Source organism: Pseudomonas sp. (assembly GCF_048269965.1).
GTDB lineage: Bacteria > Pseudomonadota > Gammaproteobacteria > Pseudomonadales > Pseudomonadaceae > Aquipseudomonas.
In genome coordinates this window covers 1-225,399 of the sequence record NZ_JBLWTV010000005.1, presented here as the reverse complement: position 1 = coordinate 225,399, position 225,399 = coordinate 1, and the positions used below count along the sequence as shown (strand labels likewise).

Genomic DNA, 225,399 nt, shown 5'->3' with positions numbered 1-225,399 from the left:
CCCTGGGCACGAACGTTCTGCCCGAGCTTCAAGGATTCGCGGAAAATGACGCGTCCCGACTCATCGAGCTCGGCGTTCTCCTGCATTTCCACGGTGTCGGCACCTTCCGGCAGCGGCGCACCGGTGAAGATGCGCGCACAGGTCCCAGGCTGCAGCGGCGTTGGCGCGGTGCCGGCCTGAATGCGCTGGCTAATCGGCAACGCCTGGCCATTCCAATCGGTCAGGCGCAGGGCGTAACCATCCATGGCACTGTTGGCCCAGGGCGGCAGATCCAGCGCCGCGATCAGCGGCTCGGCCAGCACGCGACCATCGGCCTCGGCCAGCACGACCTGCTCGACCTGCTCGATTGGCGCCGCTGCTGCCAGAGCCAGCAGACGCTCCAGCGCCGCCTCCATCGGCAGCAGACCGGGATGATCGCAACCACTCATCCGCGCGTCTCGCAGGCGCCCACCTGTTTCAGATGCGGCACGAAGTTGCAGGGACGATGCCGTGCATCCAGTTGCTCGCCGAGAATGCCATCCCAGGCGGTGCGACAGGCGTTGGTCGAACCCGGCAGGCAGCACACCAGGGTGCCGTTGGCCAGACCGGCCAGCGCGCGCGACTGGATGGTGGAAGTGCCGATATCGGCCACGGAGATCTGGCGGAACAGCTCGCCAAACCCATCGACCTGCTTGTCCAGCAGGCAGGTGACCGCTTCCGGCGTGCTGTCACGACCAGTGAAACCGGTACCGCCGGTGATCACCACCACCTGCACCTGATCCTCGGCAATCCAGGTCGCCACCTGGGCGCGGATCTTGTAAAGGTCATCCTTGAGCAGTACACGAGCGGCCAGTTGATGCCCGGCGACGGTCAGACGGTCGACCAGCAATTGACCCGAAGTGTCGGTCTCCAGCGTGCGCGTGTCGCTGACGGTCAGCACGGCAATGTTCAGCGACACGAAAACAGCGTCGGCCTTGTGGTTCATGGCAGGCATCCAATTGGGAGAGAATGGGCGCTGTTATATCACACAGCCTGCCTTCGGAGACTGCACACATGCCCGCATCCAACGCCCGCCCCACCTGCTCCGTGCTGCTGCTCTCCGGTGGCAGAGGCCTGCGCATGGGCGGCCGCGACAAGGGCCTGCTGGAGTGGCGCGGACGGCCGCTGATCGCGTGGCTGCATGACCTGACTCGGCCGTTGAGCGACGACCTGATCATCTCCTGCAACCGCAACACGGAGCGCTATGCGCCCTATGCCGACCAACTGGTCGCAGATCAGGATCAGGACTTTCAGGGGCCGCTGGCGGGTATCCGCGCCGGCATGGCCGCGGCACGCCATGAGCAGATGCTGGTGCTGCCCTGCGACGCCCCGCTGGTCGACCCTGCACTGATCGAATCACTGCTCGCCCACGCAGGGAACCGACCGGTAGTGATCCGTCAGGGCAACTACTGGCAGCCACTGTTCTGCCTGCTGCCCACTCGGCTCAAGGGCGATCTGGAACACGCCTGGCAATCCGGTGAACGCAGCCCGCAACGCTGGTTCGGCAAACTGGTGCCCATCGCCGTCGACTGCGCGCTGGACGATGCCCGACTGGCCAACCTGAACACACCGGAAACGCTCGCGCACGGCATCCCTGCTTGCTGAAACGGGACGCCCTGCGCGGAACTCATGGGGCAGTTTCACGTCTGAGCGAGGGTATAGCACCTCTTTAGCACCCAAGGAGACAGACCATGACCAAACGGATCATCCCCGCCCTGCTGATGGCAATCGGCTTCACTGTACTGGCCGGCTGCTCCACGCCGTCGGTGATCACCCTGAACGACGGGCGTGAAATTCAGACGGTGGACAAGCCCCAGTTCGATGAAGATTCCGGCTTCTACGAATTCGAGCAGCTTGACGGCAAGCGCGCCACGATCAACAAGGATCAGGTGCAGACCGTCAAGGAACTCTGAAGCACCGCTGAAGAACACTCGAGCCCGCACCGGCCGCAGAAGAAGATGATCAGCCTGCAGTTTTTTCAGGCTAACCCCTTGTGCGGTAAAAGTTTTTCGGTAGAATACGGCTCATTCGGAGTGTAGCGCAGCTTGGTAGCGCGTCTCGTTCGGGACGAGAAGGTCGCAGGTTCGAATCCTGTCTCTCCGACCAATCAAAAAACCCGCCCTAACCGGCGGGTTTTTTATTGCCTTCGATTTGTCGGTACCGCCGTTCAGCTCAGAAAAGCCACCACCTGCTCGGCATCGAATGGCCAGTTCAGTTCGCTGCCACTGTCGCAACGGCGCAGCACCGGAATGCGCAAGCCGTACTGCTCGACCATCCCCTCATGCTCGGCGATGTCGATCAGTTCGACCAGCAGACCATTCTCCACGAATGGCATGAGCAGCGCCTCGGCCACCTCGCAAAGATGGCAACCCAGGGTTCCGAAAAGTTGGCATTCAGGCGTCATGAGCGCACCTCGGTATCAGCAAGGTACGCAGTTTAGCACCGGCCGGAATCAGCTCGCGTCAGCACCCGTGTCGCCCGCCTGACCGGCGAGCAGCGACTGCAAGCCGTCGAGCAGGCTGCGGTTGAGGCTGTCGGCCTTTTCCAGACGCGGCAGGTCGAAGCGCTCGTCGAGCGAGAAACCGCCCTTGAGCAACTCTTTGAGCATGCCGCCGGCATCCTGCGCCAGGTCCTCGGCACTGCGCAGCGCATCGAGCAGGCCCTGGGCATAGTCCTGCAGCCCGGCATTGACCGCACTGGCGCCCTGTCCGGCCACGGCGCCATAGGCATCGGTGGCCTGGCGCACAGTGGTCTGCGTCAGGCGCAGCGACATCGAAGCCAGTTGCTCGCCGTCCATATCCAACGCCATGGCTCGGTCGAAGGCACCTCCCAGATCGCCAGCGTAGAAGGTATCGGAAAGATCCTGAACCTGACTGAAAAGCTTCTCCAGCGCCTTGATCTCGTCATCGTCCAGCTCGCCTTCGACGTCCACCTGCCAGCCACCGATGCGCAGGCTGCCAGACTGGCTGCTGCCCGCCACGATGGTGGACTTACCGTCGCTGGAAGCGGCGAAACTGCTCTGCGACCAGTTGGCCGAGGCCTGCGCCACGGAAATGCGCAGGCGGTCACCATCACGGGTGGTGACGGAGAGGTCGAAGGTCTCCGCCAACGCGCTGAAGCGCTCGCTGTAACCCGCCACCGCAAGCTTGTCCGAGGCACTCGGGGCAGCGCTGCCGAAGCGCTTGTCGAGATCGCCGAAGCCATCCTGGATGCGCTTGTAGGTGTCATCGATATCGCCAGCCACCTGACCTTTGAGCACGCCCATGCCATCGAGAATCTTGCGCGCCTCGGCGAAGCCTTTCTCCACACCATCACGCGCCTGGGACAGCAGCTTGTCCAATTTGGCCGGATCAGCGCCAGCCGCCGCCTCGCTCTGCAGGCGCTGTTCGATGAACCCCAGAATCCGCCCCGCCACTTTCTCGGGGGTGTACTCATCACGCGTCCCAGCCAGCGAGCCCGACGGCACGCCGAGTTTCTCGGCGAGGCGGTTGGCCAGGGTAGCCTGCGCATCGGCGGCACTGTTGCGCGCAGCCATCGACTGGCTGGTTTGCGCAGCGCGGGAAGCGGCGGAGTTGAGTGAGCTCAGAGGATTCATGACCGGGTACCTGAACAGGTTATCTGCCGAACTTAACGGCCGGCAGAAGCCAAGCTTTAACCCTCGACGACCAACGGTTGCCAACTTTTCTCAGTTGCCGAGCAGCCGATCGGGATTTATCCGATGGCTGGCAAAGCCGAGCAAAAACCTGTCAGCCGCGAGATAGAGCCAAGCCCCAGCGATGCCGCCGCTTGGCTCAAAGCCCCGCCAGACTAAAGTCTTACAGTCGACTCGCAGGCGAAATGCTTTATTTCATCGCGCCGTAACTGGCCGGTCACATCGTGGCCGACCTGCTAATAACAACGAGGAGACAACAATAATGAGTAAGACTCCCCTCGCCCGCGCCGTGGCCCTCGCCACGCTGGGCGCCAGCCTGACCCTGCCGAGCCTGGCACAGGCTGACTTCATCGGCGACAGCAAAGCGACGCTGGAACTCCGTAACTTCTATATGAATCGCGACCTGCGCGACCCCGGCGTCGCCCAGTCCAAACGCGAAGAATGGGCACAGGGCTTCATCCTCAAGGCCGAGTCCGGCTTTACCGAGGGCACCGTCGGTTTTGGCCTGGACGCCTATGCGGGCCTGGGCCTGAAGCTCGACTCGTCCGACGAGCGCGCAGGCACCGCGCTACTGCCCAACAGTTTCGGCAACGAGGGGCCGGACGAGTATTCCGAACTCAGCGGTGCAGTCAAGGCACGCATCTCCAAAACCGTCGGCAAGGTCGGCGGGCTGATGCCCAAGCTGCCTATCGTCTCTTCCGGCGACTCGCGCCTGCTGCCACAGGTGTTCACCGGGGGCATGATCACCTCGCAGGAAATCGACGGCCTGACCCTCAATGGCGGTCAGCTGCGTGAAGTCAACCAACGCGCGTCCACCGACAGGGTCGATATCACCGCCACCAACGTCGGCGGCGAAAGCGACCGCTACAACTTCGCCGGTGGCGACTACAAGTTCAATGGCGGCAACACCACCGTTGGCGCGTGGTACGGCGAACTGGAAGATATCTACGACCAGAAGCTGTACAACCTGATCCACGTGCAGCCGATCGGCGACTGGAAGCTGGGCGCCAACCTGGCCTACTTCGACTCCCAGGACAACGGCCGCAAACTCGGCGGCAAGCTGGATAACGACCTGACCTCGGTCAACCTCTGGGCGGGCATCGGGGCGCACACCTTCCGCGTGGGTTACCAGAAGGTCGGCGGTGACAACGCCTTCCCCTTCCTGACCGAGACCGATCCCTACATCGTCAACTACCTCCAGATTCTCGACTTCACCCGCAAGGATGAGAAATCCTGGCAGGCACGTTATGACGTCAACTTCGCCAGCTATGGCATTCCAGGCCTGACGGCGTTCGTCCGCTACGTGACCGGCGACGGCTTCGACGGCGTGAGTGGCGCAAGCGGCAAGGAATGGGAACGCGACGTGGATATCAGCTACATCATCCAGCAAGGCCCGTTGAAGAACCTCGGCGTGCGCTGGCGTAACGCGATGGTGCGCTCCAATGCGAGCATCGGTGACCTGGACGAAAACCGCCTGATCGTCAGCTACACCATCCCCCTGATGTAAACACTCCGCCAACACGAAAACGCCGCAGCGCCCGTACCGGGTTGCGGCGTTTTTTTGTCTGCCTGAAAAACACCCGGAACCATTTCTCGGCTAGGCTCTGGCGAGTGCGGAGGAAAACTCGATGGACGACTACCAACCCCTGGCCTGCGATCTCTACGACTACCTGGAGATCGCCTGCATGCATCACTATCAGCTGGACATCGAACTGGTCGATGGCACCCACCTGCAAGGCGAGGCGCTGACCACGGAAACCACGGCGAGCAAGGAAGAGTTTCTGCTGGTGCGTACCGCCGACGGCGAGCAGCGCCTGCGCATGGATAGCCTGCTGGCGATCACCCCGCAGAATGCAGGCGCCAGTTTTGGCCGGGTACTGCTGAACGACAACCGCTGCTGACCGCAACGCACCTGCAAGCAGGGTGCGCCATGCGCACCAGCAGCAATCGCACTAATCTGCGCTGCGCACGGCGCACCCTACTCGAGCGTGCAGCGCCGCTGCGTCACCACATCAGATCATCGGGAATCTGATAGGCCGCGTAAGGATCATCGGCATCCGGCTCTTCGACATGGGTGTTGAGCAGGACGATGCGCGAGGCATCGCGCTCCTGAATCCTCAACGCCGCCTCGCGCGGGATGATTTCGTAACCACCGCCATGGCGGACGATGGCCAGCCAGCCGTTGGACAGTTTGTTGCGCACCAGGGTGTTGACCGGCAGGCGCTTGACCTTCTTGTCGTCGACGAAGTTGTAGTAGTCCTCGCCGTCGAGCTTGGGCAGGCGTGAACGCTCGATCAGTTGCTTGACCTGCGCAGTACGGGCTTTCTGCTCGGCCTTTTCCTGCTGCTGACGATTGAGTTCCTGGTCACGTGCAGCCTTTTCGGCTTGCGCCTGCAGCGCGGCCTGCCGTGTGCTGTCATCCAGTTCGGCCTGGCCCTTTTGCACCAGGCGTTTCTGCTTTTGCTGTTGCTTGCCAGCCTGCTTGGCCTGTTTTTCATTGACCAGGCCGGCTTTGAGCAGCTGGTCGCGCAGGGAAAGACCCATGGCTAAAGATCCCGAACATGATTCAGTTGCGGCAGCGACGCAGATTCGTGCTGCCAGTCCAAGGCGCCCAGCATAAGGGCTAAGCAGCGGCGGCTCCAGCCTGTAGGAGCGACCGGGCGGCGAACCGCTTCAGTCGCGAAAGGCAATGGATGAATCGGTTCACCGCCCTCTGCCGCCGCGCAACACTCATGAGACTGCTTTGCGCTCTCCCCGGATTGCATCCGGGCTACCTCGCCTCAGCAACCAGGCGCCTGCTTCTCCAGCTTCTTCGCCTCGCCCCACAGGGCATCCAGTTCCTCCAGCGAGCAACCGTCCATGCTGCGCCCGGCCTCACGCACGCTGTGTTCGATAAAGCGAAAACGCTGCTCGAACTTGCCGTTGGCCGCGCGCAACGCCGCTTCCGGGTCGACCTTCAAGTGGCGCGCCAGGTTGGTGACGACGAACAGCAGGTCGCCGATCTCCTCGGCCACCGCATCGGCGTCGTTCTCGCTCATGGCTTCGAGCACTTCGTCCAGCTCTTCGCGCACCTTGTCCACCACCGGCAGTGCCTCGGGCCAGTCGAAGCCGACCTGGGCTGCACGCTTCTGCAGCTTGGCCGCACGCGAAAGCGCCGGCAGCGCGCTCGGTACGTCATCGAGCAAGGACAGCTGCTCGGGCACAGCGGCCTTCTCGGCGCGCTCCTGCGCCTTGAGTTCTTCCCAGCGTTGCTTGACCGCCGCCTCCTCCAGCTTCGCCGCATCCGGCGCGCCATACAGATCGCCATCGGGAAACACATGCGGGTGGCGGCGAATCAGCTTGCGGGTGATGCCATCGACCACCCGGGCGAAGTCGAAGCGCCCCTCCTCCTGCGCCAGCTGGCTGTAATAGACCACCTGGAACAGCAGGTCACCGAGCTCACCCGGCAGATGCTCGAAGTCGCCACGCTCGATGGCGTCGGCGACCTCGTAGGCCTCCTCCAGGGTGTAGGGCACGATGGTCGCGTAGTTCTGCTTGAGGTCCCAGGGGCAGCCGTGTTGCGGGTCGCGCAGACGGGCCATGAGGTGCAGCAGGTCGTCGAGCTGGTACATGAATACGTCCTGTCATGCCACGCGGTGGCGGCGCGCCTCGATGATATTGGGCAACTGGCCGATGCGCGCCAGCAGGCGGCCAAGGGCATCGAGCCCCGGGATCTCCACGGTGATCGACATGGAGGCAGTGTTGTCCTCCTTGTTCGAGCGGGTGTTGACCGCCAGCACGTTGAGCTTCTCGTTGAGCAGCACCTGAGTGACGTCACGCAGCAGACCGGAACGGTCGTAGGCCTTGATGACGATTTCCACCGGGTAGGTCTGCACCGGCACCGGCCCCCAGCTCACCTGGATCATCCGCTCCGGCTCGCGCGCAGTCTGCTGCAACGCCGTCGGGCAATCCTGACGGTGAATGGTGACGCCACGGCCGAGGGTGATGTAACCGACGATCGGATCGCCCGGCAGCGGCTGGCAACAGCCGGCCATCTGCGTCAGCAGGTTGCCGACCCCCTGGATCTGGATATCGCCACGCTTGCCCGGTTTGAAGCCCTGCGCCTTGCGCGGGATCAGCTCCAGTTGCTCGTTGCCGCGTTCCGGCTCGAGCAGCTGCTGGGCCAGGTTGACCGCATGGGCCAGGCGCACGTCGCCGGCGCCCAATGCCGCGAACAGGTCCTCGGCGGTTTTCAGGTTGGCCTTCTCGGCCAGCTTGTCAAAGTCCGCACCGACCAGGGCCAGGCGCGCCAGCTCGCGTTCGAGCAACTGCTTGCCGGCGGCGACGTTCTGGTCGCGATCCTGCAGCTTGAACCAGTGAACGATCTTGGCCCGTGCACGGCTGGTGGTGACATAACCCAGGTTGGGGTTGAGCCAGTCGCGGCTGGGCGTGCCCTGCTTGCTGGTGATGATCTCCACCTGCTCACCGGTCTGCAGGCTGTAGGTCAGCGGCACGATGCGGCCGTTGATCTTGGCGCCCCGGCAGTTGTGGCCGATCTCGGTGTGCACGCGGTAGGCGAAGTCCAGCGGCGTGGCGCCCTTGGGCAGGTCGATGGCGTGGCCGTCGGGAGTGAAGACGTAGACCCGATCCGGCTCGATATCGACGCGCAGCTGTTCGGCCAGGCCGCCGATATCGCCCAGTTCCTCGTGCCACTCGATGACCTGACGTAGCCAGGAGATCTTCTCTTCGTAGTGGTTGGAGCCGGATTTGACGTCGGTGCCCTTGTAGCGCCAGTGCGCGCACACGCCCAGCTCGGCCTCTTCGTGCATGGCGTGGGTGCGAATCTGCACCTCCAGCACCTTGCCCTCCGGCCCGAGCACCGCGGTGTGCAGCGAGCGGTAGCCGTTTTCCTTGGGGTTGGCGATGTAGTCGTCGAATTCCTTGGGAATGTGCCGCCACAGAGTGTGCACGATGCCCAGGGTGGTGTAGCAGTCGCGCACCTCCGGCACCAGCACGCGCACCGCGCGCACGTCGTAGATCTGGCTGAACTGCAGGCCTTTGCGCTGCATCTTGCGCCAGATCGAATAGATGTGTTTCGCCCGACCGCTGATGTCGGCCTTGATGCCGGTGGCTTCCAGCTCCTGGCGCAGGTGCGCCATGGCGTCGTTGATGTACTGCTCGCGATCGAGGCGACGCTCGTGCAGCAGCTTGGCGATCTGCTTGTACTGCTCCGGCTCCAGGTAGCGGAAGGACAGGTCCTCCAGCTCCCACTTGATGTGGCCGATACCCAGGCGGTGAGCCAGCGGCGCGTAGATGTCGAACACCTCGCGCGCCACGCGCTGACGCTTCTCTTCGTCGGCTTCCTTGACCGCGCGAATGGCGCAGGTGCGCTCGGCCAGCTTGATCAGTGCCACGCGCACGTCATCGACCATGGCCACCAGCATCTTGCGCAGGTTCTCGACCTGCGTCTGCGAGCCGACCACCACCGATTCACGCGGATTGATACTGGCGCTGATCGCCGCCATGCGCAGCACGCCTTCGATCAGCTTGGCCACCACCGAACCGAAGCGCTGGTGCACCGCAGCCAGGGTGATCTTGCCTTCACGCACGCCGCGATAAAGGATCGCCGCGACCAGCGAATCCTGATCGAGTTTGAGATCGGCGAGGATTTCCGCGATGTCGAGACCGGCGCGGAATGTCGATGCGTCCTCACTCCAGTGATGCGGTGTGGTGTTGGCCTGCTGCTCCAGATCGCGGGCGAACTCGCAGGCTTCCTGCAACGCCTGACGATCCAGCGCCGGATCGACGCGCGTGACATGCTCCAACCAGGCCTCGAGATTGATGCTGCCGTCATCGTTGACTGGCTGATGCGCTCTCACCTGAACCATCGTCTTACCTTCCCTACGGCGCGCATAGGTCGCACCGAGCAGTCGCCGGCCTTCTCTGAGCCGGTCGGATTAACTGAAAGAATGCGCATCCTGCACATCCCTGCGGTACCGAACGCACCGCTTTGGCCCAAGACCTAAGTCTCGGGTTTTTCGAACAGAGCCATCGCCTCGACATGCGCCGTCTGCGCGAACATGTCGAGAATCCCGGCGCGGCGCAGCCGGTACCCCTGCTGCGCCAGCTCGGCCGCATCGCGTGCCAGGGTGGTCGGGTTGCAGGAGACGTAGACCAGGCGCCGCGCGCCCAATTTACTCATCCCTCGCACCGCCTCCAACGCGCCATCGCGCGGTGGGTCGAGCAGCACAGCGGTAAAACCACCACGCGCCCAGGCCTCGTCAGCCAGCGGCTTGGACAGGTCGGCACGGAAAAAGTGCGCATTGTCCAGGCCATTGTCGTGCGCGTTGCCAGCGGCCCGCTGCACCATCGCCTCGACGCCCTCCACCGCCACCACTTCAGCGGCCTGACGTGCCAGCGGCAGGGCGAAATTGCCCAGGCCGCAGAACAGATCCAGCACCCGCTCGCCAGGCTGTACTGCCAACCAGTCTAGCGCCTGGGCGACCATCGCCTCGTTGACCAGACCATTGACCTGCACGAAATCGCCCGGCCGATAGGCCAGTTGCAGGTGCCAGCGCTGCAACTCAAAGCCCAGCTCGGCGGACGGATCGTCAGGCTGCGGCTGCCCTTCACCCTGCAACCACAGCTGCGCACGATGCTCGCTGCAGAAGGCGCGCAGGCGGCTCAGATCAGCCTCCGTCAAGGCTGCGGTGTGGCGCAGCAACAAGGCTTCGGCAGTACCGCTGAACAGTTCCACGTGCCCGACTGCCTGCGGCTTTTCCAGGCTGCGCAGCAACGCCGGCAACGCGCGGAAAACAGGCTGCAAGGGCTGTACCAGCACCGCACATTCATCGATGGCGACGATGTCCTGGCTGGCCTCGGCGCGGAAGCCGACCTGCAGTTGACGCGCCTTGGCGTCCCAGCGCACGGCAACGCGCGCGCGGCGGCGATAGCCGAATTCAGGACCGGCCAGCGGCGCTGCCCACTCATCCGGCTGCAGGCCGCCCAGGCGTGACAGCTGCTCGGCCAGCGTGCGCTGTTTCAGGGCCAGCTGATCGGCATGGGGCATGTGCTGCAGGTTGCAACCGCCGCAGCGGTCGGCGTGCATGCAGGGCGCCTCACGGCGCTCGCTGCTGGCGGTGATGATGCGTTCGGCGCGCGCCTCGACGGTCTGGCTGCGGGCACTGAGTACTCGCGCCTCGACCTGCTCGCCGGCCAGGGCGCCGCTGACGAACCAGGTGCGCCCGCCGTCGAAGGCGATGCCGCGACCGTCACCCGCCAGACGCTCGATGGCGAGCTTCTGCTTCTTGCCGATCGGAACCTGCGCCGCGCGACTGCCGCCGCTGGGCTGAAAGCGCAGGTTGGAGCTGCGTCTGGCCATCAGTGCGCCGGTTCTTCGTAAACGCCGGTGGACAGGTAGCGGTCGCCACGGTCGCAGATGATCGCTACCAGTACCGCGTTTTCCACCTGCTGCGACAGGCGCAGCATGCCGGCCACCGAGCCACCGGAGGAAACGCCGCAGAAGATGCCCTCTTCCCGCGCCAGGCGGCGCATGACGTGCTCGGCCTCGGCCTGGCCCATGTCGATGACCTGATCGACGCGTTCGGCCTGATAGATCTTCGGCAGGTACTCCTGCGGCCAGCGACGGATGCCGGGAATGGCCGAGCCTTCCTGGGGCTGCAGACCGACGATCTGGATCGCCGGGTTCTGCTCCTTGAGGTAGCGCGAGGTGCCCATGATGGTGCCGGTGGTGCCCATGGAGCTGATGAAGTGGGTGATGGTGCCGCCGGTCTGGCGCCAGATTTCCGGGCCGGTACCGCTGTAGTGCGCCTCGGGGTTGTCACCGTTGGCGAACTGGTCGAGCACCTTGCCACGCCCTTCGGCCTGCAGGCGCTCGGCCAGATCACGAGCGCCTTCCATGCCCTCTTCCTTGCTGACCAGGATCAGCTCGGCACCATAGGCGGTCATCGCCCACTTGCGCTCGGCGGTGGAGTTGTCCGGCATGATCAGGATCATCTTGTAGCCCTTGATCGCCGCCGCCATGGCCAGGGCAATGCCGGTATTGCCGCTGGTGGCTTCGATCAGGGTGTCGCCGGGCCGGATATCGCCACGCAGCTCAGCGCGGTTGATCATCGACAGTGCCGGACGATCCTTGACCGAACCGGCCGGGTTGTTGCCTTCCAGCTTGACCAGCAGGGTGTTGCTGGTTTCACCGCCCAGGCGCTGCAGGCGCACCAGGGGGGTATTGCCGATGCAGTCGGCAATGGTGGGGAATTGCAGGGTCATGGGTCGCTCGAATCCAGACTGAGGCGAAGGGGCATCATGATACGCCGAACCCGTCGCTTCATCACGCCATGATCGGTTGCAGGGCGTGATCGAGCCTTGACCCGAATGCTATGCGAGGTTGCCTGAGGGTGGCCCGGACGGCATCCGGGCCACGCCACTTCCTTTATTGCGCGGCAGCGAAAGCCTTCAGGGTGCTCATCAGCCCCTGGTAGCCACCAGTGGCGATGTACCAGGTCGCCGGCTCGAGATGGAACACCTTGCCATCGATCCAGGCCTTGCTGGCTGCTATACCGGCATGCTTGCCCAGGGTTTCGTCGGCCTTGCCCTCGCCACCGGTCGCCGCACCACGATCGAGGACCACCAGCCACTGCGGCTGTTCTTGCAACGCTGCCTCCAGGCGCACCTTCTGCCGCTCGCGCAGTTGTCTGGCCTCCGGTGAATCCGGCGCCGGGCGCCCCTGCGCCACGCTCGCCGGGTCCACCGACTCGACCACCGAGCGAGTACCCAGCACCTCGTTGAGCATGCCGAAACGCTCGCCCGGCGCATGCAGCATCAGCGCGTCGTTGACGGTGAACAGCGTCAGCGAGCTCAGGCCGGCCGACTTGGCATGAACCGCCGCCAGCGCCTTGTTCAGTTGCGCTTGCAGTTGCGCAGCCTGCGCCTGCTTGTCGAAGATTTCGCCCAACACCTGCAGATTGCGCTGAACGCCCGCCAGGAACTGGTCGGGAGCGATGCTCAGATCGAGGGTCGGCGCCAGTGCCGACAACTTCTCGAACTGATTACTGGAACGACCGCCAATGATGATCAGGTCAGGCTTGAGGCGTTCCAATGCTGCCTGATCCGGCTCGAACAGGGTGCCGATGTTGACGCTCTCGCGTCCTGCGTATCGGGTTTTCAGGTAAGCCGGCCCGGCCATCTGCGGCACGCCAGCGGCGGCGATGCCAAGGGCGTCGAGCGTGTCGAGCACGCCCAGATCGAAAACCGCGACGCGCTTGGGCGCCTCGGTCAGTGTCAGCGTGCCCTGGCCATGTTCGATGGCCAGTGGGTAGGCAGCCTGGGCGGCCGACACGGCGCACATCAGCGCGCCAAGGTGCAGCAGGTTCGTCAGGGTACGCTTGAACAGCGTCATATCGCTTTCCTCGCTTTTTGAGTGTCCGTCATGTTCGGTGCAATGCCGTGGCAACGCGCCAGGAGCTGGCGGCAAAGGCCACCCGGAGAGGCTCCTGGGCGGCCTGGTTAAGGCGCTGCGGATCAGAAGTTCTGCGTCAGGCCGAACACGTACCGCCTGCCATCGAGGTTGTAGGCATAGTCATCCTCGGTGGTGACTTCCTTGTTGGTGACGTTGTACACGCCGAACTTCAGACTGAGGTCCCTGGTCGGCCTGTACACCAGACCGACGTCGGCGAAGGTATAGGACGGGTAGGTCACGCCGTTGCTGGACGCGCCACTGGTGCCGGTCTGCCAGCGACCGGATGTCTCGCCCCGGTAGTTGAGCTGGGTCCAGAGGTTCAATTTCTCCGTGGCCTGCCAGTCCAACGACACATTGAGCATGTGCTTGGCCATGTCGTTGAGCGGCTCGCCCTTGTACTGGCCGGTCTTCTGTTCCGTGCTGGTGTAGGTGTAGCTGTGGCGGTACATCAGGTTGTCGAGCAACTGGTAATCGAGGGTGAACTCCACGCCCTTCAGCTCTGCCTCGTCGACGTTCTCGTAGGCGGTGTAGCCATACTGGTGCGCCGGGTAGGTGGTGCCGTTGTACACGCAGGGCACGTTCGGCTGGCAGACGCGGCCGGTGCGGTTGATCTTGTCCTTGTAGTCGGTCTGGTAGACCGTCAGGGTCGTGTTGAGGCCCAGGTCGACGTTTTCGTAACCGATGCCGATCTCACGGTTGAGGCTGGTCTCCGGCGTCAAATCGGGGTTGCCGATGATTACGCCGCCCCTTGAGCTGGAGCCGAAATCGGTTGCAGCCTGACGCAGGCTGGGCGCCTTGTAACCGGAGGTCACGCCACCCTTGAGGGTGAAGTTCTCGGTCAGGTGATAGACGGCATAGACCTTGGGACTGACTTCACTGCCGAACGCCTCGTTGTCGTCGTAGCGGGCACTCAGGGTCAGCGACAGGTCGTCGGTCAGGCCCCAGTTGTCTTCCAGGAAGATCGAATTCTGGTAGCGGTCCATTTCCACCACGGCATCGGCAACCGGCACGACCGGCGGACGCAGGCCGCTGCTGGCACCGTCCTTGAGCTCTTCGTACTTGTGGGTCAGGCCACCGGTCAGTGCATGGGCGCCGAGGAAATAGGTGGCCTGGGTGTTGGCCGTCAGCACGTTGTACTCGATGCCATTGCCGGTATTGGCGTTGACCCGGGTCGGGTTCTCCGAGGTGTCGTAGTTGACGTAGGTGTCCAGCAGCAGGTTGTCGTAACGCCCTTCGTGGGTGATGGCGTAGGTCTTGAGGATCGACTCGTTGTAGCTCGGCTCGTCGGCCAGGTCGATGCTCTTGCCCGGATTGGCCCAACGACGCTGCAGCGCCTCGTTGTAGTTGAAGGTGACCAGGTTCTGCTCGTCGATGTTCCAGCCCAGCTTGCCGCCCAGGTTGCTCCTTCTGTACCTGGGATCGGAGGCAGCGCTGTCGTCACCGCCGAGGAAATGGCTCTCGTCCTGGTGCAGGAAGGAACCGTTGACCTGCAGGGCCAGCACATCCTCGATCAGCGGCGCATTCAGGTAGGCACTGGTCTGATAACCGTCCTCGTTCACCTTGTTGGCGCCATCGGCCAGGCTGTACTCGGTAGTGATGCTGCCGGCGAACTCGTTGCGAATTTTCTTGGTGATGACGTTGATCACCCCGCCCATGGCATCGGAGCCATACAGGGACGACGCCGGGCCACGAATGACCTCGATGCGCTCGATCGCCTCGATGGGCGGCAGGAAGTTGATCGGCGTGCCGTTCTGGGTACCGTTGAGGCCGAACGAATCGTTGCCCTGCAGCGGCCGCCCATCGATCAGAAACAGCGTATAGCCCGAGGTCATGCCGCGAATCTGGATCGAGCGCTCCACGCCGCCACCGGCAATCTGCACCCCGGCCACGTTCTTCAGCGCGTCAGTGATATCGCTATAGGAGCGCTTCTTCAGTTCTTCTGCGGAGATGACCGTGATGGCGGCGGGAGCATCCTTGACGCTTTGCTCGAAGCCTGTGGCGGTGACCACCACCGCCCCAAGCTCCAGTTGCTCGGCCTTCTCGTCGGCACCCGCCGAACAGGCCAGCGAGGCCAGCGTGACAGCCAGCAGGGTTTTGTTGAATCGAGGCCGAGACGATGCAGCGAGACGTCGCTGGTTGAGTGACATGTGGATTGCTCCCAGTGATCAAGGTAAATCGAGTTGTCGGCTTGTTTCCAGCGGCCATCCTGCACAGGCACTCGAACCCTGCACTCCCCCGGACTTAGGCTTCGCTGGCTGACCCATCTCGGAACGTCGGCGACACGCTCCGCCTTGGTCAGCGGAAGCAGCCGGCATGCAATGGCCGAGATCGAAAGGGCCGTGGCAAAGCCTCGGATGGACAACACGCCATCGAGAGCGAGCACTAGGAAGAAAAAGAAGCGCTACTACTTGCCGGCCCTGTCGGGTCAGACGCAAATAGTAAGAATTTACATTTGAGAGTAAATCTAATTTACGAACTATACACTTTGCAGCCGCAGCTTCAGCCGCAGACCGGGCCGTGCATTCTCCGCCCACAGATGCCCGCCCTGAGTCGCGATCATGCTGCGCGCAATGGCCAGCCCCAGGCCGAAGCCGTCCCCCCCCGGACGGGCCGCACTAAGGCGGGTGAACGGACGGAAGATGGTCTCAAGCTCGCTCTCGGCGACACCCGGCCCCTGATCCTCGATCCACAACAGCCATTGCCCAGCGTCGCGCTGTCCGCCCAGGCGCACCACTGCGCCTTCAGGCGAGTGGCGAATGGCATTGCGCAGGATGTTCTCCAGCGCCTGCGCCAGGCCGTTGAGATTGCCCAGCACCCGGCAATCGGCCGGCAGCTCGCAGGGCATGCGCTCGATGGGCCAGCCGGTCTCGAAGCCGGCGTTCTCGCGCAGCACATCCCAGAGCCTGACGATGTCCACCTCTTCCAGCGGCAAGCTGGGCCGTTCGGTGTCCAGCCAGACCAGCTCCAAGGCATCGCCGACCAGCTTTTCCATTTCCTCGACTTCACGAGCCAGACGCTGCCGCAGGGCCTCGACGTCCTGCTCGCTCTCCCCCGCCACACGCAAGCGGGCCAAGGGCGTGCGCAGCTCATGGGACAGGTCGCGCAGCAGCTGGCGCTGGAATGCCACGGTGCCCTGCAGGCGCTCGGCCATGTGATCGAAGGTTCGTGCCAGCTCTCCCAGCTCATCCTTGCGCTGCGTCACCTGCGGCCCGAGCCGGGCGGACAGGTCGCCTGCGCTGAGTGCCGCGGCCTGACGCCGGAGGATCGCCAGCGGCGCGATCAGCAGGCGATACAGCAGAACGGCCACCAGCACAGCCAGCACGGCCGGCAGCACGCGCTGCAGCAGCAACTCCCATAGCGCGTTGTACTTGCGCGGGTTCAACCGCTGCGGCAACTCCATGACCAGCCGAGCATTGCCGTCGCTGAACGGAATGTAAAAGGTCGGCGTGCCGCCTGGCCGTCCTACCGGGAACTCCAGCCTGCGCACGAAATCGAGGCGCTGCGCCTGTTCGGCGGTCAAGGCTTGCGAGGACAGCGAATCCTTGTGCTGATCGACCACCACGGCCCAGACCTGCTCACGTTCCTGCAGCCGCTGGACGAAGGCATCGACGCCCGCTGCACCCTCCTCGCGCCACGCTGTTTCCGCCTCCCGGGCATAGCCTTCGAGCGTCTGCCGGGTGGACTCGGGCAGATAGGACGTGGCATCGATCAGCACGCGGCCGACATCCACATGCAGACTGACCAGCAACAGGCAAAACAGTGCAAGCGCTCCGGCCAGCCGCCAGAGCAGCGAATGTCGCCCCGGCAGGTTCATGCCCCGGCCTGCGTCAGGATGTAGCCCTTGCCCCAGACGGTATCGACACGCGTCGCCTCGTAGCCGACGGCCTGCAATTTACGACGGATATGGCTGACGTGCATGTCCAGGCTACGGTCATGCTGGGCATAGGCGCGGCGCAGCGCCTGCTGATAAAGGAAGGGCTTGCTCAACGCCTCGTCCTTGTGTCGCCAGAGCAGCTCCAGCACCCGGTATTCGCTGGGCGTCAGGCCGACCCAGTCACCACGGAAGGCCACATCGCTGCGTCCCTCGTCGAACTGCAAACCGTTGCCCTCGGCACTCGACTGCGGCTCGCGGCGCTCATAGGCGACACGCCGCAGGATCGCATCCACGCGCACGCTCAGTTCGCCGAGACTGAAGGGCTTGGGCAGATAATCGTCGGCGCCCTGACTGAAACCGGCGATGCGATTCTGTTCATCGCCCAGCGCAGACATCAGCAGAACCGGCACACTGCGGCGCTGGCGCAATTGCTGCAGCGCCACCAGGCCATTGGTGCCGGGCAGCAGGATATCCATCAGGATCAGATCGAAATCCTCGTTCTCAGCCAAGCGCAACCCATCGCTGCCGTCATGGCTGAGGGTCACGTCGAAACCACGGGCCATCAGGTGAGCTTGCAGGTGACTGGCAAGCAGCGGGTCGTCCTCGACAGCGAGGATTCGGGTTGCAGAACAAGAGCTGGCATTCATGGAGAGAAACCGACGAGGCAGAATGAGAACAATTCTACCTACTAAACGACAATCGCTCACCTACAGATTCCGGCGCGCCGAATCGCTACACTGCCGGAACGTCATTAAGGAGGAACGTCGTGTTCAAGGATCTAGGCATCAAAGGCCGCGTGCTGCTGCTCACCCTGTTCCCCACCAGCCTGCTGGCGCTGGTGCTGGGTGGTTATTTCACCTGGGTGCAGCTGTCCGGTTTGCAGACGCAGTTGCTGCAGCGCGGCGAGATGCTGATCGAACACCTGGCGCCCCTGGCGGCCCCCGCGCTGGAACAGAACGCCCTGACAAAACTCGAGCGCATCGCGCAGCAGACACTGGAGCACCCGGATGTGCGTGCGGTGGGTTTTCTTACGCCTGAACGCACGTCACTGGCACACGCCGGGCCCAGCATGCTCAACCCATCACCCGGCGCTCAGGCGGGCGTCAGCCTGCTCAGCGGCCAGGACGCCACGCGTTTTCTGCTACCGATCTACGACCAGCACCTGGTGCTCAGCGACGACCTCGCCGAAGACCGCCAGCCGGAACTGCTCGGCTGGGTCGAGCTGGAGCTTTCGCATCAGGGCACCTTGCTCAGCGGCTACCGCAGCCTGTTCGCCAGCCTGCTGCTGATCGCCGGCGGCCTTGCCGTCACCGCCCTGCTCGCCCTGCGCATGGGCCGCAGCATCAACGAGCCACTGCGCGCGATCAAGGCCGGTGTCGCCCAGCTCAAGGACGGCCATCTGGAAACCCGTCTGCCACCGCTGGGCAGCCATGAGATGGACGAGCTGGCCGCCGGCATCAACCGCATGGCCGAAGCCCTGCAGAACGCGCAGGAAGAACTCCAGCACAGTATCGAACAGGCCACCGAGGACGTGCGGCAGAACCTGGAAACCATCGAGATCCAGAATATCGAGCTGGACTTCGCGCGCAAGGAGGCCCTTGAAGCCAGCCGCATCAAGTCCGAGTTCCTGGCCAACATGAGCCACGAGATCCGCACCCCGCTCAACGGCATCCTCGGCTTCACCAACCTGCTGCAGAAGAGCGAGCTCAGCCCGCGCCAGCAGGATTACCTGTCGACCATCGAGAAATCCGCCGACAGCCTGCTTGGCATCATCAACGAGGTGCTCGACTTCTCCAAGATCGAAGCCGGCAAGCTGATGCTCGAATCCATCCCCTTCAACCTGCGCGATCTGCTGCAGGACACCCTGACCATCCTCGCCCCGGCTGCCCACGAGAAAGAGCTGGAGCTGGTCAGCCTGATCTACCGCGACACCCCGCTGGCCCTGCGCGGTGATCCGTTGCGCCTGAAGCAGGTACTGACCAACCTGGTCAGCAATGCGATCAAGTTCACCCGCGAAGGCACCATCGTCATGCGCGCCATGGTCGAGGACGAAAGTGCCGACAGCGCGCAACTGCGCATCAGCGTGATGGACACCGGTATCGGCCTGTCGGATGAGGACCTGCGTGCGCTGTTCCAGGCCTTCAGCCAGGCCGACAACTCGCTCAGCCGCCAGGCCGGCGGCACCGGCCTCGGCCTGGTGATTTCCAAACGCCTGATCGAGCAGATGGGCGGCGAGATCGGCGTCGACAGCACGCCGGGCGAAGGCTCCGAATTCTGGGTCACCCTGACCCTGCCCAAGGCCCGCGACGACGCCGAAGACCTGCCACGTGCCGTCTTCCAGGGCCGCCGCGCGGCCGTGCTGGAAAGCCACGAGCTGGCACGCCAGGCGCTGACCCATCAACTCGAAGACTGCGGCCTGGAGGTGGAAAGCTTCGCCGACCCCGGCCAGCTCTTCGAGGCAGTGAAGCAGCAGCAGAACCACGAACAACCGCTGAGCCTGGCTGTTCTTGGCATCACCGCCAGCCAGCTACCACCCGACACCCTCGGCCAACGCATCCAGGAGCTCGAGCGGCTCGGCTGCAAGGCCCTGGTGCTGTGCCCGACCACCGAACTGGGGCTGTTTCACGAATCGCTGCCCGATGCCTACGCCCAGCTCCAGGCCAAGCCCCCCTGCACACGCAAACTGTACAAGGCGCTGGTGGAGCTGGTCAGCCCGCAACGCCCGGCCAGCGAGTCGCTCACCATCAGCAACACGCGTCGGCCGCACATCCTCTGCGCCGACGACAACCCCGCCAACCTGCTGCTGGTGCAAACCCTGCTCGATGACCTCGGTGCTCAGGTTACCGCCGTGGACAGCGGCTACGCGGCCATAGAAGCGGTACAGCGCGACAGCTTCGACCTGGTATTCATGGACGTGCAGATGCCTGGCATGGATGGCCGCGAAGCCACCGAAGCGATTCGCCAGTGGGAAAGCGAACAGGGTCGTGGCGCCACACCGATCATCGCCCTCACCGCTCACGCCCTGGCCAACGAGAAGCGCGCACTGCTGCAGAGCGGCATGGACGACTACCTGACCAAGCCGATCAACGAACGCCAACTGGCCCAGGTGGTGCTCAAGTGGACGGGGCTGAATCTGCGCAACCAGCCCAGCCCCAGGGTCGCCCCGGCTGCTGCGCCGCAATCGCAGCCCAAGGTGCTCGACGCCGAGGAAGGCCTGCGCCTGGCTGCAGGCAAAGCCGACCTGGCGGCGGACATGCTGAGCATGCTGCTGGTTGGCCTGCCCGGTGACCGCCAGGCCATCCGCCAGGCACGCGATGCCGGCGAGCGCACCACACTGATCGAGCGGGTTCATCGCCTGCACGGTGCCACGCGCTACTGCGGGGTACCGCAACTGCGCATGGCCTGCCAACGCAGCGAGACACTGCTCAAGCAGGACGACCCCGAGGCCCAGCGCGCCCTGGACGAACTGGACGCAGCGATCGAGCGCCTGACCGAAGCGGCGGCACAAAGCGCCTGAGGACCTGCCATGCGTATCTGCCTGTTCAGCAGCAAACCCTATGACCGCGAATCCTTCCTGGCGGTCAACGGCTCGTCCGATTGGCACCTGCAGTATCATGAAGCGCGCCTGACCCGCGACAGCGTGGCCCTGGCCACGGGCAGCGACGTGGTCTGCGCCTTCATCAACGACGACCTGTCGGCGCCGGTACTGGAACAACTGGCCGCTGGCGGCACGCGCCTGATCGCCTTGCGCTCGGCCGGCTACAACCATGTCGATCTGCTGGCGGCGCAGCGCCTCGGTCTGCCGGTGGTCCGCGTGCCGGCCTACTCACCGCATGCCGTGGCCGAACACGCCGTGGCCCTGGTACTGGCCCTGAACAGGCGCATCCACCGCGCGTTCAACCGCACCCGCGAGGGGGATTTTTCCCTGCATGGCCTGACCGGCTTCGACTTGCATGGCAAGACCGTCGGCGTGGTTGGCGGTGGCAAGATCGGCCAGGTATTCGCCCGCATCATGCACGGCTTCGGCTGTCAGGTGCTGATCCACGATCCGTTCCCGCTGACCGGGCTCGGTGAACTCGGCGCACGCCAGGCACCACTCGAAGAGGTGATCGCCAGCAGCGACATCCTCAGCCTGCACTGCCCGCTGACCGACGACAGCTACCACCTGATAGACGCCGCACGCCTGGCTCGGATGAAACCTGGCGCGATGCTGATCAACACCGGCCGCGGCGCGCTGGTCGACGCCCCCGCATTGATCAAGGCCCTGAAAAGCGGCCAACTCGGCTACCTGGGCCTGGATGTCTACGAGGAGGAATCGGAGCTGTTCTTCGAGGATCACTCCGACCTGCCACTGCAGGACGACACCCTGGCTCGCCTGCTGAGCTTTCCCAACGTCATCGTCACCGCGCACCAGGCCTTTCTCACCCACGAAGCGCTCGACGCCATCGCCCGCACCACGCTGGACAACATCGCCGCCTGGCTCGCCGGCCAGCCGGGCAATGAGGTCAGGGCCGGCGCGTGATAGCATGCCGGCTGATCTGGAGGACCCATGGCCGAACACGATTTCCGTTATTCCCTGCTCAACCCGCAACACACCCTCACCGAGTGCCGCGCACTGACACCGGGTCGCTACCAGGTCACCGGCAACGGTGGCTCGATCAAGGCCAACGACGTGCTGCTGGTCACCCTCAAGGGCAGCCGCGACCTGCACATGCGCCTGGAGGTGGAGAAGGTTCGTCACCTGATCAACCCGCCCGGCCAATGGCTGGCCGTGTGCAAGGGCCCGCAGTTCAAGGAACTGGCCATTCACAACTGGCAGGTGAACTGTGACGGTTGCGGCAAGCAGCTGGATTTCGAATTCGCCGTCGATGCCGCGCTCGGCAAGGCCGCACATGCTCCGGCTGCCGAGGCGCGTATCGCCGAACTGGGCTGGCGCAACGACGCCGGCCGTCACCTATGCCGCACCTGCCAGGAGGCCTGACACCATGTACCGCACCCTGCCCCTCGCCCTGCTCGCCGCCACTTTGGTCGGCTGCGCCAGCGACGCCCCGCAGCTGGAAACCGAACGCAGCTACCAGGTGGAATGGATCGGCGAACGCCCACTGATCGACCGCAGCCACCTGACCATCACCTTTGCCGCTGACGGTCGCGCTCACGGGCATGCCGGCTGCAACCACTGGTTCGCCGGCTACACGCTGAAAGATGACGCCGTCCGTTTCGAACCCCCGGGCAGCACCCGCAAGATGTGCGCACCCTCGTTGATGGAGCAGGAGCAGCGCTTCCTCGCGGCCTTGACTGAAGTGCAGCGCTGGGACTTCAACGACATCGGCCAGCTGCAGCTGTGGCCGGCCAGCGGCAAGCCGATTCGCCTCTGGCCGCAATGACGGCGTAGCCCGGATGCAATCCGGGGCGGTTGCCCGAAAGCCATGATCGAGTTGGCTGTTGCACAGGGTTGTAGGAGCGGATTTATCCGCGAAATTCGCGCCTGAAGCAGTGTGCCGCTCGGTCACTCCTATAAAGGTCAGAGCGGAGCATCAACAGATAGCGCGCAAAGAGCTCCCGGATTTCATCCGGGCTACGCAAACAGCTCCAGCTGCTCCTGCCGGCCGCGCAGATCGTGCAGCCTGACGCCCACCCCGAGCAGGCGCACCGGCTTGTCGCCGCGGGCGAAAGCGTTGCTCAGCAACAGCCGATAGCTTTCCAGATCCCGACTGGCCCCCGCCTGCTCCAGGGTGGTCTGGGTGAAATCATGAAACTTCACTTTGACGAAAGGCTTGTCCGGTCGATAGCTGGCGTCCAGACGCTGCAGGCGGCCGTTCATCTCCTCGAGCAGCGCCGGCAGTTTCTCCAGGCAGCTCTGCAGATCCGGCAGATCCTGATCGTAGGTGTTCTCCACGCTCAGTGACTGGCGGCGGCTGTCCACCTGCACGGCACGTTCGTCGATGCCGTGGGCCAGGCGCCACAGGCGCTCGCCGAAACTGCCGAACTCGCGCACCAGCGTCAGCTTGTTCCAGCCGCGCAGATCCAGGCAGGTGCGAATCCCTAAGCGCGTCAGCTTGTCCGCCGTGACCTTGCCGACACCATGCAGCTTGTTCACCGGCAAATCAGCCACGAAAGCGTCGACCTGATCCGGGGTAATCACGAACAACCCGTTGGGTTTGCGCCAATCGCTGGCGATCTTGGCCAAAAACTTGTTCGGCGCGACGCCAGCCGACACGGTGATGTGCAGCTCCTGCGCCACACGACGGCGAATGTCCTGGGCAATGCGCGTGGCGCTGCCGGCGAAATGCGGCGAGTCGCTGACATCCAGATAGGCCTCATCCAGCGACAGCGGCTCGATCAGGTCGGTGAACTGGCGGAAGATGCCGTGAATGTCACGAGAGACCGAGCGGTAGACCTCGAAGCGCGGTTTGACAATCAGAAGATCCGGGCACAGTTTCAGCGCATGCCGCGACGACATCGCCGAACGCACACCATAGGCGCGCGCCTCGTAGTTGCAGGTGGCAATCACCCCACGCCGCTCGGCCGAACCGCCCACGGCCAGCGGACGACCGGCCAGGCTCGGGTCGTCACGCATCTCGATGGCGGCGTAAAAGCAGTCGCAGTCGACGTGGATGATTTTTCTTTGCTTCATAACGTATTGATTTTAAAGGTCATTAACAAAGAAAACTGCCTATCGATACCCGCTCTTTCTCACGCTGCATGCCGCCTGGACTTGCCGGACCTCAGCCGCCAATCAACCGACGAACGGCGCCCCATGTTACCCGCCCACAGACCGGAGAGCATCGACATCCGTCGTAAAACTCCGGCTCGTCGTCTCCGGCTTCATCCCTCACCCAGGCGTCGGCGCTGCCACGGCTGGGCGCAGGGTTGCCCTGCCCCACTTCGCGTTCACGGCATCGAGCACCACCATGATCAGGCGGGCGCCTTGCATCTGGGCGGTGCGCACGGATCGTCGGCGTACTCGCCGCGCTGGCAGGGATCGAGCTGCAGCACCTCGGTCTGGCTGCAGGCGAAGCCGGGACGGCAGACCTGTTTCAGCCCGTCCGCCGCGCCCAGGTCGGCAGCGGTCTTGATACTCAGCTCGCCCAGGCGCGCAGTCAGCCGCCGGCCAACCACTCAAACCTCACTGATCGGCGCACGGCTGCAGGTCACGAATGTGAGAATGATCGCCTCAATGCACTGGCGAGGTACAGGCGCCCAGCGACGGCACCAGTTGAATGTCGACACGCCGATTGCTGCGGCGTCCACTCTCGGTTTGGTTATCCGCAATCGGCTGTTCAGCGCCTTTGCCCTGAGTGACAAAGCAGCTGTCGGGGATGTCGCCCACGCGTTGCATCCACTGTTTTACGGCCTCGGCCCTCTGCCGTGACAACACGCGGTTGCGTTCTGGATCGCCAGAGGCGTCGCTGTGCCCGCTGATGACAATCAACCAACCCGGTTGCGCCTTGATGTCGATCAGGCTGTTGACCAGGACTTTGGTCGACTCGGGTTTGAGTTCGGCGCGGCCCGGCGGAAACAGTACCTGGTTGTCGAGGTGCGTGAGGTTTTTGGCTTGCTGCGCAGGCGCCGTCGCTGAAAACACCGCAGGCGACAGCCACTCTATCTGGGCGCTCGTGCTCCCTTTTACCCACCACCCGAACAGCCCGGCCAGCAGGATCATCAGCACCAGTAGCCAAAGCCATAACGACCTCAGCGCAGGCTGTGCAACGGGTCCGGCTGCTGGCTCCGTGGCATCCAGCTTGAGCACGATAAAGGCCGGCGCTGAACTCGCGCCCACAGGCCTGCGAGTGACGGCCACCGCCTCATCTGCCGGCGCTGCCAGGGGTGGCGCTCCCTCTGTGACATCACTTGTCAATCGCTGTAACGCACCCTGCAACTGTTTGCACAAGGCCTGCAAAGGCACCAGCGGCACCTGAACCTGCATCTGCAGTCGCTCACTCAGCTGACGCAACTCATCATCAAGCCGGCTGAGTTCCGGCAACCGGGCACGGGTCAGTTCCTGTTGTCGAAACAGCGGCTGCAGTTGGGTGAACAGCCAGGCCAGTATCTCCAGGCGAGCCGGCAGTGCGGGGGGCCACAGGCGCTCCCAGCCCTGGGCCAGCAGCCGATTGAGCAAACACAGCGCATCGCCCATACCGGCGAGTCCGTGAAGGTGCGAATGAGCCAGAGCGAAGGCGGCGGCCGATTGCAGCTCCACTCCGTTCTCGCGAAACAGCCCGATGGCCAGCTGCTGCACACGTGCCCAATCCACATCGGGGCATGCAGGATGATTCAGCTTGGCGAGTTCCCCGCCCAGCGTGATGAACTCGGCACCTTGGCTGGGGTCACCGCCAAGGCGCAGGGTTTCCTCTGTCAGCATCGACATGCTGACCCCTTTCATGAGCAGCGGTGCTGTCATCACGGCGCCAGGTACTCGCGTTGCTTCAGGTGGCGCATCAGCACCTTGCCCTCCGGGGCAAGCGTCGCACCGAAGGTCGCGCACATGCCGTCGTGCAGCTCCACTGCAACGCTGTATTCCAGGTGACCGGGAAGGACTTGCGGGAGCAATTCGATATCGACCTTGGCCACACGTGGCTCGTACTTGAGCAGCATCTTGGTCATGGTGCCCATCAGCCCGTGGGCGCTACCGGGCATCCCGTGCAGGATCAGGCTCATGTCCGGCAACCCATAGTCCGGTAGATGACTGAGGGTGCCGGCGAGGCAGTTGAGGATGCGCTGCAGGTTATCCAGCACCGACAGCAGAACCTGGTCCTCCTCCCGTACGCGATGCAGATCGAGCTCGCCGGTGAAGTTCTGCAGCAACAATTCGTAGAGCGACGGATTCTGTTCACTCACCACCAGGAATCCTTTTTCGGCAATGGCACCAGGTTCAGCGCGTTGTCGCCCAGCTCGATCACCCGTGGCTGGTCCGGATCCAGGTCCTCGCGGGCCAGTACGACGCGCCAGGTATCCTTGTGCATCTCCGGTGAACGGAACAGTGCGACCACGGCGACGTACTGCGCATCTGCAGACAGTGGCACGTTCAGTTGTGCCCCCTCATCGGGCTTCACCAGCAGCCGCTGCGAATCCAGCAGGTCTGCACCCAGGACGCTATCGCCCTGGTCGAGCAAGCCCTGGTAGTCCGCCGAGTCGAGGGATTTGCGCGCCTTCAGTTGGTAGACGCGCACCAGCGTCGAGACCGACAGGCCGGACATGTCGGTGCTGTCGGTATTGAGTGCCGCCCGGCCATTCAGGTCCAGGTGCAGGACCTTGACCTGCTTGTAGAAAATGCCCTGCGCAACAGCGCTGCCCCCATCCACAGCGCGCTGCGTCAGCCCGCAGCCGCCGAGCATGCAAGCAAGCGCCACGACGGCCAGTGGCGTCTTAGATCCGATACGCGACATGCTGTGTCTCCCTGGTTTTGGTGTTCTCGGTCAATCCCTGGTAGCGGCCGAGGTTGATGGTGATGCCCGGCTGATCGGCACGGTCTGGATGGTCAGGACCCAGGCCCAGCAGGCCGGTCAGCCCCAGCCATACCGGTGGACCGCCCAGCACCGGTTTGGGCAGGCATTTCAGCGGCAAGGTGAGCACAAGCTTGGCGGTGCAACGCCAGCCCAGGTAAACGCGCAGGAGCACCAACAGGTCGGTGTGCAGCTGTCGCCCTGGCAACCAACCCTGGGCCTCGGTGAGGTCCTCGGTGATCAGCTCCAGCCGCACCTGGCTGTTGGCATCCACGCCCATGGCTCCCAATGGCGTGCCCTGGCAGAGGCTGACCGGGTTTTCCCGCGACAGACGGGCCGGCTGAGCCAGCAGCACCTTGCGTGGCCAGTGCGGCGTTACCCGTACCTGGGTGTTCGCCGCCAACAACGTCACCAGGGCACCGATGCCCTCGGCATTTCGTGTAGGCAGGCGCATCACGCTGAGCAGGGCCAGGAAGCGCGAAACCGGCGTGGCGACATGGTTCGCCGTTCCCGGGATGCCCAGGCCGATCAGGCCCAGCAGGCATTGCGAGGTCTTGTCAGTGCCGCCCGCCTCGAAGGTGGCCGGGTAGGAGTACTTGCGCCAGATCCGGTAGAACTGGGTGAAGATGCGGTGGTTGAAGATGTCGAGGAAGGCCTCCAGTGCCTCATGCCCCTCGCGACGCTGGGCGATGTCGTCCAGGTAGGCCGTCGGCAGTGGCGAGTCGACCCCGTACAGACCGAGCAAGCGCGTGCGCACCGTCGGCGGACGTTGTGGCTGCTCCTCGTCGTACTCGATGGCCTTCAGCTCGCCGGCGGGGAACCCCATGCCAGGGTGCGGACGAAAGCGCACAGCATCGTCACTGGGGCGAGTCGTGGTGCCCAGCGGTGGATTGTCCGGTGCCGCCGCTTCCAGCAACTGGCAGAAGCGGTACAGATTGGCTTCGGAAATACGCCCCGCCACGGCCTCCAGCAGGCCGCTGGCCTTCAGCCTGGAATACGCTGACTGTGGTTCTCGTTCCATCGCAGGCACTTTCCGGTGGGTTGCAGGATCAGCGTGAGCTGGTTGAACAGATGGATATCGGCATACAGGGCGAAGAAGCGATTGAGCATCTCGCCGAACAGGCTGATGTCGCCTTCGCCGCTGAAGCCGTTGGCGTCCAGCGTTACCTCGACGTCCACGCCGCGCAGCAGGAAGCCCTTTTCGAAGCGCTGGATCAGGTGATGGCGCACCTCGACGATGGCCGCCAGGCGCCGGCGATTCAGTTCGCTGTGAGTCCAGTCGTAGAGCGCCAGGGTGCCGCGCAGCACTTCGGCGTTGTCCAGCATGGGCAGGAAGTTCGAGCCCAGGTGGCTCAATACCCGCCAGTGGAATCGGTCCTGGTTGGGCGGGTAGCACGGCAGCGTCGGCGCACAGAGGTTGCGCACCTTCAGACCGGCCAGCGGCGACTTCACCAATGAGTCCAGCAAGGTGCTCTGCAGTGCCTTGCGCGGGAGTTGGCCGTTGGTGCCGGTCAGACGCAGGGACAGACTCTCGGTCTCGCTCAGGCGATCGGCATCGAACCCTTCACCACCGAGTATCAGCCAGGTGTCGTGCATGCCATTGGCACCGCGCTTCATCCGCGTGTGGAAGTAACGCTCCGGCGCCTCATCGCGCAGCATGCCGCCCTTGTGGCGGAAACTGCTGAAGGGCACGTAGTCGCGCTGGGTCGTGTGCCTGGAGGACGAGACGCTGTCCACCGAATAGATCTCGGTGTGGCCATCCTGCAGGCGCATCGGCCGCAACAGATAGTCGGTCTGCAGCGGCAACAGCGTCAGCGGGTCGGATTCCAGGACGAACAGGTTGATCACCGGCACGGCGTGGAGTCGAAGATGTTCGGCCGTCACCACGAATTCATGCGGCCACTGCTCACTCAGCACCACGTCCAACTCGAAGCCTGACAGCTCCGGCACGACGGGCATTTGCTCCAGACCGCAGAGCGTGACGAACATGAATTTCTCGCGGAAGGTGAAGTACTCCAGCAGCAACTGGTAACCGCTGAAGGCACTGTCGCCCTTGGGCCACAGCCGGTCATCATCAGCAAAGCCCTTGGGCGAGAAATGGCCATCGAGCTGCACGCGGTCGGTCTGGCCCGGCATCCGCACGTAGAGTGTCTGGGCATTGAGCGTCAACGCACGGTGCAGCGCGCAGGCCAGCGGACCATCGGCATTGAGGTACAACGGCAGGCGGCTGAGGTCGTTCAACGACCAGTCCGACAAGGGGCTGCAGGCGAAGCGCAGGCGCAATACCGAGCGCCCGTCCGGCTCGCTGGTCACGCGCAGCGACTCGATGCTCATCGGGTTCAGCGCCACGTCCTGGGTGGTGGTATAGCGGCAGCGTGTCCGTTTGGGGCCTACCGGCTGCGACAGGACTTCGAAACCCTTGGGGACGATTTCGCAGCGCTTCATCTCGCGAATGTCCGGCACCAGTTCGACCACCGACAGCGAGGGGATGGTGCGCAGATAGTGCGGCCACAGCAGGCTCACCAGGCCCTCGGTCAGCTCCGGCAGGTCGTCGTCGAGCTTCTCGCGCAGGCGTCCCATGAGGAAGGCGAAGCCTTCGAACAGCCGCTCCACATAAGGATCGCGCGCACCGGCCTTATCCAGGTTGAGCTGCGCCGCCCGATCCGGGAACGCCTCGGCAAACTCCTTGCCCGCCTCACGCAGGTAGCGCATTTCCGCATCGAAATAGCGCAACGTCAGATTGTCCATGCTCACCACTGAACTCCAAAAGGTAAAAGGGGCTTAACCACACAGCACCGCAGCGCGAACCGGATCGACGGCCACCAGGGCAGACAGCAAACCATCCATGCGTTGCGCCAGGCTCGCCTTGTCTACGTCATTGCGCTGCGCTTTCTGACGCAGCAGCTTGAGCAGGCGTGCCTTGACCTCGAAACCCAACTCCGGCTCCCAGGCATTCAGGTGTTGTTGCTCGGCGACGCAGTCGAGTTCGACCAGCAGATGAATCGCCAGGTCGCTCTTGCCGTACTGCTCGGCCACCCGCGCCATCAGCAGGCGCAGCAGCCAGCGCTGCCGGCCGGTGTGCACGTCGGGGCGGGCCGCCAGCCAGGCCAGCGCGGCCTCGACGCCATCGCTGTCGGCCTGGGCCAGTGCTCCGCTTTCCAGCGCCAGAATGTCATCCGTTGCCGAGGTGGCGATGACGGCCGTGGATATCCAGTTGGCCGGCTGATTGCCGCTGACGTGCTGCGTGATCCAATCGCGGGTGGGCTCATCGGCGAACGGCGTGCCGTCGCTCCAGCGCAGTTGTTCGAGCCCCGGCAGGCGCTCGAGCAGCAGCCTCAGGTCACAGGTGATGATGTCCGCCCAGCCCTCGTAGGGAACGCCCAACTTGCTCAGGCCCTGGTAGAGGTACCACTGCAGATCCAGCCAGAAGTGGTTCACCCCTTCGGCATACATCCGCTCCACCTGATCCAGCAACTCGGTCCAGTTCTGCTGCAGGTACAGACGCCTGAGGTGTGCGCGGTACTCCGTGCGCGGCGGCACCAGGCGGGTATTGCCGTTGGCCTCCTGTGGCGGCGATTGATGCACGGTATCCCAGCGCAGGCTGGTCAGCAGGCGGTGGGCGGCCAGCCAGCCCTGGGGTTGGTCACGCAGGTAATTGGCCAGGGCCTTGCCGCTGTCCAGCAGATCGCGGCCGGACTTGATCGCCGGCACTACCGGCGCCGCCGTGCGGGGTGTGGGTTCACCCTGCGCGGCACTGTTCTGCGGGACCAAGGCGTTGACGCCGCCCGACTGGGTGAGACGCGCGCCCAGGGCCGCATACAGCGATCCCCACTCCGGCCGTTCAGCTTCCGGCCACGCGGCAACGATCTGCTCCAGCCAGGCCAGCGCGGCAACGGTGCGCTGCGCCTCGGTCTTGACCACCTCGGGGAACAGCGACAGGCTGTCCAGCACCTTGCCGCTGGCCAGCCACTCCAGCGCCATGCGCCGGCTGTTCGGACGCACCGGCAGCACCTGGCCGGCGAAGCGTTCGAGTAGCGCCGCCAACAGCTCCAGGCCATCGGCGAGCCCCGCCTCACCATCACGCTGCGTACGCGCCCAGAGGTAATAGGTGGCGATCCGCAGGTCCTTGCAGCGCTGCTTCAGCAGTTGCTCGGCCAATCGCATCTGCTGATCGATCATCGGCTGTTTGTCCCGGTCCAGGAGCTGCTGCGCCGACTTGATCAGCGAGTCGCTGAGGGCCTCGCCCCGGGTCTCGGTCTTGCCCTGGTAGGCCAGGGTGTTCATCAGGGCGATCAGCGGTGATTGGCGCACGTCGCTGAGCAGGGTGAGCTGGCTGATGGCGTCGGACAGGTTGTGCCACCACTTCGACGCTACCTTCGCGCTGTTGCACGTCGACCGAGCCTTTGATGTCCGCACCGCCATCGTCTTTGAGCCACAGATAAACTGGAATAGCCATGTGAAGTTCCTTCTACAGATGCACATTCGCCGACGGCTGTTGCCGCGGCTGGGGTTGGCCGCCGGATACCTGAGGCGCAAGCGCGCAGGCTCCCGACTCAGGTACCAGGCGGATGTCGACCCGGCGGTTGGCTGCTCGCCCCTCCGGGGTTTCGTTACTGCTGACGGGTTGATCTGCACCGAAGCCCTGGACGGCGAAACAGCTGTCGGGAATGTCGCCCATCCGTTGCATCCAGTCGCGCACGGCGCCCGCACGGGCACGGGACAACAACAGGTTGCGCGGGGGATCGCCGGTGGCGTCGGTATGCCCGGCAATCACGATCAACCAGCCTGGCTGGGCCTTGATGCCTACCAGGGCATTGATCAGCACCTTCGCCGAACCGGGCTTGAGTTCGGCGCTGCCGCTGGCGAACAACGACAGGCTGTCCAGGCGGACAGGATCAGGAATGTTCGCCAGCACCGGCTTGGGCGCCGGGACGCGGTGAGCGGCGAGCGCGGCCAGAACCAGCGGACGAATGCGTTCGGCGCTGTACAGGCCAAGCCCCAGGGACAGCGGTTCACCTTCACGGTAATGGCGGTCCAGCGTCACCGCATCACGACGCAGCACGGTGACGGCTTGCTCACGCAACTGATGTTCAGGCTGTTCCAGGGTGGTCGGTTCGGGAATCGCCTGGTATCGCCGCAGATCGTCGCTCACCTGGCGCACCAGCAGGCGGTTCTGCCAGGCCGAGCTGCACAGTGCAATCACGGCAGCGAGCACGAACAGCCACAGCCCACGCACCACTGCGCGGCGAGCCGGCGTGAGACTCGTCTGCTGCGGCAACAGGCTGAGGAGCGGATCGGGAAATGGCAGCGACGCCGTCCCGGGTGCTGACGTAGAGGGTTCAAGGGCGGTTCTGTCGTGCAACCACTGTGACCACAGGTTGCCCGGTGCGTTGGCCATGGAGCCGGTGGCCAAGGTCATGGCGCAGGCGACGGCTGGGCAGCGCGCGTCCCGCGAGTCATGGCAGACCAGATGCGGTAATACCGACTGGGTCAGCCAGTGCCCCAGGCTTTCGATCTGCACGCAGGTGCGCAGGCGCGCAGAGCGGCTCGGCAGGTCCGTGGCGCGCTGCTGCCACTGCGCCATCGATAGATGGCCTGTGTCTTCACGCACGGACAGGCCCTGTTGCTCCGCTTCCCAGGTGAACCACTGACCGTCATCGCGTGAGGATGACAGGTAGCTGCCCAGCAGGATCGGCAAGGCCACCCCGCTTCTGCGGATTCGGCAAACCTGATGCCGGAAGGTCCGAATCGTCCCGACGAGCTGGGCGTGGTCTGTCTGCTCGGCGGGGTTGACGATGTAGAGCACCGCCAGTTGGCCAGCCCAATGCGGACGATGGGCCAACAGGTAGTCGATGATCGTGGGCAGGCGATCCAGGCTGGGAACCCGGACGTAGCAACCCTGCTCGGTGACACGCAGCGCCAGTTGATCGTCCGGCACGGCACCGAACAGCGAGTGCAGGCCATCACCACAGACAGCGACCAGCGGATGGCGATAGCCGTCCGCTGGCAGCGCACTATCGGGGGCCATCACCAGCGCGTGGCGCTGCCGCAAGGCAGCTCGGCCAGCGAGCAGCCAACCTGAAACCACCAGGGCAATCACCGCGAGCGCCCACAGGGTTTGCGCGAGCCTGGACAGCGGCAGGATCGACAGGATCAGCACGAGGCCCAGCGCCCCGACCCAGAGCCAAAGAGCACGTGTTCCTTTGAGCGGCGTGGTCATTGCTAGACCTGACCGGACAGCAGCGAAGTGACGGTATCGCCGAGTACTCGGTGCAATACCAGCCAGAGGCCAACCAAGAGCAGCGCAGCAGCCGTCAGATGTAACCAGGGTAGGCTGAGGCAACGGCGCCAACTGCCGCCACGGACGCTGACCAGTAGCGGAGTGGAGCCCGACGCCGCGAAGGGTTCAACCTGCTCGCAGAGGGCCGCCAGCAATTGCTCGCGCTCCGCTGCGCTCTCAGTGCGATAGCGCCCCAGGAAACCCAGCATCAACACGCGGTGATAGCAGGTCAGGACTCGCAGGTCGGGAGCAGGTTCAGCCAGGGCTTCGCGCATGTCCTCGTAGAGTTGCTCACCTGCCTGGTGACGGTTGAAGAAATGCGCCTGCAGCGGCTTGGCCGCCCATACCGCATGCGCCTGCGTCGAGGCATGACGCAGCACGGTCTCATCGAGCAGTGCGCACTGCGCATAGCCAATCTGATTGACTGCGCGCTGACTCACGCCGGCGTCGATCAGACGGGTGCGACACTGCTCGACTTGCGCCATGCAATGCTTCCACAGCTCTTCGCCATCCTTGGGTGCGGCCTTCTGTTGCAACTCCACGACCAACAGGTAGCTGTCCTGCAGCAGGGCATCGATATCCACGATTGGTGATGTTCCAAAGACCTTGGTCATGAGCGCAGCACCGCGAACAGATCCAGCTGGACCTCTCCGAGCGTGCCGGGGACGTACAGGGCGCAGGTACCTGAAGCCAGCATGTCGCGTGCCTTGGGATGGCTCAGGTCGAAGGCGAAGTACAGATTGCCCAGGCGCACCGGAATCGCTGCCGGCACGTGGCCGAGCGGCACCAGCGGCACACCGTCGAGGGCCACGTTGACGAGATGGTCGACATCGTCCGGAGCCCCTACCTTGCACAGGCGCGGGAACTGGCTCTGTACCTGAGCAGCCGGCAGGCTGGAACGCACCGACAGGTAGAAATCGACAGCCTCGGCATCGCGCAGCCGAGCATCGTTCAACGCCACTTGCCAACGGTGTGCGTTGGGATGCTCGAGATCCAGTGCGATGACGCGGGACGGCAGGCTGGCCTCGAGCAGGGTGGAAATCAGCGTGAACAACGGTGGGAAGACCGCCTCCAGCTGCTCATGCCGATAAGCCGGTATGGCGCCGATGTCGTGTTCGAGTGAGAAGGTGAGAAGACTGCCCGCCAGCTTGATGAGCTCCAGGTAGACCACCTCGGGATGCCTTGCCGGGTGAGCCAGCAGATCAGCCAGCACGGGCTGATAGCTGTTCAGGGCATTGAGCAGCCAGAACAGCGAGACATCGGCCACCGCGAAGTCGGCCATACGCTGGTTACTCTCGCGGCGCATCGCCATCAAGCGGCTACGTTTGGCGGCCAACTGGGTCATCAGGTTGTCCAGCTGAACGAGCAGTTGCGGCTGGGCATCGAAGCTGAGCAGCGGCGGGACAAACCGCTGATCGAGCGTCCAGATGCCCTGCACGTCGCGGACCACACGTGCAATCGGACAGGTCAGGTACTCGGCGTTCTCATCGCTGTCCAGACGCAGGGACAACACATGCTCGAGCACGGCGATGGACTGGCTCTCATCACCGAAGAGATCCTGCACCTCGCGCCAGTCTCGACGATAGCGTGTCGGTTTGCAGGCTTTGCCTTCGTCGAGCAGGCAGTTGTCGCCGCTGGCATGTTCGAGCGGCAACGCCAGCAGTAAGGTGACGGTAGAAACGCCCTCCTCGGTCAGCCGGCCAAGCTCTACCGCCGGCGGCAGACGGTCGGACGCATCACTGTCGATCAGCGTGCCGTCCTGCATCCGCACACGCAGACGCGTGGCCTTGAGCTTGCCAAGCCTCAGCGCGTCCAGATCGAACGCCGCAACCTGGACGCCCCATGGGTGAGCGCGTGAGAGACGTGCCAGGCATTCATTTGTCCAGGCCTCCCACCGGGCCTGCTGCTGGAATTGCTGCGGGGACAGCAAGGCCCCCGCCCCCCATAAGGGAAGATCGATCTTCATGGATGACTTCCGTGTGAACACTCAGGCTTTGGCCCTGGGCATCTGCGAGACCAGGGACAGGTTCACGTCCATGCCTTCCACCTGGAAGTGGGGAACGGCATAGAGCTTCACGCGGAAGAAGCCAGGGTTGTCCTCGATATCCTCAACCGTGACCTTGGCATCGCGCAGGGGGTGAGAGGCCTGCAGATCATCACCGGGGTCGGTCATTTCGGTAACCAGACCGCGAATCCAGTTGTTCAGCTCCAGCTCGAGGACACGACGGTCCTTGGTGGTACCAATGTTTTCACGCTGGATCAGCTTCAGGTAATGGGCGATGCGCGACAGCAAGAAGATGTAGGGCAGACGCGCGTTGATGCGGCTGTTGGCCGTCGCGTCCGCTGTTTCATAGAGCGCCGGCTTCTGCGCGCTATTGGCACTGAAGAAGCATGCGTAGTCCCGGTTCTTGTAGTACGATAGCGGAATGAACCCCAGGTTGGCGAACTCGAACTCTCGGGTTTCCGGGATCATCACCTCGGATGGAATCTTCACCTGGTTGCCGGTGCCCAGGTCGTAGAGATGGATCGGCAGGTCGGTCACGGCACCGCCGGCTTGCGGCCCACGAATCTGCACGCACCAGCCGTTGTTGATGAAGCTCTTCACCATGTTGGCAGCGAAGGCGAACGAGGCGTTGGTCCAGAGATACTTGTCGTGATCCGGTCCCTTCACACTCTCGATGTAGTTGAAGCTGCGCACCGGCACGGTGTCAGGGCCATAGGGCAGGCGACCCAGCACACGCGGCATGGTCAGGCCGATGTAACGGGAGTCATCGCTATCGCGGAAGGACTTCCACTTCAGGTATTCGGCGCGGTCAAAGTAGTTGCCGATGTCCTTGATCGCGGCGACCTCTTCCATCGACTCCTTGCCGAAGAAGGCCGGGCCGACCGAGCCGATGAAGGGCATGTGTGCGGCGGCTGCAACCTTGGAGATATTGCGCAGCAACGCGATGTCCTGCGGGCCACGACCAAATTCGTAGTTGGAGATGGCGGCGCCAATCGGCTCGCCACCGGGTGTGTCGTACTCATTGGTATAGGTGTGAACGTAGAGTCCGCTCTGGGCGATTTCCGGCGCGTCCTCGAAGTCCTGCACCAGGTGTTCCTTGCTGATGTCGAGCAGCTCGATGCGCACGTTGCGACGAAAATCGGTCTGGTCGATCAGTGACTTGACTCCACGCCAGGTCGACTCGACGCGCTGGAAGTCTTCATGGTGCATGATGGCGTCCAACTGGCGACTGATCTGCTGGTCGAGAGAGGCGATATGCTCATCGAGCAGCGTTTTATCGAGGCGCTCGACTTTCTGAGAGGACTGCTTCAGCAGATCCAGGAAAACACTGACCGCTGCCGTCACACGCTCGTCAGCGGAGGCCTCGGAAAGCGCGTCACTGTTTTGGTAAACCTCGATATCCGACAGTTTCGATACCGGGCTGAGATTGATCTTCTCGAACAGGCCGGCATAGATGCCCTGGCCTTCGTGAGCTACAGCACTTGCGCTTCCTGTGGGCGCAACAGCTCCTTCCGCAGATGCAGACATACGTCACTCCTTGCTATTGATTAGCGGTCTTGGGGGGGCCAACTGAGCCAGTTCGGCGCGCAGTTCGTCGCTCAGGGCGTCATCCTTGAGGATGCGCTCCAGCTCTCGGCGGAAGGTGGCGTTGTCGAGCAGGTTGGATTTGAGGTCGCGCAGCAGATTGCGCATGGCCAGCATCGCGCGCAGCTCAGGAATCTGACGAGCGACTCGCTCAGGCTCGAAGTCCTTCATGTCACGGAAGGTCAGATCGAGAGAGGCGTCAGAGCCATCGTCAACGAGCGTATTGGGCACGACCAGTTTCACGCTCGGGTGAAATTCGGCCAGTACGCTGTTGAAATTGTTCTTGTTGATGTCGACTTTACTGCGCTCAGACAGCGGGCGCTGCTCTCGGCCATTGCTGTAGTCACCCATGACCATCAACTTGAGCGGTAACTCGACCTTCTTTTGCGCTCCACCGGTATGCAGATCAAGTTTGATATTGACCCGCGCCTTGGGCACTTCATTCTGAAAACTATCGGATGCCATCGTGGCCCTGCCTTACAATTCCCTTGTTGATGCAAGCACGCGCGGCTATCAGCGATAGTCGATGCGCGCAATGACCTGAACCTTTGTCCAGTGAGGCTTTGTAAGCGACGAGCGCCCGGCGATCTATAAGACTTTTCTTAAAATTCCATCCTGTAGCGGTATCGCCAGAACCAACTGCCACGCGTGCGGATTTCTACATAGAGGCGGCGTTCATCATCGCGCTTGCGCGGCTTGTCACCAGGCGTGGCCGGGCGGATCCGGCCCTCGGGCAACGGCATGGCGGGTATCTCTGGCCGGTGGCGCGCGCCCTCTGATCCCCGTTTTTCATCGCCGCACCCGCACACCAGAGGATGCTCACGGACACAAACGCGGTGCAGGCTGGCATTACTGGATGCCATAGACGTATAAAAACAGAGAAATACATGGTGCGAAGTCAACGTGGATTGTCTTGCGCACAACGCCCTCGCAAGCCTCGTCCAGCCTGGCCTGGAGCCCGGAAGTCCAACAGTCGTTTAACGCTAAGCACCTGAGTTGAAAACACTTTTCTTGCAATTAGCGGTTGACAGCCAAGCTTCTGACTGTAGAATGCCGACCCACAGACGCGGGATGGAGCAGTCTGGTAGCTCGTCGGGCTCATAACCCGAAGGTCGTAGGTTCAAATCCTGCTCCCGCAACCAGCTTCACAAAAAGGCCACTCGATGAGTGGCCTTTTTGCTTTGACGAAAAATTAATTTTTTCGATCAAACGAAACAAATCGATTGACAAGATCTTAAGCAAGCGTAGAATTGTCGACGCGGGATGGAGCAGTCTGGTAGCTCGTCGGGCTCATAACCCGAAGGTCGTAGGTTCAAATCCTGCTCCCGCAACCACCTTCAGATAAAGGCCACTCAATCCAATCGAGTGGCCTTTTTCGTTTCCGCCCCTGACCAGCACTGGTCAAGCGTATGATCCGCCGCTAGAATTGCGCACTTTTTGATCAGAGGCGCCACCCAGGCGCCCTTAGAGGTTAGCCCGCATGTCCACCGCCACACCGAAAGTCGGATTCGTCAGCCTTGGTTGCCCGAAAGCGACCGTTGACTCCGAACGCATCCTGACCCAGTTGCGCATGGAAGGTTACGAGATCGTACCGACCTACCAGGATGCCGATGTGGTGGTGGTCAACACCTGTGGCTTCATCGACAGTGCCAAGGCCGAATCGCTGGACGCCATCGGCGAAGCGCTGGCCGAGAACGGCAAGGTGATCGTCACCGGCTGCATGGGCGTGGCCGAAGACAGCATCCGCGATGTGCACCCGAGCGTGCTGGCCGTCACCGGCCCGCAGCAGTACGAGCAGGTGGTCAACGCCGTACACGAAGTCATTCCGCCGAAGACCGAGCACAACCCGCTGATCGACCTGGTGCCGCCGCAAGGCATCAAGCTGACCCCGCGTCACTACGCCTACCTGAAGATTTCCGAAGGCTGCAACCACAGCTGCAGCTTCTGCATCATTCCGTCGATGCGCGGCAAGCTGGTCAGCCGCCCGGTGGGCGACGTGCTCAGCGAGGCAGAGCGCCTGGTCAAGGCCGGCGTGAAAGAGCTGCTGGTGATCAGCCAGGACACCAGCGCCTACGGCGTCGACCTGAAGTACAAGCTGGACTTCTGGAACGGCCAGCCGGTGAAGACGCGCATGCTCGAGCTGTGCGAAGCGCTGTCGTCGATGGGCGTGTGGGTGCGTCTGCACTACGTCTACCCCTACCCCAACGTCGATGACGTGATCCCGCTGATGGCCGCCGGCAAGCTGTTGCCGTACCTGGACATCCCCTTCCAGCACGCCAGCCCGAAAGTACTCAAGTCGATGAAGCGCCCGGCCTTCGAAGACAAGACCCTGGCGCGCATCAAGAAGTGGCGCGAGATCTGCCCGGAGCTGACCATCCGCTCCACCTTCATCGTCGGTTTCCCCGGCGAGACCGAAGAAGACTTCCAGTACCTGCTGGACTGGCTGACCGAAGCGCAGCTCGACCGCGTCGGTTGCTTCCAGTATTCGCCAGTCGAAGGCGCACCAGCCAACGACCTGGGCCTGGAAGTGGTACCTGATGACGTCAAGCAGGAGCGCTGGGAGCGTTTCATGGCCCACCAACAGGCCATCAGCTCCGCACGTCTGCAGGCCAAGATCGGCCTGGAGATGGACGTGCTGATCGACGAAGTGGACGGTGAAGGCGCCGTGGCCCGCTCCTGGGCCGACGCCCCGGAGATCGACGGCAGCGTGTTCATCGACTCCCCCGACGTCAAGCCGGGCGACAAGGTGCGCGTACGTATCGTCGACGCCGACGAGTACGACATGTGGGGCGAGCTGGTCTGACCGACCGCTAGCTGAAATGGGCCCCGCATCATGCGGGGCTTTTTCTTGATGCCCCTTGCGCGCTGAGCATCCATCTTTACCGGCCCTGATCAGCGCTTCCCCGTACAATGACCTCCTTTTACTGCCGAGCCATCTCATGAGCGAACCCACCCGCCTGTCCAAACGCGTCATCGAGCTGTTCGGATGCTCGCGCCGTGAAGCCGATCTGTACATCGCCGGGGGCTGGGTGACGGTGGACGGCCAGGTGGTCGAAGCGCCGCAGTTCAAGGTCGAAGATCAACGCGTCGAACTGCACCCCGATGCCCGCCTCGACCCCGTGGAGCCCGTCACCCTGCTGGTGCATGGCTCGACGGGTTGCAACGCCGCACAGCTGCAGCACCTGCTGGTGCGCGAACGCCACTGGGAAGAAGACCCGCACGCCCAGCGCGTCCTGCATGGCCACTTCCTGCGCCAGGAGCAGAGCCTGCCACTGCAGACCGGCGCCAGCGGCCTGATGGTGCTCAGCCAGGACTGGCGCACGCAACGCAAACTGCGCGAGGACGCCGCCAAGCTGGAACAGGAATACCTGGTCGAGGTAGCCGGCGAAGTGCCCGCCAGCGCACTGGAACGCCTGAAGAAAGGCTGGCTGCACAAGGGCACGCAGTTCCCGCCGTGCAAGGCCAGTTGGCAGAGCGAGCAGCGCCTACGCTTCGCGCTGAAGAATCCGGCTCCTGACCTGCTACGGCAGATCTGCGCGGCGTTGGGCCTGAAAGTGCTGGGCATGAAGCGCATCCGCATCGGCGGCGTCCCCATGGCCAAGTTGCCGGTCGGGCAATGGCGCTATCTGGGCGAGAAAGAACGATTCTGAGACCCTGTTAGGCTGTGTTCGTCACGCTCTGGAGACCACCATCATGCGTACCCTGCTCCTCATCGCACTGCTCGCACTGAGCCTGCCCGGCCTCGCCGCACCTGCGCCGTTCTTCCTCTGGCAGAGCAAGGTCGATGGCCACCTGACCTGCGCTCAGGTCAGCCCTGGTGAAGGCTGGATTCGTTTCACCGGCCCATTCCGCGATGCCGGCTGCCGGGTAGCGCACGACGCCCCCGTGCGTAGCCGCTAAGTAGAACAGCATGCAGCATCTGGTTTCTCCGGTCGGTATCGTTCGCTCCTGTTTCAAGGAAAAGTTCGCCATTCCTCGCCAGCCGCACCTGGCGCCCGCCGCGCGTGGCGTGCTGGAGCTGCTACCCCCCTTCGATCAGGGCGAGGCCGTGCAGGGACTGGAACAGGTCAGCCACGTCTGGTTGCTGTTTCTCTTTCACCAGGCGCTGGAAGACAAGCCGCGCCTGAAAGTGCGCCCGCCGCGCCTGGGCGGCAATCAGTCAGTCGGCGTGTTCAGCACCCGCGCCACCCACCGCCCCAACGGCATCGGCCAATCGGTGGTACGCCTGGAGAAGGTCGAACCGGGCCGCCTGCACCTGTCCGGCATCGACCTGCTCGACGGCACCCCGGTGCTGGATATCAAGCCCTACGTGCCCTACGCCGACGCCGTGGCCGATGCCCGCAACGACATGGCCGACGCACCGCCCCCCCTGATTGCCGTGGACTGGCAGGATGACGCGCTGCGCCTGGCGCGCCAACACGCGCTGCGCCTGGGTGAGCCCTTGGTGGAACTGATCGAGCAGTGCCTGGCGCAGGATCCGCGCCCGGCCTATCAGCAGCCGCAGCCCGAGCGGCGCTACGGCGCGTGCTTCTGGGACCTGGACGTACACTGGCACTATCCCGAGCCAGGCCGTATCCGGGTGCTGGATATGCAGATGGCACAAAGCACGGCCTGACCGAGCCAGGTCTTCGCAGCGACCTCTCTTCAGCGCGCTGGATTGAGCGCCAGCATATCGGCCTCAATGGCTTCCTGACGCTCGATCAGCGGCTCCAGCAGCGGCCGGCTGGCGAGGAAATGTGCGGTTCGCGTATGCGCCTCGAACGCCGCCTCGTCGACGTACACCTCGTACAGCCAGACCCGATCGGGGTCGCTGCGCTCACGCAGCACGTCGAAGGTCAGGCAGCCCGGTTCATCGCGCACCGAGGCGGCGGCGTTGACGCGCATGGCATCCATGAACGCATCGAAACTCCCCGGTTTGAGTTGGGTCTTGAGCAATAGCACGTACACGGCAAACTCCAATATGTTTTATATTTGAAAAATAATTGTATACATATTGGAGTGCAAAGAAATGCTCGAACGCCCATCCCGTCTCAATGGCTTGCGCCACCTGGCCCTGCTGGTACCCAACCTGGAGGCGTGCGAGCGCTTCTACGTGGATGTGCTGGGCATGCAGGTGCTGCATCGCGCCAACGAGGATCTGGTCTACCTGACCTGCGGCAACGACAACCTGTCGCTCGGCCGCGCGCATGCCGAGAGCCACGGCGTGGCGCTGGTGGATCATTACGGTTTCATCGTCGACAGCGTCGAGGAACTGGACGCCTGGTACCAGTACCTCAAGGCACGCGGGGTGACCCTGCTGGACCGGCCCTTCGACCATGGCGATGGGGCACGCAGCTTTCACCTGCTGGACCCGGCCGGCAACAAGGTCCAGCCGCTCTATCATCCTGCGATCTCGGGCCAGCGCTTCAGTCCAGCCCGAACCTGAACATATGGGAGCGAGCTCCGTAGGGCGTACTCGCGAAGCAGTACGCCGTTAGGACTTTTGCCGCACCGAAGATGGCGGACTGTTCGCTGACGCTCCTGAGTCCGCCCTACGCCCGCCCGCGGCCGGCGTCCCGGCTCGCCCGAGTCAGGTGCGGAACTGCCGCACCAGCTCCTGCAGCTCCACGCCCAGGCGCGCCAGCTCGGCGCTGGACGCGGCAGTCTGCTCGCTGGCAGTGGCGCTCTGCTCACCGATGTCTCTTACGCGAGTGACGCTTTCGTTGATCGCGTCGGCTACCGCGCTCTGCTCTTCGGCGGCAGCGGCGATCTGCTGGTTCATCTGCTCGATGGTGCTCACTGCCTGGGTGATGCGCCCCAGTGCGTCACCAGCCTCGCCCGCCAGTTCGACGGTGCGGCGGGTCAGATCACGGCTGCTGTCCATCTGCTGCACGGCGCCCTTGGCCATGCGTTGCAGGCCGGCGATCAGGCTCTCGATCTCTTCGGTGCTGTCCTGGGCACGCTTGGCCAGGGCGCGGACCTCGTCGGCGACCACGGCGAAACCACGGCCCTGCTCACCGGCACGCGCCGCTTCGATGGCCGCGTTGAGCGCCAGCAGGTTGGTCTGCTCGGCGACATTGCGAATCACCTCCAGCACACTGCCGATCCGCGCGCTTTCCTGATTCAGGTCGGCGATGGCCTTGGCCGACTGTTCCACTTCGCTGGCCAGGCTGTCGATCTGGTCCACGGCCTGCTGCACCACGCGATTGCCCTGCTGCGCTTCCAGGTCGGCATCACGCGCGGCCAGCGAGGCCTGCTCGGCGTTCTGCGCCACTTCCTGCACGGTCGCGGCCATCTGGTGCATGGCGGTGGCGGTCTGCTCGGTTTCAAGCTTCTGCGTCTGCACACCGGCGCTGGTCTGCGCGGTAATGGCTGACAACTGCTCGGCGGCCGCAGCGATCTGCCCGACCCCACCGCCAATGCGGCTGACCAGATTGCGCAGGCTGACAGTCATGTCCTGCATGGCAGCAAGCAGCTGCCCAACTTCGTCACGGCGATCCTGCGGGATGTCCTGGCTCAGATCGCCGGCGGCGATGCGCTGGGCAAAACCCACGCTCTGGCGCAGCGGTGTCACGATCAGACGGCTGATCAGCAACGCGGCGCACAGGCCCAGCACCACGGCGGCTGCGCCCATGATGCCCAGCATCACCAGCGCGCGCCGGGAGTCGTCGAGCATACGGGTCTCGGCACTGGCCTGGGCTGACTCGGCCAGATCGACGACCGAACGTGCGCGCTCGATCATGGCCTTCTCGGTGGCCAGGTTCTGCTCGCGAAGCTGTTGGTAATAGAGAAAGGAACGCTGGTAAAGGGTCAGCGCCTGCAAAGCGGTTTCGATGGAGGCTTTCTGATCGTCCTCGAGCCAGACGGTCAGGCTGCGAGCGACGGTCTGCAGATCCTCGCTGACGTACTCCCACTCTTCCAGCGCTTCGGGCGAGCCGTCGATGATGTACAGACTTTCCTGGCCTCGCAGGTCGAGCATGCGCTTGCTCAGACCGGATGCGGTTTCCGCCAGGGTCAGCGGATCGCTGCCGCGCAGTCGGTCGCCCTGCAGGCGCAGCTCACGCACCGCGTCGTACATGTCCAGCTCGATCACTTCGAACTGGTCGCGCGCTTCGGCGGCGGCACTGCGCATGTCCTGGCGGGCTTCACGAGCCTTGTCCTGCTGCTCGACATAGTTGTCGAACTGCTTCAGGTACTCAGCGGTAGCCTGTTGCATGGTCTGCACGCGCGTGCCTTCTGCGGCATCCTTGCCCAAGTGCACCAGCATGTCCTGCACCTTGAGCAGGCTTTCGCGGACGCGCTGTGCGCTCTCCGGGCTCTGCTCGATGGCGAAATTGCGTTCAAGACGACGCGCCTGGAGGATTTCCTGGTTCACCTGCGCCAACGCCCCGACCTGCTCATGCCCATGCAACACCGCCTGAACGGCAAGGTACCCGCTGACCGTCATGGCAGCAGTGAGCAACAGCACCAGGCCGAACCCGATGAGAAGTTTCTTGCCCACGGCAAGGTTGGCGAAAAAGCGTGCGGCAGGCTTGAACATAAGGGGCGACTCCGGTTCTTCTTATAGAGCCACGTCTCGTGAACGCGGCCTGGTCGGAAGGTAAGGCAACTGCTGTGCCAGATCGAACCCCAGATATCGGCAGCAAAGGCGCCCAGCTTGAGTGCTGGCAATTCGCCAACTCATTATTTCGAGCATGATCCGGGAAACCGCCACCACCGGCAATTATCCGCTTATTGACGCCGGATAAGTGGCGAGTTCTCGCCTATCTAGCAAACCCTGTGAGCAAGCCAGCAATAAAAAGGGCGCAGCGTCCAACGCAGCTGCGCCCTTCGAATCGAGGCCCGATCAGCGTCCGGCGAGCGCCGGTACCACCCTGGGCCGCAGGATTTCGCCCGCCACGGTCAGCAGGCCGATGGCGCCAGCGATCCAGTACCACTGCAGCACCGGGTCGAACATCAACCAGCCCAGCGCATGCAGGAACACCACCATGATCAGCACCGGACTGACGTAGCGCACCATGAACAGCCACAGCGCGTAGCCCGCAGGCGGCAGGCCCAGCTCGTCACGCATGATTTCGCCGCGCAGCGCATAGCCGGCGAGCACCACCATGAAGATGCCGCCCAGCGGCATCATCCAGCGTGAGGTGAGGTAGTCCAGCCAGTCGAAGAAGTTCTTGCCCAGCGGCGTCCAGCCCGCCAGCAGGTTGAACGACAGCATCGCCACCAGGCTGATCACCAGCAGCACCGCGCCAGCCCCCACCGCTGCGCGCAGACGACTGATGCCGTGCTTCTCGTTCAGGTAGGCCACGCTGGCTTCGATCATCGAGATCGCCGAGGTCAACGCGGCGATCGACACCATGGCGAAGAACAGCACGCCGAAGGCGGTGCCGAACGGCATCTGCTGGAAGGCCAGCGGCAGGCTCATGAAGATCAGACCCGGTCCGGCGCTCGGGCTCATGCCGTTGGCGAAGATGATCGGGAAGATCGCCAGGCCGGCCAGCAGCGCCACACAGGTATCGCAGAGGGCGACGACGAAGGTGGTGCGTGCGATGGATTGGCCGTCGGGGATGTAGGAGCCATAGGTGAGGATGGCGCCCGAGGCCAGGCTCAGGGTGAAGAAGGCATGGCCCAGGGCCGCGAGCAGCGCCTCACCGGTGATCTTCGAGGCATCGAAATGGAACAGAAAGCCGAAACCGGCGCTGAAACTGCCGCTGGTGAAGGCATAGCCAACCAGCGCCACCAGCATCAGCGCCAGGCCCGGCATCATCCAGCGCACCGCATTCTCGATGCCTTTCTGTACGCCCTTGGCCACGATCCACAGGGTCAGCAATGCCACTAGCACGCTCCAGCCACCGAGTTGCCAGGGGTTGGCGTTATGCGCCTCGAACACGCCGCCCAGCGCCTCGACACTGGTCGCGGCCAGCGAGCCGTCGAGCATCTTCCATGTATAGGCGAAGGCCCAGCCGGCCACCACCACGTAGAAGCACAGGATCATGAAACCGGCGAGCATGGCCATGCCACCGACCGCCTTCCACAGCGGGTTGCCGCCGTTCTCGCGCACCACGCGACCGATGGCGTCGATGGGACTGCCGCGGCCACGGCGGCCGATGGCGATCTCGGTCATCATCACCGGAATGCCGATGGCCAGGATGCACGCCAGGTACATCAGCACGAAGGCGCCGCCGCCGTATTCGCCCGTGATGTAGGGAAATTTCCAGATATTGCCCAGCCCGACGGCCGAGCCGGTTGCAGCGAGGATGAAACCCCAGCGCGAGAGCCAGAGGTTCTTCGGTTTTTCACGGGTCATGCGTCACCTGTTTGTTTTTATCTGTGACGGAATCGGACCCGCTGCGCTTGTGGCGCAGCGGAATGCAAGGCTTGGGTGAAGCCGAAAAGTGTCACTGGGCGTCGGTTTGTGCCTCCGGCAGGGCCAGTTGGAAGGCCTCCAGGGGTTCACAGCGCGCCGCCATGGCGACAATGCGTGGATACGCGGCAAGGTCACAGTTAAAACGCCGCGCATTATACAGCTGCGGGATCAGGCAGGCTTCCAGATATCCAGGCCGCTCGCCAAGCGAAAGGCGCCCGTCGAACGCGGCCAGGCCCTCCTCCACGGCAGCCAGACCCAGCGCGACCCAGTGCCGGTACCAGGCGTTCTTCGCTTCTTCGGCGACGCCCAGTTCGCTGGACAGATACTGCAGCACGCGCAGGTTGTTCAGCGGATGCACGTCGCAGGCGATATGCAGCGCCAGCGCCCGCACCTGGGCGCGCTCGGCCGGGTCGGCCGGCAACAACGCCGGCACCGGGAAGATCTCTTCGAGGTATTCGATGATCGCCAGCGACTGGGCGATGCGCACGCCGCCGTTCTCCTCGTCCACCAGTAGCGGCAACAGGCCCTGCGGGTTCAGCCCGCGATAATCGGCGCCGTGCTGCTGGCCGCCGTCCTTGACCAGGTGCACCGGCACCTGCTCGCAGGCCAGTCCCTTGAGGTTGAGGGCGATGCGCACACGGTAGGCGGCGCTGGAGCGCCAGTAGCCGTAGAGTTTCAACATTGCGGATTCCTTTCGAAACACGACCGGGTAGGAGCGGCTTCAGCCGCGATGCTTCAGCGACTGTTGGTGAATCGCGGCTAAAGCCGCTCCTACAGCCGCTGCTACAAATCAGCGGGCGTCGTACTTTTCCACCACCTGATCGATGGCGCCGAAGAGGCTCTGCCCGGCGGCATCGAACATCTCGATGCGCACCCGGTCGCCGAACTTGAGAAACGGCGTTTTCGCCTCGCCCTGCTCGATGATCTCCAGCATGCGTTTCTCCGCCAGGCAGGAAGAGCCCGCGCTGCGGTCGTAATTGGACACCGTGCCCGAGCCGATGATGGTGCCCGCGCCCAGCGGACGGGTCTTGGCCGCATGCGCCACCAGGGTCGGGAAGTTGAACGTCATGTCGACACCGGCGTTCGGCTGGCCGAACAGCGCGTCGTTGATGTGCGACACCAGCGGCCGATGCACCTTGCCGTCCTTCCAGCTTTCGCCCAGTTCGTCCGGGGTGATGGCCACCGGGGAGAAGCTCGACGACGGCTTGCTCTGGTAGAAACCGAAGCCCTTGGCCAGCTCGCCGGGGATCAGGTTGCGCAGCGACACATCGTTGACCAGCATCAGCAGCCGAATGTGCCCGCCCGCTTCGGCCGGCGTGGCGCCCATCGGCACATCATCGGTGATCACCGCCAGCTCGGCTTCCAGATCGATGCCCCAGGCTTCGTCTGCCAGGCGGATCGGACTGTGCGGCGGGATGAACGCATCGGCGCCGCCCTGGTACATCAGCGGGTCGTGCCAGAACGACTCCGGCATCTGCGCGCCACGCGCCTTGCGCACCAGTTCGACGTGGTTGACATAGGCACTGCCGTCGGCCCAGTGGTAGGCGCGCGGCAACGGGCTGTGGCAGGCGCTCTGCTCGAAGGCGAAAGCGCCCTCCTCCAGGCCGTCGTTGAGACGCTGATAGACCGCCTCCAGCTTGGGCCGGGCCACGGCCCAGTCGTCCAGCGCGGCCTGCAGGGTGAAAGCGATCTGCGGCGCGAGCACGGCGCGCGTCAGATCGCGGGAAACGACGATCAGCACGCCATCGCGGCCTTGGTTCAGTGATGCGAGTTTCATGGTTTCTACCTATTCGTCTGTTCGGGTGCGGGCTGTTCTCCCCTCTCCCACTTGTGGGAGAGGGGACGATTGGGCCCGCCCTTAAGCTTGTGTGCCCGGCGCGCGCCAGGAGTTGACGTATTCGGCCACGTCGACCGCGCTGGCGGCATCGGCTACCTCCAGGGCGCGGCGGGTGTCGATCATCACCGCCACCTCGTCGATGAAGGTCGCCGGATCGACCTGGCTCTTCTTCAGCGCCTTGGGGTGCGGTCCATGGGGGAAGCCGCACGGATGCAGGGTGACCATGCCCTGCTCGATGTTGTCGCGGCTGAAGAAGTTGCCACGGTGGTAGAACAGCACTTCGTCGTAGTCGTCGTTGTTGTGGAAGAACGGCACCTTGAGGGCGCCGGGGTCGGATTCCACCGGGCGCGGGGTAAAGGTGCAGATCACGAAACCGCTGGCGACGAAGGTGGTGTGCACCGACGGCGGCAGGTGGTAGCGATGGCTGATCAGCGGGCGAATGTCGCGCCAGTTCAGGCGCACCACGGTGTTGTCGCCATGCCAGCCGACCACGTCCAGCGGGTTGTAGGGGTAGGTCACGGTGCTGATCTGGTTGCGGCGCTTGATGCGAATCTGCCAGGTGTTCTCGTCCTGCTGCGCCTTGAAGGCGTCGTCGATACGCGGGTGCTCCAGCACGGCCAGGTCGAAGATCGCCTGCGGGCCGAGCAGGCCCTTGTCCGGCAACTGGTAGGCACCGTCGGTGTTCTCGATCAGCAGGAAGTAGCTCGGCGTGCTGGCCTCGATACGCCAGGCGGTGCCACGCGGGATCAGCAGGTAATCGCCGTCGCGGTACTGCAGGTGGCCGAAGTCGCAATAGAAGTGCCCGCTGCCTTCGTGCACGAACAGCAACTCGTCACCATCGGCATTGCGCACCAGATGGCGCATCGCGCCGTGAGTGCGCCAGACGCGCAGCTTGACGTCGGCGTTGTGCAGCGTCAGCGGCGCCGCCAGCGGGCAGTCGCGATCGCTGGGGATGTCGTTGAAGTTGAACGCGTGCGGGCGCAGCGGACCTTGCCAGTCGATCCAGCCGGTGGGCGGATGCTTGTGGTGCAGGTGCGCGGTGGGGCCGAAGAAGCCCTCGCGGCCCATCTCGCGCTCGTAGGTGCCCTGCGGCAGATCGCAGTGCGCCTGACGCGAGCACTCGCCTTCACGCAGGGGAAAGCTGATCCATTTGCGGCTCATGAGCAGGCTCCCGATAGGGTGCGCGGTTCGCACCGAGTGACACGAGGCTGATGGTGCGCACCGCGCACCCTGAAGACCAGGCGCATCATGGCGCCTCGGAGATCACGCCGCGACGCAGCTGGTCTTCCTCGATGGATTCGAACAGCGCCTTGAAATTGCCCTCGCCAAAGCCCTGGTTGCCCTTGCGCTGGATGATCTCGAAGAAGATCGGACCGATCACCGTGTTGGTGAAGATCTGCAGCAGGATGCCGTCGTCGCCAGGCGCACCATCGATGAGGATGTTCAGTTCGCGCAGTACCTCGGTCGGTTCGCCATGGCCGGCGACGCGGCTGTCGACCTTCTCGTAATAGGTGTCCGGGGTGGTCATGAAGTCGACGCCGTTGGCACGCAGCTGGCGCACGGTGGCGTAGATGTCGTCGGTGGACAGGGCGATGTGCTGGATGCCTTCGCCGTGGTATTCGCGGATGAATTCCTCGATCTGCGACTTGTCATCGGCCGACTCGTTGATCGGGATGCGGATCTTGCCGCAGGGTGCGGTCATGGCGCGGGAGAACAGGCCGGTGAGCTTGCCCTCGATATCGAAGTAGCGGATCTCGCGGAAGTTGGCGATGCGCTCATAGAAGCCGGACCAGACGTCCATCTGTCCGCGACGCACGTTGTGGGTCAGGTGGTCGATGCACTGCAGGCCGACGGCGTTGTCGTTGGGGCTGCGGCCTTCGATGTACTCGAAGTCGACGTCGTAGATGCTCTTGTCGCCGTAACGGTCAACCAGATACAGCAGGGAGCCGCCGATGCCTTCGACGCAGGGGATGTTCAGCTCGCCGAAGTTGGCGTGGCTGCCCACCAGCGTGGCGCCCTGCTGCTCGACGTAGGCGGCGGCCTGGGCCGCGTTCTTGACCCGGAACGCCATGGCGCAGGCGCTGGGCCCATGCTTTTCGCCGAAGGCGCGCACATGGCCGGTGGGGCTGCCGTTGAGCACGATGTTGATGTCGTTCTGCTGGAACAGCCAGACCTCTTTCGAGCGGTGCTTGGCGGTCTCGGTAAAGCCCATGGCGGTGAACAACTGGCGCAGTTGCTCGATGCCTTCGGCGTTCGGTGCGGTGAATTCGACGAACTCGAAACCGTCGGTTCCGATGGGGTTGTGCTGCTCGATCTTGGCCACGGCGGTCATTTCGCCTCCTGATTGTCATTGTTATGGCAGCCGCACGAATGCGTTGCGGACAACCTCATGACAACCGAGCGCAGAGCCGCTCTCAAGATGGTTTGCGACACGTCGACGCGGCGGTCGCGTGCGGCAGTGGCAAATTTTCCTTACGCCTCTGCGGCAAGGCAGGCAACGCCCTGACAACCGTAAAAAAATCCTTACACGGCGGTCAGCCGGCTTGCCGCTATTACTCAGCCCCGGCGCGAGAAGGTGTAGGCCCGTTCCACCTTGGCCACGCGCGTGGTGAAGGCCGCGTACCAATCGGCGCGTCCCCGTTCGCGAACGGCGCTGTGCTCGGCATGCTCGCGCCAGGCACGAATGGCCGTCTCGCTCTGCCAGTAGGACAGGGTGATGCCCAGGCCATCACTGCGCGCCGACTCCACACCGAGAAAGCCGGGCTGCTGCGCGGCCAGTTCCAGCATGCGCTGCGCCGCCTCGGCGTAGCCGGCGTCGACCTCCGTACGCTGGGAGGTGAACATCACCACGTAATAAGGTGGCTCAGGCGTGGCGGCGATCACACAGCTGCCTGCAGATGCGCTTCGTGTACCGACTGCACCGCGCAGGCGCCGACCAGACCGGCCACGACCGGCGGCAGGCGACCTTCCAGCGCGGCACGCTCGGGCTGAAACAGGGTGGCGATGAAGAACGGATGATCCTCCAGCTCGATGGCGCGCACCGCACCGGCCTGGTCATGCCCGGAGGCCTTCAGCGCCTGGGCCATCAGCGGTTCGACGAAGGCATCGACCAGACCATAGCGGCACAGGTACTGCTCGCTGATCTCGCGTACACCGTAGAGCTCGGCGATGCGCGAGCCCGAGACCAGGTGCACGTGCTCGCTGACGTCCAGCAAGGCACAGCTCAGGGGCGCGATCAGCGGGGTCTGCGCTTGCGGCGACAGCTCGGCGTGTTCGGCATCGGTCCAGCCCAGGCGGTTGCGCGCGTACTCCAGCAGCGCGTGCTGGAAGCCGCCACAGGTGCCCAGGAACGGCACGCCCTGCTCGCGAGCGAAACGAATGGCGCGCAGCGCACCCTCGGTGGCGGCATAGGGGCTGCCCGGTACGCACCAGATGCCGTCGTAAGCCATCAGGGTGGCGTCATCGACGAGACTGCCGGTGGCCAGCCAGTCATGTTCGACCGCCACCCCCAGTGCCTCACTGGCCAGGCGCAGCGCCTCGGGAATGGCCCGGTGCGCGGCAATCGCCGCATTGTAGTCACCCACCAGAGCGACCTTGACTCGACACTTGCTGTACATACGCCCATCCCCTTCTTGCATGGCGGTCTCCCTGCCACTATAAGATGGCGCTAACGCAATAATAATTGGCGTATTGACAAGCAGAGATTGCAGCCATGCAATATCAGATCGACCATACCGACCTGTCCCTGGTGCTCGCCCTGGTGCGTGGTCGCTCCCTGGCACGTGCGGCGGAACTGATGCAGGTCGACGTGTCTACGGTGTTCCGCGCCGTACGCCGGCTGGAGGCCGCCCTGGGCGTGGCGCTGTTCGAGAAGAGCCGGCGCGGCTACGAACCCAGCGAAACCGCGCGCGCCCTGGCCGAACAGGCCGAGCGCGCCGAACAGGCATTGGATGCCGCACGCGTGGCGCTGGAACTGGGCAAGCAAGTGGTCAGCGGCACGGTGCGCCTGACCTGCACCGATGCGGTACTGAGCAGCCTGTTGCTGCCGGCGCTGGCGCGTTTCATGCCTAGCTATCCGGCGCTGGCGCTGGAGCTGGTGACATCCAACGACTTCGCCAACCTCAGTCGGCGCGACGCCGACCTGGCCCTGCGCCTGACCAATCAGCCGCCGGAGCATTTGGTCGGCCGGCGCCTGGCCACCGTTTCTTACGTCGTCTGCGCCCGCGATGATGATCAGGATCGCAGCGACCTGGCGCGCCAGAGCTGGATCGCCCCGGACGAAGCGATGCCGGATCACGCCACGGTGCTCTGGCGCCTGCGTGAATTGCCGAGCGTCACCCCCAGCTATCGCTGCAGCAGCATGTACGCCGTGGCGCAACTGGCACGCGCCGGGCTGGGTGTCGCCGCCCTGCCCGACTTCGTGCTGCGCGCCCATCCCGAACTCAAGGCTCTCGGCCCGCCACTGACCGGCTGCGACACCGAACTCTGGCTGCTGACACGCCCGGATTGCCGCGCCTTGCGCTCGGTGCAGACGCTGTTCGAGGAGTTGAGCGAAGCGCTGATGAGCCATGACTGAGGTAGAGCGTCGCGGCTGAAGCGCCTCCCACGGAAGCGGAGCAGCATGCCATTGCCACGGCGAAGCCTTGTGGGAGGGGCTTCAGCCGCGACGGCCAAGGAAGCTGTGTAGCCCGGATGCAATCCGGGAAATGGCATGGCGAAACTCTCTCCGGATTGCATCCGGGCTACGGCCTGAGCAAAGCCTTGATGAGCCAGGGCCGAGGTAGAGCGTCGCCGCTGAAGCGCCTCCCACAGAGCGGGGGCAGCCGGTCATTGCAGCAGCGAAACCTTGTGGGAGGGGCTTCAGCCGCGACAGCCCAGGAAGCTGTGTAGCCCGGATGCAATCCGGGGACATTGGTTGCGCAAAAGGGCATCGCGGCTGAAGCGGAATGCCGCCCAGCCGCTCCGTAGAAGCGGTTTCAGATCCGTAGGGCGGGTGCAACCCGCCACTCATTTCTGGCGGGTTGCACCCGCCCTACAACATTACAGATGCCCAACTGCCCCGTAGGAGCGGCATTCCGTTTTAGCCACGAAAAATAGACACGTCAGCCCTGCTGCAAATGCCCGTAGAGCTTGGCGTAAAGACCACCATCAGCGATCAACTGCTGGTGATCGCCATCCTCGGCGACGCTGCCGCCATCGAACACCAGCACGCGGTCGGCCTGCTTCACCGCACTGAGGCGGTGGGCGATGATCAGCGTGGTGCGACCTTCAAGGAACTGCGCCAGCGCTTCGTGCAGGGCGTACTCGGTGGCGGCGTCCAGCGCCGAGGTGGCCTCATCGAGAATCACCACTTTAGGCTCGGCCAACACCATGCGGGCAATCGCCAGGCGCTGGCGCTGCCCGCCAGAGAGCCGCACGCCGCTGCGCCCGACCACGCTGTCCAGCCCCTGCGGCAGCTGCGCAATGGTGTCGTGAAGCTGGGCGATACGCAGCGCCTGCCAGCAGGCTTCATCGCTGCGTTCACGCCCCATGGTCAGGTTCGCACGCACGGTGTCGTTGAACAACGCCGGGTGCTGCAGCACCACGGCGACGTTGTCGCGCACGCAGCCCAGGCCGATCTCCTCCAGCGCGCTGCCGCCGAAGCGGATGCTGCCGGCCTGCGGCGTGTACAGGCCCAGCAGCAGCTGCACCAGCGTGCTCTTGCCGCCGCCGGAGGCGCCGACGATGGCGACCTTTTCACCCGGGCCGATGGACAGATCGAGGCGATCGAGCACTGGCTCGTCGCCGTAGCCGAAGGTCAATCCGCGCACCTCGATGCCGACCGTGTCGCGGCCCGTGAATGGGTCGACGCGCCCGTCGTATTGCGGCTCGTCCTTGCGCGCCAGCAGCTCGTTGATCCGCGTCAGCGCACCACCTGCGGCGTAGAAGGCGTACTGCAGGCTGAGCAACTGCTCGACCGGGCCGATCATGAACCACAGGTAACTGAACACCGCGAGCATCTGGCCGATGGACAGGTCGGAGAACAGCACGGTGAGCATCGCCGCCGCGCGGAACACATCGATACCGAACTGGAACAGCAGGCCGCTGGCACGGTTGGAGGCGTCGCTCTTCCACTGCGAGGCCACGGCATAGTCGCGTACTTCACGGGCGCGCCCACCGAGGCGGCCAAGGAAGTAGCCCTGGCGGTTGCCGGCGCGCACTTCCTGGATCGCTTCCAGAGTCTCGGTCAGCGCCTGGGTGAAGCGCGAGGTGCTGTCGTTCTCCAGCTTCTTCAGGTGCTTGACCTGCTTGCCCAGCAGCACGGTGGCGTAGATCACCAGCGGGTTGAACAGCAGGATCAGCAAAGCCAGTTGCCAATGCATCCAGATCAGGATGGCCGAGGTGCCGACCAGGGTCAGCACGGCCACCAGAAAACGGCTCAGGGTCTCGCCGACGAACTTGTCCAGGGTGTCCAGATCGGTGACCAGGTGGGTGGTCACGGTCCCGCCCCCCAGGCTCTCGTATTCGCCGAGGGAGATGCGCTTGAGCCGTTCGATCAGGCGCATGCGGATGCGGTAGACGATGTCTTTCGACAGCCTGGCGAACAGGCGCGCCTGCAACACGTTGAAGATCAGCGCCGAGCTGCGTAGCAGCAGCGTCAACAGCAGCATCAGGCCGATGTAACCGGCCGCCATTTCCCAGTCCGCTGGCAGGAAGTTGTCCATCACCTTGAGCGCCGCGTCGCCGTCATGCAGCAGCACTTCGTCCACCAGCAGCGGCAACAGCAACGGGATCGGCACACTGCACAGGGTCGCCAGCACGGCCACCAGATTGGCCAGGATCAGCGCTTTCCTGTGATGCAGGGCCAGGCGACGGATTTCTGCCCAGCTCAACCGATCAGGCATGGGCAGCGCGCTCCAGCCAGCGGCCCAGCAGCGGCGCCAGCACCTCGAGCGGTTGATAGCCGTTGGTCAACAAAGCAAGCTGGCCATCGCGCTCGGCCAGCAAGGTGGGGAAGCCGGCGATGCCCAGATCCTGTACCCAGGTGAAGTCGGCAGCAGTCGCCTCCTCCATGGCCTGGCTGTCGAAGGCCTCGGCGAACTCGATGCGCGGGATACCCGCCTGCTCGGCCAGTTGCACCAGCACGCTGGCCTGGGTGACATCGGCACCTTCGGTATAGAAGGCTTGCTGAACCAGCTTGAGCAGCGTCCAGGCACTCGGCGCATGCAGGTTGCGTGCGGTCACCAGCGCGCGGCAGGCAGGCTCGGTGTCATACACCAGCCCCTCGGGCAGACCGCGTTCGAAGTCGAACAGCTGCCCGGTGCTGGCGTTGACCGCCTGCCAGTAGCCCAGATAACGCACGCGGGCGGCAGCATCGACGGCCACCTGGTCACGGCGCAGGCCACCCACCACGATCTGCAGCGGCACAGAGGCTGCCGCCGCCTGCTCGGCGAGGGCTTCGATTACCGGTGCAAAACCCCAGCACCAGGAGCACATCGGGTCCATCACGTAGAGCAGGCGGCTAGCCATGGTCAGGCCTCGTTCAGTTGGCGGGGGTTACGGCCAATGGGGTGCGGCTGGTTGCGCTGGCGCGCCAGCTCGATCTGCTTCTGCCGCTCACGGGCGCTTTCGCGGGTTTTCTCCGGCAGCGAATCCCAGCAATGCGGGCAGCTGACACCGGGGCTGTAGAACGCGGACTGACGGTCTTCCACGGAAATTGGCGTGCGGCAGGCGTGACACTGATCGTAGTCGCCTTCGGACAGGTCATGGCGCACGGTCACGCGGTTGTCGAAGACGAAGCAGTCGCCCTGCCACTTGGTCTCTTCCTGCGGCACTTCCTCGAGGTATTTGAGAATACCGCCCTTGAGGTGATAGACCTCCTCGAAACCTTCGCCGAGCATGTAGCTGGAGGCCTTCTCACAGCGAATGCCACCGGTGCAGAACATCGCCACCTTCTTGTGCCTGCTCGGGTCGAAGTGCTCGCGGATGTACTCGGGAAACTCGCGGAACGACTTGGTCTTGGGGTCGATGGCACCCTCGAAGGTGCCGATGGCCACTTCATAGTCGTTGCGGGTATCGATCAGCAGCACGTCGGGGTCGCTGATCAGGGCGTTCCAGTCCTGCGGCTCGACGTAGGTGCCGACGCGCTGGTTGGGGTCGACGCCCGGTACGCCGAGGGTGACGATCTCTTTCTTCAGCTTGACCTTGGTGCGATAGAACGGCTGCTCATCGCAGTAGGATTCCTTGTGGTCGATATCGGCCAGGCGGACGTCCTGGGCGAACCAGGCGAGCAGTGCATCGATGCCGGTACGCGTGCCGGAGACCGTGCCGTTGATGCCCTCTTCGGCGAGCAGCAGGGTGCCCTTGATGTCGTTATCGATCAGGGTTTGCAGCAAGGGTTCGCGCAGCGCCTGGTAATCCGGCAGGGAGACGAATTTATACAGCGCCGCGACGACGATCTTGTCGGTCATGAACAGTTCTCTCAGTAGTCGCCCACGTAAAGGGCGGACTGGCGGGACATGAAAAACGCCGGCTCAGCAGGCCGGCGCGAAGGGCGATTGTAGCAAAGCCGAGAATCGCCAGGGTAAGTTGGCGACAGGGCGCGACAGCCTGTCGCGTAGCCCGGATGCAATCCGGGAAATGATCGCTGCCGCAGGTTGGGCTACCTCAATGACCGCCGCGACAGGTCGGCGAGGCCGGAGCCATGCCCTGCGCCGCCCACTCCTCCGGGGTGTAGGTGTGCAGCGCCAGCGCATGGATCTGCCCCATCAGCTCGCCGACCGTCGCATACACCTTCTGATGTCGCTTGACCGCATTCAGGCCGGCAAACGCCGGGCTGACGATCACCGCCTTGTAGTGGGTCTCCAGACCGCGACTGTGCATGTGACTCTCGTCCAGCACCTCGAGGTGCTCGGGCTGCAGCGCAGCCAGGGCGGTGACGATCAGGTCTTGCTTGGACATCTTGGGCTCCATCAGGGCTGTTTCGGCAGGCCGAGCTCGTTGCTCATGTCGGCCAGCAGCTTGTTCACCTCGGGCACGGCGGACTCCAGCTTGCTCTGGGTGATCTGCGCAGACTGCGCGGTGAGCGTCGGCATCTTCTGCAGCACCTTCTGCCCCAGCGGCGACTCGTAGAAGGCGATCAGCTTCTTGAGCTCCTGCTCGTCGAAGTTGCTGGTATAAAGCTTGACCATGTCCGGTTTGAGCTTGTCCCAGCCAACGGCCTTGTCCAGCGCGGTATTGGCCTTGGCCTGATAGCTTTCCAGCACCGCTTGCTTGCCATCCGGCGCCTCGGCGAAACGCTGCGCGAACATCTGCTGCACCTGACCGTAGACCGGCACGGTCAGCCTGTCGGCGTTGGCCAGTTTGAGGAAACGCTCGGCATCGGCGGCGTGGCTGGCGGCATCGGCCATGGCCAGGGATGCCGAAGCGCTGAGCAGAACGGCGGTGCAGAGTCTGGAAAAACGGAGCATGAGAAGGCGTCCAGGGTTATGAATGAGTCTGGGTAGACTGCGGTAGCAGCATTTTGTGCCCTGGGCCGAAATCCCTCAAGCCATGACAGTTGTGCACTGGCTCACACGCGCCATGCATATCAGCGCACCCATTGGTCAGTTGCCAAAATGCCAGTACTTGCTCATGCTCAGAAGGGCTCGGCATTCTCTGCGACCTCCGCCATCTTTCAACAAGGCGTGCGCACCTCAAGAGCCGGCAATTGATCGCCAGCCCGCGCACACACACGGACGTGCCCGATGACCAGCCTCACCTCACACGCGCCCCTTCCGCTCCAGCCGCTTTGCGACAGCAAAGGTCGGCTGCTGGACGAAGCCGTGGGTTGGTCCAACCGACCACAGGTGGACTGCACCCTGCATGGTCACGCCGGGCGGCGCAAACGCTGGAATCACTGGTGCATCACCACACCGCAGTGGATGCTCTCGCTGACCCTGGCCGACCTCGATTACCTGGGCTACGGTGCCGCCTACTTTCTCGATCTGGGATCCGGCCAGGCCGTCGCCCACGCCCAGTTCCGCCCATTCGCCCTGGGCTGCCAACTGCCAGACCTGCCGCTGGAGAGCCACGCCTTCAGCCACTCGCGCCTGCAACTGCGCATCGACGAGCACCCCGGACGCCTGCGCCTCACCGCTGCCGCCCCGGATATCGGCGGCCAGCCCCTGCAGGTTGCCCTGGACATTCAGCGCCCTGCCCATCTGCAGTCGGTCAATCTGGTCGCGCCGTTGCAACATGGCGGCTTTCATGCCACCTGTCGACAACTCGGCCTGCCCACCGCCGGCAGCCTGCAGTTGGGCGGCAAGCATTACAGCTGCGTGCCGGGCCAGAGCTTCGCCGCGCTGGACTTCGGCCGTGGCGTCTGGCCGATGAACACTTACTGGCAGCGGGCAGCCTTCGCTGCAGCGGGCGGCATCGCCGGCAACTTCGGTGCTGGCTGGCTCGATCACAGCGGCCTGTCGGAAAATTCCCTGTGGTTCGGCGGTGAAGTGCAGCTGCTCGACAGCCCCCTGCATATCGAACGCAGCTCACAGGCGCCACTGGCGCCCTGGCGCCTGGACAGCGAAGATGATCGCGTGGCGCTGCGCTTCACACCTCGCCAACTGCACAAGGCCTGTCCCAAACTCGGCCCCTTCCACGCCAATACCGTACAGCGTTTCGGTCATTACGACGGCGTGCTGCGCGGCCCGAAGGGCGAGCGCGTGCCGGTGGACGGGGCACTGGGATGGCTGGGTGAAACCCACGCCCGCTGGTAGACGCCCTCTCAAGGTTCCAATCAACCTGATAGATAAGTTGTGGAACCAGTCGTCGGCGGCACGACCTAAACTGCCAGCAACCTTGCACTTGCCCCGGAGAACGCAATGAGCCGCACCGAAACCGACAGCATCGGCCCCATCGAAGTCCCTGACGACGCTTACTGGGGCGCGCAGACCCAGCGCTCGCTGATCAACTTCGCCATCGGCCAGGAGCGCATGCCACTGGCCGTGTTGCACGCCCTGGCGCTGATCAAGAAAGCCGCGGCACGGGTCAACAGTCGCAGCGGCGAGCTGCCGGCGGACATCGCCCGCCTGATCGAACAGGCCGCAGACGAAGTGCTCGAAGGCCAGCACGACGCGCAGTTCCCCCTGGTGGTCTGGCAGACCGGCAGCGGCACGCAGAGCAACATGAACGTCAACGAAGTGATCGCCGGGCGCGCCAACGAACTGGCCGGCGGCAGCCGTGGCGGCAAGACCCCGGTGCATCCCAACGATCACGTCAACCGCGCGCAGAGCTCCAACGACTGCTTCCCCACGGCCATGCACATCGCCGCCGTGCAGGACGTGCGCCATTGCCTGCTGCCGGCGCTGGCCGAGTTGCGTGATGGGCTGCAGGAGCAGGCGCAGCGTCATGCCAACCTGGTCAAGACCGGGCGCACGCACATGATGGACGCCACGCCGATCACGTTCGGCCAGGAGCTGTCGGCCTTCGTCGCCCAGCTCGGCCACGCCGAAGCGGCGATTCGCGCTGCCCTGCCCGCAGCCTGCGAACTGGCTCAGGGTGGTACCGCCGTCGGTACCGGCCTCAATGCTCCGGCCGGCTTCGCCGAAGCCATCGCTGCCGAGCTGGCCGCGCTTACTGGCCTGCCACTGACCAGCGCGCCGAACAAATTCGCTGCGCTGTCCGGCCATGAACCTCTCGTACACCTGTCCGGTGCCCTGAAAACCCTGGCCGTGGCGCTGATGAAGCTGGCCAACGACCTGCGTCTGCTTGGTTCGGGCCCACGTGCCGGCTTCGCCGAGGTGCGCCTGCCGGCCAACGAGCCAGGCAGCTCGATCATGCCGGGCAAGGTCAACCCCACCCAATGCGAAGCACTGTCGATGCTCGCCTGTCAGGTACTGGGCAACGACGCCACCATCAGCTTCGCCGCCAGCCAGGGCCACCTGCAACTGAACGTGTTCAAGCCGGTGATCATCCACAACCTGCTGCAATCGATCCGCCTGCTCGCCGATGGCTGCCGCAACTTCCAGCAGCACTGCGTCGCCGATCTGCAGCCGGATGCCGCGCAAATGGCCGCGCACCTGGAGAACGGCCTGATGCTGGTGACCGCGCTCAATCCTCATATCGGCTACGACAAGGCCGCTGAAATTGCCAAGAAGGCCTACGCCGAAGGCAGCACCCTGCGCCAGGCCGCGCTGCAGCTCGGCTACCTGAACGAAGAGGAATTCGACCAATGGGTACGACCACAGGACATGCTCGGAGCCGGGCGGTATGACTGAGGGCAAGAGCGGCGCCACACCGCTGGAAGGCGATGGCAAACGAATCCTGCTGATTCTCGGCACGCCGAAAAATGACAGCCTCTGCCACGCCCTGGCCGAGTCCTACAGCCAGGGAGCCCGCAGCAAGGGGCACGTGGTGCGCCAACTCCGGCTGGGCGAGATGCAGTTCGACCCGATCCTGCGTGAAGGCTACGAGCAGAGCCAGAATCTGGAGCCGGACCTGCTCGAAGCTCAGCGTCTGATCCACTGGGCCGAGCACCTGGTGTTCGTCTACCCGGTCTGGTGGGGCGGCATTCCTGCGCTGCTCAAGGGCTTCTTCGACCGGGTGTTCCTGCCCGGTTTCGCCTTCAAGTACCGCAACCGCTCGCAACTCTGGGACAAGCTGCTCACCGGGCGCAGCGCCGACCTGCTGGTGACCATGGACACGCCACGCTGGTACTTCCGCTGGGTCTATGGTGCCCCGGCCCATCGGCAGATGGTGCGCACCATCCTGGGTTTCTGCGGCATCAAAACGCGGCGCCTGAGCGAATTCGCCCCGGTGCGCCCCTCCAATGAGGAACAGCGCCAGAGCTGGCTGCGCCAGGCTGAAGCACTGGGAACGAAGGCGTGACGCAGCAGGCACGTCGAGCCTACAAACCAGCAGCACCCTCGCGTGCCCTGCCCGCCCACCACAGCGCCAGCGGGCCCAGCGTCAACAGCAGGCCCATCAGCGCGAACGCCGCCCACCAGCCAAGCAACTGCTGATCGCCCAGGGCATCGAGGGTCATACCGAACAGCAGCGGCCCGAGAAAGGCGCCGCTAAAGCCGGTGCAGGAATACAGCGCCATCGCTGCCCCACGGTGACTGGCCGGGGCGACGCTGACCAGCCCGGCGGTCAGCGCGGCGGAGTCGGCGGTCACAGTCACTGCGTAGAGCAGCACCAGCGCCAGCATCACCCAGAACGGCAATGCCGCACCCAGGCCGACCACCACTGCCAGCAGCGCGGAGGCGAGCATCACGCCGATCAGCCAGCGCTGACGACCGAAACGCAGCGCCAGCTCATTGCCAAGGATGCTCGACGGCATACCGATCAGCGTCGCCAGCATCGCCACCCAGGTGCCCGACAGCCAGGGGTCGACACCCTGCAGGTGCCCGGAGAACACCACGAAAGCCACCAACCAGGCGCGCAGGGCGAAAAGTTCCAGGTTGTGCATCGCGTAAGCCAGGCAGTAGGCCAGCACCGCACGACTCTTCAGGGGTGCCAGATCCAGCAGATTGCGCGGCGCATGTTCCACCACCGGTTTCGGCGCCAGGCCCCGGTACACCAGCGCCCAGGCCAGCAGCGCGCAGCCGCCACTGAGCAGCGCCGGCACCTGCCAGCCACCGAGCTTGGCCAGCTCACCGGACAGGGTGAAGGACAGCGCCGTGCCCAGGCCAAAGCTGGCGGTGTAGAAAGCGATTGCCCGCGACTGCGAGGCGCCGTCGATGCGTTCTGATAACGCCTTGAGCCCCGGCATGTAGGTGCCCGCCAAGCCGATGCCGGCGAGCACACGCCAGAGCAGCGCCGACCAGAAACCATCGGCGAAGACGAAACCGGCGCTGGCTGCGGCCGTCAGCAGCATGGCCCACAGGTAGATCAGTCGGGCATCGTGGCGGTCGGTCAGGCCCGTGAGCACCGGCACGGCCAGCATGTAGCCGAGAAAGAAGCCGCCGCCGATCCAGCCGGCCTCGGTATTGCTCAGCCCCCAGAGCACCTGGAATTGCGGCAGCAATGCGGCGAACAGGGCAAACCCGGCCATGCCCAGGGTTTCGGCCGTACACAGCAGCAGGGTAATGCGGCGAGCGTTCATGCTTTTCTTACGGCAAAAAGTCAGGAGGCTTTGCCATGTAACGGCAAAGCCGCGCGAATCGAAATAGTTGGTTGCACCAAGTTCAAAGCACCAGGCCGTCGCTGGCCAGGCTCACGCCGGCTGGCAACGCGTCGGGATGATCCAGCAACCAGGCGTCGAAGGCATGGCCGATATGGGTCAACACCGCCTGCGTCGGCTGTAACCGCTCGATGACCTCCAGCGCGCGGGTCAGGTCGTTGTGGTTGCGCGGTGCGACAGGTTGCGGCGCGGTGGAGCAATCGAGCACCAGCACATCCAGCGGTGCACGCTGCAATTCAGCGCAACTCGCTTCCGGCACACCGAGGGTATCGGTGAGGTAGGCGATGCGCCTGCCCTGCCCCTGCACTCCGTACCCTTCGAACCCCTGCCCTTCGAACCCCTGCCCTTCGAACCCCCGCCCTTCGAATAGGTACCCGAAGGTCGGCTTGGAATGATTCAGCGGCAAGGCCGTGACGCTCAGCTCACCCAGCTGACGGCGCTCGAAGGCGGCGAATGGCTGGCTGAAGTCGAGAATGCCGGGGTGCTTGTACAGATCGGCCAGGCCCTCCGGGTCGTCCGGGCCATGCACCGGAATCACCAGCCCCTGGCCCCAGCGCAGGTGCAGCAGGCCCTGGGCATGGTCGGCGTGGTAGTGGGTCTGCAGGATGCCGCTGAGGCTTTGGGGCGGGAAGCGCTCGGTCAGGTCGGTCAGGCCGCTGTCGATCAGCCAGCGCTGCGCGCCGCACTCGATCAGCGCGCAACAGGGGCCACGACGACGCGCCGGATACACACGCGCCGCATCGCAGGCCGGGCAACTGCAGTTGTATACGGGCACCTGGCGGGCATCGCCGGTACCGAGCAGGGTCAGGCGCATCGGCGGGCCTCGTCGAGCAGGTGCAGCAGACGGGTGACGGTTTGCTGCAGGGGGCCGGAGTTGTCCAAGACGACGAGACTCTCCGCAGAGACCATTGTGGGAGGGGCCTTCGGCTCGGGCATCCTGCTTCGCTCTACCTCCTGCATCGCTGCAGTCGCCGCTGAAGCGTCTCCCACAACAGCAAAGCTGCGGCTGCGGGCCAGGCGCTGCTCGATCTGCGCAGGCGTCTCCCGGCCACGGGCCAGCAGGCGTTGGCGCAGCACTGCCTCATCGACCTGTAGAAGAACCGCCAGCAAATCCGGATAGCGCTGGCGCGCAGCCTCGAGATGACCGCGCGAACCATTGATCAGCACATCCTGCCCGGCGCTCAGCCAGTCATCGATCTCGCACGGGATTCCATAGGCCAGGCCATTGGCGCGCCAGCTCAGGGCAAAGGCGCCCTCGCCCTCCAGGCGCTCGAACTCTGTCGGGGGGACGCCTAGCGCATCTTCCCCTACCGATTCAGCGCTGCGGGTGATCACCCGTCGGGCGAAACGGCAGCCGTGCGCTTCCAGCGGCGCGCGCGCGGCTTGCAACAGGCTGTCCTTGCCCGAGCCCGAAGGCCCCATCAGATAGATCAACCTGCCCTGCATCAGAACACCCTTCGTGCTTGGCGCCACACCTGCTGGATCACCGGCTGCTCGCCATGGGCCCTGGCCTGCACCAGATCGGCGCGCAGGCCGACGCGAATCTCGCCGCGATCATCCAGCCCGGCCGCCCTGGCCGGCGCGCGGCTCACGGTGGCGATGGCCGCAGGCAAATCATAGTCGTTGTCCTGCCCGACGAGCAGCCAGGCCGCATGCAACAGGCTGGCCGGGTAGTAGTCGCTGGAGAGGATATCCAGCACGCCATGGCGCGCCAGCTCAGCGGCGGCGATATTGCCCGAGTGCGAGCCGCCACGCACCACGTTCGGCGCGCCCATCAATACATTCAGACCCAGTTCATGGCTCGCCCTGGCCGCCTCCAGGGTGGTAGGGAACTCGGCGATGGCCATGCCGAAATCCGCCGATTCCTGTACATGGGCCAGGGTCGCGTCATCATGGCTGGCCACGGAGATGCCACGGCTGTGGCAGTCCTCGACGATGGCGCGGCGCTGACGGTCGCTGTACTGGCGCGAGTTGGCGATCTGTTCCTGGAGGAAGTCCTCCATCTCTGCCGGGCTCAGGTGGTACTTGCCCATGTAGTACTCGCGGTACTTCTCCACCTTGGCGAACTGGCGCTGGCCGGGCGAGTGATCCATCACCGAGACCAGCGCCACCAGCGGGTGCTCCACAAGGTCGCGGTAGATCGTCAGGGCATCCGGGTGGCACAGCTCGCAACGCAGGTGCAGGCGGTGCTCGGCACGGGTCTGCCCGGCCGCCTCGCTGGCAGCGATGGCCTCGATCATCGCCGGCAACTGCTGCATGCGCCGCCCGCGCGGGTTGATGTCGCCGATGGACAGCGCGTCGAATACCGTGGTGATGCCGGCGGCGACGATCTGCGCGTCGTGGGTCAGTACCGCCGAAGCCGATGGCCAGTCCACGCCAGGGCGCGGGCTCATGTGTTTTTCCAGGTTGTCGGTGTGCAACTCCACCAACCCCGGCAGCAGGTAATCGCCGCCGAGATCCTGGGCCTGCGGCAGGCGGCTGGCGCCCTCGTCCACTGCGGCGATCAGCCCGTCACGCAGCAGCAGGCTACCCAGGAATTCCCGCTCAGCGGTGACGATGCGGGCGTTGCTGAGAATCTGTTCAGACGACATAGACGTACTCCGGTTGCGCCGCCTCGGCGCTCATGTCGAGGTAGCGGTCGGCCACCGCCTCGCGGGCGCTGCGGTCGTGGAAAATGCCAATCAGTGCGCTGCCGGCGGCCTTGGCTTCGTTGATCAGCTCCAGCACCACCTGGCGGTTGGCGTCGTCCAACGAGGCGGTGGGCTCGTCCAGCAGCATTACCGGCCACTCGACCATGAAGCCGCGGGCGATATTGACGCGTTGCTGCTCGCCACCGGAGAAAGTGCCCGGCGCCAGTTGCCAGAGCGCCTCGGGAATGTTCAGCCGCGCCAGCAGCGTCTTGGCCCGCGTCTCGGCGTCGCTGCGCGCCCAGCCACGCGACAGCGCCGGTTCCATCACCACGTCCAGGGTCGAGACGCGCGGGATCACCCGCAGGAACTGACTGACATAACCCAGACTCTGGCGCCGCACGTCCAGCACCTGGCGTGGCTCGGCGCCGACCAGTTCCACCGGCGCGCCCTGGTGACGGATGCGGATGCTGCCGCCAGCGGCCAGGTAGTTGCCGTACAGCGTGCGCAGCAGGGTCGACTTGCCAGCGCCGGACTGGCCGTGCAGCACCAGGCACTCGCCGCCCCGCACGCTGAAGTTCAGGTCACGCAGCACCTGCAGGACGACGCCGTTCTGCTGGTGCAGGGTGAAGGTCTTGCTGAGGCCGCTGACCTCGATCAGGTTGTTCATATACACCTCGATTACGGTAGGCACGATCTGCCCCCTCTCCCATTTATGGGAGAGGGCTGGGGAGAGGGTGGTGCAGGCGACTCGATGCAAGCGAAGCCCCTCTCCCCCGGCCCCTCTCCCGCAAGCGGGAGAGGGGAGAAAAGCGCCCACAAGGGTTGGCGGTTGTAGGGTGGATGGCGACTCACTGGTGGATGAGAAGAGCGTCATCCACCCTACGCCGCACCAGTTCGCAGTAGGCTCATGGCTGCAACACCGACGACACCAGCAACTGCGAATACGGATGCTGCGGATCGTCGAGAATCTGGTCGGTCAGCCCCGCCTCCACCACCTTCGAGCGCCTCATCACCATCAGGCGGTCGGCCAGCAGGCGCGCCACCGCCAGGTCGTGGGTGACGATCACCACCGCCAGGTCCAACTCGCGCACCAACCCGCGCAGCAGATCCAGCAGGCGCGCCTGAACGGAGACATCGAGGCCCCCGGTCGGCTCGTCCATGAACACCAGGCGCGGCGCGGAGACCAGGTTGCGGGCGATCTGCAGGCGCTGCTGCATGCCGCCGGAGAAGGTGCGCGGCAGGTCGTCGATACGCGCCGGCTCGATCTCCACCTGGCTCAGCCAGTCGAGCCCGGCGGCGCGCAGCTCGCCATAGTGGCGCACGCCCTGGGCCATCAGCCGCTCGCCGATGTTGGCGCCGGCCGATACCGCCATGCGCAGGCCGTCACGCGGGTTCTGCTCGACGAAGCCCCATTCGGTGCGCAGCAACGTGCGCCGCTCGGCCTCGCTGGCGCTGTACAGGTCGAGCCACTGGCCGTCGCGACCGCGATAACTCACTGCGCCGCGATCTGGCGGGCAGCGCCCGGAGAGCAAGCTGAGCAAGGTCGACTTGCCCGAGCCGGACTCGCCAACGATGCCCAGCACCTCACCGGGATAGAGGTCGAAGCTCACCCCCTGGCAGCCCTTTTCCGGCCCATACAAGCGGGTCAGGTCACGCGCCGAGAACAGCGGTTCGGCCGTTGCCAGGGCAGGTTGCAAACGTTCGGCGGCGCTCATTGCAGGTTCTCCTCGAGGCGTTCGGTGCGCTGGCGGCAGTAGTCGGTGTCGGAGCAGACGTAGCGCTTGCTGCCGGCGTCGTCGACGATCAGCTCGTCGAGAAAGGACTCGTTGCTGCCGCAGAAGGCGCAGCACTCGTCCCACTGCTGCACGGCGAAGGGGTGATCCTCGAAGTCCAGGCTGATCACCTTGGTGAACGGCGGTACCGCGTAGAGGCGCTTCTCGCGACCGGCGCCGAACAGCATCAGCGCCGGGCTCATGTCCAGCTTGGGGTTGTCGAATTTCGGGATCGGCGACGGGTCCATCACGTAGCGCTCATCCACCGTCACCGGGTAGGCATAGGCGGTGGCGATATGGCCGAAGGTGGCGATGTCCTCATACAGCTTCACGTGCATCACGCCGTAGTCCTCCAGCGCATGCATGGTCCTTGTCTCCTGCTCGCTCGGTTCGATGAAGCGCAGTGGCTCGGGAATCGGCACCTGGTAGACCATGATCTGCCCGGCCGAAAGTGGCGTTTCGGGGATGCGATGGCGGGTCTGGATCACGCTGGCCTCCAACGTGCGCTCGGTGGTGGCAACGCCGGCGGTACGGGCGAAGAAACGGCGGATGGACACCGCGTTGGTGGTGTCGTCAGCGCCCTGGTCGATCACCTTGAGCACATCATCCGCACCGAGAATGGCGGCGGTCAGTTGCATGCCACCGGTGCCCCAGCCGTAGGGCAGCGGCATCTCGCGGCCGCCGAAGGGCACCTGGTAGCCGGGGATGGATACGGCCTTGAGCAGGCCTCGACGAATCATGCGCTTGGTCTGTTCGTCGAGGTAGGCGAAGTTGTAGGCCGACGCCTCGCGGGCGCCGCTTGCAGTGGACAGGTTCATCAGCGGTTCTCCTCTGCCGGCGCCTGGCGGCGCAGCTTGCGGATCAGTTCCAGTTCGGCCTGGAAGTCGACGTAGTGCGGCAATTTGAGGTGCGAGACGAAGCCGGCGGCCTCGACGTTGTCGCAGTGCATCAGCACGAATTCCTCCTCCTGCGCCGGCCCCTGCACTTCCTCGCCGTACTCGCCGGCGCGCAGGGCGCGGTCGACCAGGGCCATGCCCATGGCCTTGCGCTCGGCATAACCGAAGGCCAGGCCGTAGCCACGGGTGAACTGCGCCTGCTCGGCGCTTTCGCCGACGAATTGGTTGACCATCTCGCACTCGGTGATTTCGATGTCGCCCAGCGGCACGGCGAAGCCCAGTTCGGCGGGCGTCATCCACACCTCGACATCACCGATACGGATCTCCCCGGCGAACGGGTGGTTGCGGCCGTAGCCGCGCTGGGTGGAATAACCCAGCGCCAGGAGGAAGCCTTCGTCGCCACGGGCCAACGCCTGCAGGCGCTCGGCACGCTTGGCGGGAAAGTCCAGCGGCTCGCGGGTGATGTCCGGCACCGGTGCGCCGTCGTCCACCTCGCGGGCCATCAGGCCCTCATCAGCGAGAAAATCGAGCACGCGAGGACAGGGCTTGGGCTCATCGGCGACAACCGCTTCCGGCGCCGGATACTCGCCCTCGGCCAGCAGGGCAAAGTCCAGCAGGCGGTGGGTGTAGTCGAAGGTCGGGCCGAGCAGCTGGCCACCGGGCAGGTCCTTGAAGGTGGCGGAGATGCGGCGCTGCAGCTGCATCTGCGTGCTGTCCAGCGGCTCGCTGGCGCCGAAACGCGGCAAGGTGGTGCGGTAGGCGCGCAGGAGGAAGATGGCTTCCATCAGGTCGCCGGCCGCCTGCTTGATGGCCAGTGCGGCCAGTTCCTCGTCGTACAGCGAGCCTTCGCTCATCACGCGGGCCACGGCCAGCGGCAGTTGCTGACGCACCTGCTGCACGCCCAGTTCGGCGACGGCGGTGTCGCCACGGCGACGGCTGGCCAGCAGTTGATGGGCATTGTCGATGGCGCGTTCGCCACCCTTGACGGCGACATACATCAGGCAGCCTCCTCGGTTTCGATCAGCACGCGGGTACTGCGCGGCAGGCCGATCACCTCACCGCCTGCGGCGAAGAAGCAATCCAGGCCACGGGGAAAGGCGCTGCGCGCCTGGCGCTGCTGCCAGAACGAGGCCGGCAGCGGCAGGTTGACGCTACGCACGTCCTTGATGCCCGGCCCACGCCAGCGCAGAGCGGCACCGGCGTGCAGGTCAGCGAGCTGAATCAGCAGCGTGCAGGACTGATCCGGGTAGCGCTCGCTGCCGTTGTCGAAGTCCGACAGGTCGGCGAGCTCGCTTTCGTCGAGCAGGGCAAACAGGGCGATCTCGCGCTCGGCGACGATCGGGCAACCACAATGGAAAGCCAGATTGGCGCGGATCAGCGGCGTGTCGAAGCGCGGCGCGAGCCACAGCGGTGTGTCGCTGTCGAGGAAGGCCAGGCACAGGCCATAGGTGGCCGGCGCCAGATCACCCAGGGCGTGGGCGCGGGCCATCGACTGGGCCAGGCCGGGTTCGGCCAGGGCAGCGAGGGCGGCGCGGAAGCTGACCTGAGCGTCCAGCACCGGGTCGTCGAAAGCCGGTTGCAGCCAGTGCGAGCTGTGCGGCGTAGTCATCAATCCTCTCCTCTGACCAGGGTGAAGAACTCCACCTGGGTGGTGGCAGTCTGTGCGGCCCGGGCCAGGCGCTGTTGGCGCTGCTGGCGGACCAGTGGTTCGATCAGATCACTGAGCCAGCGCGCCTGGTCGCTGCCCTGCAGGTGGGCGTCGGCCAGCGCCGCCAGTTCGGCGCGGCGCTTGTCGCGTCCGGCCAGATAGCTGTAGCCGGTGCGCCCATCGGCCAGGCGCACCACGCAGCGAGTCACGGTCATCTCGCCGAGATTGAAGGCGCTGCCGGTGCCCCCCATGCGTCCGCGCACCAGGGTCATACCGACCTCGGGGGAGCGGATCAGTTGGTAGTCGCTGTCCTTGAGCGCCGCCTCATGGGCGTCGAGGGCGTCGCCGGCGCGGGCCAGCACGCCCATCCAGCGCTGGCGCGCGGCGATGTTCGGATCATGGTCGTTCATGCGGGTCTCCATCAGGTCGCTACCTGGTACTGGAAGCGGTCGGCGCGGCTGCTGGACTGCGCCAGCTCCACCGCACGACCGGCAGGGTCGCGGGACAGGGTGAGTACGCTGAGCAGCGGCGCATGGCGTGGCATCAGCAGGTGCGCGGCTTCTTCGCGGCTGGGCAGACGCGCACCGATCAGGCTGAAGGTGCGCGCCAGCGGCAGGTCGCGCTCGGCCAGGTACTGGCGCAGCGAACCACCCTGGTAGTCGGCCAGCAGCGGCGTCAGGCTGGCGCAGAAACGGTGACGGATCAGGCTCATCGGCTGGCCGTCGAGCAGGCGCAGCGTGGCCAGTTCGACCAGCTCGCTGCCATCGGGCAGTTGCAGGTGGCGGCACTCCTCGCTGCTGCCACTGCGGCGCAGGCGCTCGATCAGTTGCGCCTCGACCCGATGGCCGAGCGCCGACAGCGACTGGCTGAAGGCACTGCCCGCCTCCACCGGATACACCAGCGGCTTGGCCAGCACCTGAGTGCCCTTGCCCTGGCGACGCAGCAGACGGCCTTCGAGCACCAGTTCGTCCACCGCGCGGCGCAGGGTGTGACGGTTGACGGAAAACCGCGCGGCCAGTTGCATCTCGCCCGGCAGGTAGTCACCCGGACTCATGCGCTGCAGGTCTTCGCGCAGCACGGCAGCCAGTTCGCGGTACAGCGGTTCGCTTTGTCTAGACAAGTTCATCGTTTGAAAAGGGCGCACGCAGGCGCCCTCCCTCTCCTTCAGATAAAGAGCTTGCGCAGGCGCTGGGACAGGATGTCGATGGCGCTCACCACCAGGATGATCACGATCAGCAGCGCGCAGGTCTGGGCGAACTGGAAGCCACGGATGGCCTCCCAGAGGATCACCCCGATGCCACCAGCGCCGACCATGCCGACCACCGTGGCCGAGCGCACGTTGGACTCGAAACGGTACAGCGAGTAGGAAATCCACAGCGGCAGCACCTGCGGGATGACGCCGAAGATCACTTCCTGTAGCGCGCTGGCACCAGTGGCGCGCACGCCTTCGACCGGGCCAGGGTCGATGGCCTCGACCGCTTCGGCGAACAGCTTGGCCAGCACCCCAGTGGTGCTGATGAACAGTGCCAGCACGCCGGCGAAGGGGCCGAGGCCGACCGCGACGACGAAGAGCATGGCGAAGACCATTTCGTTGATCGAACGGCAGGCATCCATCACTCGGCGTACCGGTTGATAGATCCACCAGGGCACGATGTTCTCGGAGCAGAGAATGCCCAGAGGAATGGCGCAGACGATGGCCAGCACCGTGCCCCAGAGGGCGATCTGCACGGTGACCACCATCTCCTTGAGGTAGTGCTGCCAGTTGCTGAAGTCCGGCGGGAAGAAGTCGGCGGCGAAGGTGGCCATGTTGCCGGCATCGCGCACCAGCGCCAGCGGGTTCATTTCCGCGCCCTGCCAGGACCAGGCAAGTACGGCGAAGAACAGGCCCCAGCCGATCAGTTGCGGCCAGCTGCGCTTGCCGTCGGCGACCGGGGTGGCGGTGGTCAGTGTGGTCATGGGTAATTCTCGATCCTGTTAGAGACGCTTCAGCGGCGAGCATTGCGCGAGCCGCCCCACCAGCGCGGGGCGGCTCCCGGGGTCAGCCGGCGCTGGCGCCGCCTTGCTTCTCACGCTCGGCCATGCGCTGCTCCAGCTTGGCCAGCTCGGCGTCCAGTTCCTTGAGCTGAGCCTGCTTGTCGGCGTCATTGAGCGTGGCGTTGTTAGCCACTTCGGTGCGCTTCTTGAACAGTTCGAGCTGGCGAATCGGCAGCAGTTGATCGTTGTCGGAGGCCTTGAACTGGCCCCACTGCAGGCCTGCGAGCACCTTCTTCTCTTCCGGCTTGGCGCCGTAGCTCATGAAGAAGTCACGCAGTTTGTCGCGGGTTTCCTGCGGCAGATTCTTGCGCCAGACGATGGGGTCGGACGGGATCAGCGGCGAGGTCCAGATCACCTTGAGCTGCGCAGCCTTGTCCGGCGCGGTCACTTCCAGACGCTCCATGCCCTCGCTGTTGAAGGTGCCGACGTCGACCTGCTTGTTGGCCACCGACAACGCATTGACCTCATGGCTGCCGTTGAGCGAGCGCTTGAAGATCTTGCCGGCGTCGGCATTGTTCTGGGCGAACACGTAGTAACCGGGCACCAGGTAGCCGGAAGTGGAGTTCGGGTCGCCGTTGGCGAAGGTCAGGCTCTTGGCGTTCTTGAGCATGTCCTCGGCCGAGTTGATCGCGCTGTCCTTGTGCGCCACCAGCAGGCTGTAGTAACCCTGCGCGCCGTTGGCCGACACGGTCTGGGCGAAGATCTCGCCACCGGCGCGGTCGACCGCTTCCATCGCCGACTTGTTGCCGTACCAGGCCACGTCGACCTTGTCGAAGCGCATGCCCTGGATGATCCCGGCATAGTCAGGGGCGAAGAAGGCGTTGATCTTCACGCCGGTCTGCTTGCTCATGTCGGCCAGGAAGGGTTCCCACATGGCCTTGAGGTTCTGCGAAGACTCGGTGGAAATGATGCCGAAGTTGAGTTCCTCGGCAGCCTGGGCCGAGCCCAGCAGGGAACCGGTGACGAGCGCGGAGGCAGCCAGCACCTGGCCGATGCGTTTGAACATGGAGCACACTCCTGTTGCGGGTTGGCGTTGTTGTTTCGAATGAGGGAGGTGACGTCAGGCCTTGGCCAGCGTCAGCGGACGCTCTACAGCCCGAGGGCGCTGCCCTTGCGGCAGCAGCAGGCTGATATCGAGATCGCCGCCGTAGAGATCGTTGAGGAAATCGGGGTTGAAGCCCGTGGTCGGGCCATCGAAATGGATGCGCCCGCCCTTCAGCGCAACCGCGCGCTGGCAATAGCGCACCGCGTAGTCGACCTGATGCAGAGTCACCACCACCGTCTTGCCGTCGTGACGGTTGATGTCGGCGAGAATCTCCATCACCTTGCGCGCCGACTCCGGGTCGAGCGAGGCGATCGGCTCATCGGCGAGAATCACCTCGGCCTGTTGGCACAGCGCGCGGGCGATGGCCACGCGTTGCTGCTGCCCGCCCGAGAGGGTCGAAGCACGCTGAGCAGCGAACTCGGCCAGGCCGACCCGCTCCAGCGCCTGCATGGCACGCTGATTTTCCTCGGCATTGAACAGGCCGAGACTGCCACGCCAGCGCGGCATGCGCCCCAGACCGCCGAGCAGCACGTTCTGCAGCACACTGAGGCGCCCCACCAGATTGAACTGCTGGAAGATGTAGCCGATATCGGCGCGCTGGCGACGCACGTCGCCGTTCAGACGGCCATCGGCCTGCACCTGACGCCCGAGCACCTCGATACTGCCGGCATCGCCGCGCGCCAAGCCGGCGAGATGGCGCAGCAGGGTCGACTTGCCCGAACCCGACGCGCCGATCAACGCCACCATTTCACCCGGCTGTACCGAAAGAGCCAGATCGAACAACGCCTGTTTACGGCCGAAGCTCTTGTTCAGACGGTCGACTCGAATCGCTGCGCGCATGGGCTGGCCCTCTACTATCATTGTCGATACGAAGGCAGCGAGCTGGCGCCTTCTGGTGTAGACCAAGGTAGGCGCAAGCTGTGTCAGACTTGTGAATCAGTGATGACGATTGAGTGACCGAAACTTTTATAATCGAGCACAGCACCGGCATGACTTCTGCCGAATACCGCGCATTTCAGACAATCGGTGCTGGCATAAAGCCGCCACCTGATTCACAATCCGACACGTATTTGGCGTCAAGGAATTGTTCAGATGACTCTCGGGTCATAATGACGCAGAACGCGATACCGGTTGAACGGCTAGTGCGAAACACGGTCAAACCGGTGACAATCTCGACACTGACTACCAGTATCGCTCCCTGAACTAACCGGTAATGTATGCGCCCTATGAAACAGGCTATTTATTCCAGCCGCACGGCTGACAAATTTGTCGTTCGCTTGCCAGATGGCATGCGTGAGCGTATCGCTGACGTAGCACGCAACCATCACCGCAGCATGAATTCGGAAATCATCGCCCGCCTGGAGCAAAGCATGCTTCAGGAAGGTGCTCTGGATGACGATCTCAGCCTGCGCCTCGACAGCCCCGAACTGAGCCTCCATGAGCGTGAATTGCTGCAGCGTTTTCGTCAGTTGTCGCGCCGCCAGCAGAACGCGCTGGTCGCTCTGATTGCCCACGACGTGGAAATGGCCGCCGAAGAAGCCTGAGGCGAGCCCATAAAAAAAACCGGCCTTGAGCCGGTTTTTTTATGGGCAACGAAAAGGCGCGGAGCGAACGCCGCGCCTAAATCAGCCAACGAAGCTGAGCAACACCCCCGCCGCCACTGCCGAGCCAATCACCCCGGCCACGTTAGGCCCCATGGCATGCATCAGCAGGAAGTTCTGCGGGTTGGCCTCCAGGCCGACCTTGTTCGAAACCCGAGCCGCCATCGGCACTGCCGACACGCCGGCCGAGCCGATCAGCGGATTGACCTTGTGCGTGCTGAACAGGTTCATCAGCTTGGCCATCAGCACACCGGCCGCGGTGCCTGCGCAAAACGCCACCATGCCCAGCATGAGAATGCCCAGGGTCTTGAGCTGCAGGAAGGCCTCGGCCGACAGCTTCGAACCCACGGTCAGACCGAGGAAGATGGTGACGATATTGATCAGCGCATTGCGCGAGGTATCGGCCAGACGCTCGACTACACCGGCCTCGCGCAGCAGATTGCCGAGGGCGAACATGCCGATAAGCGGCGCGGCGTCAGGCAGCAGCATGCCAATCAGAACGCACAGCACGATGGGGAAGATGATCTTCTCGGTCTGCCCCACCGGACGCAGCTGCTGCATGACGATGGCGCGCTCCTCCTTGGTGGTCAGCGCACGCATGATCGGCGGCTGCAGCAACGGCACCAGCGCCATGTAGGCATAGGCCGCGACGGCAATGGGACCGAGCAGGTCGGGCGCCAGCTTTGAGGTAACGAAGATCGAGGTCGGCCCGTCCGCCCCGCCGATGATGGCGATGGACGCCGCCTCCTTGAGGGTGAACTCCATGCCGGGAATGCCCAGCGCAGTGATCGCCAGGGCGCCGAGCAGGGTACCGAAGATGCCGAACTGCGCAGCGGCGCCAAGCAGCAACGTCTTCGGATTGGCCAGCATCGGACCGAAGTCGGTCATGGCGCCGACGCCGAGGAAGATCAGCAGCGGGAAGATGCTGGTCGGCAGGCCCACTTCATAGATCAGGTGCAGAAAACCCGCGCCCTCGGCCATGTTGGCCACTGGAATGTTCGACAGCAGGCCACCGAAGCCGATGGGCACCAGCAAGAGGGGCTCGAAGCCCTTCTTGATGGCCAGGTAGATCAGCAACAGGCAGACCGCGATCATGAATGCCTGACCGGGCTCCAGATGGTACAGACCAGTGCTCTGCCAGAGCTTGAGCAGCTTTTCCATGGTATGCCCCTCAGCCGATGGTCAGCAGGCTTGCGCCCACTGCCACTGCATCGCCGACCTTGACGTTGACGGCACCGATGGTACCGGCCCTGAAGGCGCGGATCTCGGTTTCCATCTTCATGGCTTCGAGGATGATCACCAGTTGCCCCTCCTCCACGACCTGGCCAGGCTGCACCAGCACCTTGAAGATATTGCCAGCCAGCGGCGCGGCTTGCGGCTCGCCGCCGCCCACTGCGACAGGAGCCGCGGGTGCGGTGCTCGCCGCCCCCCCGACGGGCTTGATACCTTCGATATCGCCGCCTTCGTTCACCTGCACGACGAACGACTTGCCATTGACCTCGACGGTGTAGACCTCAGGCTTGCCGGCCTCGCGAGCCGGGGCTTGCCTGCCGGTCGGCACAGGCTCGAAGGCCGCCGGATTGCCGCGATTTTCCAGGAACTTCAAGCCGATCTGCGGGAACAGCGCATAGGTCAGGACGTCGTCGATTGCGTCGACAGCCAGCTTGATGCCTTTCTCCTGAGCAATGCCCTCGAGTTCGGCAGTCAGCTTGTCCATCTCGGCCTCGAGCAGATCAGCCGGACGGCAGGTGATCGCTTCGCCACCGTCGAGTACACGGGCCTGCAGTTCGGCGTTGAACGGCGCGGGCGCGGCGCCGTACTCGCCTTTGAGCACGCCGGCGGTTTCCTTGGTAATGGACTTGTAGCGCTCACCAGTGAGCACGTTGATCACCGCCTGGGTGCCGACGATCTGCGAAGTGGGCGTCACCAGCGGAATGAAACCCAGGTCTTCGCGCACGCGGGGAATCTCGGCCAGCACCTGATCGAACTTGTCCTGGGCGCCCTGCTCCTTGAGCTGGCTTTCCATGTTGGTGAGCATGCCGCCAGGCACCTGAGCGACCAGGATGCGCGAGTCGACGCCCTTGAGGTTGCCTTCGAACTTCGCGTATTTCTTGCGCACCTCGCGGAAGTACGCGGCGATTTCTTCCAGCAGCTCCAGGTTCAGCCCGGTGTCGCGCTCGGTACCCTGGAACATGGCCACCACCGACTCGGTCGGCGAATGACCATAGGTCATCGACAGCGAGGAAATCGCGGTGTCGACGTTGTCGATACCGGCTTCCACCGCCTTGAGAATGGCCACCGACGACAGCCCGGCAGTGGCATGGCACTGCATATGGATCGGGATCGCCAGGCTGGCCTTCAGGCGCGACACCAGCTCGAAGGCGGTATAGGGCGTGAGAATGCCGGCCATGTCCTTGATCGCCACCGAGTCGGCACCCATGTCTTCGATCTGCTTGGCCAGGTCGACCCACATTTCCAGCGTATGCACCGGGCTGGTGGTGTAGGAGATGGTGCCCTGGGCATGCTTGCCCTGCTGCTTGACGGCCTTGAGGGCGGTTTCCAGGTTGCGCGGGTCGTTCATCGCATCGAATACGCGGAACACATCGACGCCATTGACGGCGGCGCGCTCGACGAACTTTTCCACCACGTCATCGGCATAGTGACGGTAGCCGAGCAGGTTCTGCCCGCGCAGCAGCATCTGCTGGCGGGTATTGGGCATGGCTTTCTTCAGTTCGCGGATGCGCTCCCAGGGATCTTCGCCGAGATAACGAATGCAGGCATCGAAGGTCGCGCCGCCCCAGGACTCCACCGACCAGAAGCCGACCTGATCGAGCTTGGGCGCAATCGGCAGCATGTCTTCGAGACGAACACGCGTCGCCAGGATCGACTGATGCGCATCACGCAGCACCACATCGGTGATTCCGAGTGCTTGTTTTACAGCAGTCATACAGGTGCTCCCTCTGAACCTGATCAACCGCGGCGCGCGCGGTGCTGGGCAATAGCGGATTGGATGGCGACCAGTGTTTCTGCATCCGGCTCATGGCTGGCCGACCTGACACCAGGCGCTGGAGAAGAAATAGCCGGGCTCGGCGCGGGCGGAGCGAAGGTCGCGATCAGACGTGACATCAGACTGACCACACCCACCAGCAACACCAGAAAGACAAATACGAAGCCCATGCCGAACAGCATGAGTTCGACACCCTCGAGCAGCAGTTCACTGGAGGTCATCTTGGCTCCTTTGGCCAGCAGCCAGGCGGCTGCGTTCATTATTGATTAGGAGCGCCCAGCGTCAGCGCCTGGGCAAAGCTGGCGAACCTTAGCGTGAAACGAGCGTTTGAAGCAAACGCCAAAGGGGCCGTACGGGCTATTTATGTAGTGGTTTATAAGCATCCACTACCAAAGAAGCATAAAGGCCCTGCGAGCGAAGCCTCAGGAGGCGGAGCGAGCCACGCTATCAACGGCAGGAGCAAGCCTCAGCAGGGTCTTGAAGTGGCGCGTCTCATCGCCAGGGGTGCGCCCGAACAGACGCTTGAACTCCCGATTGAACTGCGACGGGCTTTCATACCCGACGCACTGCGCAGCACTGAGCGCACTCATGTCGCTGCGGATCATCAGCAGCCGCGCCTGATGCAGGCGAATGGCCTTGAGGTACTGCAGCGGCGAACGGCTGGTCATCGCCTTGAAATGCACATGGAAGGTCGGCACGCTCATGCTGGCGACTTCGGCCAGCGAGGGCACATCGAGCGACTCCTGATAATCCCGGTGAATCCGCTGCAGGACGCGCGCGATACGACCGAAATGGCTGTTCTGCGCCAGGGTCGCGCGCAGGCCACTGCCCTGCTCACCCTGCAGCACGCGAAAGACGATCTCACGCAGAATCGATGGGCCGAGCAGGCGCACCTCGTCAGGGTCGGCCAGGGCCTCCAGCAGGCGCAACGTGGCGTCACTCAGGCGCGCATCCATCGGGCTGGAATAAAGCGTTGCCGGTTGAGTTGGCTGGGGCTCTTCCAGATCCATGACCAGCTCGGCCACCAACAGCGGGTCGACACGCAGCGCCACCCCGAGCATGGGCTCTTCGGCACTGGCCTCGGTTTCGATGGAGAACGGCAAGGGCAGCGCCAGCACCAGATAGTGCTGCGCGTCGTAGACATACAGATTGCCGTCGTGCAGCCCGCTCTTGCGCCCCTGGATCACGATCACGATGCTCGGCTCATACAGCGCCGGGGTAACCGGTAGCGAGCGATTGGAGCGCATGAAGGTAACCCCGTCGAGCTGCGCTGCGGTGTACCCCTCCTCGGGGGCCAGGCGCAGCATCAGTTCGACCATGCGCCGCTTGATGCTCTCGGAACTCATGCTCATGCGCCGCTTTCGACTCGTGATCAATACCCGGCCATTGTAGGAAGCATTCAATAGAAACAGGCAATATCGAAAGAGTAACGAGACTTAGCAGCCGGCCCGCCCCTGCCTAGCATGGATGCTCCATAACGCAATGGAGACCGACATGAGCAAAGTCATCCTCATCACCGGCGCCAGCAGCGGCATCGGCGAAGCCACCGCCAGACACCTGGCAAGCCTGGGTCATCGAGTGGCACTCGGCGCCCGACGCATCGAGCGCCTGCAGGCACTGGTGGAAGAACTGCAGGCACGAGGTCAACATGCCTCCTGCCGCGCCGTCGACGTCAGCCAACTGCATGACATGCAGGCCTTCGTCGAGCATGCCGAAACGCATCACGGCCCCATCGACGTGATCATCAACAATGCCGGCGTCATGCCGCTGTCGCCGCTCAACGCCCTGAAGGTGGATGAGTGGAACCGCATGATCGACGTCAACATCAGGGGCGTGCTGCACGGTATTGCCGCCGTGCTGCCAGGCATGGAAGCACGCGGACGCGGTCAGGTCATCAATATCGCCTCCATCGGCGCCCACGCCGTATCGCCGACAGCGGCGGTCTACTGCGCCAGCAAGTATGCCGTCTGGGCGATTTCCGAAGGCCTGCGCCAGGAAAGCGAGCGCATCCGCGTCACCACGATCTGCCCCGGCGTGGTCGAGTCCGAACTGGCCGACAGCATCTCCGATGCCCATGCGCGCGAGGCGATGAAAGCTTTCCGTCGCGTCGCCATCACGCCAGACGCCATCGCCCGCGCCGTGGCCTATGCAGTCGAACAGCCCGACGACGTCGACGTCAGCGAACTGATCGTGCGCCCGACCGCCAGCCCCTATTGATGGAGTCCAGCATGTCAGCGAAGAACACTGCCACGGCACTGTTGATGAGCGGTGCCCTGCTAACCGGCGTGGCAATCGCGCAATCCGAGCACCCGCATCCTTATGTAGGCATGTGGGTAACGGACGACGGCCGTGTCCGCCATGAGTTATTGGCCAACGGCCGGTATGACGAGGCACGCGGCAATCGCGAAAGCGCCTATCAGGGTCACTACCGCGTCACCGGCAACCACATCGACTACGTCGACGACAGCGGTTTTACCGCCGACGGTGAGTTCGTCGACGACGTGCTCTACCACGGCGGCATGGTACTGCGCCGCAAAGCCCTCCCAACCAACGAGTAACGATACCCATCAGCCAAGAGAAAAAGCCCATGAACATGCAAAAGATCATCGCTGCATTGCTACTGAGCGCATCACTCTGCCTCCCGGCCTGGGCAAGTGACAACACGGCGGCCAATCAGGCCCTGATTCAAAAAGCCTTCGATGATTGGCGCGCAGGCCAGGGAGGCATCTTCCAGTTGCTGGCCGATGATGCCACCTGGGTCGTGGCCGGCAGCAGCCCGTACTCCGGGACCTACCCTACACGCGAAGCGTTCTTGGAAGATGCAGTCAAACCCATCACTGACAAACTGGCGACACCCATCGTGCCCACCGTCCGCCAGATCGTGGCGCAAGGACCCTACGTGGTCGTGCACTGGGATGGCCAGGCGACTGCCAAGGACGGCAGCCGCTACGAGAACAGCTACTCATGGCACATGCAGCTGGACAACGGCCGGATCACAAGGGTCACGGCCTTTCTCGATACCTGGCGACTGGTCGAGCTGATGAACTGAAGCGACCTACAGCAAGAAGATCGACGCCAGCCCCAGGAAGATGAAGAAACCGCCGCTGTCGGTCATGGCGGTGATCATCACACTGGCCCCCATGGCCGGGTCACGCCCCAGGCGTGCCAGGGTCATGGGGATCAGCACCCCCATCAGCGCTGCCAGCAGCAGGTTCAGGGTCATTGCCGCCGTCATCACCACGCCCAGCGACCAACTGCCGTAAAGCCCATAGGCGACGGCGCCGATCACCCCACCCCAGAGGATGCCGTTGATCAGGGATACGCCGAGTTCCTTGCGTACCAGGCGCTTGGTATTGCCGGTGCTGACCTGATCCAGCGCCATGGCGCGGACGATCATGGTGATGGTCTGGTTACCCGAGTTACCGCCGATACCGGCGACGATGGGCATCAGCGCCGCCAGCGCCACCAGCTTCTCGATCGAGCCTTCGAACAGGCCGATCACCCGCGACGCCAGAAACGCGGTGACCAGGTTGATCGCCAGCCAGGCCCAACGGTTGCGAACCGACTTCCACACCGAGGCGAAGATGTCTTCTTCCTCGCGCAGACCGGCCATGTTCAGCACTTCGCTTTCGCTTTCCTCACGGATCAGGTCGACCATCTCGTCGATGGTCAGACGACCGATCAGCTTGCCGTTCTTGTCCACCACTGGCGCGGAAATCAGGTCGTAACGCTCGAAGGCCTGGGCGGCGTCGTAGCCGTCCTCATCCGGGTGGAAGCTCACCGGATCGTCGGCCATGACTTCGCCGACCTGCTTGTCCGGGTCGTTGACCAACAGGCGCTTGATCGGCAGCACGCCCTTGAGCACGCCGTCGTAATCGACCACGAACAGCTTGTCGGTATGGCCCGGCAGCTCTTTCAGGCGCCGCAGGTAACGCAGCACCACTTCCAGGCTGACATCTTCGCGGATGGTGACCATCTCGAAGTCCATCAGCGCACCGACCTGATCCTCTTCGTAGGACAGGGCCGAACGCACGCGCTCACGCTGCTGAGCGTCGAGCGACTCCATCAGCTCATGCACGACGTCGCGCGGCAGCTCCGGCGCCAGGTCGGCGAGTTCGTCGGCGTCCATGTCCTTGGCCGCAGCGAGAATCTCGTGATCGTCCATGTCGGCGATCAGGGTTTCTCGTACCGCGTCGGACACTTCCAGCAGGATGTCGCCGTCGCGCTCAGCCTTGACCAATTGCCAGACGGTCAGACGCTCATCCAGCGGCAGGGCTTCGAGGATGTGGGCGATATCCGCAGGGTGCAGATCTTCGAGCTTGCGTTGCAGTTCGACGAGATTCTGACGATGCACCAGGTTCTCGACCCGGTCGTGATGCTGGCCTTCCTGACGATGGGTCAGGTCTTCGACCAGTTTGTGCCGATGCAGCAGTTCGATCACCTGGGCCAGGCGATCCTGCAAGCTCTCTTGCGGCTTTTTGGCTTCTACTTCAGTCATAGCGCGCTCCACCCCCAGTTGGCAGGCACGCCAGAGGGGATCAATCAGGTCTTACACGATTGTGCGAGGGGAGTATTGAATAACTACTGGGTAAGTCCATGGTGGTATTCCACAAGCCCCGGCGGGGCTGACGCGGCGAATGATAACACCGCAAAACAGCTTTGTACGTGACAAAAGCGCGGCAAGAACAATTGCTTGCATCACAAACATCGATCTCGCATGAAAACCTGGCTATGCGACGCCAGCGATGCGCACCGGGACACCCTGGCGAGCGCGAAAAAAGGGTCTAACCTGAAGCAGGCGAACGTCACGGAGGACGGTTCATGCGAGCAAGGCACTTCGCAGCGCTATTGGCCGCTGCGCTTCTCTACCCTATTGAAGACAGCTCGGCCGCCAGCGTGTTCCGCTGCGTAGGGACCGACGGCCATGTCACCTTCACCCGCCACGGCTGCGCAAGCGATCAGGAGCAGCATCTGCAGGATGCGCGCAACCCTACGCCCAGCAGCAGCAAGACCATCCCCCTTGCCGACCCAGACCGACGCGCAACGCCCAACCCAACGAGCGCCGGGGAGCTGGTCATAGTTGGTCAACAAGACGACGGCTGCGGCAACCGGCTGACCAGCAGCGAGAAGCGCCAGGCAATCATCCGCAAGGAAGTCCGCAGCGGCATGAGCCGTGCCGACGTGGAGAACAGCCTGGGCAAACCGGACAGGGTCACCGCCAGCAACGGGCAGCAGCGTTATCACTACACAGAAAAACGCAAAGGCGGCAGCAGCCGACAGGTCAGCTTCGACGAAGCCGGCTGCGTGAAGAAATGACGCGCAAAGAAAAAGGGCCTGCATCACTGCAGGCCCTTTGGGTATGGCGGACTCAGGAGGATTCGAACCTCCGACCGCTCGGTTCGTAGCCGAGTACTCTATCCAGCTGAGCTATGAGTCCGTTGCAGAACGCCTTCAAGGCAGTGCCTTTCGTGCGATCTTATGGTGTTTTTAGACCAGACCACCACTGGGTGAAACAAAATGGCTTGCAGCGATGCAAGCCATTGAAAATGGCGGACTCAGGAGGATTCGAACCTCCGACCGCTCGGTTCGTAGCCGAGTACTCTATCCAGCTGAGCTATGAGTCCGTTGCAGAACGCCTTCAAGGCAGTGCCTTTCGTGCGATCTTATGGTGTTTTTAGACCAGACCACCACTGGGTGAAACAAAATGGCTTGCAGCGATGCAAGCCATTGAAAATGGCGGACTCAGGAGGATTCGAACCTCCGACCGCTCGGTTCGTAGCCGAGTACTCTATCCAGCTGAGCTATGAGTCCACTTTTTGGTGCTTTTATACCAGATCACCTCTGGTTGATTCGCCAGCCCGGCTCGCGCCCGACTCGCTGAATAATGGCGGAGAAGGGGGGATTCGAACCCCCGACACCCTTTTGAGGTGTACTCCCTTAGCAGGGGAGCGCCTTCGGCCACTCGGCCACCTCTCCGCAACACGGGGCGCATGATAAACATGTTTTCCCCGTTTGCAAACAAAAATTTGTAGAAAAATTAGTGGCTTGGTTCGTCACCCTTCTCTTTCTGGATGCGCTGGTAGATTTCTTCACGGTGTACGGCAACCTCTTTCGGCGCATTGACACCAATACGCACCTGGTTACCTTTCACACCCAACACGGTGACAGTCACATCATCACCGACCATCAGGGTCTCTCCGACCCGGCGAGTCAGAATCAGCATTCCTTTCTCCTCAACGGATTACATTTTCAGGACAACAGTCTGCAAAAAGAAAATGGTGCCGGCTTCCTGCTAAATCAAGCCTGAAAGCCTCCACCCAAGTATTGACCAGCCCGCGTAGAAAGAAAGTTCCCGCGTGCCAGTCAAAAAGACGAAAGGCGCGGAACCAGCCGCGCCTTTCAAATCAGTGCAATCACTCGCCCTGTCGGGCCGGGGCATCCAGCTCGAAAGCGGTATGCAGAGCGCGTACCGCCAGCTCCAGATACTTCTCCTCGATCACCACGGACACCTTGATCTCGGAGGTGGAGATCATCTGGATATTGATGGTCTCCTTGGCCAGGGCCTCGAACATGCGACTGGCGACACCGGCGTGAGAGCGCATGCCGACACCGACGATGGAGACCTTGGCGATATTGGTATCACCGACCACTTCACGAGCGCCCAGCTCGTCTGCAGTCTTCTGCAGCACGCCCAGCGCGTTGTTGTAGTCGTTGCGGTGCACGGTGAAGGTGAAATCGGTGGTGTTATCGTGCGAGACGTTCTGCACGATCATGTCCACTTCGATGTTGGCCGCGCTGATCGGGCCGAGAATCTTGAAGGCGATGCCAGGAATATCCGGCACCCCACGGATGGTCAGCTTGGCTTCGTCGCGATTGAAAGCGATGCCGGAAATGATCGGCTGTTCCATGGATTCCTCTTCATCAAGGGTAATGAGGGTGCCCGGCCCCTCCTGGAAGCTGTGCAGGACGCGCAGCGGGACGTTGTACTTGCCGGCGAACTCCACCGAGCGAATCTGCAGCACCTTGGAACCGAGGCTGGCCATTTCCAGCATCTCTTCGAAGGTGATCTTCTCCAGGCGCTGGGCCTTGGGCACCACGCGCGGGTCGGTGGTATAGACACCATCGACGTCGGTGTAAATCTGGCACTCGTCGGCTTTCAGCGCCGCAGCCAGGGCCACACCGGTGGTGTCGGAACCACCACGCCCCAGGGTGGTGATGCTGCCGTGCTCGTCGACACCCTGGAAACCGGCGACGACGACGACACGACCAGCCTTGAGATCAGCGCGAATCTTCTGGTCATCGATCTGCAGAATGCGCGCCTTGTTGTGTGCGCTGTCGGTGAGGATGCGCACCTGGTTGCCGGTGTAGGACACCGCCGGCACGCCACGCTTGATCAGCGCCATCGCCAGCAGGGCGATGGTCACCTGCTCGCCGGTGGACACCATGACATCCAGCTCACGCGCAACCGGGTCGCCATCAGTGATCTGTTTGGCCAGATCGATCAGGCGGTTGGTTTCGCCGCTCATGGCGGAAACCACGACGACGATGTCGTCACCGTTCTCGCGGAACTTCTTCACCTTGTCGGCCACCTGCGCGATACGCTCGATGGTGCCGACGGAGGTGCCCCCAAACTTCTGTACGATCAAAGCCATTTCAAAAAGCCGCCTGATTCCTCGAAGGGCGCCCATTAAACCCGCATCGGGTCATACTGCCAAGGCCCGCCGGGCGCACTGCGGGCCCCGCTCTCGCTCGTTACGAAGCCTGCTCGACCAAGGTAGCGGCCAAAGCCAGGGCTTCATCCAGTTTGCCGGCATCTACGCCGCCGCCCTGCGCCATGTCCGGGCGACCACCGCCCTTGCCACCCACGGCTGCAGCGGCCTGACGCATCAGGTCACCGGCCTTGACCCTGGCGGTCAGATCCTGGGTCACGCCGGCGACCAGCACCACCTTCTCATCGAACACACCGCCGAGCAGGATCACGGCGCTGCCCAGCTTGTTCTTCAGTTGGTCGACCAGTGCCAGCAGCGCCTTGCCGTCCAGGCCATCGAGACGCGCAGCCAGCACCTTGGTGCCCTTGACGTCCACGGCCGAACCGGCCAGGTCGTTGCCGGCGGCACTGGCGGCCTTGGCCTTGAGCTGTTCCAGCTCCTTTTCCAGCTGACGGTTGCGTTCGATCAGCGCCGAGAGCTTGTCCAGCACGTTGTCGCGGCTGCCCTTGACCAGGGACGCGGCTTCCTTGAGCTGCTCCTCGGCACCATTGAGCCAGGCCAGCGCTTGCGCGCCAGTGACCGCCTCGATACGACGCACGCCAGCGGCCACGCCGCCTTCGCTGGTGATCTTGAACAGGCCAATGTCGCCGGTACGGGATACGTGAGTGCCACCGCACAGTTCGACGGAGAAGTCGCCGCCCATGCTCAGCACGCGCACCTGGTCGCCGTACTTCTCGCCGAACAGCGCCATGGCGCCCTTGGCCTTGGCGGTCTCGATATCGGTTTCTTCGGTCTCGACCTCGGAGTTCCTGCGAATCTCGGCGTTGACGATCTCTTCCAGCTGCTTGATCTGCTCGGGCTTGATCGCCTCGAAGTGGCTGAAGTCGAAACGCAGGCGCTGACTGTCGACCAGCGAGCCCTTCTGCTGAACGTGATCGCCCAACACCTGACGCAGCGCGGCATGCAGCAGGTGGGTCGCGGAGTGGTTCAGCGCGGTCGCCTGGCGCACACCGGCTTCGGCTTCGGCCTTGACGCTGGTGCCGACACTCAGACCGCCCTTGGCCACCACACCGTGGTGCAGGAAGGCGCCGCCGGCCTTGGTGGTGTCGCGCACATCGAAACGCACGCCAGCGCTTTCCAGGTAGCCGCAGTCGCCGACCTGACCACCGGACTCGGCGTAGAACGGGGTCTGATCCAGCACCACCACGCCCTCCTCGCCTTCGGCGAGGCTGTCGACGGCGCTGCCGGCCTTGAACAGGGCGATGATCTTGCCGCTGCCGCTGGTGCCGTCGTAGCCGAGGAAACGGGTGTCACTGTCGACCTTGACCAGGGCGTTGTAGTCCATGCCGAAGGCGCTGGCGGAACGGGCGCGCTCGCGCTGTGCCTCCATTTCACGCTCGAAACCTTCCTCGTCCACCGACAGCTCGCGCTCGCGGGCGATATCGGCAGTCAGGTCGACCGGGAAACCGTAGGTGTCGTACAGCTTGAACACGATATCGCCAGGAATGACCGAGCCCTGCAGGCCGGCCAGATCCTGCTCGAGAATCTTCAGGCCCTGCTCCAGAGTCTTGGCGAACTGCTCTTCCTCGGTCTTCAGCACGCGCTCGATATGCGCCTGCTGTTGCTTGAGCTCGGGGAAGGCTTCGCCCATCTCGGCCACCAGCGCGGCGACGATCTGGTAGAAGAAGCTGCCCTTGGCGCCCAGCTTGTTACCGTGACGGCAGGCACGACGCACGATGCGGCGCAGCACGTAGCCGCGACCTTCGTTGGACGGGGTGACGCCGTCGGCGATCAGGAAGCTGCAGGAACGGATGTGGTCCGCCACCACCTTCAGCGAGGCCTGGCCCTCATTGGCACAGCCAATGGCCTTGGCCGAAGCGGCCAGCAGGTTCTGGAACAGGTCGATCTCGTAGTTCGAGTTGACGTGCTGCAGCACGGCGCTGATGCGCTCCAGGCCCATGCCGGTGTCCACGCTCGGTGCCGGCAGCGGGTGCAGGACGCCATCGGCCGTGCGGTTGAACTGCATGAACACGTTGTTCCAGATCTCGATGTAGCGGTCGCCATCTTCTTCCGGGCTGCCGGGTGGGCCGCCCCAGATGTGCTCGCCATGGTCGAAGAAAATCTCGGTGCACGGGCCGCACGGACCGGTATCGCCCATCGCCCAGAAGTTGTCGGAGGCGTACGGCGCGCCCTTGTTGTCACCGATGCGGATCATGCGCTCGGCGGGAACACCGATTTCCTTGTTCCAGATCTCGAAGGCCTCGTCATCGGTGGCATAGACGGTGACCCAGAGCTTTTCCTTGGGCAGGTTCAGCCACTTGTCGGAGGTCAGGAATTCCCAGGCGTAATGAATGGCATCGCGCTTGAAGTAGTCACCGAAGCTGAAGTTGCCCAGCATCTCGAAGAAGGTGTGGTGGCGCGCGGTGTAGCCGACGTTTTCCAGGTCGTTGTGCTTGCCGCCGGCGCGCACGCACTTCTGGCTGGTGGTGGCGCGGGTGTAGGCGCGCTTTTCCAGGCCCAGGAAGCAGTCCTTGAACTGGTTCATGCCCGCGTTGGTGAACAGCAGGGTCGGGTCGTTCGCCGGAATCAGCGAGCTGGAAGCGACACGGGTGTGCCCTTTTTCTTCGAAGAAGCTCAGGAAGGCTTCACGGATTTCTGCGCTTTTCATAGGGATATCCACGGAGTCAGGCGGCCACGGCAAAAGCCGGCAAAGCAGACCACGCGAACAGGGCGAGCAAGGGCCAGGCAAGGTCAAACAGGAGAAAACGCGGTGTACAAGCTGTAAATGAGCATGTCGACCGAGCTGGCGAGCAGCCTGTTTTTGACGCCACATGACCGAGCGCAGCAGATTTCGCGCAGTCTGAAAGGGCCGCATTATATCGGGCCTACAGCCCGCGGCTAGTGCCTTTCTCGATAGTGCTGCCCTATCACCTGCAGAAAATCGAGCAAAGCACCATCGATGCAATGGAAGCAGGAGCCACAGGTTTTTCAGATACGTCTTATACAGCCCCTACCCGCCCATCTTTAGAGTGCCCGCAGCTGTCGTCGGTCGGGAGGCCCCATGCGTGCACTCAAGATACTTCTTCTCGAACACAACCCCTACCAGTTGCTGGCCATGCATCAGCAGTTGAACGCTTGCGGGATCTACCAGGTCATGACCGCCGACCACACCGCGCAGGCCGCTGACCTGATGGAGCGCCGGAGCAGCCTGGACATCCTGATTTGCGACCTGCTGCCCGATGACGAGGCGCGCCTGGCGTGGCTCAGACAATTGAACGAGCAACGTGCCTTCTACGCCCTGATCGTGCACGGCAACAGCCACCGCGCACAGCTCGAGCAGGCAACCCTACGAGCCGGGCAGGCTGGCATACAGGCGTTGGGCTTCGTGCAGAAACCCGCCTCTCCTCTCGCCTTGCGCAGGCTGCTGGAATCCTACAAACCGCCGCCCCTGCCGCTGCCGGCGGTCATCGAACCGCCCCCTTACGGCGAGCTGCAGAGCCCGTCCGCCAGCCTGTGCCTGCGGAACTTCCCGAGATGATCAGACGCGGGAAAACTCGGTAAAGGCCTGCACAACCCGCTCGACCTGCTCGGCCCCGACATCCAGATGGGTGACCAGGCGCAAGCGGGGCGCGGCACTCACCGCGATACCGCGCTCGGCCATGAAGGCCTTGACCGTGCCGGCCCGCTCACCGAGTTGCACGTAGACCATGTTGGTCTGCACCGGCTCGACGCTGTAGCCCAGCTCGGCCAGCCGCTCGCCCAGGCGTGCCGCGTTGGCATGATCCTCGGCCAGGCGCTCGACCTGATGCTGCAGTGCATACAGGCCTGCCGCCGCCAGCACACCTGCCTGGCGCATGCCACCGCCGACCATCTTGCGCAGGCGTCGCGCCCTGGCGATCAGCGCAGCGCTGCCGCACAGCACGGAGCCGACTGGCGCACCGAGCCCCTTGGACAGGCACACCGAGACCGAATCGAAGTGCTGGGTGATCGCGCGCGCCGGCACACCGAGCCTGACCGCCGCGTTGTACAGGCGGGCACCGTCCAGATGCAGCGCCAGGCCGCGACGCAGGGTCAATTCGCGCGCAGCAGCCAGGTAGTCGAGCGGCAACACCTTGCCCTGCATGGTGTTTTCCAGGGCCAACAGACGGGTACGGGCGAAGTGGAAGTCGTCCTGCTTGATCGCCGCTTCGACCTTGGCCAGATCCAGAGAGCCATCGGCTTCGCCGTCGATCGGCTGCGGCTGGATGGAGCCGAGTACGGCCGCACCGCCGCCCTCGTACTTGTAGGTGTGCGCCTGCTGGCCGACGATGTATTCGTCGCCGCGTTCGCAATGGGCCATCAGGCCCAGCAGGTTGCTCATGGTGCCGGTGGGGACGAACAGCGCCGCCGCGAAGCCCAGCTCATCGGCCAGCCAGGCCTCCAGACGGTTTACCGTGGGGTCTTCGCCATATACATCATCACCCAGCTCGGCAGCCATCATGGCTTCGCGCATGGCGGCGGTAGGTTGGGTGACGGTGTCGCTACGCAGGTCGATCAGGGGCATGACAGGCTTTCCCGGCAATTGGCGAAAGGCTCATGCTAAAGAGGTCGCTGGGGCGGTGAAAGATACAGTTACGCGATAAAGCAACTTACCAATACCGTAGCCCGGATGAAATCCGGGGAAAGTGCAGCGGTAATCCCCGGATTGCATCCGGGCTACGCCAGGCCGGCGCCATCGTCCGGGACGATCAGGATGGCGGCGCGCAGGCCGTTCTTGACCTTGGGATTGGGGAAGATGACCCGCGCCCCCTTCTCTTCCACTATCCAGCGGCTGTCGGCGATGTCTTCGGCAAGCAGGTAACCGGGCTCCAGTTCGGTGAAATTTTCGATGTCGTCCGGCAGGTGCAACTGGAAGCTGTCGCTGTGCTTGATGACCTCGCGTGATACCGAAAACAGCTGCAAGCCATCGAGCGTCGGCTCGCCGCTGATCACATCGCGCCCTTCGATCAGCGCGTGCAGCGCATGCTCCAGCAGATCGAGGTTGGCCAACTGGTTCTGCCCGAAGGCACGTGCCTTGCCCAGCTCCAGGGTGAAGGCCTCGGCGCCAAGCTGCGCGTAGGTGTAGGCGCTGAAGGTGATCGACGCCTTGTTCTGCAACAGCACCGCCTCGATACCCGCAGCGCGCAGGCGCTCCAGCTCGCGACGCGAGTGGGCGCGACCTTCCTGCCAGGGATAGAGGGCGAACTGCTCGATCTTCGAGCCGCGAATGGCCGTGTGCAGGTCGTAATGCAGGCGAGTGCGGCCCGTTTGCTTGCCGAAAAAGGTGGCGGCCAGATGCTCCAGGTCGCAGGCCCGAATGGCCTCGAAGCCACTGGATTGCTCGTGACGACCACTGAACAGGCGATTGAGGTCCTGCTCGACATAGCGCTCGCCACGGCGCATCGCCTCGGGGTTGCCAAACAGAAAGAGAATACGCGCTGCCGGATGCAGCTCATTGCGCGCGATGCCGCGCAGCAGACGGTCGAGCAGTTCGATTGGCGCGGTTTCGTTGCCGTGGACGCCGGCCGACAGCAGCAGGTCGAGGCCATTGTCGCGCGCTGCAGGCGGAGTCACCTCTAGCGCACCTTCATCGAGCCAGCGCAGGCGCGTGCCATCGGGCGTCAGTTGAATCTTCGCCGACGGCTCGTGGCCGGCCAGGGTCAGTTCAAGCAGTTTGCCGAGGGCAAGCATGGGGACTCCTTGGTTCGCAGCATTTTCGTAGGGTGGGCCTCAGCCCACCAACAGCGGCCAGCCTTGGTGGGCTGAAGCGGAGCGCCGCCCGGCCCACCCTACAAGATTCAATCAGTGGTTGCAGTCCGGGCCATGAACATGATCGTCCTCATCGGCGATCATCGGCTCCATCTCCAGCTGCAGGCTCACCAGGTTGGTGGCCTGCGGACGCAACAACAGGTTGACGTACTCGGTATCGCCCTCTTCCACGTCGACACCGATCAGCAACTGATCACCAACGGCCTGGACCCACAGCTCCTTGCCCTGCCAGACCACGGCGAAGCGACTGCAGGAGGTCTCCAGCTGGGTGCCGTCGTTATCTTCAAGAATCAGTTGCAGCGCGTCGCTCATAAAATCTCCGGGAATCGAGGTCAGGTTCAGGCTATCTGGAAAGGATAGACCGAGCCCAGTTTAAGGATCTGCGTCAGTTCATCCAATGCCGCGCGACATTCGTTCAGCAATTGCGGGTCGGCCAGATCGGCTTCGCTGAGGCGGTCGCGGTAGTGCTTGTCGACCCAGGCCACCAGGGTGTCGTGCAGCGCATCGCTCATCAGCACGCCCGGATTGACCGCAGCCAACTCCTGCTCATTGAGCGCCACACGCAGGCGCAGGCAAGCCGGACCACCGCCGTTCTGCATGCTCTGCTTGAGGTCGAACACGCGCACCTCACGGATCGGACCGCCACTGCCGGTCAGTTGCTCCAGATAGCGCCAGACGCTGGCGTTGCTCTTGCACTCCTCCGGCACCACCAGCAGCATGCTGCCATCGGCGCGGGTCAGCAGTTGGCTGTTGAACAGGTAGGAACGCACCGCATCCTGCACGCTGACGGCAGAAGCTGGCACGCAGATGGCCTGGAAGTTGCCGCCGCGCCGGGCCAGTTTTTCACCCAGTTCGGCCAGTACCTTGTCGGTGCCCAGGAAGGCATCCTGGTGATAGAGCAGCACCTCGCCGTTGCCCACGGCGATCACGTCGTTGTGAAACACGCCCTGATCGATCACCTCCGGATTCTGCTGGGCGAACACCACACCGGCCTTGCCCAGGCCATGCAAGCGAGCCACCGCATGAGAGGCTTCCAGGGTCTGCCGCGCCGGGTAGCGCTGCGGGGCCGGATAGCGGCTGTCGAAAGCGCTGCGGCCGTAGACGAAGAACTCCACACCGGCGTCGCCGTACCCCTTGCAAAAGCGCGTGTGGTTGGCCGCACCCTCGTCGCCGAACTGGCTGACCGCCGGTAGCGCCGGGTGATGAGCGAAGTGCGCATCGTTGGCGAACATCGCCTGCAACACCCGGCTGGTGGTGGGGTGCTCGATGCTGCGATGGAACTTGCAGTTGAGGTTGGCAGCGGTGAAATGCACGCGTCCATCGGCCGTGTCGGCGCTGGGGCTGACAGTGCAGGCATTGGCGGTCCACATGCTGGAGGCCGAACAGCTCGCAACCAATAAAGGCATGGCGCCCTTGGCAGCCTTGGCGATCACCTGCGCGTCGCTGCCGGTAAAGCCCAGGCTGCGCAACGCAGCGACGTCCGGACGCTCCTGCGGTGCCAGCACGCCCTGCTTGAAGCCCATGTCCATCAGCGCCTTCATCTTCGCCAGGCCTTGCTTGGCAGCCTCCTTGGGGCTCGACACGGCCTGACAGTTGCTCTGCGACGCGACGTTACCGTAGGACAACCCACCGTAGTTGTGAGTCGGCCCGACCAGGCCGTCGACATTCATTTCATAAGCGGTCATTACAGAATCACTCCCGGGGTCAGAGTCGCGGGCAAGGCCAGGCTTTCGCTCTCGAGCCCGGCCACCGGGTACGCGCAGTAATCCGCCGCATAGTAGGCACTGGCGCGGTGGTTGCCCGAAGCGCCGATACCACCGAAAGGCGCAGTGCTGGCGGCGCCAGTGAGCTGTTTGTTCCAGTTGACGATACCGGCGCGGCTGTGCAGCCAGAACTGCTCGAAGCGCGCACGTGAGTCGGACAGCAGGCCCGCCGCCAGTCCGTAAACGGTGGCATTGGCCTCGGCGATGGCAGCCTCGAAACTGTCGTAGCGGATCACCTGCAGCAGCGGACCGAAGAATTCTTCGTCAGGACGATCGTTCACGGCCGTGACATCGAGAATGCCGGGCGTCAGTAGCGCGGCACCTTCCTGCGGCTGGGTCATCGCCAGCAATGCGGTGGCGCCGCCCGCCAGCAGGTCCTGCTGGGCCTGCATCAGCTGCGCGGCGGCCTGCAGGGAAATCACCGAGCCCATGAACGGCGCCGGCTGCTCGTCGAAACGACCGACCTTGATCTGCCCGGCGACCTGCACCAGACGCGCCAGCAGAGCGTCGCCCCACTCCCCTTGCGGCACCAGCAGGCGGCGCGCGCAGGTGCAGCGCTGGCCGGCAGAAATGAACGCGGACTGGACGATGGTGTACACGGCGGCATCGAGGTCCGCGACCTGATCGACGATCAGCGGGTTGTTGCCGCCCATCTCCAGCGCCAGGATCTTGTCCGGGCGCCCGGCGAATTGGGCATGCAGCAGGTTGCCGGTGCGGCTGGAGCCGGTAAAGAACAGCCCGTCGATACCAGGATGGCCAGCCAGGGCGACACCGGTTTCGCGGCCGCCCTGCAGCAGGTTGAGCACGCCATCGGGCAGCCCGGCCTCGATCCAGCATTGCACAGTCAACTCGGCTACCTTCGGCGTCAGCTCGCTGGGTTTGAACAGCACGCAGTTACCCGCCAACAGCGCTGGCACGATATGACCGTTGGGCAGGTGACCGGGAAAGTTGTAGGGACCGAACACCGCCACCACGCCATGCGGTTTGTGGCGCAACACTGCGGTGGCGTCGCCCAGCGGGCCGCTCTTCTCGCCGGTGCGCTCGCGATAGCTCTGAATCGAAATGGCGACCTTGCCCACCATGCTGTTCACTTCGGTGGCGGCTTCCCACAACGGCTTGCCGGTCTCCTCGCCAATTGCCCGGGCCACTTCGTCGGCACGCGACTTCAGGCAGGCGGCGAAGCGCTCCAGCACGGCGATACGGCCATCGAGCGAGTGCGCGGCCCACAGCGAGAACGCGCCACGCGCAGCGGCAACGGCTGCATCGACCTGCGCAGCGGTGGCGCCCTGGCCCTGCCAGAGCACGGCCTGGCTGACCGGGTCGAGCGATTGCAGCGACTCGCCCTGACCGGGCTGCCACTGACCTGCGATGTAATGAGTGTTCATCTTGTTTTACCACTCCCAGCATTTTCCAGCGGCCTGCTTGGGCCGCCGCGCAAAATCAATAACTCAGCCGTGCGCCGCCAGCGCCACGGCGCGTACCTGATCGCCGGCGGAAAGGCGCAGGCGCTTGGCGGTCAGCGGATCGACCACCAGAGTGCCGGCCGCCAGGCGCGCAGGCGCAGCGGTGATGCGGCAGTCCTGGCGCTTGCGGTTGTGCACCAGGAACGGCTTGGCGTCATCACCCGGCGTACCGATGGCCAGCACCAGGCTTTGGCTGTCCTGCACGGCGCGGATCTTCGCGGTTTGCGCCTCGATGGCCGGGCCTGCATCGAAGATGTCGACATAGCCCTGATAGCTGAAACCCTCGGCCTTGAGCATGGCCAGCGCCGGCTCGGTGTCCGGGTGCACACGACCGATCACGGCGCGCGCATCCTCGGAAAGAAAGCAGGTATAGAGCGGAAACTTCGGCATCAACTCGGCAATGAAGGCCTTGTTGCCGACGCCGGTGAGGTAGTCCGCCTGACAGAACTCCATCTTGAAGAAATGCCGGCCGAGGCTCTCCCAGAACGGCGAGCGCCCGCGCTCGTCGGACATGCCGCGCATCTCGGCGATCACCTTGTCGCCGAACAGCTCGCGAAACTCGGCGATGAACAGAAAGCGTGCCTTCGACAGCAGGCGTCCGTTGAGGCCAGTGCGATAATCGGCGTGCAGGAACAGCGAGCACAGTTCGGAGTTGCCGGTCAGGTCGTTGGCCATGAACAGCGTCGGCACCTGGCGATGGATGTTCAGCTCCTGCGAGGCGCTGACGGTCAGGCCGACCCGGTAGTTGTACCAGGGCTCGCGCAGACCGACGGCGCCGGCCACCGCCGAAATGCCCACGACCTTGCCTGCATCGTCTTCGAGCACGAACAGGTAGTCGGCGTCGGCCCGTTCGGCCTCACCGCGAAACGCCTTCTCCGCCCAGCCGACCCGATGCGCCAGGCGCTCCTCGTTGGCCGGCAGCGTGGTCAGGCCGGCGCCGGTGCTGCGAGCCAGGTCGATCAGGGCCGGCAAGTCGGCACTGCGCACGGGACGAACAATCATAAAGCCTCCAGATTCCTCAAGAGCGCCGCCGGCACTCTCCTCTGCCCTTGAAGGGCGCCCACTCCAGCCGGAGAGAGCCTGTTAAATCGCTACCAACCTGACGCTGGCGCCTTCGCCGACACCCAGGGCCTCGGCCGCCTGTGCGCTGAGCACCACAGGCTTGCCCGGCACCCAGTCGAGGTCGGCGACGATGGCGCGGAAATCCTGCAACTGGCCGTTGCTCACCAGGTACTGGCGCCCGCCCACATCGGCCTCACCGATCTTCACCGGCACCAGGCGACTCTGCGCGATGCTGCGGATACCCGAGGTGCGCGCATGCAGGGTCGGGCCACCGTCGAAGATGTCGATGTAATGATCGGTCTCGAAGCCTTCGCGCATGAGGATGTCGAAGGTGATCTGCGCGCGTGGATGCACCTGGCCCATGGCCTCCTGCGCCTCGTCCGAGAGCAGCGGCACGTAGATGGGGTAATGCGGCATCAGCTCGGCGAGGAAGGTGCGGCTCTTGAGCCCGCACAGGCGCTCGGCCTCGGCGTAGGTCATGTCGAAGAAGTTGCGCCCCAGTGCGTCCCAGAACGGCGAATCACCGTTCTCGTCGCTGTGGCCGACGATTTCCACCACCACGGCATCGGCGAAGCGCTCCGGGTGACCCGCCATGAACAACAGGCGCCCGCGCGAATTGAGCTCGGCGAACACGCTGCTGACCAGCGGGCGCTCGACGTAGAAGCTGGTGAGCAGGCTGTTGCCGGTCAGGTCGTGACACAGCGACAGCACGTGGATCTTGTTGTGAATCTTCAGCTCACGCGAGTTGTGCACGAAGGTTTCGTTGCGAAAGCTGTAGAAGGGTTCGGAATAGCCCGCCGAGGCGACGATGCCGGAACAGCCGACCAGGCGGCCGCTCTCGGTGTCCTCGAGGACGAAGAAGTAGCTTTCCTCGCCATTGAAACTGACTTCGGCGGCGAACGACGCATCCGAGGCGGCGATCTTGTCGCCCAGCCGATCTGCATCGTCGGGCAACGAAGTGACACCCACCGGGCTGTCAGCAGCCAGTCGCTGCACTTCGGCCAGGTCCGCCATTTGCGCAGGGCGCATCACCAGCATGGGTCACTCCTTCTAAACAGGGTATTCGTAGCCCGGGTCGGGCAAACAGCCGTGGGAAGCGCTTTCGGCTCGGGCATCCTGCTTCGCTCTACCTCCTGCCTCCATGCAGTCGCAGCGGCGATCGTCGCGGCCAAGGCCCTTCCCACGGTCAGTCGGCAAAAACTCAGGCGGCCGTCAGTTTGCTCAGCGCACGCTCGAAACGCGCCAGGCCTTCGTCGATATCGGCCTCTTCGACCACCAGGCTCGGGGCGAAACGCACCACATCCGGACCAGCCTGCAGAATCATCAGCCCCTCGGCGGTGGCGGCATCGAGCACCTGCTTGGCCTTGCCCATCCACGCCTCATTGAGTACACAGCCGAGCAGCAGGCCCATGCCACGTACCTGCTCGAACAGACCGTACTGCTTGCCCAGCGCCAGCAGGCGCGTCTTGAACTGCTCGCTCTTGGCCTTCACGCCGTCCAGGGTCTGGCGGGTGTTGACGATATCCAGCACCGCTTCACCGACCGCACAGGCCAACGGGTTGCCGCCATAGGTGGTGCCGTGGGTGCCGGGCGAGAAATGCTTGGCCAGATCGGTGGTGGTGAGCATCGCCGCGATGGGGAAGCCACCGCCCAGGCTCTTGGCGCTGGAGAGGATGTCCGGTACCACGCCGTAATTCATGTAGGCGAACAGTTCGCCGGTACGGCCCATGCCGCTCTGCACCTCATCGAACACCAGCAGCGCGTTGTGCGCGTTGCACAGCTCGCGGGCGCCTTGCAGATAGGCTTTATCCGCCGGTAGCACGCCGCCCTCGCCCTGCACGGGTTCCAGCACCACGGCGCAGGTCTTGTCGGAAATGGCGGCTTTCAGCGCGTCCAGATCGTTGTACGGCACATGGGTGATGCCCTGAATCTTCGGGCCAAAGCCGTCGGAGTACTTCGGCTGACCACCGACGCTGACGGTGAACAGCGTGCGGCCATGAAAGCTGTTGGTGGCGGCGATGATCTCGTGCTTGTCCGGGCCGAAGCGGTCATGGGCGACGCGACGCGCCAGCTTGAACGCCGCCTCGTTGGCCTCGGCGCCGGAGTTGCAGAAGAACACGCGCTCGGCGAAGGTCGCTTCGACCAGCTTCTTGCCCAGGCGCAGGGTCGGCTCGTTGGTGAAGACGTTGGAGATGTGCCACAGGGTATTGGCCTGCTCGGTCAGCGCCGCGACCAGTGCCGGGTGGCAGTGGCCGAGCACGTTGACGGCGATACCGCCGGCGAAGTCGATCAGCTCTCGACCGCTCTGATCCCAGACTCGCGAACCCAGGCCGCGCACGGGTACGAAGGCAGCAGGGGCGTAGTTGGGGACCATGAACTGGTCGAAATCGGCGCGTTGCACCGCATCGTGCTGAACGGACATCAAAGCTCTCCTGATGAGAAATACCCGCCGCTGGCAGGCGGCGAAGCGCCCGAAACGACAGGGAATGCAAGGATTGTAGGGACTGAATCAGGGCCGGCATTGTCGCCATGCGACAACTTCTTACAGCGCCACCCCGGGTTTTCCGCGGGTTTTCGTCCAAGCGACAGAAAGCGTCGGAAAGGCGCAGTTTAATCGCAGATCGCCGCCCGGAGCACGCCGCTGGAAAAATTCTCCGCAGGCTGACTGGCCGGTATCGAAAGTCCTGCTTGCGTAGCTCGGATGCAATCCGGGGGCCGACAACAGATCGCCCCGGATTTCATCCGGGCTACCGCCAGCGCATACCGTGGGAGGGGCTTTAGCCGCGACCGCCCCGATCAACCACGCTCGACCGGCGTCGACGTCAGCTCGAAGGGGCTATTGCTGCGACGCTGGTTGCGATCATCGCGCGGCGTGGCGCCGAAGAAGTTGCGGTAGGCACTGGAGAAGTGCGGCCCCGAGGAGAAACCGCAGGACAGGCCGATCTGGATGATCGACTTGCTGGTCTGCATCAACAGTTGGCGCGCCTTGTTCAGGCGCAGCTCCAGGTAATACTGGCTGGGCACGCGGTTGAGGTATTGCTTGAAGATGCGCTCCAGCTGACGACGCGACACGCATACATGTTGGGCAATCTCGTCGGTGGTCAGCGGCTCTTCGATGTTGGCTTCCATCAGCAGCACGGCCTGGGTCAGCTTCGGATGACTGGAGCCCAGGCGATTCTGCAGCGGAATGCGCTGACGCTCACCGCCCTCGCGAATACGCTCGACCACCAGTTCCTCGCTCACCGCACCAGCCAGTTCGGCGCCGTGATCGCGCGCCAGCACCGCCAGCAGCAGATCGAGCACCGCCAGGCCGCCACAGGCGGTCAGCCGATCACGGTCCCAGTCGAACAGATGGCTGGTGGCGATGACCTTGGGGAAGCGCTCGGAGAAATCGTCCTGCCAGCGCCAGTGCACGGCCGCGCGATAACCATCGAGCAAACCGAGCTGAGCCAGCGGATAGACCCCGGCAGACAGCCCGCCGATCACACAACCACTGCGCACCTGCTGCTTGAGCGCCGCCGCCAGACCGGCGGAAACCTGCGCCGGCGGCGAATCGGCCAACAGGAACAGCTTGTCCAGCCCCTCCAGATGCCCGGCCCAGGGCTCGCCCGGCAGACGCCAGTCACCGGCCACCAGCGGCTCGGCCTGGAGGAACACCAGCTCGTACACCACTTCCGGATGCACGCGCTGGGCGACACGCAGGGCCTCCTCCGCCAGGGACAGGGTCAGGGCCTTGGTGCCGGGCCAGTATAAAAAGCCGATTCGATGGGGGGTCATTAGTGTCTATTCAATGGGTTCAACGCACCAGTCAAGTGCGAAGTCTAGCTTCTTATTATTTGAGACTGCCGGATAGGAACTGCTGCAGTCGCTCGGATTGCGGATTGGCCAGCACTTCCCTCGGGCAACCGCGCTCCTCGACCAGCCCCTTGTGCAGGAACACCAGTTGATTCGACACCTCGCGGGCGAAGCCCATTTCGTGGGTCACCACCACCATGGTGCGGCCTTCGGTGGCCAGGTCCTGCATCACCTTGAGCACTTCGCCGACCAGTTCGGGGTCGAGCGCCGAAGTGGGTTCATCGAACAGCATCACCTCCGGCTCCATGGCCAGGGCACGGGCGATGGCCACGCGCTGCTGCTCGCCACCGCTCATGTGCGCCGGGTAGGCGTCCTTGCGGTGCGCCACGCCAACCTTGGCCAGATAGTGCTCGGCCTTGTCGCGGGCCTCGGCCTTGCTCACGCCGAGCACGTGCACCGGCGCTTCCATCACGTTCTCCAGGGCGCTCATGTGCGACCACAGGTTGAAGTGCTGGAACACCATGGCCAGGCGCGAGCGCATGCGCTGCAACTGCCTGGCATCGGCGGCGCGCAGCGAACCGTCCTTGGCCGGCACCAGCCTCAGCTCTTCGTTGTTGAGCAGGATCTTGCCGGCATGCGGCTGCTCGAGCAGGTTCAGGCAGCGCAGGAAGGTGCTCTTGCCCGAGCCGCTGGAGCCGATGATGCTGATCACGTCGCCCGCCTTGGCCGCCATCGACACGCCCTTGATCACCTCATGGCTGCCGTAGCGTTTGTGCAGGTCCTGAACTTCGAGTTTGTACATGTTCGGGTTCTCTTGAATCGTCAAGGCATCAGGCCTTGCGCGGCGCCATGTAGGCCAGCCAGCGGCGCTCGGCCAGCTTGAACAGACGCACCAGGATGAAGGTCAGCGCCAGGTAGAGCAGGCCGGCGGTGATGAAGGCCTCGAAAGGCATGTAGTACTGCGAACTGACCGTGCGCGCGGCGCCGGTGATGTCGATCAGGGTCACGATCGAGGCCAGCGACGTGGTGTGCAGCATCATGATCACTTCGTTGCTGTACTGCGGCAGCGCACGGCGCAACGCCGACGGCAGCAGGATGCGCCGGTAGAGCTTGCTGCGCGACATGCCCATGGCCTTGGCTGCCTCGATCTCGCCGGGCGGCGTGGCCTTGAGGCTGCCGGCGAGGATTTCCGCCGTGTAGGCGCTGGTGTTGATGGCGAACGCCAGGCAGGCGCAGAAGGTCGCGCTGGAGAAATATGGCCACATGAAGCTGTCACGGATGAACTCGAACTGGGCCAGGCCGTAGTAGATCAAAAACAGCTGCACCAGCATCGGCGTGCCGCGAATCACGTAGGTGTAGAGCCAGGCCGGGAAGTTGACCCAAGGCGATTTAGACACCCGCATCAGCGCCAGAGGCAGCGCCAGGCTGAGGCCGAACGCCAGGGAGATCAGCAGGATTTTCAGGGTGACCAGCACGCCGCCCCAGTACAGCGGCAGGTTCTCCCAGATCATTTGATAGTCGAAGATCATAGGTCAGCCACCTTGGCACCCACCGAGTAGCGCTTCTCGAGAAAGCGCAGCGCCAGCAGCGAAACACTGGTCAGCACCAGGTACAGCCCCGCCACTGCCAGGTAGAAGGTGAACGGCTCACGCGTCGCGTCGGCCGCGCTCTTGGCCTTGAACATCATGTCCTGCAGGCCGACCACGGAAATCAGCGCGGTGGCCTTGGTCAGCACCAGCCAGTTGTTGGTGAAACCGGGAATGGCGAAACGGATCATCTGCGGCACGAGGATGCGAAAGAACACCTGCATCGCGCTCATGCCATAGGCTGCACCCGCTTCCGCCTGCCCCTTGGGGATCGCCATGAAGGCGCCACGGAAGGTCTCCGACAGGTAGGCGCCGAAGATGAAGCCCATGGTGAAGACGCCAGCGACGAAGGGATTGATGTCGATGTAGTCGTCATAGCCGAGCATCGGCGCGACACGGTTCACCATGTCCTGGCCGCCGTAGAAGATCAGCAGGATCAGCACCAGGTCGGGAATGCCGCGAATCACCGTGGCGTAGGTATCGCCCAACGCCGCCAGCCAGCGGATCGGCGACAGACGAAAGGCCGCGCCGAGCAGGCCGAGAAAGATCGCCACTGCCATCGACGTCAGCGCCAGAAGCAGAGTGAGCCAGGCACCATCGAGAATGGTCGAGCCGTAGCCTTGAAGCATGCGCTAATACCTCTCAGGCACCCCAGGCGCCGCCTAGCACAAAGAAAATTCATGTCGCTCGCGCGACGGACCGCAGGGTGAATACCAGCATGGGTATTCACCGACTCCGCAGAACCAAGAAAAAAGTGGCACAACCTCAAAAGGTTGGTGCCACTTCATCTGCCTGGGACGCTTACTCGCCGTAAACGTCGAAGTCGAAGTACTTGTCCTGCACTTCCTTGTACTTGCCGTTGGCGCGGATGGCCAGGATGGCAGCACTGATCTTGTCGGCCAGCGCCTTGTCACCCTTGCGCACGGCGATGCCCTGGCCTTCGCCGAAGTACTTCACGTCGGTGAAGTCCGGGCCGGCGAACGCGAAGCCCTTGCCAGCGTCGGTCTTGAGGAAGCCGTCATCGATGTTCACCGAATCGGCCAGGGTGGCGTCCAGGCGGCCGGACTGCATGTCCAGGAACACTTCGTTCTGCGAGCTGTAGCGCACGACTTCGGCGCCAGCCGGAGCGAAGATGTCGGTGGCGTAGCGGTCGTACACGGACGAACGCTGCACGCCGACCTTCTTGCCTTTGAGGTCGACCAGCGGGTCCTTGATCTCGGTGCCGGCCTTCATCGCCAGCTTGGCAGGCGTGGCGTAGTACTTGCCAGTGAAGTCCACGGACTTCTTGCGGTCTTCGGTGATCGACATGGACGACAGCACGGCGTCGAACTTGCGCACTTTCAGTGCCGGGATCAGGCCGTCGAACTCCTGCTCGATCCACTTGCACTCGACCTTCATCTCTTCGCACAGGGCGTTGCCGATGTCGTAGTCGAAGCCGGCAATCTGGCCATCGGGAGTCTTGAATGCGAAGGGCGGGTAAGCCGCCTCGATGCCGATGCGCAGCGGCTTCTCGGCCATGGCCAGGGGCGACATCAGGGACAGCGCCAGGGCGCCGAGCAGTGCGATCTTGTTCATTCTTTGCTCCTTCGAATTGGGTATGACATCGAGGCAGTGAGGGGCCCGGACCTTTTAGGATTGTAGAAGGCGGTGCTGCGCTGTCGTGGTGGACGAGCGACACAGGGGCCTTGGCTGGGTGTGCGGCATTCTAGCGGCAGGCAATGAGGCGATATTTCCTCAATGCGACAACTAATTACAGAAGCACAGGAAGCGCCGGCGACAGATATTGACAGCCAGGCAAAGGAGTGATCAAGCGAAAAGGGCAAACGGATACTTACAGCAATACTCAGGCCAGGAATCAACGAATGTCCATTTCATGGGCATCAACGCCTCTAACGCGTTCCAACCCGCGCTGAAATTTGCACCGTATCGGCACGCCCACGTTCCCTAACCGCCCAATTGAGTGCGCACTGTTACCGCGGCGCCATGCAAACCGTAGGGTGCGCCGCGCGCACCGAGACAAGCGAACCTGATAGCGACGACCACAAACAGCCGGTGCGCATGGCGCACCCTACCCGTCCACGCGCAGGCTCAGGCGCGCGCTCACACGGTTTTCCTCGGCGCGGTCCAGCCCGGCTTCCTCGACGCGCACGCCCTGCCCCTCCAGCGCCTGAATCCAGCGCAGCAACTGAGCGAATGCCACCGGCTGCAGGTTGACCTGCACCACGCCAAAGCCTTCGGTATCCAGACGCTCGATCACCAGCCCCTGCTCAGCCGCACTCGCCGTGACCACCCCCTGCAGGCGCGCCGGGTCGAGGCTGGCGCGTGGCTGCAGGTCGCGCCCCTGCACCTGTGGCGCACGGCTCTGCATATAGGCGTACAGGGCGCGCTGCTCTTCGAATGCGCTACGCGCGGCCTGAGCATGACGCTGCACCGGTTGCCACAACGCCAGATAAAACAGCACCAACAGCAGGAAAACGCTCAGCGCCACAAGTGCCAGGCGATCACGCGCCGGCAGCGTCTGCCAGCGCTGCGCCAGCGGCGAGCGCTGCCAGTGCAGTTGCAGACGTTCGCTCAACCCCGTCCTCGACATGCCCATCATCCTCCTATCACCACGCGTGCACTGACGCCCTCGGCTTCACGGCTGGCCGAGCCCATCTGCACCGACAGGCCGGATTCCTCCAGACGCTCACGCAAACGCTCCAGCTCGGCAAAGCCCGGCGCCTGCAATTGCAACGACAGATCGCCACGGGTCGCGCTGTAATCGAGCTGATTGACCTGCACCAGCGCTGTGCCCTCGGCCTGCAGCGCCGCCGCCACCTCGGCCAGCATGCCCAGCACCGGGCTGTCGCCACCCGAGGACTGCGTCAGATGCTGATCGAACTGCGCACGCAGGTTGATCAGCTTGCTGTCCTGCGGAAACAACTCGCGGTACAGCGCCTCGCTGGACGCAGCGTAAGCATCGGCCTCGCGCTGCAGGTACCAGCCCTGCGCGAGCGTGAAGCTCCACTGCAGCACGAAGCACAGCGCCAGTACCCCGGCCAGCGGGCGCCAACGCCGCCAACTGTCGCCACTCTGGCGCAGGGCGAACGCCCCCTGGGCCAGATCGACGCCGTTGCCCTGACGCACCAGCCATTGGTGCGCGTCCTCCAGCAGATGCACCTCATCGACCGGGTCTGGCAGCACCTGCCCATCTGGCGCACTGGCAATGCAGGGCGATGGGCAACGGCCTGCTAGCGCTGGCCAATCCTCGTCCTGCAAAGCCAGGCGCCAGGGCGCCTCGCCACCGAGCAACCAGCGCGCCTGCAACCAGAGCAGCTGACTGCCCTGGCGTGGCAGCAGATCGGCATCGACGCGAATTGCCTGCGGCGGTTGCGCCGCGCACAGGGCCAGGCACTCGCGCAGCCAACTGGCGCGCAGCGCATAGACGCGGTGACGACCATCGGCCAGTTGCTCAGCCAGCGCCAGGTGCATCAGCTCGACATCCTCGGCCAGCAACTCCTCCACCGCGAACGGCAGCGCCTGGCGCATCCAGCGCGCCTTCTGCGTAGGCAGTTGCACGGCGCAGGCGGTGACCGCCTCCACCGGCAGCACCAGCTCCCAGTGTGCCGGCAGATCGACCAGGGCCTCGGCCAGGCTGAGGGTGCGGCTATCGCCTGTCGTGACGCGCTGCACGACTAGATCCGCTGAGAGCGCATGGCACGCCTCGGGCGGCAGGAAAATCCATGTCGGGTTCATTCTTGTTCTTCCTCGATGGGACGTGGCGGCACACCGCCATGCCCCAGATCACGAGCCAGGACACTGACCTGGCCATCATTGCCGCGCTGCAGCAGGCTACGCAATACCACCCGGCGTTCGCCCAGGCTCACCTCGCTGAACACCTCGAAATACTGGCTGCCGACCGCCAGCCCCTGTACCACCTGTTCACCCAACCCGGCGAGCGCAGGCTGAGCGGCGAAAGCGGCCGGGCTCGGATACCCCTCGTCACCACGCCCGGCGAGCAGGGCCAGGGCCGCGTCCGGCGTCAGGCCATCGGACAGGCTGGAGAGCACCATCGCGCTGGCGGTGTTGACGTTGAGCAGCGCCTCGCTCGGCAGCGCGCTGACGAAGGGCAACAAGCGACGGTAGTCGGCCTCCTCCATCTCCAGCAGCAGGCGCAGTTCGGACACGTCGGTGATCTCGCGATTGGCGGTGCGATAAGGCGGTGTCGCCAGCAGATACTGGCCGTCCTCGGCGCCATTGCCGCCCCGCAGCTCACTGTCGCTATCGAGCCAGTCCAGCAAGCGCTCGGCATAGGGTTTGTCGATGCCCAGACGCAACAGCAGGCGGCGCAGGCGCAGCACCGCCAGCTCGTTGGGCCGGCCCTGGCGCACCAGGCTGTTGAGGTTGAAACGGCCGTTGGGGTCGACGATGCGCACGCGCAGCTCGCCGCCTTCATCCAGCGGGAACGTCAGCGGCCTGGCCCAAGGTTCCAGCAGGTGATCAACCGGCTGACGTGGATCACCCCGGCGCAGGTCGCGCTCGAGCATCGCCTTGGCCAGCGTCTCGCCCCCCAGGGCGTAGTGCCAGGCCTGGGTCACGTGCAACTGGTTGGCGCTGCTGCGGATCGACAGTTGCTGACGGGCGATCAGCCCGGCGCACACCACCGTGACCACGGCGACCACCAGCAGCACAGTGATCAACGCCACCCCATTCTGCCGCTTCATGACGGCGGCGCCTCAGCAGGATCTTCCGGCGGCGCGCCGGCAGCGTTCTGCGCCGGCAGATCGGGCAGGCGCAGCAGACGCCGCAGCTCGCCATAGCGGCGATGCTGCAGGCGCAGTTCCACGGCGCGCGGCAGCTCGGTGAGCAACGCGTCGCCAGAAGCATTGGCTGGCGGCCAGTCAGGCTGCCACTGGCCGTCCTTGTCCAGATAGCGCAGGCTCAATGACTCGACGCCATCGAGCGCCTGCTGGATCTGCGGCGTGCTGTCCTGCGCGCGATCCAGCACGCGCCAGTAACGCCGCTGCCACTGCTCGCCACTGAGCTGCCAACGCACCCGCTGTACCTCGGCACGCGGTTGGCCGAGCGGGTTGCGCCAGCCGACGCGACTCAGTTCCAGCGCCGTGGCATCAGCCAGATCGCCGTGCAGCGCCGGCTGGGCATCACCGAAAGCATCGCGAATCGGCCGTACCGTGACCTGGCGCAGATCGCGCTCGAAGGCTGACAGGGCGCGGGTCAACTCGCGTAACTGACGTTCGTGCTCGCGAGTGACGGCATCGGCGCTGAGCACGCTGTCGAGCATGCGGTAGGTGGCCAGGCCCAGCAGGGCGAAGATGGCGATGGCAATCAACAGCTCCAGCAGGGTGAAGCCGCGCTGAGCGCTCCCACACTTCATGGAGCCCCCAGAAAACCGCTGAGGGTCACCAGTTGGTAGGGTGGGCTTTAGCCCACCAAGGCTGGCCGCTGTTGGTGGGCTGAAGCGGAGCGCCGCCCGGCCCACCCTACGGACTGGAGCGAGCGTCGCGAGCGAAATGGCGTCGCCACGGATTCGCGAGCAGAGCTCGCTCCTACGCATCATGGCGCCCCCAGGAAACCGCTGAGCGTGACCTGCGCCCGCTCACGCAGATCGCCCCTGGCGCCGCGCTCCTCGGCGGCGACCCACAGCGTCACGCGGCGCATGGCCGGCTCGCTGGTGGCCTGGATTTCGCTTTGCCACGACCAGCGACGGCCGGCGAACTCCACCTGGCCCTGGTCGCGGCCATCAGCCGGTGGCGTGTCGGCCAGCTGCAGCTCGGTCAGCTGGTTGTCCGCCACCCACATGGCCAGGGTCTTGTTTTCGAGCTGGCTGGCCGTGCGCACGCTACGTGCGCTGGCAGTCAGCACGCTGGCGGCAATCAGGGCGAAAATGGCCAGGGCCACCAGCACTTCGAGCAGGGTAAAGCCGCGTACTGGCCTCATCGCGCGCGCCTCGTGCCCAGTTCCTCGACACGCGGCAGACCGAAGCCATCGCTGGACAACTGTAGGCGCAGGCCTTCACGACGACGTTCGGCCAGGCGCAGACGGAAGGGCGTCATTTCACCGCTGGAGAGGATCAGCAACTGTGGCGTATCAGCACTGTCATCAGTTGTCAGGCTCAAGGCCTCGCCCTCCACCTCGAATGCCAGCTCGGCCCACTCTGGCAGGCGATGAGCCTGGCGATCCAGCGCCTGCCACTCGCCGCGCTGCGGGTCGTAGCGCAGCACCCGATAGCCTTCGCGAGTGAAACTCAGGCCATATTCGCGATTGTCCAGCACCGCCTCGTCGACCAGCACGCCGATCAGCCCACCGAGGCGCTCGGCCTCGCTGCGCAGCTCGCGTGCCGGCCCGGCGACACCGGTGCTGAGTACCGCCAGGCCGATCAGGCTGCCGAGAATGACCAGTACCACCAGCAGCTCGATCAGGGTAAAGCCGCGCTGCGCCTTCAACGCAGGAGCGAGCTCTGCTCGCGAACATGGGCGATGTCGAACGCTTCGCTCGCTCCCACAGGCGAACAGCGGCATGGTCGGGTCAGAGATCCCAGTTGCCGATATCGGCGTTCAGGTCGCTGCCACCCTGCTTGCCGTCGGCGCCGAGCGAGTAGAGATCGAAGGCACCCTTGGTACCGGGGGCCAGGTACTGATACGGGTTGCCCCAGGGATCGATGGGCAGGCGCTTGAGGTAGCCATCCTTGCTCCAGTTCTTCGCCGGCGGGTTGCCGCTCGGCTTGCTCGCCAGCGCCTCCAGGCCCTGCTGGGTGCTGGGGTAGTTGTGGTTGTCGAGCTTGTACATGTCCAGCGCGGCGCCGATGGCGCGAATGTCGTTCTGCGCGGCGGTGACCTTGGCCTGATCCGGCCGGCTCATCACCTGCGGCACCACCAGCGCCGCCAGAATGCCCAGAATCACCACCACCACCATGATTTCAATCAGGGTGAAACCTGCTTGTCTGCTATTCACCTAGCTACCCCACCATCTGGTTCAAAGAAAGAATCGGCAGCAGGATGGCCAGTACGATCACCAGCACCACTGCCCCCATGAAGACCAGCATGAACGGCTCGAACAAGCCGACCAACAGGGCGATCTGAGCGCCGAGGTCGTTCTCCTGGTTCTTCGCCGTACGCGCCAACATCTGATCCAGCTCGCCGGAGCGCTCACCGCTGGCGATCATGTGCAGCATCATCGGCGGGAACTGTCCGGTGGCCTCCAGCGAGCGGGTCAGGCTGCCACCTTCGCGCACCTTCTGCGCCGCCACCAGCACCTCGCCACGAATCACACGGTTGCCGATCACCTCGCCGGCAATCGCCAGCGCCTCCACCAGCGGCACACCGCTGCGGGTGAGGATCGCCAGGGTCGAGGCAAAACGCGCGCAATCGGTGGCGCGGCCCAGCTGACCGACCAGCGGTATGCGCAGCAGAAACCGATGCCAGCGCAGCCTGAACGCCTCGTCACGCAGGGCTGCGCGCAAGGCGACGACCGCCAGGATCAGCGCCACCAGGGCGACCAGCCCCCAGGTCTTGACCCAGTCGCTCAGGGCGATCAGCCCGCGCGTCAGCGCCGGCAGGGTCTGCCCCGAGTCGACGAACACCTTGACCACGTCCGGTACCACGTAGCCGAGCAGAAAGCCGACGATCAGCAAGGACGCGCACATCAGGATCACCGGGTAGAGCAACGCCAACTGCACCTTCTGTCGCGACTGCTGACGCTGTTCGGTGTAGTCGGCCAATTGCTCCAGCACCGGGCCGAGGTGCCCGGCATGTTCTCCCGCCGCCACCGTGGCGCGGTACAGCTCGGGAAACGCGGCCGGAAATTCCTTCAGGCTGCCGGCCAGGCTGTGGCCCTCCAGCACGCGGGCGCGCACCGCCAGGAGCATGCTCTGGATACGCGAACTGGTGGATTGCGCAGCAGCGGCGCGCAGCGCTTCTTCGATGGGCAGCGCCGCCTGGATCAGCGTCGCCAACTGGCGAGTGACCAGCGCCAGGTCGCGCGCTGACAGGCCACGTACAAAACCCAGACGCGCCTGACCACTGTCCTGCTCACGGCTGCGCGTGGCCTTGACCTCCAGCGGCGCCAGTTGGCGCTCGCGCAGCAGTTGGCGCACCTGGCGCGCGCTGTCGGCCTCCAGCACACCCTTCTGCTGGCGGCCGCGCCCGTCGAGGGCGATATATTCAAAGGCAGCCATCGGCCAAGCGCTCCGGTTGTTCCCGCAGCAGCGGCATCAGCCGCGATCTGCATCGACTCGCGGCTGCAGCGCAATGCCGCCCAGCCGCTCCTACAGGAGCCCATGCCAACATCCCGATTGTCATCATTCTTCTCGCGTCACGCGCAGCACTTCCTCGACCGTGGTCACCCCTTCCAGCACCTTGCGCCGGCCATCGTCGCGGATGCTCGGGCCCAGGCTGCGGGCGTGGCGGCTCATGTCCTGCTCGGAAGCGCGGCTGTGCACCAGCGTGCGCATGGTTTCATCGAAGACCACCAGTTCGTAGATGCCGGTACGCCCACGATAGCCCTGCTGATGGCAATGGGCGCAACCGCGAGCGTGGTACAGCGTCGGCGGCGAACTGGCCGGCACGCCGAGCAACGCGCATTCGGCTGCATCGGCCGCATAGGGTTCCTTGCACGCGGGGCACAGCACCCGCACCAGGCGCTGGGCCAGTACACCCAGCAAGGATGACGACAGCAAAAAGGGCTCTACGCCCATGTCCACCAGGCGAGTGATGGCGCCGATGGCGCTGTTGGTGTGCAACGTGGAGAGCACCAGGTGGCCGGTCAGCGAAGCCTGTACGGCGATCTCGGCGGTTTCCTTGTCGCGGATCTCGCCGACCATCACCACGTCCGGGTCCTGGCGCAGGATGGCGCGCAGACCGCGGGCGAAGGTCATGTCCACCTTGGTGTTGACCTGGGTCTGGCCGATGCCTTCGAGATGGTATTCGATGGGGTCCTCGACGGTGAGGATGTTGCGCGTATGGTCGTTGAGGCTGACCAGGCTGGCGTACAGCGTGGTGGTCTTGCCCGAGCCGGTGGGGCCGGTGACCAGCAGGATGCCGTGCGGCTTGCGCACCGTTTCTTCCATGAGCTTGCGGTCCTCGGCGCGCATGCCCAGGTGCTGCAGAGACAAGCGTCCGGCCTGTTTGTCGAGCAGACGCAGCACCACCCGCTCACCGTTGGCCGAGGGCAAGGTGGACACGCGAATGTCCACCTCGCGCCCGCCGACCTTGAGCGAGATGCGCCCGTCCTGCGGCACGCGCTTCTCGGCGATGTCCAGCCGCGCCATCACTTTCACCCGCGAGACCAGCAACGCGGCCAGCTCGCGTTTGGGTTCGAGCACCTCACGGAGGATGCCGTCGACGCGAAAGCGCACCACCAGGCGTTTCTCGAAAGTTTCCAGGTGAATGTCGGAGGCGTTTTCCTTGATCGCTTCGCCGAGGATGGCGTTGATCAGGCGGATGATTGGCGCGTCGTCCTCCTGCTCCAGCAGGTCTTCGGTTTCCGGCACCTGATCGGCCAACGAGGCCAGATCGAAACTGCCGCCGATGTCCTCGGCCAATTGCATGGAAGCGGAATCGTGCTGATAGGCCGCACCCAGCACCAGGGCGAACTCAGGTGCGCTCAGCGCCTGCAGCGGCAGGCGGCGACCGGCGAAACGCTGCGCCTCGGCCAGCGCCACCGGGTCACAATCGGCGCGATGGGCCAGGCTGGAGCGTTCGTCCTGCATGACGAACACCACGCCGTGACGCTTGGCAAAGCTGAAGGGCAGACGGCGCAGCGGAATTTCGGGCAACGAAGTGTTCATGCGTGACCTTGGAACAGAACCTTATTCGGGTAGCACAGCCAAATCTGACTGTTTGACCCAATGGCTACCTCTAGGACGGTCTTTTTTGTGCGTACATTCGACTATCTTTAACACATCGTCTGTAACTCTACACCCACCCCATTTAGGGGATGCCAACCTCGCGCAGGCTGCTATGATCAGCGCGCGACGCCCAGCACATAAGAAGAATCGGACTGTCGTTTGCGGAGTAATGCTTTTGCCCATCTCGGCCCTTTCCCAGCGGATCAAGGACAATGCCCCGAGCCTGATCGGCATGCTCGTGCTGATCGCCCTGAGCGTGAGTCTGGCCTGGCAAAGCGCAGAATTGCTGCGTCTGGTGCGCGGCCCCGTAGAGCAACCGCTCGGCCAGACCGCCCCCGATCTGCAACAGCGCGCGCAGGCGCCCATCGCCCAGTTGTTCGGCAGCCCGCGCGAGGCCGACAGCGGTACGCCACCGGCCACCAACCTGCAACTGACGCTGCTCGGCAGTTTCGTCCACAGTGACCCGCAACGCTCCAGCGCGGTGCTCCAGCGCCAGGGCCAGAGCGCCCAGCGTTATACCGTTGGCATGCAGGTGGACAGCGGCGTGCGCCTGGATGCCGTCTATGCCGACCGCGTCGAACTGCTGCGCAACGGTCGCCGCGAAAACCTGGCCTTCCCTCGTCAGCAGAGTGGCCAGTACAGCGTCTATACGCCAGCGGAAGAAACGCTCGACGACCCCGTCGAACAGCTCGACCAACTCGACCAGAACAACCTCGAACAACTGCGCCAGCGCATGCAAGACCTGCGTGAACAGATGGAAGCCTCCGGCACACTGCCGGAGGAAACGCCCGCCGATCAGCTCATGGAAAGCGACTGAACCGATGCATGTTCTCCGAAGCAGACTGACCCTCGCCCTCCTCGCCGCCGGCCTGGCCGCTGCCCCCTTGCCCTTGCTTGCGCAAATCGAGCAGGTGCCGGCCAGCGCCAACCAGCAGGAAGAAAGCTGGACCATCAACCTCAAGGGCGCCGACATCCGCGAGTTCATCGATCAGGTCGCCGCCATCACCGGGCAGACCTTCGTCGTCGACCCGCGCGTGAAGGGCCAGGTCAACGTGATCTCCAGCACGCCACTGGGGCTGTCCGAGGTCTATCAGCTGTTTCTCTCGGTGATGGCCACCCACGGTTTCAGCGTGCTGACCCAGGGCGACCAGGCGCGCATCGTGCCCAACGCCGAGGCCAAGGCCGAAGCCGATGCCGGCCGCCCGGCGCCGGATCGCCTGGAAACCCGCCTGATCCAGGTGCAGCACGCGCCAGTGGCCGAGCTGATCCCGCTGATTCGTCCACTGGTGCCGCAATATGGCCACCTGGCTGCCGTCACCTCGTCCAACGCGCTGATCATCAGCGACCGTAGCGCCAACATCGAACGCATCGAAGACCTGATGCGCCAGCTCGACCGCAGCGGCGCGCAAGACTTCAGCGTGGTCACCCTGCAGCACGCCTGGGTGATGGACGCCGCTGAAGTGCTCAATACCGCCATCGCCCGTGGCCAGGCCAAGGGCACCAGTGCCACCCAGGTGGTAGCCGATGCCCGCACCAACCGCCTGATTCTGCTCGGCCCACCGGACGCCCGCGCCAAACTGGCCGACCTCGCGCGCTCGCTGGACAGCCCCACCAGCCGCTCGGCCAATACGCGGGTGATCCGCCTGCGCCACAACGATGCCAAATCCCTGGCCGAAACCCTCGGGGAAATCTCCGAAGGCCTGAAGAATCAGGAAAACAGCGAAACCACCGGCAGGCAGTCGAACATCCTCATCCGCGCCGACGAGAGCCTCAACGCCCTGGTGTTGCTGGCCGAGCCCGATCTGGTCGCCACCCTCGAAGACATCGTGCGTCAGCTCGACGTACCGCGCGCCCAGGTGATGGTCGAAGCGGCCATCGTCGAGGTCTCCGGCGACATCACCGACGCCCTCGGCGTGCAGTGGGCCGTGGATGCCCGCAGCGGCAGCGGCGGCAGGGGCGGCCTGGGCGGGGTCAACTTCGCCGGCACCGGCCTGTCGGTGGGCAGCGTGCTGCAGATCCTGCAGAGTGAGGAAATACCGGAAGACCTCACCCTGCCCGACGGCGCCATCATCGGCATCGGCAGCGACCGTTTCGGCGCGCTGATCACCGCGCTCTCGGCCAACAGCAAGAGCAACCTGCTGTCCACGCCGAGCCTGCTGACCCTGGACAACCAGAAGGCGGAAATCCTCGTCGGGCAGAACGTGCCCTTCCAGACCGGCTCCTACACCACCGACGCCTCGGGTGCCGGCAACCCCTTCACCACCATCGAACGCCAGGACATCGGCGTGACCCTCAAGGTCACTCCGCACATCAACGAAGGCGCCACCCTGCGCCTGGAGATCGAGCAGGAAATCTCCTCCATCGCCCCCAGCACCGGGCTCAACGCCCAGGCGGTCGATCTGGTGACCAACAAGCGCTCGATCAAGAGCACCATCCTCGTCGACGACGGTCAGGTGATCGTGCTCGGCGGCCTGATTCAGGACGACGTCACCCAGGCCATCTCCAAGGTGCCGCTGCTGGGCGACATTCCTTTGCTCGGCGGGCTGTTCCGCTCCACCCGCGAGTCCCATATCAAACGCAACCTGATGGTCTTCCTGCGGCCGACCATCGTCCGCGACGGCGCCGGCCTGGCTGCACTGTCGGGCAAGAAGTACAGCGACATTCGCATCCTCGGCAACGGCGGCCCGGACAACGGCCGCCCCAGCATCCTGCCCAGCACCCCGGGCCAGCTGTTCGACGGCCAGGGCGCACCGGCGGTGGATTTGCGCCAGTAACGATAGGGCGTCATCTCGTGGGCGGGTGTAATCCGCCGCAATGGCGATGGCGGGTTGCACCCGCCCTACGCGCTGAATTGTGGAGCGCCACAAACCGTGGGAGGCGCTTTAGCGGCGACAATCTCTGCAGCAGTCGCGGCTCAAGCCCCTCCCACTGAGCCAGCGCGACTTGCCTCCCCTCTTCAATTCACAGGTGAACGATACATCGTAGGGCGGGTGAAACCCGCCAGAATGGCGATGGCGGGTTGCACCCGCCCTACGCGCTGAATTGTGGAGCGCCACAAACCGTGGGAGGCGCTTTAGCGGCGACAATCTCTGCAGCAGTCGCGGCTCAAGCCCCTCCCACTGAGCCAGCGCGACTTGCCTCCCCTCTTCAATTCACAGGTGAACGATACATCGTAGGGCGGGTGAAACCCGCCAGAATGGCGATGGCGGGTTGCACCCGCCCTACGTGTTGATTGTGGAGCGCCACAAACCGTGGGAGGCGCTTCAGCGGCGACGATCTCTGCTGCAGTCGCGGCTGAAGCCCTCCCACAGGGTGGCAGGTTCAGGTCACAACGCCGGCGTGCGCAGCGGAACCTGACGCTTGCTGCCAGTCGACTCATAGGCCGCCGCGAGCTGCAGCAGTGCCGAATCATCATAGGCACGGCCGGCAAAGGTCAGCCCCACCGGCATACCGATATCGGCCATCACGCCCATCGGCACGGTGACGGTCGGCACACCCAGATGACGGATCGCCAGGTTGCCGTTGGCCACCCACACACCGTTGCTCCAGGCGATATCGGCGGATGCCGGATTCACGTCGGCATCCGCCGGGCCGACATCGGCCACGGTAGGGAACAACACCGCATCCAGGCCCAGTTTATCCATCCAGTCTTCCAGGTCGATCTTGCGTGTGTACTCCAGGCCGCGCAGACCGTCGGGCAGCGTGGAGATCTGATCCAAGGGCTTGATGCCGCGTTTGGCCATGTTGACGTATTCCTCCATGCCCGCCGCCAGGTCGCCCTCACGATTCGGCAGCGTGCCGGGGTCATGCGGAAAAATCTGCGGCCCGTCCACATCGGCCAGGCGGTTGAGTTGCGGATCAGCATTGGCGCGCAGGAAGTCGTCGAAAGCCCAGCCGCTCAGCTCCCACAGCTCGTCATGCAGGAACTCGGGCGTGACGATGCCACGGTTGAACACGGTCGGCGCACCGGGACGGTCGCCCTCACAGTTGGACACCAGCGGGAAGTCCACTTCGACCACCTCGGCGCCAGCCGCTTCCAGCGCCTGACGCGCCGCTTCCCACAGGTCGATCACCGTCGGCCGGGTGTGAATGCGCTGGCCCGTCGGCCCGCCGATGCCAGGGTTCTCGCTGGTACCGGCCTCTTCGTCCTTGTTGATGAACATCCGCGGCACGCCCAGGCGCTTGCCGGCCAATGCATCGGCCCTGGCCGCAAGTGCCAGGTAGGACGCGGGGCGCACCTCGGAAGCCTTGGGGATTGGCACCCAGGGCTGCAAACGCCACAGATCGCCACGGCTGTCGGCATCGTCGGCCACCACCACGTCGAGCACTTGCAGCAGGTCGGCCATGGTGCGGGCATAGGGCACCACCACATCCATGGTCGGCGTCAGCGGCCAGTTGCCGCGCACCGAGATCACCCCGCGCGACGGCGTGTAGGCGCACAGGCCGTTGTTCGAGGCCGGGCCACGCCCGCTGGACCAGGTTTCCTCGGCCAGGCCGAAGGCGGAGAAACTGGCGGCGGTGGCAGTGCCGGCACCGTTGGACGAGCCCGAAGCGAAGGGCGCAGTCAGGTAATCGGCGTTGTACGGGCTTTCGGCGCGGCCATAGACACCGCGCTGCATGCCGCCATTGGCCATCGGCGGCATGTTGGTCTTGCCCAGGCAGATGGCGCCTGCCGCACGCAGGCGCTCGACGGTGAAGGCATCACGCTGCGCCACCAGATCCTTGAACGCCGGGCTGCCGGAGGCCGCCGTCAGACCCTTGACCAGGTAGCTGTCCTTGGCGGTGTAGGGAATGCCATCCAGCGGGCCGAGGGTTTCGCCACGGGCACGGCGCGTATCGGAGGCCTCGGCCTCCTTCAGCGCATCGGGGTTGCGCACCACCACCGCATTGAGCCGGGTCGGCGTATTCGGGCCATCGTAGGCGTCGATACGCGCCAGGTAGGCCTTGACCAGCTCGACGGCCGTGGTGCGGCCAGACTCCAGCGCGGCGCGCAGCTCGGCAATGGAAACTTCGGTTACCTCGATCATCGTGTCATCACTCGCAATAGCCGGGCCTGCCGATCTAGGGCGACCCTGAATACGGAAAACGGCGCTTTACCGGACCGACACAGCACCACACAGTCGCAAGTCAGGTCATCGGAACAAAGCAGCGTTCAGCCTGAAACAGGCGACAAGAACAAATGATACATGCCAAGCCCAACCGCTTGCGATGAGCATCACGGTATGGCGACAGGCACGATTTCCACCCGGTCGAAATGGCTGATCAGGCGAAAGGCGCGCAACCGCGCATTGTCATAACCATGCTCATCAATGAAGCGATCGCTCACCAGCACGATCAGGTCCGGGTAAAGAAACACGCCCGGATTGAAGTGCGCGACCGACAGCAGGCTACTGGTTTCCCGCTCGACCAACGGCGGCGCAAAACTGACCAGCTTGCCCCGGTGATAGACACGGTACTCGACTCTCACACCGCCGGCAGGATGGGGCTCATGCACTTGCCGAATCGACCACCAGTTGCCTCCTTCATAAATCACCCGCTCGCTGACACTCCGGCTGCATCCGGGTAGCCAAGCGATGACCAGAGCAAGAAGAAAATGAAAAAGTTTCATCACCAGTCCCTGTGCCGAGAAAGTCGGTAGAGGTCACCCTCGCCAAACCAGGCAGGGCGACGCTGACAACATAGCGGCAGTGTAGCCAGATGACACGTGCAACACGGAGCGCAGCGCCTGCCAGCCGTGGACCACCGCTACCGCGTCGTTCACCTGATCGCAGGATCAGCCCCATGCACTCCCCCTGCTATGGTCTCAGTCACCGAACACGAAACAGGAGAATATCGCCATGCCCCACCTCACCGGCGGCTGCCTCTGCGGCCAGGTACGTTTCGAAACCAGCGGCCAGCCTTATCGGGTCGGCCTCTGCCACTGCATGGACTGCCGCAAGCACCATGGCGCCCTCTTCCATGCTTCGGCGATATTCCCGCAGGACGCGGTGCAGGTAGAGGGCGAAACCGGCCAGTACGCCGGCCGCCACTTCTGCCCGCGCTGCGGCTCGCCGGTGTTCGCGCGCTCGGCGGATGAGGTCGAAGTGAACGTCGGCTCGCTGGACGAACCGAACCGGTTCACCCCCACCTACGAACTCTGGACCATCCGCCGCGAAACCTGGCTACCGCCCTTGCCCTTCGACCGCCACTACCCGCGCGACCGCGACCGCAGCACGCGCCACGAGTAGAACCGCTCAAGCATCGGCTTCGCGCCGGCTTATCCAGCCGTGCATCAGCCCGGTCTGGAAGAGCTGCACCGGCGCGTTGAACCCGGCGGCCTGGATGATGCCAGCCACCTGCGGCGCCGGCAGCACCGCCACATCGCGGGCGTAGGCCGCACGTGCACGCTCCAGCGTCTGCGCATCGACCCCGGCCGATGCCATCAGCGTCATCCAGCCAGGCAGCAATACCTCGTAGGCCGGCGACTGGGTATCTGCCGCCAGGTCGGCACTGGCCAGCAGCCCGCCGGGTTTCAGGCGCTGTGCGATCTGGCTGAAGAACCCGGTGCGCGCGGCAGGTTCGAGCAGAAACTGCGACACCAGGAAACAGGTGGCGCCGTCGTAGACCGCCCCAGGCGCCAGCGTATCCAGATAGCCCTGGTGAAAGTCGCAGCGTTCGGCAAAGCCGCCGCGCTGCGCGCGCTGGCGACACAACTCGAGCATCGCCCCGGACGGGTCGAGCGCGGTGAAACGCCAGCCCGCAAAGCGCTCGGCCAGGTGCGCGATTTCCGCCCCCGTGCCGGTGCCCACGCACAGCATCCGCGCGTCGGCCGGCAGGTCGATGAACAGCGCATCGAGCAGCAGATACAGCGCCTCACGAATCGGCGCCATCCCCGCCCATTGCTTGTCGTAGCCCGCTGCCTGCTGATCGAACAGCGCCCTGATTTCCTCGTCACGCATGGCCATGCCTCCGTCGAATGATCAGCCTCACGCCTTCCAGTATCCCAGAGCTGTCAAGCCCCCCACTGCATCGCCCCAGGCCCACTCCAACTTTGTCGGCACTTTGCCAGAGCATCGGGGGACTAACTGGCATGTCCCTTGCCAGCGAACCCGATATGCAGAGCCCGACCTTCGAACAGAAAGCCTTCATCCTGCTGCTCGTCCTGGTGACCATCGCCTTCTTCTGGATACTGCTGCCGTTTTACGGCGCGGTGTTCTGGGCCATGGTCCTGGCCGTGGTGTTTTCGCCCCTGCAGGAGCGCCTGATCCGTCGCATGGGCGGCCGAGGCAATCTGGCCGCTTTGCTGACGCTGGTCATCTGCCTGCTGGTGGCGATTCTGCCGGTGATCTTCATCACCTCGGCCGTGGTGGCCGAAGGCACCGCCCTGTATCAGAAACTGGAGTCAGGCGAGCTGGACGCAGGCGCCTACGTCACCAGCGGCATACGCATGCTGCCGCCCTCGATACAGGAACAGCTCGCCCGCGTCGGCATCTCCAACCTCGACGGCCTGCGCGAACAGATCTCCAAGGGCGCCATGGCCGGCAGTCAGTACCTGGCCACCAAGGTGTTCGCCATCGGCCAGGGCACCTTCGAGTTCTTCATCGGCTTCTTCGTGATGCTGTACCTGCTGTTCTTCCTGCTGCGCGACGGCAAGGACCTGGTGCATAGAATTCGCACCGCCATCCCGCTGGCCGACACCACCAAGCGCCGCCTGCAGATCAAGTTCACCCGCGTGGTGCGCGCCACGGTGAAAGGCAACGTGGTGGTCGCCGCCGTGCAGGGCGCGCTCGGTGGCTTCATCTTCTGGGCGCTGGGCATCTACAGCCCGCTGCTGTGGGGCGTGCTGATGGCCTTTCTGTCACTGCTGCCGGCAGCCGGCGCCGGTATCATCTGGGCACCTGTGGCCATCTACCTGATGCTCAGCGGCAGCCTGGTGCAAGGCATCATCCTCACCGCCTTCGGCGTGCTGGTGATCGGCCTGGTGGACAACATCCTGCGCCCCATTCTGGTCGGCAAGGACACGCGCATGCCCGACTACCTGATCCTCATCTCCACCCTCGGCGGCCTGGCCCTGCTGGGCCTCAACGGCTTCGTGATCGGCCCGCTGGTGGCGGCGCTGTTCGTCGCCAGCTGGAATCTGTTCGGGGCGAAGAAGAAGGTCAGGTTGCCGGAGTGAGGACCGCTGAGTGGAGCAGCACTGATCGCCTGCTACCGACCTCACCAGTCAGTCCCGGGCCGGATCTTCTGCGCTGCAGGAGTCGGGATCATCACTGAGCAGCATACGCCCGATTCGGCCATCGTCGAAGTAAGGTACTTCGGGGCAATAGCGTTGGCCGGCAGAGGTCTCGGTCGATTTCCAGACAACGTTTTCTGACCGCAGGAGAAGCGGTTTCTCCCCGGGTTTGGCGGGTTTCCAGATGTCGATATGCGTGCGATGCAGAAAAGTCCAGTCGTCGATTTCGCAGGTGTTCGGGTCGATCTGATGCAGACGCAAGCGGCCATCTGCGGACTGCTCGACCCGGCCCGAATACTCGATGAAACCGTCACGGTAACCGGGGGCGACATAGCAAAGGCGCCGCGTATCGCCAACCATCACAGGCAGGAAATAACTGCTCTGGCTATCGACTTCCTCCAGTTCGTCGCCCCGCCAGCGGTAGATCGATACGCCATGCTCACAACAACTGGCGCGCCAGAATGAATAGACGATCTGCTGCTCCGGGTCGAAATCTGGCGACGTGATGCCCTGCAACGTTGCAGGTGCATCGACGAAGCGCCCCGTCGCCGGATCATAGAGCCAGGTCTGATGAGGGATGTTAGGGCCCGCGGGCAGAAACTGGGCAATGCTCAGATCGGGCCAGCCATCGAAGTTCGCATCGAACAACACGGGCGTGAAAATACTGCAGGTCCCCTGGGACTCGGTTTCCAGGGTCTGCTGCAGCGCACCGTCCTTGTACAGACGGATGGCCGACACCAGCGGGGGCGTCGGACAACCATCGCCCTCCGGCTCGGCTAGCCCATCCGCCAGCAGCCGTGTCTCATAGGGAAAGCGCGCCTGCAAATCGCCCTCGGCCTCATCCCTGCGCAAAGCCAGTGCAAGCCTGCGCTTGCCGTCAGGCGCAAGCCAGGTGCCGGTGATCCCGTCTTTCAGCGACTCGATCTGCCAGATGCCGGTAGTGGCCGCTTGATTCGTGCGATCTCGCTCGATCAGCTCCGCCCCGGCGCCTTGCATCTGCCCCTCCAGCACGAGCTGGATACGCGTCTGATTACTGCACGGTTGATAGCAGTAGGTGCCCGACAGGGTATCGGCAACCCGGTGCAAGGAAACCTCTACCTGCTTGCTGCCCAGCGTGCCGACAAAGGAGTGACTCCAGACAGGAAATTCCACCGAAGCGGCGGTGGCTTCAGTGGCACTGACATGCCGCGCGGGTATGCAGAGGGTGGTAATGAGGAGCAAAAGAACAGGGAAATTTCGCATTGAAGGCATACAACGTCCTTGTTTCGTGGGGAGCCGGATAGCGTGCAGTATGCCGCCACACAGGGAGGGAAGACGACTATCGACTGGAGCGTGCGCAGGGAAACGCCATCGTCTACCTGAAGGTAGAGGACTCCCTTTTCCCTCGGGGCCGACAGGGACACCCGCTTGCCCGACAACCTGATCCTCGTTTGTACCCCCGGCGGCCTGGCCCGGCCGGGCCTCGACGGTTGGTGATCGGCCCGCTGGTGGCAGCGCTGTTCGTCGCCAGCTGGAATCTGTGCGGGGCGAGGAAGACGGTCAGGTTGCCGGAGTGAGGGGGCCCCGCTCACGTGCGCTCTGAAACTCGAGGGCAATGCGTCAGTTCGCCCCAGCGCTTATCCAACGCGGCAGTGATACAAGAGCGGAACATCACACCACCCGGAATGAGAAATGCACTACACCGAATACGGAAATCCGGCAGGCAAACCGGTCGTTTACTGCCACGGGGTGCCGGGCTCGCCGTATGAGGCCTCCATATTCGACGCGCCAGCCCGGGAACAGTGCCTGCGCATTCTCTGTTTCGACCGTTTCGCCATCGATCCATCCATCACCGGCGCCGACTACCACCGGCATACCGCACAGGCGATCAGCGAGACGGTGCAAGGTGCTCGGCTCGACCTCATCGGATTTTCCCTCGGCACGCATGCCGCATTGGAAGTCAGCGCACTTATGCCGGGCCAGGTTCGCAGCCTGCATCTGGTTTGCGCCGCCGCCCCGCTCGATGCAGGGGACTTCCTCGATGAAATGGCCGGCAAGGCCGTGTTTTCGCTGGCCCAGCGCAGCCCAGGCTTGTTCCAGTGGCTGGTGAAGTGGCAGGCGCTGCTGGCCAAACGAGCACCGCAGATGCTGTTTCGCATGCTGTTCGCCAGCGCCCGGGGGCAGGATCGGGAGCGGGTGAAATCACCTGAGTTCAGGGCGCTTATCTGCCAGGTACTGCAGCAATGCTTTGCCCAAGGCGCGTCCGGCTATACGCGGGATATCCAGCAGTACCTGAAGCCCTGGTCAGCCAAGGTCTTCACCTGCGAGACAGATGTCTGCCTATGGCACGGCACTGAGGACAACTGGTCGCCTTTCGCTATGTCGGCCTATATGGCCGAACGCTTCTCACGCAAGGCACGCATCGAGCGGATGGAGGGGTTTTCTCATTACTCCTGCCTGTATGCCGCAGCGCCGATGATTTGTGCACGGATTGCCAGCGAGTGACGCAGAACGCCGATTTACACTTCGAACGAGCCGTTTGGATGGGTCAGATGCATTTCTAATGATCGGGCCGCTTTCGGCTGATGCTGTTGAAAAAGCAGCTGCCACCCCATGCCGTTGGCAAAATTGCCCTGTCAGCGAGCGTGGGCAAACAGCATGATGGGACGGTTACCGGGAGGACAGCAGTGCCTGTTCTACTTTCAACAGAATCGGCTAGAAGCGGCCACTACTTCAGGGACCGTGCTGGATAGTCGGTTCGTGAAGCTCATCGCCTGGCAGCGCTCAAATGATCAAGCAGGAAACCGCAGCAACAGAATGCTGCGGGAGCGTTCATCGTGAGGCCCCGACTCAGGATCGTTCCTCTCGGTGCTGGGGCCTCAACCAGCCGGCAAAGGCGCGCGTGGCGATGGGCATAAATAGATACACCACGAGCAGGACGATGCTCAAGGTGATGAGTGCATCGCTTATAAGATGATCGCTGAGCCAGGGAACACGCTGGAACAGAGGTTGCCAAAGCAGTGGCATCAGCAGGCTCAGTGGCAGGATCACGAGAAAGGTTACGCAGCTTTGTTTCCAGCGTGGCGGAGGCGCCTGGACGGTTTCCGGTACGAACCAGAAATCCTTGCCTTGAGCGATCTCCAGCTGGTCGCCATCGCAAAGAAGCGGCACGACCTCAGCTACTAGCTGGCGCCTTTGTTCCGAGCGAATCCAGTCTTGCAACTGCTCTAAGCTGGTGAAGCGCAGCACGCATGTGAATTGCGCCACGTCGGTTCGCCAGCCACGTATCACGTCCACCCCGAGGTGGCCGGGGCATTGGTTGGCCGTGATGATGATGCGACGCAACCAGGTCTCGTAACTCGGCACGTGGTTTGGGCGAACCTGATGGCGCACCACCAGGGTTGCGGCTTCAGGTTGCGTCTCGCTCATGTTGGATACTCTGTTCAAAGCCTTGGCCTTACCGATCCAGTGGCGCGCATCGATGCGTGCCACCGGTCGAGTCAAGGGCCGTTCGAGCGTCATGGGGCCAGATAATCTCGCTCTAGCCGTGCAGCTTTGATGCGATCCGAGCAACGTGTTCACCCTGATGACGTGCTACTTCCAGTTCACGCTCATCTGGCTGTCTGGAACCGTCGCCACCGGCAATGGTAGAGGCGCCATAAGGAGTACCTCCTCCTACCTTCGAGACATCGAAGAGTGCTGGGGTGGTGTAGCCGATCGGTACGATGATCATTCCGTGATGTGCCAACGTGGTCCAGGTGGAGGCAATGGTCATTTCCTGGCCACCGCCCGTTCCAGTTGAGGTAAACACGCTGGCGACCTTTCCTGCCAGGGCGCCTTGGGCCCAGAGCCCACCTGTTCGGTCGAGGAAGTTGCGCATTTGTCCGGACATATTGCCGAAGCGCGTCGGGGTACCAAAGATGATGGCATCGAAATCGGCCAGGTCCGACGGTAATGCCTCTGTGGCACTTTGATTGGTCTTGCCGCCTGCTGCGGCAAAGGCTTCCGGGCTCATCGTTTCAGGAACCCGTTTGATCGCGACCTCCGTTCCCGGAACGCTGCGGGCACCTTCAGCGACCTTGTTCGCCATGGTCTCAATGTGGCCATACATGGAGTGATAGAGCACTAGAACCTTAGCCATCATTATTTCCTCTGCACAATGTGCCGTTACATGTACAGCACAGGGTTATAGGTGTGCTGATCAACTCAGCAGTCTAGTCAACACACGGCGATGAGTCGGCCTGTATGTCCGTTGGCTTACTTCTGCAAGAAGTCCAAAAGGTCCTGATTCAGGCGCTGCTTGTGGGTGTCTGCCAAGCCGTGTGGCGCGCCGGCATAGACAATCAGCTTGGCACCCTTGATCAGCGCTGCCGAAGCCTTCGCCGAAGTATCCACCGGCACGATCTGGTCGTCATCACCGTGAATCACCAGTGTCGGCACATCGAACTTCTTCAAATCCTCACGGAAGTCGGTGGCTGAAAATGCCGCGATAGAGTCATAGGCGTTCTTGTGGCCAGCCTGCATGCCTTGTACCCAGAATGACTGGATCAGGCCCTGCGATGGGGTGGCACCTTCCCGGTTGAAGCCGAAGAAAGGACCGGACGCGATATCGAGGTAAAGCTGCGAGCGATTGTCCACCGAGGCCTTGCGCAGACCATCGAATACTTCCATTGGCACGCCGCTGGGATTGCTCTCCGTCTTGAGCATCAATGGCGGAACGGCTGCGACCAGCACCGCTTTTTTCACGCGACTGGTACCGTGACGCCCGATATAGCGAGCCACTTCACCGCCACCCGTGGAGAAACCGACCAGGGTGACATCCTTCAGGTTCAGGGTCTCGATCACGGCTGCCAGATCGTCAGCATAGTGATCCATGTCGTTGCCTTCCCAGGGCTGGCTGGAGCGGCCATGGCCACGACGGTCATGGGCGATCACCCGGTAGCCCTTGTCGGCCAAAAACAGCATCTGTGCTTCCCAGCTGTCGGCGTTCAGCGGCCAGCCATGGCTGAATGTAACGACTTGACCGTTCTTCGGCCCCCAGTCCTTGTAATACAGCTGCACACCATCCTCGGTCGCGATGTAGCTACTGGCATGTGCCGTGGTGACCTCGGCGAGACTGACGTTTGCCGCCAAGGTGGCGAACGCCGCGCTAGCTGCCAGAAGGATATTGGTGATTGTGCTCATTCTTGTTTCCTCGGTGCTTAGGCAATCGAATGATTGTGTTTGAATCGCGTTACCTAAAGATGAACACTCATCAGGCCTGGGTTGAGCGTGATCGTTCTGATCTCGGTGAAGTCATCAATCGCAGCCACACCGTTCAGACGGCCGAGCCCCGACTGCTTGGAACCGCCTTCCTCGATATCTTCGCCGAGTGCGCCCCACTCATTGATCCAGACCATACCCGCTTCGATCCTGGGTGCGATCCGCAGCGCCTTGGAGAGATCGCGCGTCCAGATGCTCGCTCCCAAGCCATAGATGCTGTCGTTGGCCAACGCAACGGCTTGCTGTTCCGTAGCAAACCTCTGCATGGTGACCACCGGCCCGAACGTCTCGTCCTGGACGATTGGCATCGTCGGATCGCTCACCTCCAGAAACGCGGGGCGAAAGAATGCGCCTTTCGACAGCGGGCCTTGTGTAACCGGACCGCCTCGCACAATGACCTCCGCGCCCTGCGCAATGGCGCGCTCAACCAGGTTATCGACGCGCTCGACGTTCTCGCGGTCGATCATCGGGCCCATGTCGCTCGACAGGTCTGCCGCAGGCCCGACCTTTACCGCACGCAGGCGTTCGGCAAAGCGTTTGCGAAACTCGTCGGCGATCCCTTCCTGCACAATCACACGTTGACCCGTCACACAGAACTGGCCCGCAAACATCGTCACTGACTTTTCCAGGATGGGTAGCGCGAGATCGAGATCCGTATCGTCGAACACGATCGATGGCGTCTTACCGCCGAGCTCCAGTCCAACGCGTTTGAAGTGCGGTGCGGCGCTGAGCGCGATCGCCTTGCCGGTGCCAGTGCTACCGGTAAAGCTGATGATCGGCACCTGTGGCGAGGCGACGAGATGCTTGGCGCCATCACCAGTCTCGTCGGTGAAAACATTGATGACGCCGCGGGGCAGTGCCGTTACGTTGCTGAATATCTTGGACAGGGTCGCGGCGATCTGCGCGCTCTTGCCCGGCACCTTGATGATCACCGCACAGCCGGCCGCCAGTGCAGGTGCGAGTGATCGTACCGTCAGGATGACCGGGGAATTCCAAGGCACGATGATTCCCGCCACGCCCATCGGCTGTCGCATCATCATCGCGATTCTGCCCGGTCTGGAGTCCACGACCCTGCCGGCATCAGTTCGCGCGATGCCGGCAAAGTACCGCAGTGACGGCGCACAAAGATCGACTTCGAAGCTGGCCTCGCGTTGAACCTTGCCGTTTTCGGTGCAGAGGATCTTGATGAGCTCGCCCCGATTGCGTTCGAACGCGTCTGCAAGGTTGTCGAGCACGCGCGCGCGCAGTTTTCGGTCGTGCACCCAATCGGTCTCGTGCATGGCACGTTTCGCCGCGGCGATGGCCGCTTCGGCGGTTTCAACACCCCCTTCGGCATAGGTACCTATGACCTCATAGGTGGCAGGGTTGATGGAGCCACGGATCGTATCCGCGCCCATCCACTCGCCACCGACCCAATTCAACGCATGTCTGGACGTGTGTGGGGTATGAATATTCATGGCTAACTCCTGCGTGTTGCCTGGTGTGAATGATCGGGCCCTGCCTCGCATGGCTGCGATCCGTCGGCGACCATCAGGTCACCCTGGCTGGCGCCAGCGGCATCTCTGGAAATGGCGCATAGAAGGAGTGGGTGGCAATGATGTGCTCTCCCATCTGGGCGCCATCTGCCGGCACGCCAGGAGTGCTTTCACCCTCCGGGAGCCGGCACAAGGCTTGGTCCTCGCGATCGAAATCGTTAATCCGCGGCCACCGTAAAGGGGGCAGCGTTCGCAGAGGTCTTCACAGTCCAGGAGCCAGACTGTCGGAAGGAACTGGCAGACGCGTAGGTATCTTCCATGAACTGGAAATAGGTCATCTTGCCGTCACGCACCTTGGCATGGATGGAGAACGGCGAGGTGAACACCTGGTCGACCGCCACGGACCGGTAGGTGAACTTACCGAAAATCGCCACGTCTTCTCCGGAGGCGATTTTGGTGCTGATGGTGAAGTCTTCGATTTTCCAGTAATCCTGGACCTGCAGGAATAATGAACTAAAGGCTTTCGGCCCTTTGTTTGTGCCAGTCCAAGGCAAGATTTTCCTTAGTTCCGGGTTGTCGAAATTGAGAGAAACGTAAGTGGCGTCTGGAGCTGCCAGCTTTTCAGCAGCTGCTTCAACCTTATCGGGCGCGGTATTGGCCAGGAACTCCATGACTACCGAAAGCGAAGCCGTGGCCTGTGCTTCGCTAGTTGACTGCGCGACCGCGGGAGTGACAGTCACAATGCACGCAGCGAGCATGATTGCAGCAGCGAGCGATTTAATTTTAGGGGTGATCATGCGTTTTCTCCGTTTAACTACCATTTGTGATGCGTGAGACCTAACAGGTCGCCAAGTACTGGTGCGCACCCAGCAACTGGGAGTACTTCAGCAAAGGGCATGCCATCGCAACAAAACCTGGAGAAAACCTATATTTATCAGCGGGATGAACGTTTAACGGAAGAGATTTAGCGTAAATCGATTACTTCTCGAAGAGGGACTGAATTTATCATTTGATAAATCATGGCAGCGCATTGATTATTTGGTTAATACCACAACACTTCGCACTCGATTTGATCCATCCGCGAAGACAACCGGAGTCACTCAGGCGCATCCTCATCAAGAATGCCGCTTTTCTTGAGACGGTAAGCCAACGCAGGTCGAGTTAATCCGAGGATTCGAGCGGCTTGCGCAACGTTTTGCTGAGCAAGGTCCATTGCGCGTCGCATCAGCTGTTCTTCTACCGCTTCCAGGCTTATGTTCCGTTCGAAGATTTGCGTGACCCAGTCGGCCGCGCTTCCTGTGTCCTCGGCCTGAACCAGCGCGCCGTCAGCATTTAGACGATCCCCATGCAGATTGCCTGCCTTTGGGAAAACCGCAAAGAGCGCGTCCTGTCCTATGGTTTCGTTGCCATCGGTCAGGATCACGCCGCGCTCAATCACATTCTCCAGTTCGCGGATATTTCCCGGCCAAGCGTAACTGAGACACAGCTCCAGAGCCTTGTCTGACAACCCTAGCGTGCGCTTGTGATACTGCAGATGAAACTTGCTTAAAAAGTGCTCGACCAGCAGCGGCAGGTCCTCAAGCCGCTCGCGCAGAGGGGGGACCTGAACCGGAAACACATTCAGGCGGTAATAAAGATCCGCGCGAAACCGGCCCGCCTCGACCGCATCGGCGAGGCTCTCATTGGTGGCCGCAATGACTCGCACATCGACCGTATGGATCCGAGAGCCGCCCACCCGCTCGAGTTCTCCTTCTTGCAGCACCCTGAGTAAGGCCGCCTGTGCTCTGGGCGTCAGTTCTACCACCTCGTCCAGAAAGATGGTCCCGCCGCTGGCGCGCTCGAAGCGCCCTGGGCGGGTCTGATTGGCGCCGGTAAACGCCCCTTTCTCAACACCGAACAGCTCGGCCTCGATCAAGTCCTGCGGGATGGCAGCGCAGTTCACCGCGATAAATGCTTGCTCGGCACGATCGCTGCGAAGATGCACGCTCCGTGCGATGACCTCCTTGCCGACGCCGGTTTCTCCGAGCAACAGGACCGAAATCTTGCCCTTGGCTGCCTTGTCGATCGTCTTGCAGACCTTAATGTAGGCGGGGGAGCGTCCAATGCCGTAGTACTGGCCCTCTTGCTTCTCCAGACACGTGCGCAGCGAGCTGATCTGCGATTGCAGTTCATACAGCTCCTCGATGATTGGATCGGCTTGAAAGTACCGTCTGAACTCTGCGGCGTTTTCCCACTGCTCGGCGGGTTTACCAATGATGATGCAGCGCTCATCGCCGCACCCGCGACAGCTCGTTTCCTGGATGATGATTTCGCGCTTCATGAACGAGGAGCTGTATGCACATGCGTAGCCCAGCAAGGACCAGCAAACGGGCTCATCCATCAGGCCCACCTCGGTCAGGCAGCTCTCGACCTCAAAGGAATCAATCCATTCAAGTTCGCAGTAGAAATGGCCGGCCTCCTGATCCACTTCCAACTGGATGGGCTGCGCATTGACCATGCCCTTCAAGGAGTGCAACTGCGGTCCAACCAGGAACATCTCCAGCTCCGGACTGTTTGGCCTCAGCTTGCGGGCCATTTCGGCGTCTTTGAGTCCGGATTGATAGCCAAGTCGCAGGAAAAAACCCTTGGCGCGCTCGATCCCCAGACTATTGATGAGTTCACGGCGGAAATTAGCCATCGCCGACACCTGCATCAGCAACATGCGCTGCTCACCGAACCAGATCTTGCCTTCTGTGCTTTGAAAGCGAATCTGTTCGCTCAGGTCCTGATAGTCCGAATACTTGATCCCTGAGCTGTAGCTGATAGTCATTGAAGGAGGCCTCGATTATTGTTTTGAGCGGCTTGGTTGATCTGTGCCACCGAATGAGAGGAGCGAAACGAGTGATTGCATATTTCACGTTTCTGGTCAGTGTGGGCGCGTAGAGCGGGCAGGCCCCGAAGACGCAAAACGGCTAGGACGGCACAGGGAGCATCGGGGCAATGATCGAGGCGTCATCGACAGGGGTTGACCACATACGCCGGCCACTGCTCAAGTCGATAGATCGAGGTAAAGCCTCACGCCATACGAACACTCTCCCCGGCTGGTTCGATTACCGGGCGAATGCCTGCTCGAGGAGCATGTGAACTAGGTGATTGACTCTTGCACCTGCAATGTCAGGCAATCGCATGATCGTTGCTCTGAACGTTAGCCTGGCCACAGCCTTTACCGGCCTGCCAAGAGGACCCGCTCCACGCACCAAGCCAGTGCCCATGCGAGTTGGCCAAATACACCCTGTCAAACACAGTACAGCGAGTGATATGGCGCATTGAGATTGATCCTTTTCCCAACAAACGCGTATGGCGCGCTCCGCCAGGAAAAGGATAAGTCGGGCAGACCCTCGCCATAAGCCTGGAAAAATCGAATCGGTGTTTCGCTTTTCGCGAACGACTCACAGCTATGATTGCTGACTGGTGGCCAGCATCTGATCCCAGATTGGCGGGTTGCCTATTTGCTCGCTTAGGAAGCTGCTCAGCGCGTGAAGCTTGTGCGAGCCCTTTTGCGATTGACGATAGACCACAGAGATATTGCCTCCTCGGGGAGCGTGAGGCCCCAACACCTCTATCAGTTCACCGTCCACAATGGCCTGCGCGGCCAGAAATGTGGGCAATATAGCCAGCCCGAGACCCGCTTTCGCCCCCTCCATGAGTTGATGACCACAGTTGGTGCGCATTCGGCAGCGCACACGAAATGACTCCAAGGTGTCATTCACCGGTAGCGTCCACATGCCATGAGGTTCCCGATTGACGTAGAGCAAGGCGAAATGCTCAGCGAGGTCCTGCGGTATCTGAGGCGTGCCATGAGCCGCCAGATAATCGGGGCTGGCACAGATGATATGGCGGTTGGGAGTAATGATCTTGGCCATCAGCGAAGAGTCAGGTAGCTCACCAATGCGCACAGCTGCATCAAAACCCTCTTCATGCAAGTTGACGCGCCGGTCATCGAACTCAACGTCCAGGTACAACTCAGGATACTGCTTGGCAAAAGACGCCATAACCGGCGTCAGATATCGCATACCGAAAGCCATCGGAGCTGCAACACGCAGATTCCCACGGACACTCGACTGAGACGTCAGAACGGCATTCTCGGCATTTTCAATATCAGCAAGAATTCCGGTGCAATGGCGGTAAAAAACCTCACCAGACTCAGTCAGGCGAGTCTGCCGGCCACGCTCGAGCAGGATGCTTCCCAGACGTTTCTCCAGTTGCTGAATGCGCTGAGAAACCATCGACTTGGCAGAGCCCAAACGACGAGCGGCTTCGGAAATACTCCCGGTGTCCACCACAGTCACGAAAGCCTGCATTTCAGATAGTTTATTCATACGCTTGATCCACAGAAATTGACGTGCATGCTTTTTCAGGCTGACAGCCACAGCGCCGTCTGTTCTGCACAATACCAGCAGAAAGCAGATTTCTCGGCGAAATCAAGGGACGTCTACGCAGCGGAGGCTGCTCATCAGGAATGTCTGCTTTGGGCCGATTATCATGAAAAGTAGCGGCTTCCGGCCCTCGGCAGAATTGCTTTGTCAACGAGCGCTGGGGCGAACAGCATGATGGGGCAGTTGCAGTTGCGCCTGTTCTACTCGTGCAACCTGGAAGATCACGTCCCGCCCCAACAGCTCATGCGCAGCATCGGCCAGGACTTGGATCTCAGTCATCGGTAGGCGAAAGCACGTCAGGTAGAAAGGCGAGGTTCCCATTTGTCCGCATGCTGTGACTCAACTAATTGAGTGATGAACTCACGGACCCATCTGAAGCCGGCATGCCCGTCGGACCGCTCATGCCAGAACATGCCGATTGCAAAACCTTCAACCGGTAATGGCGGGTCCATGCACTGCAGTCGTTCGTCGCGGCCATCTACAAGACGACGCGGAACCAGGGCAACACAATCCGACTGCATGACCAACTCAGGTACTGGAAGAAACGACGACGCCGATAGGACCACGTTGCGCCGTTGCCCCAATGCCACCAAAGCATTGTCCACAGAGGTTGAGAAGCCTCCTCCGCGCAGCGACACCACAACATGCTCCAACTGCGCAAACTCTTCTATCGTCAGGCCCGCGCGCAAGCTGGGATGGCCGCGGCGCCCGATCAACACATAGCTCTCATCAAAAAGGTGTCGTGAGTGCAGACCAGGGGGTACCCCTTGCATGTTTATCACGGCGAGATCCACCTCGCCGCGGGTCATCTGCAACTCCAGCTGCGGCACGTCCAAGATGCGCAGTGCAGTGCGGACACCCGGCGCTTCGCGCCGCATGGCGGCAACGACATGCTTGATCAAGGCCGCCTGTACGTAGTCCGTGCATGCGATTGAGACTGTAAGGCTTGCCGTCTTGGGCTCGAAATCCAGATGAGTAGTGACCGTGGCTCGAACCTGATCAAGCGCCTGGCGGAGTGGGACAAGCAGTTCCAGAGCTTTGACGGTGGGAGTCATTCCGCGTCGCGTTGGAATCAGAAGAGGGTCATTGAAGACGTCGCGCAGGCGACTCAGTTGCGCACTGACCGCCGGCTGGCTCAGGTGCAGCCTGGCGGCCGCTCTGGTCACGTTTTGCTCGACCAGCAACGCCTCCAGTGTAACGAGCAAATTGAGATCAAGGCGCCTGGTATCCATCGCGTCGATAGTAGCAGGAATATTTTGCGATTTCACAGCTCGCCCAAGGGCCGCGACACTTAGCCGACATTACAGCTGAGGCGTCATATATGTGCAAACGAGTACTGATCATTCATGCCCATCCCGAGCCGTCCTCGCTGACTCGGCAACTGGTGGAGGTTTCCATTGAGCATTTGACGACGCTGGGGCACGAGGTGTTGCAGTCCGACCTGTACGCAATGGGCTGGAAAGCTGCTTTCGACGAATATGACTTTCCCCAGCGGGCGAACCTTGAGCGCCTGTCGTTCGGCGCAGAGTCCGCTCACGCCTATCGTCACGGCTGCCAGACAGCGGACGTGGCGTTAGAACAGGACAAGGTCTTAGCGGCAGATGCCGTCATCTTTCAGTTCCCGCTCTGGTGGTACGGTATGCCGGCCATCATGAAGGGATGGATAGATCGGGTTTGGGCAGCCGGGCTTGCCCACAACTTCAAGGATGCAGGCAACACCTATCGCTACGGAGATGGGGCCTTCAAGGGCAAGCGGGCCATGTTGTCGGTCGCCGTCGGGGGCCCCTCCGTGGACTACTCACCGCGCGGAATCAACGGTCCACTCGAACAGTTGCTGTTTCCGATTACGCACGGCTCACTCTATTTTCCTGGGTTCGAGGTGCTCCCCACGTTCGCCGTATACGGCACTGGAAACTTGGACGCCGCCGGAGCTGCCGCAGCCAAAGAGGCTTGGCGCAGCCGTCTGGAGACACTCTTTGAGGAGACGCCTATACCGTTCCGGCCCCAAGCTGGAGGTGATTACACGCCCGCTCACGAGCTTAAGCCTCACGTCGCCGCCGGCCAGACTGGAATCATGGCGCACATTGCGTACGACGAGAAAACGCGGGCGCAGTGACCGGAAACAGAGGCGCTTTTCTCTATCCTGACTCGCCGTGCTGATGAAGCAGCGGAGGACTTCAAGCGCCTGGCCAAGCCAGAGGTTCAGCACATGTGGCAAGGCTTCGCTGACGGCAGCGTGCGTGGAGTCCATGGACTGGCCGATGCTCCGGGCACTGCGTTCGAGTTCGAGTTCGAGTTCGAGTTCGAGTCCATGATTGTTGAAGGCGCTCGTCAATATATCGAGTCACGCCCCTACGTCAGAGAGAATCTTGGGCATGTGCAGTATTGCGCGCTCAAGTATCTTTACGATCAAGAGAGGCTCGTGAGCTCCCGATTAGTGATCGGATCAGCGTCAGTCGCTCATGAAAGTTGCAACATGCGCTAGCACGTTCTTTGCGCTTCGCATGCCCTGCGCGCGCAGGCCTCAACAACTGGAAAAGTTGATTTCTCATAGTGAAATGCGCCGAGTCGTGTTGGAGTAAAGTTTAGAAATCAATGCAGCCGAACGATCGCAGATCCGCACAAGGCGATCACCTTGCCAGGGATGCAATCGGACGAAGCAGCCGTGCGTCTTTCAACCGTTCCACGGAAAACTCGAATATAGGAATTCATATGATGACTGCTCAAAACAAGCGTGTCGTGCGAGATTTTTTCAGCAGCTTTGAACTTGAATATGCTGACCGAATCCTGGGCTTCATGACTGACGACGCCACTTGGTGGGTGAATGGCAAGCCTCATCTATTTTCTTTTGCTGGATCAAAGAGCAAAGCAGATATGACGCCTGTTCTTTATGGCCTGTTTGCGTTGTTTGATGGCGGCTTGAAAATGGAGGTTAAACGTCTGATCGCTGAAGAAGACTGCGTCGCTGCGGAGGCACGTTCGTTCGGTGCTACAAAAAATGGAAAGCAGTACGAAAACGACTACCACATTCTATTTCGGCTCCGAGAGGGGAAGATCGTTGAAATTCGTGAATACACTGACCCCATGCATGCTGTCGAAACTTTCAGTTGACGAGCAGTAGCGATTTTCAACGCTGTCGATTATCTCCCACTGAGCGCGTATTGGCTTAATGCTCCCGGTCAGCCGACTTAGTTACAAAAGCAACAGGCCTAGGCCGAACTGACAGCAATTCTCACCAAGGCACCCCCTCAACTTGCGATCGATGGTGCTTGTTGGCGCGCACGGTTTTCGGCTCGGACAACCAGGCGTACAGGCTGTGCGCGGACACGCCTGGAGGCTCTGCCTTGTTGGCAACGCGCAAGCCTCGCTCAGTGATGTGCTTGACCGCTTCGATCTTGAATTCTTCGGTGCTCATGACAACTCCTGATGGGCTTCATCATGATGCTTGGAGGTACCTACGAAGCCAGGGGCGATTCAGTCTGCCCCTGCATTCAAGGCGGCATGGGTACGCAGTTCCTCTTCAATGAATGCGGCAATCATCGCCCGGTAAACCTGCTCCACGACTTCTGTCGATGCACCGCGCTCATCGGCGAGCGCACGTACCTTGGCGATGACCTGCTCGACGCGCGCAGGGGCGCGAACGGCCGTAGTGTCTTTCTTGAAGCGAGCCGCCTGGGCGACGAATCCGCCGCGTTGGGCGATGAGGTCGACCATGGAGCGGTCGATCTGGTCGATGCGCTCGCGCACCTCTTCAAGGGAATTGCAGTGCACGTCCATATGACGATTTCCTGTGACAGTTCGAACAGGGCAACCACGTTAGTCAGCATGGCCCCGAGCGTCCAGCGCAAATGCCCGCCGTTTTTGCGCTGCGGGCCTTGGCTGTGACGCGTGTCTCTGGCGGGTGATTGAGCCTGGCTGGCGGCCTGAGCCAGCCGCCGGTCAATGATGCTCGATGCGATTACGCCCGCCGCGCTTGGCGCAATATAGAGCGATATCACTGCGCGACAGGGCGGCCTCGACGCTGGCATCGCTGGCGTTGAGCGATGAGATGCCGACGCTGACGGCGAGGAAGATCGGTTCCCCCGCATGCAGGATCGGCGTCCTGGCCAGTTCATTCTGAATGCGCGTGGCGAAGTGCATGGCCTTGTCCAGGTTCGCGTCGCTGAGCACCACGGCAAACTCTTCGCCACCCAGGCGCCCGGCGGTGTCGGTCTTGCGCAGCTGACTGCCGAGGATGAGCGCGAAATGGCGCAGCGCCTGGTCGCCGACATCGTGGCCCCAGCGGTCGTTGATGGTCTTGAAGTAGTCCAGGTCGAACATCAGGATCGCCGCGCTCTGCTCGGGGCTGCGTTGCAGGCGCGCCAGCTCTGCCTCGAGCTGACACATGAAGTGCCTGCGGTTGGCGAGCTGGGTGAGAAAGTCGGTGGTGGCGAAGGCCTGCAACTCGGCCTCGATCTGCTTGCGTTCGGTCGCGTCGGTAATGAAGCCATGCCAGATCACGCTGCCGTCTTCTTCGCGGCGCGGGCAGGCTTCACCCTGGCACCAGGCGACTTCACGCCCCGGCACCTGCACGCGGAATTCCAGATGCCAGGGCGTCAGTTGCTCGGCCGATCGCTGGAAGGATTCGATGAACGCCACGCGATCATCCGAATGCACGATGGCCGTCAGCGCCTCGGCGTCCTGCATCAGTTGCATGGCGCTGAGGCCACAGATGGCTTGCGCACCGGCGCTGGCGTAGGTAACGGCGAACCTGCCGTCGGTCTGCCGACGGAACTGGAAGACCATGCCGGGGATTTCATTGGTCAGGTCGGTCATCAGATCGGACAGACGGCGGATGGCGGTGATGTCGGTGGTGGTGCCGATCATCCGCAGCGGCTTGCCATGCTTGTCGCGCTCGACCACCTTGCCGCGGCTGCACACCCATTTGTACTGGCCGTCGCGGCAACGCAGGCGGTGCTCCACCGCATAGGCATCGGTACGCTGATCCAGATGCGCCTGGATGGTCGCGCGCACGTAGTCGAGGTCGGCGGGATGTACGCGGGTGTAGCTCTCTTCGATGCGATTGCCGATTTCGTGGTCGGCGTAACCGAGCAGCGCCTTCCAGCTGCTGGAATAGTAGATCTCGCCGCTGCTGATGTCGCGATCCCAGATGCCGGTACCGCTACCGGCGATGGCCAGCGCCATGCGTCGTTCGCTATCGCGCAGGACGGCGATCTCATCACGCTGCCGGGCTTCGGCCGCTGCACGCTCCAGCAGATCGAGAGCCAGGGCGGCGAAATCCTGCAGGGCTTCGCGCTGCTTGGCGTCGAGTGCATGCGGCTGGTCGAACTGCAGGTACAGCGTGCCGAGCCGGGTACCTGCCTGCACCAGCAATGGCCAGACGAGCGTGGTGGGCGTGGTTTCGCCGATGCCGATGATCTTCGCCAGCCGCGTATCGCTCAGGCCAGGGCTGGCCCAGATATGGCGCGCAGAACCGGCACCGCCGACCAGCACGGCGGCCGAGTCGAAATGCCGGCCAAGCAGGCGCACGACCCCGTCGAGCGGCTCATCATTGGCGCTGCCAGGCGCATTGACCGAACACAGGGGCTGCATAGTGATTCTGCTTGGGTATAAACACGAAAGGCGCTTGATATTGATACGCCATTGGCGGGCTGGCGTCTAATCGTTCGTGCAGGTCAGGCCACTGTTCATCGGCCTTTGCGTCGATTGCTCAGCCACAGAAGGCTCTGGCCAGAGCCTTCTGTGGCCACGGCAGCTTGATTTCGAACTGGCCGAGCGCGTTAAAATTGTTATGATATAACATCTTTTATCAAGGCAATTCGTCGCTACGTTCCGGCTAACCGGACAACCCGCTGCCGCCTGGAGACCCGCGCAGCAAACCAGCGTAACGCCCTCCCCTCACTTAGAAAATGCAACGCTAGGAATACCCATGAAAGCCACCTCGGCCTCCCTCGCCGTCATGACCGCCCTGGTCACGTCCCAGCTTCACGCCGCCTCGTCCGGCAATTCCACCGTCTCACTCGGCTCGGTCTACGTCACCCCACAGGCCAGCGGCACGCTGCGCACCGAGAGCATCCTGACGTCGGTCGACATCATGGGCAGCGACAAGATCGAGGATAAGAACGTGATGAACAGCTGGGAGCTGGTGGGCCAGATGCCCGGCATCCAGCTGACCGAGACGCGCATGGGCGCAGAGTCCGGCAAGGTGACCTTCCGCGCCTTCAACGGCGAGGGCTACATCAATGGCATCAAGACCCTGATCGATGGCGTACCGAGCAACGTCAACAGCGGCAACCAGCGCTTCATCGACATGGTCTTCCCGCTGGACATCGACTACATCGAGGTGGTGCGCGGCACCAACGATCCGCGCTACGGCCTGCACAACATTGGCGGCAACATCAATTTCGTCACCCGCCAGGGCGGCAACTACACCGACGGCCGCCTGACCTACGGCAGCTTCAACACCCGCGAATTCCAGCTGGCCGTGGGCCACGAGGAAGGCAACTTCGCGCAGAACTACTTTCTGGCCAAGCAGGACTCCGACGGTTTTCGCGACAACAGCAACTCCAACAAGTATTCGCTGGGCGGCAAGTGGTTCGTCAGCGATGACGAGCAGACCATGAAGCTCGGTGTGGTCGCCCGCCTCTACCACCATCAGGCCGAGGAGCCGGGCTTTCTCACCGCGCAGGAGCTGGCCGCGAGCCGCTCGCAATCGCCGGAGAAGAACGCCAACGACAGCGACGACCGGGACATGAAGCACCTCAGCGCGCATGCCGACTTCCAGCTCGACGACGACCTGAGCCTGAGCAACAAGCTGTACTACAACAGCTACGACGATGACCGCACCGTGACCTTCACCCGCTACCCGGTCGGCAATGCTCCGCGCCAGCGCCGCCAGTGGGAAGAACGCCAGACCGGCGTGCTGAGCAACCTGACCTGGCGCGCCCACGAGATGCTGACCCTCGACGGCGGCATCAACTACGAACAGCAGAACAACGAGTACCGTCGCTACCGCTACAACTTCGGCATTCCCACCGATTTCGACGCGCCGCCTGCGCGCACGCAGAATGACGACAGCTACACGCTGTACAACACCGGCGCCTATGCCCAGGCGATCATCCAGCCCATCGAGCAGCTCAAGATCATCCCGGCGTACCGCGTCGACACGTTCTCCGGTAATACCGAGCTGATGAGCGGCGAGAAGGCCGAGTTGCAGGACTACGGCTGGGTCGAACAGCCCAAGCTCAGCGTGGTGTACAGCATCACCCCGGACGTGAACGTCTACGCCAACTGGGGGCGCACCTTCCAGATCCTCACCGGCTCCACTGCGCCGGCCTACCTGAGCGCCGGCCAGGCTTCGTACAAACCGTCGATCAACACCGGCAAGGAAGTGGGCGTGAAGTTCAAGCCCTTTGCCGGCTCGCAAGCGCGCATCGCCGTGTGGCAACAGGACGCCACCGATGAGGTTTCCAACATGCCCGCGACCGGCACCACGGTCGGGCTCGGCGAAACCCGACGTCGCGGTATCGACATGCAGCTCACCGCTCAGTTGAACGAACAGTGGACAGTGTGGGGCTCGCACGCCATTCAGGAGGCCAAGGTGGTCAGCGCCTTTACCGACGGCGGTCGCTCGCTGGCAGGCACCGAGGTGATTTCAACGCCACGCTACATCAGCAACGCTGGCGTCGACTATCAGTTCAACGACGCCTGGCGCTTCGGCCTGCAAGCTCGCGCGCAAGGCGATTACTACATCGACACGCTCAACGAACAGGGCAAGTACGGCGGCTTCGCGGTGCTCGATGCCAACGTGCGCTATCAGGTATCGGCCTCCACCAGCCTCGACCTGCAGATGAAAAACCTGACGGACCGCGATTACGAGTACGTATGGTTCGACAACTTCTTCTGGGCCGCTGGCGACGAGCAACCGATGTTCTCCCCCGCTCCGGGCCGCTCGGCCTATCTGTCGGTAAACATGAAGCTGTAAGCCGCAGCCACGCTGAAGAAGCGCTGCCACGCACGGCATCGCGCCGAACGTAGGGTGCGCCATGCGCACCAACTGCGTCACCGCGAAACATCCGGTGCGCGGGCGCAGCCTACGACAGCCGCTCTCAGAGGTATTTCAGCCAGCGAATATCACGACGCCGCGCCTTGAGTCGGGCAAACCATTGCGTGGGTGCAAACAACAGCACCGCCAGCAGCAGCGTCGCGCCCCATACCCAGGCCATCGAATCGAAGCCGAAGTAATGCCCCTGGTTCGCGCCCCAGATGGCGAAGGCGGCGATGTAGAGCAGCTTCAGCAGGTAAAGATGGAGCAGGTAGAAGAACATCGGCGCGCTGCCGAACACAGCCAGGGCACGCACCATGCGTCCATCGTTGCGGCGCTCGAAGTACGCCAGCAGCAACAGGCCGACGCCCAGCGTCAGCGCCAGGAACAGCACCGACGGCGGGTACTTGGTGATGTTGAGCAAGCTCATCAGCGTCTGCACCCAGGTCTCCCCGACCGCCCAGGGTTTCTCGCCATAGCCATTGACCAGGCGCAACAGCACGAACAGCGCCAGCGCAGCGAAACCGGCGCGACGCAGCCATTGCAGACGTTGCTCGGGCGCGCTCGAGCCGCGGAACCACGGGCCGATCACATAGCCCAGGGCAATCACCCCGATCCACGGCAACAGCGGGTAGGAGGTACGCAGGCGCAGCGCGTCGGGAAACTCGATCCAGCCACGGTCATGCAGCACTGCCCAGGGAATGTGCATCGCCGACTCCGGGCCGAAATGCAGCCCGTCGAGCAGATTGTGCCCCGCCACCAGCATCAGGCCCAGCGCCGCCAGCCACACACGCGGCAGCCACAGCAGCACGGCGAGCGCCAGCATGCTCAGGCCGATGGCCCAGATCACCTGCAGATAGATCACCGTGGGTGGAAACTGGAAGGTCCAGGCAAAGTTGACCAGGGTGAACTCCAGCACCACGAGAAACAGCCCGCGCTTGAACAGGAAGGCGCTGGTCGCCGCCCGGCTCATCTGCTTCTCGCCATAGAGAAACGCCGAAAGCCCGGTGAGCAGGATGAATACCGGCGCGCACAGATGTGCCAGGGTGCGGCTGAAGAACAGCGCAGGATCGGTGGCGGTCACGTCCATCGGGTCGCCGACCTGCTGATGCAGGTAGAAGGTTTCGCGAACGTGATCGAGCAACATGAAGAGGATGACCAAGCCACGCAGGGCGTCGATCGAGAGCAGGCGATTGGAGGACATGGAGGGCTTAGAATGGGGCGTGGAAGAAACGTAATACTATAACTCTTTCGCGCTAGCGATGTGCCCAATCTACCGCCGCCATCACGCGCCATGCGGTCACATCATGCTGAACGATGCACGGCGAAGGCAGTCGGAAAAGCAGGACAATCGTCACGGAAAACCTGCCCCATGCTGCCCAACCGCGCCCTCTTTTCCGCCTTAGTCGTGGCCCTGCTCAGCCCCCTGGCCGAGGCACAGGAGCCGTTGCGCATCCAGAGCCTGCAACGCTGTGGCGACTTGCTCGCCAGCGCAAAGCAGGACTGGTGCATGCAGGTGCGTGGCCTTGGCGAGAAGCTGCCCAGGTTGCGGCTCGGCGAGGACACGCTGCCCGCCTCGGCAGTCGAACGCAGTGGCAATGGCCTGCGCCTGCAGCTGAACAGTGACGAACAGCGCAGCGCACCGCTGTGGCTGGAGGATGGCGCGCGCGCCAGCAATCCGGTGTGGCTGTCGCTGCATCGCAGCCATGTGCTCGCGGCGGGTCCGGATGAAGTGGCGAAGAACATGGATGGCCTGACCACCTATGTCGATCTGGTCAGCCTGCTGATCGAGGAGAGCCACGACGGTCTCGACGAGGCCAGGCGTCTGGCGAAGAAATACGACGCCAGGGTGGTCGGCGCCATTGCCCCGCTGAACGTCTACCAGTTGCGCCTGCCGGTGAACAACCTGACCGAGCGCGACGCGCTGGTGCTGCGCATCGGCAACGAAACCAGCGTCGATGCCGTGGTGGTGGAAGAAAGCGCACCGGAGCGCGGCGAGGAGCGCGAAGCCGCGCGTCAGCCGATACACAAACCGGAAAAGAACTCCGAGGAGTGGGCGGCGAACCGCTTCATGGATGCGGTGAACTATTACCAGCGGCGTATTCCGGCGGGCGACACCCCCATCGAAGTCGAGCCGATCCGCGTCGGCGTGATCGAGCGCAACGTCGATTTCGACGCGCCCGATTTCGCCGATTACCTCGGCGCCTGCCCCGATGGCAAACCGCGCACCTGCGTCTACGCACGGGACGCCGACGAGCCGGACAACCATGGCAGCACCGTGGCCGGCATCCTCGCCGCGCACTGGGACAAGGGCGGCAACACCGGCTTCCTGCGCGGGCTGGACAAGGCCAGCCAGGGCTTCGAAGTCATAGTCGAGCGCAACTCGGACGCCGGCATCACCGCCAACATCGCCGCCTCGGTCAACCTGGTGGAAGACGGCGTGCGCGTGCTCAACTGGAGCTGGGGCATCCACCGCGTCGGCACGCGCAACGTCGAAGGCGACGAGATCGATTCGCTGGTGCGCTCCGGCATCGCCATGAGCGGCTACGAAGAACTGCTGGAGGAGTTCTTTCTCTGGTTGCGCGAGGAGTACCCGGACGTGCTGGTGATCAACTCCGCCGGCAACGGTTCGTCCTACTCCGGCAGAGACGAGTACCGCCTGCCCTCCTCCTTCATCACCGAGCAACTGCTGGTGGTCGGCGGGCATCAGCGCAGCACGGACAAAGAGGTCGACATCGACGACCCGGGCTACGTCGTCAAGCGCGACTCGTCGAACGTCGACATGCGCGTCGACATCACTGCCGCTGCCTGTGCTCGCGCCTCGACACGCGAGAGCGATGCCACCGGCGACGTGCATTGCGGCACCTCCTACGCCACGCCACTGGTCACCGGCGTGGTCGCCGCCATGCTGTCGATCAATCCGCGCCTGCAACCGGAACAGGTGCGCATGCTGCTAAGGCGCAGCGCCATGACCATCGGCGGCGATTACGACTTCGAGCCGATGGACGCCGAAGACCTGACTGCGCCGATCCTGCCATCTGAGCGCAACTACAAGATGAGCGACAAGGACGTGGGCCGCTCGGCGCGGCTGGATATGCAGAAGGCGCTGGACCTGGCGGTACAGAGTCGTGATCGGGTGCGTTGAGCCGCAGCGGCTCAACGCAGCAGAGCGGGCACCTTGCGCTGCAACAGACTGATCAACTCCGGCTGCATGCAGGCGTAGTCATCGGGAATATCCAGACAGATCACCCGCTTGCCCGCCAGGACTTGCCGGTACTGGCGGGTCAGCTTGCTGCGCTGGCTCTTCTCCATCACGAAAATCAGCGTTGCCCAGTCGAGCTGTTCTGCCGAAACACGAACCTCGGCGTCAGCGGCGAGCCCGGCTGAGTCGGTCTCGACACCTGGCCACTGCGCGAATACCCGCTCGGCTGTCGGGCTGCGCAAACGGTTGCGACTGCAGATGAACAAAGCGCGGATCACTCGCCGGAAACCCGCTCGTAGAGTTCGACCGGTTCCAGCTTGCCCTGGCAACCGCACTGGCTGTGGCCCAGGCCCAGATGGCGGAACCCGGCCTTGAACAGCACACGGCCGGATTGCGGATTGCGCGCCAGATGGCTGGCGTGCAGACGGCGCAGGCGCAGTTGCTGGAAGGCGAAATCCACCAGGGCATTGCAGGCTTCGCTGGCGTAGCCACGGCTCCAATAGGGCACGCCGATCCAGTAGCCCACCTCGGCCTCGCCCCGGCCAATATCCATGAGCGCCATGCTGCCGACCAGCTTGCCGCTGCCGGACTCGGTGATGATGAAGTTGGCCGCCGCACCGCTGGCCCACTCCTGCGCGCAGCGTTCGATCCACTGCTGCGCCAGCGCGGGCGGATAGGGATGGGGAATGCTGCGGGTGACATCGGCGATGCGAAAATCACCGGCCAGGCGCTGTATCTCGTCGGCATCCTGCGGCTGCGGCGGGCGCAGCGTCAGGCGTTCGGTTTCGATGCGATGCTCATCCATTTGCGTCTCCTGTCACTACCGTAGGGTGCGCCGCGCGCACCAGCGCCACTTGCGCATCGCCCCTTCAGGCCGGAGAAGGCCCGATGGGATAGAACGCCCCGGCACTCCACACGCCCAACCAGGGCTCTCCGTCTATTTCGCGCTCCACCGCCAGTTCTACCAACTGGTAGAACACGTTGCGGTGAATCAGCGCTTCGAGGTTACGCCGCACCAGAATGTAGGGCGAGGGCTCGAGTGTCGCAGGATCGATCTCGACGCGAATCGGATGCTCGGCACCGGCCACGACTTCGTCCTCGACATTGGTGGTGAAGCGCAACACCTGCGTCTCGCCCTCACCTTCCACCTGCAGGGTCACGGCAACGAAGGGCGCGTCCTCGACCTGGATACCGACCTTCTCCACCGGGGTGATCAGAAAATAGTCGTCACCGTCACGGCGAATGATGGTGGAAAACAGTCGCACCATGGGTTTGCGGCCGATCGGCGTGCCCAGGTAATACCAGGTGCCATCGCGGGCGATACGCATATCGATATCGCCACAGAAATCAGGGTTCCACAGGTGCACGGGGGGCAGGCCCTTGCCTTCGCCCTTGGGGATCTGCGCCAGCAGGTCGCCGGCCTTGCCTGGATCGCTCATGCTCTCTCCTCGTCCGTTGCCCGGCACGCCGGGTCAGACAAACGAGGATACACCAGCTGAGAGGTGATCCCTGTCCAGCAGCCCGTCCCGGGATTGCGTCACGGCGCCCATAGCCGGCGGACTGACCCAGGACTGACGCACGAAAATCCGTCAATCGTGGTCACAGCCCTGCACGCCGGTCACTGAGGAATCGGCAACTCTATGGCTTGCATGTCGAGTTGCAGGCTTTCATCGGTTTCCTTGATGGCCAACGGCAAAGTGAAGTTCGGGAAAGCAAGTGCCAGCACAGCACCCTCATTCAGACTTGCTCGAACGGGCTTGGGCAAGGGGTCAGAGAATGTGGCGCAACCGTTCTTGTCGACACGTCCTTCGATGGAAAGGTGCTCGGGCCGCTCCAGCGAGCGGTGAACCTGCAATCGCCATGACGTATTGATACCAAGGTTGTAAGTACTGCCATATAGCTGGTTCAGATCCAGGCCACAGGCTTGTAGGTACAAAGGTTTTTCTGGCAAGACCTTGGCCTGCTCGCGCTGACGCTGCAGGAAGCGCCCCCACTCCAAGCGGGAGGTGACTGAGCGAGTCCGGTAGCCATCACCCTCGGGGCCCTGCAACAAGGCCAACCGGCTGACGCCATCCTCGAGAGTGGCCAGGTCAGTCTCGCTGCGAAGCAACTCCAGCAGATGATCGATGGCAGGCCGAACGGCCGCCTTCAGGCCCAACAAGGCCGCCTGCTCGTAGTGATACGCCTCTGCCTGCCGGTCAACAGCGGGCAGCCCCAAGCCGTTGGCGGCCATACGCGCCAGATGATAGTGAGCTGCAGCGACCTTGCGATCAGCACCTTGTTGCAAAGCCTGACGGGCACCGTTGAAATCCCCCTCCTCCAGCAACATCACTCCGTAGTTGGTCCATGACTGCTCGTTATCGCGAGTCTTGCCCTTGTCCAGCCACTCCACTGCCTTGGCTCGCAGCCGGGTACGGTCGTCTTCTGTCGAGGTGCTGAAGTAGTTGTTACGCAGCGCCAGATAAGCCTGCAGATAATTGCGCGAGGCCTCCGTCAGCCACGCGATGTCTGGTTCCTGTTCATACGCCTGGGCAAAGTAGTCACCCGACTGCTCCGCTCTGACAACTCCAGCATACTGCTGGATCTGATAGTCGAGATCGGAAGGGCTGTAGGCTCGGCCGAGGTTGATCAGCGTCGGCATCAGCAGGCCGCGTTGCAAGGCCTCTTCAAACAAAGGAATCGCATCGTTGGGGCGTTTTTCACTCATCAGCATGGAGCCAAGATTGTGGCTGGCTCGAGCCGAACCGCCTGCCCGAGCCTTCTCGTAATAGCTTCTGGCGAGCGCTTCGCTCTCGTCCACGCCCTGCCCAAGGTGATAAGCCTTGCCAAGCAAGAACAAGGCTAGCGTATCGCCCTTCGCCGCAGCGCTTTCGGCCTTTGGCAGAAACTCGCTGTAACGCTGCTCGTTGAACAGGGCTTCCAGGTCGGCAGCATAAGCAGCCTGCGTGAGACACAGGCTGAGGGACAGGGCAATGAACAGTCGCGACATGACATCAATCTCGGTGTGGATAAGGAACACAAACCGAATGCCAGGTACGACTCATTGACCGTGAACCGGTCAGGCGGGGATGTTGGCCAAGGGGAAAACCAAGGCAGCAACAGACAACCTCTCCTTGGTGCTTATGAGTCTTCCCTGACATTAACTGTGCGCATGATACCTGCGTTTGCCACAGCGCAAGCAACCAGGGCGGAAATCTCTCGACGCTGTCTCAGTTTCCTGAGCGCACTCATGCGCTCCTCAGTTGTTTTTCGTGAACCCGACTCAGCGCGCTACGCCAAGCAGGCTGCGCGCATAGTCATGCAGCGGCGGGCCGATCAGGTCCTGCGGCTGCGCGTCGTAGAACGTCAGGAATCCGCCACGGCTGCGAATCCGCGCAGTGTCCACCAGAAAGCGGGTATTGGTTTCGATCAGCATCAGCTGGATCGATGCCCGGTCAGTGCCGAGACGATCCAGCGCTTGCTGATCCTCCCACTCTTCCTCGGTACCGATACGGTCGTCGCTGTAGGCGAAGCGGGCGTACAGCAGATAGTGCGCGCCAGCGCCGCGCGCCTCGGCCATGGCTTCATCCAGGCCTGCCGGCTGACGTGCGCGGCGCACCAGCGGGAAGTATTCGACGAAGCCCTTGAAGGCCTCTTCGGCCACCACGTTGGGGCGCGGGTAACCGTGGCCCGGCGGCACGAAGTGGCCCTGGGCGATGTAGATGAAGGAGTCCTGCTGCAGACGCCGCGAGGCCATGCGCTCGGTGCGGCCGTGGTCGAGAAACCCGGCATCGCGCAGGTGATACTCGGTGCCGCTGGCCAGATCGCTGACCTTCATGCAGCCGGTCAGGCCCAGCAGCGTCACCAGTAGAAGCAGGTTACGCATGAATCCATCCTCCTCGTGCCGGTGACGGAAAACCGGCGGATAGCGCATAGATGCAGGTTCTGCGCCAGCATTATTCAAGCCCATCTTGCCGCACCTAAAGCGCAGGCCTGAAAGCCTCCCCTGCGAACGGCTGGTCAGTCCTGCCGAGCGGTATCGTGGTGTCTGGGCAAGGCGATGGAAATCAGCGCGGCGGCCAGCACGAACGCGCTGGACACCCACAGGCAGGCCTCCAGCCCATGGGCCTGGAAGACCCAGCCCGAGAGCAGCGTGCCGATCAGCCGTCCCAGTGCGTTGGACATGTAGTAGAAGCCCACGTCCAGCGATACGCCGTCTTCCTTGGCGTAACTGACGATCAGGTAGCTGTGCAACGAGGAATTCACCGCGAACAGCACGCCGAACAGCATCAGTCCGCCCAGCAAGACCCCCTGCGCCGACCAGCCAGTGCCCAGCCCCAAGGCGATCAGCGCCGGCAGACCGGCCAGCAGCGCGGCCCAGACGAAGGCGGCACGGCCGTCCGGCACATGGCCACTTTGCTTGCCGGTAATGCGTGGGGCCAAGGACTGCACGATGCCGTAGCCGATCACCCAACTGGCGAGAAAACCGCCGACCAGCCAGAAGTCCCAGCCGAACACCGTGCTCAGGTACACCGGCAGCGCCACCACGAACCAGACGTCACGCGCACCGAACAGGAACAGCCGGGCAGCCGAAAGAATGTTGATCGCCCGGCTCTTGGAGAGCATGTCGCGAAACTTCGGCTTGGCCTTGGCCTTGCCCAGATCCTTCTTCAGCAGCACCAGGCTGGCCAGCCAGATCAGCGCCAGCACGGCGGCCATGACCAGCACCGCGCCGCTGAAGCCGAGCACGGCGAGCAGCGCACCACCGAGAAAAAAGCCGACGCCCTTGAGTGCATTCTTCGAGCCGGTGAGGATCGCCACCCACTTGTACAGCGTGCCCTGCTGATTGTCCGGCACCAGGAGCTTGATCGAGCTCTTGGCGCTCATCTTGTTCAGATCCTTGGCGATGCCGGACAGCGCCTGCGCACCCATGACCCAGGGCACGCTCAGCCAGGCGGCCGGCACGGTGAGCATCAACAGCGCCAGCACCTGCAGGCCGAGGCCGATGTTCATGGTGCGGTTGAGGCCCAGGCGCGCGCCCAGGTAGCCGCCCACCAGGTTGGTGACTACACCGAAGATCTCGTAGAACAGAAACAGCGCGGCGATCTGCAGCGGCGTGTAGCCCAGGCTGTGAAAATGCAGTACCACCAGCATGCGCAACGCGCCGTCGGTGAGGGTAAAGGCCCAGTAGTTGCCGGTGACCAGCAGGTACTGGCGCACTTCGGGGGCCAGGCGGGATAAGGCATGCATAACAAATCCTGTGTAACCCGTGAGAGGGGCTTTAGCCGCGACAGCAGACTGTAGGGTGGATGACGCCTTTTTCATCCACCTTGGTTATCTGGTGGATGGATAAAGCGTCATCCACCCTACGGATCAATCGGCTGCCCCGACCAGCCTGGCCAGCTCCACCGCGCGGTTGGCATAGCCCCACTCGTTGTCGTACCAGGCGTAGATTTTCACCTGAGTGCCGGCCACCACCAGGGTCGACAGCGCATCGACGATGGATGAGCGCGGATCGGTGCGGTAGTCGATGGACACCAGCGGGCGCTCCTCGTAACCCAGGATGTTCTTCAGCGGGCCATCAGCCGCCGCCTTGAGCAGCGCGTTGACCTCCTCGGCCGTGGTGGCGCGCTCGACCTCGAACACGCAATCGGTCAGCGAGGCGTTGGCCAGCGGTACGCGCACGGCATGGCCATTCAACTTGCCACGCAGCTCGGGGAAGATCTCGGCAATCGCCGTGGCAGAACCGGTGGTGGTCGGGATCAGGCTCATACCCGAGGCACGCGCGCGACGCAGATCCTTGTGCGGCGTATCGAGGATGCTCTGCGTATTGGTCAGGTCGTGAATGGTGGTGATCGAGCCGTGACGAATGCCCAGCGCCTCGTGGATCACCTTGACCACTGGCGCCAGGCAGTTGGTGGTGCAGGAAGCGGCGGTGACGATGCGGTGCTGCTCAGGGTCGAACAAATGCTGGTTGACGCCCATCACCACGTTCAGCGCGCCCTGCTCCTTGACCGGCGCGCAGACCACCACGCGCCCCACGCCCTGCTGCAGATACCCCTGCAGCACGGCGACCGTCTTCATCTTGCCGCTGGCCTCGAGCACCAGGTCGCAGCCACTCCAGTCGGTATCGGCGATGGCCTTGTTGGCAGTCACCCTGATGCGCTTGCCGTCGATCACCACACTCTCGCCCTCGCTGATCGCCTCATGCTGCCAGCGGCCATGCACCGAGTCGAAGTTGAGCAGGTGCGCGTGGGTGGCGGCGTCGCCTGCCGGGTCGTTGATCTGCACGAACTCCAGTTCGGGCCAGCCCCAGGCAGCGCGCAGAGCCAGACGGCCGATGCGGCCAAAACCGTTGATGCCTACTTTGATGCTCATGTCGATGCCTCTGTCAGTGGGTCGCGTCGAACTGGTTGATCCAGTTGACGTGCGCAGGATGCTGGATGGCCTTGGGCCGCAGTGCCTGTACCAGAGCGATGGCCTCATCGCGCGCGACGCCGGCTTCGATGAGGATGCGCGCGGCAATCAGCCCGGTACGCCCGGAGCCGCCCTTGCAGTGAATGGCCAGCGAGCGGCCGCCACGCAGGTGCTCGATGAGCGCCTGGCGGGAGGCCCTCCAGCCTTCGCCGAAGGCTTCCAGCGGCACCTGTTCGTCGGCCACCGGCAGGTGATACCAGGCCAGATCCAGTGAATGGCACTGCTGGGCGATCTGCTCGGCGCCGTTGGCGGCAAGCTCGCTGTGGGGCATCAGCGTGATCACGCCCACTGCACCGGCCTGCTGCAGAGCCAGCAGCGCCTGTTCGAGCGTGGTTTCCCGGGTGCCCGGGCAAGGCGTGAAGATCAGCGCACCGGCCAGGCCGGGCACCTTCAGTACGTCGTAGGGATGCGTCATGACGGGCAGTTCCTTCGCTCAGATGGCGCGCTGATTGACGCGCTTGGAGAGTTCTTCGGCCGACTCCTTGCGCTCGGAGTAGCGATCGACCAGGTAGTCGGCGCGATCACGCAGCAACAGAGTGAACTTGACCAGCTCCTCCATCACGTCCACCAGGCGGTCGTAGAACGAGGACGGTGTCATCCGGCCTTCAGCGTCGAACTCCATGAAGGCCTTGGGCACCGAGGACTGGTTGGGGATGGTGAACATGCGCATCCAGCGCCCCAGCACACGCAGTTGATTGACCACGTTGAACGACTGCGAGCCGCCGCAGACCTGCATGACCGCCAGGGTCTTGCCCTGGGTCGGGCGGACCGCGCCCATGGCCAGCGGCACCCAGTCGATCTGCGCCTTGAACACGGCACTCATCGCGCCGTGGCGCTCGGGGGAGCACCACACCTGGCCTTCCGACCACTGCATCAGCTCACGCAGCGCCTGCACCTTCGGATGACTGTCCGGCGCATCGTCCGGCAGCGGCAGGCCGCGCGGGTCGAAGATGCGCGTCTCGGCGCCGAAGTGCTGCAGCAGGCGCGCGGCTTCCTCGGTCAGCAGACGGCTGAAGGACTTTTCGCGGGTGGAGCCGTACAACAGCAGGATGCGCGGCGCGTGGGTCGAGGCCGACTCGAGGCTGAACTTGTCCGCAGTCGGCAGATCGAGCAGTTGCAGGTCAGCATTGGGCAGATCGTCTTGCACGCTATCACTCCAGAAATGGGTCAGAACAGGATCGCCACGAGGCTCGCCGCTCAGTCACAGGCCGGCTTTCGACCAGGGCGGTCACGCATCTGCCATAGGCGCTGCACATCCGGGCGCAGCCACTCGGCATTGCTGTCCAGGGTGCGCTTGAGCACATCCCGGACCCACTCGGGCAACTGCGGATGCAGGCGGTAGTAAACCCATTGGCTATTGCGGCGGTCTTCCAGCAGACCGCAACTGCGCAATAGCGCCAGGTGCCGGGAAATCTTCGGCTGGACCTCTTCCAGCGCAGCGGTCAGCTCGCAGACGCACAGCTCCTGCTCCAGGGTGACGAGCATGGCGATACGCGCCCGCGTCTCGTCGGCCAGGCACTTGAACAGTTCGGTAGGCGTCATGCCATCGCTGACAGCACTGGCAGGCTTGCTCTTGATCAGCACGAACATCTTTATCCGTTCGTGGATCTCGTGCAGGGTCTTGCGATAGGCATTCTCCTGCGAGCTGGTCGCCGGATCTTCGAAATTCCAGGCGATGTACTCGCCTGTGCCGGGCAGCGCCAGACATTCCAGCGCGGACTTGTCGCACAGGGTGATCACATAGTCGAACGGCTCGCCCGCGACCTGCTCCAGAGACTTGCTGAACAGCCCTGCGGTCGAGACACCCAGATGCTCCAGCACATCGCGGGTACGCGGGTCTACCTCAGTGGGCGCGCTGCCCGCACTGAAAGCCTCGAAGTGTTCTGAGTCGGTGTGGCGCAGCAGCGCTTCGGCCATCTGCGAACGCGACGAGTTGGCCACGCAGAGGAACAGGACACGCTTTTTCTGGCTCATGTTGATTTCCATCAAGGACGCACACGAGCGAATATATTATTTTGCAGATATACAGTAAAGCGAATATGTTTGAGCCATTCACCCTGACGAGTACAGGCAACGAAGATGACAAATGCATGTGACACCGCCCTGAAGCGATCCACGGGCGCACCCCTGGGTTTCTTCGAGCGTTACCTGACCCTGTGGGTGTTCCTCTGTATCGCGGCCGGTACGGTACTCGGCCTGGTCGCTCCGCAGGCCGCCCAGGCGGTGGGCGCCATGGAGATTGCCCAGGTCAACATCCCGGTCGGTCTGCTGATCTGGGTGATGATCATCCCGATGCTGATGAAGATCGACTTCGCTTCGCTGCATGAAGTGCGCGAACAGAAAGCCGGCATCGGCGTCACCCTGTTCATCAACTGGGTGGTCAAGCCCTTCTCCATGGCCCTGATCGGCTGGCTGTTCATCAAGATCCTGTTCGCCGACTGGTTGCCGGCCGAGCAACTCGACAGCTACATGGCCGGGCTGATCCTGCTGGGCGCCGCGCCTTGCACGGCGATGGTGTTCGTCTGGAGCAACCTGTGTAACGGCAACGCCAATTTCACCATCAGCCAGGTGGCGCTCAACGATCTGGTGATGGTGTTCGCCTTCGCCCCCATCGTCGCCCTGCTGCTGGGCGTATCGTCGATTCCGGTACCCTGGGACACCCTGCTGCTGTCGGTGGCGATGTACATCGTCATCCCCCTGGCCATCGCCCAGATCGTGCGCGCCCAACTGCTCAAGCGTGGCAAACCTGCCTTCGATGCGGCGCTGGCGAGAATCGCCCCCCTCTCCATCCTCGCCCTGCTGGCCACCCTGGTGTTGCTGTTCTCCTTCCAGGGCCAGGCCATCGTCGAACAGCCGCTGGTGATCGGCATTCTGGCCATGCCGATCCTGCTGCAGACACTGTTCATTGCCGCGCTCGGCTACTGGCTCAACCGCTCTCTCAAGGTGCGCCATGACGTGGCCGGCCCCTCGACCATGATTGGCGCGTCCAACTTCTTCGAGCTGGCCGTGGCGGTGGCCATCGTGCTCTACGGCTTCGACTCCGGCGCCGCGCTGGCCACCGTGGTCGGCGTGCTGATCGAGGTGCCGGTGATGCTCTGGCTGGTGCGCATGGTCAACAAGAGTCGCAGCTGGTACGAGCAGGCTCTGTAGGTCGTACGCGAACGCAAGGCCGTTACACCTGGCTAGACGTACTTGTTGGCAAGGTGGTGAAGAAGACTGCGCCGCATCCGGCTTGCGCCTGCTTTTCAGAGAGCGGCTCAGGCAAGCACCGAGCCTTGAAGAATCGTGCACCAGAACAGCGAGCCGAAGCGTCAGCCGCCGATGATCTTCATCACCGTCACGCCACCGGAGAAGGCCAGGTCCTGCTTGTCCCCCAACGCCTTGACCAGCAGGCGCTGCAGCGCTGGCAAGGCCTGGTGACGGGGTTTGTCCAGCAGGTCACCGACGAAGTGGCGATTGCTCGACGACAGGCAGCCGTGCAACCAACCGGTAGACGACAGGCGCAGGCGCGAGCAGGTACGGCAGAACGGCACGCTTTCGTTGGCGATCACACCGAAATGGCCGGCGCCGGGAATGGCGTAGCGCATCGCGGTAGCATCCACCGGCGCGCTGGCCTGAACGTACTGGTGACGACTGCCGATCAGCGCCAACAGCTCGGGCAGACCGACGAATTGCTGATTGAAGGCATTGGGATCACGCGCCAGGTGGCCCATGCGCATCAGCTCGATGAAGCGCAGTTCGAAGCCACGCGCCAGGCAGTACTCGAGCAGCGGCAGCACCTGGTCGAGGTTCTGCCCGCGCAACGGCACCATGTTGACCTTGACCTTCATCCCGGCTTCACGCGCCGCTTCCATCCCGGCCAGCACGCTGGCCAGGTCGCCACCACGGGCGATGCTGCGGAAGGCGTCGGCGTCGAGCGTATCGAGGGAAACATTGAGGCGACGGATGCCGCATTCGACCAGCAGCGGCAGCTTGCGCTCGAGCAACTGGCCGTTGGTGGTCAGGCTGATGTCGTCGAGACCGAGCTGACTGACCTGACGCAAAAAAGGCTCCAGGCGCGTGCTGACCAGCGGCTCACCACCGGTGATACGCAGGCGCTCGATGCCGGCTGCTTCGATCAGGTAAGCCACGCCGCGCGCCATGGCGTCAGCGGAGAGTTCGTCCTGAGCGGCGACCAGGCGCTTGCCGTTCGGCACACAGTAGGTGCAGGCGTAGTTGCAGGCGGCGGTCAGACTGACGCGAAGGTTGCGAAAGCGTCTGCCCTGGCGGTCGACGATCATTGAGAGCTCCAGTTCGTTAAGAATCGGAGTATATCGCTATGTCGGCCACGGCACAGTCCCGTGGCCGACCTGCCAGGCATCAGGCGTCGCGCTTGCGCTTGTTGCCCATGCGCACGCCGATGTCCATGAGGAACTGGAAGAAGCCTTCCTGATCCTCGAGCACATTGCTCCAGAACGGCGAGTGGTACAGGGCCACGGCGCCATGCACCAGGGCCCAGGCGGCGCAGTAGTGGAAGTACGGCGGCACGTCTTCCAGCTTGCCCTCGGCGATGCGCCCCTTGATCAGTTGGGTCAGACGCTCGAAGTTGGACGCACGGATCTTGTGCAGCTGCTCGACCATTTCCGGCACCTGATTGCCCTTGACCACCTTCTCTTCCAGGCGGTCGAACAGGCGATAGCGCTGCGGATCGCGCATGCGGAATTCAAAGTAGGCACGCGACAGCGCTTCCTTGTCACGATCCACGTCGGCCGAATGCAGCAGCTCGTTGAGATCGCGCTCGTAGTCGAGCATCAGGCGCAGGTAGATCTCCGCCTTGGACTTGAAGTGCTTGTAGATAGTGCCTTTGCCGATACCGACCGCATCAGCGATCATCTCGACGGTCACGCTGTCTTCTCCTTGTTCGAGGAAGAGTTTCAGCGCGGTATCGAGAATTTCTTGCTCGCGGCGACGGAATTCGCGGACCTTACGGGGTTCTTTCTGCATAAAGGGACTACGGGGTCAAAAATCGAAGCCGCCTATTATGCCCAAATGCGGCCAAATTGCACGGATCATCCGACCATGTACGTGTTTCATGATGAGTTCCCCCTGGAAAATGGACTGCGCTATCTGAATCATGCGGCAGTCGCCCCCTGGCCAAAACGCAGTGCTGAAGCGGTGCGGCGGTTCTCGGAAACGAACGTGGCCAGCGGTGCGCGTGACTATCCCGACTGGCTGAAACTGGAGCGTAGCCTGCGCGAACGCCTTGTGCGCCTGATGAACGCACCAAGCACCGGTGATATCGCACTGGTCAAGAATACATCCGAGGCACTGTCCTTCGTGGCCTTCGGCCTGGACTGGCGAGCCGGCGACCAGGTGATCATCAGTGACGAGGAATTCCCCTCCAACCGTATCGTCTGGCTGGCACTGGCGGCGCAGGGCGTGGAAGTGATCGAAGTCAGCCTCAAGGGCGATGACCCGGAGGCAGCACTGCTCGCCGCCTTCACACCGCGAACCCGCCTGTTGTCGGTCAGCGCCGTGCAGTTCGCCAGCGGCCTGCGCCTGGATTTGCCGCGCCTCGGCCAGGGCTGCCGCCAGCATGGCGTGCTGTTCTGCATCGATGCCATCCAGCAACTGGGCGCCCTGCCCTTCGATGTCCAGGCCTACGATTGCGACTTCGCCATGGCCGACGGCCACAAGTGGATGCTCGGCCCGGAAGGCCTGGGGGTGTTCTATTGCCGCAGTGCGGTACGCGATCAACTGAAACTGCACGAGTACGGCTGGCACATGCTGGAGCATGCCGGCGATTACACCCGCACGGACTGGCAACCGGCCCGCAGTGCGCGGCGCTTCGAATGCGGCAGCCCGAACATGCTCGGCGCCTTCGCCCTGGAGGCAAGTTTGTCGTTGCTCGAAGAAGTGGGCATGGAGCGGGTCGGTACACGCCTGGAAGACCGCGTGCAGCGCCTGGATGAGGGTATTCGCGCACTACCCGGCGCGGTAATGCATAGCCCGCTCGCCCCGGCGCGCCGCGCCGGCATCCTCAACTTCAGCCTGGCAGGCTGGGACAGCCCGGCGCTGTACCAACGCCTGCGCGAGGACCAGGTGATCTGCGTGCAGCGCGGGCCTGGAGTACGCCTGTCGCCGCATTTCTACACCGGCGAGCAGGTGATCGAAGAGACTCTGGCTCTGCTAACCCGGCTGGCAAAAGGGTGAGAATCTGCGCACGGCCTGCTGCGCGTCGGCCCTGCCGCGTTAAAAACAAGCTCGGGCGGCTCATTTGCAGCCTGCTAACCCAGTTGGCAAAAGGGTGAGGACTCAGCAGCGTCCGTGGTATTCCAAATCCGTTTAAGAAACTCAGACCTGGGCCTGGACGCTCGCTGATCATGGCTAATACTGGAACTTACTGGTGTGCGGCATCTCCCCCCAAGTGCCCCGCCAGCCAAGGTACCGTGGACCGCGTACCTTGATTTACTCCTAATGGTCTTGACCCGGATTCATCCCCCAGAATCCGGGTTTTTTTTGCTCAGTAGATCGCCGTTCCCGTGGGTTAGCCGCCTGTCACGGTCGCTGATTGCTTCGCTGGATCTGGGTGCGGCGTAGCCTGCCATGGCTGCAACGTCTTACATCGCCTGGTGCGCGCGGCGCACCCTACGGGCTCAGAAGTGCGGACCGTAGCCCGTATGCAATCCGGGGAATATCTACCGACAGCTTCGGATTGCATCCAGGCTACATCATCATGGTTTCAGGCCACGCCAGCCAACGGAAACAGACGCTTGAAGTTGCTCGAGGTCTGCTCGGCCAAGGTCTCGTAGCTGACGCCACGCAGCACCGCCAGGTATTCGGCCACTTCACGCACGTATTGCGGCAGGTTGGGCTTGCCACGATGCGGTACCGGCGCCAGGTAGGGCGAGTCGGTTTCCACCAGCAGACGGTCCACCGGCACCTGGCGCGCCACATCGCGCAGCGCCTCGGCATTGCGGAAGGTGACGATGCCGGACAGGGAAATATAGAAACCGATGTCCAGCGCGGCCTTGGCCATCTCCCAGTCTTCGGTGAAGCAGTGCAGCACGCCGGCCTGCGGCAGCGCCGCTTCGCGCAACAGCGCCAGGGTGTCGGCGCGGGCCTCGCGGGTATGCACGATTACCGGCTTACCCGTGATGCGCGCCGCCTCCAGATGCAGACGGAAGGAGGCCTGCTGCAGCGCAGCGGATTCCGGCTCGTAGTGATAATCCAGGCCGGTTTCACCGATGGCCACCACCTTCGGGTGCGCCAGCTCGCCGAGCAGCCAGTCCAGTGCGGGTTCTGCGCCTGGTTCCAGATCCAGTGGATGCACGCCCACCGAGCAATCGACATCGTCATAACGCTCGGCCAGGCCCTTGACCGTGGCGGCGTTGTCGGCGCTGACACCTATGCACAGGAAATGGCCCACGCCAGCGGCGCGAGCGGCATCCAGGGCAGCATCCAGCGAGCCGCCATGGGCAGCGAGGTCGAGACGATCAAGGTGGCAATGGGAATCGATCAGCACAGCGGGAAAACTCGAGCAAAGGGAAAGCACGAATTGTAATCGAAAGCGGCAGGTGCCTCGACGCTGAGAGATTCCGCCGCGAGGATGGTCAGCTCGCGGCCAGTGGGTTACATGGTGTGGGTCGGGCGGTCGGACTTCAGCGCGCCAGCGAGGTAGGTTTCGATCTTGTTGCGGGCGGTGTTATCGCCGTCGTTGAACTGCACGCCGACACCGGCGGCACGGTTGCCCTGAGCGCCTTTAGGGGTGATCCACACCACCTTGCCGGCCACCGGAATCTTCTCCGGCTCGTCCATCAGGTTGAGCAGCATGAACACTTCGTCACCGAGCTTGTAGCTCTTGTTGGTGGGTATGAAGAGACCGCCGTTCTTGATGAAAGGCATGTAGGCCGCGTAGAGCACGGACTTGTCCTTGATGGTCAGGGACAGAATTCCGTTACGGGGACCCAGATTGGGTGGCAGGCTCATCAGCGCATTCCTGGCGTTTATTGCTTAATGGCTGATTCTAGGGCTTGTTCATGCCCATGCGCAAACAACCGGGTGGCAGGCAACCAGCAGAATGTGACGCCCTGCCGAATCCGCTCGCCGCGCTGATCAGCCGCGATCCTGCCCTGGCAAGGCGGCCCACTGCACCAGCAGGGCTTCCAGCAGCAGTACACGATTGAGGTTGGCTTTGCCCATCACCTTCTGCCTTTGCGCGAGCAGCCATTGCTGAATCGCCAATACCTTGGCCTGCGCGCTCTTGTCCGCCAGGTACTGCACCACCTTGCGCATATCGGCCTGGCCCAGGCCTTCCTCGTCCCTGGTCAGTTGGTAGCGCAACATCAGTTGCGCCCAGTCGCAAAACCAGTCGAACAGCAGATTCAGCGGCAGTGAATTCCAGCTTTCCGCCAGTTGGCTCGGGGAGACCTGCTGCTTGAGCAGCTTCTTCACACCTTCCACGGCCTGGGCACGCTGCTCGCGCACACCCTGTGCCTGCAAGCGCGCAGCCTCCAGTGGCGAACCCGCTGCCAGAGTCAGCAAATCGACACGTTCATCGTCGCCCAGTTCAGGCAGTGCCCGGGCCAGCCAGGCCAGGCTCATCGCCTCGCTCGGCAATGGACAGGCCTGCTGCACGCAGCGACTCTTGATGGTCGCCAGCAGACGACTGGGCTGGTGACTGATGAGCAGCAGCACGGTATTGCCGGAGGGCTCTTCCAGGCTCTTGAGCAGCGCGTTGGCGGCGTTGAGGTTCATCGCCTCGGCCGGCTCCAGCAGCACCACCTTGCGCCCACCAAGTTGGGCGGTCTGCACCACGAAGTCGACCAGCTCACGCACCTGATCGACCTTGATCGGTTTGTCCGCTTCTTCGGGCTCCAGCACGTAGTTGTCCGGATGAGTGCCAGCGGCCAACAGATGACAGGACTTGCAGGTGCCGCAGGCATCCAGCCCATTCGGGCTCTGGCACAGCAGGCGCGCCATCAGGCGCTCGGCCAGCGCACGCTTGCCGATACCGGCCGGGCCATGCAGCAGATAGGCATGAGCATGCTGGCTGCGGCCGGCCAGATGCTGCCAGAGCGCTTGTTGCCAGGGATAGACCTCAGCCACGGCAGGCCTCCAGCAGACTCGGCAGCAAGGCGTCGATATCGGCCTGCACCTGGGCCAGGGTCTGTCCGGCATCCAGCACGCGATAGCGTTGCGGCGCCTGCGCAGCGCGCTGCAGATAGGCCTGGCGTACCGCTTCGAAGAAGCCACGGCCTTCCTGCTCGAAACGATCCAGACGACCGCGAGCCGCTGCGCGAGCCAGACCGATCTCGATGGGCAGATCGAAGATCAGGGTCAGGTCCGGGCGCAGCTCGCCCTGGACGAACTGTTCCAGCTGCGCGATGCGCTCCATGGAAAGACCGCGACCACCGCCCTGGTAGGCGTAGGTGGCATCGGTGAAACGGTCGCACAACACGACGCAGCCCCTGGCCAGAGCCGGGCGAATGACCTGCTGCAAGTGCTGGGCACGGGCAGCGAATACCAGCAGCAACTCGGCATCGGCAGCCATCGGCTCATCGCTCGGATCGAGCAGCAATTCGCGGATACGCTCGGCCAGCGGCGTACCGCCGGGCTCACGCGTCAGCAGCACATCGACGCCCTGCTCGCGCAGGCGCTCGGCCAGGTATTCGCGATTGGTGCTTTTGCCGGCGCCTTCCGGGCCTTCCAGGGTGATAAACAGACCGGTCACGGATTGCCCTTATTCGGTTTCGGCCGCCGCGCGTGGCGCGGGGCTGGAGCGGTAGTCGGCGCGACGCTTGAGCTGGTATTCGCGCACCGCGCGGTTGTGCTCGGCCAGGGTGTTGGAGAACACGTGGCTGCCGTCGCCTCGCGCGACGAAATACAGGGTGGTGCCATCGAGCGGGTTGAGCGCCGCGTGAATCGCCTCGCGGCCGACCATGGCGATCGGCGTCGGCGGCATGCCGTCGATGGTATAGGTGTTGTAGGGCGTTGGCCTACGCAGGTCGGCGCGAGTGATGCGGCCGTTGTAGCGCTCGCCCATGCCGTAGATGACAGTGGGGTCGGTCTGCAGGCGCATGCCGATACGCAGGCGACGGACAAACACGCCAGCGATCTCGCCACGCTCTTCGGGTACACCGGTTTCCTTCTCGATCATCGAGGCCATGATCAGCGCATCGTAGGGCTCGCGATAAGGCAAACCTTCGGCGCGTTTCTGCCACTCCTCGGCCAATACGCTCTCAAGACGAGCATTGGCCTGCTTGAGCAGGTCCTCGTCGCTCATGCCGCTTACGTAGCGATAGGTATCGGGAAAGAAACGCCCTTCCGGGTTCTGCCCGGCCAGCCCCAGGCGTTCCATCAACTGGGTATCGCTGAGATCGGCCAGACGCTGCTCCAGGCGCTCCTCGCGGCCCAGAGCCGCGCGGACCTGGCGGAAGTTCCAGCCCTCGACCAGGGTCAGGCTGTACTGCACCACCTCACCGCGCTGCCACAGGCCGAGCATGTCTCGCGCAGTTTGCTGCGGCAGCAGACGGTATTCGCCGCTGTGCATGGCCGGAGCGCGCAGGTTGAAGCGCCAGTACAGACGCAGCCAGAAGGCGTTGTCGATCACGCCTTCCGCCTCCAGGCGATTGAGCAGGCCGCTCGGCGTGGCGCCGGAGGGCACCTCCAGGAGTCTTTCCTCAGTCAGCTGCAGAGGCTGTTCCAGCGCTCTCTGCTGCTGCCAGGCGGCACCCACGACGAGCAGCGCAGCCAGTAGCACGCCGCACTCAAGCAGCACCAGGATTTTGCGTAGCACCAGTTATTTACTCAGTAGGTCGCAGACAATGGCCTGCAGTTTACGGGTGAGCGGCCCGACCGACCAGTGTCGCTCTTGCAGCGCCCGCACAGGCCAGATGCCGTAAAGGCTGTTGCAGAGAAAGACTTCGTCGGCGCCCAGCAGTTCGTCGAAGGAAATATCGCGTAACTCGACAGGCAGCCCGAGCCACTGCGCCTGCTGCAGAATCTCCGCGCGCATCACCCCGGCCACGCCACAGCGCGACAGCTGCGCACTGACCAGCGCGCCGTCGACGACCAGGAACAGGTTGCTGTACACGCCCTCGATGACCCGGCCACTGCTGTCGCGCATCAGCCCCTCGGCGCACTCGGCGCCCTGCCACTCGGCGCGCGCCAGCACCTGCTCCAGGCGGTTGAGATGCTTGAGCCCGGCCAGCAAGGGCTGCTCGGCCAGACGCGTCACGCAAGGGAAGAGACGAACACCCTGCTCGGCATGCTCGGCGGGGTACTGCGGCAAAGGCGCCGCCTGCAGGATGCGCAGCGGCTGGCAAGGCTGCGGCGGCGCGTAGCCGCGCTGACCTTCACCACGGGTGACGATCAGCTTGGCCACGCCGTCGTCCAGTTGCTCGGCGAACGCCTGCAGCTCTTGCTCAATGAGAAGCAGATCGAGGGGAATGGACAAACGCCGACACCCATCGGCCAGGCGCGCCATATGCCGCGCCAGCAGCGGGATGCGTCCGCCGCGCACGGTGATGGTCTCGAACAGACCATCACCGTAAGCCAGGCCACGGTCGCGAACCGACAACTGCTCGCCGGGCGCGCCGTTGACCCAGCTCAGCATCAGCCGTTGAACCGACGGAACAGCAGCGAGCCGTTGGTGCCGCCGAAACCGAAGGAGTTCGACAGAGCGATTTCGATCGGCATGGCCTTGGCCTGGTGCGGCACGAAGTCCAGGTCGCAACCTTCGTCGGGCTCATCCAGGTTGATGGTCGGCGGTGCCACCTGATCACGGATCGCCAGGATGCTGAAGATCGCCTCCACCGCACCTGCGGCACCGAGCAGGTGACCGGTCATGGACTTGGTCGAGCTGACCGACAGCTTGTAGGCATGCTCACCGAACACGCTCTTCACTGCCGCGGCTTCGGCCAGGTCGCCTGCCATGGTCGAGGTGCCATGGGCGTTGATGTACTGCACCTGATCGGCATTGATACCGGCATCACGCAGGGCAGCCGCCATGCAGCGCGCCGCACCTGCGCCATCCTCGGGTGGTGAGGTCATGTGGAAGGCGTCTCCGCTCATGCCGAAGCCGATCAGCTCGGCATGGATGGTGGCACCACGCGCCTTGGCGTGCTCCAGTTCTTCCAGCACCAGGGCGCCGGAGCCGTCGGACAACACGAAGCCATCACGGCCCTTGTCCCACGGACGGCTGGCCCTGGTCGGATCGTCGTTGCGCGTCGACAGCGCGCGCGCCGCACCGAAGCCGCCCATGCCCAGGCCGCAGGCTGCCATCTCGGCGCCGCCGGCGACCATCACGTCAGCTTCGCCATAGGCGATGTTGCGTGCGGCCATGCCGATGCAGTGAGTACCCGTGGTACAGGCCGTGGCGATGGCGTAGTTAGGCCCCTGCAGACCCAGGTGGATCGACAGGAAGCCGGAAATCATGTTGATGATCGAGCCCGGCACGAAGAACGGCGAAATACGCCGTGGCCCCTGCTCGTGCAACGACTTGCAGTTGTTCTCGATATTGGTCAGGCCGCCGATGCCGGAGCCCATGACCACACCGATCCGCTCACGATTGGCGTCGGTGATATCCAAGCCGGAATCACGCACGGCCTGGAAGCAGGCAGCGAGACCGTACTGGATGAACAGATCGAGCTTGCGCGCCTCCTTGGCAGAGAGATATTCCTCGACATTGAAGCCCTTGAGCGACCCGCCAAAACGGGTGGAGTAGGCCGACAGGTCCATATGCTCGATCAGGCCGATGCCACTGCGCCCGGCCAAAATGCCCTGCCAGCTGCTCGGCACATCGTTACCCAGCGGCGACAACATGCCCATACCGGTAACCACGACGCGTCTACGCGACACAGCAATCTCCTCTTGTTCTACTCAGGCGCCACATGCGCCTTGCACGTAAAGAAAAACCGCACGCCTGATTAGGGCAGTGCGGCTTTTCTCGATCAGAAAGCTGACGGTGACTTATTGCGCGTGGGCAGTCACGTAGTCGATGGCTTCCTGAACGGTGGTGATTTTCTCAGCTTGCTCGTCCGGGATCTCGGTCTCGAATTCTTCCTCGAGAGCCATCACCAGCTCAACGGTGTCAAGAGAGTCGGCACCCAGGTCTTCAACGAAGGAAGCGCTGTTGGTGACTTCCTCTTCCTTGACGCCAAGTTGCTCAGCAACGATTTTCTTGACGCGTTCTTCGATGGTGCTCATACCTTGTTTTCACTCCTATTGGACAAATCCAGGCAGCTGGTAGCGGCCAAGTGTATAGAAAGGGTTTTTAGCATTTCAAGCTGAATGCCGGGGAGCCCCCAGGAACACTTCAACGATCTGTCTATAAACCTGTTGCAGCTTTATAACGGATTTTAGACAGCCACTATGACAGTTTTCTGATGGCTCGCGTCACATTCGAGTGCCTCCGGACATTCGGAGGCGCCCTTTTTAGCTCATGTACATACCGCCGTTCACCGGGATAGTAGCCCCAGTGACGTAACCTGCGCCATCGGAAGCCAGGAAACCGACTACCTTGGCGATCTCTTCGGCCTGACCCAGACGACCCAGCGGAATCTGCGTCAGCAGCGCGTCACGCTGGCCTTCCGGCAGCTCACGGGTCATGTCGGTGTCGATGAAACCTGGGGCCACCGAGTTGACCGTGATACCGCGCGACCCCACTTCACGCGCCAGCGCGCGACTGAAACCTTCCAGACCGGCCTTGGCTGCAGCGTAGTTGACCTGACCGGCATTGCCCATCGCACCGACCACGGAGCCGATGTTGATGATGCGCCCGAAACGCGCCTTGGTCATGCCACGCAGCACAGCCTTGGACAGACGGTAGAGGCTGTTCAGGTTGGTATTGATGACATCATGCCATTCGTCGTCCTTCATCCGCAGCATCAGGTTATCGCGGGTGATGCCGGCGTTGTTGACCAGGATCAGCGGCTGACCAAGATGTTGCTGAATATGTTCAAGGGTGGTGGCAACCGATTCGTCATTGCTTACGTCGAGCACCAGGCCGGCGCCTTCGACGCCATTGGCCTTGAGGGTTTCAGCGATGCGCTCGGCACCCGAGGCGCTGGTGGCAGTGCCGATGACGATGGCGCCCTGACGACCCAGTTCCAGGGCGATTGCCTGACCGATACCACGGCTGGCGCCGGTGACCAGCGCGACCTTACCTTGCAGACTCATATTCGCTCTCCTTTCTCAAGCCAACGCAGCGCGAGCGGCGGCGAAAGCTTCGGGGGTATCCAGATTGTAAGTGTTGATGCCTTTGACACAGCGCTTGTTCAGGCCGCCCAGCACCTTGCCAGGACCGCACTCGACCAGATCGGTCACACCCTGCTCTGACAGCCGCACCATCGACTCGACCCAGCGTACCGGGCTGTAGAGCTGCGCCAGCAGATCAGCCTTGAGAGTGGCCAGATCGGACACCACGGCGGCACTGACGTTCTGCACCAGCGGGATCTGCGGCGCCTGCCAGTTCAGCGCCTCGACCGACTCGGCGAAACGCTCGGCGGCCGGCTTCATCAGGGCGCAGTGCGACGGCACACTGACCGGCAGCGCCATGGCGCGCTTGGCACCACGAGCCTTGCACGCCTCGATGGCACGCTCGACGGCAGCCGCGCTGCCGGCGATCACCACCTGGCCAGGGGCGTTGAAGTTGACCGCGCTGACCACATCGCCCTGCGCGGCTTCGGCACAGGCGGCCAGCACATCGGCGTCTTCCAGACCGAGGATCGCGGCCATGCCGCCCTGCCCGGCCGGCACGGCCTGTTGCATCAGTTGACCACGACGCTCTACCAGCTTCACCGCATCGGCAAAGGCGATGCTGCCTGCGGCGACCAGCGCGGAGTATTCACCCAAGCTATGACCGGCAACGAAAGCCGGCTTGGCACCGCCATCGGCCTGCCACAGACGCCACAGGGCGATGGAGGCAGTGAGAATGGCCGGCTGGGTCTTGTCGGTCTGGTTCAGTTGCTCTTCCGGGCCTTGCTGGGTCAGAGCCCAGAGGTCGTAGCCGAGCGCTTCGGAGGCTTCGCCGAACGTATCGAGCACCAGCTTCTGCTGGGCGCCGTGGTCGGCAAGCATGGCCAGGGCTTGCGAGCCTTGGCCGGGAAAGACGAATGCGAGGGATGCAGACATGAATAAGTCCCTTGAGTCGAAAAACCAACGCCAGGCGAGCCTGGCGCAGCAAACTGACAGTTGGATGACAGGCTGCGTGCCGCGGTCACATCAGGCCGCCAGTCACGCACCGAAAAACGTGACGAGTTTACAGCAACAAGTCCTCGAGGCGACCATGCAGTCGCTGCGGCAAATTCTCCTGCACCTCGCGCAGCGCACAGCGTATGGCACTCTGAAAGCTTTCCTGACCAGCTGCACCATGACTTTTGACCACGATGCCCTGCAGACCGAGAAAGCTCGCACCATTGTGCCGCGCCGGCGCCAGGTCGGCCTTCAGGCGGCGCAGCAGCGGCATCGCCAGGGCACCTATGGCCTGGGCGAACAGCCCCTCGCTGAACAGCGCCTCGACCCGCCCGGTGATCATTCGGGCCAGGCCTTCGCTGGACTTGAGCAGGATATTGCCAACGAAACCGTCGCACACCACGACATCGGCTTCGCCGCGATACATACCGTCGCCCTCTATGTAGCCGATGAAGTTCAGTCCATGCGCCTGCTGCAGCATATTGGCCGCCAGCTTGACCTGCTGATTGCCCTTGATGTCTTCGGTACCGACATTGAGCAAGGCGACCCGTGGCCGGGACACGCCCAGCGTCTCGGCCGCCACGGCCCCCATGATCGCGAACTGATAGAGATGCTCGGCGCTGCAATCGACGTTGGCGCCCAGGTCCAGCAGGTAGCAGTGACCGCGCTCGGTGGGAATCGGGCTGACCATCGCCGGTCGGTCGATGCCCGGCAGCGTCTTGAGCACATAACGCGACAGCGCCATCAACGCACCGGTATTGCCCGCACTGACGCAGGCATGCGCCTGGCGCTGGCGCACCAGCTCCAGCGCCACGCGCATCGAGGCATCCGGCTTGCCACGCAGAGCCTGGGCCGGACGCTCGTCCATGGCGATCACTTCGCTGGCGTGATGAACCTGCAGGCGCGAGCGATCGACGCCGGACTGGCGAGCGAGCTGTTCTTCGATGAGGGGAGCTTGGCCGACGAGGGCCAGGTGCAGCGAGGGGAATTCGGCTAGCGCAGAAATGCAGGCCGGAACAATGCAGTGGGGACCGAAGTCCCCACCCATTGCATCAATCGCGATGATCGAGGCAGACAAGGATTACTCGTCAGCGCCCTTGTCGATCACTTTGCGACCGCGGTACACGCCTTCCGGAGAAACGTGGTGGCGCAGGTGAACTTCACCTGTGCTCTTCTCTACGGACAGGGTGCTGGCCTCGAGGGCGTCGTGCGAACGACGCATGTCGCGGGCGGAGCGGGATTTTTTGTTCTGCTGAACAGCCATAATTGATTAACTCCTAAACGTTTGGGTCACGCTTTAACTGCGCCAATACACTGAACGGGTTGGACCGCGATACCTCGTCCTCGCCTGGCTCGGGCTCATCGAGACCGTCCGGCTGCTGGCAATCACCTGGGGCATGAGCAGGAACGATGGGTAAGGCGAGAAGCAACTCTTCCTCGACCAGACCAAGCAGCTCCAGCGGCTCTTCGCCCACTTCCAGCACGTCGTAGCCCTTAGGCAAGGACTGAGTGTTCGCTCCAACCCGAACCACGGCGTATTCACATTCGCTGCGGATGGGTAGCGCGACCAGCTCCAGACAACGCTGGCAGACCATTTTGACCTCAACCTCGAGCTCACTGCGGATGACCACAGTTTTCTGCTCGTCACGGGCGAAATGAAACTTCGCCTGCACCGCGCCAACCGTATCGGAAAGCGGGTCGCAGAGACGCGGCAGGCTGGCCAGTTCGAGCTGCCCCTCTAGGGTAGCTTCGCGGTCGGCGAGCTTGCGCGGATCAACGTGAGGTGGAATCGGCCCATTCAACATAGGCGCAGCATTCTAGGGATGCACCCCGCCCATGTCAAAGGAAATTCAGCCTGTCTTCAAGCAGTTGCGATCAGTAGAATTTCTCACCCCCCATATATAAGGAAGAGAACATGCCTGCGCTGCTGCTCGCCTCCAGCTCCCCCTACCGTCGCGAGCTGCTCGACCGCCTGCAACTGCCCTTTACCTGGCAGTCGCCGAACATCGACGAAACCCGCCTGCCCGGTGAAGCAGCCATCGACCTGGTCAAGCGCCTGGCCGAAGAAAAGGCCCGCGCCCTCGCCACCAGCCATTCTGAGCATCTGATCATCGGCTCGGACCAGGTCGCCGTACTCGGCGATGGACAAATACTCGGCAAACCCCACGACCTGCCGAGAGCCCAGCAACAGCTGCGCGCCGCCAGCGGCAGCAGCGTCACCTTCCTCACCGGCCTGGCGCTGCTCAACACCAGTAGCGGCAGGTGCCAGGTGGACTGCGTGCCTTTCACCGTGCACTTCCGTCAACTTAGCGACGAGCAAATCTTGCGCTATCTGCAACGCGAGCAACCATTCGACTGCGCCGGCAGCTTCAAGTCCGAAGGGCTGGGCATCAGCCTGTTTCGCAGCACCGAAGGCGAAGACGCCACCAGCCTGATCGGCCTGCCGCTGATTCGCCTGGTGGACATGCTACTGAACGAAGGCGTCGAGATTCCTTGAGCCATCAACGAAGAAGGCCCGCTACGCGGGCCTTCTTCATATACATCAGCGTAGTGTCGGCCCCTGAAAGCCCATCCACAGCGCGATGCGATCCGCCACACTGGTACCCAGGCGCTTGGCGAAGCGATCGAATGGCGTATCACGCTGAGTGAAGTCGACCATCTCTTTCTGGCCAATCACCTCACGCGCCACATAGCTGGCACTGCCCAGCGCATCGACCAACCCCAACTGCAGCGCCTGCTCACCCGACCAGACCAACCCCGAGAACAGCTCGGGATGCTCGTCAGCCTTGAGACGCTCACCGCGCCCTTGCTTCACGCTTTCGATGAATTGGCGATGCGTGGTATCCAACACCCCCTTCCAGAAGCGGGTTTCCTCTTCCTTCTGCGGCTGGAACGGATCGAGAAACGCCTTGTGCTCGCCCGACGTGTAGACACGGCGCTCCACGCCAAGCTTCTGCATGGTCTCAACAAAACCGAAACTGGCCGCCGTGACCCCGATGGAGCCGACCAGGCTGGCCTTGTCGGCATAAATTTCATCGGCTGCACTGGCGATGTAGTAGGCACCGGAGGCACCCAGATCACTGATCACCGCATAGACCTTGGTCTGCGGATATTCGCCGCGCAAACGACGGATCTCGTCATAGATGTAGCCGGACTGCACCGGGCTGCCGCCCGGGCTGTTGATGCGCAGGATCACACCCTTGGTATTGCTGTCCTCGAAGGCGGCGCGCAGGCTGCCCACCACCTTGTCAGCACTGGCCTCCTCACGATCGGCGATCATGCCGCGAATTTCGATCAGCGCGGTATGCGCCTCGGTGGTCGAGGCCTTTTTCAGGTCGAGCGCCGGCAACACCAGCGCCAGCGCACCGAACAGATAGATAAAGGTCAGCAGCTTGAAAAAGATACCCCAGCGACGCGAACGACGCTGTTCCTGAACACTGGAAAGCAGGGCCTTTTCCAGCAACTTCCAGCTCTTGGCATCCTCGCCCGACGAAGACGATGACTTCCACTCATCCGACATGCTCACTCACCTCTGCAGGACGCTGCGCATGACGGCCTTCCAGCCATGCACGCAGCTCATTGAATTCATTGATCGCCAAACGCGGCGAACACTCGCGCAGCACCGACAACGGCTGCGCCCCGAAACCGACCGCCACGGCATCCATTCCGGCATTGCGCGCCATCAGCAGGTCGAAGGTCGAATCCCCCACCATCAGCCCGCGCTCGGGCTGCACCCGACAATGCGCAAGAATCTCATGAAGCATCAAAGGATCGGGCTTGCTCGCAGTCTCGTCAGCGCAACGAGTGATATCGAAGTAATCCAGCCACCCCTTGTCAGCCAGCACTCGATGCAACCCCTTGCGCCCCTTGCCAGTGGCCACGGCGAGACGATAACCCTGATCACGAAAGACCTCGAGCGACTCGCGCACACCCTCGAAAAGTGGCGACGGCTCGGTTTCCAGCGCCAGATACTGCTCACTGTAGGCACGCCGGATGGTTTCGATTCGCAGCGGTTCATCGAGTTCCGGGTAAAGCGTGCGAATTGCCACACCCAGCTCCAAACCAATGATCCCGCGCACCTCGACATCCGTGCAGCGCGGCACGCCCGCCACATCTGCCGCGCGATGCATGGCCTCGACGATACGACCGATGGAGTCCACCAGCGTGCCATCCCAGTCGAAGATCAGCAGTTGATAATCAGGCACTCAGACGCTCCAGGGTCTTGGCCCACATCTCATCCACCGGCGCCTCGAGCTTCAGCACGCCACCATCGGGCAGCGGCACGTGCAACTCATAGGCATGCAGGAACAGGCGTTTACCGCCCAGCTCGCGAATTTCGCGGGAGAAGTCGTCGTCGCCGTATTTGCTGTCGCCGGCGATACCATGACCCGCATATTGGGCGTGCACACGAATCTGATGGGTACGACCAGTGATCGGCCTGGCTTCGACCAGCGTGGCGAACTCACCGAAACGGCGCAGCACGCGAAATACCGTGAGCGCCTCCTTGCCCTCGGGATTCACCTCGACCATACGCTCGCCGGAGCGCAGGTTGCTTTTCAGCAGCGGCGCGGCGATCTGCTTCTTGGCGGTCGCCCAGTGGCCACGCACCAACGCCATATAGCGTTTGTCTACGCCATCGCCGCGCAGCGCTTCGTGCAGGTGGCGCAGCATGCTGCGCTTCTTGGCGATCATCAGCAGGCCGGAGGTATCGCGATCGAGGCGGTGCACCAGTTCCAGATCCTTGGCATCGGGACGCAACTGGCGAAACGCCTCGATCACACCGTAATTCAAGCCGCTGCCACCATGCACAGCGATACCGGCCGGCTTGTTCAGCACGATCAGCGCCTTGTCCTCATAAACGATGGCGGCTTCGAGGCGCTGCAGCAGCCCCTGCGCCAGCGGCTCGGGCGCATCGCGCTCAGCCAGGCGCAGCGGCGGCACGCGCACCACGTCACCCGCCTGGAGCTTGTACTCGGGCTTGATCCGCCCCTTGTTAACCCGCACTTCGCCCTTGCGCAGAATGCGGTAAATCAGGGTCTTGGGCACGCCCTTGAGCTGTGTCCTGAGGAAGTTGTCGATGCGTTGGCCGGCGAGTTCCGGTGCAACCTCGATCAGCTGAACGCCGGAGGTTGGAGAGGCAGGAGTAGTCATCGCGCAATCATAACAATTTTTTATGGAATTGAAGCACTTAATCATTGCTGCTATAGTCGCGAACGCCGCCAAAAGCGGCCTGGCTTGCGGATGAATGCCAAACTTGCCATCCCCTGCCCGCGCAAACGTATTTGGACGTGAGGCCGTCCGACGGATTCTTCAGGTTAGAAAGGCCGCTAAAGGCCACGAAGACTTCGGAAATAAAGCCTTGAGTATGATGCGCGATTCGCCCACCGGGCGGTCGCGGTAACTGACAACCGCTGCGGAATCCGCGCGCGGCACCCGATTTTCAGCGATACGTGTAGGGTGGAGATGTACAACTGTCGGACTGCGTAGCATATCGCTTGATCAAAGACGCCTCATCTCGTCCGCTACCGCCAGTTGATTCCTCTTCCTGACTGAGTGCTTTCTGTCACCACAGCAAGCAGGAGACGTCCGTCGCGACCGCGGCCTGATAATGGCTGACCGTCGCTAGACAGTGGAACGATTTACGACCGTTTCTGACGCGCCTGACACCGACCCTGAGAGTCGTGTGTGCCTAACGTGGCTTCCGCTAGCCCCGGAACCCATTGGTACCACATGAAAAGAATGCTAATTAACGCGACTCAGCCTGAAGAGTTGCGTGTTGCCCTGGTAGATGGCCAAAAACTCTACGATCTGGACATCGAGTCCGGTGCCCGCGAACAGAAAAAGGCCAACATCTACAAAGGCCGCATCACCCGCGTTGAACCCAGCCTCGAAGCCGCTTTCGTCGACTTCGGCTCAGAACGTCACGGCTTCCTCCCCCTCAAAGAAATTTCCCGCGAATACTTCTCCAAAGCCCCTGAAGGCGGCCGCGTCAACATCAAGGACGTGCTCAAGGAAGGCCAGGAAGTCATCGTCCAGGTCGAGAAGGAAGAACGCGGCAACAAGGGCGCAGCCCTGACCACCTTCATCAGCCTGGCCGGTCGTTACCTGGTGCTGATGCCGAACAACCCGCGTGCCGGCGGCATCTCCCGCCGCATCGAAGGCGAAGAGCGCAATGAACTGCGCGAGGCGCTGAACGGCCTCAACGCCCCGGCCGACATGGGCCTGATCGTGCGCACCGCCGGCCTGGGCCGCTCCAGCGAAGAAATGCAGTGGGACCTCGATTACCTGCTGCAACTGTGGAGCGCCATCAAGGAAGCCTCCACCAGCCGCCCTGCCCCGTTCCTGATCTATCAGGAATCCAATGTCATCATCCGCGCCATTCGCGACTACCTGCGCCAGGACATCGGTGAAGTGCTGGTCGACAGCGTCGAAGCCCAGGAAGAGGCCCTGTCCTTCATCCAGCAGGTGATGCCGCAGTACGCCAGCAAGATCAAGCTGTACGAAGACAGCGTGCCGCTGTTCAACCGCTTCCAGATCGAAAGCCAGATCGAGACCGCCTTCCAGCGTGAAGTGAAGCTGCCGTCCGGTGGCTCCATCGTCATCGACCCGACCGAAGCCCTGGTGTCCATCGACATCAACTCGGCGCGCGCCACCAAAGGCAGCGACATCGAGGAAACCGCGCTGCAGACCAACCTGGAAGCAGCCGAAGAAATCGCCCGCCAGTTGCGTCTGCGTGACATCGGCGGCCTGATCGTCATCGACTTCATCGACATGACCCCGGCGAAGAACCAGCGCGCCGTCGAAGAGAAGGTGCGTGAAGCCCTGGAAGCCGACCGCGCCCGCGTTCAGGTCGGCCGTATCTCGCGCTTCGGCCTGCTGGAAATGTCCCGTCAGCGTCTGCGTCCGTCCCTGGGTGAAACCAGCGGCATCGTCTGCCCGCGCTGCAACGGTCAAGGCATCATCCGTGACGTCGAATCCCTGTCGCTGGCCATCCTGCGCCTGATCGAAGAAGAAGCGCTGAAGGATCGCACCGCCGAGGTCCGCGCCCAGGTGCCGATCCCGGTCGCCGCCTTCCTGCTCAACGAGAAGCGCAACTCGATCACCAAGATCGAACTGCGTACCCGTGCGCGCATCGTGATCCTGCCGAACGACCACCTGGAAACGCCGCATTTCGAAGTGCAGCGCCTGCGTGACGATAGCCCGGAAGCCCTGAGCGGCCAGACCAGCTACGAAATCGCCGCCACTGCGGAAACCGAAGAAACCGCTGCCCAGCCAGCCGCCGCCACGCGCACCCTGGTTCGCCAGGAAGCCGCAATCAAGGCTGCGCCGCGCAGCAGTGCCCCAGCCGCTGTCGAGCCGCAGGCACCGCTGGCTCCGACCAAGGCGCCTGAGCCTAGCCTGTTCAAAGGCCTGGTGAAGTCCCTGGTCAGCCTCTTCGCCGGCAAGGAAGAAGAAGCCCAGCCTGCAGTAGTCGAGAAGAAGAGCAACGAGCGTCCGCCACGCGAAGAGCGCCGCAACGGTCGTCAGCAGAGCCGCAACCGTGGCGGTCGCCGCGATGAAGAGCGCAAGCCTCGCGAAGAGCGCGCCCCACGTGAAGAGCGTCCGGCCCGCGAACCGCGCGAAGAGCGCCAACCTCGCGAAGAGCGTGCTCCGCGTGAAGAGCGCGCCCCACGCGAGCCGCGTGAAGGCCAGGAAAATCGCCGTGAGCGCAAGCCGCGCGAAGAACGTGCCCCGCGTGAAGAGCGTGTACGTGAACTGCGTGAACCACTCGATGCCGATGCTGGTAACGAGCAACGCGAAGAGCGTGCCGAGCGCCCGCCGCGTGGTGAACGTCAGGAGCGTCAGCGTCAACCGCGTGAAGAGCGCCAGCCGCGTGCCGAGCAGGCCGAGGCCCTGCAGGACGAAGCACTGCCGAACGAAGAGCAGATGCAGGACGACGAACAGGACAGCAACGATGGCGAGCGTCCGCGTCGCCGCTCCCGCGGTCAACGTCGTCGCAGCAATCGTCGCGAACGTCAGCGTGATGCCGATGGCAACCTGATCGAAAGCGCCGAAAACAGCGAAGCGGCCGGTAACGAAACTCAGGCAGTCACCCCGGTCGCAGTAGCTACTGCCGCCGCAGCGGTTGCAGAAAGCGTCGACAGCAGCGACACCGTGGCCAGCGAGGCTCCGGCCATTGAAGCTCCAGCGGTACAGGTTGAAGCCGCCCCAGCCGCTCAACCCGTCGAGGCGCAAGCCGAGACAGTAGTGAGCGAAGTGGTCGAAACCGCTCCGGTTGCAGAGAAAGCAGTTGAGGCAGAACCGGCCGTAGTCGAAACACCTGCTGTCGTTGAAGCGCCAGTTGCTGAGCCGCTCGTTCAAGCTGAGCCCGTTGCAGAAGCCGCACAGGAGCCGCTGCCCGCCGTAGAAGCCCCTGTCGCCGAAACCCCTGCCGCAGTGCCGGCCAACGCTACCGGCCGTGCGCCGAACGACCCGCGCGAAGTGCGTCGTCGTCAGCGTGAAGCAGAGCGCCTGGCGCGCGAAGCTGCGCAGGCCGCCGCTGCAGCCCCGGTTGTAGAAGCTGCCCCGGTAGTCGACGCCGCTCCGGTCGCTGAAGCAAGCGCCCCGGCAGAAGCCGAAGCGCCAGCAGCAGAAACCGCTCCTGCGGTCGAGCCGGTCGCCGAAGCCGAAGCCGAAGCCGAAGCCACCGTTATCGCCAACGAGCAAAGCGTGAGCGAAGCGGCAGAGCAAGCGCAGCCGGAAGAAGAAACGCAAGCCGACAAGGAGGAGGTCAAGCCTCAGGCTTGATACTCCTGCGGCAAGTAAAAAGGGGATGCCTAGGCATCCCCTTTTTCATTTCCGTGTCTGGCGCTGCAGGCGCGTAGCCCGGATGCAATCCGGGAGCGGCAGTCACCGGATCACGTCCGCACCACAGATCAGAGCACGTTGGGTTCGATTTCCAGCTCTACCCCAAACCGCTCCAGGATATCGCCCTGGATACGCTGAGCCAGGTGCAGCAGTTGCGCCCCCGTGGCGTTGCCATAGTTGACCAGCACCAGCGCCTGCAAACGATGCACACCGGCATCACCCTCACGCACGCCCTTCCACCCTGCCCGTTCGATCAACCAACCCGCGGCCAGCTTGGCCAGACCAGCGCCAGCCGGATAGCTGACCAGATCGGCATGCTCGCCGCGAATGCGCTCGGCCAATTCGAATGGCACCAGCGGATTCTTGAAGAAGCTGCCGGCGTTACCCAGCTCGGCGGGATCCGGCAGTTTTTCGCTGCGAATGGCGCAGATTGCCCGGCTGACGTCGCTCGCGGTGGGCGCTTCCACGCCCATCTCGGCGAGACGCTGGCGCACCGGACCGTAATCCAGACGCAGCGAAGCCAGACGGCTCAGACGAAAGCGCACGCGCAGGATCAGCCAGCGCCCAGCTTCGCGCTTGAACAGGCTGTCGCGATAGGCGAAGGCGCATTCATCAAGCGCGAAGTCACGCAGCTCGCCGGTCTGCCTATCCAGCGCGGTCAGGCCAGCGAACAGATCCTTGATCTCCACACCATAGGCACCGATGTTCTGCATCGGCGCCGCGCCGACGGTGCCGGGAATCAGGCTGAGGTTTTCCAGGCCGTTCAGGCCCTGTGCCAGGCTCCACTGCACGAACGGATGCCAGGGCTCGCCGGCCTCGGCCTCCAGCAGCACCTGCTCGCCGTCGTCCTCGAGGATACGAATGCCGCGGCTGGCCATACGCAGCACCAACGCCTCGACATCACGGGTGAGCAGCAGATTGCTGCCACCGCCAATCACCAGCAGTGGCAAGCCCTGCTGACTCGCCAGGCTCAGCGCCTCGCGTACATCGTCATCGTCCTGCGCTTCGGCGAAACGCCGTGCATGCACATCGACACCGAAGCTGTTGAAGGCCTTGAGCGAAACGTCGCTCTGCAGATTCAGGCTCACAGGCGCCCCTTGATCTCGATCAGCAACGCGTCACTGGCTTGCTCGATCAGGTCCAGCACCTGCTCGAAGCCATCCTCGCCACCGTAGTAAGGATCAGGCACCTCATCCAGCGTCAGCGCGTAGCGACGCAGGTAGAGATCCAGATCGGCACAGCCATCGGCAGGGCGCAATGCCTCGAGGTTGCGCAGGTTGCTCTGGTCCATGGCCAGAATCAGGTCGAAACGCTGGAAATCGGCAGCTTCGACCTGGCGCGCACGCTGCGCGGACAGGTCATAACCACGGCGCAGGGCTGCCTGACGCGTGCGACTGTCGGGCGCCTTGCCGACATGCCAGTCGCCGGTTCCGGCGGAGTCCACCTGGACCCGATGGTCCAGACCAGCCGCGCGCAGCTTGTGGCGAAAAACGCCCTCGGCCGTGGGCGAACGGCAGATGTTGCCCAGACAGACAAAAAGAACCTTCATCAGGCCCCCAGCAGGTTGCGCACCCGCTCCAGGTCTTCGGCGGTGTCCACGCCGGCCGCCGGTGCTTCAAGGGCATCAGCGACATGAATACGTACGCCGTTGTACAACGCGCGCAGTTGCTCCAGACACTCGGTGTCTTCCAGCCAGCACGGGCCCCAGGCGACGAAGTCATGCAGGAAGCCGGCGCGGTAGGCGTAGATGCCGATATGACGGCGATATGGCACGCCGGCCGGCAGCACATCGCGACTTCTGGCAAAGGCATCGCGCGCCCAGGCCAACGGCGCACGACTGAAGGTCAGGGCCAGGCCATTTTTGTCCGCGACCACCTTGACCACATTGGGATTGAACAGCGCGGTGACGTCCTCGATGGGCTCGGCCAGGGTGGCGATACCGGCCTGCGGGTTGGCCGCCAGGTTGGCCGCCACCTGATCGATGATCACAGGCGGAATCAGCGGCTCATCACCTTGCACGTTGACCACGATGGCATCGGCAGGCAGACCAAGCTGGGTGGCCACTTCGGCCAGGCGGTCGGTGCCGGAGTTGTGATCCTCGCGGGTCAGCAGCACCTCGGCGCCGAAGGCCTGGCAGGCTTCGACGATGCGTGCATCGTCGGTAGCGACCACTACACGATTGGCAGAGCTCTTCTGCGCCTGCTCCCAGACGTGCTGCACCATGGGCTTGCCGGCGATGTCCTGCAGCGGCTTGCCGGGCAGGCGGGTGGAGGCGTAACGGGCAGGAATGACGACGGTGAAGGCTGCGCTCATTTACTTGTCCAGACGCTCGTCGGTATTCAGGGTGCGGGCTTCGCTTTCCAGCATCACCGGAATGCCGTCGCGAATCGGATAGGCCACGCCGGCGCCCTTGCTGATCAGTTCGGTCTTGTCTTCGGAAAGCTGCAGCGGGCCTTTGCAGATCGGGCAGGCGAGGATATCGAGTAGTTTGAGGTCCATGGCGCAGTCCTTGATGGGGTCATCAAGACCCCGGTATGAGGCGGGCCAACTCTTTATCCAGCCAGTCGACGAAAGCCTGCGTGGGCACGGCGTCGACGGCCAGGTACCACCAGTCGGCGGCGGCGAAGGCCCGGCATTTGACCGCATCCTTCTCGGTCATCAGCAGTGGCAGCGACGGCTCGAAGCTGAGCTGCGCGGCATCGTACTGGGCATGGTCGGCGAAGGGATGCGGAACCGGGCGCCAGTTTAGCGCTTCGAGGGTATTGAAGAAACGTTGCGGGTTGCCGATACCGGCCACCGCATGCACCGCCTGACCGTGCGGCAGATGATCGAGGCCGACGCGCTCACCGCTGGCCAGGTTGACCAGGGCGGTGGGCTGCAAGCGAAAGGTGTAGCCATCGGCGCGATCCGCCTCAGCACCGTTGAACAGCACAGCATCCACCTCGTCCAGACGCTCGGCCGGCTCGCGCAGTGGCCCGGCCGGCAGGCAGCGGCTATTGCCCAGGCCACGCGCGGCGTCGATCAAAACCAGTTCCAGATCGCGTGCCAGGCGATAGTGCTGCAGGCCGTCGTCGCAGAGGATCAGGTCCAGTGACTCCTCGGCCAGCAGCGCACGCACGGCGCGACTGCGATCCGGGTCGATCATCAAGGGCACACCCGTACGCTGGACGATCAGCAGCGGCTCGTCACCCGCCTGCGCCGCCGGCTGCTCGGCGCGCACCCGCCACGGCAGACTGGGTGGCGTGGCGCCGTAACCACGGCTGACCACGCCGACCCTGAGGCCACGGGCACGACAGTGTTCGATCAGAAAGAGAATGAGCGGCGTCTTGCCGGTGCCACCCACCGTGATGTTGCCCACCACCAGCACGGGCACCGGGGCACGGTAGATATCGCCTTCGCCAGCCAGGAAACGCGCGCGCTTGCCCTGCACCACGCGGCGATACAGCCACTCCAGCGGACGCAGCAGCGTCAGCGCCGGGTGGCCGCGATACCAGGCCTCGAGCAAGCGATCAGCAGCGCTCACTCAAGGGGTTTCCTGTGCTTCCACCGTGGTGATGCGCAGATGCGAGAAGCCCAGCTTGCCGGCCGCATCCATCACAGTGATCACCGACTGGTGCGGAGTCTTGCCGTCGGCACTGATGATCAGCGGCAGGCTGTTGTCGCCATCGGATTCCTTCTGCAGTGCCGCCATGAGATTGCTCAGGTTGCTCTCCAGCAGTGCTTTGCCATTGACCGAAAACGCGCCGTCGGCGCCGATCAGCACCTCGACCTGCTTGAGCTCGGTCTGTTCGGGCGGCGTGCCACTGGCCGCCTCGGGCAGATCGACCTTGAGCTGGGTCTCGCGGGTGAAGGTGGTGGTGACCACGAAGAACAGCAGCAGGATGAATACCACGTCGATCAACGAGGCCAGGTTGATCTCGACGTTCTCCCGCGGTTTGCGCCGGAATTTCACGCCTTGCCCTCACCCAGGTCGACGTCGCGATCTCCCTGCACCATTTCCACCAGCTTGATCGCTTCCTGCTCCATGCCGACCACCAGCTCGTCGACGCGACGCTGCAGGTAGCGATGGAAGAACAGTGCCGGGATCGCCACCATCAGACCGGCCGCCGTGGTGATCAGCGCCTTGGAGATACCACCGGCGAGCATCGGCGCGTTGGCCATGCCCGAGCCCATGAAGGAGCTGAAGATCTCGATCATGCCCAGCACGGTGCCGAGCAGGCCAAGCAGCGGCGCGATGCCGGCAATGGTGCCGAGGGCATTGAGGTAGCGTTCCAGGTCATGGATGACGCGGGCTGCTGCCTCCTCGATGCACTCTTTCATGATCTCGCGACCATGTTTGGAGTTGGCCAGGCCGGCGGCGAGAATCTGCCCCAACGGCGAATCTTCGCGCAGTTCCTTGAGCTTCTGGTTGTTGAGTTTCTTGTCCTTGATCCAGCGCCAGACCTGAGCCAGCAAATTGGCCGGGGTGACGCGGGCGGGCCGCAGGGTCCACAGGCGCTCGGCGACGATGCCGGCAGCAGCGATGGAACAGAGAATGATCGGCAGCATCATCCAGCCGCCAGCTTTGACCAGTTCCCACACGGTAGAGAATCCCCCTCGAAAAAGTGGCGCCACTCTAGCATAGGGTGCCGCCCTCGCCGACCGTCGCCGTTCTCATTTTTACCGCCAGAAACGTGGCTCGCGTCGCAACCCATGCGGCGCAGCATGCTCACCCAGACGCAAATGCAGAGCGCCGTCCAATGCAGTGTCATGGACCTCGACACCGGCTGCCCGATAGCGCTCCAGTACCTGCGGGTGAGGATGCCCAAAGGCATTGTGGCGGCCGCGGGTGATCAGCGCATGCTGCGGCGCGACAGCATCGATGAAGGCTCGGCTGGATGACGTGCGGCTGCCGTGATGAGGCGCCAGCAACCACTGGGAGGCCAGGGGAAAGTCGGCCTGCATCAGCGCGCGCTCGGCCAGGATGTCGATGTCACCGGTCAACAGCAGGCGCTCGCCACCGGCCTCCACCTGCAGCACGCAGGAGCGCTGATTACCGGAGCTGGCCCGCTGCCACTGCCACAGCCTGAAAGTCACGCCATTCCATTGCCAGCTTTGCCCCGACTGGCAAGCCTCAGCGCCGAGCGCCTTGGCCACCCGCAGCGGCTCGCCACTGATGACCCGCGCCACCGGCATCCCGGCCTTGATCGCAGCGGCGCCACCGACATGATCATTGTCGGCATGACTGAGCAGCATCAGATCGAGACGCCTGAGGTTCATCGCACGCAAGGAAGGCAGGACAATGCGCTCACCGGTATCGAAATCGCCGAAGCGTGGCCCGGCGTCGTACAGCAGGCTGTGGTCTCGGGTGCGTACCAGCACCGCCAGCCCCTGCCCCACATCCAGCACCCAGACATCGGCACGGCCATCGTCCAGTTGCTGAGTGGGCAACAACAAGGCAGGCAACAACAGCGCAAGGCCGGGTAGACGCAGCGGCACCCCGGCAGGCAGCAGGAACAACAAGGCACCTGCCGCTGCCAGTAGCCAGGCCCAGAGCGGCAGGTTGCTGGGCAACCAGGCAGGTAGCCAACCCGCGACGACACCGAGCAATTCGAATAACAGATGCAGTGCCCCACCGGCCAGCCACAGCAGCCCCTCCCCAACCACGGGAACGGGCAGCAGCAAAGTACCCAGCAAGGCCAGGGGCACGACGACCAGCCCCACCCAGGGCACGGCCACCAGGTTGGCCAGTGGCCCGCTGCTGCTGACTGGCAAACCGAGGATCAGCATCATCGGCAACAGACCGATGGCCATGGTCCACTGCGCCCGTGTAAGCCCACGCCACCAACCCCAGGCGCCAAGCCGGCCACCGAATACCAGCACGAGAATCGCCACCGCCGAGAACGACAGCCAGAACCCCGCTTGCAAGGACGCCAATGGCTCGAGCAGCAGCACTACGATCAGCGCCAGCAACAATGGCCACCAGGCGCCCAGGTGACGAAAGCGCATACGCCACAGCAGCACCAGCGCAACCATCACGCAGGCCCTGCGCACCGGCACCTGGAAACCCGCCAACATTCCATAGACCAGGGCCCCGCTCAAGGCCAGCGCACAGGCGCAGGGCAGCCAGGGCCAGCGCCTTGGCCAGGCACCGACTCTCGCCAGCAACGCCACCAGTGCGTAAAGAAAGCCGGCCAGCAGCGCGATATGCTGGCCGGAGATGACCATCAGGTGCACCGTGCCCGTATGCTGCAACAGGCGCCAGTCGCCCGCGCTCAGACCGGATCCATCACCCAGGACCAGAGCGGCAATGGCGCCCTCTCGCTGGAATGCCGGCACAGCCAGCAGATGCTGACGCAGGCTGTCGCGCCAGCTACCCAAACCTGTCGCGGGGGATAACCTCTCGCCAGACTTGATCGTGCCCGTCGCGCCAATGCGCTGGGCCAGCAGCCAGGCCTCGTGATCGAAGCTCTGCGGATTGACCAACCCATGCGGGCGCTTCAGGTTGACCACCAGCCGCCAGCGCTCGCCGCCCTGCACCGGCGGCCCGCCATGCCAGGCCAGACGCATTTTTTTCGGCAACTCGGCACGCCGTGAGCGCGCTTCCTCGAACTGGAAGCGCACCACACCATCGGACACCTCCGGCAGGCCGACCACTCGGCCTTCCAGCCACAGGGTACGGCCATCGAGCTGCGGGTCAAGGCGGTCATCCAGTGCCGATTGCGCCGAGCCGCAGGCCCAGGCCAGCCCCAACAAGAAGAACCCCAACGGATAAAGGCGTGAGAACAACAGCGCCAGACCGACGCAGACCGCCACCAGCAACAGCCAGCCCGGCGGCAGGCTGGGCAGAAAGCGCAGCGCCAATAGCCCCAAGGCTAGCGCCAACATCCCTGTTCGCATGGCTTCTCCTTGCTCATCGAGCCAAGGCGCGCGCGTCCAGCGCTCACCTCCAGTCACAATATGGAAACGCTGGCCAGGCTGAATCCGTGCATAATACCGGCGCTTTTGCCTGCCCAGAGACTCTTCATGCCGCGTCGTTTATTCAAGCGCTACATGCCCAACCCCGACAGCATCAAGGGTAACAAGTCCCTGCGCTTTCTCGGCAAACTCATTCATGACCCCAATCTCTGGCATCTCAACCGCCATTCGGTAGCCCGTGGCATGGCCATCGGCCTGTTCTGGGCGATGATCCCCATGCCCATGCAGATGCTGGCCGCCGCCGCCGTTGCCATCCCGATGCGCGCCAACCTGCCGATTTCCATCGGCCTGGTTTGGCTGACCAACCCCATCACCATGCCGCCGGTTTTCTACTGCACCTACAAGCTGGGTGCGTGGATCATGCAGACGCCTCCGGTGCGCATGCCGACGACCCTGAGCCTGGAATGGATCACGGCCGAGGTGGCAGTGCTGTGGAAACCCCTGTATCTGGGCTCCTTCGTCGCAGGGATCATTCTCGCGGCGGCAGGCTATGTACTGACCATGCTCTACTGGCGCTGGTGGGTCCAGCGCAGTTGGCGCAAGCGTCAGGAAAAACGCCGACTGGAACGCCACTGAAAAGAAAAAGCCGTCGAAGTCGACGGCTTTTTCATTCTTACTCGTAGCGCAGCGCTTCGGCCGGCTGCACCTGCGCCGCTCGCCATGAAGGGTAGAGTGTGGCGAGGAAACTCAGGATCAATGCCGCCGAACAGATCAGCGCCACATCCAGCCACTGCAGGTCCGACGGCAAGCTGCTGATGAAGTACACATCGGAGCTCATCACCTGCTGACCGGCGAACGACTCCAGCCAGGCCACCAGCGCGCTGATATTGAGCGCCGCCAGCACACCTAGCAGCGTGCCGATCAGCGTACCGACCAGACCGATCACCGAGCCCTGCACCATGAAAATCGCCATGATCTGCCGCGGTGTAGCGCCCAGGGTACGCAGGATGGCGATATCGCCGCCCTTGTCAGCCACTACCATGATCAGCGTGGCGATGATGTTGAACGCCGCCACGGCAACGATCAGCAAGAGCAGCAGACCGATCATGGTCTTCTCCATTTTCATCGCGCTGAACAGGCTGCCCTGGGTATGAGTCCAGTCATCGGCACGGTAACCGGCGCCCAGTTCGGCGACCAGCGCCTTGGACACTTGCGGCGCCTGGTAGAGATCCTTCAGCGCCAGGCGAATGCCCGGCACCGTACCTTCCGGCAGGCGCTGCATGGCAGCGGCATCGGCGACGTTGATCAGTGCCAGCGAGCTGTCCAGCTCGGCGCCCACCTTGAACACCGCCGCCACGTTCAGGCGCTGCATGCGCGGGGTGACGCCGCCGGGCGCGCTGCTCAGCTCGGGAATGATCAAGGTCAGCTTGTCGCCCACCTGCAGGCCGAAACGGCGCGCGGTGATATCGCCGATCACTACGCCGAATTCGCCGGGCTGAAGATTGTTCAGGCTGCCCTGGCGGATGTGCTCGGGCAGGATCGATACCTTACCCTCCTGCGCCGGGTCGATGCCGTGGATCTGAATCGGCTGCATCAGCCCGCGATGCGAGAGCATGCCCTCCAGCTCGGCATAAGGCGCCGCGGCCTGTACCTGCGGGTTGGCCATGGCCTTGTCCGCCAGGGCGCGCCAGTCGGCGACCGGCTCGGCGCCGTAGAGCATGGCGTGCGGCACCATGCCGAGAATGCGCGAGCTCATTTCCTTCTGGAAGCCGTTCATCACCGACAGCACCACGATCATCGCCAGCACGCCAAGCGCCAGGCCGATCATCGAGGTCAGCGAAATGAAGGAGATGAAATGGTTGCGGCGCTTGGCCCGTGTGTAACGAGCGCCGATGAAGAGACTCAGCGGACGAAACATCAGAGGGTCACCAGTTTGCCGTCCTGCAGGCTGAGCACGCGATCCATCTGGCGTGCCAGCTGCATGTCGTGTGTCACCACCAGGAACGCAGTGTTGGAGTCGCGGCTGAGCTCGCGCATCAGCTCCTGAATGCCTTCGGCAGTGTGCTGATCGAGGTTGCCGGTGGGCTCATCGAGCAGCACCAGCCCCGGGCGGTTGACCAGGGCACGGGCAATCGCCACACGCTGGCGCTCACCACCGGAGAGTTCTGACGGCTTGTGATTCAGGCGATGCCCCAGACCTACACGCTCCAGCAACGCCGTCGCGCGCTGACGCGCTTCGGGGATCGACGTCTTGCCGATCAACAGCGGCATGCAGACGTTCTCCAGCGCGGTGAACTCGGCCAGCAGGTGGTGAAACTGGTAGACGAAGCCCAGCGCGCGGTTGCGCAGCAGGCCACGAGCGGTCTCGCTCAGCGCCGACAACTGCTCGCCAGCCAGCCAGACACTGCCTTCGCTGGGCGTATCCAGGCCACCGAGCATGTTCAGCAGGGTGCTCTTGCCGGAGCCGGAGCTGCCGACGATGGCCACGCGCTCGCCGGGCAGCAGCTCAAGCTCCAGACCATCGAGCACCACCACCGACTCGGGGCCCTCGTCGTAACGCTTGCTCAGGTTGCGACAGCTGAGCACGGCATTGTGCTGTTTCATGGCGTTCTGGTTCATGGACTCACTCATAGCGCAGGGCCTCGGCCGGCTGGGTACGCGCAGCGCGCCAGGCTGGATACAGGGTGGCGAAGAAGCTCAGCAGCAACGCCGCGGTACAGACCATCACCACGTCGGCGCTCTGCAGTTGCGAAGGCAGGTAATCGATGAAGTAGACATCGGCATTGAGAAACTTGATGCCCAGCAGACGCTCGATGCCGGCGATCAGGCTGCTGACGTTCAGTGCTGCGAGAATCCCCAGCACGGCGCCGATGAAGGTGCCGACCACCCCGATGACCGTGCCCTGCACCATGAAGATGGCCATGATCTGCCGCGGCGTGGCGCCGAGGGTACGCAGGATGGCGATGTCGCCCTTCTTGTCGGTCACCACCATCACCAGCGTGGAAATGATGTTGAACGCGGCCACCGCGACGATCAGCAGCAGCAGCAGGCCGATCATGGTCTTCTCCATGCGAATGGCCTGGTACAGGTTACCGTGGGTTCGGGTCCAGTCACGGGCATAGAAATCACCGTCGAGGGTCTGGGCGATCTCCCAGGCGCTGCGCGGCGCCTGGAACAGATCATCGAACTTCAGTCGCAGGCCCTGTACCTGATCCGGTTTCCAGCGCTGCAGGCGCGCCAGGTCGCTGATGTTGGCCAGCGCCAGTGCACCGTCGATCTCGCCAGCGCCGACGTGGAAGATGCCGGTTACGGTAAAGCGCTTCAGGCGCGGGAACATGCCGGCGGGGGTCACGGTGACCTCGGGCGCGACGAAGGTGACCTTGTCTCCCAGTTTCAGGCCGAGCTTGGCCGCTGCCTTGTCGCCGATGACCATGGCGAAATCGCCGGGTTTCAGGCTGTCGAGACGGCCCTGCTGGAAGAAGCCGTCGATGATCGACACCTTGCGTTCCTGCTCAGGGTCGATGGCATTGATCAGCACCTTCTGCACCTTGCCGTCGTGCGTCAGCAAGCCCTGCATCTGGGTGAAGGGCGCCAGCGCCTCGACACGCGGGTGGCGCTCGACCTGACGCGCCAATGCCGGCCAGTCGCTGACCGGGGTCGGCGATTCGACCGTGGCATGAGGAATCATCCCCAGCACGCGGGTGCGCATTTCGTGGTCGAAACCATTCATCACCGACAGCACCAGGATCATTACCATCACCCCGAGGGTGAGGCCGAGCATGGACGTCAGGGAAATGAAGGAGACGAAGTGGTTGCGACGCTTGGCCCGCGTGTAGCGCGTACCGATGAATACGAACAGAGGTCTGAACATGTCGGAGAGATTCGGGGGAAAGAAAAACGTCCTTGTGGCAGGGCCAGGTCAGCAGCCTTACACTCAGAAGCAACTCGAGGTCTGCTGCGTATCGGGCATGCTGCGTTTAAAGACACTTGGAAAGCCGCTTATGGCTGGTGCGCTTCAGTGTGGCCCCGAAGGGGCGAGCGAAGCGAGCAATGCTCGTTTACCATTCGTAACCGACGCTTGCCTGGCACGCATCCCGTTCGCGAGACTTTCAACAGGGTCTTCGACCACCACCGCTTTCATGGGTTCGCCATGTCGACTAACGATGTAGATGATCGCCGCGAATACTATCGTATCGACGATACGATCGCACTGGAATTCAGCCTGCTGTCGGGGGCCGAAGCCCATGCCAGCGACGCGCTTCACGATCCATCGCCGCTGTTCAACCTGCTCAGCGACCTGCACCTGACGGACTTCGAATCCCAGCATCTGCTGCGCCATATCACCGAACGCGACCGTACCCTGGCCAACTACCTGAAGGTGATCAACAAGCGCATCGACCTGCTCGGCCAGGCCGTGGCGCAGAGCCTGCTGCGCGACATCGGCGCGCCACGCCAGGTCTCGCTGTCCGAAGGCGGCATCAGCTTCAATAACGCCCAGGCCGTGGCGCCGGGTAGCCATCTGGCGATCAAGATGGTGCTGATGCCACAGGCCCTCGGCCTCTTGCTGCGTGGCCAGGTGGTGCACTGCAGTCAACGCGCGGACGGTCAATTCGAGATCGGCACCGAGTTCGAAGCGTTGACCGACGCACAGCGCCAGTTGCTGGCTCGGCATATCCTGCAGAAGCAGGCTCTGGAGCGTCGCCAAGCCCGCGAATGACAGCCGCCAAGGAACCGCCATGTATCGTCTCGCTCTGCTTTTCACCCTGCTCGCCCCTACTGCTCTACTCGCTGACACCCTGACCATTCCTCTGGGCAACCAGGGCGCCGAACTCGACCCCCGCACCCTGCCGCACAAAGGCCAGTCCAAGCGTTCGGTGCTGGAGCGTTTCGGCCTGGCCGATGAAGAGCACAAGCCTGTCGGCCAGCCACCGATCACGCGCTGGGACTACCGCGAATTCAGCGTCTATTTCGAATACGATCACGTGATCAACAGCGTGCGCCATCACCAGCCGCGCCACCTCGACACCGTCAAGGAGTAACAGTGACTCACATCTACGGCCATCGCGGCGCCAAGGGCGAAGCCCCGGAAAATACCCTGGCCAGTTTCCAGCGCTGCCTGGAACACGGCGTCGACCGCTGCGAGCTGGATCTGCATCTGTCGCGCGACAGCGAACTGATGGTGATCCACGACCCGACGCTCAAGCGCACCACCGGCCTGCGCGGCAAGGTGGTCGAGCACGACGCCGCCGAGCTGGTGAAGTACGACGCACGCAAGGGTGGCCCCGGCTGGGTACGCCCATGCCCCATTCCGCGCCTGGAAGAATTGTTCGAGCAGTGCACGTTCGCGCATTGGCAACTGGAGGTGAAAAGCGCCTCGAAAGTGCGCGCCGCGCGCACCGTGCTGGCCATTGCCGAACTCGTCGAGCGCTTCGGCCTGCGCGAGCAGATCACCATCACCTCCAGCTCGCGGGAAGTACTCAAGGCCGCGCGCGAACTGACCCCGCAGCTGCAGCTGGGTCTGGTTGCCGAGTACGCCTGGCTCGACCCATTGAAAGTGGCGGCGCACTACGACTGTCACCTGCTGGCATTGAACTGGACCCTGTGCACCCCGGAGCGCCTGCTCAAGGCGCAGAAGCAAGGGCTGCACGTGTCGGTATGGACGGTCAACGAGCCGGCGCTGATGCGCCGCCTGGCCGACTTCGGCGCCGACAGCATCATCACCGACTTTCCCGGCCTGGCGGTGCAGACGCTGCGCGGCTAGTCGCGCAGGACAGGAGAGCAAAGTCTCTTGTCCTGCAAGGCCCCCTGCACGGGCATTACCTCAAAGACCATAGGTCCCGTGCCTGCCTTGCCTTCTGGAAATGCAAGTGCCACTTAATGCAACCTGAACAGCATTCAATCAGTGGATTGCCAAGCGCTGGATGGGGAACTACGATTGCGCCCGTCTGAATCTTGGAGTTCTTGCTGTGGAAGGTTCCAGTAGTCGATCCAGCATCGACGAACCACAGGCAAGGTAATCGCGGGATCTTCTTCTCGCCACTGTCTTGCCGAACTGGCGGGTAGTGGTATCAAACGACCGTACTTCGGTCGCGCCTTACGACTTCCTACATACATCTGGCCGTTGCCATCAGCATTGGCGGCTTTCTAGCGCCTTTGAACTTGCATGCCCCGGCCGGAAAAACCGTAGCGTCTAGATTTTTCAGCGCAAGGTTTTCCAGCGACGGAAGGCTGTTGCCTGGAATTCTGGCATCGAACCGTAACGTGCCCAGGGGTTTTGAGCCCCTTGTCACTTCATCAACCTACTGGAGGCCGTCATGGACCCTGACCCTGGTCGATCTTGCCGTTTGAACCTCAATTACTTCACCCCGTTATCGGCCTTTGGCTGTCGGGGCGTGCCCATGGTCTGACAGATCAGGCATGCCCGCGGCCGCCTGAAAGGCCCGAAAGGAGCATGCCCATGAATCGCGAAGACCTGCTGTTTTCCGTTCGCACCCTGGCCCACTCGCTCGATGCTGCGAGCTTTGCCAGCCTTGCAACGCACACTCATTCTTCCGACCTGGTAGAGGCGCTCAATGTCCTCAACACGGCGGAAACAGTTTCTCTACTGCTGATCCTGGCCCCACTCGCCCGCGCAGAACTCTTCGCTCACATCCCGGAGAAGCGCCAGGACACCCTGCTCCGTGCGATGCCGCGCGAGGCTGTGGTAGAGCTGTTTGAACGCATGCCGTCGGATGACCGAGCCGACCTCTATAACCGCCTGAGCGAGAGGGCCAAGCAGAAGCTTCTGCCCGCGCTAGCCAAGGTCGAGCGCGATGACATCATCAAGCTGGCTGCCTATCCGGATGGAACTGTCGGATCGGTGACGACCTCGGATTACGTCCGCGTTTCACCCGAGATGACGGTGGCCGGTGCGCTGGAGCATATCCGCGCGACCGCCCCCGACAAGGAGACCATCTATGTCATCTATGTACTGGACCAGGAGCAGCGACTCGGCGGCACCGTATCACTGCGCGATCTGGTACTGGCGGATGCGAACGCCACCATCGGCGAAATCATGCGCGGCAGTCCAGTCTTTGCACGCGCTCAGTGGCCTCGCGAGCAGGCTGCGGAGCTGATTCGCCGTTACGATCTGCTGGCACTACCGGTGATCAATGGTGGTGAGCGCATGATCGGTATCGTCACGGTCGATGATGCCATGGATATCGAGAAGGAGCAGGACGCTACTCAGCTCGCCCGTTTCGGCGGTACTGCCGTATTGGACGGCCCCGACCTGGATGTGATCGCGTCCCCGTTCAAGCAGATGTTCACCGTACGCGTGTTCTGGCTGGTGGTCCTGACGTTCTTCGGCATTCTGACCAGCACCTTCGTGGCAGCGCAGGAGGAAATTCTGACTCAGGCCATCGTACTGGCTGCGTTCATCGCACCGATCGTGGACATGGGCGGTAATACAGGTAGCCAGTCGGCCACCCTGGTCATTCGGGCGATGGCCCTCGGAGAACTCAGGCTCACATGGCGTGATGTATGGCTGATCATCAAGCGTGAGTTACCCGTAGCGGCAGCACTGGGGGGCGTGATCGCGTTGCTCGAAGTCATCCTGGCGTTCTTCGCCAAGGGCGTCGGCTTCGATGTGCTGATGGTAGTCGGCTTTAGCATGCTGATATGCACTGTGCTCGGCGGCGTCATCGGTGCGCTGCTGCCGTTCCTCGCGCGACGCATCGGCACCGATCCAGCCACGCTGTCCTCGCCGCTCATCACCTCGATCATGGACCTGCTGGGTGTGTTCATCTACTTCGGCTTTGCCTACGCCTTCCTGGGCGACCTGCTGACCCAGGCAGCTGGCTGACTGCGCAATCGTGCCATGGGGCCCGGCTCGGCTGGGCCTCATTATTTAAGGGGGTAGCATGTATATCGCTCAACATATGGATCTGACCGCGTCACTCAATACCCTGGCGAGTCTGCTGACTGCGTTCCTGCTGGGTGCGGTGATTGGCCTGGAGCGTCAATATCGTCAGCGCACGGCCGGCTTGCGAACCAACGTACTGGTCGCAGTCGGTGCCGCACTGTTCGTCGATATTGCCATGCGCTTTCACGCCATCTACGGCGGCAGCCCAAGCCCTTTGCACGTGCTGGCCTATGTGGTCTCAGGCGTGGGTTTCCTGGGAGCCGGCGTGATCATGCGTGAGGAAGGCAATATTCGGGGAATCAACACAGCCGCGACACTGTGGGGCTCCGCCGCAGTGGGTGTCGCTACGGGTACCGGCATGCTGGTAGAAGCCGTGCTGGGGACCCTGTTTGTGCTGTCGGCCAACACCTTGCTACGCCCAATAGTCAATGCGATCAATCGCCAACCCCTCGATGTGGAGTCGGTAGAAGTAACCAATACGGTCTGTGTGATCGCCGACAAGGAACGTCAGCAGGTAATCATGAAGGCGCTGGAGGCTTCCCTTGAGAGTGGCCGCTTCCCTGTACGCAACCTGGAAGTCAACGCCTTCGGCGAGGACGCCGTGGAGATCGAAGCCACTCTCACCGTCACCTCGATCGATGGCGATGAGCTCGATGCTCTGATGCGCAAGTTGACGTCATTACCGGGTGTAAGACAGGCCTTCTGGAGTCCAAGCACAACCGGTTGAGATCCCCCGCAAGCTGATATCCGTGCTGGCTGTGAGATGCGCCGTGCCACGAGAGCGCCCTGGCATTGCGACAACGCACGACTTGTTAGCGTGTAGATCCTGCAGACGGTGGCGCGCTCGACAGCGCCGGAAAACTCACTGGCCAGCGTCGGCCCCAGACTCTCCCGGGGCAGCAGGATAGAAGGGTCAGGGCGTACGCAGGAAGGAAACGCGCATAAAAAATCCGACACCTGAAAACAGGTATCGGATTCTGCTTGCAACACCCGCCGACACCAAGGTCGAGGCTTATCCGAGCCGCCCTGGCCACATGGCCGCTTTCAACATTCTGCCGCCTGAGACGCTAGAAGCTCTCCCGATTCGGCCAGCGCCACTCGGAAGCCACTACCCAGCCTGTCTCCCCGACCGGCTCAGGCCGCCGGCCGGAGCCGCTCAAAAAAGCCGGTTGAGACCGTCGAACGCGGCAACCCGATAGGCCTCGGCCATGGTCGGGTAGTTGAAGGTGGTGTTGATGAAGTACTTGATGCTGTTGGCTTCACCCTTCTGATTCATGATCGCCTGGCCGATGTGGACGATCTCCGAGGCCTGATAGCCGAAGCAGTGCACGCCCAGCACTTCCAGGGTTTCACGGTGGAAGAGGATCTTCAGCATACCCACCGGCTCGACCGAGATCTGCGCCCGCGCCATGCCCTTGAAGAAGGCCTTGCCCACTTCGTAAGGCACCTTGGCCTGAGTCAGTTCCCGCTCGGTCTTGCCGATCGAGCTGATCTCCGGAATGGTGTAAATGCCGGTCGGTACGTCATCGACGAAACGCCAGCTGCCGTTGTCGACGATGCTGCCGGCGGCAGAACGCCCCTGGTCGGCGGCCGCGCTGGCCAGGCTCGGCCAGCCGATCACGTCACCGGCAGCGTAGATGTTGCTGACCTCGGTACGGTAATGCTCGTCGACCTGGATCTGACCACGGCTGTTGACCGCGATGCCGATGTTCTCCAGCCCCAGTTGATCCGTATTGCCGGTGCGGCCGTTACACCACAGCAGTGCGTCGGCCTTGATTTTCTTGCCTGACTTCAGGTGCAGGACCACGCCGTTTTCCACACCCTCGATGCGCTCGTACTCTTCGTTGTGACGAATCAGCACATTGTTGTTGCGCAGGTGATAGCTCAAGGCGTCGGAGATTTCCGAGTCGAGGAAGCTGAGCAGTTGATCGCGGTTGTCGATCAGATCGACCAGCACGCCCAGACCACTGAAGATCGAGGCGTACTCGCAGCCAATGACCCCGGCGCCGTAGATGATCAGGCGGCGCGGCGTGTGACCGAGGCTGAGAATGGTGTCGCTGTCGTAGATACGTGGGTGACGGAAATCGACATCGGCCGGACGATAAGGACGCGAGCCGGTCGCGATGACGATCTGCTTGGCCACCAGCTTTTCCACCACGCCGTTGATGCAGACCACTTCCACCGTCTGCTCGTCGGCAAAGCTGGCAGTACCGAAATAGGTATCGATGCGGTTGCGCGCATAGTAGCCCGTGCGCGAGGTGACCTGCTTGGCGATCACCTTCTCGGCGCTTTTCAGCACGTCGGGAAAGGAGAACCAGCGCGGCTCGCCAATCTGGCGGAACATCGGGTTGGTATTGAACTGCATGATCTGCCGCACCGAGTGGCGCAGTGCCTTGGAGGGAATGGTCCCCAGGTGAGTACAGTTGCCACCGACCAGCGGACGATTGTCCACCACGGCCACCTTGCGCCCGGCCTTGGCCGCGTTCATCGCCGCGCCTTCGCCCGCAGGGCCGGAGCCCAGCACCACCACATCGTAGTTGTAGACCGCCATGTTTACTCCTTCAGATCAGGCCGGAGCGCTTGTGGCGCACCCTCGGCGGGGCCGGCAGCGGGTTGCGGCTACCGGCTGTCAAACCATACTGGCAGCTCAGCGCTTGCTCGCGTCGTAAGCCAGGTCGGTATTCGGCGCTTCGCTCTGCTCGCGATTGACCTCTTCGCACTTCTCGCGGCTACCGCCGCAGATCGAGCACTCCTTCTCGATACCCAGGTTGGCGATGCCACCGCAGGAACCGGCGATGGGTTTGCGCCCCATGATCACGCCGACGGCCATCATGCCGACGACCAGAATCATGGCCAGAAATACAACCAGAAAAGTCATTGCTCATCTCCTGCAGCGAATAGCTGCTCGAATGCGGTCGTGCCCTGTGTGACGAAACCCTCGCCCTCACGCGTCACGAAAAACGCCGCGATACCGTTGCGCTCGGCGAAGGCCATGCCGGCTTCCGGCCCGAGCACCATCAATAGGGTAGACAAGCCATCGGCGCGCAAGGTCGATGGATCAGCCACCGTCACCGCCGCCAGCTTGTGGTTGACCGGCTTGCCGCTCAGCGGATCGAGCGTGTGCGAGTAGCGCTGGCCGTTCTCTTCGAAATAGTTGCGGTAGTCACCCGAGGTGGAGATACCGTAGCCATCGAGTTGCAGAATACGCTGAGCGACCCGCTGATCGTCGCGCGGGGCTTCCAGGCCGATACGCCAGTGGCTGCCATCGGGCTTGAGGCCTGCTGCCTTGAGCTCGCCGGTGGCCTCGACCAGATAACTGGTGACCCCCAGCTCGCCCAGACGCGCCACGATCAGATCGACGGCATAACCGGCCGCGATGCTGTTGAAGTCGACTTCAACGTCAACGTCCTTGCACAGCTGCTCGCCTTCGATTCTCAGGTGCTGTTGACCGACTCGCTGACGCACTTCGGCCAGGCGTTCGGCATCCGGCACCGCCACGCCCTGCCCTTTGGGCCCGAAGCCCCAGAGGTCGAGCAAGGGCTCCAGCGTCAGGTCGAAGTAGCCCTGACTCTCCTGGTGCAGACGATCACCGGCGCGAACCAGGTCCAGCACGCCCTCGGGCATGGCCTGGCAAGTACCCGCTGGCGCACGGTTGAACTGCTCGATCAGCGAATCATCGCGATAGGTGGACATCTGCAGATCGATCTCGGCGAGGATCGCCTCGGTCGCGGCCTTGAGTTCGGCTTGCGGCGCGACACCTTCACTGCGGACGTATTTGATCGAATAGGTGCTGCCCATGGTCGGGCCACCGAACTCTTCGATCCGTTCAGAATGCAAGCAGCCCGTTAGGGCTGCCGCCAGGGCGACAGCGATAACGGGCTGGAGTACAGCAGACCTCATGCTTAGCCGCCGAAGTCGTCGAGGAGGATGTTCTCCGGCTCGACACCCAGGTCGGTCAGCATCTTGATCACGGCGGCGTTCATCATGGGTGGGCCGCACATGTAGAACTCGCAATCTTCCGGAGCCGGGTGGTCCTTCAGGTAGTTCTCGTACAGCACGTTGTGGATGAAGCCCTTGAGACCAGTCCAGTTGTCTTCCGGCTGCGGATCGGACAGCGCCAGGTGCCACTGGAAGTTCGGGTTCTCGGCGGCCAGTTGGTCGTACTCTTCGTTGTAGAACGATTCACGCATGGAGCGCGCACCGTACCAGAAGCTGATCTTGCGCGTGGACTTCAGGCGCTTGAGCTGGTCGAAGATGTGCGAGCGCATCGGCGCCATACCGGCACCACCACCGATGAAGACCATTTCGGCGTCGGTGTCCTTGGCGAAGAACTCACCGAACGGCCCGTACACGGTGATCTTGTCGCCCGGCTTGAGGCTGAACACGTAGGAAGACATCTTGCCCGGTGGCAGATCGTCCTTGCCAGGGGGCGGCGAGGCGATGCGGATGTTGAACTTCACCAGACCGCGTTCTTCCGGGTAGTTGGCCATGGAATAGGCACGGATCACGGTCTCCTCGACCTTGGATACGTACTTCCACTGGTTGAACTTGTCCCAGTCGCCGCGATACTCCTCCTGGATGTCGAAGTCCTTGTAGTACACGGTGTGCGGCGGGCACTCCAGCTGCACATAACCACCGGCGCGGAAGTCGACGTTTTCGCCTTCCGGCAGCTTCAGCGTCAGCTCCTTGATGAAGGTAGCGACGTTGGGGTTGGAGACGACGGTGCATTCCCACTTCTTGACGCCGAAGACCTCTTCCGGGACTTCGATCTTCATGTCCTGCTTGACCGGGGTCTGGCAGGAAAGACGCCAGCCCTCACGGGCCTCGCGCCGGGTGAAGTGCGACTCTTCGGTGGACAGCATCTCGCCGCCGCCGGATTCGACGACACACTTGCATTGTGCGCAGGTGCCGCCGCCGCCACAGGCGGAGGACAGGAAGATGTTGTTGTCGGCCAGGGTTTGCAACAGCTTGCCGCCAGCCGGTACCACGATGGTTTTTTCGCCGTTGATCTCGATGCTCACGTCACCGCTGGAGACCAGCTTGGCGCGCGCGGCGAGGATGATCAGCACCAGCGCGAGAACGATGGCGGTGAACATGCCGATGGCGAGGAAAATTTCGTAATTCATCTGTTCATCCTTTCCTTACAGCTGCACGCCGGAGAAGGACATGAAGCCCAGCGACATCAGACCGATGGTGATGAAGGTGATGCCCAGACCCTGCAGGCCAGCCGGTACATCGCTGTACTTGAGCTTCTCGCGGATACCGGCCAGCGCGGCGATGGCCAGTGCCCAGGACACGCCCGCACCGACACCGTAGACAGTGCTCTCGGCCAGGTTGTAGTCACGCTCGACCATGAACAGCGAGCCACCCATGATGGCGCAGTTCACGGTAATCAGCGGCAGGAACACGCCGAGGGCGTTGTACAGCGAGGGCACGTACTTATCCAGGGTCATTTCCAGGATCTGCACGATGGCCGCGATCACGCCGATGAAGGTCAGCAGACCGAGGAAGGACAGGTCCACCTCGGGCATGCCGGCCCAGGCCAGGGCGCCATCCTTGAGGATGTTGGTGTAGATCAGGTTGTTCACCGGCATGGTGATACCCAGCACCACGACCACGGCGATACCCAGGCCGATGGCGGTTTCCACCTTCTTGGAGATGGCGATGAAGGTACACATGCCGAGGAAGAACGCCAGCGCCATGTTCTCGACGAACACCGCACGGACGAACAGGCTGATGTAATGTTCCATTAATAGGCCTCCTTGCTGGATACCTGAGGCGCCATCTTGTAAGCGTTGGCCTCGATCTGATCCTTCTTCCAGCTACGAATGGCCCAGATGAACAGACCGATCAGGAAGAACGCCGAAGGCGGCAGCAGCAGCATGCCGTTGGGCTGGTACCAGCCACCGTCGTTGACCACCGACAGAATCTCGTAGCCCATCAGCTTGCCGGCGCCGAACAGTTCACGAATAACGCCCAGGGCAATCAGCATGGCGCTGTAGCCCAGACCGTTACCGATACCGTCGAAGAACGACAGCACAGGCGGGTTCTGCATGGCGAAGGCCTCGGCACGGCCCATCACGATGCAGTTGGTGATGATCAGACCGACGAACACCGACAGCTGTTTGGACAGACTGAAGGCATACGCCTTGAGCACCTGGTCCACCACGATTACCAAGGATGCGATGATCACCATCTGCACGATCATGCGGATCGAGCCCGGAATCTGGCTGCGGATCATTGAGATGAACAGGTTGGAGAAACCGGTCACCAGCGTCAGCGCGGCGGACATCACCAGCGCGGTCTGCAGATTCGAGGTCACCGCCAGCGCCGAGCAGATACCGAGAATCTGCAGGCCGATGGGGTTGTTGTTGAAGATCGGGTTGAGCAGGACTTCTTTAATAGTCGGCTGCGACATGATCAAGCCTCCCCTGCACGCAGGTTAGCGATAAACGGACCGAAGCCGTTCTGGCCGAGCCAGAACTTCAGCAGGTTGTCCACACCGACGCTCGTCAGGGTGGCGCCCGCCAGGCCATCGACCTGGTGGGTAGCGTTCGGGCTTTGCGGATCGACACCGCCCTTGACCACCTGTACGGCGAGCTTGCCGCTGTCGTCGAACAGGGTCTTGCCCGGCCACTGGCCCTTCCATTTCGGGTTGTCCACCTCGCCGCCGAGACCCGGGGTTTCGCCGTGCTGGTAGAAGCCCATGCCGACCACGGTATTGAGGTCGCCCTTGACGGCGATGAAACCGTGCAGGGTCGACCACAGACCATAGCCGCGAACCGGCAGGATCAGGGTTTCGACTTCGCCATCCTTCTCCACCATGTAAACGGTGGTGTAACGCTCCTGGCGCTTGATCCCGGCAATATCCTCGCTGCCTTTCAGAGCCTCGGAGGTTTTCGGATCCTTGGAGGCCTTGAGCGGATCGAAGGTGATCGGGTCGAAAGCATCGGAGAACGTGCCGCTCTCAAGATCCACCAGCTTGGCGGTGATGGTGCTGTCAAACAGCTCCTTGACCTTGGCGCCGGACATACCCGCTTCGCCCAGGCCGGCAATGGCCAGGATGCTGCGCTGCTTGTCCAGCAGGCGGTTTTCAACCTGAGTCGGCTTCAGTGCGATGGCGGCGCCGGCGACGAACACCGAGCACACCAGACACACCAGCACCGCCACCGTCAGCGTGCGGACGGTGGATTCTTTTTGACTAGACATTGCGTGCCAGCCTCCGCTTGATATTGGCTTGAACGACGAAGTGGTCGATCAGCGGTGCAAACAGGTTGGCGAACAGGATCGCCAGCATCATGCCCTCGGGGAAGGCCGGATTGACCACACGGATCAGAACGACCATCACGCCGATCAGGGCGCCGAAGATCCACTTGCCGGTATTGGTCATCGACGCCGACACCGGGTCGGTGGCCATGAAGAACATGCCAAAGGCAAAGCCGCCGACAACCAGATGCCAGTACCACGGCATGGCGAACATCGGGTTGCTGGTGGAGCCGATCAGGTTGAGCAGCATGCTCAGACCGATCATGCCCAGCATCACCCCTGCGACGATGCGCCAAGCGGCGATCTTGGTGATCAGCAGGACCAGGCCGCCGATGGCAATCGCCAGGGTGCTGGTTTCGCCGAGCGAACCGTGAATGGTGCCGACGAAAGCATCCATCCAGGTGATGCCGTTATTGATCACGTTCTCGATGCCGCCGGAGGCTGCCAGGCTCAGCGAAGTAGCACCAGCGAAACCGTCGACGGCAGTCCACACCGCATCACCCGACATCTGCGCCGGATAGGCGAAGAACAGGAAGGCACGGCCGGTCAGTGCCGGGTTGAGGAAGTTCTTGCCGGTACCACCGAACACTTCTTTGCCGATCACCACGCCGAAGCTGATGCCCAGGGCCACCTGCCAAAGCGGAATGCTCGGCGGCAGAATCAGGGCGAACAGCACGGAAGTGACGAAGAAACCTTCGTTGACTTCATGCTTGCGGATCGAAGCGAACAGCACTTCCCAGAAGCCGCCGACGATGAAAGTCACCGCGTAGACCGGCAGGAAATAAGCCGCGCCCTGGATGAAGTTATCCCACAGGCTGTTCGCATCGAAACCGGCCAACGAGCCGATCAGCGCGAAGCGCCAGCCTTCCTGGCTCGCCAGCAGCTCGGGGCTCTGGGCGAAGATCAGGTTGGCCTGGTAGCCGGTGTTCCACATGCCGAAGAACATGGCCGGGAAGGTGCACAGCCATACGGTGATCATCATGCGCTTGAGGTCGATGCCGTCACGCACGTGAGCCGTGGTCTTGGTCACGCTGCCAGGACGATAGAAGAAGGTGTCGATCGCCTCGTACAAGGCATACCACTTCTCGTACTTGCCGCCCTTCTCGAAGTTGTGCTCGATTTTATCGAGCAATGCACGAATACCCATGAGTTAACCCTCCTTCTCGATGCGGGTGAGGTTATCCCGCAGGATCGGGCCATATTCATACTTGCCGGCACACACGTAGGTGCACAGCGCCAGGTCTTCTTCGTCGAGTTCCAGGCAACCCAGTTTCTGGGCCATCTCGGTGTCACCGACGATCAGGTAGCGCAACAGTTGAGTCGGCAGGATATCCAGTGGCATCACTGCTTCGTAGTTGCCCACCGGCACCATGGCGCGCGGGCTGCCGTTGGTGGTGGTGGTGAAGTTGAACAGCTTGGCACCCGCCAGCTTGGAGACGAAAACGTTCAGTACCGAGTGCTTGTTAACGCCGGCACGCAGGTAATGCATCATCTCGCGGTCGTTACCCTCGCCCAGGCAGGACACCTGATTGTGGTAGCGCCCGAGGAACGCGAACGCGCCCTGAGCGGTGCGACCGCCAAATACCGAGCCGGAAATCACGCGATTGAAGCCCGGTTTCAGCTCACCGGCGGTGAGCTCTTCCAGGCTGGCGCCCAGGCGGGTACGCAGCAGACGCGGCTGCTCGGCAACCGGGCCGCCCAACGCAACCACGCGCTCGACGAACAGCTGACCGGTAGTGAACAGCTTGCCCACCGCGATCACGTCCTGATAACCGATTTGCCAGACACTCTTGCGGGTGCTGACCGGGTCGAGGAAGTGAATATGGGTACCTGGCAGACCCGCCGGGTGCGGGCCGGCAAAGGTTTCGCTCTGCACCTTGGCCAGCTTCTCGCCCGGCAGGCTGACGCCATCGGCCTTGCACAGGAAAATCTTGCCCAGATTACCGAGAACCTTGAGGCCATTTTCGAAGTCAGCGGCATGTTCACCGATGATCACCGCAGGATCGGCGGCAAGCGGGTGCGTATCGACGGCAGTCACGAAGATCGAGCTGGGCACGGCATCGAGCGCCGGCACTTTGCTGAACGGGCGCGTGCGCAGAGCGGTCCACAGGCCGGACTGTTGCAGATTCTCGCGAACCTGCTCGTCACTGAGCGCTTCAAGCTGGTCGGCCGCGTACTGAGCGAAGGTTTCCTGATCGTCGCCATCGATGTCGATGACCACGGACTGCAGAACACGCTTCTCGCCACGGTGAATGGCGCTGATCACGCCTGCAGCGGGGGCGGTGTAGCGCACGCCGGGTGTCTTCTTGTCGGTAAACAGCAATTGACCGAGTTTGACCCGGTCACCGACCTGCACTTCCATCGTCGGCTTCATCCCGTGATAGTCGAAGCCGATGACGGCGACACTGCGTACGGGCCTGGCGGCCTCGATACGCTGTGCCGGCGCACCCGTTATGGGCAAATCAAGCCCATGCTTTAGTTTGATCATAGGTTTGCCTAACCACTGATTTAGAAAGCTTTTTATAGGACAGGCGGCGCTAGCGAAGGTCTAATAGACCCAACCACGCCAATGCGATATGGGCGTGGAGGAAGGCGCCAAACCTGGGTAAAAAATCCGCTTGATTATAAAGACGCCCCCCCTCACTGACCACCCAAGCGCTTGCTTTTTTTGGCTTTTCGGTAACAGGGCGCAACAAGTTCGATGCTGACCCATATCAACGCGCCAACCTCCGCCAGGTCATTTTCTGCACATAAAAAAACGGGAGCCGAAGCTCCCGTTTTTCATGCGCCCCCGGCGCTTAGCGCGGGAAGGCCGGCGGGTTGACCCCAGCCATGTCTTCCATCACGCGAACCACCTGGCAGCTGTAACCGAACTCGTTGTCGTACCAGACGTAGAGCACGACACGGTTGTCGTTGGCGATGGTGGCTTCGGCATCGACCACACCGGCATGGCGCGAACCGACGAAGTCGGTCGAGACCACTTCCTGCGAGCTGACGAAGTCGATCTGCTTCTGCAGATCCGAGTGCATGGCCATCTGGCGCAGGTACTCGTTGATTTCTTCACGGCTGGTGGCTTTCTCGAGGTTCAGATTGAGAATGGCCATGGACACGTTCGGCGTCGGCACGCGAATGGCGTTGCCGGTCAGCTTGCCTTTCAGAACCGGCAGCGCCTTGGCCGCAGCGGTGGCAGCGCCAGTTTCGGTGATGACCATGTTCAGCGCAGCACTGCGACCACGACGACTGCCTTTGTGGAAGTTGTCGATCAGATTCTGGTCGTTGGTGTACGAGTGAACGGTCTCGACGTGACCGTTGACGATGCCGTACTGATCATTGACCGCCTTGAGCACCGGCACGATGGCGTTGGTGGTGCAGGAAGCGGCGGAGATGATCTTGTCCTCAGCGGTGATTTCGCTGTGGTTGATGCCGTGCACGATGTTCTTCAGCGCGCCCTTGCCAGGTGCGGTGAGGACGACGCGATCGACGCCCGGGCAGGCCAGGTGCTGACCCAGGCCCTCGGCATCACGCCATACGCCGGTGTTGTCCACCAGCAGCGCGTTCTTGATGCCGTACTGGGTGTAATCGACTTCCTTCGGCTCCTTGGCATAGATCACCTGGATCAGGTTGCCGTTGGCCGTCAGGGTGTTGTTCTCTTCATCGATGGTGATGGTGCCGTTGAACTTGCCGTGTACCGAGTCACGACGCAGCAGACTGGCACGCTTGACCAGATCATTGCTGGCACCCTTGCGCACGACGATGGCGCGCAGACGCAGGCCGTCGCCACCCCCGGTCTTCTCGATCAGGATGCGCGCGAGCAGGCGGCCGATACGACCGAAGCCGTAGAGAACCACATCAGTGCCTTCACGCGCCGAACCGTTCTGCTTGCCCACTACATCGGCCAGCTCGTCCTTGACGAACTGCTCGACGCCGCGACCAGCGCCTTCGGCCTTGAACTTGGCAACCAGCTTGCCCAGGTCCACCGAGGCGGCACCCAGCTTGAGCTCGCTCATGGCCTTGAGCATGGGGAAGGTGTCGTGCACCGACAGCTCGGCCTCATCGGCAAGGCGATGGCGAGCGAAACGGTGGGCCTTGAGGATGTCGATGACCGAACGATTGATCAGGCCACGGCCATAAATCGAGGTCACCACATTGTTGTTGCGGTAGAGCTGACCAATCAGCGGAATCATCGCTTCCGCGAGAGCTTCACGATCGATCCATTCACCGAGACACTGGTCGGGCTTCTGAGTCACGGGCAGTACCTTCCACATGTAGGGGCTGAAAAAAGGGGCTACATTATGACGGCGCGCGCGGGCATGAGCAATGCGCGCCTGTCGCGACTGACATTGACCACCAAGCCCCGCTACAATTCCCGGCCTTTCGTCACGACCGTGAGCCGCCCGTGTCCGTACTGCGTCTTCCGTCTCTACCGGCCAGCGCCGGCAAACAACAGTGGGGCAACCTGCCTGGCGCCGCCCTGTCCCTGACCATCGCCGAAGCGGCCAGCGGTGCTGGACGCTTCACGTTGGTGCTCACCGAAGGCAGCCAGAGCGCCGAGCGGCTGCAGGAAGAACTGGCGTTCTTCGCCCCCGATCTGCCGGTGCTGCACTTTCCCGACTGGGAAACCCTGCCCTACGACGTCTTCTCGCCGCACCAGGACATCATCTCGCAGCGCATCGCAGCACTCTATCGCCTGCCGCAACTGAGCCGTGGCATCCTCGTAGTGCCGATCACCACCGCCCTACACCGCCTGGCACCCAAGCGCTTCCTGCTCGGTGGCAGCCTGGTGCTGGATGTCGGCCAGAAACTCGATGTGGAGCAGATGCGCACGCGTCTGGAGGCCGCCGGCTACCGCTGCGTCGATACGGTGTACGAGCATGGCGAGTTCGCCGTGCGCGGCGCATTGATCGATCTGTTCCCGATGGGCAGTGACACGCCCTACCGCATCGACCTGTTCGACGACGAAATCGAAACCCTGCGCACCTTCGACCCCGAGACCCAGCGCTCGGTGGACAAGGTCGAGTCGATCCGCCTGCTGCCGGCGCGTGAATTTCCGCTGGAAAAGAAAGCCGTCACCGATTTTCGCGGGCGTTTCCGCGAGCGCTTCGACGTGGATTTCCGTCGCTGCCCGATCTATCAGGACCTTTCCACGGGCATCACCCCCGCTGGCATCGAGTATTACCTGCCGCTGTTCTTCGAAGAGACAGGCACCCTGTTCGACTACCTGCCAGGCGACACCCAGGTGTTCTCCCTGCCCGGCATCGAGAAGGCCGCCGAACACTTCTGGACCGATGCGCGCAACCGTTATGAGGATCGCCGGGTCGATCCGGAACGCCCGCTGCTGCCACCTGCCGACATTTTCCTGCCGGTCGAGGACTGCTTCGCCCGCCTGAAAAGCTGGCCGCGAGTGGTGGTCAACCAGGACGACATCGAGCCCGGCGTCGGCCAGACACGCTTCGACGCACGCGCCCTGCCCGACCTGGCGATTCAGGCCAAGGCTGGCGAGCCGCTGGCGGCGCTGCGCCGCTTTATCGAGGAATATCCGGGCCGCGTGCTGTTCTGCGCCGAATCGGCCGGTCGCCGCGAAGTGCTGCTGGAGCTGCTCGCCCGCCTCAAGCTCAAGCCCAGGGAAGTCGACGGCTGGCCGGCTTTCGTCGCCAGCCCCGAGCGCCTCAACATCTGCATCGCACCCCTGGATGAGGGCCTGCTGCTCGACGACCTGGCGCTGATCGCCGAGAGCCCGCTATTCGGCCAGCGTGTCATGCAGCGTCGTCGCCGCGAAAAAGGCCGCGAAGGCGGCGACAACGTGATCAAGAACCTCACCGAACTGCGCGAAGGCGCGCCGGTGGTGCATATCGATCACGGCGTCGGTCGCTACCTGGGCCTGGTGACCATGGAGTTCGACGGACAGGCCGCCGAATTTCTCGCCCTGCAGTACGCCGACGAAGCCAAACTTTATGTGCCGGTGGCCAGCCTGCACCTGATCGCTCGCTACACCGGCAGCGACGATGCCCTGGCACCGCTGCACCGCCTTGGCTCGGAGGTTTGGCAGAAGGCCAAACGCAAGGCAGCCGAGCAAGTGCGCGATGTTGCCGCCGAACTGCTCGACATCTACGCCCGCCGCGCCGCCCGCGAAGGCTTCGCCTTCCGGGACCCGGCGCTGGACTACGCCACCTTCAGCGCCGGCTTCCCCTTCGAGGAAACCCCGGACCAGCAGGCCGCCATCGATGCCGTGCGCGCCGACATGCTCGCCGGTAAACCGATGGATCGCCTGGTCTGCGGCGACGTCGGCTTCGGCAAGACCGAAGTGGCCATGCGTGCGGCCTTCATCGCCGTGCACAGCGGCAAGCAGGTCGCCGTGCTGGTGCCCACCACCCTGCTCGCCCAACAGCACTACAACAGCTTCCGCGACCGCTTCGCCGACTGGCCGGTGAAGGTCGAGGTGATGAGCCGCTTCAAGAGCACCAAGGAAGTCGACGAGGCCGTGCAGCAACTGGCCGAAGGCAAGGTGGATATCGTCATCGGCACGCACAAGTTGCTGCAGGATGACGTCAAGTTCCACAACCTCGGCCTGGCCATCATCGACGAGGAACACCGCTTCGGCGTACGCCAGAAAGAACAGCTCAAGGCGCTGCGCAGTGAGGTGGACATCCTCACCCTGACCGCCACGCCGATCCCGCGCACGCTGAACATGGCTGTAGCCGGTATGCGCGACCTGTCGATCATCGCCACGCCGCCGGCACGCCGCCTCTCGGTGCGCACCTTCGTCATGGAGAGCAACAAGCCGACCATCAAGGAAGCACTGCTGCGCGAGCTGCTGCGCGGTGGCCAGGTGTACTACCTGCACAACGATGTAAAGACCATCGAAAAATGCGCCAGTGAACTGGCCGAACTGGTGCCCGAGGCGCGTATCGGCATCGGTCACGGGCAGATGCGCGAACGCGATCTCGAGCAGGTGATGAGCGACTTCTACCACAAGCGCTTCAACGTGCTGGTGGCCTCGACCATCATCGAGACCGGCATCGACGTGCCCAGCGCCAACACCATCATCATCGACCGCGCCGACAAGTTCGGCCTGGCCCAGCTGCACCAGTTGCGCGGCCGTGTCGGTCGCAGCCACCACCAGGCCTACGCCTACCTGCTCACCCCGCCGCGCAAGCAGATGACCCCGGATGCGGAAAAACGCCTGGAGGCCATCGCGGGCGCCCAGGACCTCGGCGCCGGCTTCGTCCTGGCCACCCATGATCTGGAAATTCGCGGCGCCGGCGAACTGCTTGGCGACGGCCAAAGCGGCCAGATTCAGGCCGTCGGCTTCACCCTCTACATGGAAATGCTCGAGCGTGCGGTCAAGGCCATCCAGAAAGGCGAACAGCCCAATCTGGATCAGCCGCTGGGTGGTGGCCCGGAGATCAATCTGCGCGTACCGGCGCTGATCCCCGAGGACTACCTGCCCGACGTGCACAGCCGCCTGATCCTCTACAAACGCATCGCCAACGCCAGCGACGAGGACGGTCTGAAGGAGCTGCAGGTGGAGATGATCGACCGCTTCGGCCTGCTACCGGAGCCGACCAAGAACCTGATGCGCCTGACCCTGCTCAAGCTGCAGGCAGACAAGCTGGGTATCACCAAGGTGGATGCAGGACCGCAGGGCGGACGCATCGAGTTCGCCGCGCAAACCTGCGTCGACCCGCTGACGCTGATCAAGCTGATCCAGGCTCAGCCAAAACGCTACAAATTCGAAGGCGCTACCGTCTTCAAGATCCAGGTGCCGATGGAACACGCGCAAGAGCGTTTCAACACCCTGGAAGCCCTGTTCGAGCGCCTCGCGCCCACCACCTGAAGGACTCACATACATGCGCCCACTGCACCTGATCGCCCTGCTGCTCTGCCTGCTGGCACCGAGCGCCTTTGCCGAACGCCTTTATCAGGTCGAATTGCTGGTATTCCGCCAGGCCGGCGAACCTGTCGTCGCGCCCAAAGTGGCGCCGGACGACTGGGCGGGCACGGCATTGCCGATCACCGGCAACGAACGCCCGACAACGCTCGATGGCGAGGCAGCCAAGCTCAATCCGGGCAGCGGCTACCAGGTCTTGCTGCACAAGGCCTGGAGCCAGACCATCGGCAGCTCGCCGAGCCGAATGGCCGTCAGCAGCGGTGAAGAGCACTTCGGCCACCACGCGATCGAAGGCACCCTGAGCTTTACCCAGGAGCGCTTTGCCGACCTGGACCTGGAACTGTGGATCAACCGATTCAGCGTCGACGGCCTGCTCGAAAGCAGCGAACACATGAAAGTGGCTCAGCGCCTGAAGGACAACAGCCTGACCTACCTGGACCATGGCAGCCTGGGTGCGCTGGTACGCATCAGGCCGCTTTGAGCAGAAACCTGATGCCGCCAGGCCTCTCGTAGGAGCCAGCCCCGGGGCGAAGTCTTGCAAATGCGCGCCGCCCTGATTCGCGGCGGCGCCCCGCTCCTGCAGATTCGGCGCGTCGATGCCTGACTGGCGGGCACAGGCCGTTATCTTGGCAGAGAAGCTAGTTACTCAGCACACGCGCCAACACCGCCTTGACCGTCCCCATGCCCTGCTCGATCACTCGTTCGATCTCGGCCATGGTGATCAGAGCGCTGGATTTCCCCGCAGCCGGATTCACCACCAGCGCCAGGCAGGCATAGGGCAGCGCCAATTCGCGCGCCAATACCGCTTCGGGCATGCCGGTCATGCCCACCAGGTCGCAACCATCGCGCTCCATGCGGGCGATTTCCGCCGCCGTTTCCAGTCGCGGCCCCTGAGTGCAGCCATAGATTCCGTGATCGCTGAATGCCGCATTTTCGGCCCGCAGCGCCGCCACCAACGCCTCGCGTAGTTGCTTGTCGTACGGCTGACTGAAATCGACGTGGGTCACATGCTCCAGATCGCCTTCGTAAAAGGTGTGCGCACGCCCGGAGGTGTAATCGATGATCTGATGTGGCACGCAGAAATGCCCAGCGCCCATGGCAGCATGAATCCCCCCCACCGCATTGACCGCGACAATGGCCTTGGCGCCGGCCTGCTTGAGCGCCCAGAGGTTGGCCCGGTAGTTCACCTGATGCGGCGCAATCCGGTGCGGTTGGCCATGGCGGGCGAGAAACAGCACTTCGCGCCCGACGTAGCTGCCGCGCAGGATATCAGCCGAGGGCGCCCCGTAAGGGGTATCCAGCGGCAGCGCTTCGTGAATCGTCAAGCCCTCCAACTGGGTCAAGCCGGTACCACCGATAATGGCGTAGACAGTCATTGGCAGATCCTCAGTCAAGCAACTGGGCAGCTCTCAGGGCCGCCACAGCGGTAAGCCAGCGCGGGGCCTGGCGGTATTCGGTAGTGGCATGAACACGGCCACGCATGCGTTCGAGGCGCGCAGGCGGCGTCACTCGCAGACGCTGCAAGGCACTGAGCGCCAGCTCGGCCGCACCACGGTCATTGCATACCAGGCCCATATCGCAACCCGCAGCGAGCGCCGCCTCGATACGCTTGCCGGCATCACCGACCACGTGGGCACCCGCCATGGACAGGTCATCGCTGAAGATCACCCCCTCGAAGCCCAGCTCGCCACGCAAGATGTCCTGCAACCAGCGACGGGAGAAGCCAGCCGGCTGCTCGTCAACCTGAGAATAGATGACATGCGCCGGCATCACGGCATCGAGCTCGTGCACCAGACGCTTGAACGGCTGCATGTCGCAGGCGCGGATGTCATCGAGACTGCGCTCGTCGAGCGGGATGGCGACATGAGAGTCAGCCTCGGCCCAGCCGTGCCCGGGGAAGTGCTTGCCGGTAGCCGCCATGCCCGCCTGATGCATGCCACGGATGAACGCGGCTGCCAGCGTGGTGGCCCGTTGCGGATCCCCCTCGAAGGCACGACTGCCCACCACCGCACTGCGCTGGTGGTCGAGATCCAGTACCGGCGCAAAGCTGAGGTCCAGGCCAACCGCCAACACCTCGGTTGCCATCAGCCAGCCGCAGTGCTCGGCCAGCGCCTCGGCATTGTCGTTGTCGGCGATGGCGCGCATCGCCGGCAAGCGCAAAAAGCCCTGGCGCAGGCGCTGCACCCGGCCACCTTCCTGATCCACCGCCAGCAGCAGGTCCGGGCGCACCGCACGGATGCTCTGGCACAGTTCGCGCACCTGACGCGGCGATTCGATGTTGCGGGCAAAAATGATCAGACCGCCCACTTCGGGCTGGCGCAGCATCTGGCGATCCTCGGCGGTCAACCAGGTGCCGGCGATGTCCATCATCAAAGAGCCTTGCATGAGTCTATTTCCTCAGGTGAAGTCTTGGTCTGCAGCCCACTGCGGGCACGGCGCCTCATCGATACGCACGTTGCAATGCAGCGGCACGCACTCGAAAAGCGCCAGCATGTCGGCGTTACGCAAACGAATGCAGCCATGGGACAACGGCGTCCCCATGGGTTCCGTATCCGGCGTGCCATGCAGATAGATATAACGGCGAAAGGTATCGACCTCGCCCAGGCGATTGCGCCCAGGCTCAAGACCGCTCAGCCAGAGAATGCGGGTGAGAATCCAGTCGCGGCCAGGAAACTGCTCGTGCAGCTCAGGTGACCACACTTCGCCCGTCCAGCGACGACCGCGCAATACCGCCGCCAGAGGCAAACCAGCGCCGATTCTCGCGCGCACCTGATGCAGCCCGCGCGGCGTACAGCCTGAGCCGTTGAGCTCACCCGCCCCACCGAGCGCCGTGGAGACAGGCAAGCTCAGCAGCAGCCGCCCGGCATTGAAGCCGTAGAGCGCCTGATCGGCAATGGAGATATGCAGTAGATCGAGATCGGACATGGGCCGCTAGCTTAGCCGAAGGGCGAAGCCAAGCCCACCTGCCGCCAGGTCAAACCTTGGGCGCGGCGCTGGGAGTCTTGCTGCGCGGCTTGAGTTGCGCGCCGGCCAACGCCGGATCGGCGATACCCGTTTCCGAACGCATGCCGGCAGCCAGGAACGGCACCATCATGCGCATCACCTGCTCGATCGAGGTGTTGACGCCGAAATCGGTCTCGGCCATCGCGCGCAAGGCCTTGATACCGGACATGCTGAACGCCGCAGCGCCGAGCATGAAGTGCACGCGCCAGAACAGTTCCAGTGGTGGAATACGCGGCGCCGCTTCATGCACCAGCAGCATGTAACGACGGAAAACCTTGCCGTAGACCTCTTCCAGGTATTTGCGCAAGTGACCCTGACTCTGGCTGAAGGCCAGACCGAGCAGGCGCATGAAGATGGACAGGTCGTTGCCGCTGCGCGGCTTCACAGCCAGGGCCTGCTCGACCAGAAGCTCGAGCAGTTCCTCCAGGGACACCTGGGTTTCGGACTTGGCCTGACGGCGATCGAGTTCCTTCTCCAGGCTGGTACAGAAAGGCCCGAGGAAACGCGAAAAGACCGCCTGAATCAGCGCTTTCTTCGAACCGAAGTGGTAGTTGACGGCAGCCAGGTTGACCCCGGCCTTGCTGGTGATCAGGCGCAGCGAGGTCTCGGCGAAGCCTTTTTCCGCGAACAGCTGCTCCGCAGCATCGAGAATGCGTTCAACGGTTTCCGACTGAGCCATGAGTTATCACCTGACAAACACTTGTTTGAAACATACGTTTCATCCCACTGAATTGTCAAGCCGCATGAGCCGTCTTTTGGCCGGCTGGTCACAGCTTACAACAAGCAGAGACGCAGATGACCCGGCATGGGTAACGAGCCGGCCTGCAACCATCTACAAAATGGCGTTGCCAAGCCCCGATTACTGTATATAATCCCAGTCACTGTATAAAAAGACAGAGCCCAGCCATGCTGAAACTGACGCCACGCCAAGCCGAGATTCTCGCCTTCATCAAACGCTGCCTGGAAGACAACGGCTACCCACCCACCCGTGCGGAAATCGCTCAGGAGCTGGGGTTCAAATCACCCAACGCAGCAGAAGAGCACCTCAAGGCCCTCGCCCGCAAGGGTGCCATCGAGATGACGCCAGGCGCTTCACGCGGCATCCGCATTCCCGGCTTCGAGGCAGGTGCCGCGAACGAGGATACGGGCCTCCCGGTAATCGGCCGTGTCGCCGCCGGCGCACCGATCCTCGCACAGCAACATGTCGAGGAATCCTGCCAGATCAACCCGGCGTTCTTTCAGCCCAAAGCCGACTATCTGCTGCGCGTACGCGGCATGAGCATGAAAGACATCGGCATCTTCGATGGTGATCTGCTCGCCGTGCACACCACCCGGGAAGCCCGCAATGGCCAGATCGTCGTCGCCCGTATCGACGATGAAGTGACGGTCAAACGCTTCAAGCGCGAGGGCAACAAGGTCTGGCTGATTGCCGAGAACCCTGAATTCGCACCGATCGAAGTGGACCTGGAACACCAGGATCTGGTCATCGAAGGTTTGAGCGTCGGTGTAATCCGCCGCTGAGGAGACACCATGCACGTGCAGCAGTCGTTCGAGCGTCCACAACTTCCCCTTTTCGACGCCTTTCTTGCCGGAACGTCGAGTGCGCCACGGTTAGCGACCGAAGACATCTCTCGCAACGAGGATGATCAGGCGTTCAGCGAACTGGCTCTACGTGGCGCTGCCGGCCACTGCCTGCACTTGCTGGCCCCGATTCTGCGCGAGTTGAGCGAGAACCAGGATGCGCGCTGGCTGACCCTGGTGGCACCACCAGCCAGCCTTACGCAAAGCTGGCTGCGCGAGGCAGGCCTGAACCGTGAGCGCATTCTCCTGCTGCATCCACGGCAGGGGCAGAATGCCCTGGCACTGGCGGAAGAAGCCCTGAAACTCGGCCGCAGCCATACCGTGATCAGTTGGCTGCATCCGGTCGAGAGCAGCACTCGCCAGCGCCTTGCACAGGCCGCCAATGCAGGCGGCGCGCAGAGCCTGAATATCAGCCTGGGTTGAACTCGCCAGGTTGCATCTGCGCAAATGAAAACGGGGCTCCATTGGAGCCCCGTTTTCGTCGAACCGTGGCGACTCAGTGGAGAACGCGCGCGCCTTCTTCTTCACCACTGAAATCGCCCTCAGCCATTCGGCCGGCCATCTGCACGCCGACATTGAGCATGGCCTTGGCCACCTCGATGTGCTGACCCTGCAGGAAAGCCTTGGCATCGGCAGAGAAGTCCAGAGTCACCAGAGCCTCTTCATCCTCTGCGCGACGCAGGGCAATACGCCCATCGGGCAGTTCGACGATTTCCAGGAAGGATGTTGGCATGGCTCAGTCTCTGTGCAAAAACACGACATTGTAACAGTCTGCCGGGGTCATCCCCAGTCCACTGGTCCAGTTAAACCCAATCAGCACTCGCTGAGGCCTTCGCGAAAGCGCAGCACCAGGGTCTTGAGTTGCTGACGCCAGGCATCGACATCATCGAGGCTCAGCTCGGCCGCCTCTTCGCCAACGCTGACGGCCGTGATCAAGGGCAGGGACGGATCGACCTTGGCCTTGCGCTCCTCACGCGGCGGCTGGAACAGCGCAGCATAGGCCGCCAGCAGCTCGGCCAGCCAGGTTTCGCGCTGCTGCGCCAATTCGACCAACTCGGCCAGCTCTGGGCTGGGCGAGCCATCAAGCACGGCCTGCTGCACGAAGGACTCGACACGCGAGGGCGTCGCGTCGTTCATGCGGTAATAGCCGGCAATCTCATGACACAGCCCGAGCAACCCGCCATAGAGGTGAAACAGCGCCGCCTCGCGCTCGGCCTGCGCCAGTGCCTGCACATTGAACGCGGAGGAGGCTTCGGCCTTGCGCCAGTTATCCAGGGCAATACCGGCGAAGAAAATCTTCTGGTTGGTACGGGTATAGATTTCTTTGGCCATTACGGCGACCTCCACAGCAGATCGGGTCATGATACGCGCGTCTGCCCTGCCTGACGCGCATCTCATCAGGCACTCAGGGCGTCGCTGTTACGACGCCAGGCCGAGGCGCGGCAGATCGTGACCAAGCGCTAGCGCTTGTCCTCGACCTTCCATTTGCCGCCATCGAAGAACGCACGCCAGCCAGTCGGCTTGCCATCGACTTCGGACTGCACGTATTGCTCCTTGGTCTTGCGGCTGTAGCGAATCACCGCCGGACGGCCATCCGGATCCTTCTGCGGGGCATCGCAAAGGAAGTGGTACTTGGGGTCGATCTCATGCTTGTGCGGAACGATCTCCAGCACCAGCGGCGCACGCGTCTCGCGGTTCTTGGGGAACTGGCTGGCGGCGAGGAACAGGCCCGATGCGCCGTCACGCAGCACGTAGGTGTCATCCACCTTCTCGCACTTGAGCTCGGGCATCTCCACCTTGTCCATCTTCGGCGGCGCCGCTTCGCCGTTCTTGAGCAACTTGCGGGTGTTCTTGCAGCTGGCATTGGTGCAACCGAAGAACTTGCCGAAACGCCCCGTCTTGAGCTGCATCTGGCTGCCGCACTTGTCGCACTCCAGACTCGGGCCTTCGTAGCCCTTGATGCGGTACTGGCCCTGCTCGACCTCGTAGCCGCTGCAATCGGGATTGTTGCCGCAGATGTGCAACTTGCGGGTTTCATCCAGCAGATAGGCATCCATGGCCGTGGCGCAGATCGGGCAGCGATGCTTGCCGAGCAGCACCAGGGACTCGGACTCGCCCTCATCATCGGCAGCGATCTCATCGCCCGGTACCAGGTTGATGGTGGCCTTGCAGCGCTCCTTCGGTGGCAGCGCATAGCCCGAGCAACCGAGGAACACGCCGGTGGAGGCGGTGCGGATCATCATTGGCCGGCCGCACTCGCGGCAGGCAATATCGGTCAGCGTCGGCTGGTTGGCACGCATGCCGCCCTCACCCGCCTCGGCAACTTCGAGCTTCTTCTTGAAATCACCGTAGAACTCGTCGAGCAGGTGCTTCCACTCGCGCTCGCCCTGGGCCACATCGTCGAGATGCTCTTCCATGGTGGCGGTAAAGCTGTAATCCATCAGGTTGGCGAAGCTCTCGTCGAGACGCTCGGTGACGATGTCACCCATCTTCTCAGCGTAGAAGCGACGGTTGTGCACCGTGACGTAGCCACGATCCTGAATGGTGGAAATGATCGCCGCATAGGTGGAAGGACGACCAATCCCGCGTTTTTCCAGCTCCTTGACCAGGCTCGCTTCGGAGTAGCGCGCAGGCGGCTTGGTGAAGTGCTGGCTGGGGTCGAGCTGGATCAGCTTGAGGCCCTCGCCTTCCTTCATTTCCGGCAGGACGTCGTCCTCGCCCGGCTTGCTCTGCTGCGGCAGCACACGGGTGTAACCGTCGAACTTGAGGATGCGACCCTTGGCGCGCAGCTCGAAATTGCCAGCAGCCACGGTGACGCTGGTGGACAAGTACTCGGCCGGCGGCATCTGGCAGGCGACGAACTGACGCCAGATCAGGTCATACAGACGCTCGGCATCACGCTCCATGCCAGACAGCTGGGTCGGGCGCAGGTTGACGTCGGACGGACGAATCGCTTCGTGCGCCTCCTGAGCGCCCTCCTTGCTCGAGTACAGGATCGGCTTGCCCGGCAGGTACTTGTCGCCGTACTCGCTGCCGATGAAGCCACGCACCATCTCCACGGCGTCGTTCGACAGGTTGGTCGAGTCGGTACGCATATAGGTGATGTAGCCAGCTTCGTACAAACGCTGAGCCATCATCATGGTCTTCTTCACCCCGAAGCCCAGGCGGTTGCTCGCAGCCTGCTGCAGGGTGGAGGTAATGAAGGGTGCCGACGGCTTGCTGCTGGTCGGGCGGTCTTCGCGCTTGACCACGCTATAGCTGGAAGCCTTGAGCTTCTCCAGCGCGGCCATGGCCTGCGCTTCATTGACCGGCTTGAAGGCTGCGCCACTTTCGCGCACTACCTCGAAACGCACCTTGGCGTTCTTCGCGGTGCCGAGATCGGCATGCACTTCCCAGTATTCTTCCGGGACGAAGGCACGGATTTCTTTCTCGCGCGCCACCACCAGCTTCACGGCTACAGACTGCACACGACCGGCAGACAGGCCACGAGCGATCTTCGCCCACAGCAGCGGCGAGACCATGTAGCCCACCACGCGGTCGAGGAAGCGACGCGCCTGCTGGGCATTGACGCGGTTGATGTCCAGCTCGCCCGGTTTGGAGAAGGCTTCCTGAATCGCCTTCTTGGTGATCTCGTTGAACACCACGCGCTTGTAGCGGCTGTCATCACCACCGATGGATTCGCGCAGGTGCCATGCAATGGCTTCCCCTTCGCGATCCAAGTCGGTTGCGAGATAGATGGTGTCGGCATCCTTGGCCAGACGGCGCAGTTCTTCGATCACCTTTTCCTTGCCGGGCAGGATCTCGTACTTGGCCTTCCAGCCATGCTCGGGATCGACCCCCATACGCGTGAACAGCTGGCGTTTGGCCTTTTCCTTGGGCGACAGCGCAGGCGCCTCAGCGGCAGCCTTGCCGCGCTTGGCAGGCTCCTTGGTGGCGCTTGCCGAGCCGCTGGTAGGCAGGTCACGGATGTGGCCGATGCTCGACTTCACCACGTACTGGCTGCCCAGGTACTTGTTGATGGTCTTGGCCTTGGCCGGGGATTCCACGATGACCAGCGATTTGCCCATGGATCAGAAGATTCCTGAATTGCGAAATATAGAAGGCACGAAGCCGAGGGTGTTTACAAAGCAGCGCGCGAAGGTCAGGCAAGGCGAAACAGTCGAAAAAGCGCAGTGTACGAGCTGTACATGAGCATTTTGAGGCTGGTTTCAACGCAGCATGGCCGAGCGCAGCAATTTGTAGACGCCCTCTAAGGCCCCGCTATATATAGTGGTGACCAAGCGAAGGTCAAGCGCAGGGGCTGCGCAGTCAGACTTGCGAAGCGCCGATGGGGCTGACTTCGGCCTGAATCAAAGCAAAGCGTGGAACGCGCTCGCCGTCCACTTCGATCTCTTCACAGAACATGCTCAGCGGCCTTACCCACAAGCCAAACTCGCCGTAAAGCGCTTGGTAAACCACCACCTCCTCCTCGTTCTCGGAATGGCGGGCCACCCCGAATACGCGGTACTGCGGGCCTTTGTAGTGGCGATAAAGTCCTGGCTGCAACTGCATGAGCGGTTCCCGATATAAAAAGCCGTAAAAAGCAAAACCGGGGCACTGGGCCCCGGTTTCTGTCCGCTGACGCTTAAACGCGCTCGAAGACGGTGGTGATGCCTTGGCCAAGGCCCACGCACATGGTGGAGACACCCAAGGTGCCGCCGTTCTGTTTCATGACGTTGAGCAGGGTACCGGAGATACGGGCACCGGAACAACCGAAGGGGTGACCCAGGGCGATCGCGCCGCCGTGCAGGTTGACCTTCTCTTCCATCTTGTCGAGCAGTTTCAGGTCCTTCAGCACAGGCAGGGCCTGAGCGGCGAAGGCTTCGTTGAGCTCGACGAAATCGATGTCAGCCATGCTCAGACCGGCGCGCTTGAGCGCCTTCTGAGTGGACGGCACCGGACCATAGCCCATGATCGCCGGATCGACACCGGCAACGGCCATGGCGCGCACCACGGCCATCGGGGTGATACCCAGGTCCTGGGCGCGCTGGGCGCTCATGACGATCATGCAGGAGGCACCATCGGTGATCTGCGAGGACGTGCCTGCAGTCACGGTGCCGCCTTTCGGGTTGAACGCGGGCTTCAGCGCAGCCAGGCTCTCGAGGGTGGTTTCCGGACGAATGGTTTCGTCGAAGTCGTACACCTTCAGGAAGCCATTCTCGTCGTAGCCTTGCATCGGGATGATTTCATCCTTGAACTTGCCTTCGACGGTCGCCTTGTGCGCCAGACGGTGCGAACGCTCACCGAAGGCGTCCTGCTGCTCACGGCTGATGCCGTGCATCTTGCCCAGCATTTCGGCGGTCAGGCCCATCATGCCGGATGCCTTGGCGGCGTACAGCGACAGGTGCGGGTTCGGGTCGACGCCATGCATCATGCCGACGTGGCCCATGTGCTCCACACCACCGACGACGAACACATCGCCGTTACCGGTCTGGATCGCCTGCACGGCGGTGTGCAGAGCGCTCATGGACGAACCGCACAGGCGGCTGACGGTCTGGCCGGCACTGGTGTGCGGGATCTGGGTCATCAGCGACGCCATGCGCGCGATGTTCCAGCCCTGCTCCAGGGTCTGGTTGACGCAGCCCCAGATCACATCCTCGACTTCGGCCGGATCGACCTTGGCGTTACGCTCCAGCAGCTTGCTGATCAGGTGCGCAGACATGGTCTCGGCGCGGGTGTTACGGTGCATGCCGCCCTTGGAACGACCCATCGGGGTACGACCGAAGTCGACGATCACTGCATCTCTAGGATTCAGGCTCATATTTCTACTCTCGCTCTGTTCGCTGCACGATTAACCGAAGAACTTCTGGCCGTTGGCGGCCATTTCGCGAAGTTTTGCGGTCGGGTGGTACAGGGCGCCCAGCTCGGCATACTTGTCAGCCAGGGCGACGAATTCAGCCACACCAATCGAATCGATGTAGCGCAGCGCACCGCCACGGAAGGGAGGGAAGCCGATACCGTAGATCAGGCCCATGTCGGCCTCGGCTGCGGTGTCGACGATGCCGTCTTCCAGGCAACGAACGGTTTCCATGCACAGCGGGATCATCATGAAGTTGATGATGTCCTCGTCGCTGACTTCACGCTCTTCGACCACGATGGACTTGAGCAGCTCGTAGGCCGCCGGGTCGGTGACCTTCTTCGGCTTGCCGCGCTTGTCGGTCTCGTAAGCGTAGAAGCCCTTGCCGTTCTTCTGACCCAGACGATTGGCGTCGTACATCACGTCGACGGCAGTCTTGCCTTCCACGGCCATGCGGTCCGGGAAGCCTTCGGCCATCACGTCACGGCCGTGGTGGCCGGTGTCGATACCGACCACGTCGGAGAGATAAGCCGGGCCCATGGGCCAGCCGAACTTTTCCATCACCTTGTCGATACGCACGAAGTCGACGCCGAAGCCCAGCAGCTTGGAGAAGCCGCCGAAGTACGGGAACAGCACGCGGTTGACCAAAAAGCCCGGGCAGTCGTTGACCACGATCGGGTTCTTGCCCATTTTCTTGGCGTAGGCAACGGTGGTGGCCACGGCCACTTCGCTGGACTTCTCGCCACGGATGACTTCCACCAGCGGCATCATGTGCACCGGGTTGAAGAAGTGCATGCCGACGAAGTTTTCCGGACGCTTGAGTGCCTGGGCCAGCAGGGAGATGGAGATGGTCGAGGTGTTGGAGGCCAGGATGGCGTCTTCACGCACCACGCCTTCCACTTCGGCCAGCACGATCTGCTTGACCTTGGGGTTCTCGACCACGGCTTCGACGACGATGTCGACGTTGCCGAAATCACCGTAGGACATGGTCGGACGGATGGCGTTGAGGGCTTCGGCCATCTTCGCCGGGGTCATGCGGCCTTTCTCGACGCGTTTGCCGAGCAGCTTGGAAGCCTCGGCCAGACCCATCTGGATACCCTCTTCACGGATATCCTTCATCAGGATCGGCGTGCCCTTGGAGGCCGACTGGTAGGCGATGCCGCCGCCCATGATGCCGGCGCCGAGTACGGCGGCCAGTTTCACGTCGCGGGCGATCTCGTCGTGGTGCTTGGCTTTCTTCTTCAGTTCCTGATCGTTGAGGAACAGACCGATCAGGCTCTCGGCAACCGAGGTCTTGGCCAGCTTGACGAAGCCGGCGGCCTCGACTTCCAGCGCCTTGTCACGACCGAAGTTGGCCGCTTTCTGAATGGTCTTGATCGCCTCGACCGGCGCCGGGTAGTTCGGGCCGGCCTGGCCAGCGACGAAGCCCTTGGCGGTCTCGAAGCACATCATCTGCTCGATGGCATTGAGCTTGAGCTTTTCCAGCTTGGGCTGACGCTTGGCCTTGTAGTCCAGCTCGCCGGAGATGGCGCGCTTGACCAGATCGAGAGCAGCGGCCTGCAGCTTGTCTGCGCTGACCACGGCATCGACGGCGCCCACTTTCAGAGCGTCATCGGCACGGTTTTCCTTGCCCGAAGCGATCCACTCGACGGCGTTGTCGGTACCGATCACACGCGGCAGGCGCACGGTACCGCCGAAGCCCGGGTAGATGCCCAGCTTGACTTCCGGCAGGCCAATCTTGGCGCCATCGCTCATGACGCGGTAGTCAGCGGCCAGGCACATCTCGAAACCGCCACCCAGGGCGATGCCGTTGATGGCGACGACGGTCGGCACGGCGAGGTCTTCGAAATCACTGAAGATCTTGTTGGCTTCCAGGTTGCCAGCCACCAGCTCTGCGTCGGGCAGTTTGAAGTTGTCGACGAACTCGGTGATATCGGCGCCGACGATGAACACGTCCTTGCCACTGGTGACAATCACGCCCTTGATCGAACCGTCAGCCTTGATCGCGTCGACGGAGGCGCGCAGCTCGTTGAGGGTAAGACGGTTGAATTTGTTGACGGACTCACCCTTGAGGTCGAACTTCAATTCGACGATGCCGCTCTCAAGAGCCTTAACCGTGATGGCTTTACCTTCGTAAATCATCAACTGATCTCCACGGTATGGAAGCTGAACAGTACACATCGGAGCCAACCGGCAGGCCAGCTCGCGGCAGCGCCGCACGAGCATAGCCCCAATCGGTACGACACACCCACCGACGCGATATTCGGGCTGCATATGGCGCGCCTGACAAGGCAAACGCTCAATTCATACGCCCGTTTGATTTGGGTGTGCACACCTTCAGGGAAAAGCCTGCACTTGTCAATTGGCCTCTTTTCGTCGATTTCCCGACGTTTTCTGCAGGCCTGGTCATTCGTGGCCTCCAGCCGGTTCCGATAAACAGCGTCAATAACGCGCCATTGCGAGCGCCTGCCTGCCTGGTATGGACAGGTCCAGGCGCCTAGCCAAATCGCCCCGCGCCGGGTACAGTCGTCTCACTTTCAGCTGGCACAGCGCCACCTGAGGGCAACACAAAAACAAATCGAGCCCCTCGATGGGCCATACGGAGTCGCCAATGTCGAGCCGCCGTTCGCTTGTATTTCCCCTGAGCGCCCTGCTCCTTTTCGTCTTCACGTCGCTCTCCTCCACCTTGCTCAGCGCCGCGCCAGCCAATGATCTGCTGCGCCTGCACCAGCTGCGCCTGGCAACACAGAAAAGCCTGGGCGACTTCTACATGTATAACGGCATGGAAGGCGACCAGCGCTACGCACGGATGATTGGCGAGTCCCTGCAGGAAGGCCAATCACACCTGAACGACCTGGGCGAAATGCCCGGCGATGCGAGCAAGGCGCTGCGCGCCCAGCTGCAAACCAATTGGCAAAGTTACCGCAGCGGGCTCCAGGTACTGATGGACGCCATGCGCAGCCAGGGTTTCACCGACCTGCAACCCGTCGCCGATCTGGCCGAGAACAACCAGCGCATCATGGCCATCAGTCAGGAGCTGTATCAGAAGATTCAGCAAGAAAGCGGTTTCAGCGTACCGCAGCTGACTCAGAAGAGCCGTGAGCAGAGCCTGCTGATGCAGAACATCGCCCTGGACTATGCTTCACGCAGTGCCTCGGTCGGCGCCAGCTTCTTCGGCGGTGGCGAAGAACGCGCCATTGACGAGCTGGCAGGCGAATTCGCCAGCAAGCTGGACAATCTCAGTGCCGCCCAGCAGAACACCCCGGAGATCAACGCAGCCCTGAACGCCATCGGCACCAAGTGGCGTTACATCGAGAACTCCCTGCGCAACTACAACGAAAACACCGTACCTTTCCTGATCAGCAAGTATTCCGACAGCATCATCGAAGGCCTGGAAGCCGTTGCCGCCCAGTACGCCACCAGCCAACACTGATGCCCATGTTTCCGGCCTGCCTGGCCCAACTATTGCCCGGTGCTCGCACCGGGCTTTTCTTTGCCTTTTTCATGACCGGTCGCCCTATCCCTCACAATGGGGCCATACTTGAAACAGAGCCATCTGCCCCTTAAGGAGGAGTTCACCATGCCCTATCAGCACATTCTGGTCGCCGTCGACCTGACCGAGGAATGCGACCCCGTAGTGGTACGCGCGCAGAAACTGGCCCAGGCCAGTGGCGCCAAGATGTCTCTGGTGCATATCGTCGAACCGATGGCCATGGCCTTCGGCGGTGACGTGCCGATGGACCTGTCGATGCTGCAGCAACAGCAGTTCGAACAGGCCCGCGAGCGCCTGGACAGCTTCACTGGCAAGTATCCCGAGCTGACTGCCGATCAGCGCCATCTGGCTTATGGCCAACCGCGCCAGGAAATCCACCGCCTGGCCGAAGAGCAGGGTTGCGACCTGATCGTGGTCGGCAGCCATGGTCGCCACGGCCTGGCGCTGCTGTTGGGCTCCACCGCCAATGACGTGCTGCACGGCGCGCCCTGCGATGTACTCGCAGTGCGTCTGAAGAAAGGCGAAAAAGGCGCTTGAGATCGCGTCGCGGCTGAAGCCCCTCCCACAGTAGCCGCGTTGGCTCTGCCCATGGGAGGCGCTTCAGCGGCGAGCTTTTTTGGCTTCGGCCCTACTCGAACGATTCGCCCGCGCTCATGACCAGCGGGCGGATCTTTTGCAGCTGGGTTTCCAGCGACACCGTCATGCTCGATGACATCGAGAAGAAGGTGAGGAAGGCCTTGAGGTTGGAGTCGCCTTCACAGGTGTCGTGAATGCGCTGCCAGAAGGCCTGGTTGACCAGTTTCAATTGCTGGAACAGGCGCACCAGGCCCTTCAGCTCCCAATCGGCCAAACGCCCCTCGCGCATGTTGAAGTACTGCCGCGTCAGGTACAGCGATACCGCGCGCAGGATGAACTCCTGATTATTGGCAAAGGGCAGATGGTGCTGCGCCATGGGTTTCAGGCGCGCCAGCACCGGACAGGCACTGGTGGCCATGATCACCCCGAGCAGCGCACGCAGACCTTCTTCCAACCCGACATGCTTGGTGTACTCACGCTCCGGCGTGCGCACCCAGACGCTGGCTTTCTTGAAGGCTGGCAGGCCACGAAAATCCTCGATCACCCGATGCAGATCAACTGCGGCCGGACAATGGCTGAACTGCTCGCGACTCAGCGGGCAATTGCTGCATTGCTGATGCTCAAGGCGCGTCCAGGCGGGTGCCTGTTGCGCCTGGACGGGGTCATACTCGCGGCTCAGCTCGATCCGATAGCTGAACTGATGATTGTCGTCGAGAGTAATGCGGTACTCGATGGCCATTGCCCGTTCGTTCCTTCGTCAGCCTTCCAGCTCTGCCCAGCGCTCGAGCAACTCGTCCATTTCCTTCTGCAAGCCCTCGAGACGCGCCAATACTTCCGTGGTGACCTGCACTGGCTGCTGGTAGAAGGCAGGATCGGATACCTGCTCCTGTACCGCGGCCATTTCCTGCTCCAGGGCATCGATCTGCCCCGGAATCGCTTCCAGCTCACGCTGCAGCTTGTAGCTTAGTTTCTTCTTCGCCGGCTCGGCGCTCTCCTGCACCGAAGCGGCCGCAGCGGGGGCTGGCGCTTCGACGATGGCAGTGGCCAGTTCGGCTTTGCCGGACTTGCTTTCACCCACCCCGAGCAGGCGCGGCGAACCGCCCTGGCGCAGCCAATCCTGATAGCCGCCGACGTACTCGCGCACCTTGCCTTCGCCCTCGAACACCAGGGTGCTGGTCACGACGTTGTCAAGGAAGGCACGGTCGTGGCTGACCATCAGCACGGTGCCAGGGAAATTGAGCAGTACTTCTTCGAGCAGTTCCAGGGTTTCTACGTCCAGATCGTTGGTCGGTTCGTCGAGCACCAGCAGGTTGGCCGGCTTGCTGAACAACTTGGCCAGCAACAGTCGTGCCCGTTCGCCACCCGATAGCGCCTTGACCGGGGTACGGGCGCGTTGCGGGCTGAACAGGAAGTCGCCCAGGTAGCTCAGTACATGGCGGTTCTGGCCGTCGATAGTGATGAAATCGCGGCCTTCGGCGACGTTGTCGATTACCGTCTTCTCCGGCTCGAGCTGGTGACGTAATTGGTCGAAATACGCCACTTCCAGTTTGGTGCCGACCTCGATCTTGCCGCTGCTCGGTTGCAGATCGCTGAGCAACAGCTTGAGCAGGGTGGTCTTGCCGGTACCGTTGGCGCCAAGCAGGCCGATGCGGTCGCCGCGCTGCAGGACCACGGAGAAATCCTTGACCAGGAACGGGCCGCCGGCGTGAGCGAAACTGACGTTCTCTGCCACCATCACCTGTTTCCCGGACTTGTCCGCAGTATCGAGCTGGATATTGGCCTTGCCCTGGCGCTCGCGCCGCTCGCTACGCTCCGCACGCATTGCCTTGAGCGCACGTACACGCCCTTCGTTACGGGTGCGACGGGCCTTGATGCCCTGACGAATCCACACTTCCTCCTGAGCCAGGCGCTTGTCGAACAGCGCATTGGCGGTTTCCTCGGCAGCCAGTTGCTGCTCTTTGTGTACCAGGAAGCTGGCGTAGTCACCGTTCCAGTCGATCAGGCCGCCACGATCCAGTTCGAGGATGCGCGTAGCGAGGTTCTGCAGGAAGGAGCGGTCGTGGGTAATGAACAGCACGGCGCCGCCGAAGTCTTTCAGCGCCTCCTCCAGCCAGGCGATGGCGCCGATGTCCAGGTGGTTGGTCGGCTCATCGAGCAGCAGCAGATCAGGCTCGGACACCAGTGCCTGCGCCAGCAGCACGCGACGCCGCCAGCCCCCGGAGAGCTCGGCCAGCGTCTTGTCGGCCGGCAACTGCAGGCGGCTCAGGGTGCTGTCGACCAGTTGCTGCAGACGCCAGCCGTCTTTGGCTTCCAGCTCCTGCTGCACGTGCATCAATTGCTCGAGGTCGTCATCCCCGTGGATGTTCTGCGCCAGGTGGTGATAACGCGCCAACAGCTCGCCAACGCCGGCCAGGCCTTCGGCGACCACGTCGAACACCGTGCGCTCGTCGGCGCGCGGCAGCTCCTGCGGCAGCTCGCCGATCTTCAGCCCCGGAGCGCGCCAGATCTCGCCGTCATCGGCCATCTGGTCGCCCTTGACCAAGCGCAGCATGCTCGATTTACCGGTGCCGTTGCGGCCGATGATGCACACCCGCTCACCCCGCGCGATCTGCCAGGACACCCCGTCGAGCAGGGGCATGGCGCCATAGGCGAGGGATACATCGGCAAACTTGAGCAGGGTCATGGGCATCTCCAGAAACAGGCGGCGCATTCTACCCGAGTTGCCAGCCGGCTGTTGCCGTTTCCACAGACGCAACAGATGTCGCCCCTGCTCATCATCTGGCGCAGGCAAAGCGCATCTTTGCTACATGTGTCCATCTGGCCCGACGGCATTCACCGCACCCCGATGAAGCGCTAAGCTAGAGCTATGCAACGACACGGATCGTGTTGCCCCATACCTCTGCTTCTCCTGGAAATGCCATGCGCAGTCGCTTTCTCTCTGTAGTTTCCTGTCTGATTATTACCGCCACCGCTGTCGCCAGTGTCGAAGCTGCCAGCCTCACCCAGCAGCGCCAGTACTATGATGAGGCCAAGCGGGCCCTGGCCAAGGGCGACAGTGGCCCTTATCGCCAGTATGCCAACGCGCTGCGCGATTACCCACTGACGCCTTATCTGGCCTATGACGAGCTGACCAACCGGCTCAAGTCGGCCAGCAATGCCGAGATCGAGAAGTTTCTCGCCGAACACGGGGACCTGCCCCAGGCCAGTTGGATGAAACTGCGCTGGTTGCGCTGGCTGGCCGAGCGTGGCGACTGGAAGCCCTTTCTCGATCACTACGACGCCAAGCTCAATTTCACCGAACTGGATTGCCTGTATGGCCAGTACCAGCTCAGCCACGGCCTGACTGCCGAAGGCAACGCCACCGCCGAGAAGCTCTGGCTGGTGGGAAAATCCCAGCCCAACGCCTGTGACCCGCTGTTCGAACGCTGGGCCGCCAATGGCCAGCTCACCGAGCAACGCCGCTGGCAGCGCACCAAGCTGGCGGTGGAAAGCGGCAACTACGGCCTGGCCAACTTCCTGATCAAGGGCCTGCCAACGCTCGGTGAGCGCGGCAAGCTGATGGTCGAAGTGGCGCAGAAGCCGCAACTGCTGAAGAACACTGCGCGCTTCGCGCCAGCCGATAGCACCATGAGCGATGTGGTCGGCCTCGGCTTGCGCCGCCTGGCTCGGCAGAACCCGGAAGATGCCCTGGCCCTGCTCGACGGCTACGCCCAGCGCATGAAGTTCTCCTCCGACGAACAGGTCGCCATCGCCCGGCAGATCGGCCTGCGCCTGGCGCAACGCTTCGACCTGCGCGGCCTGCAGGTAATGGCCAAGTACGACCCGCAACTGCGTGACAACACCGTCAGCGAATGGCGTGCGCGCCTACTGCTGCGTCACGGCCGCTGGGAAGAGGCCTATCAGCTGACCCAGAACATGCCGTCCGATCTGGCCAGCAGCAACCGCTGGCGTTACTGGAATGCGCGCAGCCTGCAACTGGCGCAACCCAACAGCCAGCAGCCGGCCGTGCTGTTCCAGGCGCTGGCCAAGGAGCGCGACTTCTATGGCTTCATGGCGGCGGATCAGGTCAAGGCGCCTTACGCGTTGAACAACCAGCCACTGGCCCTCGATCCCAAGGTGGTACAGAAAGTGCGCAACACTGCCGGCATCAAGCGCGCAATGGAATTCCATGAACGCGGGCAGATCGTCGATGGCCGCCGCGAGTGGTATCACGTCAGCCGCCTGTTCAGCCGCGATGAACTGGTGGCCCAGGCGCGCCTGGCCTACGAAATGGAGTGGTATTTCCCGGCCATCCGCACCATCAGCCAGGCCCAGTACTGGGACGATCTGGAAGTGCGCTTCCCCATGGCCCATCGCAACGAGCTGGTACGCGAAGCCAAGCGCCGTGATCTGCATTCGAGCTGGGTGTTCGCCATCACCCGCCAGGAAAGTGCCTTCATGGCCGACGCCCGCTCCCACGCAGGCGCCATGGGCCTGATGCAGCTGATGCCGGCCACCGCCAAGGAAACCGCACGCAAGTTCGGCATCCCCCTGGCTTCGCCGCAACTGGCACTCAACCCGGACACCAACATCCAACTGGGCGCGGCTTATCTCAGCCAGGTGTACGGTCAGTTCAATGGCAACCGCGTACTCGCCTCGGCTGCCTACAACGCCGGTCCAGGTCGCGTGCGCCAGTGGCTGCGCGGCGCCAATCACCTCAGTTACGACGTCTGGGTCGAGAACATTCCGTTCGACGAAACCCGCCAGTACGTGCAGAACGTGCTGTCTTACTCGGTGATCTACGGTCAGAAGCTGGGCGCCCCCCACCCGCTGGTGGCATGGAACGAGCGTTTCTTCGACGATCAGTAAAACGAAAGCCACGATCAGGCAGGTGTCTGATCGGGGCTCGCTTTTCCATACGCCACGCAGGGGCCAGAGGGCGTTCCGCGTCAATACCTCATGGGCATCAGGCCACCGCCGCGACAAAAGTTGCCGCGTCCATCAGATGTTCCGGCAGCTAGCGGATCACCCGGTGCGTACGGCGCACCCTACTCCAGGACTTCGACCGGCATTCCTACCTGCAGCTCACCGATGCCACGCGGCAGCAGGTTCTGCCCGAAATACACGTCGCCATCGCGTTCCCGATAGGTCTTGAGCGTGGCCAGCGGCTCACGCTGGACGCTACGCTCGCCCGTCTGCGGGTCGATGGTGGTGAGGATGCAGCGCGAGCAGCCCTTGGCCACCTCGAACTCCACCTCGCCGATGCGGATGCGCTTCCAGCTGTCTTCCGCGTAGGGTTCGCTGCCGGTGACCACCAGGTTTGGGCGAAAACGCAGCATGGACAGCGGCTGCCCGACTCGCAGGGAGAGATCGTCCAACGAGGCCTGGCCAATCAGCAGCAGCGGGAAACCATCGGCGAAGGCCACGCGATCCCCCGGCTGCGCATAGGCGGTGTCGACCTGGCGGGTACGTTCTTCCGGCACCTGCACCAGGCGACAAGGCTTGCCCAGCAGGTCGCTGAGCCACGCGGCCGCTTCATCACCGGCATCCGGCACGCGCAGGCTGTCACGCCAGACGATGACGCCACGCAGATCCTGCTCGGGATCGGGCAGCGCCACGCACAGCTCATTGCGACCGGGCGCGCTCAGGGTCAAGCCACCGCGCGCGTCGTACAGGGCGCTCAACTGGCTCATCTGCGGCAGCAGGCGCTGGGTGATGAAGCGGCCGTTGTCGGCGTCGACCAGCATCCAGCGCCGATCGCCCTGCAGGCCGAGACCGTCGACCGCACTGCGCTGCAGCACTTCGCCGCGACCGGACTTGAGCGGATAACGGTACAGCCCCGAAAGACTCGGCATGGGTCAGCTTCCTGTTGGCAAAACGCCGTTATACGAGCTGACGGCGATGCTCACAAGCGCTGCGAGGCATCAAGGGCTTAGCGAGCTTCGTCCAGCTCGAGACGTTGCCGAATTACATCCACCAGTTTGTCCGGCTGGAACTTGGAGAGGAAATTGTCGCAGCCGACCTTCTTCACCATCGCCTCGTTGAAGCTGCCCGACAGCGATGTGTGCAGCACCACGTAGAGATCCTTGAGACGCGGGTCGTTGCGGATTTCGCTGGTGAGGCGATAGCCGTCCATTTCCGGCATCTCGGCATCGGTGAAGATCATCAGCAGCTTGTCGGTCATCACCTCACCGGTGTCGGCCCACTTCTTCAGCAGGTTGAGGGCCTTGAGGCCGTCACTGGCCATGTGCAGGCGAAGACCCAACTGCGTCAGGGTATCGCGCAGCTGGCTCAGCGCCACGCTGGAATCGTCCACCAGCAGCACTTCGCGGCCACGGGCTTTTTCCAGCAGAGGGTCGGCGAGTTTCTCCGCGGAAACCTTGGTGCTCATCGGCACGATCTCGGCCAGCACCTTCTCCACATCGATGACCTCGACGATCTGGTCCTCGACCTTGGTGATAGCGGTCAGGTAGTGCTGACGTCCGGCGCCACCCGGGGGCGGCAGAATCGACTCCCAGTTGAGGTTGAGGATGCGGTCGACGCTGCCGACCAGGAAGGCCTGCACCGAGCGGTTGTACTCGGTGACGATGATGGTGCTGCGCTCATCCGGCACCAGCGGACGCATGCCGATGGCCTGGGACAGATCGATCACCGGCAGGGTCTGACCGCGCAGGTTGACCACACCGCAGACGAAGCGATGGCGCTGCGGCATCAGCGTCAGCTTGGGCATCTGCAGGACTTCCTGCACCTTGAACACGTTGATGGCGAACAACTGCCGGCCAGCCAGGCGGAACATGAGAATTTCCAGACGGTTCTCGCCGACCAGTTGCGTGCGTTGATCTACTGAATCGAGGATGCCGGCCATCATGTGCTCCGAGGTATGTAAGGTGATTCTAGTCTGCCGTTCGGGTTATCGGCGGACTGCCGGCAGACTGAAGCATTGCTGGCGCGCAGCCATCATGCCTCAGCGCTCTGTACCTGACCAGCGAGCAGGGATGAATGCTCGGGCAGATGCAGACGCAGGGCGCCAGGTTCGGCACGAAAGCGCAGACCTTTGCTTTCCATCGGCTCGCCGTCGAGATTCAGGTCCAAACCCTCCAGCGCTTCCACCTCCAGCCAGGGCAGCCGCGCGCTGACCGCAACGCTCTGCAAGCCAAGAATGCCCCCGGACAACAGCGTGCCCAAGGTACTGACTGCATCCTGCGCCGCCGGCACGATGCAGACATCGAGCAGGCCATCGTTGATGCTCGCCTCCGGACAAAGCAGATGCCCACCACCGGCCTGTCGCCCGTTACCGATGCCCAGGGCCAGGAACTCGCCCTGCCATTCGAAATCCGGCCCATGAAAACGACCGGCTGCCGCGCGCACTTCGGAAAACCGACTGAGCCCGGTGAGCAGATAAGCGGCGCCGCCCAGGACTTTCTTGAGTTCTTCAGGCGTATTGGCCGTCACGTTGGAGCCGAAACCACCGGTGGCCATGTTCAGAAAGGCCCGCTCGCCCGCCATGCCCACATCCACCGCCACCGGCTCGAACTCGAGCAGGGCCAACGCCGCAGCAGGCGTCAGCGGAATACCGGCAGCGTGGGCAAAATCATTGGCCGTGCCCAGCGGCAGCAGCGCCAGGCTGGCATCGCTTTGCGCCTTGACCAGCACCTCGACCACATCACGCAGGGTGCCGTCACCACCGCCGGCGATCAGCGTTGAATAACCAGCGGCCAATCCCTCCTCGACCAGCCGCTCGGCGTCGCCACCTTCCCAGGTCAGGCGCACGGCCAGATCCCAACCACGCTCGCGCAGCCCGTTCACCGCCGCCCTCACCTCTACGTTCAACGCTTGCTTGCCATGCAGGATCAACCAGGCCTTACGTTCGCGCATGGCGCGTCCTCCTTGAAAGAATCAGCGAAAGCCTAGTGCTTGGCCTTCATGAAGATTAATCAAATTAATCGATATCAATTCTGTAAAAATTGCGCTTTTAAATCGATCAATCCAAATGGATCATTCGCCATCAACGCGGCACGGGACTGAACTCGTGCATGACTGGAGGATTGACCATGATCGATGTACGTCCGTTCGAACAACTCGGTGGTGCTCACCACGGCTGGCTCAACGCCCGTCACCATTTTTCCTTCGCCGAATACCATGACGCCGAGCGGATGAACTGGGGCCGTCTGCGCGTGTGGAACGACGACGAGATCGCACCGCACTCGGGCTTCCCGCCGCACCCGCATCGCGACATGGAGATCATCACCTATGTTCGCGAAGGTGCCATCAGCCACGAGGACAACCTGGGCAACAAAGGCCGTACCGAGGCCGGCGACGTGCAGGTGATGAGCGCCGGCACCGGTATCGCCCACAGCGAATACAACCTGGAGGACGCAACCACCAAGATCTTCCAGATCTGGATTCAGCCAAATCAGGCCGGCTTGCCGCCCTCCTGGGGCGCCAAGCCGTTCCCCAAAGGTGACCGCTCGGGATCATTCGTCACCCTGGCCAGCGGTTACGAGGAGGATGTCGACGCACTGCGCATCCGTACCGACGCGCGTCTGGTTGCCGCAACGGTCAAGGCTGGAGAAAGCGCCGAATACGCCCTGCAAGCGGGCCGCAAGGCCTATCTGGTGGGCGCGACCGGTGCGTTCAGTGTCAACGGCGTAGCCGTCAAGGCACGTGATGGCGTGGCCATCGCCGATGAAACGCTGATCCGCATCGAAGCGCAGGAAGACAGCGAGATCGTGCTGGTGGATGTCGCCTGATGCACAAACCATCGCCCTCCACTTCGGAGGGCGATTGGTTTCTGTAGTGATGTAGGGCGGACTCAGGAGCGAAGCGAACAGTCCGCCGTTCCTCGGTGCTACACAAGTCCAGCGGCGTACTGCTTCGCGAGTACGCCCTACGTCCATACGCCCACCGCATGCCTCACGCCGGATAACCGGTGATCTTGCGAATGCGCTGGTACAGCGGCTTGAGCTGGCGGTACATGCGCTGATAGACCTGCCCGTAGAGCTGCTGGTAAACGCGCTGGGCCTCCGGGTTCGGCTGGAACACCTGACCAACCCGCGTCATGGCGGCGATTGCAGCCGGATAATCGGCGTGCAACCCCAGCCCCACTGCGCAGTTGATCGCCGCGCCCAGGCCGCTGGTTTCATAAAGGTGCGGACGCTCGGCCGGCAGGCCAAAGATGTCGGCAGTCAGCTGCATCGCCGCATCGCTCTGCGAACCGCCACCGGAGACGCGCAGGCGCTCGATGCAGGTGCCGGAGCGTTTTTCGATGCGCTCCTTGCCCTGGCGCAGGGCATAGGCCAATCCCTCCAGAATCGCCCGATACAAGTGCGCGCGTGTGTGTACGTCACCAAAACCGATGATCGAGCCCTTGGCCTCCAGGCCCGGCTCACGAATGCCCGGCGTCCAGTAAGGTTGCAGCATCAGGCCCATGGAACCCGGCGGCACGGCGTTGACCAGTTCGTCGAACAGCGCCTCGGGTGGCACACCCAGTGCTTCGGCGCGCTGCATCTCGCGCAGGCCGAACTCGCGCTTGAACCAGCTGACCATCCAGAAGCCGCGATAGATCATCACCTCGGTGTTGAAGTGATCCGGCAACGCTGCCGGATACGGTGGTATCAGCGCGATGGTTTCCAGATAACGGCTGCGCGTGGTGTTGATGGTGGCCGTGGTGCCGTAGGAGAGGCAGGCAGTGGTCGCCTCCAGCACACCCGAACCAAGGACTTCGCAGGCCTTGTCGGCTCCGGCGGCGATCAGTGGCAGCCCCTCTGGAATACCGGTATGGCGGCTCGCGGAGGCCGTGATGCTGCCCAGGCGCTCACCCGGTTTGAACAGCTCGGGCAGTTGCTCGCGACGCACCGACAGCGCCTGCCACTTCCAGTCACCAGGCGCGGCCCAGCGCAGGCGCTTGTAATCGAACGGCAGGTAGGCCACGCAACTGCTGGTCGAATCGACGAAGCGACCACACAGGCGATGGGTGAGAAAGCCCGAGAGCAACAGCACCTTGTGCGCGCGAGCGGCGATGTCCGGCTGATGCTGGGCGACCCAGTTGACCTCGGCCTGGCCACGAAAATGATTCACAGCCTCCTCGGCGCGCACCAGTTTGAACAGCCAGCCCCACAGGCCCTTGATACGCCCCGCGACCTCGGCACGTCGCTGGTCGAGCCAGAGAATCGCCGGGCGCAACGGCGCGCCCTGCTCATCGACGTGAATGATGCTACCGCGCTGGGTGGTGACGGCGACGCCCCTGATCAGACTGCGGTCGATATCCACCTGCTGCCACAGCAGGCGACAGGCCTCGCCGAGGCTGGCCCAGTAGTATTGCGGGTCCTGCTCGGCCCAGCCCGGCTGGCTGGAGAAATAAGGGTCGAGCTCCACCTTGCCCTTGGCCAGCAGGTTGCCCTGAGTATCGAACAGCAGCGCGCGCACGCTCTGGGTGCCGTTATCGATGCTCAGCAGGTAGCTTGGTTCGCTCAAGGTGTGATCCTTCTTGTTGTACCTATGCCCATGCGTAGCCCGGATGAAATCCGGGAGCGGCATCTTCACTCGTCCCCGGATTACATCCGGGCTTGTATGTTCGTCAGGCACTCTAAAGTGGAAGAGGTAAGCCAAAAGAGTGCCGAGGCGGAGGGACTAT

Annotated in this window: 214 protein-coding genes, 7 tRNA genes and 3 pseudogenes (1 of these 224 only partly in view); 54 read left to right on the top strand and 170 right to left on the bottom strand. The window is 63.1% G+C overall.

Annotated features, from left to right (window positions below; translation table 11 throughout):
- Positions 1 to 428, bottom strand: partial view of a gephyrin-like molybdotransferase Glp gene (glp, locus tag ACN0X6_RS08560; protein ID WP_417703172.1) — the beginning only. It extends 787 nt beyond the left edge of the window; 428 of the gene's 1,215 nt are visible here — the first part of the coding sequence; it begins with the start codon at positions 426 to 428; its stop codon lies beyond the left edge, outside the window.
- Positions 425 to 964: a molybdenum cofactor biosynthesis protein B gene (gene moaB, locus ACN0X6_RS08555; protein WP_417703170.1), complete on the bottom strand. Its 540-nt coding sequence runs from the start codon at positions 962 to 964 to the stop codon at positions 425 to 427. The genes glp and moaB overlap by 4 nt, the downstream gene beginning before the upstream one ends.
- A gap of 68 nt (positions 965 to 1,032) precedes the next feature.
- On the opposite strand from moaB, the gene mobA reads away from it, so the two are divergent.
- From mobA to ACN0X6_RS08540, 3 genes are all read left to right on the top strand, one after another.
- Positions 1,033 to 1,623, top strand: a complete 591-nt coding sequence (gene mobA / locus ACN0X6_RS08550) for a molybdenum cofactor guanylyltransferase MobA (RefSeq protein WP_417703168.1) — start codon at positions 1,033 to 1,035, stop codon at positions 1,621 to 1,623.
- Between the two features lie 86 nt (positions 1,624 to 1,709).
- Entirely contained in the window at positions 1,710 to 1,931 is a 222-nt protein-coding gene (locus ACN0X6_RS08545; RefSeq protein ID WP_160018375.1) for a YgdI/YgdR family lipoprotein, read from the top strand.
- A 116-nt stretch (positions 1,932 to 2,047) separates the two neighbouring features.
- Positions 2,048 to 2,124: transfer RNA gene (locus ACN0X6_RS08540), tRNA-Pro, on the top strand.
- 61 nt (positions 2,125 to 2,185) lie between these two features.
- On the opposite strand, the gene ACN0X6_RS08535 is transcribed toward ACN0X6_RS08540, so the two are convergent.
- Together ACN0X6_RS08535 and ACN0X6_RS08530 are read right to left on the bottom strand one after the other, a co-directional pair.
- Positions 2,186 to 2,422 (bottom strand): glutaredoxin family protein, encoded by a 237-nt coding sequence (locus tag ACN0X6_RS08535; protein WP_003461739.1) that lies wholly within the window; start codon positions 2,420 to 2,422, stop codon positions 2,186 to 2,188.
- Between the two features lie 48 nt (positions 2,423 to 2,470).
- The gene (locus ACN0X6_RS08530; protein ID WP_417703166.1) at positions 2,471 to 3,613 is read right to left on the bottom strand and encodes a DUF5610 domain-containing protein; all 1,143 of its coding nucleotides are present in this window, start codon (positions 3,611 to 3,613) and stop codon (positions 2,471 to 2,473) included.
- Between the two features lie 319 nt (positions 3,614 to 3,932).
- On the opposite strand from ACN0X6_RS08530, the gene ACN0X6_RS08525 reads away from it, so the two are divergent.
- Positions 3,933 to 5,177, top strand: coding sequence for an OprD family porin (locus ACN0X6_RS08525; RefSeq protein ID WP_417703165.1), 1,245 nt, complete (start codon positions 3,933 to 3,935; stop codon positions 5,175 to 5,177).
- A 121-nt stretch (positions 5,178 to 5,298) separates the two neighbouring features.
- On the top strand, positions 5,299 to 5,571 hold the full coding sequence (locus ACN0X6_RS08520) for a Rho-binding antiterminator (protein WP_417703163.1): 273 nt from the start codon (positions 5,299 to 5,301) through the stop codon (positions 5,569 to 5,571).
- Positions 5,572 to 5,674: 103 nt separating this feature from the next.
- On the opposite strand, the gene ACN0X6_RS08515 is transcribed toward ACN0X6_RS08520, so the two are convergent.
- The 9 genes from ACN0X6_RS08515 to ACN0X6_RS08475 all read right to left on the bottom strand — a co-directional run bounded on the left by ACN0X6_RS08515 (position 5,675) and on the right by ACN0X6_RS08475 (position 17,645).
- Positions 5,675 to 6,214, bottom strand: coding sequence for a DUF2058 domain-containing protein (locus tag ACN0X6_RS08515; protein WP_417703161.1), 540 nt, complete (start codon positions 6,212 to 6,214; stop codon positions 5,675 to 5,677).
- Between the two features lie 236 nt (positions 6,215 to 6,450).
- Positions 6,451 to 7,281 (bottom strand): nucleoside triphosphate pyrophosphohydrolase, encoded by an 831-nt coding sequence (gene mazG, locus ACN0X6_RS08510; RefSeq protein WP_417703159.1) that lies wholly within the window; start codon positions 7,279 to 7,281, stop codon positions 6,451 to 6,453.
- 12 nt (positions 7,282 to 7,293) lie between these two features.
- Positions 7,294 to 9,537 (bottom strand): GTP diphosphokinase, encoded by a 2,244-nt coding sequence (relA, locus tag ACN0X6_RS08505; RefSeq protein WP_417703157.1) that lies wholly within the window; start codon positions 9,535 to 9,537, stop codon positions 7,294 to 7,296.
- 134 nt (positions 9,538 to 9,671) lie between these two features.
- On the bottom strand, positions 9,672 to 11,030 hold the full coding sequence (rlmD, locus tag ACN0X6_RS08500; protein ID WP_417703155.1) for a 23S rRNA (uracil(1939)-C(5))-methyltransferase RlmD: 1,359 nt from the start codon (positions 11,028 to 11,030) through the stop codon (positions 9,672 to 9,674).
- Positions 11,030 to 11,935: a cysteine synthase CysM gene (cysM, locus tag ACN0X6_RS08495; protein WP_417703153.1), complete on the bottom strand. Its 906-nt coding sequence runs from the start codon at positions 11,933 to 11,935 to the stop codon at positions 11,030 to 11,032. Before cysM ends, rlmD begins: the two co-directional genes overlap by 1 nt.
- A gap of 163 nt (positions 11,936 to 12,098) precedes the next feature.
- Positions 12,099 to 13,064, bottom strand: coding sequence for a siderophore ABC transporter substrate-binding protein (locus ACN0X6_RS08490; RefSeq protein ID WP_417703151.1), 966 nt, complete (start codon positions 13,062 to 13,064; stop codon positions 12,099 to 12,101).
- A gap of 122 nt (positions 13,065 to 13,186) precedes the next feature.
- Positions 13,187 to 15,271, bottom strand: coding sequence for a TonB-dependent receptor domain-containing protein (locus tag ACN0X6_RS08485; protein ID WP_417703149.1), 2,085 nt, complete (start codon positions 15,269 to 15,271; stop codon positions 13,187 to 13,189).
- 329 nt (positions 15,272 to 15,600) lie between these two features.
- Positions 15,601 to 16,938 (bottom strand): histidine kinase sensor domain-containing protein, encoded by a 1,338-nt coding sequence (locus tag ACN0X6_RS08480; RefSeq protein WP_417703147.1) that lies wholly within the window; start codon positions 16,936 to 16,938, stop codon positions 15,601 to 15,603.
- A complete protein-coding gene (locus ACN0X6_RS08475; protein ID WP_417703145.1) occupies positions 16,935 to 17,645 on the bottom strand; it encodes a response regulator transcription factor in 711 nt (236 codons plus the stop codon). The genes ACN0X6_RS08480 and ACN0X6_RS08475 overlap by 4 nt, the downstream gene beginning before the upstream one ends.
- Positions 17,646 to 17,764: 119 nt before the next feature.
- On the opposite strand from ACN0X6_RS08475, the gene ACN0X6_RS08470 reads away from it, so the two are divergent.
- Genes ACN0X6_RS08470 through ACN0X6_RS08455 form a run of 4 tightly spaced genes read left to right on the top strand, consistent with a single transcriptional unit; the run spans position 17,765 to position 22,382 of the window.
- Positions 17,765 to 20,515, top strand: a complete 2,751-nt coding sequence (locus ACN0X6_RS08470; RefSeq protein WP_417703143.1) for a response regulator — start codon at positions 17,765 to 17,767, stop codon at positions 20,513 to 20,515.
- 9 nt (positions 20,516 to 20,524) lie between these two features.
- Positions 20,525 to 21,520: a 2-hydroxyacid dehydrogenase gene (locus tag ACN0X6_RS08465; RefSeq protein ID WP_417703141.1), complete on the top strand. Its 996-nt coding sequence runs from the start codon at positions 20,525 to 20,527 to the stop codon at positions 21,518 to 21,520.
- A 27-nt stretch (positions 21,521 to 21,547) separates the two neighbouring features.
- A complete protein-coding gene (locus ACN0X6_RS08460; protein WP_417703139.1) occupies positions 21,548 to 21,979 on the top strand; it encodes a hypothetical protein in 432 nt (143 codons plus the stop codon).
- Positions 21,980 to 21,983: 4 nt separating this feature from the next.
- Positions 21,984 to 22,382, top strand: coding sequence for an META domain-containing protein (locus tag ACN0X6_RS08455; RefSeq protein WP_417703137.1), 399 nt, complete (start codon positions 21,984 to 21,986; stop codon positions 22,380 to 22,382).
- Positions 22,383 to 22,573: 191 nt separating this feature from the next.
- Here the strand turns inward: ACN0X6_RS08455 and dinB are convergent, their stop codons facing one another.
- From dinB to tssB, 13 genes are all read right to left on the bottom strand, one after another.
- Entirely contained in the window at positions 22,574 to 23,632 is a 1,059-nt protein-coding gene (gene dinB, locus ACN0X6_RS08450; RefSeq protein WP_417703135.1) for a DNA polymerase IV, read from the bottom strand.
- A 281-nt stretch (positions 23,633 to 23,913) separates the two neighbouring features.
- A complete protein-coding gene (locus tag ACN0X6_RS08445) occupies positions 23,914 to 24,117 on the bottom strand; it encodes a hypothetical protein (RefSeq protein WP_417703133.1) in 204 nt (67 codons plus the stop codon).
- 55 nt (positions 24,118 to 24,172) lie between these two features.
- Positions 24,173 to 25,399: an OmpA family protein gene (locus tag ACN0X6_RS08440; RefSeq protein ID WP_417703131.1), complete on the bottom strand. Its 1,227-nt coding sequence runs from the start codon at positions 25,397 to 25,399 to the stop codon at positions 24,173 to 24,175.
- On the bottom strand, positions 25,399 to 25,836 hold the full coding sequence (tssE, locus tag ACN0X6_RS08435) for a type VI secretion system baseplate subunit TssE (protein WP_417703129.1): 438 nt from the start codon (positions 25,834 to 25,836) through the stop codon (positions 25,399 to 25,401). Before tssE ends, ACN0X6_RS08440 begins: the two co-directional genes overlap by 1 nt.
- Positions 25,833 to 26,384, bottom strand: a complete 552-nt coding sequence (tssJ, locus tag ACN0X6_RS08430) for a type VI secretion system lipoprotein TssJ (protein ID WP_417703127.1) — start codon at positions 26,382 to 26,384, stop codon at positions 25,833 to 25,835. The genes tssE and tssJ overlap by 4 nt, the downstream gene beginning before the upstream one ends.
- Positions 26,365 to 27,462 (bottom strand): type VI secretion system baseplate subunit TssG, encoded by a 1,098-nt coding sequence (tssG, locus tag ACN0X6_RS08425; protein WP_417703126.1) that lies wholly within the window; start codon positions 27,460 to 27,462, stop codon positions 26,365 to 26,367. Before tssG ends, tssJ begins: the two co-directional genes overlap by 20 nt.
- A complete protein-coding gene (gene tssF / locus ACN0X6_RS08420; RefSeq protein WP_417703124.1) occupies positions 27,426 to 29,195 on the bottom strand; it encodes a type VI secretion system baseplate subunit TssF in 1,770 nt (589 codons plus the stop codon). Before tssF ends, tssG begins: the two co-directional genes overlap by 37 nt.
- A gap of 27 nt (positions 29,196 to 29,222) precedes the next feature.
- Complete coding sequence (gene tssA / locus ACN0X6_RS08415) at positions 29,223 to 30,857, bottom strand: type VI secretion system protein TssA (protein ID WP_417703122.1); 1,635 nt, start codon at positions 30,855 to 30,857, stop codon at positions 29,223 to 29,225.
- A gap of 52 nt (positions 30,858 to 30,909) precedes the next feature.
- Positions 30,910 to 32,661 (bottom strand): OmpA family protein, encoded by a 1,752-nt coding sequence (locus tag ACN0X6_RS08410; RefSeq protein ID WP_417703120.1) that lies wholly within the window; start codon positions 32,659 to 32,661, stop codon positions 30,910 to 30,912.
- Positions 32,662 to 32,663: 2 nt separating this feature from the next.
- The gene (tssL, locus tag ACN0X6_RS08405; RefSeq protein WP_417703118.1) at positions 32,664 to 33,335 is read right to left on the bottom strand and encodes a type VI secretion system protein TssL, short form; all 672 of its coding nucleotides are present in this window, start codon (positions 33,333 to 33,335) and stop codon (positions 32,664 to 32,666) included.
- Positions 33,332 to 34,687: a type VI secretion system baseplate subunit TssK gene (tssK, locus tag ACN0X6_RS08400; RefSeq protein ID WP_417703116.1), complete on the bottom strand. Its 1,356-nt coding sequence runs from the start codon at positions 34,685 to 34,687 to the stop codon at positions 33,332 to 33,334. Before tssK ends, tssL begins: the two co-directional genes overlap by 4 nt.
- Before the next feature lie 21 nt (positions 34,688 to 34,708).
- Positions 34,709 to 36,253 (bottom strand): type VI secretion system contractile sheath large subunit, encoded by a 1,545-nt coding sequence (gene tssC, locus ACN0X6_RS08395; protein ID WP_417703114.1) that lies wholly within the window; start codon positions 36,251 to 36,253, stop codon positions 34,709 to 34,711.
- A gap of 3 nt (positions 36,254 to 36,256) precedes the next feature.
- Complete coding sequence (gene tssB, locus ACN0X6_RS08390; protein ID WP_417703112.1) at positions 36,257 to 36,775, bottom strand: type VI secretion system contractile sheath small subunit; 519 nt, start codon at positions 36,773 to 36,775, stop codon at positions 36,257 to 36,259.
- Positions 36,776 to 37,375: 600 nt separating this feature from the next.
- Here tssB and ACN0X6_RS08385 point away from each other — a divergent pair.
- From ACN0X6_RS08385 to tsaA, 6 genes are all read left to right on the top strand, one after another.
- Positions 37,376 to 37,452: transfer RNA gene (locus ACN0X6_RS08385), tRNA-Met, on the top strand.
- 115 nt (positions 37,453 to 37,567) lie between these two features.
- Positions 37,568 to 37,644: transfer RNA gene (locus ACN0X6_RS08380), tRNA-Met, on the top strand.
- A 146-nt stretch (positions 37,645 to 37,790) separates the two neighbouring features.
- Entirely contained in the window at positions 37,791 to 39,113 is a 1,323-nt protein-coding gene (gene rimO / locus ACN0X6_RS08375) for a 30S ribosomal protein S12 methylthiotransferase RimO (protein WP_417703110.1), read from the top strand.
- Positions 39,114 to 39,249: 136 nt separating this feature from the next.
- Positions 39,250 to 39,960 (top strand): rRNA pseudouridine synthase, encoded by a 711-nt coding sequence (locus ACN0X6_RS08370; RefSeq protein WP_417703108.1) that lies wholly within the window; start codon positions 39,250 to 39,252, stop codon positions 39,958 to 39,960.
- A gap of 43 nt (positions 39,961 to 40,003) precedes the next feature.
- Positions 40,004 to 40,210 (top strand): hypothetical protein, encoded by a 207-nt coding sequence (locus ACN0X6_RS08365; RefSeq protein ID WP_192981014.1) that lies wholly within the window; start codon positions 40,004 to 40,006, stop codon positions 40,208 to 40,210.
- A 10-nt stretch (positions 40,211 to 40,220) separates the two neighbouring features.
- On the top strand, positions 40,221 to 40,925 hold the full coding sequence (gene tsaA, locus ACN0X6_RS08360; protein WP_417703106.1) for a tRNA (N6-threonylcarbamoyladenosine(37)-N6)-methyltransferase TrmO: 705 nt from the start codon (positions 40,221 to 40,223) through the stop codon (positions 40,923 to 40,925).
- Between the two features lie 29 nt (positions 40,926 to 40,954).
- On the opposite strand, the gene ACN0X6_RS08355 is transcribed toward tsaA, so the two are convergent.
- Positions 40,955 to 41,257: a putative quinol monooxygenase gene (locus ACN0X6_RS08355; RefSeq protein ID WP_417703104.1), complete on the bottom strand. Its 303-nt coding sequence runs from the start codon at positions 41,255 to 41,257 to the stop codon at positions 40,955 to 40,957.
- 61 nt (positions 41,258 to 41,318) lie between these two features.
- On the opposite strand from ACN0X6_RS08355, the gene ACN0X6_RS08350 reads away from it, so the two are divergent.
- Complete coding sequence (locus ACN0X6_RS08350; RefSeq protein ID WP_417703102.1) at positions 41,319 to 41,735, top strand: VOC family protein; 417 nt, start codon at positions 41,319 to 41,321, stop codon at positions 41,733 to 41,735.
- A gap of 144 nt (positions 41,736 to 41,879) precedes the next feature.
- Here the strand turns inward: ACN0X6_RS08350 and ACN0X6_RS08345 are convergent, their stop codons facing one another.
- From ACN0X6_RS08345 to ACN0X6_RS08305, 9 genes and pseudogenes are all read right to left on the bottom strand, one after another.
- Positions 41,880 to 42,743, bottom strand: coding sequence for a methyl-accepting chemotaxis protein (locus ACN0X6_RS08345; protein WP_417703256.1), 864 nt, complete (start codon positions 42,741 to 42,743; stop codon positions 41,880 to 41,882).
- A pseudogene (locus ACN0X6_RS08340) lies at positions 42,738 to 42,923 on the bottom strand (HAMP domain-containing protein); the annotation flags it as partial. The pseudogene ACN0X6_RS08340 and the gene ACN0X6_RS08345, both read right to left, overlap by 6 nt.
- Before the next feature lie 1,212 nt (positions 42,924 to 44,135).
- Complete coding sequence (locus ACN0X6_RS08335) at positions 44,136 to 45,596, bottom strand: sodium-dependent transporter (RefSeq protein ID WP_417703100.1); 1,461 nt, start codon at positions 45,594 to 45,596, stop codon at positions 44,136 to 44,138.
- Positions 45,597 to 45,687: 91 nt separating this feature from the next.
- Complete coding sequence (gene maiA / locus ACN0X6_RS08330; protein ID WP_417703098.1) at positions 45,688 to 46,338, bottom strand: maleylacetoacetate isomerase; 651 nt, start codon at positions 46,336 to 46,338, stop codon at positions 45,688 to 45,690.
- A 108-nt stretch (positions 46,339 to 46,446) separates the two neighbouring features.
- Entirely contained in the window at positions 46,447 to 47,433 is a 987-nt protein-coding gene (locus tag ACN0X6_RS08325; protein WP_417703096.1) for a fumarylacetoacetate hydrolase family protein, read from the bottom strand.
- Positions 47,434 to 47,514: 81 nt separating this feature from the next.
- Positions 47,515 to 48,654, bottom strand: coding sequence for a homogentisate 1,2-dioxygenase (locus ACN0X6_RS08320; RefSeq protein WP_417703095.1), 1,140 nt, complete (start codon positions 48,652 to 48,654; stop codon positions 47,515 to 47,517).
- A gap of 85 nt (positions 48,655 to 48,739) precedes the next feature.
- Positions 48,740 to 49,825, bottom strand: a complete 1,086-nt coding sequence (hppD, locus tag ACN0X6_RS08315; protein ID WP_417703093.1) for a 4-hydroxyphenylpyruvate dioxygenase — start codon at positions 49,823 to 49,825, stop codon at positions 48,740 to 48,742.
- A 224-nt stretch (positions 49,826 to 50,049) separates the two neighbouring features.
- Positions 50,050 to 50,376 carry an antibiotic biosynthesis monooxygenase family protein gene (locus tag ACN0X6_RS08310; protein ID WP_417703092.1) on the bottom strand — a complete coding sequence of 109 codons (327 nt, stop codon included), beginning with the start codon at positions 50,374 to 50,376 and terminating at the stop codon, positions 50,050 to 50,052.
- Positions 50,373 to 51,110 carry a CTP synthase gene (locus tag ACN0X6_RS08305; protein ID WP_417703254.1) on the bottom strand — a complete coding sequence of 246 codons (738 nt, stop codon included), beginning with the start codon at positions 51,108 to 51,110 and terminating at the stop codon, positions 50,373 to 50,375. Before ACN0X6_RS08305 ends, ACN0X6_RS08310 begins: the two co-directional genes overlap by 4 nt.
- A 95-nt stretch (positions 51,111 to 51,205) precedes the next feature.
- Here ACN0X6_RS08305 and ACN0X6_RS08300 point away from each other — a divergent pair, with 95 nt between their 5' ends.
- Positions 51,206 to 52,069: a LysR family transcriptional regulator gene (locus ACN0X6_RS08300; protein WP_417703090.1), complete on the top strand. Its 864-nt coding sequence runs from the start codon at positions 51,206 to 51,208 to the stop codon at positions 52,067 to 52,069.
- A gap of 526 nt (positions 52,070 to 52,595) precedes the next feature.
- Here ACN0X6_RS08300 and ACN0X6_RS08295 read toward each other — a convergent pair.
- The 5 genes from ACN0X6_RS08295 to ACN0X6_RS08275 all read right to left on the bottom strand — a co-directional run bounded on the left by ACN0X6_RS08295 (position 52,596) and on the right by ACN0X6_RS08275 (position 56,942).
- Positions 52,596 to 54,377: an ABC transporter ATP-binding protein gene (locus tag ACN0X6_RS08295; RefSeq protein ID WP_417703089.1), complete on the bottom strand. Its 1,782-nt coding sequence runs from the start codon at positions 54,375 to 54,377 to the stop codon at positions 52,596 to 52,598.
- Positions 54,370 to 55,002 carry a DsbA family protein gene (locus ACN0X6_RS08290; protein ID WP_417703088.1) on the bottom strand — a complete coding sequence of 211 codons (633 nt, stop codon included), beginning with the start codon at positions 55,000 to 55,002 and terminating at the stop codon, positions 54,370 to 54,372. Before ACN0X6_RS08290 ends, ACN0X6_RS08295 begins: the two co-directional genes overlap by 8 nt.
- Positions 55,003 to 55,004: 2 nt before the next feature.
- Positions 55,005 to 55,943, bottom strand: coding sequence for a rhodanese-related sulfurtransferase (locus ACN0X6_RS08285; RefSeq protein ID WP_417703087.1), 939 nt, complete (start codon positions 55,941 to 55,943; stop codon positions 55,005 to 55,007).
- 196 nt (positions 55,944 to 56,139) lie between these two features.
- Complete coding sequence (locus ACN0X6_RS08280) at positions 56,140 to 56,433, bottom strand: BolA family protein (protein ID WP_417703086.1); 294 nt, start codon at positions 56,431 to 56,433, stop codon at positions 56,140 to 56,142.
- A gap of 11 nt (positions 56,434 to 56,444) precedes the next feature.
- A complete protein-coding gene (locus ACN0X6_RS08275) occupies positions 56,445 to 56,942 on the bottom strand; it encodes a DUF2059 domain-containing protein (protein ID WP_417703085.1) in 498 nt (165 codons plus the stop codon).
- Positions 56,943 to 57,218: 276 nt separating this feature from the next.
- On the opposite strand from ACN0X6_RS08275, the gene ACN0X6_RS08270 reads away from it, so the two are divergent.
- The 3 genes from ACN0X6_RS08270 to ACN0X6_RS08260 all read left to right on the top strand — a co-directional run bounded on the left by ACN0X6_RS08270 (position 57,219) and on the right by ACN0X6_RS08260 (position 60,339).
- Positions 57,219 to 58,229 (top strand): DUF2804 domain-containing protein, encoded by a 1,011-nt coding sequence (locus ACN0X6_RS08270; RefSeq protein WP_417703084.1) that lies wholly within the window; start codon positions 57,219 to 57,221, stop codon positions 58,227 to 58,229.
- 105 nt (positions 58,230 to 58,334) lie between these two features.
- Positions 58,335 to 59,729 (top strand): class II fumarate hydratase, encoded by a 1,395-nt coding sequence (locus ACN0X6_RS08265; protein WP_417703083.1) that lies wholly within the window; start codon positions 58,335 to 58,337, stop codon positions 59,727 to 59,729.
- Complete coding sequence (locus ACN0X6_RS08260; RefSeq protein WP_417703082.1) at positions 59,722 to 60,339, top strand: NAD(P)H-dependent oxidoreductase; 618 nt, start codon at positions 59,722 to 59,724, stop codon at positions 60,337 to 60,339. The genes ACN0X6_RS08265 and ACN0X6_RS08260 overlap by 8 nt, the downstream gene beginning before the upstream one ends.
- Positions 60,340 to 60,358: 19 nt before the next feature.
- On the opposite strand, the gene ACN0X6_RS08255 is transcribed toward ACN0X6_RS08260, so the two are convergent.
- The 14 genes from ACN0X6_RS08255 to phnC form a co-directional block, all read right to left on the bottom strand.
- Positions 60,359 to 61,558 carry an MFS transporter gene (locus ACN0X6_RS08255; RefSeq protein ID WP_417703081.1) on the bottom strand — a complete coding sequence of 400 codons (1,200 nt, stop codon included), beginning with the start codon at positions 61,556 to 61,558 and terminating at the stop codon, positions 60,359 to 60,361.
- An 82-nt stretch (positions 61,559 to 61,640) separates the two neighbouring features.
- A complete protein-coding gene (locus tag ACN0X6_RS08250) occupies positions 61,641 to 62,450 on the bottom strand; it encodes an MBL fold metallo-hydrolase (protein ID WP_417703080.1) in 810 nt (269 codons plus the stop codon).
- Entirely contained in the window at positions 62,441 to 63,082 is a 642-nt protein-coding gene (gene phnN / locus ACN0X6_RS08245) for a phosphonate metabolism protein/1,5-bisphosphokinase (PRPP-forming) PhnN (RefSeq protein WP_417703079.1), read from the bottom strand. The genes ACN0X6_RS08250 and phnN overlap by 10 nt, the downstream gene beginning before the upstream one ends.
- Entirely contained in the window at positions 63,082 to 64,227 is a 1,146-nt protein-coding gene (locus ACN0X6_RS08240; protein WP_417703078.1) for an alpha-D-ribose 1-methylphosphonate 5-triphosphate diphosphatase, read from the bottom strand. The genes phnN and ACN0X6_RS08240 overlap by 1 nt, the downstream gene beginning before the upstream one ends.
- Entirely contained in the window at positions 64,217 to 64,933 is a 717-nt protein-coding gene (gene phnL, locus ACN0X6_RS08235; RefSeq protein WP_417703077.1) for a phosphonate C-P lyase system protein PhnL, read from the bottom strand. The genes ACN0X6_RS08240 and phnL overlap by 11 nt, the downstream gene beginning before the upstream one ends.
- Before the next feature lie 238 nt (positions 64,934 to 65,171).
- Positions 65,172 to 65,981, bottom strand: a complete 810-nt coding sequence (phnK, locus tag ACN0X6_RS08230; RefSeq protein ID WP_417703076.1) for a phosphonate C-P lyase system protein PhnK — start codon at positions 65,979 to 65,981, stop codon at positions 65,172 to 65,174.
- The gene (locus ACN0X6_RS08225; protein WP_417703075.1) at positions 65,978 to 66,856 is read right to left on the bottom strand and encodes an alpha-D-ribose 1-methylphosphonate 5-phosphate C-P-lyase PhnJ; all 879 of its coding nucleotides are present in this window, start codon (positions 66,854 to 66,856) and stop codon (positions 65,978 to 65,980) included. The genes phnK and ACN0X6_RS08225 overlap by 4 nt, the downstream gene beginning before the upstream one ends.
- Positions 66,856 to 67,932, bottom strand: coding sequence for a carbon-phosphorus lyase complex subunit PhnI (locus ACN0X6_RS08220; protein ID WP_417703074.1), 1,077 nt, complete (start codon positions 67,930 to 67,932; stop codon positions 66,856 to 66,858). The genes ACN0X6_RS08225 and ACN0X6_RS08220 overlap by 1 nt, the downstream gene beginning before the upstream one ends.
- A complete protein-coding gene (gene phnH, locus ACN0X6_RS08215; protein ID WP_417703073.1) occupies positions 67,932 to 68,543 on the bottom strand; it encodes a phosphonate C-P lyase system protein PhnH in 612 nt (203 codons plus the stop codon). The genes ACN0X6_RS08220 and phnH overlap by 1 nt, the downstream gene beginning before the upstream one ends.
- Positions 68,543 to 68,992, bottom strand: coding sequence for a phosphonate C-P lyase system protein PhnG (gene phnG, locus ACN0X6_RS08210; RefSeq protein ID WP_417703072.1), 450 nt, complete (start codon positions 68,990 to 68,992; stop codon positions 68,543 to 68,545). Before phnG ends, phnH begins: the two co-directional genes overlap by 1 nt.
- Positions 68,993 to 69,003: 11 nt before the next feature.
- On the bottom strand, positions 69,004 to 69,726 hold the full coding sequence (gene phnF / locus ACN0X6_RS08205; protein WP_417703071.1) for a phosphonate metabolism transcriptional regulator PhnF: 723 nt from the start codon (positions 69,724 to 69,726) through the stop codon (positions 69,004 to 69,006).
- Positions 69,727 to 69,746: 20 nt separating this feature from the next.
- Positions 69,747 to 70,538, bottom strand: a complete 792-nt coding sequence (gene phnE, locus ACN0X6_RS08200) for a phosphonate ABC transporter, permease protein PhnE (RefSeq protein WP_075746652.1) — start codon at positions 70,536 to 70,538, stop codon at positions 69,747 to 69,749.
- A gap of 82 nt (positions 70,539 to 70,620) precedes the next feature.
- Positions 70,621 to 71,622: a phosphonate ABC transporter substrate-binding protein gene (phnD, locus tag ACN0X6_RS08195; protein WP_417703070.1), complete on the bottom strand. Its 1,002-nt coding sequence runs from the start codon at positions 71,620 to 71,622 to the stop codon at positions 70,621 to 70,623.
- A 54-nt stretch (positions 71,623 to 71,676) separates the two neighbouring features.
- Positions 71,677 to 72,501 carry a phosphonate ABC transporter ATP-binding protein gene (gene phnC / locus ACN0X6_RS08190; protein ID WP_417703069.1) on the bottom strand — a complete coding sequence of 275 codons (825 nt, stop codon included), beginning with the start codon at positions 72,499 to 72,501 and terminating at the stop codon, positions 71,677 to 71,679.
- Positions 72,502 to 72,878: 377 nt separating this feature from the next.
- On the opposite strand from phnC, the gene ACN0X6_RS08185 reads away from it, so the two are divergent.
- Positions 72,879 to 73,205: an Arc family DNA-binding protein gene (locus tag ACN0X6_RS08185; RefSeq protein ID WP_003461866.1), complete on the top strand. Its 327-nt coding sequence runs from the start codon at positions 72,879 to 72,881 to the stop codon at positions 73,203 to 73,205.
- Positions 73,206 to 73,286: 81 nt separating this feature from the next.
- On the opposite strand, the gene ACN0X6_RS08180 is transcribed toward ACN0X6_RS08185, so the two are convergent.
- The 4 genes from ACN0X6_RS08180 to ACN0X6_RS08165 form a co-directional block, all read right to left on the bottom strand.
- A complete protein-coding gene (locus ACN0X6_RS08180; protein WP_417703068.1) occupies positions 73,287 to 74,423 on the bottom strand; it encodes a sodium ion-translocating decarboxylase subunit beta in 1,137 nt (378 codons plus the stop codon).
- A 10-nt stretch (positions 74,424 to 74,433) separates the two neighbouring features.
- Complete coding sequence (oadA, locus tag ACN0X6_RS08175) at positions 74,434 to 76,209, bottom strand: sodium-extruding oxaloacetate decarboxylase subunit alpha (protein WP_417703067.1); 1,776 nt, start codon at positions 76,207 to 76,209, stop codon at positions 74,434 to 74,436.
- A 23-nt stretch (positions 76,210 to 76,232) separates the two neighbouring features.
- Complete coding sequence (locus ACN0X6_RS08170) at positions 76,233 to 76,490, bottom strand: OadG family protein (protein ID WP_417703066.1); 258 nt, start codon at positions 76,488 to 76,490, stop codon at positions 76,233 to 76,235.
- A gap of 201 nt (positions 76,491 to 76,691) precedes the next feature.
- Positions 76,692 to 77,588, bottom strand: a complete 897-nt coding sequence (locus ACN0X6_RS08165; RefSeq protein ID WP_417703252.1) for an AraC family transcriptional regulator N-terminal domain-containing protein — start codon at positions 77,586 to 77,588, stop codon at positions 76,692 to 76,694.
- A gap of 175 nt (positions 77,589 to 77,763) precedes the next feature.
- Here ACN0X6_RS08165 and ACN0X6_RS08160 point away from each other — a divergent pair, with 175 nt between their 5' ends.
- The 3 genes from ACN0X6_RS08160 to ACN0X6_RS08150 are packed head-to-tail and all read left to right on the top strand — an operon-like array spanning position 77,764 to position 79,318.
- Entirely contained in the window at positions 77,764 to 78,486 is a 723-nt protein-coding gene (locus ACN0X6_RS08160) for an SDR family oxidoreductase (RefSeq protein WP_417703065.1), read from the top strand.
- A gap of 44 nt (positions 78,487 to 78,530) precedes the next feature.
- Complete coding sequence (locus tag ACN0X6_RS08155) at positions 78,531 to 78,827, top strand: Atu4866 domain-containing protein (RefSeq protein WP_417703250.1); 297 nt, start codon at positions 78,531 to 78,533, stop codon at positions 78,825 to 78,827.
- Positions 78,828 to 78,856: 29 nt separating this feature from the next.
- The gene (locus tag ACN0X6_RS08150; RefSeq protein ID WP_417703064.1) at positions 78,857 to 79,318 is read left to right on the top strand and encodes a nuclear transport factor 2 family protein; all 462 of its coding nucleotides are present in this window, start codon (positions 78,857 to 78,859) and stop codon (positions 79,316 to 79,318) included.
- Positions 79,319 to 79,324: 6 nt separating this feature from the next.
- Here ACN0X6_RS08150 and mgtE (ACN0X6_RS08145) read toward each other — a convergent pair whose 3' ends face one another.
- Positions 79,325 to 80,767, bottom strand: coding sequence for a magnesium transporter (gene mgtE, locus ACN0X6_RS08145; protein ID WP_160020292.1), 1,443 nt, complete (start codon positions 80,765 to 80,767; stop codon positions 79,325 to 79,327).
- Between the two features lie 323 nt (positions 80,768 to 81,090).
- Here mgtE (ACN0X6_RS08145) and bamE point away from each other — a divergent pair, with 323 nt between their 5' ends.
- Positions 81,091 to 81,585, top strand: coding sequence for an outer membrane protein assembly factor BamE domain-containing protein (gene bamE, locus ACN0X6_RS08140; protein WP_417703063.1), 495 nt, complete (start codon positions 81,091 to 81,093; stop codon positions 81,583 to 81,585).
- 44 nt (positions 81,586 to 81,629) lie between these two features.
- On the opposite strand, the gene ACN0X6_RS08135 is transcribed toward bamE, so the two are convergent.
- From ACN0X6_RS08135 to alaS, 7 genes are all read right to left on the bottom strand, one after another.
- Positions 81,630 to 81,706: transfer RNA gene (locus ACN0X6_RS08135), tRNA-Arg, on the bottom strand.
- A gap of 110 nt (positions 81,707 to 81,816) precedes the next feature.
- Positions 81,817 to 81,893: transfer RNA gene (locus ACN0X6_RS08130), tRNA-Arg, on the bottom strand.
- A gap of 110 nt (positions 81,894 to 82,003) precedes the next feature.
- A tRNA-Arg gene (locus ACN0X6_RS08125) sits at positions 82,004 to 82,080 on the bottom strand.
- A 74-nt stretch (positions 82,081 to 82,154) separates the two neighbouring features.
- Positions 82,155 to 82,245: transfer RNA gene (locus tag ACN0X6_RS08120), tRNA-Ser, on the bottom strand.
- 61 nt (positions 82,246 to 82,306) lie between these two features.
- Positions 82,307 to 82,492, bottom strand: a complete 186-nt coding sequence (gene csrA, locus ACN0X6_RS08115; protein ID WP_003244478.1) for a carbon storage regulator CsrA — start codon at positions 82,490 to 82,492, stop codon at positions 82,307 to 82,309.
- Between the two features lie 190 nt (positions 82,493 to 82,682).
- On the bottom strand, positions 82,683 to 83,921 hold the full coding sequence (locus tag ACN0X6_RS08110) for an aspartate kinase (protein WP_160020294.1): 1,239 nt from the start codon (positions 83,919 to 83,921) through the stop codon (positions 82,683 to 82,685).
- Positions 83,922 to 84,021: 100 nt separating this feature from the next.
- Positions 84,022 to 86,646, bottom strand: coding sequence for an alanine--tRNA ligase (gene alaS / locus ACN0X6_RS08105; protein ID WP_417703062.1), 2,625 nt, complete (start codon positions 86,644 to 86,646; stop codon positions 84,022 to 84,024).
- A 393-nt stretch (positions 86,647 to 87,039) separates the two neighbouring features.
- Here alaS and ACN0X6_RS08100 point away from each other — a divergent pair, with 393 nt between their 5' ends.
- A complete protein-coding gene (locus ACN0X6_RS08100; protein ID WP_417703061.1) occupies positions 87,040 to 87,516 on the top strand; it encodes a DNA-binding protein in 477 nt (158 codons plus the stop codon).
- On the opposite strand, the gene ltaE is transcribed toward ACN0X6_RS08100, so the two are convergent.
- The 22 genes from ltaE to gspE all read right to left on the bottom strand — a co-directional run bounded on the left by ltaE (position 87,517) and on the right by gspE (position 109,218).
- Positions 87,517 to 88,521, bottom strand: coding sequence for a low-specificity L-threonine aldolase (gene ltaE / locus ACN0X6_RS08095; protein ID WP_417703060.1), 1,005 nt, complete (start codon positions 88,519 to 88,521; stop codon positions 87,517 to 87,519). It lies immediately after the preceding gene.
- Between the two features lie 152 nt (positions 88,522 to 88,673).
- Entirely contained in the window at positions 88,674 to 89,687 is a 1,014-nt protein-coding gene (astE, locus tag ACN0X6_RS08090; protein WP_417703059.1) for a succinylglutamate desuccinylase, read from the bottom strand.
- 111 nt (positions 89,688 to 89,798) lie between these two features.
- A complete protein-coding gene (locus tag ACN0X6_RS08085; RefSeq protein ID WP_003461883.1) occupies positions 89,799 to 90,077 on the bottom strand; it encodes a hypothetical protein in 279 nt (92 codons plus the stop codon).
- Between the two features lie 26 nt (positions 90,078 to 90,103).
- The gene (gene astB, locus ACN0X6_RS08080) at positions 90,104 to 91,450 is read right to left on the bottom strand and encodes an N-succinylarginine dihydrolase (RefSeq protein ID WP_417703058.1); all 1,347 of its coding nucleotides are present in this window, start codon (positions 91,448 to 91,450) and stop codon (positions 90,104 to 90,106) included.
- Positions 91,450 to 92,913: a succinylglutamate-semialdehyde dehydrogenase gene (gene astD / locus ACN0X6_RS08075; RefSeq protein ID WP_417703057.1), complete on the bottom strand. Its 1,464-nt coding sequence runs from the start codon at positions 92,911 to 92,913 to the stop codon at positions 91,450 to 91,452. Before astD ends, astB begins: the two co-directional genes overlap by 1 nt.
- A 63-nt stretch (positions 92,914 to 92,976) precedes the next feature.
- On the bottom strand, positions 92,977 to 93,993 hold the full coding sequence (gene astA / locus ACN0X6_RS08070; RefSeq protein ID WP_417703056.1) for an arginine N-succinyltransferase: 1,017 nt from the start codon (positions 93,991 to 93,993) through the stop codon (positions 92,977 to 92,979).
- Between the two features lie 81 nt (positions 93,994 to 94,074).
- Complete coding sequence (aruF, locus tag ACN0X6_RS08065) at positions 94,075 to 95,091, bottom strand: arginine/ornithine succinyltransferase subunit alpha (protein WP_169969744.1); 1,017 nt, start codon at positions 95,089 to 95,091, stop codon at positions 94,075 to 94,077.
- Between the two features lie 163 nt (positions 95,092 to 95,254).
- A complete protein-coding gene (locus ACN0X6_RS08060) occupies positions 95,255 to 96,475 on the bottom strand; it encodes an aspartate aminotransferase family protein (RefSeq protein WP_417703055.1) in 1,221 nt (406 codons plus the stop codon).
- A 374-nt stretch (positions 96,476 to 96,849) separates the two neighbouring features.
- Positions 96,850 to 97,830: a transcriptional regulator ArgR gene (gene argR / locus ACN0X6_RS08055; protein ID WP_417703054.1), complete on the bottom strand. Its 981-nt coding sequence runs from the start codon at positions 97,828 to 97,830 to the stop codon at positions 96,850 to 96,852.
- Positions 97,831 to 97,885: 55 nt separating this feature from the next.
- The gene (locus ACN0X6_RS08050; protein ID WP_417703053.1) at positions 97,886 to 98,650 is read right to left on the bottom strand and encodes an ABC transporter ATP-binding protein; all 765 of its coding nucleotides are present in this window, start codon (positions 98,648 to 98,650) and stop codon (positions 97,886 to 97,888) included.
- A gap of 28 nt (positions 98,651 to 98,678) precedes the next feature.
- Complete coding sequence (locus ACN0X6_RS08045; RefSeq protein WP_196474551.1) at positions 98,679 to 99,377, bottom strand: ABC transporter permease; 699 nt, start codon at positions 99,375 to 99,377, stop codon at positions 98,679 to 98,681.
- Positions 99,374 to 100,063 (bottom strand): ABC transporter permease, encoded by a 690-nt coding sequence (locus tag ACN0X6_RS08040; protein ID WP_169969742.1) that lies wholly within the window; start codon positions 100,061 to 100,063, stop codon positions 99,374 to 99,376. Before ACN0X6_RS08040 ends, ACN0X6_RS08045 begins: the two co-directional genes overlap by 4 nt.
- Positions 100,064 to 100,235: 172 nt before the next feature.
- Positions 100,236 to 101,009 carry an ABC transporter substrate-binding protein gene (locus tag ACN0X6_RS08035; RefSeq protein WP_417703052.1) on the bottom strand — a complete coding sequence of 258 codons (774 nt, stop codon included), beginning with the start codon at positions 101,007 to 101,009 and terminating at the stop codon, positions 100,236 to 100,238.
- Positions 101,010 to 101,502: 493 nt separating this feature from the next.
- Positions 101,503 to 102,024: a type II secretion system protein M gene (locus ACN0X6_RS08030; protein WP_417703051.1), complete on the bottom strand. Its 522-nt coding sequence runs from the start codon at positions 102,022 to 102,024 to the stop codon at positions 101,503 to 101,505.
- A gap of 5 nt (positions 102,025 to 102,029) precedes the next feature.
- Positions 102,030 to 103,169, bottom strand: a complete 1,140-nt coding sequence (gspL, locus tag ACN0X6_RS08025) for a type II secretion system protein GspL (protein WP_417703050.1) — start codon at positions 103,167 to 103,169, stop codon at positions 102,030 to 102,032.
- Positions 103,166 to 104,137 (bottom strand): type II secretion system minor pseudopilin GspK, encoded by a 972-nt coding sequence (gspK, locus tag ACN0X6_RS08020; protein ID WP_417703049.1) that lies wholly within the window; start codon positions 104,135 to 104,137, stop codon positions 103,166 to 103,168. The genes gspL and gspK overlap by 4 nt, the downstream gene beginning before the upstream one ends.
- Complete coding sequence (gene gspJ / locus ACN0X6_RS08015; RefSeq protein WP_417703048.1) at positions 104,134 to 104,808, bottom strand: type II secretion system minor pseudopilin GspJ; 675 nt, start codon at positions 104,806 to 104,808, stop codon at positions 104,134 to 104,136. Before gspJ ends, gspK begins: the two co-directional genes overlap by 4 nt.
- 179 nt (positions 104,809 to 104,987) lie before the next feature.
- On the bottom strand, positions 104,988 to 105,371 hold the full coding sequence (gspI, locus tag ACN0X6_RS08010; protein WP_160020313.1) for a type II secretion system minor pseudopilin GspI: 384 nt from the start codon (positions 105,369 to 105,371) through the stop codon (positions 104,988 to 104,990).
- The gene (gene gspH / locus ACN0X6_RS08005; protein WP_417703047.1) at positions 105,368 to 105,877 is read right to left on the bottom strand and encodes a type II secretion system minor pseudopilin GspH; all 510 of its coding nucleotides are present in this window, start codon (positions 105,875 to 105,877) and stop codon (positions 105,368 to 105,370) included. Before gspH ends, gspI begins: the two co-directional genes overlap by 4 nt.
- Positions 105,878 to 105,959: 82 nt before the next feature.
- Complete coding sequence (gene gspG, locus ACN0X6_RS08000) at positions 105,960 to 106,385, bottom strand: type II secretion system major pseudopilin GspG (protein WP_417703046.1); 426 nt, start codon at positions 106,383 to 106,385, stop codon at positions 105,960 to 105,962.
- A 4-nt stretch (positions 106,386 to 106,389) separates the two neighbouring features.
- Positions 106,390 to 107,607, bottom strand: coding sequence for a GspF family T2SS innner membrane protein variant XcpS (gene xcpS, locus ACN0X6_RS07995; RefSeq protein WP_417703045.1), 1,218 nt, complete (start codon positions 107,605 to 107,607; stop codon positions 106,390 to 106,392).
- Positions 107,608 to 107,730: 123 nt separating this feature from the next.
- Positions 107,731 to 109,218: a type II secretion system ATPase GspE gene (gene gspE / locus ACN0X6_RS07990; RefSeq protein WP_417703044.1), complete on the bottom strand. Its 1,488-nt coding sequence runs from the start codon at positions 109,216 to 109,218 to the stop codon at positions 107,731 to 107,733.
- 229 nt (positions 109,219 to 109,447) lie between these two features.
- Between gspE and ACN0X6_RS07985 the strand changes: the two genes are divergently transcribed.
- Together ACN0X6_RS07985 and gspD are read left to right on the top strand one after the other, a co-directional pair.
- Positions 109,448 to 110,095, top strand: coding sequence for a type II secretion system protein N (locus tag ACN0X6_RS07985; protein WP_417703043.1), 648 nt, complete (start codon positions 109,448 to 109,450; stop codon positions 110,093 to 110,095).
- Between the two features lie 4 nt (positions 110,096 to 110,099).
- Entirely contained in the window at positions 110,100 to 112,052 is a 1,953-nt protein-coding gene (gene gspD / locus ACN0X6_RS07980; RefSeq protein WP_417703042.1) for a type II secretion system secretin GspD, read from the top strand.
- A 552-nt stretch (positions 112,053 to 112,604) separates the two neighbouring features.
- Here gspD and ACN0X6_RS07975 read toward each other — a convergent pair.
- Complete coding sequence (locus ACN0X6_RS07975) at positions 112,605 to 114,305, bottom strand: amidase (protein WP_417703041.1); 1,701 nt, start codon at positions 114,303 to 114,305, stop codon at positions 112,605 to 112,607.
- Between the two features lie 188 nt (positions 114,306 to 114,493).
- The gene (locus ACN0X6_RS07970) at positions 114,494 to 114,886 is read right to left on the bottom strand and encodes a hypothetical protein (RefSeq protein ID WP_417703040.1); all 393 of its coding nucleotides are present in this window, start codon (positions 114,884 to 114,886) and stop codon (positions 114,494 to 114,496) included.
- Positions 114,887 to 115,115: 229 nt separating this feature from the next.
- Here ACN0X6_RS07970 and ACN0X6_RS07965 point away from each other — a divergent pair, with 229 nt between their 5' ends.
- A complete protein-coding gene (locus ACN0X6_RS07965) occupies positions 115,116 to 115,505 on the top strand; it encodes a GFA family protein (RefSeq protein WP_417703039.1) in 390 nt (129 codons plus the stop codon).
- Positions 115,506 to 115,511: 6 nt separating this feature from the next.
- Here ACN0X6_RS07965 and ACN0X6_RS07960 read toward each other — a convergent pair whose 3' ends face one another.
- Complete coding sequence (locus tag ACN0X6_RS07960; protein WP_417703038.1) at positions 115,512 to 116,216, bottom strand: class I SAM-dependent methyltransferase; 705 nt, start codon at positions 116,214 to 116,216, stop codon at positions 115,512 to 115,514.
- 155 nt (positions 116,217 to 116,371) lie between these two features.
- Between ACN0X6_RS07960 and ACN0X6_RS07955 the strand changes: the two genes are divergently transcribed.
- The gene (locus ACN0X6_RS07955; protein WP_417703248.1) at positions 116,372 to 117,433 is read left to right on the top strand and encodes an AI-2E family transporter; all 1,062 of its coding nucleotides are present in this window, start codon (positions 116,372 to 116,374) and stop codon (positions 117,431 to 117,433) included.
- A gap of 48 nt (positions 117,434 to 117,481) precedes the next feature.
- Here ACN0X6_RS07955 and ACN0X6_RS07950 read toward each other — a convergent pair whose 3' ends face one another.
- Positions 117,482 to 118,741 (bottom strand): XAC2610-related protein, encoded by a 1,260-nt coding sequence (locus ACN0X6_RS07950; RefSeq protein WP_417703037.1) that lies wholly within the window; start codon positions 118,739 to 118,741, stop codon positions 117,482 to 117,484.
- Between the two features lie 144 nt (positions 118,742 to 118,885).
- Here ACN0X6_RS07950 and ACN0X6_RS07945 point away from each other — a divergent pair.
- Both ACN0X6_RS07945 and ACN0X6_RS07940 read left to right on the top strand, forming a co-directional pair.
- Positions 118,886 to 119,046 (top strand): annotated as a pseudogene (locus ACN0X6_RS07945) (AI-2E family transporter); the annotation flags it as partial.
- Between the two features lie 115 nt (positions 119,047 to 119,161).
- The gene (locus tag ACN0X6_RS07940; RefSeq protein WP_417703036.1) at positions 119,162 to 119,974 is read left to right on the top strand and encodes an alpha/beta fold hydrolase; all 813 of its coding nucleotides are present in this window, start codon (positions 119,162 to 119,164) and stop codon (positions 119,972 to 119,974) included.
- A gap of 345 nt (positions 119,975 to 120,319) precedes the next feature.
- On the opposite strand, the gene ACN0X6_RS07935 is transcribed toward ACN0X6_RS07940, so the two are convergent.
- The 8 genes from ACN0X6_RS07935 to ACN0X6_RS07900 all read right to left on the bottom strand — a co-directional run bounded on the left by ACN0X6_RS07935 (position 120,320) and on the right by ACN0X6_RS07900 (position 129,889).
- Entirely contained in the window at positions 120,320 to 120,898 is a 579-nt protein-coding gene (locus ACN0X6_RS07935; RefSeq protein ID WP_417703035.1) for an antibiotic biosynthesis monooxygenase, read from the bottom strand.
- 112 nt (positions 120,899 to 121,010) lie between these two features.
- A complete protein-coding gene (wrbA, locus tag ACN0X6_RS07930) occupies positions 121,011 to 121,610 on the bottom strand; it encodes an NAD(P)H:quinone oxidoreductase (protein WP_417703034.1) in 600 nt (199 codons plus the stop codon).
- 116 nt (positions 121,611 to 121,726) lie between these two features.
- A complete protein-coding gene (locus ACN0X6_RS07925) occupies positions 121,727 to 122,653 on the bottom strand; it encodes an alpha/beta fold hydrolase (protein ID WP_417703033.1) in 927 nt (308 codons plus the stop codon).
- A 53-nt stretch (positions 122,654 to 122,706) separates the two neighbouring features.
- Positions 122,707 to 124,188, bottom strand: coding sequence for an aldehyde dehydrogenase family protein (locus ACN0X6_RS07920; RefSeq protein ID WP_417703032.1), 1,482 nt, complete (start codon positions 124,186 to 124,188; stop codon positions 122,707 to 122,709).
- A 236-nt stretch (positions 124,189 to 124,424) separates the two neighbouring features.
- Positions 124,425 to 125,003: a nuclear transport factor 2 family protein gene (locus tag ACN0X6_RS07915; protein WP_417703031.1), complete on the bottom strand. Its 579-nt coding sequence runs from the start codon at positions 125,001 to 125,003 to the stop codon at positions 124,425 to 124,427.
- Between the two features lie 299 nt (positions 125,004 to 125,302).
- Positions 125,303 to 127,015 carry a sigma 54-interacting transcriptional regulator gene (locus ACN0X6_RS07910; protein WP_417703030.1) on the bottom strand — a complete coding sequence of 571 codons (1,713 nt, stop codon included), beginning with the start codon at positions 127,013 to 127,015 and terminating at the stop codon, positions 125,303 to 125,305.
- Positions 127,016 to 127,640: 625 nt separating this feature from the next.
- Positions 127,641 to 128,564: a LysR family transcriptional regulator gene (locus tag ACN0X6_RS07905; RefSeq protein WP_417703029.1), complete on the bottom strand. Its 924-nt coding sequence runs from the start codon at positions 128,562 to 128,564 to the stop codon at positions 127,641 to 127,643.
- Positions 128,565 to 128,917: 353 nt separating this feature from the next.
- Positions 128,918 to 129,889 (bottom strand): LysR family transcriptional regulator, encoded by a 972-nt coding sequence (locus ACN0X6_RS07900; RefSeq protein WP_417703028.1) that lies wholly within the window; start codon positions 129,887 to 129,889, stop codon positions 128,918 to 128,920.
- A 53-nt stretch (positions 129,890 to 129,942) separates the two neighbouring features.
- Here ACN0X6_RS07900 and ACN0X6_RS07895 point away from each other — a divergent pair, with 53 nt between their 5' ends.
- Positions 129,943 to 130,737: an NAD(P)H-dependent oxidoreductase gene (locus tag ACN0X6_RS07895; protein WP_417703027.1), complete on the top strand. Its 795-nt coding sequence runs from the start codon at positions 129,943 to 129,945 to the stop codon at positions 130,735 to 130,737.
- A 599-nt stretch (positions 130,738 to 131,336) separates the two neighbouring features.
- The gene (locus tag ACN0X6_RS07890) at positions 131,337 to 131,732 is read left to right on the top strand and encodes a nuclear transport factor 2 family protein (RefSeq protein ID WP_417703026.1); all 396 of its coding nucleotides are present in this window, start codon (positions 131,337 to 131,339) and stop codon (positions 131,730 to 131,732) included.
- Between the two features lie 166 nt (positions 131,733 to 131,898).
- On the opposite strand, the pseudogene ACN0X6_RS07885 reads toward ACN0X6_RS07890, so the two are convergent.
- The 3 genes and pseudogenes from ACN0X6_RS07885 to ACN0X6_RS07875 all read right to left on the bottom strand — a co-directional run.
- Positions 131,899 to 132,036, bottom strand: a pseudogene (locus tag ACN0X6_RS07885) (transposase); the annotation flags it as partial.
- A gap of 59 nt (positions 132,037 to 132,095) precedes the next feature.
- Positions 132,096 to 132,398: a chorismate mutase gene (locus tag ACN0X6_RS07880; RefSeq protein WP_417703025.1), complete on the bottom strand. Its 303-nt coding sequence runs from the start codon at positions 132,396 to 132,398 to the stop codon at positions 132,096 to 132,098.
- 162 nt (positions 132,399 to 132,560) lie between these two features.
- Positions 132,561 to 134,213 (bottom strand): diguanylate cyclase, encoded by a 1,653-nt coding sequence (locus ACN0X6_RS07875; protein ID WP_417703024.1) that lies wholly within the window; start codon positions 134,211 to 134,213, stop codon positions 132,561 to 132,563.
- Between the two features lie 337 nt (positions 134,214 to 134,550).
- On the opposite strand from ACN0X6_RS07875, the gene ACN0X6_RS07870 reads away from it, so the two are divergent.
- Positions 134,551 to 136,605 (top strand): TonB-dependent receptor, encoded by a 2,055-nt coding sequence (locus tag ACN0X6_RS07870; protein ID WP_417703023.1) that lies wholly within the window; start codon positions 134,551 to 134,553, stop codon positions 136,603 to 136,605.
- A gap of 124 nt (positions 136,606 to 136,729) precedes the next feature.
- On the opposite strand, the gene ACN0X6_RS07865 is transcribed toward ACN0X6_RS07870, so the two are convergent.
- Positions 136,730 to 137,869: a DUF1624 domain-containing protein gene (locus ACN0X6_RS07865; RefSeq protein WP_417703022.1), complete on the bottom strand. Its 1,140-nt coding sequence runs from the start codon at positions 137,867 to 137,869 to the stop codon at positions 136,730 to 136,732.
- 168 nt (positions 137,870 to 138,037) lie between these two features.
- On the opposite strand from ACN0X6_RS07865, the gene ACN0X6_RS07860 reads away from it, so the two are divergent.
- Positions 138,038 to 139,810: a S8/S53 family peptidase gene (locus tag ACN0X6_RS07860; RefSeq protein ID WP_417703021.1), complete on the top strand. Its 1,773-nt coding sequence runs from the start codon at positions 138,038 to 138,040 to the stop codon at positions 139,808 to 139,810.
- A gap of 11 nt (positions 139,811 to 139,821) precedes the next feature.
- On the opposite strand, the gene ACN0X6_RS07855 is transcribed toward ACN0X6_RS07860, so the two are convergent.
- From ACN0X6_RS07855 to ACN0X6_RS07810, 10 genes are all read right to left on the bottom strand, one after another.
- Positions 139,822 to 140,145, bottom strand: coding sequence for a low molecular weight protein tyrosine phosphatase family protein (locus tag ACN0X6_RS07855; RefSeq protein ID WP_417703020.1), 324 nt, complete (start codon positions 140,143 to 140,145; stop codon positions 139,822 to 139,824).
- Entirely contained in the window at positions 140,142 to 140,672 is a 531-nt protein-coding gene (locus ACN0X6_RS07850) for a GNAT family N-acetyltransferase (protein ID WP_417703019.1), read from the bottom strand. The genes ACN0X6_RS07855 and ACN0X6_RS07850 overlap by 4 nt, the downstream gene beginning before the upstream one ends.
- A gap of 64 nt (positions 140,673 to 140,736) precedes the next feature.
- Positions 140,737 to 141,306 (bottom strand): DUF1285 domain-containing protein, encoded by a 570-nt coding sequence (locus ACN0X6_RS07845; RefSeq protein ID WP_417703018.1) that lies wholly within the window; start codon positions 141,304 to 141,306, stop codon positions 140,737 to 140,739.
- Between the two features lie 179 nt (positions 141,307 to 141,485).
- Entirely contained in the window at positions 141,486 to 142,856 is a 1,371-nt protein-coding gene (locus tag ACN0X6_RS07840) for a tetratricopeptide repeat protein (protein WP_417703017.1), read from the bottom strand.
- A 273-nt stretch (positions 142,857 to 143,129) separates the two neighbouring features.
- Positions 143,130 to 143,732 (bottom strand): DUF4823 domain-containing protein, encoded by a 603-nt coding sequence (locus ACN0X6_RS07835; protein WP_417703016.1) that lies wholly within the window; start codon positions 143,730 to 143,732, stop codon positions 143,130 to 143,132.
- Positions 143,733 to 143,866: 134 nt separating this feature from the next.
- Positions 143,867 to 145,096 (bottom strand): organoarsenical effux MFS transporter ArsJ, encoded by a 1,230-nt coding sequence (gene arsJ, locus ACN0X6_RS07830; protein WP_417703015.1) that lies wholly within the window; start codon positions 145,094 to 145,096, stop codon positions 143,867 to 143,869.
- A gap of 123 nt (positions 145,097 to 145,219) precedes the next feature.
- Positions 145,220 to 146,224, bottom strand: a complete 1,005-nt coding sequence (locus tag ACN0X6_RS07825) for an ArsJ-associated glyceraldehyde-3-phosphate dehydrogenase (protein ID WP_417703014.1) — start codon at positions 146,222 to 146,224, stop codon at positions 145,220 to 145,222.
- Positions 146,225 to 146,237: 13 nt separating this feature from the next.
- Positions 146,238 to 146,738, bottom strand: a complete 501-nt coding sequence (locus tag ACN0X6_RS07820; protein WP_417703013.1) for a cyclin-dependent kinase inhibitor 3 family protein — start codon at positions 146,736 to 146,738, stop codon at positions 146,238 to 146,240.
- A gap of 18 nt (positions 146,739 to 146,756) precedes the next feature.
- Complete coding sequence (arsH, locus tag ACN0X6_RS07815; RefSeq protein WP_417703012.1) at positions 146,757 to 147,470, bottom strand: arsenical resistance protein ArsH; 714 nt, start codon at positions 147,468 to 147,470, stop codon at positions 146,757 to 146,759.
- Positions 147,471 to 147,520: 50 nt separating this feature from the next.
- A complete protein-coding gene (locus ACN0X6_RS07810; RefSeq protein ID WP_417703011.1) occupies positions 147,521 to 148,297 on the bottom strand; it encodes a metalloregulator ArsR/SmtB family transcription factor in 777 nt (258 codons plus the stop codon).
- A gap of 105 nt (positions 148,298 to 148,402) precedes the next feature.
- Here ACN0X6_RS07810 and arsB point away from each other — a divergent pair, with 105 nt between their 5' ends.
- Positions 148,403 to 149,473: an ACR3 family arsenite efflux transporter gene (arsB, locus tag ACN0X6_RS07805; protein WP_417703010.1), complete on the top strand. Its 1,071-nt coding sequence runs from the start codon at positions 148,403 to 148,405 to the stop codon at positions 149,471 to 149,473.
- Between the two features lie 161 nt (positions 149,474 to 149,634).
- On the opposite strand, the gene ACN0X6_RS07800 is transcribed toward arsB, so the two are convergent.
- Both ACN0X6_RS07800 and ACN0X6_RS07795 read right to left on the bottom strand, forming a co-directional pair.
- The gene (locus ACN0X6_RS07800) at positions 149,635 to 150,603 is read right to left on the bottom strand and encodes a GTP 3',8-cyclase MoaA (RefSeq protein WP_417703009.1); all 969 of its coding nucleotides are present in this window, start codon (positions 150,601 to 150,603) and stop codon (positions 149,635 to 149,637) included.
- A gap of 79 nt (positions 150,604 to 150,682) precedes the next feature.
- The gene (locus tag ACN0X6_RS07795; protein WP_003461933.1) at positions 150,683 to 151,306 is read right to left on the bottom strand and encodes a TetR/AcrR family transcriptional regulator; all 624 of its coding nucleotides are present in this window, start codon (positions 151,304 to 151,306) and stop codon (positions 150,683 to 150,685) included.
- 75 nt (positions 151,307 to 151,381) lie between these two features.
- Here ACN0X6_RS07795 and ACN0X6_RS07790 point away from each other — a divergent pair, with 75 nt between their 5' ends.
- Positions 151,382 to 152,515, top strand: coding sequence for an aminotransferase class V-fold PLP-dependent enzyme (locus ACN0X6_RS07790; RefSeq protein WP_417703008.1), 1,134 nt, complete (start codon positions 151,382 to 151,384; stop codon positions 152,513 to 152,515).
- 529 nt (positions 152,516 to 153,044) lie between these two features.
- Here the strand turns inward: ACN0X6_RS07790 and ACN0X6_RS07785 are convergent.
- The 13 genes from ACN0X6_RS07785 to ACN0X6_RS07725 all read right to left on the bottom strand — a co-directional run bounded on the left by ACN0X6_RS07785 (position 153,045) and on the right by ACN0X6_RS07725 (position 163,302).
- A complete protein-coding gene (locus tag ACN0X6_RS07785) occupies positions 153,045 to 153,827 on the bottom strand; it encodes a TatD family hydrolase (RefSeq protein ID WP_417703007.1) in 783 nt (260 codons plus the stop codon).
- Positions 153,828 to 153,934: 107 nt separating this feature from the next.
- Entirely contained in the window at positions 153,935 to 154,291 is a 357-nt protein-coding gene (locus tag ACN0X6_RS07780) for a PilZ domain-containing protein (protein ID WP_003245164.1), read from the bottom strand.
- A gap of 126 nt (positions 154,292 to 154,417) precedes the next feature.
- Positions 154,418 to 155,410, bottom strand: a complete 993-nt coding sequence (locus tag ACN0X6_RS07775; protein WP_417703006.1) for a DNA polymerase III subunit delta' — start codon at positions 155,408 to 155,410, stop codon at positions 154,418 to 154,420.
- On the bottom strand, positions 155,403 to 156,035 hold the full coding sequence (tmk, locus tag ACN0X6_RS07770; RefSeq protein WP_417703005.1) for a dTMP kinase: 633 nt from the start codon (positions 156,033 to 156,035) through the stop codon (positions 155,403 to 155,405). Before tmk ends, ACN0X6_RS07775 begins: the two co-directional genes overlap by 8 nt.
- 9 nt (positions 156,036 to 156,044) lie before the next feature.
- The gene (gene mltG, locus ACN0X6_RS07765; protein ID WP_417703004.1) at positions 156,045 to 157,100 is read right to left on the bottom strand and encodes an endolytic transglycosylase MltG; all 1,056 of its coding nucleotides are present in this window, start codon (positions 157,098 to 157,100) and stop codon (positions 156,045 to 156,047) included.
- 3 nt (positions 157,101 to 157,103) lie between these two features.
- Positions 157,104 to 157,919 carry an aminodeoxychorismate lyase gene (pabC, locus tag ACN0X6_RS07760; RefSeq protein ID WP_417703003.1) on the bottom strand — a complete coding sequence of 272 codons (816 nt, stop codon included), beginning with the start codon at positions 157,917 to 157,919 and terminating at the stop codon, positions 157,104 to 157,106.
- Positions 157,919 to 159,163, bottom strand: coding sequence for a beta-ketoacyl-ACP synthase II (gene fabF / locus ACN0X6_RS07755; protein WP_417703002.1), 1,245 nt, complete (start codon positions 159,161 to 159,163; stop codon positions 157,919 to 157,921). The genes pabC and fabF overlap by 1 nt, the downstream gene beginning before the upstream one ends.
- Before the next feature lie 111 nt (positions 159,164 to 159,274).
- Positions 159,275 to 159,511: an acyl carrier protein gene (gene acpP, locus ACN0X6_RS07750; protein ID WP_003245177.1), complete on the bottom strand. Its 237-nt coding sequence runs from the start codon at positions 159,509 to 159,511 to the stop codon at positions 159,275 to 159,277.
- A gap of 228 nt (positions 159,512 to 159,739) precedes the next feature.
- Positions 159,740 to 160,483 carry a 3-oxoacyl-ACP reductase FabG gene (gene fabG / locus ACN0X6_RS07745; protein WP_003245179.1) on the bottom strand — a complete coding sequence of 248 codons (744 nt, stop codon included), beginning with the start codon at positions 160,481 to 160,483 and terminating at the stop codon, positions 159,740 to 159,742.
- A 15-nt stretch (positions 160,484 to 160,498) separates the two neighbouring features.
- Entirely contained in the window at positions 160,499 to 161,437 is a 939-nt protein-coding gene (gene fabD, locus ACN0X6_RS07740; protein WP_160020349.1) for an ACP S-malonyltransferase, read from the bottom strand.
- Positions 161,438 to 161,564: 127 nt separating this feature from the next.
- Entirely contained in the window at positions 161,565 to 162,575 is a 1,011-nt protein-coding gene (plsX, locus tag ACN0X6_RS07735; RefSeq protein ID WP_417703001.1) for a phosphate acyltransferase PlsX, read from the bottom strand.
- A 3-nt stretch (positions 162,576 to 162,578) separates the two neighbouring features.
- On the bottom strand, positions 162,579 to 162,761 hold the full coding sequence (gene rpmF / locus ACN0X6_RS07730; protein ID WP_003245185.1) for a 50S ribosomal protein L32: 183 nt from the start codon (positions 162,759 to 162,761) through the stop codon (positions 162,579 to 162,581).
- A 13-nt stretch (positions 162,762 to 162,774) separates the two neighbouring features.
- Positions 162,775 to 163,302 carry a YceD family protein gene (locus ACN0X6_RS07725; protein WP_017677609.1) on the bottom strand — a complete coding sequence of 176 codons (528 nt, stop codon included), beginning with the start codon at positions 163,300 to 163,302 and terminating at the stop codon, positions 162,775 to 162,777.
- Positions 163,303 to 163,412: 110 nt separating this feature from the next.
- Here ACN0X6_RS07725 and ACN0X6_RS07720 point away from each other — a divergent pair, with 110 nt between their 5' ends.
- Positions 163,413 to 163,994 carry a Maf family protein gene (locus ACN0X6_RS07720; RefSeq protein WP_417703000.1) on the top strand — a complete coding sequence of 194 codons (582 nt, stop codon included), beginning with the start codon at positions 163,413 to 163,415 and terminating at the stop codon, positions 163,992 to 163,994.
- Between the two features lie 45 nt (positions 163,995 to 164,039).
- Here ACN0X6_RS07720 and sppA read toward each other — a convergent pair whose 3' ends face one another.
- Genes sppA through rluC form a run of 3 tightly spaced genes read right to left on the bottom strand, consistent with a single transcriptional unit; the run spans position 164,040 to position 166,648 of the window.
- Positions 164,040 to 165,017, bottom strand: a complete 978-nt coding sequence (sppA, locus tag ACN0X6_RS07715) for a signal peptide peptidase SppA (RefSeq protein ID WP_417702999.1) — start codon at positions 165,015 to 165,017, stop codon at positions 164,040 to 164,042.
- Entirely contained in the window at positions 165,007 to 165,702 is a 696-nt protein-coding gene (locus ACN0X6_RS07710; RefSeq protein ID WP_417702998.1) for an HAD-IA family hydrolase, read from the bottom strand. Before ACN0X6_RS07710 ends, sppA begins: the two co-directional genes overlap by 11 nt.
- Positions 165,695 to 166,648, bottom strand: coding sequence for a 23S rRNA pseudouridine(955/2504/2580) synthase RluC (rluC, locus tag ACN0X6_RS07705; protein ID WP_417702997.1), 954 nt, complete (start codon positions 166,646 to 166,648; stop codon positions 165,695 to 165,697). Before rluC ends, ACN0X6_RS07710 begins: the two co-directional genes overlap by 8 nt.
- 579 nt (positions 166,649 to 167,227) lie before the next feature.
- Here rluC and rne point away from each other — a divergent pair.
- Positions 167,228 to 170,284 carry a ribonuclease E gene (gene rne, locus ACN0X6_RS07700; protein WP_417702996.1) on the top strand — a complete coding sequence of 1,019 codons (3,057 nt, stop codon included), beginning with the start codon at positions 167,228 to 167,230 and terminating at the stop codon, positions 170,282 to 170,284.
- Between the two features lie 128 nt (positions 170,285 to 170,412).
- On the opposite strand, the gene murB is transcribed toward rne, so the two are convergent.
- The 8 genes from murB to ACN0X6_RS07660 all read right to left on the bottom strand — a co-directional run bounded on the left by murB (position 170,413) and on the right by ACN0X6_RS07660 (position 177,223).
- Entirely contained in the window at positions 170,413 to 171,432 is a 1,020-nt protein-coding gene (gene murB, locus ACN0X6_RS07695) for a UDP-N-acetylmuramate dehydrogenase (protein WP_417702995.1), read from the bottom strand.
- Positions 171,429 to 171,893 carry a low molecular weight protein-tyrosine-phosphatase gene (locus ACN0X6_RS07690; RefSeq protein WP_417702994.1) on the bottom strand — a complete coding sequence of 155 codons (465 nt, stop codon included), beginning with the start codon at positions 171,891 to 171,893 and terminating at the stop codon, positions 171,429 to 171,431. Before ACN0X6_RS07690 ends, murB begins: the two co-directional genes overlap by 4 nt.
- The gene (gene kdsB, locus ACN0X6_RS07685) at positions 171,893 to 172,657 is read right to left on the bottom strand and encodes a 3-deoxy-manno-octulosonate cytidylyltransferase (RefSeq protein ID WP_417702993.1); all 765 of its coding nucleotides are present in this window, start codon (positions 172,655 to 172,657) and stop codon (positions 171,893 to 171,895) included. Before kdsB ends, ACN0X6_RS07690 begins: the two co-directional genes overlap by 1 nt.
- Positions 172,658 to 172,843, bottom strand: coding sequence for a Trm112 family protein (locus tag ACN0X6_RS07680; RefSeq protein WP_013714804.1), 186 nt, complete (start codon positions 172,841 to 172,843; stop codon positions 172,658 to 172,660).
- A 22-nt stretch (positions 172,844 to 172,865) separates the two neighbouring features.
- Positions 172,866 to 173,867, bottom strand: coding sequence for a tetraacyldisaccharide 4'-kinase (gene lpxK / locus ACN0X6_RS07675; protein ID WP_417702992.1), 1,002 nt, complete (start codon positions 173,865 to 173,867; stop codon positions 172,866 to 172,868).
- Positions 173,868 to 174,296 (bottom strand): ExbD/TolR family protein, encoded by a 429-nt coding sequence (locus ACN0X6_RS07670; RefSeq protein WP_417702991.1) that lies wholly within the window; start codon positions 174,294 to 174,296, stop codon positions 173,868 to 173,870.
- Positions 174,293 to 174,925 carry a MotA/TolQ/ExbB proton channel family protein gene (locus ACN0X6_RS07665; protein WP_013714801.1) on the bottom strand — a complete coding sequence of 211 codons (633 nt, stop codon included), beginning with the start codon at positions 174,923 to 174,925 and terminating at the stop codon, positions 174,293 to 174,295. Before ACN0X6_RS07665 ends, ACN0X6_RS07670 begins: the two co-directional genes overlap by 4 nt.
- A 78-nt stretch (positions 174,926 to 175,003) precedes the next feature.
- The gene (locus ACN0X6_RS07660; RefSeq protein WP_417702990.1) at positions 175,004 to 177,223 is read right to left on the bottom strand and encodes a DNA internalization-related competence protein ComEC/Rec2; all 2,220 of its coding nucleotides are present in this window, start codon (positions 177,221 to 177,223) and stop codon (positions 175,004 to 175,006) included.
- Positions 177,224 to 177,349: 126 nt separating this feature from the next.
- Here ACN0X6_RS07660 and ACN0X6_RS07655 point away from each other — a divergent pair, with 126 nt between their 5' ends.
- Positions 177,350 to 177,877, top strand: coding sequence for a DUF2062 domain-containing protein (locus tag ACN0X6_RS07655; protein ID WP_192981118.1), 528 nt, complete (start codon positions 177,350 to 177,352; stop codon positions 177,875 to 177,877).
- 37 nt (positions 177,878 to 177,914) lie between these two features.
- Here the strand turns inward: ACN0X6_RS07655 and ACN0X6_RS07650 are convergent, their stop codons facing one another.
- The 3 genes from ACN0X6_RS07650 to ACN0X6_RS07640 are packed head-to-tail and all read right to left on the bottom strand — an operon-like array spanning position 177,915 to position 181,112.
- Positions 177,915 to 179,159: a lipoprotein-releasing ABC transporter permease subunit gene (locus ACN0X6_RS07650; protein ID WP_417702989.1), complete on the bottom strand. Its 1,245-nt coding sequence runs from the start codon at positions 179,157 to 179,159 to the stop codon at positions 177,915 to 177,917.
- Positions 179,159 to 179,845: a lipoprotein-releasing ABC transporter ATP-binding protein LolD gene (gene lolD, locus ACN0X6_RS07645; RefSeq protein ID WP_417703246.1), complete on the bottom strand. Its 687-nt coding sequence runs from the start codon at positions 179,843 to 179,845 to the stop codon at positions 179,159 to 179,161. The genes ACN0X6_RS07650 and lolD overlap by 1 nt, the downstream gene beginning before the upstream one ends.
- A gap of 19 nt (positions 179,846 to 179,864) precedes the next feature.
- Positions 179,865 to 181,112, bottom strand: coding sequence for a lipoprotein-releasing ABC transporter permease subunit (locus ACN0X6_RS07640; protein WP_417702988.1), 1,248 nt, complete (start codon positions 181,110 to 181,112; stop codon positions 179,865 to 179,867).
- A gap of 279 nt (positions 181,113 to 181,391) precedes the next feature.
- Between ACN0X6_RS07640 and ACN0X6_RS07635 the strand changes: the two genes are divergently transcribed.
- The 5 genes from ACN0X6_RS07635 to ACN0X6_RS07615 all read left to right on the top strand — a co-directional run bounded on the left by ACN0X6_RS07635 (position 181,392) and on the right by ACN0X6_RS07615 (position 185,871).
- On the top strand, positions 181,392 to 181,958 hold the full coding sequence (locus tag ACN0X6_RS07635) for a PilZ domain-containing protein (RefSeq protein WP_192981124.1): 567 nt from the start codon (positions 181,392 to 181,394) through the stop codon (positions 181,956 to 181,958).
- A gap of 19 nt (positions 181,959 to 181,977) precedes the next feature.
- Entirely contained in the window at positions 181,978 to 182,280 is a 303-nt protein-coding gene (locus ACN0X6_RS07630) for a phosphodiesterase (protein WP_417702987.1), read from the top strand.
- 2 nt (positions 182,281 to 182,282) lie between these two features.
- A complete protein-coding gene (locus ACN0X6_RS07625; RefSeq protein WP_417702986.1) occupies positions 182,283 to 183,002 on the top strand; it encodes a glycerophosphodiester phosphodiesterase in 720 nt (239 codons plus the stop codon).
- A 696-nt stretch (positions 183,003 to 183,698) separates the two neighbouring features.
- Positions 183,699 to 185,084, top strand: a complete 1,386-nt coding sequence (mgtE, locus tag ACN0X6_RS07620) for a magnesium transporter (protein ID WP_417702985.1) — start codon at positions 183,699 to 183,701, stop codon at positions 185,082 to 185,084.
- A gap of 58 nt (positions 185,085 to 185,142) precedes the next feature.
- Positions 185,143 to 185,871: an MgtC/SapB family protein gene (locus ACN0X6_RS07615; RefSeq protein ID WP_417702984.1), complete on the top strand. Its 729-nt coding sequence runs from the start codon at positions 185,143 to 185,145 to the stop codon at positions 185,869 to 185,871.
- A 429-nt stretch (positions 185,872 to 186,300) separates the two neighbouring features.
- Here the strand turns inward: ACN0X6_RS07615 and sthA are convergent, their stop codons facing one another.
- The 10 genes from sthA to ACN0X6_RS07565 all read right to left on the bottom strand — a co-directional run bounded on the left by sthA (position 186,301) and on the right by ACN0X6_RS07565 (position 196,675).
- A complete protein-coding gene (gene sthA, locus ACN0X6_RS07610; protein WP_072425943.1) occupies positions 186,301 to 187,695 on the bottom strand; it encodes a Si-specific NAD(P)(+) transhydrogenase in 1,395 nt (464 codons plus the stop codon).
- Positions 187,696 to 187,791: 96 nt separating this feature from the next.
- Positions 187,792 to 188,022 (bottom strand): (Na+)-NQR maturation NqrM, encoded by a 231-nt coding sequence (gene nqrM / locus ACN0X6_RS07605; RefSeq protein WP_160020370.1) that lies wholly within the window; start codon positions 188,020 to 188,022, stop codon positions 187,792 to 187,794.
- Positions 188,019 to 188,942 (bottom strand): FAD:protein FMN transferase, encoded by a 924-nt coding sequence (locus ACN0X6_RS07600; protein ID WP_417703244.1) that lies wholly within the window; start codon positions 188,940 to 188,942, stop codon positions 188,019 to 188,021. The genes nqrM and ACN0X6_RS07600 overlap by 4 nt, the downstream gene beginning before the upstream one ends.
- A 104-nt stretch (positions 188,943 to 189,046) precedes the next feature.
- Positions 189,047 to 190,270 (bottom strand): NADH:ubiquinone reductase (Na(+)-transporting) subunit F, encoded by a 1,224-nt coding sequence (gene nqrF, locus ACN0X6_RS07595; RefSeq protein WP_417702983.1) that lies wholly within the window; start codon positions 190,268 to 190,270, stop codon positions 189,047 to 189,049.
- A 15-nt stretch (positions 190,271 to 190,285) separates the two neighbouring features.
- Positions 190,286 to 190,894 (bottom strand): NADH:ubiquinone reductase (Na(+)-transporting) subunit E, encoded by a 609-nt coding sequence (gene nqrE / locus ACN0X6_RS07590; protein ID WP_160020372.1) that lies wholly within the window; start codon positions 190,892 to 190,894, stop codon positions 190,286 to 190,288.
- Entirely contained in the window at positions 190,894 to 191,568 is a 675-nt protein-coding gene (locus tag ACN0X6_RS07585; RefSeq protein ID WP_178094790.1) for an NADH:ubiquinone reductase (Na(+)-transporting) subunit D, read from the bottom strand. The genes nqrE and ACN0X6_RS07585 overlap by 1 nt, the downstream gene beginning before the upstream one ends.
- The gene (locus ACN0X6_RS07580; protein WP_417702982.1) at positions 191,565 to 192,353 is read right to left on the bottom strand and encodes a Na(+)-translocating NADH-quinone reductase subunit C; all 789 of its coding nucleotides are present in this window, start codon (positions 192,351 to 192,353) and stop codon (positions 191,565 to 191,567) included. Before ACN0X6_RS07580 ends, ACN0X6_RS07585 begins: the two co-directional genes overlap by 4 nt.
- Positions 192,346 to 193,557, bottom strand: a complete 1,212-nt coding sequence (locus tag ACN0X6_RS07575) for an NADH:ubiquinone reductase (Na(+)-transporting) subunit B (protein WP_417702981.1) — start codon at positions 193,555 to 193,557, stop codon at positions 192,346 to 192,348. The genes ACN0X6_RS07580 and ACN0X6_RS07575 overlap by 8 nt, the downstream gene beginning before the upstream one ends.
- A gap of 3 nt (positions 193,558 to 193,560) precedes the next feature.
- Positions 193,561 to 194,898: a Na(+)-translocating NADH-quinone reductase subunit A gene (locus ACN0X6_RS07570; RefSeq protein WP_417702980.1), complete on the bottom strand. Its 1,338-nt coding sequence runs from the start codon at positions 194,896 to 194,898 to the stop codon at positions 193,561 to 193,563.
- Positions 194,899 to 195,208: 310 nt separating this feature from the next.
- Positions 195,209 to 196,675, bottom strand: coding sequence for a glyceraldehyde-3-phosphate dehydrogenase (locus ACN0X6_RS07565; protein WP_417702979.1), 1,467 nt, complete (start codon positions 196,673 to 196,675; stop codon positions 195,209 to 195,211).
- A 131-nt stretch (positions 196,676 to 196,806) separates the two neighbouring features.
- Here ACN0X6_RS07565 and mfd point away from each other — a divergent pair, with 131 nt between their 5' ends.
- On the top strand, positions 196,807 to 200,244 hold the full coding sequence (gene mfd, locus ACN0X6_RS07560) for a transcription-repair coupling factor (protein ID WP_417702978.1): 3,438 nt from the start codon (positions 196,807 to 196,809) through the stop codon (positions 200,242 to 200,244).
- Between the two features lie 13 nt (positions 200,245 to 200,257).
- A complete protein-coding gene (locus ACN0X6_RS07555; protein ID WP_417702977.1) occupies positions 200,258 to 200,779 on the top strand; it encodes a peptidoglycan binding protein CsiV in 522 nt (173 codons plus the stop codon).
- Between the two features lie 157 nt (positions 200,780 to 200,936).
- Here the strand turns inward: ACN0X6_RS07555 and ACN0X6_RS07550 are convergent, their stop codons facing one another.
- The 4 genes from ACN0X6_RS07550 to ACN0X6_RS07535 are packed head-to-tail and all read right to left on the bottom strand — an operon-like array spanning position 200,937 to position 203,980.
- Positions 200,937 to 201,674 (bottom strand): S-methyl-5'-thioinosine phosphorylase, encoded by a 738-nt coding sequence (locus tag ACN0X6_RS07550; RefSeq protein WP_417702976.1) that lies wholly within the window; start codon positions 201,672 to 201,674, stop codon positions 200,937 to 200,939.
- A 10-nt stretch (positions 201,675 to 201,684) separates the two neighbouring features.
- Positions 201,685 to 202,683, bottom strand: a complete 999-nt coding sequence (nagZ, locus tag ACN0X6_RS07545) for a beta-N-acetylhexosaminidase (protein WP_417702975.1) — start codon at positions 202,681 to 202,683, stop codon at positions 201,685 to 201,687.
- A 12-nt stretch (positions 202,684 to 202,695) separates the two neighbouring features.
- Complete coding sequence (locus tag ACN0X6_RS07540; RefSeq protein WP_417702974.1) at positions 202,696 to 203,223, bottom strand: L,D-transpeptidase family protein; 528 nt, start codon at positions 203,221 to 203,223, stop codon at positions 202,696 to 202,698.
- 49 nt (positions 203,224 to 203,272) lie between these two features.
- Positions 203,273 to 203,980 (bottom strand): TetR family transcriptional regulator, encoded by a 708-nt coding sequence (locus ACN0X6_RS07535; RefSeq protein ID WP_417702973.1) that lies wholly within the window; start codon positions 203,978 to 203,980, stop codon positions 203,273 to 203,275.
- 227 nt (positions 203,981 to 204,207) lie between these two features.
- Here ACN0X6_RS07535 and lexA point away from each other — a divergent pair, with 227 nt between their 5' ends.
- Both lexA and sulA read left to right on the top strand, forming a co-directional pair.
- A complete protein-coding gene (gene lexA / locus ACN0X6_RS07530) occupies positions 204,208 to 204,822 on the top strand; it encodes a transcriptional repressor LexA (RefSeq protein WP_074855904.1) in 615 nt (204 codons plus the stop codon).
- A gap of 9 nt (positions 204,823 to 204,831) precedes the next feature.
- Positions 204,832 to 205,305 carry an SOS-induced cell division inhibitor SulA gene (gene sulA / locus ACN0X6_RS07525; RefSeq protein WP_417702972.1) on the top strand — a complete coding sequence of 158 codons (474 nt, stop codon included), beginning with the start codon at positions 204,832 to 204,834 and terminating at the stop codon, positions 205,303 to 205,305.
- Between the two features lie 73 nt (positions 205,306 to 205,378).
- Here the strand turns inward: sulA and ACN0X6_RS07520 are convergent, their stop codons facing one another.
- The 6 genes from ACN0X6_RS07520 to fadB all read right to left on the bottom strand — a co-directional run bounded on the left by ACN0X6_RS07520 (position 205,379) and on the right by fadB (position 212,860).
- Entirely contained in the window at positions 205,379 to 205,615 is a 237-nt protein-coding gene (locus tag ACN0X6_RS07520; protein WP_074855901.1) for a hypothetical protein, read from the bottom strand.
- Between the two features lie 80 nt (positions 205,616 to 205,695).
- Positions 205,696 to 206,214, bottom strand: coding sequence for a DUF6586 family protein (locus ACN0X6_RS07515; RefSeq protein WP_417702971.1), 519 nt, complete (start codon positions 206,212 to 206,214; stop codon positions 205,696 to 205,698).
- A gap of 128 nt (positions 206,215 to 206,342) precedes the next feature.
- Entirely contained in the window at positions 206,343 to 208,949 is a 2,607-nt protein-coding gene (gene topA, locus ACN0X6_RS07510) for a type I DNA topoisomerase (RefSeq protein WP_417702970.1), read from the bottom strand.
- Positions 208,950 to 209,190: 241 nt separating this feature from the next.
- Positions 209,191 to 209,433 carry a DUF1653 domain-containing protein gene (locus ACN0X6_RS07505; RefSeq protein WP_074855894.1) on the bottom strand — a complete coding sequence of 81 codons (243 nt, stop codon included), beginning with the start codon at positions 209,431 to 209,433 and terminating at the stop codon, positions 209,191 to 209,193.
- Positions 209,434 to 209,506: 73 nt separating this feature from the next.
- Positions 209,507 to 210,682 (bottom strand): acetyl-CoA C-acyltransferase FadA, encoded by a 1,176-nt coding sequence (fadA, locus tag ACN0X6_RS07500; RefSeq protein WP_417702969.1) that lies wholly within the window; start codon positions 210,680 to 210,682, stop codon positions 209,507 to 209,509.
- A gap of 30 nt (positions 210,683 to 210,712) precedes the next feature.
- Positions 210,713 to 212,860, bottom strand: a complete 2,148-nt coding sequence (gene fadB / locus ACN0X6_RS07495; RefSeq protein ID WP_417702968.1) for a fatty acid oxidation complex subunit alpha FadB — start codon at positions 212,858 to 212,860, stop codon at positions 210,713 to 210,715.
- A 469-nt stretch (positions 212,861 to 213,329) separates the two neighbouring features.
- On the opposite strand from fadB, the gene ACN0X6_RS07490 reads away from it, so the two are divergent.
- Both ACN0X6_RS07490 and ACN0X6_RS07485 read left to right on the top strand, forming a co-directional pair.
- Positions 213,330 to 214,151 carry a hypothetical protein gene (locus tag ACN0X6_RS07490; RefSeq protein WP_417702967.1) on the top strand — a complete coding sequence of 274 codons (822 nt, stop codon included), beginning with the start codon at positions 213,330 to 213,332 and terminating at the stop codon, positions 214,149 to 214,151.
- A gap of 147 nt (positions 214,152 to 214,298) precedes the next feature.
- Positions 214,299 to 214,748, top strand: coding sequence for a universal stress protein (locus ACN0X6_RS07485; protein ID WP_017361528.1), 450 nt, complete (start codon positions 214,299 to 214,301; stop codon positions 214,746 to 214,748).
- A gap of 91 nt (positions 214,749 to 214,839) precedes the next feature.
- On the opposite strand, the gene ACN0X6_RS07480 is transcribed toward ACN0X6_RS07485, so the two are convergent.
- Positions 214,840 to 215,526: a DUF6901 family protein gene (locus ACN0X6_RS07480; RefSeq protein ID WP_417702966.1), complete on the bottom strand. Its 687-nt coding sequence runs from the start codon at positions 215,524 to 215,526 to the stop codon at positions 214,840 to 214,842.
- An 18-nt stretch (positions 215,527 to 215,544) separates the two neighbouring features.
- Complete coding sequence (locus tag ACN0X6_RS07475; RefSeq protein ID WP_417702965.1) at positions 215,545 to 217,470, bottom strand: ATP-binding cassette domain-containing protein; 1,926 nt, start codon at positions 217,468 to 217,470, stop codon at positions 215,545 to 215,547.
- A 236-nt stretch (positions 217,471 to 217,706) separates the two neighbouring features.
- On the opposite strand from ACN0X6_RS07475, the gene ACN0X6_RS07470 reads away from it, so the two are divergent.
- Positions 217,707 to 219,635: a transglycosylase SLT domain-containing protein gene (locus tag ACN0X6_RS07470; protein WP_417702964.1), complete on the top strand. Its 1,929-nt coding sequence runs from the start codon at positions 217,707 to 217,709 to the stop codon at positions 219,633 to 219,635.
- Between the two features lie 179 nt (positions 219,636 to 219,814).
- Here ACN0X6_RS07470 and ACN0X6_RS07465 read toward each other — a convergent pair whose 3' ends face one another.
- From ACN0X6_RS07465 to yegS, 3 genes are all read right to left on the bottom strand, one after another.
- Entirely contained in the window at positions 219,815 to 220,621 is an 807-nt protein-coding gene (locus tag ACN0X6_RS07465) for an MOSC domain-containing protein (RefSeq protein ID WP_417702963.1), read from the bottom strand.
- Between the two features lie 77 nt (positions 220,622 to 220,698).
- Positions 220,699 to 221,631, bottom strand: a complete 933-nt coding sequence (locus ACN0X6_RS07460; RefSeq protein ID WP_417702962.1) for a chemotaxis protein CheV — start codon at positions 221,629 to 221,631, stop codon at positions 220,699 to 220,701.
- A gap of 92 nt (positions 221,632 to 221,723) precedes the next feature.
- A complete protein-coding gene (gene yegS / locus ACN0X6_RS07455) occupies positions 221,724 to 222,641 on the bottom strand; it encodes a lipid kinase YegS (protein ID WP_417702961.1) in 918 nt (305 codons plus the stop codon).
- A 176-nt stretch (positions 222,642 to 222,817) separates the two neighbouring features.
- On the opposite strand from yegS, the gene ACN0X6_RS07450 reads away from it, so the two are divergent.
- Positions 222,818 to 223,516, top strand: a complete 699-nt coding sequence (locus tag ACN0X6_RS07450; RefSeq protein ID WP_417702960.1) for a pirin family protein — start codon at positions 222,818 to 222,820, stop codon at positions 223,514 to 223,516.
- Between the two features lie 163 nt (positions 223,517 to 223,679).
- On the opposite strand, the gene ACN0X6_RS07445 is transcribed toward ACN0X6_RS07450, so the two are convergent.
- On the bottom strand, positions 223,680 to 225,239 hold the full coding sequence (locus ACN0X6_RS07445; protein WP_417702959.1) for an FGGY-family carbohydrate kinase: 1,560 nt from the start codon (positions 225,237 to 225,239) through the stop codon (positions 223,680 to 223,682).
- Positions 225,240 to 225,399 lie beyond the last annotated feature (160 nt).

Bases quoted from the DNA above. Each gene is read 5' to 3' on its own strand.
- gspD (WP_417703042.1), top strand. From the start codon at position 110,100: ATGCATGTTCTCCGAAGCAGACTGACCCTCGCCCTCCTCGCCGCCGGC.
- ACN0X6_RS08345 (WP_417703256.1), bottom strand. From the start codon at position 42,743: ATGACTGTCAGCCTGCGCAATCTGGTCAGCCGCATTGGCGGTGGGGTC.
- phnL (WP_417703077.1), bottom strand. From the start codon at position 64,933: ATGAACAACCTGATCGAGGTCAGCGGCCTCAGCAAGACCTTCACCCTG.
- ACN0X6_RS07845 (WP_417703018.1), bottom strand. From the start codon at position 141,306: ATGAGCGATCCAGGCAAGGCCGGCGACCTGCTGGCGCAGATCCCCAAG.
- kdsB (WP_417702993.1), bottom strand. From the start codon at position 172,657: ATGAGCGCAGCCTTCACCGTCGTCATTCCTGCCCGTTACGCCTCCACC.
- ACN0X6_RS08490 (WP_417703151.1), bottom strand. From the start codon at position 13,064: ATGACGCTGTTCAAGCGTACCCTGACGAACCTGCTGCACCTTGGCGCG.
- ACN0X6_RS08060 (WP_417703055.1), bottom strand. From the start codon at position 96,475: ATGTCCGTTCAGCACGATGCGGTGCAACGCGCCGATTTCGACCAGTTC.
- ACN0X6_RS07515 (WP_417702971.1), bottom strand. From the start codon at position 206,214: ATGGCCAAAGAAATCTATACCCGTACCAACCAGAAGATTTTCTTCGCC.
- ACN0X6_RS07840 (WP_417703017.1), bottom strand. From the start codon at position 142,856: ATGTCGCGACTGTTCATTGCCCTGTCCCTCAGCCTGTGTCTCACGCAG.
- ACN0X6_RS08290 (WP_417703088.1), bottom strand. From the start codon at position 55,002: ATGGCTAGCCGCCTGCTCTACGTGATGGACCCGATGTGCTCCTGGTGC.
- ACN0X6_RS08335 (WP_417703100.1), bottom strand. From the start codon at position 45,596: ATGACCCGTGAAAAACCGAAGAACCTCTGGCTCTCGCGCTGGGGTTTC.
- ACN0X6_RS08270 (WP_417703084.1), top strand. From the start codon at position 57,219: ATGACCAGCCTCACCTCACACGCGCCCCTTCCGCTCCAGCCGCTTTGC.
- nagZ (WP_417702975.1), bottom strand. From the start codon at position 202,683: ATGCAAGGCTCTTTGATGATGGACATCGCCGGCACCTGGTTGACCGCC.
- ACN0X6_RS08295 (WP_417703089.1), bottom strand. From the start codon at position 54,377: ATGCCTGATCGGTTGAGCTGGGCAGAAATCCGTCGCCTGGCCCTGCAT.
- ACN0X6_RS08100 (WP_417703061.1), top strand. From the start codon at position 87,040: ATGCGTGCACTCAAGATACTTCTTCTCGAACACAACCCCTACCAGTTG.
- ACN0X6_RS07890 (WP_417703026.1), top strand. From the start codon at position 131,337: ATGACTGCTCAAAACAAGCGTGTCGTGCGAGATTTTTTCAGCAGCTTT.
- ACN0X6_RS07975 (WP_417703041.1), bottom strand. From the start codon at position 114,305: ATGATCGAGGTAACCGAAGTTTCCATTGCCGAGCTGCGCGCCGCGCTG.
- fabD (WP_160020349.1), bottom strand. From the start codon at position 161,437: ATGTCTGCATCCCTCGCATTCGTCTTTCCCGGCCAAGGCTCGCAAGCC.
- gspK (WP_417703049.1), bottom strand. From the start codon at position 104,137: ATGAAGCGGCAGAATGGGGTGGCGTTGATCACTGTGCTGCTGGTGGTC.
- astA (WP_417703056.1), bottom strand. From the start codon at position 93,993: ATGATTGTTCGTCCCGTGCGCAGTGCCGACTTGCCGGCCCTGATCGAC.
- tssK (WP_417703116.1), bottom strand. From the start codon at position 34,687: ATGAAGATCGATCTTCCCTTATGGGGGGCGGGGGCCTTGCTGTCCCCG.
- argR (WP_417703054.1), bottom strand. From the start codon at position 97,830: ATGACCCCCCATCGAATCGGCTTTTTATACTGGCCCGGCACCAAGGCC.
- oadA (WP_417703067.1), bottom strand. From the start codon at position 76,209: ATGACTGCTGTAAAACAAGCACTCGGAATCACCGATGTGGTGCTGCGT.
- tssJ (WP_417703127.1), bottom strand. From the start codon at position 26,384: ATGTCGCGTATCGGATCTAAGACGCCACTGGCCGTCGTGGCGCTTGCT.
- ACN0X6_RS08535 (WP_003461739.1), bottom strand. From the start codon at position 2,422: ATGACGCCTGAATGCCAACTTTTCGGAACCCTGGGTTGCCATCTTTGC.
- ACN0X6_RS08150 (WP_417703064.1), top strand. From the start codon at position 78,857: ATGAACATGCAAAAGATCATCGCTGCATTGCTACTGAGCGCATCACTC.
- ACN0X6_RS07460 (WP_417702962.1), bottom strand. From the start codon at position 221,631: ATGGCCGGCATCCTCGATTCAGTAGATCAACGCACGCAACTGGTCGGC.
- ACN0X6_RS08485 (WP_417703149.1), bottom strand. From the start codon at position 15,271: ATGTCACTCAACCAGCGACGTCTCGCTGCATCGTCTCGGCCTCGATTC.
- rluC (WP_417702997.1), bottom strand. From the start codon at position 166,648: ATGACTACTCCTGCCTCTCCAACCTCCGGCGTTCAGCTGATCGAGGTT.
- nqrE (WP_160020372.1), bottom strand. From the start codon at position 190,894: ATGGAACATTACATCAGCCTGTTCGTCCGTGCGGTGTTCGTCGAGAAC.
- ACN0X6_RS08320 (WP_417703095.1), bottom strand. From the start codon at position 48,654: ATGAGCCGCAAATGGATCAGCTTTCCCCTGCGTGAAGGCGAGTGCTCG.
- ACN0X6_RS07825 (WP_417703014.1), bottom strand. From the start codon at position 146,224: ATGAGCATCAAAGTAGGCATCAACGGTTTTGGCCGCATCGGCCGTCTG.
- fadA (WP_417702969.1), bottom strand. From the start codon at position 210,682: ATGAGCCTGAATCCTAGAGATGCAGTGATCGTCGACTTCGGTCGTACC.
- ACN0X6_RS07540 (WP_417702974.1), bottom strand. From the start codon at position 203,223: ATGTCCGATCTCGATCTACTGCATATCTCCATTGCCGATCAGGCGCTC.
- dinB (WP_417703135.1), bottom strand. From the start codon at position 23,632: ATGAAGCAAAGAAAAATCATCCACGTCGACTGCGACTGCTTTTACGCC.
- ACN0X6_RS07575 (WP_417702981.1), bottom strand. From the start codon at position 193,557: ATGGGTATTCGTGCATTGCTCGATAAAATCGAGCACAACTTCGAGAAG.
- ACN0X6_RS07520 (WP_074855901.1), bottom strand. From the start codon at position 205,615: ATGCCAACATCCTTCCTGGAAATCGTCGAACTGCCCGATGGGCGTATT.
- ACN0X6_RS08325 (WP_417703096.1), bottom strand. From the start codon at position 47,433: ATGAAACTCGCATCACTGAACCAAGGCCGCGATGGCGTGCTGATCGTC.
- ACN0X6_RS07955 (WP_417703248.1), top strand. From the start codon at position 116,372: ATGCAGAGCCCGACCTTCGAACAGAAAGCCTTCATCCTGCTGCTCGTC.
- lexA (WP_074855904.1), top strand. From the start codon at position 204,208: ATGCTGAAACTGACGCCACGCCAAGCCGAGATTCTCGCCTTCATCAAA.
- ACN0X6_RS08180 (WP_417703068.1), bottom strand. From the start codon at position 74,423: ATGGAAAAGCTGCTCAAGCTCTGGCAGAGCACTGGTCTGTACCATCTG.
- ACN0X6_RS08300 (WP_417703090.1), top strand. From the start codon at position 51,206: ATGCAATATCAGATCGACCATACCGACCTGTCCCTGGTGCTCGCCCTG.
- fadB (WP_417702968.1), bottom strand. From the start codon at position 212,860: ATGATTTACGAAGGTAAAGCCATCACGGTTAAGGCTCTTGAGAGCGGC.
- ACN0X6_RS08410 (WP_417703120.1), bottom strand. From the start codon at position 32,661: ATGACCACGCCGCTCAAAGGAACACGTGCTCTTTGGCTCTGGGTCGGG.
- aruF (WP_169969744.1), bottom strand. From the start codon at position 95,091: ATGCTGGTGATGCGCCCTGCGCAAATGGCGGACCTGGCCGAAGTGCAG.
- xcpS (WP_417703045.1), bottom strand. From the start codon at position 107,607: ATGGCTGCCTTTGAATATATCGCCCTCGACGGGCGCGGCCGCCAGCAG.
- ACN0X6_RS07450 (WP_417702960.1), top strand. From the start codon at position 222,818: ATGATCGATGTACGTCCGTTCGAACAACTCGGTGGTGCTCACCACGGC.
- maiA (WP_417703098.1), bottom strand. From the start codon at position 46,338: ATGTTGAAACTCTACGGCTACTGGCGCTCCAGCGCCGCCTACCGTGTG.
- ACN0X6_RS08460 (WP_417703139.1), top strand. From the start codon at position 21,548: ATGGCCGAACACGATTTCCGTTATTCCCTGCTCAACCCGCAACACACC.
- ACN0X6_RS07950 (WP_417703037.1), bottom strand. From the start codon at position 118,741: ATGCCTTCAATGCGAAATTTCCCTGTTCTTTTGCTCCTCATTACCACC.
- ACN0X6_RS07925 (WP_417703033.1), bottom strand. From the start codon at position 122,653: ATGAGCACAATCACCAATATCCTTCTGGCAGCTAGCGCGGCGTTCGCC.
- ACN0X6_RS07565 (WP_417702979.1), bottom strand. From the start codon at position 196,675: ATGTGGAAGGTACTGCCCGTGACTCAGAAGCCCGACCAGTGTCTCGGT.
- nqrM (WP_160020370.1), bottom strand. From the start codon at position 188,022: ATGACTTTTCTGGTTGTATTTCTGGCCATGATTCTGGTCGTCGGCATG.
- phnK (WP_417703076.1), bottom strand. From the start codon at position 65,981: ATGAGCGCCGCCGAACGTTTGCAACCTGCCCTGGCAACGGCCGAACCG.
- ACN0X6_RS07820 (WP_417703013.1), bottom strand. From the start codon at position 146,738: ATGACGCATCCCTACGACGTACTGAAGGTGCCCGGCCTGGCCGGTGCG.
- ACN0X6_RS08260 (WP_417703082.1), top strand. From the start codon at position 59,722: ATGACTGAGGGCAAGAGCGGCGCCACACCGCTGGAAGGCGATGGCAAA.
- rne (WP_417702996.1), top strand. From the start codon at position 167,228: ATGAAAAGAATGCTAATTAACGCGACTCAGCCTGAAGAGTTGCGTGTT.
- ACN0X6_RS07655 (WP_192981118.1), top strand. From the start codon at position 177,350: ATGCCGCGTCGTTTATTCAAGCGCTACATGCCCAACCCCGACAGCATC.
- astB (WP_417703058.1), bottom strand. From the start codon at position 91,450: ATGACCGCTTATGAAATGAATGTCGACGGCCTGGTCGGGCCGACTCAC.
- ACN0X6_RS08280 (WP_417703086.1), bottom strand. From the start codon at position 56,433: ATGTCCAAGCAAGACCTGATCGTCACCGCCCTGGCTGCGCTGCAGCCC.
- ACN0X6_RS07875 (WP_417703024.1), bottom strand. From the start codon at position 134,213: ATGCAGCCCCTGTGTTCGGTCAATGCGCCTGGCAGCGCCAATGATGAG.
- rimO (WP_417703110.1), top strand. From the start codon at position 37,791: ATGTCCACCGCCACACCGAAAGTCGGATTCGTCAGCCTTGGTTGCCCG.
- astD (WP_417703057.1), bottom strand. From the start codon at position 92,913: ATGAACACTCATTACATCGCAGGTCAGTGGCAGCCCGGTCAGGGCGAG.
- ACN0X6_RS08225 (WP_417703075.1), bottom strand. From the start codon at position 66,856: ATGAACCTGTCCACTGCAAGCGGCGCCCGCGAGGCGTCGGCCTACAAC.
- ACN0X6_RS08170 (WP_417703066.1), bottom strand. From the start codon at position 76,490: ATGACCTCCAGTGAACTGCTGCTCGAGGGTGTCGAACTCATGCTGTTC.
- ACN0X6_RS08480 (WP_417703147.1), bottom strand. From the start codon at position 16,938: ATGAACCTGCCGGGGCGACATTCGCTGCTCTGGCGGCTGGCCGGAGCG.
- mobA (WP_417703168.1), top strand. From the start codon at position 1,033: ATGCCCGCATCCAACGCCCGCCCCACCTGCTCCGTGCTGCTGCTCTCC.
- ACN0X6_RS08220 (WP_417703074.1), bottom strand. From the start codon at position 67,932: ATGTATGTCGCCGTCAAGGGTGGCGAACGCGCCATCGACAATGCCCAT.
- ACN0X6_RS07970 (WP_417703040.1), bottom strand. From the start codon at position 114,886: ATGAAACTTTTTCATTTTCTTCTTGCTCTGGTCATCGCTTGGCTACCC.
- ACN0X6_RS08255 (WP_417703081.1), bottom strand. From the start codon at position 61,558: ATGAACGCTCGCCGCATTACCCTGCTGCTGTGTACGGCCGAAACCCTG.
- ACN0X6_RS07800 (WP_417703009.1), bottom strand. From the start codon at position 150,603: ATGATCGTCGACCGCCAGGGCAGACGCTTTCGCAACCTTCGCGTCAGT.
- phnH (WP_417703073.1), bottom strand. From the start codon at position 68,543: ATGACTACGCCGCACAGCTCGCACTGGCTGCAACCGGCTTTCGACGAC.
- ACN0X6_RS07480 (WP_417702966.1), bottom strand. From the start codon at position 215,526: ATGGCCATCGAGTACCGCATTACTCTCGACGACAATCATCAGTTCAGC.
- lolD (WP_417703246.1), bottom strand. From the start codon at position 179,845: ATGAAACAGCACAATGCCGTGCTCAGCTGTCGCAACCTGAGCAAGCGT.
- mgtE (WP_160020292.1), bottom strand. From the start codon at position 80,767: ATGACTGAAGTAGAAGCCAAAAAGCCGCAAGAGAGCTTGCAGGATCGC.
- phnD (WP_417703070.1), bottom strand. From the start codon at position 71,622: ATGTTCAAACGCATCGGCCAGGTGCTGGCTGCCTCCGCGCTCGTCACC.
- ACN0X6_RS08465 (WP_417703141.1), top strand. From the start codon at position 20,525: ATGCGTATCTGCCTGTTCAGCAGCAAACCCTATGACCGCGAATCCTTC.
- ACN0X6_RS08285 (WP_417703087.1), bottom strand. From the start codon at position 55,943: ATGACCGACAAGATCGTCGTCGCGGCGCTGTATAAATTCGTCTCCCTG.
- ACN0X6_RS07920 (WP_417703032.1), bottom strand. From the start codon at position 124,188: ATGAATATTCATACCCCACACACGTCCAGACATGCGTTGAATTGGGTC.
- ACN0X6_RS08530 (WP_417703166.1), bottom strand. From the start codon at position 3,613: ATGAATCCTCTGAGCTCACTCAACTCCGCCGCTTCCCGCGCTGCGCAA.
- ACN0X6_RS08365 (WP_192981014.1), top strand. From the start codon at position 40,004: ATGCGTACCCTGCTCCTCATCGCACTGCTCGCACTGAGCCTGCCCGGC.
- ACN0X6_RS08520 (WP_417703163.1), top strand. From the start codon at position 5,299: ATGGACGACTACCAACCCCTGGCCTGCGATCTCTACGACTACCTGGAG.
- ACN0X6_RS07835 (WP_417703016.1), bottom strand. From the start codon at position 143,732: ATGCGTAACCTGCTTCTACTGGTGACGCTGCTGGGCCTGACCGGCTGC.
- ACN0X6_RS08250 (WP_417703080.1), bottom strand. From the start codon at position 62,450: ATGCGCCTGACCCTGCTCGGTACCGGCGATGCCCGCCAGGTGCCCGTA.
- ACN0X6_RS07865 (WP_417703022.1), bottom strand. From the start codon at position 137,869: ATGTCCTCCAATCGCCTGCTCTCGATCGACGCCCTGCGTGGCTTGGTC.
- ACN0X6_RS07490 (WP_417702967.1), top strand. From the start codon at position 213,330: ATGTCGAGCCGCCGTTCGCTTGTATTTCCCCTGAGCGCCCTGCTCCTT.
- ACN0X6_RS07790 (WP_417703008.1), top strand. From the start codon at position 151,382: ATGTACGTGTTTCATGATGAGTTCCCCCTGGAAAATGGACTGCGCTAT.
- ACN0X6_RS08440 (WP_417703131.1), bottom strand. From the start codon at position 25,399: ATGACAGCACCGCTGCTCATGAAAGGGGTCAGCATGTCGATGCTGACA.
- ACN0X6_RS07660 (WP_417702990.1), bottom strand. From the start codon at position 177,223: ATGCGAACAGGGATGTTGGCGCTAGCCTTGGGGCTATTGGCGCTGCGC.
- nqrF (WP_417702983.1), bottom strand. From the start codon at position 190,270: ATGAATTACGAAATTTTCCTCGCCATCGGCATGTTCACCGCCATCGTT.
- ACN0X6_RS07650 (WP_417702989.1), bottom strand. From the start codon at position 179,159: ATGTTTCGTCCGCTGAGTCTCTTCATCGGCGCTCGTTACACACGGGCC.
- ltaE (WP_417703060.1), bottom strand. From the start codon at position 88,521: ATGCCCCTGATCGACCTGCGTAGCGACACCGTCACCCAACCTACCGCC.
- ACN0X6_RS07630 (WP_417702987.1), top strand. From the start codon at position 181,978: ATGTATCGTCTCGCTCTGCTTTTCACCCTGCTCGCCCCTACTGCTCTA.
- rpmF (WP_003245185.1), bottom strand. From the start codon at position 162,761: ATGGCTGTTCAGCAGAACAAAAAATCCCGCTCCGCCCGCGACATGCGT.
- ACN0X6_RS07850 (WP_417703019.1), bottom strand. From the start codon at position 140,672: ATGGATGAGCATCGCATCGAAACCGAACGCCTGACGCTGCGCCCGCCG.
- ACN0X6_RS07580 (WP_417702982.1), bottom strand. From the start codon at position 192,353: ATGTCTAGTCAAAAAGAATCCACCGTCCGCACGCTGACGGTGGCGGTG.
- gspJ (WP_417703048.1), bottom strand. From the start codon at position 104,808: ATGAAGTGTGGGAGCGCTCAGCGCGGCTTCACCCTGCTGGAGCTGTTG.
- ACN0X6_RS07680 (WP_013714804.1), bottom strand. From the start codon at position 172,843: ATGGACCTCAAACTACTCGATATCCTCGCCTGCCCGATCTGCAAAGGC.
- ACN0X6_RS08050 (WP_417703053.1), bottom strand. From the start codon at position 98,650: ATGTACAAACTCGAAGTTCAGGACCTGCACAAACGCTACGGCAGCCAT.
- hppD (WP_417703093.1), bottom strand. From the start codon at position 49,825: ATGACCGCCGTGGCCAAGATCGAGCAGCACAACCCCATCGGAACCGAC.
- tssB (WP_417703112.1), bottom strand. From the start codon at position 36,775: ATGGCATCCGATAGTTTTCAGAATGAAGTGCCCAAGGCGCGGGTCAAT.
- ACN0X6_RS08030 (WP_417703051.1), bottom strand. From the start codon at position 102,024: ATGTCGAGGACGGGGTTGAGCGAACGTCTGCAACTGCACTGGCAGCGC.
- ACN0X6_RS08305 (WP_417703254.1), bottom strand. From the start codon at position 51,110: ATGTACAGCAAGTGTCGAGTCAAGGTCGCTCTGGTGGGTGACTACAAT.
- ACN0X6_RS07780 (WP_003245164.1), bottom strand. From the start codon at position 154,291: ATGAGCCTGCCACCCAATCTGGGTCCCCGTAACGGAATTCTGTCCCTG.
- ACN0X6_RS08370 (WP_417703108.1), top strand. From the start codon at position 39,250: ATGAGCGAACCCACCCGCCTGTCCAAACGCGTCATCGAGCTGTTCGGA.
- ACN0X6_RS07465 (WP_417702963.1), bottom strand. From the start codon at position 220,621: ATGCCGAGTCTTTCGGGGCTGTACCGTTATCCGCTCAAGTCCGGTCGC.
- ACN0X6_RS08545 (WP_160018375.1), top strand. From the start codon at position 1,710: ATGACCAAACGGATCATCCCCGCCCTGCTGATGGCAATCGGCTTCACT.
- bamE (WP_417703063.1), top strand. From the start codon at position 81,091: ATGCGAGCAAGGCACTTCGCAGCGCTATTGGCCGCTGCGCTTCTCTAC.
- gspI (WP_160020313.1), bottom strand. From the start codon at position 105,371: ATGAGGCCAGTACGCGGCTTTACCCTGCTCGAAGTGCTGGTGGCCCTG.
- arsB (WP_417703010.1), top strand. From the start codon at position 148,403: ATGACAAATGCATGTGACACCGCCCTGAAGCGATCCACGGGCGCACCC.
- ACN0X6_RS08085 (WP_003461883.1), bottom strand. From the start codon at position 90,077: ATGAGCGACGCGCTGCAACTGATTCTTGAAGATAACGACGGCACCCAG.
- ACN0X6_RS07895 (WP_417703027.1), top strand. From the start codon at position 129,943: ATGTGCAAACGAGTACTGATCATTCATGCCCATCCCGAGCCGTCCTCG.
- ACN0X6_RS07965 (WP_417703039.1), top strand. From the start codon at position 115,116: ATGCCCCACCTCACCGGCGGCTGCCTCTGCGGCCAGGTACGTTTCGAA.
- ACN0X6_RS08515 (WP_417703161.1), bottom strand. From the start codon at position 6,214: ATGGGTCTTTCCCTGCGCGACCAGCTGCTCAAAGCCGGCCTGGTCAAT.
- phnG (WP_417703072.1), bottom strand. From the start codon at position 68,992: ATGAACGACCATGATCCGAACATCGCCGCGCGCCAGCGCTGGATGGGC.
- arsJ (WP_417703015.1), bottom strand. From the start codon at position 145,096: ATGCATGCCTTATCCCGCCTGGCCCCCGAAGTGCGCCAGTACCTGCTG.
- ACN0X6_RS07640 (WP_417702988.1), bottom strand. From the start codon at position 181,112: ATGTTCAGACCTCTGTTCGTATTCATCGGTACGCGCTACACGCGGGCC.
- ACN0X6_RS07470 (WP_417702964.1), top strand. From the start codon at position 217,707: ATGCGCAGTCGCTTTCTCTCTGTAGTTTCCTGTCTGATTATTACCGCC.
- relA (WP_417703157.1), bottom strand. From the start codon at position 9,537: ATGGTTCAGGTGAGAGCGCATCAGCCAGTCAACGATGACGGCAGCATC.
- ACN0X6_RS07910 (WP_417703030.1), bottom strand. From the start codon at position 127,015: ATGACTATCAGCTACAGCTCAGGGATCAAGTATTCGGACTATCAGGAC.
- alaS (WP_417703062.1), bottom strand. From the start codon at position 86,646: ATGAAAAGCGCAGAAATCCGTGAAGCCTTCCTGAGCTTCTTCGAAGAA.
- ACN0X6_RS08525 (WP_417703165.1), top strand. From the start codon at position 3,933: ATGAGTAAGACTCCCCTCGCCCGCGCCGTGGCCCTCGCCACGCTGGGC.
- fabG (WP_003245179.1), bottom strand. From the start codon at position 160,483: ATGAGTCTGCAAGGTAAGGTCGCGCTGGTCACCGGCGCCAGCCGTGGT.
- gspL (WP_417703050.1), bottom strand. From the start codon at position 103,169: ATGAACCCGACATGGATTTTCCTGCCGCCCGAGGCGTGCCATGCGCTC.
- ACN0X6_RS07795 (WP_003461933.1), bottom strand. From the start codon at position 151,306: ATGCAGAAAGAACCCCGTAAGGTCCGCGAATTCCGTCGCCGCGAGCAA.
- phnE (WP_075746652.1), bottom strand. From the start codon at position 70,538: ATGACCACACTGACCACCGCCACCCCGGTCGCCGACGGCAAGCGCAGC.
- tssL (WP_417703118.1), bottom strand. From the start codon at position 33,335: ATGACCAAGGTCTTTGGAACATCACCAATCGTGGATATCGATGCCCTG.
- topA (WP_417702970.1), bottom strand. From the start codon at position 208,949: ATGGGCAAATCGCTGGTCATCGTGGAATCCCCGGCCAAGGCCAAGACC.
- ACN0X6_RS08350 (WP_417703102.1), top strand. From the start codon at position 41,319: ATGCTCGAACGCCCATCCCGTCTCAATGGCTTGCGCCACCTGGCCCTG.
- ACN0X6_RS07810 (WP_417703011.1), bottom strand. From the start codon at position 148,297: ATGAGCCAGAAAAAGCGTGTCCTGTTCCTCTGCGTGGCCAACTCGTCG.
- ACN0X6_RS07485 (WP_017361528.1), top strand. From the start codon at position 214,299: ATGCCCTATCAGCACATTCTGGTCGCCGTCGACCTGACCGAGGAATGC.
- ACN0X6_RS07880 (WP_417703025.1), bottom strand. From the start codon at position 132,398: ATGGACGTGCACTGCAATTCCCTTGAAGAGGTGCGCGAGCGCATCGAC.
- ACN0X6_RS07475 (WP_417702965.1), bottom strand. From the start codon at position 217,470: ATGACCCTGCTCAAGTTTGCCGATGTATCCCTCGCCTATGGCGCCATG.
- cysM (WP_417703153.1), bottom strand. From the start codon at position 11,935: ATGACCCTGCAATTCCCCACCATTGCCGACTGCATCGGCAATACCCCC.
- ACN0X6_RS07985 (WP_417703043.1), top strand. From the start codon at position 109,448: ATGCTTTTGCCCATCTCGGCCCTTTCCCAGCGGATCAAGGACAATGCC.
- acpP (WP_003245177.1), bottom strand. From the start codon at position 159,511: ATGAGCACCATCGAAGAACGCGTCAAGAAAATCGTTGCTGAGCAACTT.
- tssC (WP_417703114.1), bottom strand. From the start codon at position 36,253: ATGTCTGCATCTGCGGAAGGAGCTGTTGCGCCCACAGGAAGCGCAAGT.
- ACN0X6_RS07690 (WP_417702994.1), bottom strand. From the start codon at position 171,893: ATGAAGGTTCTTTTTGTCTGTCTGGGCAACATCTGCCGTTCGCCCACG.
- ACN0X6_RS07725 (WP_017677609.1), bottom strand. From the start codon at position 163,302: ATGTTGAATGGGCCGATTCCACCTCACGTTGATCCGCGCAAGCTCGCC.
- tsaA (WP_417703106.1), top strand. From the start codon at position 40,221: ATGCAGCATCTGGTTTCTCCGGTCGGTATCGTTCGCTCCTGTTTCAAG.
- ACN0X6_RS07940 (WP_417703036.1), top strand. From the start codon at position 119,162: ATGCACTACACCGAATACGGAAATCCGGCAGGCAAACCGGTCGTTTAC.
- ACN0X6_RS07905 (WP_417703029.1), bottom strand. From the start codon at position 128,564: ATGAATAAACTATCTGAAATGCAGGCTTTCGTGACTGTGGTGGACACC.
- yegS (WP_417702961.1), bottom strand. From the start codon at position 222,641: ATGCGCGAACGTAAGGCCTGGTTGATCCTGCATGGCAAGCAAGCGTTG.
- mgtE (WP_417702985.1), top strand. From the start codon at position 183,699: ATGAATCGCGAAGACCTGCTGTTTTCCGTTCGCACCCTGGCCCACTCG.
- ACN0X6_RS08045 (WP_196474551.1), bottom strand. From the start codon at position 99,377: ATGATCTTCGACTATCAAATGATCTGGGAGAACCTGCCGCTGTACTGG.
- ACN0X6_RS07570 (WP_417702980.1), bottom strand. From the start codon at position 194,898: ATGATCAAACTAAAGCATGGGCTTGATTTGCCCATAACGGGTGCGCCG.
- ACN0X6_RS07505 (WP_074855894.1), bottom strand. From the start codon at position 209,433: ATGCAGTTGCAGCCAGGACTTTATCGCCACTACAAAGGCCCGCAGTAC.
- ACN0X6_RS08265 (WP_417703083.1), top strand. From the start codon at position 58,335: ATGAGCCGCACCGAAACCGACAGCATCGGCCCCATCGAAGTCCCTGAC.
- moaB (WP_417703170.1), bottom strand. From the start codon at position 964: ATGAACCACAAGGCCGACGCTGTTTTCGTGTCGCTGAACATTGCCGTG.
- phnN (WP_417703079.1), bottom strand. From the start codon at position 63,082: ATGCAGGGCAGGTTGATCTATCTGATGGGGCCTTCGGGCTCGGGCAAG.
- ACN0X6_RS07870 (WP_417703023.1), top strand. From the start codon at position 134,551: ATGAAAGCCACCTCGGCCTCCCTCGCCGTCATGACCGCCCTGGTCACG.
- ACN0X6_RS07615 (WP_417702984.1), top strand. From the start codon at position 185,143: ATGTATATCGCTCAACATATGGATCTGACCGCGTCACTCAATACCCTG.
- pabC (WP_417703003.1), bottom strand. From the start codon at position 157,919: ATGCTGAGCTGGGTCAACGGCGCGCCCGGCGAGCAGTTGTCGGTTCGC.
- ACN0X6_RS07720 (WP_417703000.1), top strand. From the start codon at position 163,413: ATGCCTGCGCTGCTGCTCGCCTCCAGCTCCCCCTACCGTCGCGAGCTG.
- sppA (WP_417702999.1), bottom strand. From the start codon at position 165,017: ATGTCGGATGAGTGGAAGTCATCGTCTTCGTCGGGCGAGGATGCCAAG.
- ACN0X6_RS08040 (WP_169969742.1), bottom strand. From the start codon at position 100,063: ATGCTTCAAGGCTACGGCTCGACCATTCTCGATGGTGCCTGGCTCACT.
- sulA (WP_417702972.1), top strand. From the start codon at position 204,832: ATGCACGTGCAGCAGTCGTTCGAGCGTCCACAACTTCCCCTTTTCGAC.
- ACN0X6_RS07960 (WP_417703038.1), bottom strand. From the start codon at position 116,216: ATGCGTGACGAGGAAATCAGGGCGCTGTTCGATCAGCAGGCAGCGGGC.
- ACN0X6_RS08275 (WP_417703085.1), bottom strand. From the start codon at position 56,942: ATGCTCCGTTTTTCCAGACTCTGCACCGCCGTTCTGCTCAGCGCTTCG.
- ACN0X6_RS08240 (WP_417703078.1), bottom strand. From the start codon at position 64,227: ATGTCGTCTGAACAGATTCTCAGCAACGCCCGCATCGTCACCGCTGAG.
- phnC (WP_417703069.1), bottom strand. From the start codon at position 72,501: ATGCGCGCAGCGATTCGAGTCGACCGTCTGAACAAGAGCTTCGGCCGT.
- ACN0X6_RS07860 (WP_417703021.1), top strand. From the start codon at position 138,038: ATGCTGCCCAACCGCGCCCTCTTTTCCGCCTTAGTCGTGGCCCTGCTC.
- ACN0X6_RS08110 (WP_160020294.1), bottom strand. From the start codon at position 83,921: ATGGCTTTGATCGTACAGAAGTTTGGGGGCACCTCCGTCGGCACCATC.
- ACN0X6_RS07600 (WP_417703244.1), bottom strand. From the start codon at position 188,942: ATGGGCAGCACCTATTCGATCAAATACGTCCGCAGTGAAGGTGTCGCG.
- ACN0X6_RS08155 (WP_417703250.1), top strand. From the start codon at position 78,531: ATGAGCGGTGCCCTGCTAACCGGCGTGGCAATCGCGCAATCCGAGCAC.
- ACN0X6_RS07550 (WP_417702976.1), bottom strand. From the start codon at position 201,674: ATGACTGTCTACGCCATTATCGGTGGTACCGGCTTGACCCAGTTGGAG.
- ACN0X6_RS08475 (WP_417703145.1), bottom strand. From the start codon at position 17,645: ATGAATGCCAGCTCTTGTTCTGCAACCCGAATCCTCGCTGTCGAGGAC.
- ACN0X6_RS08165 (WP_417703252.1), bottom strand. From the start codon at position 77,588: ATGGTCGAACTGATGCTGCGCCTGGCCCCCGAGGAGGGGTACACCGCA.
- ACN0X6_RS07935 (WP_417703035.1), bottom strand. From the start codon at position 120,898: ATGAGCGAGACGCAACCTGAAGCCGCAACCCTGGTGGTGCGCCATCAG.
- sthA (WP_072425943.1), bottom strand. From the start codon at position 187,695: ATGGCGGTCTACAACTACGATGTGGTGGTGCTGGGCTCCGGCCCTGCG.
- astE (WP_417703059.1), bottom strand. From the start codon at position 89,687: ATGCTTGCCCTCGGCAAACTGCTTGAACTGACCCTGGCCGGCCACGAG.
- mazG (WP_417703159.1), bottom strand. From the start codon at position 7,281: ATGTACCAGCTCGACGACCTGCTGCACCTCATGGCCCGTCTGCGCGAC.
- ACN0X6_RS07635 (WP_192981124.1), top strand. From the start codon at position 181,392: ATGTCGACTAACGATGTAGATGATCGCCGCGAATACTATCGTATCGAC.
- ACN0X6_RS08455 (WP_417703137.1), top strand. From the start codon at position 21,984: ATGTACCGCACCCTGCCCCTCGCCCTGCTCGCCGCCACTTTGGTCGGC.
- csrA (WP_003244478.1), bottom strand. From the start codon at position 82,492: ATGCTGATTCTGACTCGCCGGGTCGGAGAGACCCTGATGGTCGGTGAT.
- ACN0X6_RS08185 (WP_003461866.1), top strand. From the start codon at position 72,879: ATGCGCCCTATGAAACAGGCTATTTATTCCAGCCGCACGGCTGACAAA.
- ACN0X6_RS07535 (WP_417702973.1), bottom strand. From the start codon at position 203,980: ATGGCTCAGTCGGAAACCGTTGAACGCATTCTCGATGCTGCGGAGCAG.
- ACN0X6_RS07915 (WP_417703031.1), bottom strand. From the start codon at position 125,003: ATGATCACCCCTAAAATTAAATCGCTCGCTGCTGCAATCATGCTCGCT.
- ACN0X6_RS08160 (WP_417703065.1), top strand. From the start codon at position 77,764: ATGAGCAAAGTCATCCTCATCACCGGCGCCAGCAGCGGCATCGGCGAA.
- ACN0X6_RS08035 (WP_417703052.1), bottom strand. From the start codon at position 101,009: ATGAACAAGATCGCACTGCTCGGCGCCCTGGCGCTGTCCCTGATGTCG.
- ACN0X6_RS07555 (WP_417702977.1), top strand. From the start codon at position 200,258: ATGCGCCCACTGCACCTGATCGCCCTGCTGCTCTGCCTGCTGGCACCG.
- tssG (WP_417703126.1), bottom strand. From the start codon at position 27,462: ATGGAACGAGAACCACAGTCAGCGTATTCCAGGCTGAAGGCCAGCGGC.
- rlmD (WP_417703155.1), bottom strand. From the start codon at position 11,030: ATGGCCAGACGCAGCTCCAACCTGCGCTTTCAGCCCAGCGGCGGCAGT.
- gspE (WP_417703044.1), bottom strand. From the start codon at position 109,218: ATGAACACTTCGTTGCCCGAAATTCCGCTGCGCCGTCTGCCCTTCAGC.
- wrbA (WP_417703034.1), bottom strand. From the start codon at position 121,610: ATGGCTAAGGTTCTAGTGCTCTATCACTCCATGTATGGCCACATTGAG.